Origin of the sequence: Paenibacillus sp. V4I5 (genome assembly GCF_030817255.1) — a bacterium.
In the GTDB taxonomy this organism is placed as follows: domain Bacteria; phylum Bacillota; class Bacilli; order Paenibacillales; family NBRC-103111; genus Paenibacillus_E.
Genome location: NZ_JAUSZB010000002.1, coordinates 4,327,672 through 4,558,357, shown reverse-complemented (window position 1 = coordinate 4,558,357; position 230,686 = coordinate 4,327,672). Strand labels below are relative to the sequence as shown.

The window sequence follows — 230,686 nt, the reverse complement described above, 5'->3', positions numbered from 1 at the left end:
AATAAGAAAGTAAATCCGCCTACGATCCCACTAATGACGGATGAGAAGAAGTTAAACAGGAAGGCAAAGTGGGTATTGAACCAACTGATGATGGACTCGACCCAGCGGTCCAAAGGAATTTTCGTGAACATTAGGGGTTCACCTTCTTGTCAGTAATATCATGGGTGCCTGCGATAGCAGCTAGGACTGCGCCACGAACTATAATGCCTAGTAAACGGCCTTTTTCATCGACCACTGTAACCGGAATTTTAGCACTGCTAATAAGCTCGAAGCATTCATTTAAATGGATATCAGGCGGGACTGTAAGCACATCACGGATGACGATATCCCCAATCGTTTTATGATCTTTGACTGCAAGAACTGCATCTTCTGCAGTAATGGCGCCAATGAGCCGTTTTGCTTTGTCCACAACGTACAGGTTCGAAATCCCACTATCCTGCATTAACTGCAAGGCAACCCTAGGTCCTCGTTCCAAAGTGATTGTTTCTGGCCTGCGCATCACGTGTGCAGCCGTTAATACTTTGGACAGATCGACATCCTCTACGAATCGTTCCACGTACTTGTTCGCTGGATTCATTAATATTTCTTCCGGTGTCCCAATTTGGACAACGGAACCCTCTCGCATAAGAGCGATTCTGTCACCAATTCGCAAGGCTTCGTCCAAATCATGTGTAATGAAAATAATTGTCTTTTTCATTTTATCCTGGAGCTCCAGCAGTTCATCCTGCATATCTTTACGAATTAAAGGATCCAGTGCGCTGAACGCCTCATCCATGAGTAAAACATCAGGATCGTTCGCCAAAGCGCGCGCTAGTCCAACCCGCTGCTGCATGCCTCCGCTCAGTTGGTCGGGATGGCTGTCCTCCAATCCTTTTAAACCGACAAGCTCCAAAGATTCCAGCGCCTTTTGCCGATTGGCCTGCTTGGAGCCGCCTTGAATCTCCAGTCCAAACTCCACATTCTCAATGATTGTTTTATGCGGAAACAAGGCGAATTTCTGGAAAACCATACTGATCTTGCGACGCCTAACTTGACGAAGCTGTTCATGGTTCATCGAAACAATGTTCTCGCCATCAATGAGAATTGTTCCAGAGGTGGGTTCAATCAGACGATTCAATAGACGAACCAGCGTAGATTTACCGCTTCCGGACAATCCCATAATTACGAAGATTTCGCCAGCCTGTATGGTGAAATTGACCTTATTTACACCAATGGTATGCTTCGTTTCTTCGTATATTTGCTTTTTGGACCATCCTTTATCAAGAAGCAAAAGGGCCTTCTTGGGATCTTGTCCGAATACCTTTGTCAAATTATTGACTTCAACAATGTGCATAGTTACCTCCTGTTGTTTAGTTGAAATCAGACTATCCTTAAATCAGATATTTCCTCTCCGATCAAAAAAGCCGTAGTAATTATATAAACATAATAGCGGGAATTGAAACAGGCGGGATGTATGCGGGTGTGGTGATTGGGAAATTCATTCTCATAGATGTAGATTGACGAAACGGAGTTCAGATTTTTTAAAAGGGGCTTTCCTGAGAGTTTGAGACTTAAAGGTGGCCCCATAAAGGTTTATGTTGATGATTGCTGGGAGCCAGGTGGAATGAAAAACGGCGGCATTTTAATCCACCCGCGTTGTATCATTAATTGTTTTAATTTTGACCCCAACATGACTTTTTCTGCTTGGAATTGAAGAAACATTATACCGAAATCGGTTCGAATCGATTCTGCATTGGCACCTGCGGCACGGAGAATCAAACTAACGATTTTAAAAGATAATTCGTTGACAAGCACTTCATCCGTCAATTTAAACACCAAGCGGAATACTGTTAGAATCCGAGTGAGGCATATTTTCATGAGCAGGCGGTAAAGTAATACCTTCCTTAAGCATGAAATCATAGAGGCGATCCCGTTGACTATGATTGAGTTCCAAATCTTCCTTAAGCATGGCTTTCAGATCCTCATCATTCGTGGTATTTATACCTGCTTGAACAGTTACTTTGGCTATTTCAAGGCCCGCCAAGTAAATCCAACAAGCCATCACCTCTCCTACATGAAGTGGTTGGGGTTTTTCTTCATCTGTCAAAGATTTAATTGTAGTAATTGCTGCTTCCAATATGCCGACCATTATGATTCCTCCCTACATTGTCATTTATTTGCATATTGTTTACTTGGCCATCTTTTTTATTCATACTAAAAGTGTGCCAAGGAGAGACTGATATGCAAACATTTAGCCGTTTCATATTTGCGTGTAAGGTGAACCTTATCATAAATGACGGCTAAGCTTTTATTCAAATGATGGATCATGTATGTTAGTATAAAGCGTTAGAAATTTATTTAGTTCATGGGTAGCGGATAAAGTCTGACCCCCCAAGTAGGTGTGATCGAGAGATGCAGAATTTAGTCAAAAACGAAAGATTGCAAATGATCGTAATCGCTATTGCAACGGCCACTGGCGCACAATTCAAGATAAATCCCTTTAGCAACGATTATTTCCGCATTGGTCTGGGAGTTAGTATCTTTTTGTTCTTTTTATTACTTATGCCGCATCTACCCTATGTGAAAACGGGTCTCCTAACGGGGATCGTTAGCATGATCGTTCAGTCTGGAGATTGGATCACTCACGTGCAATCATTTACGATCTTGGAGAGCTTACAGAATAATGCAGCAGCCGGTTGTTATTATGTTGTATTTGCATTTGGAATGAGCAAGCTTCGAAAAAGATTGACTGAATTTCACCCCCTCATGTTAGGTGGATATATAACATTAATTGACTTCGTTTCTAATGAAACGGAGCTCTTATTACGTGGGGTTTTCCTCGGAACGTATACCTTTTATTTTAAAGAATGGTTCCTTATAATGGTCATAGCCGTAGTACGCAGTTATTTTGTAATCGGTTTGTACAACAGCATTGTTATTAGTCAGATGCGTTTGCTCCACGCTGAGCAGGAAAAACGGATGGAGCAGATGCTGAACATCAACTCTGGTTTGTATGGAGAAGCCTTTTATTTGAAAAAAGCTATGGATACCATAGAGGGGATTACCGCGGATAGCTATGACCTCTATCGGAAATTGAATGAAGATAACCTCAAAGGCTATAGTCAGCGTACGTTAGGAATTGCCCAACAAATCCATGAAGTAAAGAAGGATTCCCAACGTATTTTGGCAGGATTATTGAAATTATTCGATAGTGAAGTTGTTGTTCATATGAGTCTTTCGGAGATCATGCACTTTGTCGTAAAAGGAAATCAAGAATATAGCGAAATGTTAAGGAAAAAGGTTATCATTGAAAAAGAACTGGCATTTAATCTGAACACGTCGCACTATGTGCCTTTGCTGACGATCATAAATAACTTAGTTGCCAATGCGGTAGAAGCTATAGAGAAAAATGGAACCATACATATTCGGGTCTTTGAAAAAGAAGAAGACGTATATTTTAACGTTATAGATTCCGGAAAAGGAATTCTTGATCATAAAAAGGAACTCATTTTCGAACCTGGTTACACGACAAAATACAATGAAGAAGGGATAGCAGCAACCGGGATCGGTCTTTCTCATGTGCGCGATATTGTTCATTCCTTTGGGGGAAGTATTGGGTTAGCATCATCGGAGAAAGCAAGTGGTACTCAGTTTGTTGTTCGTCTCCCAATTACAAGTCTAATTAAAGAGGGTAGAGTCGATGGCACTTTCAATTATGATCGTTGATGATGATGTCGTTTGCAGAAGTATGCTGCAAGATATTATTGATGAATGCGGCATTGGCGAGGTTATGGGGACGGCGGAAGGTGGAATTGAGGGGGCTCGAATGATCCTTAAATCGAAGCCCGATGTCGTGTTGATTGATTTATTGATGCCTGATCAGGATGGTATTGAGACCATCACGCAATTGAAAAACAGTGGGTATGACGGGAAATTTATTATGATTTCACAAATTGAAAATAAGGACATGGTAGGGGAAGCTTATCAAAAAGGAATCGAGTTCTTCATCCATAAGCCGATTAATCGCGTGGAAGTAGAGCACGTATTGTGCAAAGTCAATGAGCAGTGGAAATATGAGCGGTATGTTTCTGAGATCAAGCAATCTTTAGCAAAATTGGATATCGCTGGACCGTCCTCTCCCCGTATAGAACGAAAAGTTCGTGATGTGGTGAAGGCTATTCTAATGGATTTGGGAATCATCGGTGAGATTGGCAGTAAAGACATTATAGCTTTAATGGAGAATGCCATCGAACATAGAGAGGCAACTAGTTTCCCTCCTTTAAAAGAATTGTATGAGTCTGTCGCCAACACCTATAAACAAGGCCAGAAAGATATTGAGAAAGAAAGTAAGGCGATTGAACAACGCATTCGACGGACGATCATGGCTGCATTAAATAATATGGCTTCCATTGGTTTAACCGATTATAGTAATCCTAAGTTCGAGTATTACGCGCCGCTGTACTTTGATTTCCAGGATATTCGGATGAGGATGAAAGTCATGGACGAAGAACTGCAGCCCGATAAAGGAAAAGTAAACATTAAAAAATTTTTACAAGTTTTTTATATGGAGATACTAGAAAAATTAAATAATTGAGTAAGGAATTCAACCTCTCAAGTCTGGAGATAGTATGGACTGAAGGTTTGGATTCCTTTTTTTATTTCACTGTGATATATCATCACATGAAATAGATACCAATACGAAATGTAATCGGATACAATTTTTTCAAGTAAAATTAATCGTCTCGCATGTAAACTTTATTTTCATGTCGTGTAATTGTTTTTGTAGGATTCTGTATGTTGCTGTAGAGCAGGAGGTAGTATGAATTTACAAACAGATCGAATCATTCGATCTCAAATTTAATAGAGGAAAAGGGGTTCTTACATGAAAAAAGGTTTATCAGTAGTACTTGGAACGGTTATAGCTTTAACACTTAGTGCTTGTGGAAATGGTGCAACTACGGATAATAAGTCTACGCAGACTACCCAACCTGCACAAACAACAACAGCTAAAAAATATACGTTTGGTACAGATGCGACGTATCCCCCTTTCGAGTTTCAAAAAGATGGCAAGTACATTGGAATAGATATTGATTTAATTAACGCAATAGCTAAAGAAGAGGGATTTGAAGTTGAATTAAAACCTATGGACTTCAAAGGAATTATACCAGCTATTACATCGAAACAACTGGATGGTGCTATCGCTGGTATCAGTATTACGGACGAACGTAAACAGGTTGTTAGCCTTTCGGATCCGTATTACCAAGCTGGACTTTCGCTAATCGTTCGAGAAGATAATACAACCATCAAAACTCCCGAAGACTTGAAGGGGAAAGTTATTGCTATTAAGAAAGGTACTTCCGGAGCAAAACAAGCAGATGAATATGGTAAAAAATATGGCGCGACAGTTAAGTATTTCGATGATAGTCCGGCCATGTATCAAGAAGTCGCCAATAAAAATGCCGATGTAACGATTGAAGATTTTCCGGTGATCTCGTATAAAATTGCCGTTGATCCTAATTCTAAGCTGAAAATTGTTGGGGATCGTTTGAACGGCGATCACTATGGTATCGCGGTCAGAAAAGATAACGAGGAATTGTTGAAAAAAATTAATGATGGACTCAAGAAGATAAAAGCTAACGGTAAATATGATGAAATTATCAACACTTATCTGGGTAAATCCACAAAATAGATAACACAAGCGCTAACCTTTTGTCACCCAATGTTCAATGGGCTTCAGAAGGTTAGCGTCATTATGAATTCAATCAAAAGGAAGGGTTGGGGTCCGGTGACTTCCTCGTTGCAGGTTATTTTAGATGCACTACCCATGTTGTTGAAAGGCGCTCTAATTACCTTTAAAATTGTTATCATCTCTTTACCGATCGCTTTTCTTACAGGTTTAATTACGGGTTTGATGAATGTTTCTTCTAGTAAAATTCTTCGGGCTATCGCTACTTCTTATGTTGATATCATTCGGGGAACACCACTATTAGTGCAGGTCTTCTTTGAGTACTTTGGTATCCCCGCTTTCTTTGATATTCGGATACCGGCAGAGACCGCAGGTATTATTGCCATCAGTTTAAATGCGGGCGCTTATATCTCAGAGATTTTCCGAGCGGGTATTGTCTCTATTAGTAAGGGACAGACGGAAGCGGCGCGATCGTTAGGGTTAAGTAAATGGTTGACGATGCGGTTGGTTGTTTTGCCACAAGCCATTCGCCGGATGGTGCCTGCTTTTGTCAATCAATTCATTGTAAGTATTAAGGATACTTCCCTATTGTCCGTCATTGGAATCAGCGAGTTGACACAGAGCGGGGAGATTATTATCTCTGCTAACTATCGTGCTTTTGAGATATGGGGAGTCGTGGGTGTCATCTACTTTATTATCATCTATGCTTTATCCCGCTTATCTCACGTATTTGAGAGGAGGTATGCTTCCAAATGATCGTCGTACAAAACTTGAAAAAGAAATTCGGTACGAACGAAGTACTGAAAGATATTTCTACTACGATTCGAGAGAAAGAAGTGGTTTGTGTTATTGGACCCTCTGGATCAGGAAAGAGTACATTCCTACGTTGTCTGAATCTTCTTGAGGATGTAACGTCTGGAAAAGTAGTGATCGGCGATGTCGAAGTCACTTCACCTACCACGAATATCGATCAATTGCGCCAAAATGTAGGGATGGTTTTTCAGCTCTTTAACTTATTCCCTCATCTAACTGTATTGGAAAATATCATGTTGGCCCCGAAACACATTAAAAAGATAGATAAGCAGCAAAATGAACAAAAATCCATGGAACTGCTGACCAAAGTGGGCTTGGCTGGGAAGAGGGATGCATACCCTGACCAGTTGTCTGGCGGACAACAGCAGCGTGTAGCCATTGCTCGTGCGCTGGCTATGAATCCACGTGTTATGTTATTCGATGAACCAACTTCGGCCTTAGACCCCGAGATGGTAGGCGAAGTGCTGCAAGTAATGAAGGATTTAGCCCATGAGGGGATCACCATGATTGTCGTCACGCATGAAATGGGCTTCGCTCGCGAGGTGGCAGATCGTGTAATCTTCATGGATGGAGGGTATATCGTAGAAGAAGGAACGCCTTCCGAACTATTCGATTCCCCCAAACACGAACGTACCCAAGCATTTCTTAGCAAAATCCTATAGATGGATTTATAATAGGTATACAAACACACCTCTAGAAGGTCGCTCATCGTTGAACGGCCTTGATAGAGGTTTTCTACTTATTGCTCTTTTATGTAAGCGGAAACCATGCGAAAGGAACGTTTCTATGAAAAAGATACTTTTGTTAGCTACGGGTGGAACCATCGCGTCCGTCGTTGGGGAGGATGGATTGACCCCGGGGATGACGGCCGATGAACTGATAAGCTATTTGCCCGCACAAAATCACCTGTATAAGGTAGACAGTAATGTACTGATGGAAATTGACAGCACAAATATGCAGCCTGAATTTTGGGTCCGCATCGCGGAAGCCGTCCATAAGCATTATGATGATTATGATGGATTTGTCATCACGCATGGCACGGATACGATGAGTTATACGTCAGCTGCGCTTTCTTATATGCTGCAAAACTTGAGTAAGCCGGTTGTTATTACAGGTTCTCAAGTTCCAATCCACAACAATCACACAGATGCCATCCATAACATGCGTAACGCTGCCCAGTTTGCGTGTGAAGACATTGGTGGTGTATTTATTGTTTTTGATGGCAAGGTGATTAACGGGACAAGAGCTGTGAAAGTGAGAACACGCAGTTACGATGCTTTTGAAAGCATAAATCATCCTTATGTAGCTTGCTTTGATGGCGATGAAATCAAGTACACTGCGTCTGTTGTACCTATACAAAATAAAGAGATAAAGCTAGATATATCGCTCTGTCCCGATGTTTTTTTGTTAAAGCTGCATCCAGGTACGAAGCCTGAGCTTTTCGACTATCTGAAACAACACTATAGAGGTGTGATTATCGAAGGCTTTGGTTTAGGAGGGGTTCCTACCCAAGGGCGCAACCTTCTTCCGAAAATCATTGAGCTTACAGAAGCTGGAGTCGCTGTTGTCATTACGACACAATGTCTGGAAGAAGGCGGCGATTTGACGCTTTATGAAGTTGGGCGTAGAGTAGGCAGAGAACAGATTATTTCGTCGAAGGATATGAATAAAGAAGCAATTGTTCCGAAATTGATGTGGGCTTTAGGCAAGACCAATGACCTCAAAGAGGTAAAGGAAATGATGGAAATGTCGATCGCCGGTGATACCACATTGTAAAAAGCGAGTTATTTCGATAGCGGATCTTATTCACTTATTTACATCAAATAAGTAAAACACATAATCACTAGATACACCTGCATGTCCGAGTTGACGGAGCATAGAAGTGATGTTGCCGCGGTGGTAAGTGCCGTGATTAACAACGTGCTGGATAAGCTCTTCGTTGCTGGCATGCAGGACGCCATATTTCGGATTCGGAAAGTCTTTCATAGCTTGCCAATCGACATCACTATTAAAAAGGCTCTGTAAGCCTCGGTTAGCTCCGAGAAGGCGGCCTCTAGTTGTTTCAAGCTTTTCCCCTTGGTCTTTTCTTCAACAGTGACGATCAGCTCTCTGGTTTGCTCATAGCTGCTTCCTTTCATGCCGGACAACCAGACAGTATCCACTCTGTAGATGTGCACAAGGCCGGCATGTATGGTTGGAAATACATCGCTCATCTCCTGCAGCAAAATCTCCTCCGGCAGTTCCTCTAAATGAGTGAAAACGCGCTTATTAGCCCATACATGATACTCGTAATTTTTGATAATTTGAGTAGACATCTGATCAATCCTCCTTTTTAATTGCTTGATAGAGTTCTATTAATGTGCCATCGGCATCCCGAAAATGGGCAAGTCGTCCATTCCATGTCGGATGATTAAATGGTTCTTTGATGAATTCGACACCTTTTTCTGATAAACGATGGTAGGTATCATCTATATTTTCAACTTCAATATTGAGTACAAAATTCGTTGCATAGCTGCCGCTTTGCCCTAAATCTTCTCCCAGTGCTTCGCCCATTGCTTTGCGGGGCAGCAGCTCGATACGAGCAGCGCCCGTGTTAAACAACGCGTACTCCATTGACTCCTCATACCAGTCAGCTTTCAATTCTAATTGATCCCTATAAAAAGCTGCGCTTTTGTGAAAATCATCAACCAAAATACGAACTTGTAATAAATTCATGATCTTTCCTCCCTAGGTTTCACCTAAGACCCATTGTAGTCTATCTTCACTGACAGAAACGGTCAGTCAAGCTGCGCCGACGCATAATAATTGTGTAAATTTTTAGTTACCTCAATCATTTGGTTTTGGAGCAGCTGCGGCTCTTTAATGCGAAGGGTCCCCCCATAAGTCAGAAGAAAGTAGGGAAGATCAAACCGGATGTACCGCTCTTCCAGTTTGAAATGTGCTTCAAGCTGCGAACGTTCTACCAACGCATGGGCCAGCAACCAATGACCACATAGATCATCTAATGCTTGCTCTCTTCCTGTAATTTTGACAGATATGAGCTCATCTGGCTTATCCGAATAAGGCAGCACACCTGAAAGGATAAATTGGCGCGCCGAGAAATCAGCAGGCCGTTCAAAAGTCTTCTCCGTCGTAGTTAACTTTCGAATACGATCGATACGAAAGCTTCGAATTTCTTTACGAAGATGACAATGACCTACCACATACCATTTGCTTTTCCAGCAAACAAGTCCGTAAGGATCCAAATGACGAGCTTCTGTTACAGATCCGTAGCCTTTTTGATAATCCATAAATATCGTTACGCTCTGAGCCACCGCCAATTCCACTTCTTGAAGCAGGGATACTTGCGAAGCATCAGCTTGGGGAAGAATGACGTCCAGACCTTGCTCATGTAAATGGATTTGATGGCGTTGTTCTTCATTGGTATACATTTTCAGCTTTGCGACTGCCTGACTTAATTTCTCTCCAAACGGATACCCCGCCTCCTGGGCAAAAGCGGCTGCATGAATTAACGCTTTTTGTTCATCCAGATCAAATACAAGCGGAGCTTCATTGAACTGACCGAGCAAGCTATAACCGCCATGATGCCCGGAATCGGAAATAATCGGGACTCCGCTGGCACATAAAGCATCGATGTATCGATAGACGGTTCGGATGTTTATTTCCAGCTTCTCAGCAAGCTGCTTAGCTGTTATTCGCTTCTGAGATTTGAGCAACCACAGGATAGAAAGCATATGATCTGCTTTTGACATAACCCATATTCCTTTCCTAGGAAATGCTTTCCATACGCCTCCATCATACCATTGACAGACCGATGAAAAAAACACCCAATCTCGAAGAGATAGGGCGCTAGCTTTATAAAAATATACCGTTAAAATAACGTTATGCCGTACTCCTCAATTTTACGATATAGCGTCGTTCTTCCGATTTTCAATTGTCCGGCGGCTTTGCTAAGGTTCCATTCCGAGTTTTTCAACGCCTTCTTGATCGCCGTGATTTCCGCGTCCTTCAACGTGAGTGGGTGATCTTTGCCTGGCCCTGCTTGCACAGCCTCATCGGATTCTTCGAACGATAGATGCTCAGCGTCAATCGCCTGTCCTCCAGCTAGGAAGACCGCCTGCATAAGAATGCCACTAAGCTCTCTTATATTGCCCGGCCAGCTGTAGGTTAACAGCTTTTGCTGCGCTGCTTCCGTTATAAATGGACAGGGCGAAGCGTGCTTTTGGAGTAAATGATCGGCTAATGTCAAAATATCGCTTCTCTTTCGTAATGACGGCAGCGTAATATGTATCACCTTCAATCGGTAATATAGATCAGCCCGAAATCGGCCTGCTTTAATCTCCGTGGCCAAGTCCTTATTCGTTGCAGCAATGACTCTAATGTCAATTGCTTTGCTCTTCGCGCTGCCTACCGGAGTAATCACGCCTTCCTGGAGTACTCTTAGTAAAGCAGCTTGCGCACGAAGAGGCATGTCGCCTATCTCATCTAGAAAAATAGTACCTTTGTGCGCGGCCTCGAATTTCCCGGCATTACCGTCTTTGTTCGCTCCCGTGAAAGCCCCGCGAGCGTATCCGAACAATTCACTCTCGACCAGGCTGTCCGGGATGGCGCTGCAATTCAGTGCAATGAACGGCTCTGCCGACCGTGTGCTGGCGGTATGAATGGATTGCGCGAACAATTCTTTCCCCACACCGCTTTCACCTAATAATAAGACAGGAAAATCAGTCGCTGCCGCCTTCTTGGCTAGTTCTTTCTTCTGTAAGAGGGTCGGACACGTACCGACAATATCCCTAAACGCATACAAATGCTGCTCGTTTGCCGCTTGCTTCTGAATGGAGACGGACTGCCACAGCTTCTGATGCTCATTATGAATGGTTTCGACCGAAAAGCCTTCCAACTTCGTAAACACTTTGCCAATTGCGTCACTTCCAACAATGCGGATGGCGGCATGATTAGCACGAAGGATGCGGTTATCCCGGCTTAGAGAAAGCAGCGGTAAAGGATGATTTAGTGAGGAATGCTCGAGTTCTCTGAGGGTAATGAGATGCTCCTTCTTCGACTCTTCCAGCAGAATTTTATTCTGTAGGGAATGGGCTGCCATACAGGCAAGTGTAAACGTATAGGCGTGGTAATTCTCTTGTTTGCCGCTAATATTGATGATACCGATCAGTTCGCCGATTGAATTGAAGACGGGTGCCGAGGCGCAGGTCAAGAAGTGATTGGAGTTGAAATAATGCTCTTCGGCATGCACACGCACGGCTTTTTTCTCTGCGAGGGCGACACCTATGGCATTTGTTCCTTTTCTTCTCTCTGCCCAATTTGCTCCTACTTGCAGCTGAACCGCTAACGCCCGGCGGGAGAAATCGATATCTCCAACCGTGTGAATAATGGTTCCCTCCGAATCGATAAGCAGCGCCATCTGACCGGATTGCTTGATGCCTGTGTGCATTTGCTCGAATATTTGCTCCGTATAATGTATGGTTTGCTCGTTTTGCCTTAACAGAGATTGCATGTGGCTTCCGGTTAAGATGTCGTCGTCAATGGGGTCGGTGGGCATTAAACCAAGTTCGTGACAGCGCTTCCAAGATGACGCCGCCGCTTCTGATAAAAAGTTATTTTCCACGGATAGCAAAAATAAACACCTCCATTGCAATCGGTTTCCTAATCCGATCATATCATAGTTGCTTTTATTAATGGAGAGCTGAAAGAAAGAATGTCCCAAAATGGAACACTTCCGTTGTTTCAGATCGGAACAAAAACTAGTAAGCGCTCACCATATTGCCTTATTGGACGGCATTCCATATGTTGGCACGATCCTTGCTTATATATTTAACGTATTCCATTTTAAGGAGGCTGAGCTAAATGATTTATGCACAACCTGGACAAAACGGATCAAAGGTTACGTTTAAAAAACGGTACGAAAATTTTATCGGAGGGCAGTGGACTGCGCCTATTAAGGGTCAATACTTTGATAATCCATCACCTGTAAATAACCGTGTTTTCTGCGAGGTTCCACGCTCTACTTCAGAGGATATCGAGATGGCTTTAGATGCTGCGCATGCTGCAAAGGACGCATGGGGGCGCACGTCCGTTGCGGAGCGTGCCGTCATTTTAAATAAAATTGCTGATCGGATGGAAGCGAATTTGGAAATGCTCGCGGTTGCCGAGACCTGGGATAACGGGAAGCCGGTTCGAGAAACGCTCGCGGCTGATCTGCCACTGGCGATCGATCATTTTCGCTATTTTGCAGGATGCATTCGCGCCCAGGAGGGTTCGCTCAGCCAATTGGATGACAATATGGTAGCTTACCATTTCAATGAGCCTCTTGGCGTCGTCGGTCAGATTATACCGTGGAACTTTCCATTGCTTATGGCGACATGGAAGCTTGCACCAGCACTTGCGGCCGGAAATGCGGTCGTTCTGAAGCCCGCTGAGCAAACGCCGGCATCCATACTGGTGCTGATAGAGCTCATTCAAGATTTGCTGCCGCCAGGCGTACTTAATATCGTCAATGGCTTCGGACTTGAAGCCGGTAAACCGCTTGCCTCGAGCAGCCGGATCGCGAAAATCGCCTTTACCGGCGAGACAACGACAGGCCGTTTAATTATGCAGTATGCTTCGCAAAACCTGATTCCGGTCACCTTGGAGCTGGGTGGTAAGTCACCAAACATTTTCTTTGAGGATGTGGTCGCACGTGATGACGCTTTCTTCAATAAAGCGCTCGAAGGCTTTGCAATGTTCGCCCTGAATCAAGGAGAAGTCTGCACCAGCCCGTCACGCGCATTAATTCAGGAATCGATTTATGATCAATTTATGGAAAGAGCCTTGAAGCGAGTCGCTGCCATCAAACAGGGTAATCCTCTGGATACGGAAACGATGATTGGCGCACAAGCCTCTACCGAGCAAGTTGAGAAAATTATGAGCTATATCCATATCGGTGCACAGGAAGGTGCCGAATGTCTGATCGGCGGAGATCGGGCAAAGGTAGATGGAGATATCTCCGAGGGCTACTACATTCAGCCGACAGTTCTGAAGGGGCATAACAAAATGAGAATCTTCCAAGAGGAGATTTTCGGACCGGTTCTTTCCGTTACGACGTTCAAGGATCAGGAAGAGGCGCTGGCGATCGCGAATGACACGCTCTATGGTCTTGGCTCCGGTGTTTGGACGCGCGACATGACCACGGCCTACCGGATGGGGCGCAGCATTCAAGCCGGCCGCGTATGGACGAATTGCTACCATGCGTATCCTGCCCATGCGGCTTTCGGCGGCTATAAGAGCTCGGGCATTGGTCGCGAGAATCACAAAATGATGCTCTCCCACTACCAGCAAACCAAAAATTTACTTGTCAGCTACAGCCCCGACGCACTGGGCTTCTTCTAAGAGAGCCGAACGATGACGATAGAAGTGAGCAAGGTTGTTGCTACTGATGCCGCTCTAGAGCTAATCGAAATCGTAAAGGCCAAACATGGCCCTGTCATGTTTCATCAATCCGGCGGATGCTGCGATGGCAGCTCCCCGATGTGCTACGCGCAAGGGGAGTTCCTTATCGGCGACAGCGACGCATGGCTGGGGGATATAGGCGGCGCCCCCTTCTATATGAGCAAGTCGCAATACGATTATTGGAAGAATACGATGCTTATCATCGACGTGGTACCCGGCAGAGGTGGGATGTTCTCGCTTGAGGGGCCGGAAGGGCGACGTTTTCTGACTCGCTCGAGGATGTTCTCGGATGAGGAGCGGCGTGTGTTGGGTCTCTAAGCTTTTTTATAAGATAGGATTAATAACCCTGTTCTCTTTCCTTGACGAAGGGAACAGGGTTTTTTGTGCTGCAGGCAGCCTTTTACAAGAAAGGCTCCTCCTATATTGGCCTATGACCATGACGCAAATCGCAGAAAGGCTGCATTAGAGCTACTTTTGGCTGGAATTGTTGTATCTTTTGTAACAAGTTTAAACTTTACATTTAAATCCTAAACTTTACATTTAAATCTTAACGTTTAAATCGTACAGTTTAAAGCTTAAATCTTAAAGTTCAAATCTTAAACTTTAAACTTTAAAGTTCATTCCAACTAGCAACTAAAAATACCAATTATTCCAAACACCCTCTCAATTGGGCCTTGTTACGCGAATCTTTATATAAACAATAAGGTTGAGGAGAGGGGAATAGACTTGACAAAGAACGAAGTCTTAACCACTACCATCACGCTGTCTATTGATAATGGCAGCAGTCACGTTAAAGTGATTTACGACCATTTGGACAAAAACTTTATTTTTCCTAATGTACTAGCACAACCGTTTGGTGAACGATTTCTTTTGATGGAACAAGGTGATCCCTTGGATTTTCTTGACGTACAGATTACATCGCCTTCGATAGAGAGCGATCAGTACCGACATGTTTACGTGGGTAACTTAGCGATCGGTGACGAAGGGATTATTCATGAAATTGTAGGGGATAAAGCGGTGCAAAAGAAGGCCCAGAGACCCGAAACAATGGTGACACTCCTTACGGCTGCGGCGTATGCCATTGCCAAGAAACATGAGGATGCCATCAGGCGGGGGAAAAAGCGGATTAAAGCCGCTGTCAACTTGGGTACAGGTTTGCCGATTCGTGAAATAACGAAATTCCGTGAGGAATTTGCTCATAAGATTACAGGAGGCGTACATTCCGTTACATTCGGGACGACCCCCGTATTTAAAGGGATAACAGTGGAAATGGAATTTTCGCTTCCTACCGATATCAGCATAGACGATGTATCCGGTGTTTACGACCTTGAGGCCACTTCCAAATCGCATCTATCCCATAAAGGCTTCGGCATTGCCGATGTTGGTGGTGTTGACATGGATATCGCGTTCTTCAAACCCGGTCTCGATCTGGATCAGCGGCACTCTACCGGCGCTAAGATCTACCTTAATGATGCTTTAGAGAGCATTCGCAACGAGGTTAATTCGCAAGGCGAGGAATTGATCGCTAGCACGGCAGAATTGACCCTCATGCTGGTTAACAAAGAGTATGAGATTTATGCGGAGGGTAAGGTTGTTTTTGACATGACAAGCCTTATTAATCGGCACATGCGCATATTAGCGGAGAAAGTGCTGAAATACGCCCGCAACTCTTGGAAGCATGTTCGCTACGCCAACGAATTTTGGTTTATCGGCGGTGGAGCGGTCGTTTTGCAGCCTTGGATTGAGAAACTAAACGCTGAGCTGGGCTTGCCCATTAAGTTTGATAGCGTGGAACACAGCCAATTCCGAAATGTGCGAGGCACCTTTCTTATGCTTGACCACGCGCTGAAACATGCGGACGAATCCGCGGCAGCTAGTGCTGATTCTGAAGGAGTATCTGAGAGCGGGAGCGGTTCGGATTGAAAAAGCGGAGATCCACCGTTTACGTTCGTTCCGGTAAGGATGTTACCCTTTATATTCCGTCAGATACTCCGCCTGAGGTTATCGACTATTTGAATCAGTTGAAGATGGAAGGCATTTTCAGTCAAGGAATCATGGATATTTTGATAAAATATGTTCGTGAAGAGCAATCGAGTAAGCGACCGGTTGTAGAATTATTTCCCGGGAAAGAAATGGTCTCGGACATGGATGATGCCGTTTCTCTAGCAGACAGCTATAGTGACATGGATTCGGCAGAGCCTATTGAACCTTCTCATGAATCGAATGATGATTTCAACCAGCCAAAGAAGGAGATCCTGAGTGCCAATGATCAGAAAAAATTCAGCTTGGCACAAATATTCCGGCAATCTCGGCATAATTCGGGAAAGCTAGTACAACCCTCGGATCATGGCAACAATAATGAGTAGGTGAACTCCATGATAATGAAAAGGAGGACATCAGATGGACAACGGACAAGCTAAGGACGCAGCGCGTCATTTTAATCTTTCAGATGAAGTTTTTCACCATCCCGGCATGGATATTTATACACAAATGACTTTTATCGTCTTGAAATGTTATTCTTCGGAATCGAATATGCCAGGATTATCTGATATCGCTAAGCTCGGTCGCATGAGTCTCAAGCAGGCGACCAAGGCTTTGCAGCAACTCGTGGAGATGAGAATTGTCTCGCATAAAATATTCCGTCGTATGGTTGGAGATTTCCAAGACGATCGACTTTCGTGGGCTGCTAAGGGCTTGCTTACGTTTTGCAAAGAGAACCCGAACATCAACCTAGACGATCTAGTGGAACTATCCAGTGAATCGGGCGAGGATGAACATAGCATACGTAAGGCTCTTAAGGAATTGTACGAATATGGGTACTTGGAAGAGTATCCTGTATGGAGCAAAATCGCTAACTAAGGTATAGATGACATAAGAATCAACTAAAAGGCATCCTGTCTAAAGGGTGCCTTTTTATCAATCATGGATTTGCAATGACTATTCCCAATTACAGTAACGCCCTAAGCTCACGCTGATACTTGTTCAAATGGGCGGTTGTCGGAATAACCTCTTTGGCCAAACGAATACCGCCAATCCTAATGTTCCGGACCACATGATAAGGTGCAGATAAAAGGGCATGAAGAAGGCTGAGATCAGATGAGCTCAAGGGACGATATTTCTGATAATAATCGATCCAACGAAGCATCTCCGAACCGTCCCAGAGGGCGTTTCGATGAAGAATATGGGACAAATCCTTCATTCTGGTGTGGAGCGAAGTGTTGTCAAAATCGATCAAATGCAGCTTCCGCCGTTTGTCTTTCATGAGATTGGGATAATTGTAATCGCCATGAACAAATGCAGAAACCTTTTGTTCCGTATCGATAGCCTCTATCACTTTGGGCTGTTGTAAATGATCTAGTACGTCCTCACTAAGTGCTGCTAAATGTGCGGTAATTTTGTATGAACTGAGAAAGGTTTTATATTCGTTAATCTCGTGATCCAGCCCCATATATCGAATTCTAGCTTCGGGAGCTTCGGCAGTAGGAAATCCTTCCGCTATAGAATGGAACTTGGCTAAAGTTCGAATGCTTTTCTTTAAGTCTTTCTTCCTCGTAAAGTCCGGCCTCTGGCCGTCAACCCAATTCGTTAATGTGTAGGAAAGGCCATCATAAGTCATGTAGGGCGATTGCTCCACTGTAGGAGAAACCTTTTGACTGCGAGTAAAACCACGCTCATCCATATAGGATAAAATCCGGGTAATAAACCGGACCTCCTCTTCCGGGAAAGCGTAACTTTTTAAACAATAAGTCTCGTTCGTAGTCCGAACCTTATAAATATCTTTTATTTGCATAGTTTCTTTAATTTTTATGCCATACATTTGTTCAATCTGTGACTTCATGGACATCTTCATGCTCATTCTCCTTAGGGATTGATTTTGTCCATTCATCTAATAAATCCATGGCTTTTAATCGGGGATGCCAGGTTTTTTCCAAAATTTCGAGCATTTCACGGCTTCTTGATTGATGAGGGAACCGAGTAGCGTGCCAAGCTTCCCGAGGTAATCCATATAAGGACGAAATTAATTTACGCTCGGTCTCATCTAAAGGACGCCGTTCCTCGTACCCTTTTAATAACGCTAGTATGAAATCGGGATTGAATTGTGTAGTATTCATGAGCGCTTTCGCAAGATCCACATAGATGGATCCCACTTTAACACGGTCCCAATCGATAATGAACAGCTGGCCATTTTCAGAAATAATAACATTAGGGGAAGTAATATCGTTGTGTATCAATGCGGGATGCTCCGATTCCTTCTTCATAAGATCTTCAATCTCAGGGCTGCTTAAGTTAGCCCATGCTTGATCGGTGAGACGCTTACAGTATTTTCCGTATTTTTTGTACCATTTACGGTTCCGTTCATGCGTTTGGATAGCTGTTGCCATTCGTCTACGAAAGAAGCGATCTTGGATTTTCCATAATTCGATTTGTTTATGCGTGAAGGGCCCTTTAGTGTCAAGGAGACCACTGGATGTAGTATGTAGGGTGGCAAGGCCCCGGCCAAGCTCTTCAAAATCTTCATTCGTTTCCAAATTCCTTCCTTTTATCCACTCGGTCATATAGAAGGGGCGTCCAAGGTGTAAAGTCCATAGCTTTCCGGAAGGGGTAGTGAGCCATTTGGGCATGTAACTGAATCCACTATTCATCATGAGTTCTATATACGCTGCTGTTGTTTTCATTTGATGAACGGTACTCGTGCGGAGGAGTGTATTTCGAAAAAAGGGTTTCATGGCAAAGGTGCCCGTTTCCGTTTGTACTTGAATGATGGCGTTTTCTCGGTAAAAGGACGCAACCGTGCCTGACCGGAGCGGTAGCAGGCCGAAACGGCGAGTAATTTTATGAATTCGGTTTTTCGTATAGGGATTTGCCATGTAGCAACCTCGCTTTATTTAAGATGGGGAAGGAGTAGCTAATACCTAGACTATTCATTAAGGGGTACGTCTGTATGGTCTATTGCCACGAGTTACAGTAAAAACTTTCCATTTGGGCAGCCAGGGAACGAAAAAATGACCGGAAGGCTGTGAGCCTTACTCGGTCATTTCCTGAAACAAATGTTTCGTCCTTATTTTTTAATTTTTAGTATCCATCTGTTCGCTTTCCTGAGTTCTCGGCAATTTCAGCGCCATCTCTTTCAGAAGTGGATCCGAGGTGTGTCGAATCGACGTTAGCTTGAGTAAGACCTTCTGAAACACGTCGACCGTAATCAGGATCGGCCTTTGTGAAATGTTCGATCATTTTACTCTGGATCATTGGCTTACATATCTTCAGCGCATTTACCAAATTCGCAATCAATTCATCGCGTTCCCAATCTTCAAATTTGCGATAGGTATCTCCGGCTTGTTTGAAATCATTGGTTCGGCTAATTTTTTCACGGACCAATTTGTCATTATACATAGGTTGATGTTCTTTACCGGAAGGAACTGCTTCTTTTAACCCGCCAAGTGAGGAGGGCTCGTAATTCACATGCGGATTCTGCCCGGGGGCGCGATCAACCATGATGGTCATTTGCCCATCCCGTTGGTTCGTCGCTATACGTGTTTTGGGGGCATTAATCGGCAGCTGAAGGTAGTTCGTTCCCACGCGGTATCGCTGGGTATCGGAGTAAGAGAAGGTTCGGCCCTGCAGAAGCTTGTCATCGGAAAAATCGAGACCATCTACCAGAACCCCCGTACCGAAAGCAGCTTGTTCGACTTCAGCAAAGTAATTTTCGGGGTTCTTATTCAGCACCATTTTGCCCACAGGTAAAAAAGGAAATTGTTCATGATCCCAAAGCTTAGTCGGATCAAGCGGGTCGAAGTCGAGCTCAGGATGCTCGTCATCACTCAAGATTTGAACACAGAGCTCCCATTCTGGGTACTCACCGCGTTCGATAGCTTCATACAAATCCTGCGTGGCATGACTTACGTTTTTGGCCTGTATGCCCTCTGCTTCCTTTTGAGTCAGGTTCTTCATTCCTTGCTTCAACGGTTCCCAATGATACTTGACTAATACGGCTTGTCCGTCTTGGTTGACCCACTTGTAGGTATTCACACCAGACCCCTGCATTTGTCTATAGTTGGCTGGAATCCCCCACGGAGAGAACAGGAATGTGATCATGTGAGTGGCCTCAGGAGAGTTCGATACGAAATCGAACATTTTCTCAGGGTTTTGCAGGTTGGTAACGGGGTCTGGTTTGAAGGCATGAACCATGTCCGGGAATTTCAACGGATCGCGAATAAAAAATATCTTCAAGTTGTTGCCGACTAAGTCCCAGTTACCGTCCTCGGTATAAAACTTTGTGGCGAACCCTCGCGGATCACGAAATGTTTCTGGAGAGTAATTGCCGTGAACGACCGTAGAAAATCGGACAAATACAGGGGTCTGTTTACCAGCCTCTTGAAAAAGCTTGGCACGTGTATAGGTAGAGATAGGACCATTACCCAGTTTACCATACGCCTCAAAATATCCATGGGCACCGGCACCGCGTGCATGTACAACACGTTCTGGAATTCGCTCCCGATCAAAATGGGATATTTTCTCGATATAGTGGTAGTTTTCGAGCGTTGACGGTCCTCGATTTCCAATTGTTCGTATGTTTTGATTATCTGAAATCGGATGACCTTGCCGATTCGTTAAAGTCATCTCTTGATTATGGTTGTCCATTGTCTCCATTCATCCTTCCTTAAATTGTCAATAGTACCTTTTGCCATGTATAGGAAAATTATTCATCATCGAATACTAAACGTGATTTCCGTTTTATCTGCAGGCTCTGTATAATAAATCTATATTTTTTACTAAACTTCGGGGGTGCTCCATGTCAAAGAAAAAGTGGACGGTGGGGCTGATAGGCATATTTCTTGTTTTCTGTTATTTTTTATTTCAGTTTTTATCTTCCTCGCTTAAGATCGATTACTTGGTCGGGCAAATGGAACAAAGCGGGGTAGAGGATAAACGTATCAAGCACGTCGTGCTTATTGCTCAAGAGATCGACAATCCATTCTGGAGAACGGTGGAGTTGGGAGCAAAAGAAGCCGCGGCGCAGCTGGGTATGAAGATTGATTACATGGGGCCGATTCGCATAAATCCTTCTGAACAAATGAATCTCCTAGAGAAATCGATTGCTGCCAAGCCTGATGCCATTATCGTGCAAGGGATAAAGGAGCAGCACTACGATCAACTGATCAGCAATGCGATAGATCAAGGTATTCCATTGCTCACAGTAGATGCGGATGAGCCGGAGAGCCGGCGACTCGCCTACGTGGGAACAGATAATTGGGAAGCAGGCAAACGCATGGGAGAGCTTGTGGTGAAAGAGGCTGGCGGGAAAGGCCGTATCGGTGTCATGATCGGAAGCGAACTGGCGGATAATCAACAGCTGCGTCTAGAGGGTTTCCGTTCAATTATTCGAAATACGCCAGGTTTTGAAATCGTAGCTGTCCGCTCATCGAATATTTCACGAATTCAAGCCGCTAAGCAGACAGAAGCTATGTTAAACCAATACGCAAGTATTCAGACGATGGTCGGATTTAGCTCTTTAGATGCTGTCGGTATCGTGGAAGGACTGAAGGCAGCGAATCGAGCAGATGTAAGCGTGTACGGATTTGATGACCTGGAGGAAACCAAACAGGGTATCGCCCAAGGAGCAATCCTAGCTTCCATCGTTCAGCAGCCTAAAGAGATTGGGTTCAAATCGGTTTATTTGCTAGCGGAAATTCTCAAAGGGGGCTCCATTCCGGTCCAGCACTTCACCACTACAGATATTCTGGATAGAAATCACTTGAAGGCAAGTGTGGGCAGCCCATGAATATACGTAGAATGCTTTTTATTGTCATACCGGCGCTTTTTATTTTGAATAACGCAGTTGCCTATTTCATCTTTGAAAGCGGAAGAACGGTGCAGCAAAGCTATAATGTGATGCTGGATCGGGTATTATTGTACAAGCAAATTGCCGGACAAACGGAGGGGAACCTTCGTGCTCTGAATGTTTACTTAATGGATCGAACAGAGAACAGCCGCAAGGCATATATAAGTCAGAGGGATGAGCTCAATCTTCTGCGGGAAAGCTTGTCTGCACAGGAGACGATTATTCCAACTACTGATCTTACAGTCCGCAGCTATCGAAACATGATCGATACGTTTATAGGGCAAGAAGCGGGTGTCATAGAGGCTATAAATAACCAAGGTTCTTTGGCTTATGCGGCTTTCTACGAAGAGGCAGAGCAGACAGCAGCGTTCATCCAAGCAGAAGGACATCATCTTATTGACTTGGAACTCAGTTATTATCAGCCCTTCTACAGACAAATTCTTATCCAAACGGAAGTTATGAATCATTGGGGAGTCGCTATCTTTATCTTGAATACGCTGATAAGTGTCTTGTTTGCTTATTGGATTTCCCTAGGTATTACCCGACCGATCAAGCAGTTGGCCTTAACGGCTCAACAAATTTCAGACGGGAATTTGCAAGCTCCCCCACCGCAGATCAGTGAGCATAATGAGTTTGGTATGTTATCTAAAGCATTTGGGCGCATGCAAGACAATTTGAAGGAACTTATTATGAAAGAGAAAGAAAGCTTGGAAAAGGACAAGCTGGTCAAAGAATTGGAGCTGGAAGTTTTACAAAATCAGATCAACCCGCACTTTCTCTTTAATTCCTTGAATGTCATATCCAAGCTTGCTCTGCTTGAGGGTGCTGAAAAAACTAGCGATCTTACGGTATCCATGTCGAATCTTCTTCGGTATAATCTTCGGAAATTGGATCGTCCGGTGACGCTCAGGGATGAGGTCGAGCATGCCAAAGAGTACTTTACCATCCAACAGGCTCGCTTTCGTGACCGGATTCAGTTCATAACAGAAATTGACGAGAGCGGACTGGACGTTTACGTTCCCATGCTAACCCTTCAACCGATCCTTGAGAATGTCTTTGTCCACGGTATTGAGGGAATGGAAGAAGGGGCTGAGATTAAGCTGATCATTGCTTGCGGGACTGGTGAAGTAAGGGTTGCCATTTCAGATAATGGGATCGGCATGAGCGAGGAAGTCCGTGAGTCTCTGCTTCACTTCGAATCGGAACCGCTGCTTGGCCAAGAAAAGGGACAATCCACGGGATTAGGGACGCGTAATGTCTTTAAAAGACTCGAATTATTCTATGATAGGAAGAATCTTGTAGATATTCACAGTGAACCGGGCCGGGGGACGACTGTCCTCATCCGGCTTCCTGCTGCAGGAAAGGGGGATGGAGATGTATCGCCTACTGATCGCAGATGATGAAGCTTTAGAAAGAGAAGGCATTGAATGGATTGTGACCCGAATGATGCCGAATACCTTTGAAATTATTCATGCAGAGAATGGTCGCGTAGCTATTCAAAAGGCAGATGAATTTCGGCCGCATATCGTGCTGATGGATATTCGAATGCCGGGCATTCAAGGCCTTGAAGCGTTAAAGGAAATCAAGGCTCATAGTCCGCAGATCAAGATGGTTCTGGTTACAGCCTATGAACATTTTGAATACGCCAAAGAAGCCCTTTCCTTGGGGGTAAAAGAGTATCTGATCAAACCGGCTAAACGCGAACAAATCGTCGCACTCCTCCAGCGTATGGTAGCTGAGATTGAACAGGACCAAAGAAAGCGCGACGAGGAGTTCGCAATACGCGATAAGTACTTCCAGCTGCTCCCGTTGGCGGAAACGGAAATGGCTCTGGTCTTTATGTCAGATCAAGTAAATGACACCGAGGTGGGGTATCTAGCTGATATCCTCGACATTTCCATAGATAAAGGTTGTGTGCTTGTGCTCGCCTTGCCGGAATTCGGGCATACCTCCGAGCAGGAATTAGGCATCGAAAAGAAAAAGCTTTACGAAACGGCAAAAAACTTCGCCAAAGGATTTATCAAGAATAGGGCCGGTTGTGTGGTCAGTTCTATGGTCCATTTGCACATGGTCATCTTTCTTCTGGAGAAGGCAGAAATCAAGGATGAGGTATTACGGGAAGAGGCTGACATCCTAGGCGCTAAGCTAGTGGAGATACTTCACCAACAGCGTAGTATAGACGCTAATGTAGGCACCGGGTCCGTTCAAATGGATATTGAGGGGATAAGGAGATCGTATTTTGAAGCCGTCTTCGCATCCACGTATCCTAAAACATGGGGTAACCTTTGCTCTTTTGAGGATTTGAAAATGCTTTCCCTGGAAGGAGAGTGGGAAATAGCTGATAAGTTTATTTCAGACAATACTTCTGAACGTACTTACGTAGAATTGGCCATCAAACGAATCCGCGAGGAACGTGAACAGCGAACATGGAGTGTCCTAGACAACGCGATCACGTTTATTCAAGATAAATTCCGCGAGGAGCTTTCCCTTGAAGACGTGGCGGAGCATGTCCACTTGAACCCTTATTACTTTAGCAAAGTATTCAAGCAGCAAACGGGAGAAACCTTCATTGATTATGTGACAAGGCTGCGGATTGAAAGGGCCAAGGAATTCATAAAGGACAGGCAATTCAGCTTAAAGGAAGTCTGTTATATGGTGGGTTATAAAGATCCTAATTACTTTAGCCGGGTATTTAAAAAGGTAACAGGGGTAACTCCTACTGAGTACCGCAACCAACTGTAATAAAGACTAAGGTTCATGCAGAGATGCATGGACTTTTTTGTTGTTACCGAACAAGAATGTGCTAGTCTGCCGCTCTATATCTGACGGTTAATTGCAGGCATCAAGATTATGCTTGTAAACAACAAATAAGTGAAGGGAATTGGCCCCTAGCTTGAACAAAACGCATGGTATAATGAGTCTCGCATTAGACGGATTTACGAGTTGTTCATGATAAAAGACTCGCATATAAGTGCGAATAAGTCAGAAGGGATAATCGCTTATGAGCTCACATAAAAACAATCAAGACCAACAAGTAAGCATGAAGTTTGTCACGCTAGTTTCGATGGTTGCCGCTTTGGGCGGTTTACTATTTGGATTTGATACAGCTGTTGTGTCGGGTGCAATCGGTTTTATGAAAGAACGTTTCGACCTAAGTGAGGTGGAAGTGGGTTGGGCGGTCTCCAGCTTAATCATCGGGTGTATCGTTGGAGCAGCAGGATCCGGTATGCTGGGGGATAGGTTCGGTCGGAAAAAAGTGCTGATTATGGCTGCGATCCTATTCATTATCGGGTCCATCGGTTCCGCCATTCCAGATACGTTCACCGGCTATATTATTGCCCGAATTATTGGCGGACTTGGGATTGGTATTACCTCTACGCTATGTCCTCTTTATAACGCGGAAATAGCGCCTGCCAAGTATCGCGGCCGTCTTGTAGCTCTGAATCAGTTCGCGACGGTGACCGGTATCTTCCTCGTATATTTCATCAACATGGGCATTGCGGGGTATGGGGACGACGCATGGGATATTTCAACTGCTTGGCGATGGATGTTTGGCTTCGGGGTTCTTTCCGGGCTTGCTGTTCTTAGTACTGCTTTTCTTTGTGCCTGAAAGTCCGAGATGGTTGATCAAGCAGGGGAGAGCAGCAGAGTCTCTTCCGATTTTACTTAAGATTCACGGCGACGAACTGGCCAGACAGGAAGTACTGGATATCAAGGAATCGTTCAGTCAGGAAAGCGGATCGATCCGCCAACTGTTCAGCCCAGCTTTGCGGCTTGCTTTAATCGTAGGAGTGGGACTGGCAGTTCTCCAGCAAGTTACGGGAATTAACGCGATTATGTACTATGCCCCAGAAATTTTTAAAGAAACGGGTGCTGGCACGAATGCTTCGCTGATTCAGACCATTTTGGTCGGTTTGATTAATTTCCTTTTCACTATTCTTGCTATATGGCTCATCGATAAGGTGGGACGTAAGGTCCTTCTACTTGTTGGATCTGCCTCAATGACAGTGTGCCTAGTTGTAATAGGTGCCGCCTTTCAAACGGGACAACCTTCCGGGCCATTGGTGCTAATCTTTATTTTATTGTATGTGGCTTCCTTTGCTGTATCGCTTGGGCCAGTCGTGTGGGTGATTATGTCCGAAATTTTCCCGAACCGTATTCGTGGAAAAGCTACGGCGATAGCTTCTATGGCGCTATGGACAGCGGATTATATCGTATCACAGACCTTTCCTCCGATGCTTGGTTCTGCAGGGCCAGCGGTGACATTCTGGATATTCGGTTTCATGTCCGTACTTACTTTCTTTTTCACTTGGCGTCTAGTACCAGAGACAAAGGGGAAATCGCTGGAAGAGATCGAAGCCTTGTGGTCTTCGAAAAAAGCATCTACTGCGAATAAAAGCAAAGAAGAAGAAGGCCTCCCATATAGAACTTTTTCTAACACACGTGAATCTTGAGTTGCTCATTATAGCGCGATAATGGCGGTTATCGAACCCCTGTTATCATGAAAAGGAACGACGATTCGTTATTTTGAGCAAATGAGAGCTAAACAGGCATATCACGGAACGAGGATACCTTATTTGTTTAAAAAACACGTTGCAGACGCAAAAATGGTCAAATAACGCATCGTCGTTCCGCTTGAACCCAAATTTATGCAGATCTCAGTGAAATAGCGCATCCTTGTTCCTTTTAGATGGGTGGTAATAGGAACGGTCGCACATATGCGTAAAAAGAAAGAACCTCAACTCCACAAAAAGGAGCTCGAGGTTCTTTTTTACGATCCCTTCTGCCAAAACTAGTCATCTGTCACGAATTAACATCCAACGCATATCATGCAGATATGTAATTACGTGCGAAATGGAGTTGTTCCGAATTGGCGACACCTGATATAGATTATACGCAACCAGATGTTCAATACTTTTTTGATGTCAATAAAAACCGATTAAAAACTAATCCTGAACTATTGAGGAAAACTCTTAAACCTCTAGATAATCAAACCATTGTGATTGGACCTACGGACGAATGTGTGTCAGAAATGCATAAGCGGCAGGCCTATCCCTCGTATGCCAACACGACAAGTCATCCCCATGCAGCGCCTCAATACCAACATCCCACAAAACAATTATAATTATGGGAATCGCTAGCGTTGATTATGCGGGTTTGCGTTCTACTATATAGCAAGCAAATCCTAAGATCAGCGCCAGTCCTACGAGTACGGCACCGACCCAAGGGAGGGCTGTGATTGCTAGATGTGTAATGACCCATCCCCCAATGAAAGCACCGGCGGCATTTCCTAGATTACCAGCTGAATGACTGGAGGTAGAGGCAAGTGCTGGTGCCGCCTGTGCAAGGCTCATAATACGTACTTGCAGCCCAGGAAACACAGCGAAGGAAGCAGCTCCCCACAGAAATATAGTCAAGACGGCAGCGACCGGACTATAAATGGTAAAGGTGAAGAGGGTAAGAATGACACATATCGAAAGGTAAAGTCCCAGTATGGAGGGCATCAGCTTCCAGTCTGCAAGCTTTCCGCCGACGATATTGCCGATGGTTACTCCACAGCCGAAGAGAACGAGGATCCAAGTTACGCTATGTTCAGCAAAACCGCTGACTTGCACTAGCAGTGGCGTAATATAAGTAAATACGGCGAATAGGCCGGCGTTACCTAGTGCTCCGATCAGCAGATATAGAAGAAGCTTGGGCTTGGCGAGAGCGCTAATCTGCTTAACGATACTCGCTGGTTTGTCATGCCGAATTTGCGGTATAAAGATAAGAATGCCGATTAATGCAATGATTCCCATGATCGCTATCGCGCCAAATGAGGATCGCCACCCCATGTGTTGACCGATGAATGTCCCCAGAGGAACACCGATAATATTGGCAATGGTTAGGCCAGCCATCATGATGGATACGGCCCCGGCACGCTTGTCCGGACGTACAAGATTGGAGGCGATAACAGCCCCAACTCCAAAGAATGTCCCGTGTGTCAATGCGGTTATCATACGGGCTCCCATCAAAATGGCATAGCTTGGCGCGAAAACAGAGATTCCGTTACCGAGAATGAATAAAAGCATAAGCAGACATAACAGTTTCTTTTGCGGGATTCGGTGGGTGAGAACCGTCAGGATTGGCGCACCGATAGCTACCCCGAGGGCATACATCGTAATGAGTTGTCCTGCGGATGAGATGCTGACATGCAAATCATTAGCGACATTAGGCAGCAGACCCATGATAACAAATTCAGTCATTCCAATGGCAAAAGCGCCTACTGTAAGGGAAAGTATAGAGATAGGGAACGGTTCTTTGGTTGCTTGCTCCTTGGTAATACGGTGTGATAACTCCATGATGTCAGTGTCAACCTTTCTCTTGTGTGTACTAAAGCTCCAATCGTAATCAAGTCGTGCCGATCAATAAGATCTTTTTCATATTATTTAGTTTTCAAAGCTTATAATCAAGACATTTCTTTTAAAAAATATGTAAAGAGGTGCGTTTTTTTGTCGAGCGATTGGACATTTTATTAAAAGAAGCCGCCCTTAATTATCTAAGGGTGGCTCCTTTTTTTCATATTAGTAAGCTCGAATATATTGTTTTGGAATATTATTTGGTTCATTGCGAAGCGTAATGGCAGCATGTGTTGCCCAGTACGGATCACGCAGCATGCCACGGGCAATCGCTACGAAGTCAGCATCTTCGCTGCCGATAACGGATTCAGCAAGCGCTGGATCTTCGAGCATACCTACAGCAATAACGGGTACATTCAGCGACTCGCGGATTTTACGTGCGAACGGAACCTGATAGCCCGGGTAATTGCCTGGTTTTCTCTCTCCAGCAGGTCCTTCTCCGCCAGAACTCACATGAAAAGCATCTACTCCTGCAGCTTGGTAGGCTTTGGACAGCTCGATAGCATGATCAATATCATATCCGCCATCGACATACTCCACTGCGGAGATGCGGAAGATGAGCGGCATGTCAGCAGGCATTTCTTTCTTTACGGCTTGAATGACTTCTACACCAAAGCGGGCAAGGTCTTGACCGTAAACATCGTCTCTTTTATTCGTTAGAGGCGATTGGAACTGATGGATCAAATAGCCGTGTGCTCCATGAAGCTCGATCGTATCCACACCAGCTTGTACAGCGCGGCGGGCTGCATCACCGAATTTTTTAACCACGTCTTGAACCTCTTCGGTTGCAAGGGCGCGAGGCATTTTGTAAGCTGATCCCGGAAACTGTATCGCAGATGGGGCAACTGGGACTGCCGCGTCTTCTGCTTTGCGTCCCGCATGAGCGATCTGAATCCCGATTTTTGTGTTATGCGCGTGTACACCGTCAATAATTTTGGCGAAGGCCGGAATCTGCTCGTCTGACCATATGCCTAAGTCGAAATCGGTAATGCGCCCATCGGGATCAACATCCGTCATTTCCATAATAATGAGGCCTGTACCGCCAATAGCGCGGCTAAGATAGTGAACATAGTGCCATTCATTTGGCTTTCCGTCTTTAGCTGTAACCGAATATTGACACATTGGCGCCATAACAATGCGATTATTTATGTGTAAACCTTTCAGATCATAGGAAGCAAATAATTTCTGAGTCATAGTCATCTCTCCTTTTAGCTATTTATGAAGACAACCCTAACAAGGGTTCCTATTGCAACTGATAGTCACGCCATTTATTATTAATGGTATTGCAACTAAAAGCAAGTACCTACTTTTAAGTACTATAGTATCAAAAAGTATACTAAAGGAGTCGTTACCATGGGCGATCAACGATTTAAGAACTCGGTAGAAATGACCTTGAAAGTCATTGGCGGCAAATGGAAGCTGGTCATTCTTTGTCATCTGATGGACGGCGTCAAACGCTTTGGCGAGTTAAAAAGAGGGATGCCTGACATTACGCAAAAAATGTTAACCCAACAACTACGCGAATTAGAGGATGACGGCATTATCCATCGGGAAGTATTCGTTCAAGTACCTCCGAAAGTCGAATATTCTTTAACGCAATATGGCCTAACCATGGAGGAAGTGCTCAATGTAATGGCTGATTGGGGGCATAACCACCAAGAACGAATTAACTGAAGCTCAAATGTTACAAAAAAATTCAAGTTGTAGGGACCTTTAACTTCGTGTTGACGGTCTTTTTTGTCATTCATAGTTTCCAAATGGGTACTACGTCACTGAATAGTGCGTACTTCCTTTTCGAAAAGTATCATCGTACAATTGGACCCATGAACAATACAAAACAAAATTATATGAGGAGCGAGTCATCCATGGAACTTCAATTAGCGTTAGATCTTGTCGACATTCCGCAAGCCAAGAAATTGGTGAAAGAAGTGGAAGCATATATAGATATCGTTGAAATTGGCACACCGGTTGTCATTAATGAAGGACTTCGCGCGGTCAAAGAAATCAAAGCAGCTTTTCCTAACCTCAGAGTATTGGCTGACTTGAAAATTATGGACGCCGCTGGCTACGAAGTTATGAAAGCATCCGAAGCAGGAGCAGACATCGTTACCGTATTAGGTGCCTCCGAAGACATGACGATCAAAGGTGCTGTAGAAGAAGCTAGAAAACAAGGCAAACAAATTCTGGTTGATATGATCTCTGTGAAAAATCTTGAGCAGCGTGCTCAAGAGATCGACGCACTCGGCGTTGATTATATCTGTGTGCACACAGGTTATGATCTACAAGCAGTCGGAAAGAATTCATTTGAAGATCTTCTGACGATCAAGCGTGTTGTGAAGCAGGCCAAAACAGCGATTGCGGGAGGCATTAAATTAAGTACACTTCCGGAAGTTATCAAAGCGAATCCTGATCTTGTTATTGTCGGCGGAGGTATTACTGGACAAGAAGACCAGCAAGCTGCAGCCGCAGAAATGCAGAAATTGATCAAACAAGGATCTTAATTCGCATGGAAACGAATCTGTATTTAGCTGAAATCCTTCATGAGCTGCAGCAGGGTGCCAACCAGCTGAATGACGATCAAGCGGATCGTTTTGTAGAGCGGATCATGGAGTCAAGCAAGGTTTTTGTAGCTGGGGCCGGTAGATCCGGCTTGATGGCCAAAGCTTTCGCAATGAGGCTGATGCATATGGGCATTGATGCTTACGTTGTGGGTGAGTCGATCACGCCAAATGTCACGGAAAAAGACATGCTGATCATCGGATCAGGTTCTGGGGAAACCAAGAGTCTCTTATCGATGGCAGAGAAGGCCAAAACCTTGCAGGCTTCTGTCGCGCTAGTAACGATATTCCCAGAATCAAAGATCGGACAGCTTGCGGATATCGTCGTTAAGCTTCCTGGCTCGCCTAAAGATAAGTCGTCTAGCAATTACTCCACCATACAACCAATGGGCTCGCTATTTGAGCAAACTCTCTTGCTATTCTTTGACGCTGTCATCCTTCGGTTAATGGAGAAAAAAGGTTACGACTCCACGACCATGTTTGGTCGACACGCTAATTTGGAATAAACGGGTCTGTCTCAAAAATAAATAAATTCACTTAGGGACTCAGAAAACAAAAAATGAGATGGCAAGGTTAATCTTGCCTTCTCATTTTTTGTTTTTATGTCGATTGCAAGGGAAAGTCTCGCCAGACTTCTAGATAGAGGAAAGTCGATTCGTTAGTATGGGAAATCTGCGATAAGTGGTTTTTACTCCCATTGCTCTTTTGTCCCAACAAAAAAACGAAGTTTTTCTGGTATTTTAGTTGTTGTGCCATCAGCGTTCCCTATTTCCCCAGAACTAGTTCCTAAACCATGTATCATTATCACAGTCTCAGGAAGTTTTGTTTTTTGTCCATTATAATCAACATAATAAAAAACCATAGAGCCACTAATGTTTCTACTTGAGGTCTTTATTTTTCCAGAGGGCGGGACTTCATAAACCATGTAATTCCCTTCATGTTTCAACGCAGGAAATTCAGGTTGATCAAATACAACTTCTATCCACCCCGAATATTCTTTGGGTAATAGAAACTTATGAGTTGGATTATCCGGATTGCCGAAAATAATTATTGTCCCTAATATTAGACAGACAATTACCGAGACTGTGATAGCAATACCTAGTATCTTCTTCACAAATATCCCTGCTTTCTAAGGTTAGTTTCCATTACATAAATGTCGCCTAACAACAGAGAATAAGGAACAAGAATAGAGATTTTCACTACGTATTTCTGCTGTTGAGATTTGTGAAATTTTACAAGGTGACGAGAGACGGATTCTCCAGTAATATTATGGCATCAAAATAACGTTAGGAGTTCATCATTCATCATGAGCAACGATCAGACATCAGGACAAGCAGCAGGCAAAAAAACAGGAACGGTTGAGCGTTTTACGTCTACAGGTTTTATTTTGGCTGCGATCGGCAGCTCGGTAGGGCTGGGCAACATGTGGAAGTTTCCCTACATTACGGGTAAACATGGCGGTGCCGCCTTTTTCCTATTATTCATCATATGTTTAATTATTGTAGGCTTACCTATTTTACTTGCAGAAATGACGATTGGCCGCGGCGGTAGAGGTAACGCATCGGTATCTTTCTTTAATCTGACGGGCAAAAAATACTGGGGAGCATTCGGGTTATTATCGATTCTTACCGCTTTCATGATCATGTCCTATTACGCGGTAGTCGCGGGATGGACACTCCATTATACAGTAGAGTCATTTACTGGCATCTTGTTCCAAGAGGGCTCCGACTATAAAGACAAGTTCCTATCATTCGCTTCGGGCTACTGGCCTATCTTCTGGCAGGCTGTTGTTATGGTGGTTACGGGCGGGGTTCTTGCTAAAGGGGTTTCTGGTGGTATCGAGAAATTCAACAAAGTTTTGATTCCCGGATTTCTCATCATCCTACTGGTTCTTATGGTCCGTTCGCTTACGCTCCCAGGAGCGGGAGAAGGGGTATCCTTCTTCTTAAAACCTGACTTCTCCAAGCTGGACGCGGAGTCTGCGCTAGTTGCTTTGGGACATGCGTTCTTTTCCTTATCGCTAGGGATGGGCTGTATGTTAACCTATGGGTCCTATGTGGAAAAAAGACAATCACTTGGCACAGCAACTCTCGCCATTGGTTTCGGTGATTTGGTATATGCTTTCATCGCGGGACTAGTCATTTTCCCAACAGTGTTTTCTTACGGGCTTCAGCCTGGCGAAGGCGTAGGCTTGGCGTTCATGGCGCTGCCTGCAGCGTTCTCGCAAATGCCATTTGGCTTCTTCTTTGGTGGTCTATTCTTCTTGCTCCTAGCCATTGCGGCGTTGACTTCAGCGATTTCCATTTTAGAAGTACCAGTCGCTTATGCCATGCATAAATGGCAGTGGAGCCGCAAAAAATCAGCGGTTATCTTATCCATCCTTTGCTTCTTAGTAGGTGTTCCTTCAGGGCTTTCTGTTGGAGGTGTGCTAGGGGATTTCAATCCTGGAGGTAAAAGCATTTTTGATTGGATGGACTTCATTACTTCCTATGTTCTGATGCCATTCGGTGGGTTAGTCGTTACCTTGTTTACGGGATACGCGTGGAAAAAGGCTGGAGAAGAAGCAGGTTTGAAAGGGTTTTGGTATAAAGCCTGGATGTTTTTACTGCGCGTAGTAGCTCCTGTTCTTATCGTTTGTGTATTCTTGCATTCGATAGGTATAATTAAATTTTCATAGATCTGTACCCAATATCATTAGTCAAGAGGATACCGCGAAGGTATCCTCTTTCTTTTTTTCTTATTTCTTTTCAATCGTTCGGCAATGGGCATATCATTTTAATATCTTCCATCTCCAACATTTGAGAGCTCTCGACTAGACTGCTCAAAGGGACACTTTGCTCATTTTCCGGTTGATCCAAGGGATAAATTCTGGCGGTTTCATTCTTGTCGTCAACATGTTGGATGTAGATCGGCGTCCCATTATAAGTAACATCAACCATGACAGGTGAAACAGCAATCTCTTGAGCGCGTTGATTGTTCATTTTTTGGCCTCCTTCACGTACTAGTTACATTATTTGTGTATGTGAAAGGATGTATTCATGGAAAGACACCCCCAGCTTTAGCTTTTTGGAGGTGCCTTATATTTTAGTTAATTCTTATATTAAGATGATAGCTCTTGCTACCCAGCTAAATTTATTCAGCTGAGCAGATGTACCGTCACCAACTGTAATAAATGAACCGGTTAAAGTGATCCCGCGGTTGATTGTTGACCTTTGAATATAGCCCTCATAGAGCTGATTGTTGATTCCTGCGATGCTGCCACCCGTCACAAATCTTAGAAAAGTAATTTTACCAGAAGGTACATCGTACCACCCTCGGATAGGATTCCAAAATACCGTTCCTGTCACAAAACCATTACTGCCGACAGTAGTGTTTAGCAGGCCTCTAAATCCATTAGCTTCGATAGACCAGGTTGCTCTAATAATAGGAATTTGAGTAGGACGCACACGACGTTTTTTAAGTAGGACCGCTTGGGTTTTAAAATAAATAGGGAGCTTCTCTGTTTTGGATGCCATTCTTCTCACTTCCTTTTATCCTATTCTATGTAAAAGTGGTGGAAACTGAATGGATTAATAGATTAGTAGAATAGCGTATTATTCGAAAAAAGGATGGTAAAATAAGAGGTAGATAAAGGAACGGGTATGACTTCTCACTCCCCTTGTGTTCATGAAGGATTTTTGGCACAATAATAAACAGATGGTACGCTTCGGCTGCTTAGTAGAATAGGACTGTATGTGAAAGTCTTGAAAAGAGGATAACGATGAATAAACAATCCATCTATGGATTAACGTTGGATCAATTGATTGCATGGCTTGAGCAAAATGGACACAAAAAATCGCGGGCATTACAAGTCTGGGATTGGCTATATCGGAAGCGGGTAACCGACTTTTCAGAGATGACGGATGTGAAGCAGGATTGTATTCAGAGTCTGGAAGAGCATTTCGTCATTCAGACGTTGACTGAACATACGAGGCAAGAATCAGCGGACGGTACGATGAAGTTCCTTTTCAAGCTGCAGGATGGTAATTTGATCGAGACCGTGTTGATGAGACATAAATTCGGGTTGTCCGTGTGTGTAACGACGCAGGTCGGCTGTAACATTGGGTGCAGCTTCTGTGCGAGCGGGCTTTTGGCCAAAAGTCGTGATCTATCCAGCGCAGAAGTCGTGGAACAAATTATGAAGGTTCAGTTTCATTTGGACAAAGCGGCCAAAGACGAACGAGTCAGCCACATTGTTGTGATGGGCATTGGCGAGCCATTTGATAATTTCGAAAATATGGTTGATTTTATCCGCGTTGTGAAAGACCAAAAAGGCCTAGACATTGCCGCTAGACATATTACAGTATCAACTAGTGGTCTTGCTAATAAAATTATCGAATTCGCGGACTCAGATTTGAAGGTAAATCTTGCGATTTCTCTGCATGCCCCGACGAACGAACTTCGTACCCGGATCATGAAAATAAACAAAGCGATTCCGATAGAGAAATTAATGCAGGCGATCGAGTACTATTTGGCCAAAACGAACCGGAGAATTACATTGGAGTACATTTTGCTGAAGGATGTTAACGACGGGAGAGAGCATGCGCTGCAATTAGCAGAGCTCATCCAGCATATTCGCCACCTTGCCAACGTGAACTTGATTCCTTACAATCCAGTAGATGAGCATAGTCAATATCAACGGAGCGAGCGGGAATCCGTGCGGGCTTTCTATGATACGTTGAAAAAGCAGGGCATTAGCTGCAGTGTTCGCCTTGAGCATGGAACGGATATTGATGCCGCTTGTGGACAATTAAGAAGTAAACAGATCAAACAATCCACAGGGGATAACCTGGGTCAGGATAGTTTGGTTGTAGGCTAATAGACAAGGCGAGAACCCATCAGATGCTGATCGGGTTCTTTTTTCGTTAAGAATAGCGGCTCCGGCATATAGGGAAAAATGTTTTTAGAACCAACTGGGATAGGAGATGTAAGCATGTTAGATTTCAAAGCCGTTATTCTACAGGAGGAAATTGCACCTTCTCATGCCATCGGATGCCAGCAATGTGAGCTCTCCAAGCAGCGCCACCGCGTGATTTGGGGGGAAGGTAATCCCGAAGCTCCGATTTTCATTATTATGGATAACCCGGGTGCCCGTGAAGACAAGGAGGGACAAGCTTTCATATGCAGTACAAGGGAAACTTTACAGATGGGGATAAGGGAAGCGGGGCTGGATTTGGGCTTGGTTTATGTAAGTTATTTATTGAAGTGCCGTCCGATTCGAGCCTATAACAAGCCCGTAGCCAGAGAGGCATGCTCTTCCCATTTAAAGCTTCAGCTTGAAGAGAAGAAACCCAGTTTGTTGTTTGGACTAGGGAATGTTGTTGTGGAGTCTATGTTTCCGGATGTTGAAGCCGATGTAAAAAGTTACAGGGGTAGGTGGCACACGTTCCAAGGGTTACCTGCTGCTTTCTCTTATCATCCACTCGCTGTACGCCGAAGACCCGTCCTCATGAAATATTTCACCGAGGATATTAAGCTTGTTGCTCAGAGGATCAAGGAAATGACTTAAATGGAGGTAGATGTTCTGTCTTCCCAACCTGTTACTGCTGCATTTTTTGAGCAGCCCACACTGTTCTTGGCTCGGTCGCTGCTCGGTAAATTGCTTGTGAAAGAAACCGAATTAGGCATATCTTCAGGCTGGATTGTTGAAACAGAAGCCTACATAGGTCCCGGGGACCGCGCCGCTCATAGCTTTGGCAATCGCAGGACACCGAGAACGGAAGTGATGTTCGGCCCTCCGGGCTATGTCTATACCTATGTGATGCATACCCATTGTCTAGTGAACATAGTAAGCGGGGAGCTAGGCCATCCAGAGGCTGTCTTAATTCGAGCTGTGGAGCCCTGTACTGGAATTGATCACATGTATGATCGCCGCGGCCATGATAAAAAACTAAAGGAGCTCACCAACGGTCCCGGCAAACTAACAAAAGCAATGGGCATTGTAAAAGAGGATTATGGAAGACCTTTTTTTGAGCGTCCTCTCTACATTGCGGAAGGAAAACCAGTAGAATCCGTTGCTGCTGGACCAAGAATCGGCATCGACAATAGTGGAGAAGCCAGAGAATACCCGTGGCGATTCTGGGTTGAAGGGAACCCTTTTGTTTCAAAATAGCTAAGGAGCTGCATTTTTTCGTCTATCCTGTACCTGTTTTCAGTAAACTTTAAGCCAATCTTAGGCTGAATTTCAGGGAATTCCCCCAGTTCCATGCTATTATATTCGTACAAGAGTTTTGAAATGGGGGGGACGACAATGGAAGAAAAGCAAAATGAGCTGAAATCTATAAATAAGAAAATAACGCGTCGTCGGTTCTTGGTATCCAGTGTTTTAATGGTCACCAGTGCGGCGTTAGCAGCCTGTGGAATCAATTTAGGCGGAGGAGCAACGACGCAGCCTGAAGGTAATCAAGCAAAGGAAACAGCGAGCGAATCACCGAAAGCTGCAAATCTGGAGCCAACACCTGCGTGTGGTTCACCAGAGGAGATGACGCCAGCAGTCACGGAAGGTCCGTATTTTACACCTAACTCGCCGGAGAAAAGCTCCCTGCTAGAGCAAGGGATGAAAGGGACGAAGCTTACGCTTGTAGGCTACGTTGTATCCACGTCGTGTAAACCGGTTGCGCATGCGTTATTAGACTTCTGGCAAGCAGATGCCGACGGTCAATATGATAACAAAGGCTTCACCCTTCGGGGGCATCAATATACGGATGATAAAGGCAAGTTTACATTAGAAACGGTTGTACCGGGCTTGTACCCAGGGCGAACACGCCATATCCATGTGAAGGTGCAGGCGCCGAATGGTCAGGTGCTGACGAGTCAGCTTTTTTTCCCGAATGAAGCGGGTAATGCGAAGGATGGCATCTACAACAAAGCACTGCTGATGGATATTAAAAGCAATGCGGATGGCAGTCAGTCGGGCTCCTATCAATTCGTTGTAAAGGTATAAATAAAGGAGCCCATGAGAAATCATGAGGCTCCTTTTCGTCTTAAATAGGTAAGAATTTTGTTTCTTGGGTAAGCAGAGCTTGTCCCCTGATTTAGCTTCTTTAATTGTGGGTTTTGCAGATTGAGATGGTTGGTAAGTGATTTTTCATTTGGTGAGTTGGTTTTTTGGGTCTGGGTTCTGGTTGGAGGAGGAGAGGGAGGGGGGCCTGCCCTTAGTCTCTATCTGTCTTTGACCTTGACTTTGTGTTTGACTTTTTTCTTTGTTCTTGTTCTTGTCTTCGGTCTATTCCCCGCAAAAGTTGTACAAAGTACAACAATTCCGTTGGTTTCTTCTCAATAAGCTGTAAATGTTGTAGGTCGTACAACAATTTAGCCTAATTTCATTGAATTGAGCTAATTCTCTAAAGTATTGTTGTATTTTCTACAACATTCGCGGGGATGAAGCTGTTTTAGCCTACGTAAAGTTGTACATTATACAACTTTAAGAATACCTTTGACCAAACATTTCTGGAATAAGCGACTTTTGTGATGATAAAAGTTTGCGTCTAAACTTACCGCATTAACTAACAAACCCTCTCGTCAAAAGGAGGGTGTAATCCGTATTCTTGAAAGGATTACATTGATTTCCGATTACGCGTAAACATCATGAAGCCGCCTGCTATGATGAGAACGATGGCGATTATCGGTTGGTTGTGGAAAAATTGGCTGAAAATCGAGCCTATAGAGAAAATGGCGAAGAACAAAAGGGACATGACGGTTAGAATGTTAATCGGGATGAGTAACCATTTATTTCGTCCTCCGAACCAATACAGTTCGAATAAACCGACAGCAACAGCCAGCATAAATCCAGGCCACATAAGGTGCCAGATATCGAACAGCATGGAGATTTGGCAGATGACGCCAGTCGTTAAAACGATCCCTCCTGGGACAAGCACGCCAACACCCCGCCGCTGCAGGATGAAGAAGTATAACCAGTGGAAAAATACGCCCACGGGTATGACGAACAAAGTTGGCCAGAAATACTCAAAGATGGTACCGGTATTGAACGTACTATCACCTTTTAGAAACATAAAAATCCCTAAGATAATTAATATAGGGCCAAGAAAGGCGCTGCGATTCATATTCAACATGCTCACTCCTAAATGTTATTATCCATTCTTAATTACTTTAAGAATAACATGACAAGGGATAAGTGTCTTCCTACTCAGGGGGAGGATGGGTATCGGTCGGAGGACTGATTTTTACTGCGTTGTGGTCTTCCTTTCTTGTTTGAGAACGTGAATGAGTTTCATGAATGAAAATAGTCCACAAGCACACAATAAACGGAATGTACACCGATTTATGCCAAAAGGATTGATGTTGATGAAAGGCAAGTTTGTAAAGGTAACGCTGCTATCAATGTCCATTGCCTTAAGTGTTGTTCCGCTCAGAGCAGAGGCTAAGGTAGTGGACGAACACGCCGTCGTAAAAATGCAATGCTACAGCCAATCGATGGTAAAGCTGAAAGGTGACTTAAGAAAGCTATGGCTCGAGCATATGCTATGGACGAGAAGCTACCTCGTAAGCGCCCTAGCTGGTCTAGAAGATCAAGAGAAAGTGCTGGCTAGACTACTTAAGAATCAGAAGGATATCGGAAATGCGATAAAACCTTATTATGGGGAAGCAGCCGGTAATAAGTTAGGAGACCTGTTGACAGAGCATATCGTCATAGCGGGCAAAGTTGTAGCTGCAGCCAAAAGCGGCAATGCGCCTGATTTCGAGAAGTATAATAAGGAATGGTATCGGAATGCTGATGATACCGCCGCATTTCTCAGTAAAGCGAATCCGAATTGGCCCATGAAAACTCTACAAGATATGTTATATGGGCACTTGCAATTGCTCACAAACAACGTGTCAGCTAGGCTCAAAAAGGACTGGGATGCGGATATTGCTGCGTTCGATCAAGGCGAGGAGCATATTATTATGCTAGCTGATCTTCTTTCGGATGGGATCATAAAACAATTTCCTAAACAGTTTAAGTAACGGGGATAAACAAGTATAAATAAAAAAGCCTCGAAGACAATCGTCTTCGGGGCTTCTTCGCATCATTAGAAAAACTTAACGAGTTGAGCCTTGATCTCGTCGTTCGTACCACCAACGACCGTCTGGAACTGCGGCTTATCGAATAGCGCTTGAATTTGCTGTGGATAAGTCTGCTCAATGCTGCGCAAACGGATCGACTCATCGAATTTAGCTGGATGAGCGGTCGAAAGGGCAACCGTCACTTCACCATCTACAGCGAGTTTGTCAGCAGCAGCTACCCCGCAAGCTGTGTGCGGATCGAGCAGATACGCGTATTTCTCATAGTACTCGCTGATTGTGTCGAGGCACTCTTCATTCTGAACGCCATAGGCAGCGAAGTCAGCTTGCACGGCTTGCAGCTTATCAGCAGGGATAACAACACGGCCTTCAGCCTTGAACTGATCCATGATGGCCGAGACAGCTTGTGCGTCTTCGCCATAGAGGTAGAACAAGTAGCGCTCGAAGTTGCTAGCCACTTGAATGTCCATGGAAGGACTGTGTGTTCCACGGAACGCTCCTGGTTGGTAAACACCGTCCTGTACGAAACGTTCAAGAATATTGTTTTCGTTCGTTGCGAGAATGAGTTTATGGACGGGAAGACCCATTTTCTGTGCCAAGTAACCAGCAAAGATATCGCCGAAGTTACCAGTCGGCACACTGAAATTGACCTTCTCAGCCTGATTATTTTTCGCTAATTGGAAGTAAGCATAGAAGTAATATACCGTTTGTGCCAAAATGCGGGCAATGTTGATTGAGTTAATCGCGCGCAAATGGTAGCGGTGCTTGAACTCGACGTCGGCGAACAATTCCTTAATAATACGCTGGCAGTCGTCGAAAGTGCCTTCAACGGAAAGATTCAGCACATTCGCGTCATCAACGGTGGTCATCTGCAATTCTTGAACCTTGCTGACCTTCCCGTGTGGGTGAAGGATACAGATTCGGATGCCTTCTTTACCTCGTACACCTTCAATCGCTGAAGCTCCTGTATCCCCTGAAGTGGCTCCAAGAATATGGATAATCGAATTCGTTTTGCGAGATACGTACGAGTAGAGATTGCCCAAGAATTGAAGAGCGATGTCTTTGAAAGCAAAAGTAGGTCCGTGGAACAATTCCAGCACGTACGTGCCGTCGTTCAGACGTTTGACCGGTGTCACAGCGTCATCCCGAAAGGTTGCATAGCTATCGTCAACGAGCTGCTTCAGCTCATTGCGAGGGATTTCGTTATTCACATATAGCGAGAAGATTTCAAGAGCCAACTCCGAGTAGGAGAGCTGTTGCCACTTCTGTAACGTGTCTGCCGATAATTGTGGGATATGCTTAGGAACAAGTAAACCGCCGTCGTCTGCCAATCCCATCAAGATGGCATCAATGAAGCCGATGGGTTCTACTTTTCCGCGAGTGCTAATGTATTCCATATGAGTCCCCTTACGATTGAATTTTCAGTTATTGTATCAAAAATCAGACCATTTGGACAGTGTAGATACTTTACAAATGAGCAAGAAAACCCTCCAAAGATGGAAGGGTTCGTAGATTTGCCTTTATTATTACCACGTGCAACGATGCTAATTTTATTATCTGAGAATCACATGTCCATTCACACCTATTCTTGCAAGTGGAATTAATCGTTAATGCTCAGCAGTTGACTGACACCTGATGCATAATCGGTTTTGAATGCGGCAGCGTCATCTTCGCTGACACTTCCAGCAGTCACGAAGGCATTCATATTCTCGTTCGCTTGAGCTAACAATTTATAGAGCAAGGAATCGGAATCTGTTTGTGCTGCTTGTGCCAAACTCTGACCTTGTGCTACACGCTTCGTCAAATCAGCAACCTCGATATTCGAAACGGTAGCGACATCATTCATAATACGGTCCAAGCGTTCTGCCAAGTAGCTTTTCGCATCAACCGGGACCTTGTAGCCTCGTGTACCGATGGCATCATTCAGCAATGCATAAGCATCTTGTTTCGTTGCATCTTTATCACTGGCATTCAACCAGCCATTTTGAACTGCTCGGCTCAAATAATTATCAACTCTAGATTGCAGAACCCCAAGAAGCTCGTCGTCTGCGAGGTTTGTTGCCTCTACCAGCGTTTTTCCTGAACCTAACGCGGCTTCCAGGTCACCTACAGGAGAACCGATGTACCCGGCGCTATCGCTGATGATGGAGCGTATACTTTCAGCAGCGATTCCTTTGTTGCTGCTGCCGACAATGCTTTGTCCGTATCCATTTTGTGTGATAGCATCGCCTAGTTGTTTGGCAGCACTTTGCTCGAGCTGGCTCGCCAATTTAGCAGAGATATTACCGGCTTGCCATTCGGTTTCGAACCCTTGGTTTATGTTGCTCGTTAATTGGGAGAGTAAGTCGTCATAGGCCAGACCCGACGCCGAAACCAAACTTTGTCCAGCGCTCAGAGCGTCAACCACGTCGCTATAATCTTTACTTGCGAAGATAGCTGTTGCTTGAATGGTCCAATCCATCTTATCGGAGAGAACAGATTGCCCGTATTTCTCCATCCAGCTCGTTGTTGCTATATCGTATCCTTTCTCCCTGACAATCTGTGCCACAGCCGCAGCTCCGGTTTGCTCGGCTTTATCGAGAAGGTCGGCTTGGAGCCCGCCGGTTGTTACAGCCGCCTGCAAGTCACTATTTAGCATGGCTGTCAAGGAATCTGTCAATGTACCAGCGTCAATCCCAGTAGCTTCGGCTAAGCTCTGACCATTGCGAAGGGCAGCTCTTAGCCCAGAGGAGTTAATGTCTGTTGCAATACTTGCTGTATCCGAGATGATGTTTTGCAGGCGATTATGAATAATTTCAGAGCCATTGTTATGTATGGACGTCGTAAGAGCCGTTTTTTTCCAACTACCGGAAACGAGATCATTAATTCGAGAAGTGGCAAGCTGTTGAAGTTGTGTTGATTCTTTCTGTGTAAGTTCGCCTGTTTTAACCTGATAAGCAAGATCTTGTAAGAAGAAATCGGTGAGCTTTGCAACTAAATCTGATTGTCCCAGCCCGGAAGCGGCTGCTAGGCTTTGATTATTTGCAATTGCGTTAAGTACATCACTACTATCTATATCTGCTGCTACGGCGGTATACTGGTCTAGTTTGCTCAGCCACCTGTTTAATACCAAGGTAGGATAATCTACAGTTATTGATGCAGCCTCGTCTGAAGTTGCTGCCTCTTGAGTCTGACTGTCAGGCGTAAGAGCATCACTCGCGTACGCTGAATGTACCGGTAATACAAGGCCGCTAGTCGAGGTGGCTAATACAGCTACCCCCATTAATACCACGAAATGTTTTTTCATAAAATACGCCATCCTTCCGATTTGAATTTTCCAGTTTTTCCTTCTGGTCTCTACAAATTGAAGTATAGATTTCCTACCTGAAAATGGAATGAAGGAACCCTGAAAACCAGCTGATATTCCGCTGAATGATTTCTGAGTAAATGCTGAGGATTGGCTGAATTTGAAATCGACCCTAAACGACGGGAAGTTTTATTTAAATTTATTTTGGCGTAGACTTGATCACGGGTAATCTATAGAATCAATATGTGCACACTAAAATGGAAAGGGGTGGAAATCTTGTCTTTTGTAATGAAATTGCGGTGGTTTTTCAAAGAAAGATGGAAATACTACGTGCTTGCTATCAGCTTGATGATCTGTGTGAATTTATTGGCGACAATTCCGCCTAAAATGATAGGGAATACAATCGATCAGATTGGCAGCGGCAGTTTAACGGCATCTAGCCTAAGTCAGACGGTCCTTCTGCTTGTAAGCTTGTCTCTCCTACTATATGTAATTACTTATGTTTGGATCACGACCCTATTCGGCAATTCGGCACTCGTTGAGAAAGTGCTCAGAGGGCGTTTGCTGGCTCATCTGACGAAAATGACACCGGCTTTCTTCCAACGAAACAGCACGGGTCAGTTAATGGCATTAGCCACTAATGACGTGCTCGCTATTGGCCAGACTGCTGGTTACGGCGTTATGACACTCGTTCACACGTTGGTTGGGGCATCCGTCGTTATTATTACGATGATCTCCCTCATTAGCTTCAAATTAATGATTGCGGCGCTGATTCCTCTGCCTTTTCTAGCCTTCGTGATTAGTAAGCTGGGTCAAAAAGTGAGAGTTCGGTTCCTTGCTGCACAGGCCTCTTTTGGCCAAATGAATGATCATGCACTTGAGTCCATCTCCGGTATTCGTGTGATTCGTTCTTATGTTCAGGAAGATCATGACCTAGTCGCCTTCGATAAAGTTACGTCGGAAGTGATGAATAAGAATAGACGCGTATCCATGTTGAATGCGCTTTTTCAGCCACTTACATCGTTAATTGTGGGTCTAAGTTATTCGATAGGCATTGGATATGGCTCCTATATGGTCTTTCATAATGAGATCACGCTGGGTCAGCTGATTTCATTTAATATTTACCTAGGTATGCTGATCTGGCCGATGATTTCTTTCGGCGAGTTTATTAATGTTCTGCAGCGCGGAAGTGCCTCGGCTGACCGTCTGGATACAGCGCTGATGCAAAAAGCGGATATTGTGGATGCCGATGCACCGATTTCGGTGAGTGTGCCGGAGCGTATCGAGATGAAGGAGTTAACCTTTACCTATCCGACAGCAAACCATCCAAGTCTCGTTAACGTTTCTTTCCAACTAGAAAGAGGGCAGACGCTAGGGATTGTAGGTCGGACGGGTAGCGGCAAAAGCACGCTGCTGAAGCAGCTGCTGCGGCAATTCCCGATTGAACCAGGTAAGCTGCTGTTCGCGGGCGTGCCGATTGAGAGAATCGCCTTGGATCAAGTGAAGCGTTGGGTGGCCTACGTTCCGCAGGAGCACCTGCTGCTGTCAAAATCTATTCGCGACAATGTCGCGCTGGGTAAGCACAACGCTTCGCCGGAAGAGATTGCACGGGCTGTTGAGATGGCCTCTTTTACCCAGGATATCGAGCAAATGCCAGAAGGCTTAGCGACAATTGTCGGCGAAAATGGCGTCATGCTGTCCGGTGGACAGAAGCAGCGTTTGGCAATTGCTAGAGCGCTTCTGATCGACTCGGAAATCCTGCTGCTGGATGACTCGTTATCCGCTGTCGACGCGCGTACGGAAAGCCGCATCCTCCAGCATATCCGTAAGGAACGTGCGGGCAGAACGACATTGATCAGCACGCACCGACTCTCGGCTGTGAGCCATGCGAATTGGATCCTCGTCCTAGATGAGGGGCGAATCGTCGAAGAAGGTACCCACGAAGAGCTGATGTTGTTCGGCGGCTGGTACCGAGAGCAGTGGGAGCGTCAACAAATGGAAGCGAGTTTGGAAGAATGACAAAAATAAGAAGGGAGGACGACAAGATGCAGAAACCGTCCACGGCGAGAAGGCTGATTTCGTATGCGCTCGTCTATAAGTTCAGGATTATCGGCGCGCTGCTCATTCTTTGCTGCGCAGTAGGCGCCGAGCTGGGCGGACCTTATATAACCAAAACCATTATCGATCAGCATTTGTCTACAGACACTCGTTCGATGGCGCCTGTACTTAAGTTGTTAGGCTTATATATGGGACTGCTCCTTATAGCAAGCGTTTGTAATTTCTTGCAAGCCTATTTGCTCCAATCTACGGCTTTGCAAATTATCAAAAACATGCGCATGGACTTAATGCAGCACATTCAGCGCATTTCGCTGCGCTATTTCGATAACACGCCGATCGGGCAGGTTGTATCTCGAATTGCGAACGATACCGAGGCGGTCCGCGACTTATTCATGAGCTTCATGGCGACGTTTGTCGTAAGCATGATGCAGCTAACGGGCATCTTCATAGCTTTATTCATTCTAGATTGGCATCTCGCTCTGTTTTGCTTGGTGCTGCCGCCTATCTTTGCTTTAATTATGGTCGTTCACTTAAAATATTCGAAAATCTTCATCACCATTATGCGTGCACGGCTGAGTGATATGAACGCGATGATTAATGAATCGATCGTAGTAATGCCAATTATTCAAGCTTTTCGCCGGGAGAAAGTGACGCTTGAGGAATTCGAAGTACTGAACAAGGATCGCTATGTGAATCAGCTTAAGCAGTTCCGCATTTTTTCCTTATCCTCTCGTAATATTGTGGGGACCATCGGTAGTTTAGTGACGGCTATGGTCATTTGGTATTTTGGCCGGGAATCGTTGACAGCTGTGATTTCTTTCGGGGTGTTTTATGCTTTCATCGATTATTTGGGGCGGATCTTTCAACCGATTATCGGGATTTTCGATCAATTGACGAATGCGCAAAGAGCCTTTGTTTCCGCGGATAAGGTGTTCACCATCCTAGACATGGAAGGTCAAGAGGTAGAGAAGACCGATAAGGTCAGCCGCCCGGAAGGCGTCGTGAAGTTCAAGAACGTAACCTTTGCCTATAAAGCAGGGGAAAACGTGCTGAAGCATATTTCGTTCGAAGCTCGCAAAGGGGAAACCGTAGCCTTGGTCGGACATACAGGCTCAGGCAAAAGCTCCATCATGAACCTGCTGCTAGGTTTCTATGAACCAGATGAAGGCAGCATTACGATTGATGGACGCGACATCCGGGGGATGTCCAAGCAAGCGCTGCGCAAGCATATGGGCATTGTTTTGCAGGATCCGTTCTTGTTTGCCGGAGATATCAAATTCAATGTGAGCCTCTATAATAAGGAGATTTCGCTTGAGCGCGTGAAAAATGCGCTAAGTGATGTAGGCGCGGCCTCCTTCATCGAGCAGCTGCCTAACGGCTATGATGAGCAGGTTGTGGAGAGGGGAAGCACCCTCTCTTCCGGCCAAAGACAGCTCATTTCATTCGCGCGTGCGTTGGCCTTCGACCCGTCGATTCTCATCTTGGATGAAGCGACAGCCAGCATCGACAGTGAGACGGAAGGGCTGATCCAGCGAGCGCTAAAGGTGGTCAGCGAAGGGCGCACGACTTTGATCATCGCGCATAGGCTGTCGACGATTCGCGACGCTGACCAAATTCTCGTGCTGCACCGCGGCGAGATTGCTGAGCGTGGCAACCATGAGACGCTGATGGCGCTGGGTGGCCGATACGCGAAGATGTATCAGCTGCAGAAGGGCGAGTCAGCTGTTGTAGGCTGACCTAAGCGTATAAAGCCCTGCCTATAACTGAAGCTTAAGACGTGTTGCAAGAGGATGAGCCTTTCCCGATAGGGGATGGTTTATCCTTTTGTCATTTTGCCGAGATCAGGCCATTTTGTTTTAAGAAGATGCAAAAAGTGCATGTATTTCCGTGATTAGACCACATATTTAGAAAGAACCTGCAAAAAGTGCAGCAAAAAGAACGCTTTTTAACCATATCGACTTGTTTCTATTTCGGGCTAGCTAAGTGGATATAATCGCTTTATAAGCAGAATGATAAAAGGAAGAACATTATTTTAAAAATACCCATTGACATCTATCTCAAAATAAAGTATCTTTAAATCAAGATATTACAAACTAAGATTTCGCAGCACAGCACGCACACCACAGCGAAGCAAAATGATAAAAGAAATGAGGTGAACCAAATGAGTGAACAGAGAAATGATTCATTAGATCTCTATATTGCACTCTCCAGAGCAAGTGAATGGGTCAACGCCCATGGGGACCGCGATATTCGGAATTATGGATTGAATCGAACCGAATTCGGTGTTCTAGAGCTGCTTTATCATAGAGGTGCGCAGCCGATTCAACAGATTGGCGGCAAGGTGCTTATGAGCAGCGGGAATATCACCTATGTTGTAGATAAGCTGGAGAAGAAAGAGTTCGTAAAGCGAAAAACATCATCCGAAGACCGTAGACTCGTTTTTGCAGAAATTACGGAAAAAGGGAAGCAATTTATTGAAGAGGTATTTCCCAAGCATACCGAGGTTATAGAGAAAGCGGTAGCTGGACTTACGTCAGAAGAGAAGAAGATAGCTAGTCAATTGTTGAAGAAGCTCGGTAAGTTTGCTCAGGATGGTTTCAAGTAGTTTGCCCCCCCATAAGAGGTGTTAACTACTTAACCTTTTAACTAATATCTTAAAATAGAGATTCTTAAATTGGAGGAGAATGAATATGAGTATCGCATTGGGATTATTAATCATTCGTTTGGTTGTTGGATTAAGCTTTATGGCGCATGGGGCACAGAAGTTGTTTGGTTGGTTCGGAGGCTATGGTCCGAAAGGAACGGGCGGCTGGATGGAATCCATCGGCATTAAACCCGGTGTTGCTATGGCGGTTATGGCAGGACTCATGGAGTTCGTAGGCGGTGCGTTGTTCGCCGCTGGCTTAGGTACAGTCTTTGCTTCATTGCTCATTGTTATGACCATGGTCGTTGCGATTGTCAAAGTACACGCTAAGAACGGCTACTGGGCTACCTCGGGCGGTTATGAATACAATTTGCTGCTCATTGCAATTGCGGTAGGTGTGGCATTAATGGGTGCAGGAGCTTACTCCGTCGACGCTTTATTCAATTAATAATCTTGGATACTTTTAAATCAGGTCTGGAATAATTAAACTAAACTAAAGGAGTTGGATTCAATGACACAACAACAAACAGCAGGTATTCACCATATAACGGCTTTCGTACAAAATGCACAGGAAACGGTTGATTTTTATGCAGGGGTTCTAGGGCTTCGGATGATCAAAAAAACGATTAACTTCGACGCACCTGAAGTGTACCATCTGTACTTTGGTAATGAAACGGGAAGTCCGGGGACTATCATCACCTTCTTCCCATGGGCGCACTCTCGCAAAGGACGTATCGGCGGCGGTCAAGTCGGTATCACGACGTATGCTGTACCTACAGGTAGTCTATCTTTCTGGGAAGAGCGTCTAACGCAATTTGATATTCCTTTTGAAAAAACACAAAGATTCGCAGAGACATACCTTCAATTCGAGGATCGGGATGGTCTGAAACTTGAAATCGTAGAGCGCGAGCAAGGAGCGCTTAGTCAATGGTCATTCGGCGGCATTCCAACGGATAAAGCGATCAAAGGCTTCGGCGGCGCTGTTCTCTACAGCACGGCACCTGACAAAACTTCTCAGCTGCTAGAACAGGTGATGGGGCTTCAGAAAGTAGGGCAAGAGGGAGCTTATGCTCGTTTTAAATCCTTCGGAGATTTAGGGAACATCGTCGATATTAATGTAACCCCGATGGCCTATGGAGCTGGAGGAGCAGGTACCGTCCATCATATTGCATGGCGCGCCAAAGATGATGCTGAGCATGCCCTCTGGAGAAGCCATGTACAGACAAATGGGTTCCAACCTACGCCGATCGTTGATCGTCAATATTTTAACGCGATCTACTTCCGTGAAGAAGGCGGCATACTCTTTGAGATTGCAACGGATCCTCCGGGCTTTGCACGTGATGAACAGCCTGAGGCGCTAGGTGAGAAACTGATGCTGCCGGAATGGTTCGAGGAGAGCCGTGAACAAATCGAGCGTAATCTTCCGCCGATTCAAGTACGTGTATTGGAGGGGAATAAACAATGAAGCATATCTTTCAAAAGGGAACGGATGTAACGGCACCTGTACTCGTGCTCTTTCATGGTACGGGAGGCACTGAACGTGATCTTCTGCCTCTAGTTCAAGCGATTTCACCGACATCGTCAGTGCTAAGCGTTAGAGGTAATGTGCTTGAGAATGGCATGCCGCGGTTTTTTCGCCGGCTGGCTGAGGGAATCTTTGATGAGGAGGACCTCATCTTCCGTACCAAGGAATTGTACGATTTCCTCGATCAAGCTGCCGTGGAACACGGCTTTGATCGTCAGAATCTCGTAGCCATCGGCTACTCGAACGGTGCAAACATCGCCGGAAGTCTTTTATTTCACTATCCAAATGCACTGCGAGGAGCCATTCTCCATCATCCGATGGTGCCGCGGCGAGGCATTCAACTGCCGGATCTCTCGGGTATTCCCGTCTTTATTGGAGCGGGTCAGAACGATCCGATCTGTTCCCCGCAGGAGACAGAGGAATTACAGAAGCTGTTAAGTGAAGCGGGATCAACTGTTGCCGTTCACTGGGAACAAGCAGGGCATCAGTTGACGCGTTCAGAGGTAGAAGCGGCAGGGACGTGGTTTAAGACGAATTTATCATGAGGCCGAGTCTAGTAAAGGTGGGAGATGCTTTGTGATATCTATTGATCCATCGAGTCAAAGTGAGCGGGAAAACTATAAGCTATTGATAGGCAGCATAATTCCAAGGCCGATCGCATTTGTTACATCCCTATCCTCGGAGGGTGTGCTCAATGCTGCACCGTATAGTTATTTTACAATTGTGACGGCAAATCCTCCAATGGTTGCTATCTCGGTGCAAAGGAAGCAGGGTGTTCGCAAGGACACTTCGCGAAACGCCGTCGATACTGGGGCTTTCGTCGTTCATATCTCTGACGAATCGTACATCGACCAGATTAACCAAACCGCTGCTCCGTTAGCGCCGGACGAAAGTGAAGTTTCTTTAGCCGGACTTACACCCGTGGCTAGTGTCAAGATTGCCGTACCGGGCATCGCCGAAGCGAGCATACGTATGGAATGTGTCTTGGAGCAAGTCATCACACTTGGCGGAACCGAGGATGCTCCTGCAGCCGATTTACTAATCGGAAGAGTCGTACAGTTTCATATCGCTGATTCTTTATATGAGAACGGTCATATTGACCCGAATGGACTTAAGCCAGTTAGTCGCCTGGCCGGCAGCTCATATGCGAAATTGGGCGAACAATTTGCGATGGATCGGCCCGTTTGAATAAATAAAAAGGAAAGCTACTTAGCATAGAAAGAGGACACTCCCACGTAAGGGGTGCCCTCTTTTTGCTACATCAACTCATTAAAGCCGAAGCCCGTTTCTCTCTGAGGTCCTGTCTATAGCTGATGAAACCAAGGATCAATCCAAGAACCGGCAGCAGGGACCTCTCTAGATCTCTTTGACAACCTCGGCCACAATTTCATAAGACCTCAAGCGAGCCGTGTGATCATAAATCTGGCCTGCGATGATCCACTCATCGGCTGCCGTCTGCTGCTGAAGCTTAACAAGCTTCTCGCGGACGGTGTCTTTACTGCCTACGATGGAGAAGCTTAAAGCCTTGTGAACGTAAGCTTTCTCTTGAGGACTCCATAAGGGCTCCATGCTGGCGACGGGTGGACTCAGCATGCCAGGACGGCCGCGCACGATGTTTAGAAATTGCTGGTGCTGCGACGTCGCCAAATGCTGGGCTTCCTCATCGGTTTCGGCTGCAATAATGTTAACGCCGACCATCGCGTACGGCTTCTCAAGCGCGCCAGAAGGGCGGAACTGGCGGCGGTATAGATCAAGAGCCGCCAGCAAATAATCGGGAGCGAAATGGCTGGCGAAAGCGAAAGGAAGCCCCAACTGACCGGCCAGCTGGGCGCTGAAGTCACTCGATCCGAGCAGCCAGATCGGGATGTCTAGCCCTTCGCCCGGCACGGCGCGCACTCCTGGTACACCTGTACCCAGCGCCGGGTTGAGATAGCCTCGGAGCTCACTCAGCTGCTCCGGGAAGTCTTGACCGTCGCTGCCTAAGCCGCGGCGTAGTGCTCTTGCCGCAGCCTGATCGGAGCCAGGCGCACGTCCTAAACCAAGATCGATGCGCCCCGGAAACAACGATTCCAACGTTCCAAACTGCTCGGCGATGACGAGCGGTGCGTGGTTAGGTAGCATGATGCCGCCGGAGCCTACGCGGATCTTCTCCGTAGCCATAGCGATATATCCGATGACGAGTGATGTGGCGGAGCTGGCAATGCCCGGCATGTTATGATGTTCGGCGAGCCAATATCTATGGTAGCCCCACTTTTCAACGTGTCGGGCTAGATCTGCGGAACGGTGAAATGAATCTCTTGGCGTTCCGCCAGCAATAACGGGAGCCAAGTCTAAAACGGATATAGGTATCATTGAATAGTCCTCCATTTTTTATATATACTACTATACCAGTATTAAGTAAGGCCCGCATAAATTGGCCAAGCTAGGAGTAGATACCTCCTGTGACCAGAAAGCAATGTTCATCATTTGTTCACTTAGACTTACCTATTTGTTCACAGAAATTCCCTTATAAAATGAACATAATTATTACATATATGGAAACAATTATTTAAGGGATGTTTGAGATAGGGAGAAATTATTGTATTTTTGCAATATTTGAAGGGTATAACGACGACTTGTTCGCCTAATGTTGTAATAAGTACAACTTCCTATTTACTAAATCGAGTGGAAGTATCTTCCATATGAGAAACCTCTTTTTATGGGAAAATAAGGGTTAGGTTGCCATTCGCAGGATGATTTTTGGGTCATGTAGAATAGTGAAAATATGACTTCATGCACATATGACTTATATTGCATTTTACAAAAAGCATTTTGGAACTTATGATGAGAGGGCAATGTAACATTTCTTCTCTTATAAGGGGAACTTAATTGAATTCCTAACGTACTACATCAGGTGGCACAAATCAGTCCGGTATGAAACGGAGAGAAGGAGCTTTAATTAGAATGAGTCAACAAGACAAAGGTGGGTGGCGGTCTGACATCGCGCCTTACGAAAGACCACATATCAAGTACAGTGTGTGGCAAATCATTAATACATTAGGTCCCTTTTTTATGCTTTGGTATTTCGCTTTTCTAAGTCTTTCGGTTTCTATCTGGCTTACGTTCGTGCTAGACATTATTGCAGCAGGATTCCTGATTCGAATCTTCATTATTTTCCATGATTGCTGTCACAAATCTTTTTTCAAAAATAAATTAGCGAATGAAATTGTTGGTACACTTACAGGCATTTTGACGTTTGTCCCTTATCATCAGTGGCGTCATACCCACTCCGTCCATCACGCATCCAGCGGTAATTTGGATCGCAGAGGTGTCGGCGATATCTGGACACTAACGGTTGACGAATATATGGCATCTTCTCCGCTTAGAAGACTTTATTATCGGGTTTACAGAAATCCGTTTGTGATGTTTATTGTCGGACCCATTTTCATCTTTTTGATTGATTACCGTTTTAATCGCAAAAAAGCAGGAATGAAAGAACGTATGAATACGTACATCACGAACTTGGGCATTGTTGGAAGTATCGTGCTGCTTTGTTGGGGTATGGGTTGGGAATCATTCCTCCTAGTCCAAGGTCCAATGTTTCTAATTTCAGGTATGGCTGGGATTTGGCTTTTCTACGTTCAGCACAACTATGAAGACTCATACTATGAGAATGACGCGGAATGGGATTATATGAAGGCAGCTATGCATGGAAGCTCTTTCTACAAATTGCCTAGAGTTCTGCACTGGATTACAGGTAATATCGGCTTTCACCATATTCACCATCTGAGCCCGCGAGTTCCTAATTACTATTTGGAAAAGGTTCATAACAAGAACGCTGAGCTGCGCAAAGTTCAGACGGTTACTCTGAGGACAAGCTTAGAATCCCTTAAGTTCCGTATTTGGAACGAGGAATCAAAGAAGTTCATACAGTTCAAAGATCTCAAGCCTTTCAAGTCGAAAAGAATCATCGAGACGCTCAAAACGAAGGCAGAGTAAATCTTAAAGAAGAGTCGACGGCCTCAAGTAGCATGCTGCTTAGGTTGTCGGCTTTTTTTTGATTTCATGCTTGCAAAAAAGGAAGTACACACGTTATAATCATTCCATTACGCCAAAAAGTGAACGGGTGTTTATTATATGCAGGTATTAAAAGATGACGTAAAAAAGAGTATCCGCCAAGCGGCATTGTCCGAATTCAAGAAACATGGTTATATGAAAGCTTCTATACGGCATATTGCAGACGCTGCGGGTATTACACCGGGCAATATTTATCGGTATTTTAAAAACAAAGAAGACCTATTCTATGAGTTGATTCAACCGGTCTATGAGCAGCTTGCTTCTTACACCCTAGAGATCAAGAATGAGGTTGATTTCAAATTGTGCAAGGAAACTGCTGATCATCTCGTTATTTTGCGTAAAATTGATGCGACGATTTTGCAGCTTTTCAAGCAATCGAGTGTTGAATTAACTATCCTCCTAAATCTGAGTGAAGGCTCACGGTACGAAACCGTGAAACAGGAACTCATTACTTTGGTGTATCAAATTTTGGAGAACGTGTTCGCCACCACGAAGGAAACTCCGGCCCCGCTCGAAGTGAATGAGCAGCAATCTGCCCGGATGCTAGCTGTCACGCTTATAGAGGGCATGAGCCTTATTCTGCGCGATTATGAGGATGGCGATACCATTAAGGTGCTAGTTGATGAGCTGTTGTACCTGTATTCTGCGGGTATTTCAGAAAAAATAAAGCTTCAAGGACAGTGCTAAAATTTTTTTGACTCAAAAATGAACGCTTGTTTACTAACGATTTGTAATCGGAGGAGGAATTAGAGAGATGAAACAAATTATTAAATGGCGCTGGACGATTATCGCCTTATGGTTGGTAGCCACCGTAGTTCTCACGGTTTTTCAACCCGATGTGAATGCTATTTTAGGGCTTAGGGGCCAAGATCCGCTGCCAAAGGACAGTCCGTCCAAGGTTGCTGCATCGATTTTGAACAAAATGAATGGAGTAGAAGGGACTAGCGATATCATCGTGTTCCACAACCCGAATAAACTGTCAGATGCGGATATGAAGCAAATCGAGTCAGGTATAACTTCTATGAAGAATCATCAAGCGGAGCTTGGTTTCGATCAATTGCTTGATCCTTTCTCACTGCCTGATGCGAAGTCCTCGCTTATTTCGGAGGATCAGACGACGTTAATGGCTAGCTTTAGTTTGGATAAAAGAGGACGTCATGTCGATGAGATTCAGCAGGAATTTGATGCTGTTTTGAAAGATGTGAACGTGGATTACTACCTCTCAGGTGAGGACTTCATTCAGAACGATTACATCAAAGCATCCGAGTCGGGTGTGGAAAAAAGTGCGGCGTTAACGGTGATTTTCATTTTAGCGGTGTTAGTCATTATGTTCCGTTCCATTGTTATTCCAATCGTCTCGCTGCTTGCTGTGGGTATTTCCTACCTATGCTCCATGGGGATTGCCGCGCAGCTTATTGATAAGTTCGAGTTTCCAGTGACAAGTGTCACGCAAATGCTGTTAATTTTAATTCTTTTCGGCATTGGAACTGACTATAACATCCTGTTGTTCAATCGGTTTAAAGAAGAATTATCCCATGGTTTGTCCGTGGATGAAGCGATTATTGTGACGTATAAAACGGCTGGGAAAACGATTTTTTATAGTATTTTGACTGTATTTATTGCTTTCGCGAGCTTGACGTTCTCGGATTTTGGTATTTATAAATCAGGCAATGTGGTGGCTATTGGTACGGCGGTGCTCTTACTTGAAATTATGACAGTGACTCCTTTTCTCATGAAAGTACTGGGCAGTAAGTTGTATTGGCCTTCCAAGGGTGCAACCGGACATAAGGAAAGTAAATTTTGGGCGGGCTTGACGGCAATTGCTGTGAAAAGACCAGTGATCACAACGCTGCTTATTCTGATTGTGATGATTCCGATTGCCCTTTCCAACCATCAGAAGTTGTCTTTTGACCAGTTGAAAGAGTTAGGGAATGACCATGAATCCACCAAAGGATTCAGCCTTGTAGCGGATCATTTTAGCCGAGGCCAAGCGCTGCCGACCATGGTCGTGATTGAGAATGATAAAGCACTTGATAATAATGACGGATTAGCCGCAATTGATAAGCTAACGGACAAATTGAAGAGTGTACCCGGCGTGGATAAGGTGTCCAGTGTGACGCAGCCACAGTCGAAGCCGATTGATAACTTCTATATTTCGACGCAAACGTCGACTGTCGCAGAAGGAATTACGGCTTCGCAGAAGGGTGTCAATCAAATAAAAGATGGTTTGAATTTGATGCAGAGCAAACTGGTCAGTCCGGATTTGTCCGGCACCGATCAGTTAGTTGAGGGAACGGGTAAGGTTCAGGATGGTTACAGTCAGATTACTGTTGCGCTTGAGCAAGTATCGAAGGGTATTGCGCAGGGTGCCGACGGAGCTGCGGAGCTAACTGCGGGCATTGCGAGCTTAAAGGACGGCATGACGCAAGTCGATGCCAATACGTCGAAGATTAGCAGCGGACTTACACAGCTGCAGCAGGGTTATAGTGCCTTAACTGACGGTTATCGTCAGATTGAAGGAAAGCTTCCTGGTATTCAGCAGGGGCTGACTGGGATGAACGGGCTTATTGGCGGGCTAGGTGCAAAGTACAGCCAACTGTCTTCGGATAGCGACTACATCAAGCTGAAGCAGACGGGAGAGGGCTTGGAATCCGGACTCGCCCAGCTGAACGGCGGGCTGAAGGAGCTTGGCGCGAATGCCGCCAAGTTGAATGGCTCTTTCGCTGAGGCTGCTGCGGGACTTACGCAGATTAACGGCGCGCAGGCGCAACTGGCTGCGGGATTGGCTTCACTGCAGAGCGGCTCAGAGGCGCTCGCGAAGGGGCTGAAGCAAGGCAGCGCGGGCAGCCAAGAGATCGCCGCGAACATGGCGAAGCTGAATGACGCGCTGGGCAGCGTCAAGGACGGTCAGCAGAAGCTGAACGAGGGCTTGTCGGGCTTGGCTGGCGGGATGAGCCAGTTGAAGGACGGCCTCGGCCAAAGCGGCAACGGACTTGGCGATGTGTCCGAAGGGCTTGGAAAAACGAGCCAGTTCCTGACGCAGCTGAACAGCTCGAAAACGTTCTTCATTCCGAAAGAAGCGCTAACTAGCGCGGATTTCGGCAAATCGCTGGATAGCTTCATGTCCAAAGATCGCAAGAGTACAAAACTCATTGTCATTCTGAAGGATGATCCGTACTCATCAGCGGCTATGGACACCATTGAGGGGATTAACGCCGAGCTAGCGTCTAGTTTGAAAGGCACGATGCTGGAGAAAGCGAAAGTCGGTGCCGCGGGACCAAGCTCCACGACCTATGACACGAACAAAGCACAGCTAGAATCGTTCAATAGCACGGCGATCATCGTGATCATTGGCGTATTTATTGTCCTGTTGTTCGTGATACGGTCCTTCTGGCCAGCGGTCTATATCATCGTGTCCTTAGTGATTTCCTACTATGTTGCGATGACCGCTACCAATATCGTTACAGATAAAATCATCGGTGCAGACGGCGTTTCGTCTTTCGTACCGTTCTTCTCCTTCATCATCATCATCGCCGTCGGTGTCGACTACAGCATCTTCCTGATGATGCGATATAAAGAGCTGGGCGATTTATCGCCGTCTAAGGCGATTGTTCAGGCCGCTAAGCATATCGGCGGCGTGGTGATCTCGGCTATGGTCATCCTCGGCGGTACCTTCGCGACGTTGGTTCCATCAGGCCTAGTTTTGCTGATTGAGCTAGCCGTTGCCGTGATCGTGGGGCTCGTTGTACTCTGCTTTATTTTGCTGCCGATGCTGCTGCCGGCTTTGCTCGCTATGCCTGAGGCACTGCGGACGAAGCGGAAGTCAGCGGCTAGGCAAGTGTCCACGGAGAGTAGAACCGCGTGAGCATGAAGTGAATGGATTGATAGGCGCCTCCCACATTTGTGGGTGTCGTTTTTTTTTTGTTGTGAATGTGGTGGCTTTAACGATGAAATTCAGTCTTACGTCTAGTGCAAGCCGTACAGATCCACTTCCCATTACCTAAAAAAAACACAAGTGAGTGAGAAGACAATCCATTGTTGCAAGCGCTTTAGCAGGGTACGATGTAGATATAACATCAGCGAAGAATAGTGAGGGGGGCCAAGAATGGCGGTCAACGCACAAGCGGTAAAAAAGATGAATCAGCGCTCGCAGGCACGTAAAGGTAGTTCCTTTCTGCGAACGTTCTGGAAGTATAAGGCGCTGTATTTGATATCGCTGCCAGGGATTTTGTATTTTATTGTTTTCAAGTATGTGCCCTTGTTAGGTTCAGTCATTGCTTTTCAAGATTACAACATTTTTGATGGCTTCAAGGGAAGTGAATGGGTTGGGTTCGAGCATTTCACACGGATGTTTGCCCACTATGACTTCCTCAAGATTTTGAAGAATACGATTCTGATCGGCATTTATGATCTGGTACTGGCTTTTCCGGCGCCAATCATACTCGCCTTGCTGCTTAACGAGCTGCGCGTTGTAGTGTACAAGCGTTTACTTCAAACCGTTGTTTACATGCCTCACTTCTTATCGTGGGTTATTGTGAGCGGGATTGCGATTGGTATTCTTTCTCCTTCAACGGGAGCTTTAAACCATTTCATCACTTGGTTAGGTTTCGAGCCGATTTATTTCATGGGTGAAGAGTCATGGATTCGTACAGTGCTCATTTCCTCGGGTATTTGGCGTGATTCCGGCTACGGTACGATCATTTATTTGGCCGCACTAGCAGGAATTAATCCGGATCTGTATGAAGCTTCTGAGGTGGATGGCGCGAACCGCTGGAGACAAACCATTTCAATTACGCTACCGTCGCTTCTACCAACCATTATGATTTTGTTCCTCCTTCATATCGGTAAATTTTTGGACTTTGGATTCGAGCGCGTTTATGTGTTCTTGAACCCGTTAAATAAAGAAAATGGTGAAATTCTAGATACGTATATTTACACCGCAGGGTTGCTAGGTCAACAATTCAGCTATACGACCGCTATTGGACTTTTCAAAGCGTTAGTCGGCGTGATCTTTATTGTCACTGGAAATATGCTAAGTAAAAAAACAACGGGTGAAAGCTTGTATTAAGACGGAGGTGAACGCTTTATGAATCGCAAGCCGACAGCCGGCTGGCAAGTTTTTAACATCTTTAATGTGCTTTTTCTGACTCTCTTATCGCTGGCGATGCTCCTGCCGTTCTTAAACGTGATAGCCCAATCGTTCAGCTCTTCGGAAGCCATTGTGAATGGTAAGGTGCTCTTCCTGCCTGTTCAATTTACAACGATCAACTATCAATATGTGTTCAGTGACGCAGCAATCTGGCGTTCCTTCGGAGTAACCGTGTATATTACAGTAGTGGGTACCCTGATCAATCTCATCGCCACGGCATCATTGGCCTATCCGGTGTCTAGACCAGAATATGCTGGCCGTAACGTTGTAGTAATCATGGTTCTCATTACGATGGTATTCACAGCTCCACTGATTCCAAACTTTATTTTGATGAAAAACTTACATTTGACGAATTCCCTTTGGGCTTTAATGCTTCCAGGCGCTATCAGTGCTTTCAACTTTTTCGTCATGCGGTCGTTCTTCTTGCAAATTCCGAGTGAGCTGATTGATTCCGGACGTATTGACGGCTGTTCCGAGCTCAGAATGATCTGGAATATCGTGCTTCCATTGTCCAAACCGGTTATGGCCTCTCTAGGGATCTTTTATGCGGTGGGTCACTGGAATACGTACCAGAGTGCACTGTACTACATCAACAAGCCTGCCTTATGGCCGCTTCAGGTAAAGCTCCGTCAATTGATAGTGTCCGAGGATATCAGTATTGATCCGAACGCTTCCCAATTCAGCGGACTTGCGAATATGGATCCGGAAGGCATCAAGATGGCGACCATTATTATTGCGACGCTCCCAATTATTCTGATCTATCCGTTCTTGCAGCGTCATTTTGTTAAAGGAATGATGGTGGGTTCTGTAAAATCTTAAGGAAATAGTGCTGTATGGAATCAACAATTTCTACAGCATTCTAAAAAAAAGACAAATCGAACTAAAGACATTCCATATCGGCAATTTGTAAACGCTTTTACAATGAAGATGTGAAAGCGTTCATATCTTAGTGAAATGAAAAGAGGGGTAGAAATGAAAAAATGGATTCCCACCACGATGGCAGCAGTAATGATGGCCAGTTTGCTGGTTGCATGCTCTTCTAAAACCGCTGAACAACCGGCTTCAAGCGCGGCGGCTGGCACGTCAAGCACAAAGCCTGCTGAAAAAACGAAATTCTCCATCTCCTTGCGTACACTCGCATTCGGACATGTAGAGAAGTCACCTGATATTAATCAAGACAAATGGGTGAAAAAGTTAGAAGAAATGACGAACTCCGATATGAATATCGTACTTGTTCCTCACAAAGAATATGAGCAAAAAATGATTCAGATGTTTGCAACCAATGACATTCCTGACATTGTACAGGGCAGTGGTGGTGTGAACGGTAAAGAAATGGCAGGTTCCGTGAAGGCTGGCGTGTTCACGTCACTTGATGAATTGTTGAAGAAGTATGGACCGAATCTGCTCAAAAAAGTGCCGAAAGACGCCTGGGATAACGTAACTTACCAAGGTAAAATTTTCGCTATTCCTGAATACTTGTCCAACCCATCCCGCCGCGCCATTTTCATTCGTAAAGATTTACTCGACAAAACAGGCCTAGGGGTTCCAAAAACAGTGGACGAGTACATGGCCGTACTTCGCAAGTTCAAAGAAATGGGCGTTGAGAACCCGTACATGGGTCGTGAAAACTTCAAGTATTCAGACTCCTTCTTCGGTGCATTCGATGTGTTCCCTTACCTATCCATGTTCGAGAAATCAGGCGATCAAGTTCTGCCTAAATTCTTCGACACAGAGAATATGACGAAAGCGCTGCAAACGTACAAAACAATGTTTGATGAAGGCTTGATCAATAAAGAATTCGCAACGATCAACGCCACAGTATTCAAAAACACTATTCTTGCGGGTAAAGCAGGGATGTGGTCCATGAATGCAAATGAATTGCTGCAATGGGAAACACAGCTAAAAACAACAGTTCCAACGGGTGATATCGAGATTATCGCATCCCCGACAGGACCGGATGGCAAAGGCGGCCACTACTTGTACGGACCTGCGCCGCGTGCTTACTTCATCAATAAAAATGCTAAAAATGCTGCGCAAATCATCCAGTTCTTCGATTGGATGATGTCCGATGAGGCAGAGAAATACTTTACTTTCGGTATTGAAGGTGACACTTACAAAACGGTGGATGGCAAAATCGACTACAAAGCCCCAACGGATACAGCAGGTGTAGATGAAGAGCGTTACCGTCAATCCTTCTTGTGGCTTGTCCAAGATACGACTTATAATAAAGGGACACTCAGCTTGACTGAAGAAGGTAAGAAATTAATGAATGTCTATGATACAACGTTAAAAAATGAAGGACGCGATGGTATGAGCTTCGAGCCACGTCTTGAATCTTTAATGAAAAACCCTGATATTTCACCGCTTTCCGACCAAGCGCCTCCAGTCATTCTCCAGCACATGGTGAAAATGGTGTACGGCAAAGAGCCGATCTCCGACTGGCCGAAAGTATTGGAGGAGTGGAAATCCAAAGGCGGAAATGAAGTAATCAAGGAAGCAACAGAGAAATTCAATAGTAAAGAATCCGGTACGACGGTGTCGATGCCGCGTAAATAAGCTCATCTGCTGAGCATGACCGCCTCCTCACGTGCCCACAAGCCCGTGGGGAGCGTGCATTTCATAAGGGTTTGAAAGGAGCATTCCTCATGTACCGCATACTCATTGTCGATGACGAACCGATGATACGCAAAGGCTTACAGAAACTCGTTGAACAATCGGAGCTCCCCATCGAAAGCCTGCGAACGGCTGAGAATGGCGTTGTCGCGCTGCAGCGGATTCAAGAGGAACGACCTGACTTCCTGTTCACCGATATTCGGATGCCTAAGATGGATGGGCTGGAGTTATGTGCCCGTGTTGCAGAAATGGATGCCGACATACAAGTTGTGGTCATTTCCGGCTATGGTGATTTCGAATATGCGCAGAAATGCGTGTCTTACGGGGTGAAAGAGTACTTACTGAAGCCCGTCAACATTAAGGGATTTCAGCACGTGTTAGAGAAGCTAATTCGTAACCAAAGTAAAGTAAGCTCCGAATCCTTCGTTGCTGTAACGAAGTTGGAACAGTGGGCAGGGCGCATGGAGCAAGCCGTGTGGATGCTGCAGCAGGAGGAATTAAACGGCGTCGTAGAGGAAATTCAGGCGGAGCTGAAGGCGAATAAGCTCAAGCTCAACCGGGTTAGCGATATTTTGCAAGAGATCCACACCCTCCTGCACCAAAGGTTAAATGTGAGGGATGTATATTTCATGCAGGGTGAGCTAGATTTAACCGGCGTTATGAGCGAGGAGGAAGCGTGGCTTCGCTTCACGACTACGGTAAGTGGGTATCTGGATGAGCTTCGAATCAAACGCAAAGGCAAGCTTAAGGACCCTGTTGAGGAAGCCAAGCACTATATAGAGACGCATCTCGCTGAGGAAGTATCCTTAGAAGAGGTGGCTGACTTTATCGGGCTTAATCCTTCTTATTTCAGCCAACTGTTTAAGCAAAGTACGACAGAAACATTCGTGCAGTACCGAACACGCAGACGCATGGAAAAGGCGAAGAAGCTGCTTCAACAGCCACAGTGGCGAATTACAGATATTTCGGGTGAGGTCGGTTACGCCGATCATCCCCATTTTACAAAAACGTTTAAGAAATACGAAGGCTGCCTCCCGTCCGAATATCGACAACAAATGGGTATCCGTTCATGAAAAGAAAGACGTTGTCAGGTCAAATTTATACGTACTTTCTCATTGTGATCGTGCTGTCACTTTTGTCCGTAGGCGCAGTATCTTATTGGCAATCATCACGGGCGTTAGACGACCAAGTGAAGCAGTATATGGAGCAAATGGTCGACAGTGCGAACTATCAGACGGATAGCTATTTGCAGGCTTACGAGCTGCTTAGCAATGCCTTTTCGTCCAACTCTGATGTGCGGGTTTTCATGGAAATCAAACCAGATGATGCGTATGAGTATTATGTGTATTCGGATAAAATCAAGAAATTTGCACTCGCATCTGTGGAGTCTATCGTCACGCTGTATAAGCAGTTAAACATGATTTATGTAGTGGGGCAGCATGGACGTTCAGTCATCTATGAAAACCAAAATCTGTTTAACTTTGATCCCGTGTTGGTGCAAGAGAAGTATGATAATTTGATGAAAATGACGCCTGGTAATGGCAAAATAGCACTGCTTAACATGAGCATACGTCCGGTTGATCAAGGCTCTGTCGTGACAATGGCACGTAAAGTAAGAGGGCCTTCTTACGGAGATGAGAATCGTGGGGTTGTTGCCATTGAGATTAAGCTAGATGAGTTAGCAAAGACTTGGGATCGTGTGAGTCTAGGGAAAAAGGGCTTTTTCTTCATCGTGGACGATGCCGGTAACTACATCTATCCTCGTTCGATGAGCGAGCGGAAGCCTCAAGACGAACTGTCATCGCTCGTTTTGGCGAGTGGCAATCAGACATTCCTTCATAAATACAACGGGGAAGAACGTATGTTTGTATCACGGAAATCCGGCTACTCAGATTGGAACCTTGTCGCATCAATGCCAGTTGAGGAGCTGCGTCGTCCAGCCGATACGATTCGAACAACGACCATCATCGTTGGTCTGGTTACACTGGCTATCGCGCTATGGTTGGCCTACCGTTTCGGCCGGTCTATTATTGCCCCCATACGAGGGCTGAAAGACAGCATGCGGGAAACGGAAAAAGGAAACTGGCAGTACATCGACGAGATTGGCCGAACGGATGAGATCGGGGGGCTTATTCACAGCTACAATCTAATGGTGACGCGTCTTTCCGATATGATCGAGCGGGTGTATGAAGCCGAGCTGGAGCAGCAAAAGAACCAGCTTGAGCTAGGTGAGACGAAGCTTGAACGGCAGCGGGCAGAGTTTCAGTCCTTGCAGCTGCAGATCAATCCGCATTTTTTATATAACACATTGGAAACGATCAATTGTTATGCAATTGTTCAGGATTCCAGTGAAATTACAGAGATGGTAGAAGCGATGGCTTTCATGCTCCGCTACTCGGTGCAGACGAATTTAGAAGAAATTACAGTAGCGAATGAACTGAATCATGTACGCAATTATATGATTGTTTTGCAGCACCGAACGGGAAAAGAGTTTGAAATTGATGTTGCGATCCCGCCAGGGTTGCTGTTGGAGAAGATGGTTCGGTTGACATTACAGCCGCTCATCGAAAATATTTTTCAGCATGCATTCCCGGATGGTGTGGAACCGCATCATTTCATTCGCATCGATGCCCGCAAAGAAGGCGGATTGTTCCAAGTGTTTATCGAAGACAATGGCACAGGCATGAAGCCGGAGAGGCTCGCCGAGCTGCGCACGAAGCTGGAGGAAAACCGTTTGGCGGAGCCGGAAGAGACAGGCGAATCCCAAGGTGGCGGTATTGGACTCATGAATGTCCACCGTCGGATCCAGATGGTGTTCGGCGAGGCCTACGGACTGTCTATAGACAGTGAGTGGGGACGAGGGACCTGTTTGACGATGACAATGCCGGAGACGGTGAGGCCTCGGTTGCGCGGGTGAGGGTGTTTTGTAGCGCTAAGTGGGACAAAGAAAAATTGTATATACACATACATGGGAGGAATTCATATGAATATCGATTTGACGGGGAAAATTGCACTGGTGACAGGATCTAACGCGGGGATTGGACGCGCAATTGCATTAGCTCTGGCTAGCAATGGGGCGAAGGTTGGTGTGAACTGCTTGAATAACGTTACACAAGGGCAAGAAGTTGTAGCAGCCATTCAAGCGGCAGGCGGCGAGGCTGTATTGGTACAGGCGGATGTTACGAATTTGGAGCAAATCGACAGACTCGTTAGCGAAGTTGAGCAAGCCTTGGGTGGGACGATTGATATTCTCGTGAACAATGCAGGCCATCTCGTTCAACGTGTTGCGAATTCCGAAATGTTTGAAGAGATGTACAACCGTATTATGGATGTAAATGTAAAGAGTGCCGTGTTCATGTCCAAAAGAGTGCTTGCCGGAATGAAAGCGAAGGGCTACGGCCGTATCGTGAATATGACATCGGTTGCTGCGCATAACGGCGGCGGACCTGGTTCCAGCATATATGCAGCAAGTAAAGCAGCTGTACAAACATTCTCCAAGGGATTAGCCAAGGAAGTAGCGGCAAGTGGTATTACTGTGAATAACGTCTCCCCTGGCTTTATCGGCAATACGATGTTCCACGCGACATTCACGACGGACACAGCACGCCAAGCAACTGTGAATGGCATTCCGCTGCAGCGTGAAGGAACACCAGATGATGTAGCAGGCGCAGTGCTTTACCTTGCTTCCGATCTAGCTGCCTACGTAACGGGTGAAACGATCGAAATTAACGGCGGGATGATGATGCGATGAGTACCGCACTAAGGTTAGGCGAAAAGCTGGAAAAACTGACTTGGGCAGGCCATACAGCACACATATTGAAAGAGGAAATGGATAGGCTGCTGCAAGCAGGCAGCCTTTCCATTCCTAAGGATCCTGGGGGTTGGTGGCACCAGTATGTCTGTCCACACCATCATACCGAACTGATGTTCGATTCAATGCAGCTGGATGCGTCCGAATTTCTATGTCCGCACGGTTGCAAAATCGAGGGAGAAGTATACCGAGGAGCTTGGCTTGTATTTAAGCACCAGTCCCTTGCACGGGTGGCTTTGCAGTCAGCGGCTGTTTATGCAGCTCTGGGCGAAAAGTCGTACGCGCAGATTAGTAAAAGGCTGCTCGTAGAGTACGCAGAGCAGTTTCCGCTCTACCCCGTGCATCCCGAAGCTCAGAGCTGGATGTTGAAGGGGCGTGCTTTTCACCAGGCACTGACCGAGGCGATCTGGTCCACGACCTTGATTCGCGCTTATTTGTTACTGCGCGATGAGGGGGTTGTTTTCGAGGCGAAGGAGCAGGCGGCGATTGACGCCTTCTTAGGTTTACTCGCGGGGAGTATGGAAGAATACCGGCATATCCTGATTCATGAGCGGAACAATGCGGAGAACAACTACACCGCTTGGCTGAACGCGTCATTATCTTGTGTCTATGCCGCTCGTGGAGAGCAAGCGGAACTGGAAGAGTTAATTGAAGGCCAAGGCGGCTTCAAGCATCACTTATCGATCGGCGTGAAGGCCGATCAGCTGGAGTTCGAGGGAAGCACGTACTACCACGTATTCGTGCTTCGCGCGTACTTAATCTCTGCAGAGATGGCGCAGCGATTCGGTATTGATCTCTACGCCACGACAGGCGCAGACGGCCAATTCATGCGCGGCATGCTCGAGGCCCTGGCCGATCTGGCCGACGACCAGGGCGCGCTGCCGGCCCTGCATGACGGGCCGCTCGCGCGGGATCCCTATGCCCGCGAGATCGCCGAGATCGCGGAGCAGGGGCTCGCGATCTACGGCATCGCCGGACTCGCGCCGGTCCTGCGCGAAGCGTACCGGCAGCTAGGCGCTGCCGGCGGCGAGCAGCTCGAGGCGCTGCTCTACGGCGCTGGCGAGGCCGCTGACCGCGCGCCTGCCCTTGAGCCGCGCGAGTCGCGGCTCTGGCCGGACGCCGGCTTCGTCATCGGCCGCGCAGCCGGGAACCCGCTTTCGTTCCTCGCCGATTTCGGCGAGCACGGCGGGTCCCACGGCCATTACGACAAGCTGCATCTGACCTTGATGCATACGGAGCAAACCCTGACGCCCGATTTCGGGATGGTGCCTTACGGCTCGCCCATGCGGAAATCGTGGTTTGCCGAAACCGCCAGCCACAACACCGTGTCGCTGGATGGCCGATCCCAAGCGCCGCATGAAGGGCGCTGCGTCCGCTATGAAGCTACGGATTCAACCGTCTATACTTGGCTGCAGTCAACAGAAGCCTACGAAGGGTGTACGTTGAATCGCCATCTGCTTCTTACTGGCGATTGGCTGCTGGATTGGTTCCAAGTCGAACTCTCAGGAGAAGAGCCGAAGAGCATCGAGTGGTGGATGCATCCTGCTGTTCAAACGCATTCGGAGCAGTCGCTCAGCCGAGATGAAGTTTACAAACTTCTCATTGAACAGAAGGATGCTGCTTCCAATGCCATCACTGTCACTGAGCAAAATCTGCCGATCATCGGCCAGTTCGTGCCTAGCGATTCGATCGAGGCAAGTGGTTCAGCTCAATTGAGCGTATCCTATGCCCTAGGCTCTGATCCTAACGGCTCCGCCGCGACCGTGTTCCATACGGCGCTTGTGCAGCCGGGCGATGAGCTTCTCGCTGTACAGACACCGGGTGACTCCGTTGATCCGAGTCAGTCGCTTACAGCGATGCTTCACCGTCGCAATGACTGCAAGGCTGACTTTATTCATGTGTATCGTGCAGGCAGCCGCGCTGAACTTACTCGCGTTTCCACACAGGAAATCGCCATTTCTATACCGGGACAAACGAACAGCTCAAAACACATTCAATTAACAGCTGATAAAGGCTTGCTTTTAATATAAGAACACCCGGAGGAGAATGGATATGACTTCATTGTCGCCATTATACGAACCGCAGAGCGGCGTTTTAACTGTACAATATGAACCGAATGAGCAGACCGTACTGCTGGAAAACCCACCTCGTTTCACGTGGATTCCTGCACAATTGGAGCATGATCGCTATGTACTGCAAATCTCGCATTCTGAGGCCTTCTCTCAGGCTGACACACAAACGATAAAGCCGATTCCATATAACTTATATACACCGGATGATGCGCTAACCCCAGGTACCTATTTCTGGCGGTACGCCCTTCTCCAGGAAGATGGCTCCCAAACCGTCTGGAGCCTCGTTCGACGCTTCGAGGTGCCAGCCGATTTACCGGAAACACCGCTGCCTAACAGAGAACGCCGATACGCGGAAGTATCTTCCCAGCATCCTAGATTATGGCTGCAGTCGGCTGAGCTTGATGCCTTTCGCAGCGGGCTAGCTGCAGATCCGGTATATTGCGGATTTGACATCTTTTACGAGAAATCCGTTAAGCCTTGGATTGAGCGTGAGCTGATTACAGAGCCGCTGCCATATCCGGGTAATAAGCGTGTAGCTAAGCTATGGCGACAAATGTACATGGATACCCAGGAAGCTCTCTATGCGGTTCGCCATCTCGTGGTAGCCGGTACAATTTTGAATGACGAAACGCTGCTAGATCGCGCGAAAACGTGGCTGCTCCATCTGTGCAGCTGGGACGTGAACGGTACAACAAGCCGTGACTACAACGACGAAGCCTCCTTCCGTATGGCTGGAGCAATCGCATGGGGTTATGATTGGCTTTATGCTCGGTTAACAGAGGATGAGCGTAAGCAGGTGCGGCAAGTTCTGCTTGCCCGTACGCGTCAAATCGCCCAGCATGTTATTGAGCATTCCAAGATCCATCATGTGCCGTTCGACAGTCATGCGGTGCGTTCGCTATCCAGTGTATTGGTCCCGTGCTGCATCGCACTCTTGAATGAGGAGCCGGAAGCTCGCGAATGGCTCGATTATACCCTCGAATACTATGCATGCTTATATTCGCCTTGGGGCGGACCGGATGGAGGCTGGGCGGAAGGTCCGATGTATTGGACGACCGGGATGGCTTTTGTTACGGAAGCGATGAATTTGCTGAAGAAATATACAGGCATTAATTTTTATCAAAGACCGTTTTTCACGAAAACAGGCGATTTCCCGCTTTACGCATTCAGCCCGGATACCCTTCGCGCAAGCTTCGGTGACCAATCGACCCTTGGCGATCCGGTTAGCTTGAAAACTGGCTTTAACATCCGTCAGTTCGCCGGTGTGACTGGTAACGGCCTGTACCAGTGGTATTTTGAGCGGGTACGTGAAACGGATACCGATTCGGAAATGAAATTTTACAACTATGGTTGGTGGGATTTCCGTTTCGACGAAATGGTCTACCGTCATGATTATCCGCAAGTGGAAGCTATCGCCCCAACAGATGCGAATATCGAGCCGGTCAAATGGTTCCGCGACATCGGCTGGGTGGCGTTTCACTCGCAAATGGCCGATCCGGAGCGCCATATCATGCTGCTGACGAAGAGCAGCAAATACGGCTCCGTCAGCCATAGTCATGGCGACCAGAACGGCTTCCTGCTGCATGCTTACGGGGAACCGCTTGCCATTGAAAGCGGTTATTACGTGGCATTCAGCAGCACAATGCATATGAACTGGCGCAGACAGACGCGTTCGACGAACAATATTTTGATTGACGGTTTGGGTCAATATGCCGAGAAGAATAAAGTGCTGAACATGGCGGCTAATGGGTTTGTTGAAGTTGCCGAGCAGCGCAAAGGCTACGGTTATTCCCGTAGTAACGCAACGGCAGCATACAAGGAGTACGTTCCGTATTTGGAGCGTTACGTACGCGAGCTATACTTCTTCGGCACGTACGTTGTTGTCGTCGACCATATCGACCTGTCGCAGGCAGGCTCTATTGACTGGCTGTTCCAGACCCTGTATGAAATGAAGATGAACGGACAGACTTTCAAAGTCCAAGGCCGCAAGGCGGATATGGACGGCCGTTTTGTCTATTGTTCATCTGGTGAGTTGGAGCTGACACAGCATCAAGGCTTTTCGGATGTGGATCCAGCCGAAATCGAGGGACTGCCGCTGCACTGGCATCTGAAGGCAACGACGAAGTCGGCACGCAGCCACCGCATCGCGACACTCCTCGTGCCTATCAAGCACGGCGAGCCGAAATACGTGTCCTATTTCATGGATGATCAAGGCTTCGACACACATATTTATTTCACTGAAGACGGTGTAACGAACAGAGTCGAGGTACCGAAGGCTTACTAGTTTTTATAAGCTGCACTCATCATTTATCTTTAAAGATCGACCTCTTATTCGCTGAACTAGCGTGAGAGGTTGATCTTTTTGCTTGTAATGGAAGCTATTAGTTTTTTTATATAGAAAATAGCTCTGAGAGTATGAATAAGTGTCTATCGGCCAGAAGGGAGGATTATTTGTTTTTGCAAGTAAGCGGATAAGGGAGAGGTTAGTCGGGTTTAGGTATGGGTCCGTCATTCCATCGCCACTCGCACGTGTCACTCCTATCCCACCAGTCACTTTTGCCTCGCCCATTAATCACTCCTATCCAACATTCACTGTTTCACCCACCCCCACCACTCCTCATACCAAACATCCACACCCACTTCCAACATAAACCTATAAAAATCAAACATCATACCTATAGTTCCCACATTGTAAGGGTTACCATATTCGAGCGATAATAAGGACATCAAGAACAACCAACAAACGAGGGGGATTCACATTGGTAACTAAATACAAAGCATTAAGCGTCGTTGCAGCTAGCTTCCTAGCTATCAGCTTAACAGCTTGCGGTGCGGGTGGAAGCACGAGCGGCAGCACAACAGATACGAAAACAAGCGCGGCTCCGACAGCGACAGCACCAGCTAAAAAGCAGGAGAACATTACGATCACGTTCCAAAATATATATCCGGATCCAACCGATCCAAAGAACGGCATGTTGAAGAAAATCGTTAACGATTACCAAACGAAAAATCCGAACATCAAGATCGAGCTTGACTCCCTGAACACAGATCAACAAAAGCTGAAGCTCAAAACACAAGCGGCTTCCAAAGAAGTGCCTGATATCACAATCGTGAACCCGTCCGCTCAAATGAAACCTTTCGTTGATGCAGGCCTGTTCGCACCGTTGAACGACATGGTTGAGCAAAACGGACTTAAAGCGACGTTCCAAGAAGGCATCCTGAACTGGTACACATTCAACAACAACATCTACGCTTTGCCTGATGGCAACAACATCGGTCTCGTTTATTACAACAAAGACTTGTTCAAACAAGCTGGCGTTGAAGTGCCGAAGACTTTCGAAGAAATGGTTGCAGCTGTAAAAACACTGAAGGGCAAAGGCATTCAGCCAATGGCTATCGGTGAAAAAGATTCCTGGACGGGTTCCTTCTTGTTCATGAACGTATTGCTTCGCACAAATGGCGGCCCAGGCTTCCTGCAAGCCGTTGTTGATGGCAAAAAGACGTTTGCTGATCCGGCATTTACAGATGCTGTAAGCAGCTTCCAAGACTTGGTTCAAGCTGCCGCGTTCCAAGAAGGCGCAACTTCTTTTGACTACAATGCGGGTGAAAATTTGTTCAAAACAGGCAAAGCTGCTATGTACTACATGGGCAGTTGGGCAACTGGCGGAATCGAAACATCTTCCGTTAATGGTAAAGTTGGCGTGTTCAAATTCCCAACTGTTAAAGGTAAAGGGAACCCAGACGAGTTCATGCTTGCTCCAGGAAGCGCGTTCGCCGTATCTGCAAACAGCAAACATTTGAAAGAAACCAAAGATTTCTTGAACTACTTCATGCTGAACTTCCCTAAAGAAGCTTTCGCTGTAAAAGGCGCTGTAGGTATCGCACAAAAAGTAGACGGCGACTTTAAAGCCGCTGGTTACTCCGATATGGCGATGGAAGTGCTTGGTTTGTTCAAACAAGTGAAAGGCGGCGACCTTGCGTTCGACAATACGATGAACCCAGGAACAGCTCAAGGACACTTAACAAGCATCCAAAACCTTTTCGTACAGAAGAAAGATCCTGCTGAAGTGGGCAAAGAGCACCAAACCGCTTACGAAACGAATAAAAAATAAGATGAATTAGCAGCCGAATCGGAATTTATCTTGAGCGCCGCAAAGGGCTGAAGGTAAATTCCGATTGGTATATGCCAGGAAGGAGGCGAGCCAAGTGAATGTGTTAAGAGTCTCCAAGTGGACGATTGCCATGTTTGTACTACCGTGTTTGCTGATCTATGTTAGTCTCGTTTTCGTCCCGATTCTTGTGTCTCTTTACAGTGGATTGCTGGATTGGAACGGAATTGGCGAGTCGACATTTGTCGGTCTCAAAAATTTTCAAACCCTGCTTTTCGCAGATCCTGTATTCTGGCCGTCGGTTCGCCGTACATTGATGTTTGCTGTGTTTTCCATGGCTGAAATTCCGGTCGCTTTAGGTATAGCTATTCTCTTGAACCGATTTATTAAAAAACCGAATTTTCTCGTTTCGAGTTACTTTTTACCTGTTATTTTATCCGTCGTCATCATCGGTCAATTGTGGAAAACGATCTATAACCCCGCTGCGATGGGGGGCATGCTCAATCAAGTGCTCGACATGTTGAATTTACATGGTTGGACGAGATCGTGGCTGACAGATCCTAAGATTGCGATGTATTCTCTCTATTTTGTAGCCCTATGGCAGTACTTAGGTTACCATACGCTGATCCAGTTTACCGGTATTCAGAACATCCCTGCTGATATTTATGAAGCAGCCCGGATTGACGGAGCCGAGGGGCTTAAAGCCGACTGGCATATTACTTTCCCTATGAATATTCCGATTTTTAAAATATCGATCGTCCTCGCCTTCATCGGCTCGCTGCAAGCTTTCGACATGGTCATGGTCATGACCGCAGGGGGACCAGCACACGCGACAGACGTGATTTCCACGCATATGTACAACATGTCCTTCCTCTCCATGAAATATGGGTATGGAAGTGCGATTGCGGCTTGCTTGGTTGGCATGTGTTTGATCGCAACGGTTATTATTAATGCGGTATTCAACCGACTAGAGAGAAGATTTTCATGAAGGAGGGGAGTGTTACCATGCAGACCGCACGGGAAATAGCTTCGGCTAAGCCTGCAACCATTCGGAGACGCAAACGCCTCTCTATCGTCAAAATCATCGTGATCGCCTTTCTTTCCCTACTCGTGGTTACGCAAGTATATCCGCTGCTTTGGCTGGCCATTTATTCATTAAAAAGCAATGAAGAAATCCTGTCGGGCCAATTTTTTGCTCTCCCTCATACGCTTCAATGGAAGAATTTCACGGATGCGATCAAGGCGGGGCACTATTTTCAATATTTGAAAAACAGCCTATTCGTCACTTCGGTTACGATGGTGAGCGTCCTGCTGCTCAGTTCGCTGGCTTCGTTCGCGATCTCCCGTTTCCGCTGGAAATATGGTCAGCTCGTGATGGTCATTTTCCTCATCGGGATGATGGTGCCGCTGCAGGCAACGTTATTGCCGCTCATGATTATTTTCAAAAATCTGCACGCACTGAACACGCATATATCGATCATTCTTCCATATATAGCGTTCCAGACGCCGATTGCGGTCTTTATCCTCAGTGGATTTATGAAATCCATTCCGAGTGAGATTGAGGAATCCGCGGTTATGGATGGCGCGGGGGTTTTCCGGATTTTCCGCAGTATCATCTTACCGATTTCGGTTCCTCCAATGATGACAGTCTGTATTTTAACTTTCATTAGTATTTGGAACGAGTACATTCTCGCGGCGACTTTCATCTCGTCCGAGCGGCTGAAGACGCTGCCTTTCGGGGTGAACAGCTTCGTCAGTCAATATTCGGTCAATTACGGAGCGATCGGTGCCTTCTTAGTTCTGGGCGCGCTGCCGGTTATTCTCATCTATTTCTTGTTAGCTGATAAAATTACAAAAGGTATGGTAGCGGGAGCGGTGAAGGGTTAATTTCACCCCTCTCTTTTTGCTGTTTCTTAGGATGCCTATGATAAAATAGGAAATAGCGTATAGCGAAAGGGGACCGACAACCAAGTGACACGAGGCCTGCACTCCATTCATAACCGGCTATTTCTTCTCTTTATCTCCTGTATGTTAGTCCTCGTTCTCTTGGGAAGCGTGCTCTATTATAAGAAAACGACGGATATCATCCATAGTAAAATTAGTGATTTGGCGGAGAAAAATATTTCTCAAACGGTAGGTTTATTTGATTTGCTGCTGCAAGGCTATGACAGTATTACGAAATCACTGAACAGCAATTTTGAGCTGCTCAGATTAATCCAAGATCGCGATACTAATAAGGATGAAGCTATTAGCATTATTAATGAGCGCACGATTACCAATATCTTAGGGGCTATCTATTACTCACGCGATGATATTGTCGGAATTCATGTGATTACGAATGCCGGCAAAAACTATAACTACGAACGAGGATTCCATAGTGTTATGGACACGAACTATCCATCCTCGGTGTGGTACCGGAAGCTGCAGGATTCATCCGGAGAGATGGTTTGGCTTGGGCTATTCCAAGGCTCTGTCATCAATCAGTTTCAGAAGGATCCGTTATTCATATTTGGGCGCAAGCTGTATGATTTAACAGACCACCGAGTGATAGGCGTTATGCTCATTGAAACGAATCCGCGTCCGATTCTAGATGCACTTTCGAATGTGACCATCAGTCCGAACAGCCTCGTGTATATTGTTGATCGCGAGAATCGGATGATCGCTTCTACCGCAGAAGAGCAGGTTATTCCGCCTTCTTTCAGCGGGCTTCCGCGTCCTCAATCCAATGAGATCATCGTTGATGATCGGACGGATCAGCTGATCGTCGCCGCGAAGGCGAAGATGTCGGATTGGACGGTCATCGGCTTCACCCCCAAAGGGGATATTAACGCTGAGGTCGTGAAAACAAGAGAGTATTTGTATGTGGTTATTGTTGTACTCGTTATTTTGTCGACCGCTTTGGCAAGTCTTATTTCCCGCAACATCGCATCACCGCTCAAGCTTCTCATCCGCGAGATGAAGCAAGTAGAGATGGGAAATTTCAAAGGTTCGGTGACGGTGAAGTCGTTTGAGGAAATTAATTCGTTGGTCTCATCGTTTAACCGAATGGTGAATCGGATGGAGGAGCTTATCGAGCGCATTACACTCTCTTCCATGAGTGAGAAGAATGCGGAGCTGCAGGCACTTCAATCGCAGGTTAATCCTCATTTCCTCTACAACACCTTGGATATGATTTATTGGATGCTGGATGAGAGGGAGAACGATCGGTTGGGCAAGGTGATCTTGGCCCTGTCCCATATGTTTCGATACAGCAGCGACTGGCAGGAAGCGTCTAAGACGACGCTGCGGCAGGAGCTGGATCAAATGCAGCATTACATCACGATTATTGAGAGCCGTTTAGAGGGTAGGGTTAGCACAGACATACAAATTGATCCCGATTATCTGGAAGTCATCCTCCCGAAAATGACCTTGCAGCCGATCATCGAGAACGCCGTTAAATATGGGCTGGAGCCTTCCCGTGAGCCGGGTAATCTCCATGTATTTACGGAAGTCCATGAGCAAGAGCTTCATATCATTATTAAGGATAACGGGGTCGGTATGCCTGAGAGCACCTTAGAGGAAATGCAGGAGCTGCTGCGCGCGGATACAACGGAGGTAAGCGGCGTGGTTGCTTCGATAAAAATGGAGCAGTCTACAGCGCCAAGCTACTTCCAAGCGTCAAGTCCTTCTGTGAAAACAAGGCGGGGCATTGGACTTACCAATGTTCACCGCCGCATAGCATTAATGTTCGGAGATGCCTACGGGCTCCGTATTCATAGTAAACAAGGGGAAGGAACAACGGTCATCATCGCGATGCCGCTTCCTCGGAAAGGAATGTAAAACATGGACATTCTCATCGTAGATGATGAAACAGTCATACGAGAGGGCATTCAGCGTACGCTGCAGAACCGTTTCCCCGAGCATAAGGTTCATCTGGCTGCGAATGCGGAGCAAGCCGTCACGCTGCTGCGCAGCCATCAGATTCATATCGTTCTCACGGACATTCTGATGCCGGGCATGACCGGTCTAGAACTCATGAATATGTCTCGGAGCCGGCATCCCCATGTGAAATGGGTTGTCATTTCGGCCTATTCTGAGTTTGCTTACGCTCAGGAGGCAGTGCGGCTAGGGGCGAAGGACTATTTGCTTAAGCCGATCGGCAAAGAGGTTTTGATTGAAATGATCAGCAAGCTTAGTGAAGAAGTTACGCGTGATACGGAGCTGATCGAAGAGGCTGAACTGCTGAAGACCAACCGCAAATACTTGCAGGAAGCCGTCTTCCAGCGCTGGGCACAAGGCTTGGACACGGGGCGCATCGATATGGGACCCTTCATGGAGCAGCACCCTTATTTTCATCTTATTATGGTTAAAATGGAGACGGATAAGCCTGTCTTCCTCGAAAATTTCATTATCGAGAACGTCCTGCTTGAGCTTATCGAGCGCTACGGCAAGGGCTTCGTGACGGTGCACGACAGCAAGAGCCTGCTAGGACTTGTTACGCTGCCGGAAGGTGGCAGCATGACCCTGTTGGTGGATGAGCTGCGCAGCCATCTCGTGAAGTACCTGAAGGTGCCCTTCCAGATGATGAGCTCCGAGCTGATCGACTGCTTCCAGGCGGTGCCGGCAGAAGTACAGCGCATGAGGCAAGCGTCTACGACGCAGGTCTACGAGCACCATGCCAGCGGCAGCGATCGCTCTATAGAAGTTGCCCTGCAATATATCCGCACGCACTACCATGCCGATCTATCGCTAGAGAAGGTCGCTTCGATCGTTTACTTAAACTCTGTCTACTTTAGTCAGCTTTTTAAGCAGAAGACGGGTCAAGGCTTCAAGGAGTACGTTATTCACCTGCGTTTGGAGCAAGCGGAGCAGCTGCTGATGAATCCCAAACTCAAGCTTGCTGACGTGGCCGAACGTATCGGGTACCATGATATGCGCCACTTCTCGCAAGTTTTCCGCAAAAAGTACGGCGTAACCCCTTCGGAGTATCGTCAGGAGAATTCGGGAGATAAACCAGACAAATATGTGTCAAGGGAATGATTTTCATCAAATTCTCATCAAATTCTCAGAAATGGTAATAAAGCTAGGCGGTTAGCGACTTTCTCTTTTTTGTGGTAAATATTAGGCGGGTAATCTTGTGCTATGGTTGTAGCACAGGTCATACCTAATATTCACGATCAAGAAGGAGGAAATCAATCATGATTTTCATAGATAAGAACCGCCTTAGTAAATCGTTAGTAGGGATAAGCCTTAGTCTTTCCTTGTTGACCGCGGGAGGCGTACTGTGGAGCCCGCAAGCTGCCCATGCTGCTGTTGAAGCAGGCAGCACTATAGATGCGCTTGACGTTACAAGCACAGCGATAAGTGCGTCGCGAGCAGATAGCATTGTCCGTACAGCCAAGTCCTATGTAGGCAGAGTGAAATATCGTTTCGGTGTCCGAGACATTCAACGTTTAAGGTTAGATTGTTCCTCGTTCACACAACTCGTTTTCAAAAAGAATGGCATCACGATTCCTTGGGGATCCGATGATCAAGCAAAGCTAGGAACGCCTATTAAAAAGAAAGCAAACTTGCGTAAGGGTGATTTAGTCATGTTCAGCACGACGAAACCCGGCCGCATTAATCATGTCGGTATTTATGTTGGCAATGGTAAATTCATTAGTAACACGCCAAGCTCTGGTGTAGTTATTCTTGATTTAAACCAAAGCTACTGGAAAGATAGATTCATTACAGGCCGTCGTTTATAAAAATGGACAAGCCTGCTAAAGCGCGAAAACCGCGCTTAAGCCTCAATCTACCTCCTCAAGCCCTCACTCGATCTCCTTTCATGGTGAAGTACTTACCACCATCGAAGGAGAATCGAGTTAGGGCTTTTTGTTGACCGAGGGTACTTTTAAATGGTATATAAAAGAAAACCGTTTGCAAGGGAGCAGAAGAAACGAAATGACCTTAAAAAAAGCATTTGATGATGTTAAAAAGTTTCATGAGACGTTTGAGCATCCCGTAGGCACATCTCCAAAGCGCCTTTCCGAAAGCCGCAAAGCGGCTCGTCTAGCTTGGATGGAAGAGGAACTCCAGGAGTTTAAAGAAGCAGCCACACTGGAAGACGAAGTGGATGCGATGATCGATGAGTTATATTTTGTCCTTGGTACATTGGTTGAAATGGGTGTAGAGCCTGGACCGATTTTTGATATTGTTCAGCATGCAAATATGTCCAAGGTATGGCCCGATGGACAAGTTCATAAAAATGAGACCGGCAAGACCATCAAGCCCCCCCATTGGCAGGACCCATTCGACAAAATTAAAGCCGAAATTCGCAGGCAGCAAGGCAACCAAAATGGCTGAGGAGGGCGCAACAGTGGCGTTTCATACGAAATTAAAAGAGCTCAGACAGCAGCAAAATCTAACTCTCCGTAAGCTTGGTGAGAAGGCTGGAATCAGCTATTCCATCCTTAATTCTATCGAAAATGGTCGAATCGAGCCGTCGAAAGATGTCGCATTAGCACTTGCTATTGCCTTGAAAATAGAGGACAGGGAAGAGTTCTTATCTTTAGCAAGAAATCCCTTCTAGGGACAATTGCATTACATGATATTGTGTGGTAAAGTAATGTTAAGTCTTAAAGATTCACCCTGAATTGCGTATTGCAAAGGGTTATCATTAAGTTAATGAAACCTTTTCCAATGTGTAATTTTTTTGTTCGAAACAAGAAAAAAGACATGTTAATAAAACTTTGGAGGTATTACCCATGGCAGTAGGAACAGTAAAATGGTTTAACGCAGAAAAAGGATTTGGCTTTATCGAAGTTGAAGGCGGCAACGATGTATTCGTACATTTCTCCGCAATCACTGGCGAAGGTTTCAAATCTTTGGACGAAGGCCAACGCGTTGAGTTCAACGTAGTTCAAGGCAACCGCGGACCACAAGCTGAGAACGTTGTAAAACTGTAAGCTTAGCTTGCACAAATAGCATTCTCGAAGAACGGCCTCTTAACATCACGTTGAGGGTCGTTCTTTTTTGCGTACTGCTCCAAAGGCAGCCATATAAAAATAAAGAGCCTCTAAGAGGCTCCTTACTCATGTAAATTATTGATAATCTTTTGCTTTTTTCACAAGCTCCTCATAAGCAGCTTCTGGTGTTATTTTGCCGAACATCACTTTTTCACCGATACTCTTATAATCTTTAGCTGTATAATTACTCCAGCCTTTAGCCCCAGCATTGAAAGGCTGAGCGTCAGGAGCAACAGTTTTAATGAGTTCAATTTGTAATTTATCTGCGGCAGTTAACTTAGGTGTTAAGTAATCGAGCATTTTTTTGGAAACCGGCACGCCACGTGTTGTCGTTAGAATGTCTGCGGCTTCGCTATCATTCACGAACCAATCGATGAATTTCTTGGATTCTTCGGCATACTTGGAATCAGCACTTATGGACCAGAACATGGAAGGCTTCAGAAATCCGCTGGATTGTGGCCCTTTAGGCTGAGCAATGAGTGAGTAAGCACCAGGCTTAACACCCTCATAACCAGGGAATAGAGCGGCGAAAGTGCGTTTCATCAATACACTGTCATTGTTCATTAAATCCAGCTTCGCGTCCGATTCTTTATCTGTGCTGGCGATTTCAGCGGGTGGAATGACCCCGGCTGTTCGCAACTCCGTGTATTTTTTAACATAGGTTAGCCACGTTTCTTTATCGAAATTGAATTTACCGTCTACCGTTATCGGGTAGCCTTTGCCTTGGCTAATTTGATAAGAAGAATACATGGTATAATCGGATGTCCCATCCATCAACACATATTTGTCTTTATCAAGCTTGGCTTTAGCATCTTTACCGAATTGGAAGTATTCATCCCATGTCCAACCGTTTTTGGGAGGCGTGACCCCTAGTTTCTCAACGGCATTCTTATTGTAGATCATGCCCGTTGCATTATTGCCTAGAGCGATGGCATAAAGCTTATCCTTAAACTTCCCTGAATCCACGAGCGATTTATCGATATCTTCGGTACGAATGCCTTTGGATAAGTCAGCCAGCTGGTTTCTTCCTGCATACTCGGCGAGCCATGCCGGATCCATTTGGATAATGTCCGGAGCATTTTTGGCTGCAGCTTGAGTAGCCAGTTTATCCGCGTATCCATCAAACCCAGAAAATTCTGGCTCAAAGGTCACATTCGGATGTTTCTTTGTATACGCATCTAGTGCTTTTAATGTAGCGTCGTGCCTTGCCTGTGAACCCCACCATACAATGCGGAGCTTAACGGGCTGGGAGGTTGTAGCCGCGGGTGCTGCTGTTGCAGCTGCAGGGCTGCTTCCCGCAGTACTTGGTGTGTTTCCGGAACCACATGCACTTAGGGACAGCGCTATCATGGCAGTCATCGAGAGCATGCTCCATTTTCTCATCTGCACGTTCATTGAAAATCCCCTTTCACTACCTCATTATCTTTACAAGTTAATTATAGGACAACTAAAAAGAAGAAAAAGGAGAGTAATGAACACACTTCTTTCACTATTGATCACAATATTATACAAATAGGTACATTCCCGGTTATAACCCACTCTTACTTACTTCACTTGGGCTGATGCCATTATATTTTTTGAAAATAGAGCTAAAATAAGGGACGTTTTTATAGCCAACTTTTTCGGATATCTCATAAATCAAATATTTGCCTTCGGCCAGGAGGGCTTGTGCCTTCTTCATCCGCACTTGTATAACGTAGTTCGTGAAGGTTTCACCGGTCGCTTTCTTGAATATTTGATTCAAATAATTGCGAGACAAGTAAAGCTGCTTCGACATATCTTCCAAGCTGATCTCTTCGGCATAGTGATCGTGTGCATACTGAATCATGAAATCAACCGCTTCTTTATGTTTGGAATTCTCGTTCCAATGGCGGCTAGTTGCTATGATATGAATTTTGCCCCCCAGCCATTGCTGTAATTGCTCCGGCGTTTGGATTTGAATAATTTCCGACTGCAGCTTTATTTCTGGAAACAGTTCATCAAGCACAATCCCTACGCTGTATAAGGAGTAAGCAAATATAGTCCACAGCTCTGTACATAAATACTGCAAGTATGCCGGGGTTATGGTTGACATGGATTGCAGACGGTTGATATAAGCTTCCACAATCTGTGCAGCGGTTTCTTCTTTGGAATAGACAATCGCTTCCGCAAGCTCTTGATAAAACTTAATAGGACGAATAGCAAGTTCCTTCTCTGATGGAACCGTAGAGGGATGTTCTTGTGCAAGCGGCGGGATGATGGTCCATTTGTAATAAATCTAGAAAGGCTTCCTCGGTGGAATCCGATATTTCCTGCCAGGATTGCTTCATCTGGCCTAACCCTAGACGGATCGTTAGCCGCAGGTAAGTAAGGACACAGTCCGTGATACGCTCGCCAATCAATTGAATCCTACGCATAACGTCATCTATTACACTCGAACGCTCAATATGAAACATAATCGCGGCATGATGGCTGTGAAGCTCAATAAAGTCGGACTCAGGCCAATCTTCAGCCAAGACTTCACGAATAATATTGGCTAATGCAAAACGAAACAAATTCCAATCAATTAGCGATAGGTTAACCGTGCGAACAGTGCTCATCAGCTCTATACCCATCACGAGGTGGTTTCTTTGCAGCCAGTAGGATTGTTCATATAGCTGAATGCTTTCCGCGGCAATCGTTTCATTAAAGGTGCCGGTAATGACCGACTTCAACCATTCTTGCTGCACAAAGGGCTCATACATCATCAGCCTTCTTTTGACTTCTTCTTGCTCTATTTTTTTCAGCTCTTTCGTTTCCAGTTCTTTAATGACTTTGGCTAGCACAGCCCCCAGCTCTTCAATGGTTACGGGCTTGGACAAATAATCACTAACCTGCAGCCGCAAAGCCTGCCGGGCATACTGGAAGTCTGCGTAACCGCTAAGGATAATCAGTTCACCGGGAAAGTTCGTCTCTCGGAGCTTCTCGATCATTTCCAGGCCGTTCATCACGGGCATGTAAATATCCGTAATCACGATGTCCGGTTGGGTTTGTCTGACCATATCTAAACCTTCGGCGCCATCACTGGCTTCACCCACTAATTCTGCATCAATGGACTCCCAAGGAATAGCCTTCTTCATACCCTCCAACACTTGAAAGTCGTCATCAATAATGAGTATTTTCCACATGATACCTCTCCTCGACTTCTTCTTTATTTTGGATTTGCGGCAAAAGAAGGGTGACTTCGGTGCCCCTGCCTTCCGTACTTGTAATATGGACCCCATAAGGAGACCCGAAATAAGCCTCAATTCGTTCTTTCACATTTCGTAATCCGTAACCGCCTGTTTTCCTTGCCTTAGGTTGATCCCAATTGGGTCGCAGCCCTACACCATCATCCCAAACTTGAAATTGGATGTCTTGCCCTAGCAGCTGCACACTTACTCGGATTTCTCCTTTTTTTCGCCCGTGAAAACCGTGGATGATCGCATTTTCGATAAATGGCTGCAGGGTTAATCTCGGTATATAGAGATCTTTGGCTGTATCATCAACGGAAATGGTAAACGCCAAGCGATCGCCCCAACGAATTTGCTGAATTTGCAAATAACATTCGACATGAGTCATCTCATCTGCGATGGGAATCAATGTCTCACCATTGGATAGGCCAATGCGAAACATTTTACCCATTAAGGAGAGGATCTTGCTGATTTTAGTTTGACCGGAATCAATAGCTAGCCAGTTTAGTTGATCCAATGTGTTGTATAGAAAATGGGGATTGATCATGGCCTGCAGCGCCTTAATTTCGGCTTCGCGTTGGCGTTTGTGCTGAGCTTTCAAGGATGTTAAAAGTTCCTCAATTCGTTCCATTTGTTTACGATAGCCGTTAAATAAATTTCCAAACTCATTGGTGTAATCCGTAGGCAAGTCCGAAACAAGACCCCGATCGGGAAGCTTACTCATAAAAGCAACCAAAAGTCGAATGGGATTAGTGAATTGTCTGGATATAAAGAAAGTGAAAAAGGAAGCGATAAAAATGGCGGATAAACCAACGGTTAAGAGAATTAGCGCTAATCGGATACTGCCATGAATAATACTCTTCCACGGTGTCACCTCAACTAATGTCCAGTTCGAGGGGGATTTACTCCAAACAAGTAAGGATTCATTTTGTTGTTTCGCTTTTAAATGAACACTTCCGGACTTCTCTTGAATCAACCTAATCTTCTCCAGCTCACTCTCTTGTAAGTTAGGATCGCCTATGGCAGCAATTGTTCTGCCGCCAGCGTCAACTAGCAGTCTGCTTCTTCCCTCCGTTTCACCTCGAATTAAATTCTGGATCTCGGATGATTTCACGTTGAGTAATAGCAAACCGTAATAGATGCCCGAGTTATTGTACAGCTTTCTTGCAAAGCTAGTAACCGTTAACGAGCCCGTATTGGTTTGAATCGTACGTTCTTTAATCCATGCAAAATCATTATTCTGGATGTCTGAAAACCAGTCTTCATCCTTTACCTTACGCCAATCATAAACGCGAATTGGACCTTGGGCATCTATCACAAACGGACGATCGATATATAAATAAATGGATTGTACCATCGTCGTGCTATAGGTAATACTGGCCAGTAGATTTACTAAATCTTCCTTACGTTTTTTTAGCTCAAACAAGTCACTTTCCAGAGGATCATACCCGATAATATCGATATTTCTGGAGGCGGCGAGAGACATTTGCTCAATAGAGTTCAGCTGAGTCACTAGGCGCTTATTCAATTCATTTAACAAATCCTGCTGATAGTTGGCGGTATTGCTAGCTAACTCACGTGAAGTTAAGCTGTAGCTGATCCAGGAGGAAATGAGCAGCAGCACGGCAATGAATGCGGCGAAGCTTCCAAAGAACAGGCGACCGATGCGAACGCGCTTGAATAAGTTAAACACAGCAGCTCCCCCTCAATTACTTCCATAAAAGTGGAAAAAAGGCTGCAGGTAGCGCAACCTTTTTTTTATCCTATTATTTTATCCTTTCACTGCACCTGAAGCAATGCCATCGACAAAATGGCGCTGCGCCATAAAAAAGAGAATCAGTGACGGAATAATAGAAACGAGTGACATGGCAAGTAATTGTCCCCACGGAAGTGCAGATTGGCTGTCGACGAACAGCTTCAAGGCAAGACCGACGGTGTATTTGCTCACAGAATTGATATACAGCAAATGTCCGAAGAAATCGTCCCAATTCCAAAGGAAACAATAAATGGCGACCGTTACGAGTGCGGGTTTCGTTAAGGGCAGCACAATTCGTAGGTAAATGCCGAACCAGCTGCAGCCGTCCATTTTGGCCGATTCATCCAGCTCCCGCGGAATCCCGCGAATAAATTGCACCAACAGGAAGATAAAGAAAGGTCCTCCGATACCGCCTGCTAAGGCATGTGGAACATAGAAAGGCAGATACGTATTGACCCAACCCCAAGAATTAAACATGATGTACTGGGGAACCAGTGTCACTTGACTTGGCAGCATCAGGGTGACCATCAGAATGGAAAACCAGAAATTTTTCAGAGGAAAGTCCAATCGTGCGAAACCAAAAGCCACCAAGCTGCAGGAAACGATAGAAGTGATTAGAACTCCGCCAATCAGTTCAAATGTATTCAGATAAAAATGAGTAAAGGTAAACTTAGGGATGGCCACCCACCCTTGACTGAAGTTGCTCCATAACCACTCCGCAGGGAAAAAACTAGGTGAGCTCATCTCCGCGTTTGATTTAAAGGCAGCTCCCACCCACCATAACATGGGATATATCATGACTAGACTAAATAATGCTAATAAGAAATGCGTTCGGAAAGTCCGGAAGCCAATCAGATGGTTTCTCATTTTCTTCTCCCTCCTTCGGTTTCATAGAATACCCAGTAACGGGATGAGGCGAAAATTAAAGCCGTTACGATCGCAATCACCACAAGGAGTATCCATGCCAGAGCGGAAGCATAACCCATCTCATATCTAGAAAAGGCGCGATCATATAGGTATAAAGCGTACATATACGTGGAGTTAATGGGTCCGCCTTTCGTAATGATGAAGGCTTGGGTAAACATTTGAAAGGAACCGATTGTCTGCAGCACCAGATTAAACAACAGAACAGGCGACAGCATAGGCAAGGTAATACTGACAAACTGTCTGATTATAGATGCCCCATCCACGGAAGAAGCCTCATATAACTCGGCAGGTATTTGTTTTAATCCGGCTAGGAAGATAACCATCGAAGAACCAAACTGCCAAGCAACCAGAATAATTAAGGTGCCTAATGCCGTATTGGGATTGCTAATCCAACTGATTCCTTCAATACCGAAATAACTTAAAAATCGATTGATAAAACCGCTAATACCGAAAATATTTTGCCAAAGAATAGCCACAGCAATGCTGCTCCCTATTAGTGAAGGCAAATAGATGAACGTTCGGTAAACAGAAATCCCTTTTATTTTCTTATTGAGCACCATAGCAACCATTAAGGCGCTAAAGAGTTTGAGGGGCACGGATAAAACGACGAAAAGAATCGTTATTTTCAATGATTGACGAAACATTTCATCGTCTGCAAAAATACGCTCATAGTTTCGCAGACCAATCCACTCTGGCGCATCTAACAACGTATATTTCGTGAAAGAGTAATACATCGATTGAATCATCGGCCATAAGGTTAACAGCAGAAATCCAAGTAACCACGGGGAAATAAATAGATACCCAGCTATGGGCGATTCCCAGCGTCCTTTCAGGGTAAAAGCTTTTGTCAGCTTGCGTGAAGAAAGCTTTTGGGGAGACATGCTAGTTTCAGGCTTCATCGGGATAAACCGCCTTTCATTTCAATAACACCTTTATGTTAAGTATAAAAGGTATTGCCCACCCGAAAAATGAGAGTAATGAACACAATTCATTCACAATCGAACAAATCTTTGCAGTTACAAAAGAGTAAGATTAGGTTGACGTAGCCCCCTAAACCACCTATACTGACCATGATTCTCATTCTCACATTTATATAGTTTGAGGTACCCTTAACTAAAAGAAGAAGGTCACAACAAATATGCCAACTAAGAAACAAATTGTTCGTTTCATGGCGCTCCTTTTAATCGTTTGTTCTATTTTTTTAACATGGCAATGGTTTGATTCAAAGGAATGGCTACGCGACGTAGGGCTGCTTTTTCATCAACCGCAATGGTTGGTCTTCATGTTTGTTATCTACCTGCTCTCCTTCCTCCTAAAGGCAGCAGCTTGGCGAATTTACGCAGGACCCGAGGTGCGATTCAGCATCTATTTTCATGCCATTAGCTATAGCTTGCTCGTCAATCATGTACTTCCGGTCAAAGCGGGAGATGGCGTTCGTGCAGGTTTATATATGAAGCATGGAGGAAAATCGTGGGAAGATGCGTTCCATTCCGTTGCGGTCATGCGATTGCTTGATATGCTCGTGCTTGCTGGCATTGGGGGAATCGGCATCGTACGGTTAGGACTCCCCTCTTCTTGGATATGGGTGACGGTGCTGGCTGGGGGAACGGTGATTCTAGCAACAGCGCATTACCTGCCTGTGATTCGCAAAATTCCGTTTATAGCGAAGCATTCGGCCTATTTTCATCTTAAAATGCTCTCTGGCAAAGGGGTCGTCATCATAGGCTTAATTGCTCTAAGCTGGATCCTAGAAGCTGGTGTTATCTTTGCTGTTGTTCACATGATCGGCTTGCAGCTTGGGACAATCTCGCTCGTTTGGGCGAATAGCATGACGATTGCCGGACAAATTTTTCATATTACCCCAGGTGGGATAGGTACTTATGAGAGTACTATGAGCGGGTCTCTTATCTTGTTGGGTGTGGATGGTAAGGATGCTTATAGAGCGGCGCTTGTGTCGCATACATTTAAATTTCTATTTGCCTATACATTAGGGGCGTATTCACTTGTGCGAATGCCCTTACGTTGGAGCGAGATGAAAACCTGGATTGGACGGCTTACGAGTCACAAAAAACCATCATTGAATGGCAACGTACGGAAGGATGATTAACATGAAAAAAGCTTCATCGTTTGAAATTGTAGCAGCTCGCTGCTGGAACTTGCTAAATGAGGGAAAACCGTTTACCCCGATTTTCGTTGTGGGCGTCTTTTTGCTCTATCATATCGGTGTATGGTCCGATCCTAGCTTTTGGTCTGCTGCTGGACTAGGGTTGCTGGTGACCCTCCCTCTTTTTGTACTATATTATTGCTTCGATTTTCCGCTTTTTTTACGAAATTATTTATGGATGCCGTTAATTGCTGCGCTGCTGATTTGGGAGCGGTCTGATTTCTCGCTTTACTTGCTAGCGCTTGGGTTGTTCTACTTCTTTACGGTGTATTTCTGGGGCACTTTTTACTATCATCTACGAATTGGGACGACTTGGTGGAATTTCACACGGTTCTGGAAGCTTGTTCTGAAAAATAGTGACTCAACTAGCGGCAATGCGCAGGAGCAGATGCCTAAGTTTTTGCTGCTGCTTTTCGTATGGAATCATTATTACCGTCAGTTCGAGGGGGGTATTTCCGCTGATGTGGGTACGGGACTTCTATTTGCGGGCGGATTGCTGATATACAGCTTCATTCTCCACCGGTATTTGTTTGACTGGAAACCAGCCGAAATCCCTACGTACACACGCGATTCAAGCGATGTACAAGCAGGCGGAGAAGCACTGAACAAGAAGGTTATTGTGATTGTCGTGGACGGGATGCGCAAAGAGCGCTTTGAAGAAGCTGACGCGCCATTTATGAAGAAACTGCGAGCAGAAGGCACAGAGTATGCTCAAATGGAAACCGTGTATCCTGCGCGTACTGTGGTATGTTTCTCTTCGATGTTCACGGGGACTTACCCGCGCGAGCACGGTATTCGCTCCAATATGGTTTGGAGGCTGGGTATTCGGGTTGAAAGTATTTTTGATTCGCTGCGTAAGGTTGGGAAAAAAGGGCGTCTGCTCGGTATAGCGCACTTAATCGACTCCATGGGAGACGATGTTGAGAGTGTGACCGCTGTGATGCACAACGATGTCGCAGATCGTAATATTATCGAACGGGCGAAGAAGATCATGGCCGAACAAAACCCGGATTTACTCGTTGCCCAATTGATTGGTGTTGACCAAACGGGTCACAGCCGAGGCGTTTTATATGACGATTACACGCAAAAAATTGCAGAAGCCGATAAATTAATTGAAGAATTTGTAGGCTGGCTTGAAGAGCGCGGCATGATGGAGAATACGACACTTATCATATGTGCCGATCATGGACAGGCTGATGGTATTGGCGGGCATGGCCATTTGGATGAAGGTGAGCGCTATGTGCCTTTCTTCCTGCATGGTCCAGCGATTGAGTCCGGCCATCGCATTGATGAAAAGCATTCCCTTGTATCTATGGCTCCAACTCTAGCTTATCTACTGGGCGCGCCATTCCCGAGCCATAGTCGCGGACCCGTCCTATCGGAGGCTATCAAGCATCATGACTAAGAAGAAAATCATCGTTTTTATGCCTGCGCATAACGAAGAAGAGAATATCAGCGGGGTTATTGCCCGCGTGCCGAGAGCTTTCCACCCCCAGTATGAGGTGGAGGTGCTCGTGATCGACGACGGGTCCAAGGACCGCACGGTCGCCGTCGCTCGGGAAGCGGGAGCCGACCACATCGTGTCGTTCCCGCATAATAAAGGGCTCGGCGCTGCCGTTCGTGAAGGGCTGAAGCAATGCTGCCTGCTCGGCGCTGACATTGGCATCATGATTGATGCGGATAATGAGTATCCGCCGGAGCAAATTCCCGGTGTCCTTGAACCCATCATCGCCGGGCGCGCGGACTACACCTTCGGCTCACGCTTCAAAGGGCAAATTCAAGGCATGAAGCTGCATCGCCGCTTAGGCAACTATACGTTCACACTGCTGCAGGCGATTCTGCTGCGCAGATGGATTTATGACGGCCAATCCGGGATGCGCGGGTTTTCCCGCGATGCGATGGAGAATGCCGTTATTGTCCACGACTACAATTACGCCCAGGTGCTCACGTTAAACTTGGTTCGTCAGGGCTACCGATTGGAGGAGATTCCTATCTCATACCAAGTCCGGACCAAAGGCCAATCTTTCATCAAATTCAGACAATATGTAACCTCCGTTCTTCCGGCGATCTATAAAGAAATGAGACGCCCTGTCGCCAAACGCAATGTGAATCCACAGACGAATCGAGATGATGCGGGCGTATGAGACGCAATGCAAGATGGTTGGCGCTGTTCGCAGCTGCGGTTATTGCTGGAGTGACGTGCCTGAGTATTATCTACGCCAGCCCCTTTGCGCGAACGTGGGACGAGGTCGATTTTACATTGGCTCTACATAGGTATGATCTTCTCGCCATGCAGCCTCATTTTCCAGGTTATCCGTATTTCATTCTAGGCGGATGGATTATTAACCAGTGGATGAATAATCCCGTTAAAGCTTTATCTGTCTTCAATACCCTAGCAGCCTTAAGCTCCGCGCTTCCGATGTTTTTACTGGCAAATCGTCTGACGAGCAGCGGCATAAAGAGTCTTTTACTGCCTGCGCTCGTATTAAGCAGCCCCTACATTTGGCTCATGTCCTCACGTCCCATGTCGGAGTGTGCGGGTATGGCCTTATTGTGGTGGTTTCTTTGGAGTATCCGCTTTGCGATGGATCGTCCCGGTTCAATGCTTCGCCATGTTCTAGCGCTGCTGATGTTCGGCTTCCTTATGGGTACACGCCTATCCTTCTTTCCTTACGGTCTAGCGCTAGTGCCGCTCTGTTACGGAATTTGGAAGTATGGTGCGAGAGGTTGGCGGAGATGGTTGAGACTGGGGTGCTCGGCCTTGGCTGCGCTGTTGTTTCAACTGCTTTGGATAGCTGGATTGGTGCTTTCCGAAGGAACCATAGCTGGCTTCTGGAAGCTTTCTATAGCTTTCGTTGAAGGACACTTTTCCGAATGGGGCGGCGGCGTCATTTCTACCCCGATGCCGCTGGGAGAACGAATCTATCAACTCATCGGACACAATTTACTGGGATCAGCACTGCTGGGCGGTTCCATTCTCATTGGCTTTTGGCTTGTTATTATGGTTGCTGCAGCAGTTATGGGTCGGAGATTCGCTCCTCCAGCTGTGCAGGGCAATGAGAATCGCCTTTATATCTTCTGGCTCGTTGGCTGTGCCGTTCTGTACACCCTATGGGCTCTTTTTGGTCAAAACATTGAGAAACCGCGTCATATCGTTCCTGTCGTTGCCCCGATATTGCTTCTTATGTTTGCTTTTATCATTCGTACCGCAGAGGGATTAAGGACACTCACGCGTGGGAAGCGTCTATTGAGAATAGCACCAACGATCCTATACGCCCTCCTCATTAGCCTCATATCCATTCAAGTCGTCTACGGGGCTCAGCTTCAGAAACGGCAGGTTGTGGAAGAGCCAGCCGTTTATCAGCTTCATGACTATGTAAGCAGCCTGCAAGAGCCTCTCCTGCTGTTTACATGGGAAGAAACGAGAGTTCTGCAGTACTTGCAGGCGGACTACGATCATGAGCGCATCTATACGTATGGGTACTTTCAAGCGTTGGCTGGGGCGAATCCCGAGCGGCGAGTGCTGCTAACCGATCATGTTGTTCGAGGCTTTGAGCAGCAAGGCAAATCGGTGAAGGAGCATTTGAAGCAGATCGGCGACTTTAAGTCAGACGCTTTGTTTGATCCGGCTTATGCTCACGTCATTTTATATGAGTGGGTGCGTTAAGTCGGTTTTTTTCTTTTTAGTAGAGCAAAATAATGGTTGACACATGAATACATAATGATTATCATTATCAATGAAAATGATTATCAACGACAACGAGATTCCAAACAATCATAGCAGGGGTGAAGATATGAAACGATGGCTACTAGCCGGCATGACTTTTGTTCTAGCGGCATTGATCATCTTGCCGTCCTCCGCGCTGGCCTATTCGTATGGTGACGCTAATACAGAAGATGTTGCTGAAACTTTTAAACTGGTGCAATCCAGTATTGGAGATGGGGCGAACGATTGGAACGCTGCGGAAGGCGCCTACAAGGAGAGAAGAGCAGAACTCGTATCGCACTTCGGCGAAGGAATAGGTGCCACACTAGATGCTAATTTCCAGGCCAAAGATAGTAAATTAGTCATTGCTAATTTCAAAGCCGTCCTCGTTATGAACTTGGATCGACGGTTCACCTACGCTGCTAAAGGCATTGATGATTATGCAGAGTCTAAACTCTTGCTAGCCAAAGCTAAGGCGACCTTTGACACACTGGCGCCTTATGTCGGGGCGGGTACGAGTGAAATGAATAAAGCTTTCGATGCTGCGCTTGAAGCGCTGGGGAATCCTGGGTTGTTCGGCGTAGGGAAGAAGGATGTACAACCAGATGTCTTCAAGGAAAAGGTCAATTTTATCTATGGTAAGGTGAAGCCTTTATTTCCTTACACGGCTTATGTCAAGCCTGCCACTCCAAGTGAGTCTACTCCCGTTCCCAAGCCGCAGGCAACAACTGCGCCGGTTAAGAACGAGGCAGGGGTCAAGCCAGATCAACCAGAGTCAACGGTTAAACCGACAGAGACGAAGGCACCCGATGCAGCTGCAGCAGTGGAGACGAAGTCCCCTGAGCCTAGTGCAACGGCTAGTGCTAGTCCAGCACCAACTACGGAAGCAGCCCAGCCTTCAGCGACCGTAGAAGCGCCAGCTAAAGCATCTGAAGCAACTAGTTCAGATGCAAAACAAGCGGATTCGGCGAAAGAAGCGTCCGCACATGCACCTATGGAGCGTTCCGATAAAACGAATCCCTTTATCAGTATCGCTGTTATCGGAGGGGTTATCGTTCTTCTGGGCGGGGGCGTATGGTTTGCTCGTAAAAGAAAGTGGATTTAATAGTAAATTACAAAATATGAGATGAATAGAGGAGAAACTTATTATGCGTAAATTTTTAGCTGTTGCTTTAAGTGTTTCATTAGCTTTATCCAGCGTGGTTACAGTTACTTCCGTTGCTTTTGCAGAAAGTAAATTCCAAATTACAGAAGATCAAACGATCGCAGCAAAACTTCAATCTTTTACGGATATTAAAGCACTTTTTACAGACAAAACGGTACTTGCTGATGTTCAGAAATTATATGTAGATAAATTCCAAACAGATGTTAAACGTCTTGATGTGAACATCAAAGCAGATGATCCTAAAATTGATGCGAACATCACACTTGTATTGGACAGCGCGATTAAAGGCGATTTGCAAGTTGGCCAAGCGAAACAAGCTATCGACAAAGGCTTGCAATGGTATTTCTTCTTCGCACTTCGTGATCTGATGAGCAACCAAGTACGTCCTGCTTTGACCAAAGGTGATGTTGCCGGAGCAAAAGCCGCCTTCGATAAAGTGGTTCAAATCTATGAAGGCGCGCTGCAACCAAACGTAGTGAAACGCGATGCCAAATATAGCTTGAATATGGAATCATTGTTGAAAACAACCATTGAACTTATCCAAAAAGATATTAATGAAAACAACTTGAATGATTTCAATGTTCACCGCCAGTTCCTTGACAAAACATTGATCAAAAATTATACACTTGCTGCTTTTACATACGCAGAAAGCATTGCCACTAAGGCTCCTGCTGACCAACCTGCAGCTATCACAGAAGCTTACTTCTTCTACATGCCGGTATACACGTACCTCAGAGGCGGCAGTATCGCTGACGCTAACTTCGTGAAAGATGCCTTCGCATCCGGCGATGCAAGCAAAATCAAAAAAGATGAAATCCAAAATGCGTTACACCGTACAATGATCGGTAAAGTATCCGAATATGTGAAGCAAGCATTCACGAAGCTTGAAGCTGGCGACCTGCAAGGTGCACGCGGATATGCGGCAGAAGGCAACATGTTCCTTGCTAGCCAAGAAGTTTTCTTAGGTAAAGAGAAGTATGCGGCTGCTCTTGAAGTAGCAACGAAATTCTCAAACGCTGTAGACGCATCTGATCTGGCTGCTGCACAAGAGTATGGCTTCCAAGTTCTAGAGTTCCTGGTGGGTAAAGATGGTTCCAGTTTGAAAATTGGCAGCAAGGATTATCAAGTGGATGGAGCTGCTTTCACAGCTGAAAATGCTCCTTTCATCAACGCAGAAAGCAGTCGCACATTGGTACCGGTTCGAGTAGTTGCACAAGCTGTTTATGCGCAAGTTGAATGGGTAGATGCATCTAAATCCGTTGTCATCACAAAAGATGGCAAGAAAACTGAAATCGCATTAGGATCCGATCAAGTTGTACAAAATGGTGTGGTTAACGACAAAGTGAAACTTGATCAACCGGTTGTTGTCGTAAACGGCAGTGCATTCATCCCGTTACGTGCGGTGGCTGAGTTGTTCGGCAAACGCGTATTTTACCAAAACGGTGAAATCATTATTCTTCGTTAATCATTTCGTTCATAGCGAAGACACTTGTGCCTGGCGGGCGCAAGTGTCTTTCAGCATGCATATGCAGGAGCAAGGAAGAGAACAGGGGGCAGATTATGGATTTACAGGCATTTCTCATTACGTTTCGTGAGGCGCTTGAGGCCATTCTCATTGTTGGTGTAATCATTACGTATTTAACTCGTATTGATGCCGTGCACTGGCATAAATGGGTGTGGGTTGGTGTGTTTTTGGCTTTGATCGTGAGTTATGGCTTGGCCCTGGCTTTCCAAGTTTTATTGACCGGATTTGCCAGTATGGGCAGCCAAAATTACTTGAAAATCGGTATCATGCTCGTCTCTACCGGGCTGCTGACGCATATGATCATGTTCATGGGCAAACAAAATAGTGAACTGCAAGGGAAGGTTCAGAGCAAGGTTGCACATATTCTAACCATTGGCGGCGCCATTAATATGGTCATCCACTCGTTTTTAGTCGTTGTGCGAGAAGGCGTGGAGACGGTTTTCTTCTTTGCCGCCATTACGGGAGGAAATATACAGAAAGCACTCGAAAGCTGGGGAGCACTGTTTGGACTCATTCTGGCTTTCGTCATTGGCCTGCTCTTTTTCAAAGGGACGAAGAAAATTCGGCTGGGTACGTTCTTTCGCATCACCAGTGTGTTTCTGATGATGATTTCTGCGGGTTTGTTCGTGCAAGCCATCGGAATCATGCAGGATCTAGGTATTATTGGAAGCTTATATCGAACGGCGGGACACCAAATCGGTGAAATTTATAATATAACGGGATTTATGCCGGAGCATCCAATTGATGGTGTACAGTATCTTCGTGACATGGGTAAAGAGCCGCTTATTAGCGGTCAAGTTGGCATTTTCTTCAAAGCTTTCCTAGGCTATACGCAGAACCCTTCACTGGAAGAATTCGTCGGATACTGGGGATACTACTTCTTGGTATTCATCTTGCTTGCGGTTCAGAAGAAGCGTCATGAACAGGAGCAGGTAGAAGAAGAGAAAGTGGCTGCGTGATAGCAGCATTAAGAATTTCGAATGGCTAAGCATAAGGAGCGAGGACTGAATGACGATAAACATAGGAATTGTTGGATACGGTCATGTTGGGAAGGCCATACATGCGTTGTTTCCAAACGCTGCGGTATACGATGCACCTATGCAGGTGGGCAGCCAAGCGGAGGTAAACAAAAGTGATGTCGTCTTCGTCTGTGTTCCAACCCCCTCACTCCCGAGCGGCAAATGCGACACGTCCATCGTGGAAGAAGTGATTGTGTGGCTGACAGCCAAAGTCATTGTGATTCGCTCGACTGTTCCCGTAGGGTTCACCGACGCTATGAAGGAACGAACGGGGAAAAGAATCGTGTTCCAGCCGGAATACTATGGAGAAACCGTCGATCACCCCTTTTCGGATTTGAGTCATCGGACGTGGCTTACATTTGGAGGCGAATCTGAGGATGTTAGCCATGTGATCCGCGCCTATCAGCAAGTGTACAACGCAGAAGTGAGAATCCGACGGACGGATGCCCGCACAGCCGAAATGGCGAAGTATATGGAGAATTGCTTCCTTGCGCTTAAAGTGTCGTTTTGCAATGAGTTTTATGATATTGCCGGAGCACACGGGATTGATTACAACGAGCTGCGGGAAGTTTGGCTCGAGGACCCTAGAATCGGTCGCAGCCATACCTTCGTGTATGAGGATAGTCGCGGGTACGGCGGGAAATGCTTGCCGAAGGATGTTCATGCGCTGATTAGCATGGCGGACGAGAAAGAAGTTAATGCCGATTTAATGAAGTCTGTTCAACGGAAAAATAGCGACCTTCGTGCTTCATTCGAGTGATCATATAGTAAAGCCTCCATGTCCACGGATCGCTCGTGGGCTTGGAGGCTTTTTGGTTATATGCCGTCTTGAACAACGGTAATGGTGCCCGTATTTCCGACATAGATGCGGTTCGTTCGTATGTTCAAGGCCATATTCCCCGCGGAATTCCCCGTGCGAAGCGTTGTCAAACGCGTGTTGGTTCGCCCATTGTAAACAAATAAATTTCTTCCTTCGGAATCCCCGACGAAAAAGTGGTTCGTGAGCGGATTGACGAGAATCGATGAAAATGTCGGGATCATTAAAGTCTTTATGATCCTATTCGTTTGTCCGTTAAGGACGAAGAGCTTGCCTCCGCCTTCCTGCTGCGCGCTTGTGATATAGATGCGATTCGTCAGCGGGTTCAAAGTGATTTCGCTTTGCCGGCTCCCTAGTTGAATGGGAATGCTTCTCCCTAGGGTGCGGCCCTGTATCAAAGAAGCAAAACGGCTCAGGTTGTTAGCCACGTAAATACGATTGGTAACGCTATTAATAGCTGGTGTAATAATGGGATTACGACCTACTTTGATCGTCGTAAGGACTTGAAGTGTCCTCCCATCAATCACATGAACCGAATCAATGCTTACATTCGTGACATAAATGCGGTTCGTCCGTTCATTAACGGACACAAGCGCTGGTGATCCGCCAACCCTCAACGTCTTGAGGATTCGGTTGGTGCTGCCGTCTATGACGCTAATCGTCCCGCTTAGATTGGCTACATAGATTCGATTACTGCCTTGGTGGATACCAAGGCCAAAAGGGCGCTGTCCGACGGGCACAGCCGTCAGTACGCTGTTTGATTTTCCGCTGATCACGGAAACGGTAGCATCCCGGAAGTTCGTGGCGTAGATCCGATTGGTACGAGAATTAACCGCGAGGAAATTGGTGCCATCACCAACCTTCACATTTCGGAGGACCCGATTGGTCTTCCCATCAAGGACGCCTACTTGGTTTTCACTATGAACAAAATAGACACGATTCGTGACTGAATTCGTTTGAATATCACCGACTGCCCCGGCTGCTTTAACAATTGTGACAACATGGGGCAACGTTTGCGACAATCGGGCAAGGGTGAGGGAATCTCGTCTTCGATCCAATGGATGGTCCCCTTTCAATGAACATATTAGTACTACTATATGAGCAATCGTGAAAAGGGGGAACCTTTGGCTGCTCCAATTTATCTAGATATAGAAACAGTGCTGGCTACTCCAAGTGATCTAAACACCGTCTCGGAGCTAATTACTCCAATCAATCTCTCCCCACATTATTCGGTGTGATCCGATCAACAGCTAAAGAGCAGTACAAAAAAGCCTACAATCCAACTAGCATGCTGCGCTAGTTAGATTGCAGGCCTGTATGCGTTAGCCGCCGCTTAGCGCAGGTTGGCTCGCTTGAGCAGCCGCTGGATGGAGCGGTTCGCTTCGGGCAGGACGATGTCCTTATCAATCGTCCGCATGATGCGGTTTTCCATGACGATACGACCGTTAATGATCGTCGTTTCTACGTCAGCTCGCGTCGCTGAGTAAACGATGCGAGAGATCGGATCCACGTCGAAGGACGGATACGTGTGGAAGTTGTTGAGATCGAGAATGGCGAGGTCGGCCTTCTTGCCGACCTCGAGGCTGCCGATCTCCTTCTCCATGCCGACCGCGCGGGCGCCTCCGATGGTCGCCATGCGGAAGACCGTCTGCGCATTCATGGCCGTCGGCCCGTGTATTGGCTTCTGGATAAGCGCAGCCAAACGCATCTCGTTAAACATATCGAGATTATTATTGCACGGCGCGCCATCTGCTCCTAGGCTGACGGAGATATCGAGCTTCAGCATGTCGGGCGTCTCGGCAATGCCTGAAGCAAGCTTCAGGTTAGAGCCGGGACAATGGCTCACATGCACGCCTCGATCATGGATGATGCGCTTCTCTTCCTCATCAAGCCAAATGCAGTGCGCCAGAATAAGGCGCTCATTCGCCAAACCGAGATGATCGAGGTAAACGACGTTACGCATGCCAGTCTCTGCCTGCACAATCTCGATCTCGCCGAGATTCTCAGATGCGTGCGTGTGCACTTTCACTTGGTACTGCTCCGATAGGCTGCGGACCTCACGCAGCAGCTCTTCCGTACACGATATGACGAATCGTGGAGAGAATGCGTACTGGATGCGGCCATCGTCGTGGCCGTTCCATTTCTCGAGCAAGTCGACACTTTGCTGGAGTGATTCGGAGGTCTTCTCCTGCAAAGCAAAAGGAACCTCGTCCCCTTTATCCATCATCACCTTGCCGGATAAAGCGCGCATGCCGCTCTCCGCGATGGCTTGAAAAGCAAAGTCGGTGTGATGCACCGTCTCCATATCGACGATCGTTGTTGTACCGCTTTGAATCAGCTCGCCGATGCCAAGCATGGCGGAATAATAGATCGATTCCTCATCATGGGAGGCTTCAAGCGGCCATATCCGCTTTTTCAACCAATCCATTAGTTCCAGATCGTCCCCCTTGCCGCGGAATATGGTTTGGCATAAATGAATATGGGTTTGAATGAAGCCTGGAATGATCGTACGGTGGTTGGCGTCAATCACCTTATCTACCTGTGCGGGGTTCAAATCCGGTCCAATTGCTGTAATTCGGTCATTTTCGATGAAAATATCCCCTGTAATAATATCTCCATTGCTGTTCATAGTCACAATTTGCGCATCTTTAATTAGAATGGTTGGCATCGTGATAAACCTCCTACTCCTATTATTGTATGAAGCAATGGACACAAAAAAACTAGCCGCGAAAAATATGCCTGTCATGCGCACATTTTTCGTAGCTAGAAATTTACGGTTTCTAAGTAGAGACCCTTAATCCAATTATTAAGGTTATACGAAATGGGTAGTATTCAGTTCCTGCTTTCCTCTAGCGTAAACGGATACAGGTCATTTTGTCAACAGTCTGTGTTACCTATCCTTACATCCCCTCCCTCTTTTATGAAAACGGAGTCCATCATTCTGGATGATTAATCGTACCGCTTCCTACTGAGAATGGCGTCGTTACGCCTTCATACATCAGGTGCATCGTCATTCCTGCTGCGGCATGTACGAGGTTATGGCAATGATCCATCCATAGTCCAGGGTTATTAGCAACGAAAGCCACTTCGTAAGTTTCTCCCGGCAGTACAGCCAGCGTATCGGACCACCAAGGGCTGCCCGTGGAAGGCTTGCCGTTACGGGATAGCACCAGCACATGATGACCGTGTAAGTGCATCGGGTGGTCGACGTTTCCGCGGTTAACGATAGTTGTTTTGACCAGATCGCCTTCTTTCACCATGAGCATTGGTGTATTTGGGAATACTTCGCCATTCAATGTATAAAGGAAATCTAGATTACGATTATAGAACCCGAGTTTATTATCTAAGATCAAGGTGAAATCTCTGTCAAACCGGCTGCTTGCATCAAATAGTGTCGAGGTCGGGCTACCATATTGAAGGGGATCGAAAGCAACGGTTTGTGGCAGCTCAGGAATTTCACCCTTCCCATCCGGTGACATCAAGATGCCGCTGCTGCGGTTACCGCCGACATTCAGGTACACAGGACGCTCTGGCATGATGAACGTGATGTCATTCCGACCACCTGTAGTCACAACCAAATGCGTATTAGTTAACACACCTGGCTTATTTAGTTCCGTTCCATCAATGGCTGCCACCTCAAAATGAGTGCCGACAAGGGTGTATGTTTGCTGCACCCAATCGTCTGTATTAATAAGTCTCATGCGGACAGGCGTCCCTGGCGCGATCGTCATGCGTTCTAATTGATCTGACGCGCCAATGGCGAAAGTGCCTTTCCAGCGATGTGTCATGACCGTGATGTCCTTCACTTGCTGTATGGTTTCCATCTTCGGTTCAACGATTAACGCTCCGAAAAGCCCCATACTAACGGCTTCTTGTGAATCTTGATGGGAGTGATACCAGAAAGTGCCCACTTGCTCTGCGCGGAAGCGATACGTGTAGGTCTCGCTCGGCATAACCGCATTTTGCGTAGCTCCAGCAACGCCATCCTCGGCATTCGGCACATCTAAACCATGCCAATGCACGGTAACACCATGCTCGATATCCTCGTTGACCAAAGTGACCTCGATTAGCTCTCCCTCTTTCATACGCAGTTCCGGCCCTGGAATTTGCCCATTGTACGTCCAAGCATCCACGGTTTTGCCGGAGCTAAGTGTGACCGTCTTTTTCTGTGCTGTAAGTGTAAAATGACGATCAGGCGTCCCTTCGCGCGGACCTGTTAGGTCAGTAACAGACACCATTTTGGCAGAGGAGCCGCTCATTCCCTCTTTCCCGTGATTATGCGGAGTCATATTCGCCGTTACTGCCTGAGCGCCATAATCGTGAGTACCACTAGCCATATCAATTTCCGCTGGTAATTGACTGTTATTCATCGCCAACATAAACAAGTAATATCCAGATCCCGCCACAATAGCCAAAACACCTACCATCGTTAATGCGCGTTTCCATAAGATTGGAATGACGTATACTTCCATTTTACTTACCTGTTTGAAGCGAATCTGGTGTCTCCACCATAGCCCAACCGTTGCGAGTACAAGGGCAGCCAGAGGTATGGAAATTTCCAACCAACGAAATGGAACTGGAGGTACGAGTGAAAAATATAATGCGGTTAACGCGCCTAGAGCCGTCATTTGAAAAGGAATAATGAGACTGGGGCTAGCAGCTCTATGGTAAATAGTTGGCTCTATTGCGGCACCAGTTTCGGCTAAGCTTTGCTTCGTTAAGGAACGCAGTTTGATCAGTTTAGGAACCGATACGAACCATATGGTTAGAATAGGAAGAATTACCAGAGGCGCTTGAATAAACACGCGGTCCTGCCAGAAGACCGGATCCATGGATTGCTGCATCCAGACAATTGCTCCAATGATAATGGCAGCTGGAATAGCCGGAAACCATGACCAGAAAAGGAGCTTACTTGCTTTGCGATGCATCCGTTCCAGACTCTGGTTATATAGCAATCGAGACGCTTTGACACTGCCTATCCAGGTGAAAATAACGAATAATAAACAAACGGACAATATGATTTGAACACTTATGCTGTACACAATGAAAACCCTCCTAAGAATCGATATCTTCAGTATAGTTCCCCTGCTTCATACGGCACACGGTCCAGAGGCTAAGTGAATACCTAGACTTAAGTAGGGGTTAAAAAACATCCTCTGCGATTCGCCCATTTCTTGAGGAAAGCGGTTACTTTGTAATAAATTAACTGGAAATGGTTTGCGTTTTCATGGTAGGTATGGTATGATAAATCCAATCGACAAAAAGAACCTGAATTCACATATTGTAAAGGGTTTTCATTTTTGTTAGTGAACCTTTTACAATGTGTGAATTTTTTCTCTTTGAAGAATAAAAAACATGTTAATAATTTTTGGAGGTATTTCTCATGGCTACTGGTACAGTAAAATGGTTTAACGCAGAAAAAGGTTTCGGTTTCATCGAAGTTGAAGGCGGCAACGATGTATTCGTTCACTTCTCCGCAATCCAAGGCGACGGTTTCAAAACTTTGGACGAAGGCCAAAACGTTGAGTTCAGCGTTGTTCAAGGCAACCGCGGACCACAAGCAGAAAACGTTGTAAAACTGTAATATAATTAAAAAGACTGCCTTTACTTGTGTAATGGCAGTCTTTTTCAATTTAGCTTATGAGGGCGAAGAACGTTTTGCAAATAGCAAAACACTACGTCAATGCTTACCAAGCTAGTTTTACTAACGTAAAACTCTAAGGAGGTTTATCCATGTATTCCAGAAAAAAGTCGCTTGAAGAGATGCCTCTAGAAAATGTGACGGTATGGTCTTGTGAAAAAGAAGGCTGTAAAGGCTGGATGCGAGATAATTTTGCATTCGATCACGTGCCGACTTGTCATTTATGTCAGTCCACTATGGTTCGAAGTGTCAAGTTACTTCCTTTAGTTAATAACACGAATACGGATCAGAAAGCGCTCAAAAAGGGCGTGCAAATTTAATATAACGAAACCCGGAGGCACGGATGTCTTCGGGTTTTTTGTGTTCCTATTAACGTAAAACAAGCATAGAAGAAACAACTTACTTGTAAGCGGGGGAGGAAAAATGTCAGTGAAATCAAGAAAACGTCGTCAATGGCCGCTATTGGCCGGCGCCTGCTTACTTGCCGCATGTGTGGTGATTTTGGTTGGTAAATCGCCATTCGGTGCCCCATTCTCTTGGAAAGACAATACGCCTGCTGTTGTAGTAGCAACACCGCTGCCAACGCCACCACCGCGAGAGGCTGTGGAATTCCGTATGCTCGACTTTGATCGCGGCTGGGTGAAATATGCAGATGGGATCGCGAGAACTGAGGATGGTGGGGCGCAGTGGCAAGAAGCGCTGGGAACAGACATCACCACCGAGGAAGCAGGAGGCACCATGCCATTAGGCGGACCGATCATGGAGCTGCTTAACCTAGAGGCAAGTTCAGGTTCGGTCGGTCAGGACAGCCCAAAACCGCTTACGGTTACAATGGGCAATGCCTCGTTACAAGTGAAGCAATCGCAATTCCTGACGCCTCGCATCGGATGGGTGCTTCTCGCTAGTACGAAGGATAGTAAAAACCCGCTGCTCGTAACGGCAGATGGTGGACAGACCTGGGTGGACGGTATGACGGCAGATGTCAAAGAGGCCATTCAGAAAGAGAAAAATCATTTGCAGCAATTGAAGATGGAATCGGCGCTCTACGGAACCAAGGATGATGCCAAAGCGGTTATCAGTTCGAAATGGAAGCTTGTTCCGGATAGCGCAGCTCCAGGGGATGTTGTGTTGGTACGTCATAACGAACCAGGGAGTATCACTTGGTTGAATAAAACATATACCCTTCAGCCCTATGGAACGGGATACTTTACGTATTTGCCGATTACGATGAGTGCAAAGCCGGGGAACTATCCGATCGGTGATCAGACGCTAACCATTCAACCGAAGAAGTTCGATACGCAGTATCTGAAGGTAACGGCTCAGATGGAAAGCATGAAGCAGGACACGGGTCGCATTGCAGCCGACCAGAAGAAGATCGATCTGGCGCGAAGTAAGTCCGCGCCGGAATTTCTGTTCAGCGGGCCGTTCGTGCAGCCCGTCGAGGGGATTTTGACGACACCGTATGGGCACACCCGTTATGTGAACGGAAAATACGACAGCTCTCATATGGCCATTGATCTGGCCGCGAAGGAAGGCACCCCGATCAAAGCTACGAACGACGGGGTAGTCGCGCTGGCGGAAACCCTGTATTTGACCGGCAATGCCATCTATATTGACCATGGGATGGGGCTTTTCTCGCAGTACGCCCATCTCTCAGAGCTGCGCGTGAAAACGGGGGATCGGGTCAAGCAGGGCGATATCATTGGGCTCGTCGGCACGACTGGGTTCTCGACCGGACCGCATTTGCACTTTGCCTTCTGGGCGCACAATGTGCAGGTCAATCCGAACTTGTTTTTTAATACGACACCGTTTCGTTGGGTTCAGCCGAAGGGGTAAATTTGAAAGGACACCGACTCTCATCATTTATAGAGAGTGGTGTCCTTTTTTGTGCTATGTGCGAGTAGAGATGTGTTCGAATGTATCAATATCACAGATGATGAACAGCCGAGCGTCTTCCGGAATGAGCTGATCCAGCTTGCGGTTGATATTCAGCTGATCGCCGTCGGAGATCAGTGTCGCGCCTTCTTGGAGCAGCTGCTCGAAAGCGTCACGGTAGGTATTCCACGATTTTCTTTTGCCAAGAACATGAAGGTTGTCGCCCGATTGTCTGGTTAGAAGCTGTGACACAATACGGGAGGAACCTGGAGAAAAGGCTGAGCGAACGGCAAGCTGCGAGATCGTCTCGGAGGGAAAAATGAACTCGTTCACGTTGACATGCAGGAAGTTTTGCATGTTTTCGCGATTTTTGATTTCTACAATGGAGTGCACGTTGCGGTAATTCCGTTCAATGGTCGTGGCGACAAGCAGCGTTTTGCCATCAACGAAGGAGGGATCGCGCAGCATCGCCTGGTCTTCGGTCGTTTCATTGGCAAAGATGAATACAGAACGTGCTTTGCTCATATTGGCCATTTCCAGTGTATCAACGAGGGCAGGATTGCCTTGGATATAATGAACCCGGTCATGAACGAAAGGAGTCTTCTCCAGTGTATCAATGAGGACGACCTCAATCTCCGAGTCCGAGTTCAGAATTTCTTGAATCGCCAACTCGGCGTTTTTACTCCAGTCTACGATCACAAAATGCTGCTCGCCTTGATATCTCATTTTGCCTTCTTCCTTTCGTTGTCTGTATACGAATAATGAGTCGATGACTTTGCTGATGGTGACGGAGATCAGGCCTATTCCGAAGATATAGAGAACCATGCCCAGGCACTTACCTGCCACGGTTTTCGGAAAGTAGTCCCCATAGCCTGTTGTCGTTACGGTCGTCATGACAAACCACAAGCTATTGAAAAGGCTGCCGAACGTTTCTTTTTCCAATAGGTAAAAGCTCACGGAAGATAGTACGATAAACACGATGGCTACGCTGAAAATAAACTTGTTATTCATGCGCAGCAGTTTGAGGAAAAACTTACTGAAATAGAACATGCTAGGTGCCCTTTCATGAGTCTAAATGGTAAAAAATAATCGATTGTAATGATTTTAACATACTTCCAATTATAGAGGGAAAAGTAGCTATTTAGTACTGGTGCATGCTACAATAAGGAACAAATGTTCTAGGACGGAGAAAAAAATAGAGATGATCCCTAACGTCAACATTTCCGTGCGCTCCCTGGTGGAATATGTGTATAGTAGCGGCAGTATTGAGTCAGGTTTTCGGACAAGTCGGTCACTGACAGAAGGGACCAAAGCGCACCAAAAAGTACAGAAGCAATACGGCGAGTTGGACCAGCATGAGGTTTATGTTTCAGCAGAGATCCCCTATGAGGATCTTTTATTTGTCATTGACGGCCGCTGTGACGGGCTTCTGATGGATGCGGATGGCGTAACGGTTACAGTGGACGAAATCAAATCAACCTCATCCGATATTGGGCAGATCGAGGAGAATTCCTATCCGGTTCATTGGGCACAAGCGAAATGCTATGCCTATATGGTGTCCAAAGATCGAGGGCTAAGCCGTATACGAATTCAACTCACGTATATGCAGATTGATACGGAAGAGACTCGGCGATTTGTTGAGGAAGTGTCAACCGAAGAGCTTGAGCAGTTCATGTTTGACGTAGTGGAACGGTATTATCCTTATGCACAGGCGAGAAATGAGCATGAACAGCGCAGGAATCAGAGCATCAAGGAGTTGTCTTTCCCATTCCCCAATTATCGTGAAGGGCAGCGTAAGCTGGCCGGTGCGGTGTACAAAACAATAAACGAAAGGCGGAAGCTGTTCGCCAAGGCACCAACAGGCATCGGGAAAACGATGTCGACCCTATTTCCTTCGGTCAAAGCGATCGGTGAGGGACTGCTGCAGCGGATTTTTTATTTAACGGCGAGAACGACTACCCGTACTGCTGCGGAAGAAGCTTATTCTCTTCTGCAAGCTGGGGGACTTCAGCTGCATGTCGTCACGATAACGGCGAAGGAGAAAGTATGTTTTAAGGAGGAAGTGCGGTGCTCGAAGGAGCATTGTGAGTTCGCCGACGGCTATTATGACCGGATTAATGAAGCCGTGCTCGATCTGCTGAGACATGAGACTATTATGACCCGTACAGTCATTGAGTCGTATGCGCGAAAGCATCGGGTGTGTCCTTTTGAGTTTTCACTTGATGTCGCTTATGCGGCAGATGCTGTCATTTGCGATTATAATTATATTTTCGACCCTCGTGTGAATCTGAAAAGGCTGTTCGAGGAACAGAAGCGGCAAACCTCGCTGCTTGTGGATGAAGCTCATAATCTAGTGGATCGTGCGCGGGAGATGTATTCCAGCGTTTTAAATAAATCGGATTTCCTTGAGCTGCAGCGGGAGTTCAAGGGCGTTCGAGCTGAACTGCATGATGCGGCCAAGGCCATTAATCAGTACTTTATTGCGATGCGTAAACAGATCGGGGATCGCCAGATGCAGGTGGAACCGGAGCTGCCGGAGTCATTGATTGGGCTGCTGGACGTGTTTATTTCAGCAGCGGAAAAAGAGCTGGTTGGAGCAGGAGCCATACCCCCTACAACACCACTGCTGCTGGAGGCTTACTTCGGCGCACAAAATTTTGTGCGCATTGCGAAACTGTACGATGAACGGTATGTGACGTTCATGGCAAGTGAACGGAACGAGGTCAGCGTGAAGTTGTTCTGCCTTGATCCCTCCCATTTGCTTCGGCAGATGGGCAAGGGGTATCGGTCGCATGTGTTCTTCTCGGCGACCCTCTCGCCGCTGTCCTACTTCATGGACACGCTAGGGGCTGGGGAGGACGACTATTCCGTGACGGTGGCGTCCCCTTTTTCCAAAGAGCAGCTGGATGTCTTCGTTCAGCCACTATCAACTCGCTACCAGGATCGCGAGCGCAGTCGCGAGCCGATTGCCCGCTCGCTGTATGAGCAGATGGCGAAGCGATCGGGTAATTATTTGGTATTTTTTCCTTCGTATGCTTATATGAGCAGCGTATATGAGGCTTTCACTGACCTCGTAGGTGAACAGGATAAGGGCATGCTTCCAAAAGAGGAGCCGAGAAGTCAGCTCCGAGTTCTCGTACAGCAGACGAAGATGTCGGAGGAGGAGCGGGAGCACTTTCTGGCGGAGTTTCAAGCGGGAACGGAGAAGACGCTTGTGGGCTTTGCTGTGATGGGCGGTATCTTCTCGGAGGGCATTGATCTTGTGGGAGACCGGCTAAAAGGCGTGGCCGTCGTCGGAGTCGGTTTGCCGCAGCTGGGGCCTGAACGTAACCTTATCAAAGCGTACATGGAAAGTACCGGCAAAAACGGCTACGAGTATGCCTATGTGTTCCCAGGCATGAACAAAGTGCAGCAAGCCGGCGGACGCTTGATCCGCTCGGAAACGGATTGTGGCGTTCTACTGTTGATCGACGACCGCTACCTGCAGCCGCTTTATCAACGTCTGCTGCCAGAAGAGTGGCGCGATTACACTGTGCTCCAGGCACAGCGCTATTAGAGCGAAGCACAAGAAAAGGCGAAGAACCCTAGAGGGATCTTCGCTTTTTTTCAATAGGAATTTGTTGAGAATCAATGGATTCCATTGGAGTTTTTACAGTGTTTTTCTGATTCAGGTTGATAAGATAAGTATGCTATTGGAATTTTTCCAATAGAAGTGTCTTAAAAGAGCAATTTAGGGTGAAATCAATGCCCTTCCATTGGATATCTCCAATGAAAGTGCGATTTCCATAGCATGAATAGAAATCTATTGGATATTTCCAATGAAATGAGATATCTAGCTACCTATGCTCCCCTAACTCATTAATTACGAATAAGCAGTGGAATTTATAGGAAGTTATTGATAAAATTAAATTGAAACCATGTTTCACTGCATGAAATTTCTCTTGGAGGGGTTATGTATGAACTTTTCATTTTATGGGATTGACCATATTCAATTAGCGGCTCCTGAAGGCTGTGAGGATGAGGCGAGACATTTTTTCGCAAAATTACTAGGCTGGACAGAAATCCCGAAGCCTGAAAACTTAAGAAAACGCGGCGGTGTTTGGTTTCAATGCGGTATTCATCAGGTTCACATCGGGGTTCAAAAGGATTTTGTTCCTGCTACAAAAGCTCATCCCGCATTTCAGGTAAGCCAATTAGACGAGTTGCAGAGATATTTGGCGAATCATAACATACAAACCATTCCAGATGATGCAAGAGACGATGAGGGAGTAAAACGATTCTATTTGAATGATCCATTCGGCAATCGCCTTGAATTTCTTGAATGGCTTTAACCAGGTATGTGCCTTTTATTGCAGTTCATATTCTTGTTTCCATTTTTGGATAGCTAAAATGAATTCATTTCGATGGTTGCCTGGAAAATGGTCCAATGCCTTATAATTAGGGGCCTCAGCTGTCATTATTTTAGAAACAGGGACCACACGCAGAATTTCTACGATATCGTTTGTTATCCTGAAAACAATTCGGATGCCAGCCTCTTGTAGGTAAATCTCTTTGCAACCTGTGAATTTAGGGTTTGAATTTGAATAATGGCTAAGCTCTTCGCCAACCTCATTCGCTCGGTAACTCAATTCATCGATTGCTTGATTGACTTCATCTAATACGGAAATATCTAACTGCCAATACTCCTGAGCTGCTCCTACATCAAAACGAATAGCCAATCGCTCCTTCGTGTGGTTCTTTGCGGATTTCTTTCCAAATCAAAATAGAGGCAGGGTCTTGCGTGATTCGATCTATTCGTTCATTCAGGATTCGCTCTTCCTCTTGTTGTTCTAGCTGAGTCAGTCGTTCAAACATTTGCTCGAAGTAAGGGTACCCAACCATTACCGTATCGACAACACCATTCTCTGTTATGAATTGGGGTAGATCCTTCGCCTTCCTACGCAGCTCGCCAAATTTTTTTGGAAGCCGTGGTGGAACTGACCAATTGATCGGCTGTAAAAGTAAGTTTTTTCATGGATATAGTATGATCCTCGTCGCTTTAAGTATTCAGTAGTTATTACGTGTTATTTACAAACCATAAGCAGGTTACCGTCCGGATCTCGAAAAGCGAACCATTGCTCATTTTGGATCTCCGTAACAAGCTCCACCTCGTTATTTTTCATGAATTCATAAGAAGCTTGAATATTCTCCGTTTGAAACATAAAAGCAGGTGTTTGATAAGTTGGGGGACCACCGGGCTCGTTGCCACCCCACATGGGCATTTGATCAAGCACAAGGGATGTTCCATCCATGGGAAGAGCGTAGAGGTGTCCGAACAAGATATCCCCGTCTGGAGCTACACCAAGTAACTTACAATACCAATCCCGCGCATTCTCAATATTCCGAACAGGAATAAAGGCGTTGCTAATTCGATTCTTAATCGGACTTGACGCACGAACCTCGCTCATATCAACTCAACCTCCATAAAAGGGATAATTTCCCTTTAAGTATTTCATATGAAATCCTGTCTGTAAATGATTTGCAGCTTTTTTCCCGGAAAGAAAAAAGAGTGAACTGACAATACTGTCAGCTCACTCCTAATTTCACAATGACATCCGATAAATGTTCACAACATCTTCGCGTGTCAGCTTCTTAAAGTTGCCAAAGTCCCCGTAAACCATGGCTTTATCGGCCATGAGCTCAATTGTCGAGTCGTCGATGTCGTAATCGGACAGTCGGCTTGGAGCGCCAATGGAGGCGAAGAATTCACGAAGAGCGGCGATGCCTTCCTCCGCAACTTGGCGATCCGATTTGTCTATCGCATCAATGTCAAAGACGTTCTGTGCGAACTGTTTGAACCGCGCCACGTTGGCATTGAGTGTGTAGGTCATCCAGTTCGGGAAGAGGATTGCTAGGCCGCCGCCGTGCGGAATATCGTGAACGGCAGACACGGCGTGCTCGAGATTATGGGTCGCCCAATCGCCGTGAACGCCCATGCTCAGGACACCGTTAAGCGCCATTGTACCGCTATATAGAATCGTTGCACGTTCTTCCAAATCATCAAGATCTCGCAGCAAGCGCGGAGCCGTATCGATCACCGTACGAAGGATTGTTTCACAGAAGCCATCCTGCAATGGTGTATTAGTCGTATGATGGAAATACTGTTCAAACACGTGAGACATGATATCAACCATGCCATATACGGTCTGATTTTCTGGCAAGGAAATCGTGTGAGCTGGGTCGAGAATCGAAAATTTAGGGAATGCGAACGGACTGCCCCAACCGAGTTTCTCTTTCGTCTCCCAGTTCGTAATGACAGAACCGGAGTTCATTTCTGAGCCCGTTGCTGCGATTGTGAGAACAGTTCCCAAGGGCAGCGCACCCGTTGCAGAAGCTTTCCGTGTAACGATATCCCAGAAGTCACCCGCGTACTTCGCTCCTACAGCAATTGCTTTTGCGCAGTCGATAACGCTGCCACCGCCGACAGCGAGAATGAGGTCAATGTTCTGCTTGCGGCACATTTCTACACCTCGATGAACAGTTGTTAGTCTCGGGTTAGGCTCTACACCGCTTAGTTCGAAGATATTTACATCCAAACCTTTCAGCAGATGCACGACGTTCGTATAGATGCCATTCTGCTTAATGCTCCCGCCGCCATAGACGAGCAGCACGTTCTTGCCATATTTAGGTACCTCAGCTGTTAATTTCTCCAGTTGTCCCTGACCGAAATGCAGTGTGGTTGGATTATGAAATGTAAAATTATTCATCGAATTACCTCCTCAGTGAATCTGTAGGTAGAATGTTCTTACCCATTCATTGTATAGAAGAAACAGTGAAAAACAAAGTTTGGACTCTGCTAAGGAATGACGACAGCTCCTGCCTTGGTCTCTTGGCGGACGAAAGGCCGATCTCCCAGCCAGTAGATAGTCCCATTCTGCGTTACAAAATGATGAAAAAAGTAAGCTCTTCCTTCAATTGGGAAATGATAATAAGATGAAGTTATATCAAGAAAAGTTGTATATAAATTGAAAGAGGACTAGAAGATCTGACATACTCGGACTGGAACCAGCTAGGTACATAACCAATTAGGAGGGAAGCAGCATGGCAACGTTAACTCCATACATTTACAGCAGTGATGCAAGAAAACAAGCTGACTTTTACGTGAAGGCGCTAGGCGGGGAAATAGTTAGCCTACGTACGTTCGCAGATATGCCGGATGTGGATGAGTCGATCAAGAATCGCGTCATGCATCTAGAGCTGCAGGCTATTGGCCTTCGTTTCTTCATGGCTGATTCAGGTAAGGATACGGTGGATAGAGGCCAAGGACTTGATTTGACGCTGGAATTTAAGAGCGAAGAAGAAGCGCGCCGTATATTTGATGGACTATCTGTGGGTGGCGTTGTGAAAATGCCTTTCGAACGCATGTTCTGGGGGACGGTGTTCGGTCGTCTGGAAGATCCTTTCGGTGTGATCTGGCAGATAGCAACTGAATCGTAATCATCCCATGAAAACGATGCCAAATAGGCAGGGTACACCGTTGGGCAGACGGCGAAAATATGTCAGACCTCGATCCGACGCCGCTGTGTACAGCACTTACCGAAACAGTAGCTTACTATCGCGAGAGCGCAAAGAAATAGGAGGCTGCTTCTCCGCCTGAGGGCCGATGGGATCTTGTTTATATTCCGTTTAAAATAGAAGTGTGATACCTAGGTAAGGAATCATACCAGAGAGACGGATGAACATCCAATCGGTAAAGGAGTAGAGATAGATGGCAACTACAAGGAAAGAAGAGCCTAAGGTTAAGAGCAACTGGCGCGGATTCGCTCGGTTGCTCGCACAAGCTAACCCGCCTAAGCTCGTATTAAGCATAGCATTAGGGTTAAGCATTATTTCAACATTGGTGGGATTGGTGATCCCGCTGTTTACGAAGAATGTCGTCGATAGCTTCTCGATTAGTTCACTGAATTGGGCGCAAATTAGCGGTATGGCCATCGCTTTTGTTGCATCGGCTGTAGCTGCCGGGATTTCGGTGTACTTACTGAACTTTGCGGGACAGCGCGTTGTGGCAGGCATTCGGGATCGTTTGTGGAAGAAGCTGCTCGTGCTGCCGATTAGCTACTATGATAGCCATCAGACGGGAGATACCATCTCTCGGATGACGAATGATACGGCGGTCATTAAGGGACTCATTGCCGAGCATATGGCGGGTTTCGTCACGGGGATCATCTCGATCATTGGATCTATTGTCGTTCTTCTATTTATGGATTGGAAAATGACGCTCATCATGTTCAGCGTATTCCCGATAGCCTTCGTCATTCTTTTTCCGCTGGGGCGGCAAATGTACAAAATATCCAAAGGCATGCAAGCCGAGACAGCTGGTTTCACCTCCGTGCTGAATCGAGTGCTATCGGAAATGCGCTTAGTAAAGGCAGCCAATGCCGAGCCAGTTGAGTATAAAGAAGGTGCTGCAGGGATTCAAAGGCTTTTCAAATTCGGGCTTAAAGAGGGCCGAATTCAAGCATTAATGGCACCGCTGGTCACCTTTGTCATGCTAATGCTGTTTGTCGTGCTTTTCGGGTATGGCGGCATGCAGGTTGCCTCCGGGGCTATTTCAGCTGGTCAGCTCGTTGCCTTCATGCTCTATTTGTTCCAAATTGTAGCGCCGATTACGCAAATTACACAGTTTTTCAATCAGGTACAGAAGGCGATGGGGGCGACCGATACGATCCTCAAGGTACTGGACTACGAAGAAGAGAATCCGCATGCTGGAGTACACGTCACGAATGCTTCGCAGTCGATTCACTTCGATCAGGTATCTTTCAGCTACAAAGAAGGGGAGTCTGTTCTGAAAAGTGTCAGCTTCACCATGGAAGCAGGCAAAGTAACGGCAATTGTAGGACCGAGCGGGAGCGGTAAGACGACGATGTTCTCTCTTTTGGAAAGATTTTATACGCCGCAAAAAGGTTCAGTCGCGTTGGGGGCTGACCGAATTGATCAATTCTCGCTCATCTCTTGGAGGAGTCAGATTGGCTATGTTTCGCAGGAGAGCCCGCTGATTGCAGGCACGATTCGAGACAATATCTGTTACGGTTTGCAGCATGAAGTGACGCTGGAGGAGCTGAAGCGGGCTTCACAGATGGCATATGCCGATGACTTTATCGAGGACCTTCCGCAGAAGTATGAGACCGAGGTCGGTGAACGCGGCATCAAGCTGTCAGGTGGACAACGGCAGCGGATCGCCATTGCGCGAGCCCTGCTGCGGGATCCGAAGATATTGATGCTGGACGAAGCGACATCGAGTCTGGACAGTAAATCGGAGGTCGTTGTACAGCAAGCGCTGCAAAATTTGATGCAAGGACGCACTACGCTGGTAATTGCGCATCGCTTATCGACGGTAGTAGATGCCGACCAAATTATCTTTCTGGACAAAGGCGTCGTGACGGGCAATGGGACACACAAGCAGTTGCTGGAGTCCCATGAGATGTACCGCGAGTTTGCTACGCAGCAGCTGCTGCAAGAGCAGACGTCTTTAGATCACTCGCAGTTGGCATCCGTGTCATCTACCGAGGTTCATTCCTAAAATAGGATAGCTGGTAGTAGGCGAAAAGCGTTTCAAGCCCTTAACTTCGGGGTTTGAAACGCTTTTTTTAATGCTATTCCCACCATCAATGGCTATTTTGCAAGCTGTTGTTGCAGTTTGTACAACAATTCCGACTCATTTGTGGCAAAAACGCCTATATGGGGTCCCGATTGTTGTAGATTTTACAATATTGAAGCGAGAGAAGCGGGATATAGGTAGCAATTGTTGCACTTCCTACAACATTAATACACGGTGAGTAAAGAGTCCTTATTAAATTCACCGGTTCACTTCAAGGAGAGAGGTTCAAGTTCTAAAATTATCTCTCATAAGAGAGGCAATTTTACGTTCATCTTCACCAGCCATTGTTTCTAACCGTTTTATAACAAGCTCTTGTCGTTCCGCTGGATGGTTTTGACTCAATTTCGCCTTACCTTCGATGTGTGTAATTTTGATTTTAAATCCTTGAATACCTTTGCTCAGACCTGCAATGTAACTAGCATCTACTTGGTCTAATTGATAGGAGCTGCCGGGTTCTTCATATTTGAAAACTAAATCAGTTAACGAGTTCATCACTTCTTGTACATCATCAACAAGCTCAACCTGGCCATATACATGAACAGCTGCATAATTCCAAGTGGGAACTGCAGTAGGTGTCTCATACCAAGAGGGAGAGATATAGCAATGCGGACCATGAAAAATTGCTAAGACCTCCTGCTTTTCGATATCTTTCCATTGCGGATTAGGGCGTGCAAAATGTCCCAATAAGTATTCTCTATTCTTATCCAATGACAAGGGTAGGTGAGTTGCAAATGGACCGCCTTGATGCTGAGAAATCAGTGTGGCGAATCCATTTTGCTCGATAATCTCGTAGGTAATCAAGTCATCATTGATTTCAAAGTGTGATGGAATGTACATATATATTCACCTGCCTAATTGGTTTTAATAAATTATAGCCATTCAAATGGCTTAGAAGAAGTGCCAATTTATAATAAATCGATTGGACCAATGATGTTGTCAGCTGCATTTTATAAGAAAAGGTCACAAGGAGGAGGCGATCTCGTGTCGAATATGTATGATAAAATCTTGTATCACTGTGACCTGTTGGGAGGTCTGGAAGAAAGATGGATAAGGTGCGATGGGGCATTATTGGTTGTGGGGATGTGACTGAGGTCAAGAGCGGTCCTGCTTTACAAAAGGTGGAGGGCTCGGAGCTTGTCGCTGTAATGCGAAGAAATGGAGCGCTAGCTGAGGATTACGCCAAAAGGCACGGAGTTGCTGCTTGGTACGATGATGCGGAAGCGCTGGTCAACGATCCGGATGTCAATGCGATCTATGTGGCGACACCACCAGGTTTTCATCGAGAATATGCGCTGCTGGCAGCACGGGCGGGGAAGCCTGTTTATGTAGAAAAGCCGATGGCAAGGAATCATGCGGAATGTTTGGAAATGATAGCTGCTTGCGAAGAAGCAAAGGTACCTTTATTCGTGGCCTATTATCGCAGAGGCTTGCCGAAATTTGTTGAGATCAAGAGATTGATTGACAGCGGTATCCTTGGTGAGGTTCGATTTGTGCAGACGACTTTTCTCCAAACCATGAGGGAAGATGATGGACAGGAGCAGCCGTGGCGGATACGGCCGGAGCTTTCCGGAGGCGGTTTGTTTGTTGATTTGGCGAGTCATACGCTGGATGTTCTTGATTATTTACTTGGCCCAATTGGCGAAGTGAAAGGTTTTGCCAGAAATCAGTCTGGGCAGTATCAAGTTGAAGATATCGTGACAACGACCTATGCATTTGAGTCTGGTGTTATGGGTGCTGGGATTTGGAGTTTCAATGCTTTCAAGCGCAGCGACGTAACAGAAATTACTGGGAATCTTGGTAAAATTGCGTTTTCGACGTTTAGCGATGATATTCGCTTGGAGATGGCAGATGGTCAGATCGAGGAGTATGCCATTCCGTATCCGGCTCATGTGCAACAGCCTCTTATTCAATCGGTGGTTGACGAGCTGCGGGGTATTGGTAAAAGTCCTAGTACCGGTCGGACTGCAGCGCGAACGAATCGGGTGATGGATGAAATGCTTCGTGACTTTTATGTTCAATAGCAGTCCTGAGGAATCTTCTCTCCAAATGTTTACAGAAACATATAAATGCGGATAAAACAATTGACGGAAACCCAAGAGCCCTTTAAACTATGGTTAATTAATATGGAGTCTTGGGTATTTCATATCCTCAAACTTTGTCCCGCAAAAGCGTTAAAGTGGTGAGTGAGCAATGAGTCCAAGCGATAAATGGGAACTTAGAGAGGGGTAATTATGTTGAAGAAGAAAGCACTCGTATCATTCGCATTAACAGTAGCTCTTATGGTCGTAGCAGGTTGTGGGCAGAAGGCGGCTCCAGCTCCAGCGGCAAGCGCTGCGGCTACAGCTACTCCGGCAGCAACAGCAGCCGCGCAAAAGTCTTATAAAGTAGCAATTTCCCAAATTGTGGAACATCCATCTCTGGATGCAACACGTCAAGGTTTCCTAGCAGCACTTAAAGAGGGCGGTATCGTAGAAGGTACCAACTTGAAAGTCGATTTCAACAATGCGCAAGGCGATCAACCGAATAACTTATCCATTGCTCAAAAAATTGCTTCCGCTGACTACGATTTGGTGCTTGGTATCGCAACACCATCCGCACAAGCTCTTGTACAGCAAGTGAAGAAATCTCCAATTCTTTTCGCAGCTGTTACTGACCCGCTTGCAGCCAAAATTGTTAACAATGTGGACAAGCCGGGCGGTAATGTTTCCGGAGCTTCGGACACGAACCCAATGGCTGTTGCGCAATTGATGGATTTCGTTGCTGCGAACATGCCTAAAGTGAAAACAGTTGGTCTTGTTATTAACGAAGGGGAGCCTAACGCTGTTATCATGGCCAAAAATGCAGAGCAAACCTTAACGAAACATGGTATTAAGCTCATTAAAGCGCCGGTTACTAATACATCTGAAGTAAAACAAGCTGCACAATCCCTTGTTGGCCGCGCAGATGCTTTCTTGATTACCCTTGATAACACGGTCGTTAGCGGTGTGGATGGTATCATTCAAATTGCAAACGAAAAACACATTCCGTTCTTCTCCAGTGACCGTGATACGGTGGAAAAAGGTGCTTTTGCAACAGTTGGCTTCAAATACTATGATCATGGCTACCAAGTTGGCCAAATGGCTGTCGACATTCTCAAGAATGGCAAAAAACCAGCAGATATGAAAGTAACTGTTCCTGAAAAAATGGATCTGATCTTAAACCTGAAGGCAGCAAAAGCTCAAGGCATTGATGTAACAGACGCTATGAAAAATGCAGTAAAAGATAAAGAGAAAAACATCATTCAGTAAGGATTAAGACACAAAAGGGGTGAACGTCGCTTTCGTTCACCCCTTTTTTTCAAAGTAGGAGGTTATTCACATGATGGATTCAATGAATGGTGCCGTCGAGCTAGGTCTTCTCTATGCCCTGATGGCGCTTGGTGTTTATATCACGTTTCGCATTCTCGATTTCCCTGATCTTACGGTGGACGGGAGTTTTACAACAGGCGGTGCTATTGCAGCTATCATGATTGCTCATGGCTATTCGCCGCTGCTAGCTTGTTTGGCTGCTTTTGCAGGCGGGCTTGTGGCTGGAGCTTGCACAGGACTGCTCCATACGAAGGGTAAAATTAATGGGCTTTTATCAGGCATTCTCATGATGATTGCCTTGTATTCTATCAATATGCGCATTATGGGCAAGCCTAACATCTCGCTTCTTGGGGTGGATACGTTGTTCACCTCGATGTCGCCGATTGCCGTTGTGCTCATTATTGTCATCGTATTCAAATTGCTGCTGGATGCGTTCCTGCATACGGATCTGGGACTTGCTCTGCGAGCAACGGGCGACAATGCGCGAATGATCCGCAGCTTCGGCGCAAATACGGACAATACCACGATTCTAGGCCTTAGCTTATCGAACGGATTAGTGGCGCTATCCGGAGCTCTCATCGCGCAGCAGTCGGGCTTTGCCGACATCTCGATGGGGATCGGGATGATCGTCATTGGACTGGCTTCCGTTATTATTGGGGAAGCGATTTTTGGCGCTCGTACGGTTTTTCAAGCGACACTGGCTGCTGTACTAGGTTCCATCGTGTACCGTATCGTTGTCGCATTGGCACTGCGAGTCGAATGGCTAAAAGCATCAGACTTGAAGTTAATCACCGCTATTATCGTTATTATCGCGCTCGTTCTACCTTCCGTGCAGCGAGCCATTAAGCAAAAAGCAACAGCTAAACGGCGCTCAGCTGAACTTATCGCCCTTGCTGTGAAAATGAACAAGGGAGGCGATCGTTAATGCTTCAGCTCTCGAACGTTTCTAAGTTATTTAACCCCGGTTCAGCGGATGAGAAAATCGCGCTAATCGGTATTAACCTGACCCTCAAGCCCGGTGACTTCGTCACGGTCATTGGCAGTAACGGCGCCGGTAAATCGACGCTGATGAACATCATCTCCGGCGTCATGACGCCGGATGCCGGCGAAGTGCGCATTGACGGCGAGGTGATCCACCACCTGCCGGAATACGAACGCAGCCGCTGGATCGGCCGCGTCTTTCAAGACCCCATGGCGGGGACCGCTCCTCGAATGACCATCGAGGAGAATCTCGCCATGGCGTATGCCCGCGGCAAGAAGCGCGGGCTAAGCTTCGGCGTCACCACGCGCAAGCGCGCGCTGTTCCTGGAACAGCTGCAGCGCCTCGGCATCGGCCTGGAGGGCCGTCTGCGCGCGAAGGTGGGCCTGCTCTCCGGCGGAGAGCGCCAAGCCCTCAGCTTGCTGATGGCGACGTTCACCAAGCCGCAGATTCTGCTGCTTGATGAGCACACCGCCGCGCTGGATCCTTCGCGCGCGGAGCTCATCACACGATTGACCGAGGACATCGTGCGCGAAATGAAGCTGACCACCTTGATGGTCACGCACAACATGGAGCAGGCGATTCGTCTCGGCAACCGCCTGATCATGATGGATAAAGGCCGCATCATCCTTGATGTGAGCGAGGAACGGAAGAAGGTCCTCACCGTGGAGCAGCTGCTCGGTGAGTTCGAGCACATCAGCGGTAACAAGTTGTCGGATGACCGCGTGGTGCTGGGTTAAAGAAAGAAAAGCCTTCGGCAAAAGGGATGGATTCCCTGAGCCGAAGGCTTTTTTTTATGAAAATCGAATCATACTGGTGGAAGGAACTTGCAGCACAGCAAATTTCTTTAACGTCATTTTTTTGCGAGACTTACGCAAAATTCACTATTTTTCGACATTTCTATAGGTTATACTAGTTCTAAAGGACTACGTTCGGGTTGACTGTGAACGAGTAGTAGCGTCGGAGAAATTTACCGCTTTCCAAATTTAATTTAAAGGCATAAATTTATCGTACAGTACTTCGTATTTAGGAGAAAATTATGAGCCAGTCAAGGAGTCAATGAAACATGAATGATGTCAACCTAAATTATGAAGCAAAAGACCGTAGTCATTCAACATTTGAAAACCAGCCTCTTTTACTAGTTCTTAATGATGACCCAGAATTTCTTTCCTTTTACAAAGAACATCTGGAGAAAGAAAACGGGATGGTTATTTTCGAATCGGATAACCAGCCGAAAGCCGCGGAACTCTTCTATCAGTTATACCCTGATTATGTCATTATTAACGCAAGCCTAATAGCAGATGATGGCGTTCATGTATTAAATGGATTCGTTCAACTGTGTCAAGATAACCATGTTCCGATCCTGATATCTTTGGATAAGGAAGATTTGAAGCTACGTTACGCATGTATGGCCTTGGCAGATGATGTTATAGGTTCCTGCGTTGATCCCGTTGAATTAGTCACAAGGGTGATCAGAAACTTGAGGAAACGAAACCGAATCTTAGATCAGATTCTTATTGATCCGATGACCGGAATAAAAAATTACAATAATCTTCAACAAGAAGTCGAGCATCAACTTAATGATTTGAAACGCTCCCATGAGCCGTTCGCAATGGTCTATGTACAGGTGGATGATCTCCCTATCGTTCAGGAAACATATGGCTATGCTATAGGACATCAGTTGGTGAAGGAACTAGGGAAATTTATCCAAAAAAGCATCCGACCTGCGGATTCCTTATATCGATTTCATAGAGAAGGATTTGTTCTCGTTCTTCCGAAAACCGTCAAAGAAGACGCTATGAAATTAATGCACCGGTTGATCGAAAGATTTGCTCAGCTCCGTTTCCAGACAACAGCAGGAGAGATCAGCGGTACCTTCTCGGCTAGGGTGTTGGACTTTATGGATCCCTTACAGACCATTGAACAATGTTTAACACTTATGACTTTTCCGAAGGATCAGGCTGTTGCCGACAGGAAAGCGTGGGTTATGGACGGAACGGCGACTTTCACCTCCATCACATTGAGGAAGCTGAAAGTCGGAATTATTGATGACGACAGGTTAATTCGTGAAATGTTGAAGCATCAATTAGAGGATATCGCGGATCAAGATTTTGAGGTAGAGATTAGAGCGTATCCGGACGGAGAGGAATTTTTCAACGACCCTTGGCATCGCCAGAATGAACGATTTCTTCTCATTATTGACAGAATCATGCCTAAGATGGATGGTTTGGAGGTTCTGCAGAAGATCCGGACGCAATACGACCGACGCAGGTATTTGTGCATGATGTTAACCAGCAGGGATTCCGAAGAGGAAATCTCAATGGCGATTCAAAGAGGCGCCAATGATTATATGGTCAAGCCATTCAGCATTAAAGAGCTGCGCGCCCGAATAAGACGATTAATCCGGGGGACGCGATGATTAATCTCTTCACTGTCATAGTACTCACGGTCGTTTTCTTTCTGCTGCTATGCTTTGTTTATATATATTTGGTTTTGAGAAAAATAAGGACCAACCTGTTTCAGAAACGGAAAAAGGCATGGCTGGAACAGATCATGAACGAGCTTCAAGGATACTTTGTCGCTGGGAAGAGGAATTATTCCTTAATAAGCCGTCGGTGTCGCCCAATTGAACTTTATCAGTTTGAAGCCCTTGAAGACTTTTTCGGCGATTTTCTGAGTAATTTCAAAATCGAGCCTAGTTTTAATCCGGTAAAACCGTTTGTCGAGGAATATTTTGTTCCGTGGTACAGAAAAAGGCTTTTTCATTCCAAATGGAGTACCCGAATGAATACGCTGTATTTTATCGATCTTTTAAAGATTGATAGGATGCAGGACGATTTATTGAAGCTGTTAGAGAGCAAGAAGTGTTCATCGGAAGAGAGATATCAGATTTATCTCCTTTTGGCCGATTTCGGATACATCCATCTTCAGGACCTGTTTAAGGAATCGAAGGGGCTTCCTCCTTTTCTGTTAAACGAGATGATTAGCCTGGTTATTACTACAGATAATTTTGAGAGCTATGTAGATATTTTCTATGATCTCCCTTATGAATGGCAGTTAAGTATGTTAGACGTATTTAGAGATAAAAATTTCCGCTCGTTGAAACTTCAAGAATTGCTGGAAAGCTTGTTAAATGCAACCGATCAGGAGAAGAGGGTGCGGGCATCCAAAACAATTGCGAGCCTTGGTTATATTAGCTCTCCTGACGTAATTACGCAGATTATTGATGAGCAGTCCCAAATGGAAGAATGGCAGAGCCCGCAGTACACGGGGGAAAAACTGATGTATGTCAGGCTCATGGGAAATATAAAAACAGAACGTTTTTTGCAGTACCTAGAGCTGTTCATCAGCGATGGAAGTTATGTCATAAGATCAGAGGCTGCCAAATCCATTCGAAAATACAAGAATGGAAGGGATATCCTTCACTCTATTAACACGAGACACCCTGACAGTTATGCCAGAAACATTGCTAAGGAATGGTTAGAGAGGAGCATGGATTATGAATAATTATTGGGATCTTGCTGTTTTTCTCTTCCGGATCGTGAATCAAGTAATCTTTTTTTATCTTGTATTCGTTTGTTTTTTTTATTTTATCCTTTTCTTTCTAGCTTTCAATCGGTTAAAGCGAGAACGTGGCCTTCATAATGTAGAGCCTTATAAGAAAGTCAAAAAATCTGCGTTCACTCCTCCCTTATCAGTTCTGGTTCCGGCTTACAATGAGGAGATTGGAATTATCGGTACTGTACTATCACTAGTCACAGGAAGCGGACGATTGGACTATCCCGAATATGAGGTCATCGTGGTCAATGATGGATCTAAGGACCAAACTATGCAAAAAATGATTGAACGGTTTAAAATGGTACCCTTGAAAGATAAAGTATTTCAAAAACGCAACGGAATCGAAACCAAACCGATCAAAGCGGTCTATAAGTCGGAAATTTATCCTCAATTATTGCTTGTTGACAAAGCAAATGGTGGAAAATCGGATGCATTGAACGCGGGCATTAATCTTTCTAAATATCCGTATTTTGCTTCTATTGACGGAGATACCATATTGGAACCGGATTCTTTCCTCAAGATTATGAAGCCGATCATAGAAAATACCGAACAGGAAATTCTCGCTGCGGGAGGCAATGTGCTGATTGCGAACGGAAGCACGATCGTTCATGGGCAGATGAAGGAAATGAGGCTTTCCAGGAATCCTTGGGTCATTATGCAAACAATCGAATATATGCGCGCTTTCCTTATGGGGAGAATCGGATTGAGCAAAAATAATCTCCTTCTCATCATTTCCGGCGCATTCGGGGTATTCAAAACAGCAAGAGTCATTCAAGCGGGTGGCTATAAGCTGGGAACAATTGGCGAGGATATGGAGCTTGTTATTCGTCTTCACAGAATGAACATCGAGAATAAATGGGGAGCCAAAATTGAATACGTCGCGGATCCAGTGTGTTATACCGAAGTGCCTGAGGAAATAAAAATATTGAGGAACCAGCGGGTAAGGTGGCACCGGGGGTTATTCGAAAGCTTGTGGACTCATCGAAAAATGGCTCTGAATCCAAAGTATGGGAGGATCGGATTAATCGCTATTCCGTATTTCCTTTTTGTTGAATTATTTGGTCCTCTCATTGAAATGATAGGTTATCTTGTCGTATTGATCGGTTGGATCTTGGGGGAAGTCAATATTCAATATTCGTTGGCTTTACTTCTGTTCATGGTTATGTACGGGTCTTTCCTGTCCATGGGCTCCGTGCTTCTTGAGGAATGGAGGCTAGGAAAACATAAGCGGGTATCCGAACTCAATTGCTTATTTTTCTTTGCTTTGTCGGAGGCGTTTTGGTATCGGCCGATTATGACATATTGGCGGGTAAAAGCACTCATGTCAGCGATAATGGGAAAAAAACAGGGTTGGGGCGAGATGAAGCGAAAGGGCGTTTCATCATAGGTATCTGGACTTGTTGAATGATCGAAAGAGAAAAGAAAGTAGGGGAAAGTTTAGGTATGGGGTTGTTTAAAGGAAAAAATGCACTGGTAGTCATTATGTTGGTTCTTGTTCTGGGGGTTCTTGCTTATATTGTGCTGCGAGGAGATAAATATGCAGGACCAATAGCACCTGAAACATCAGTTCAGCCAGTATCGACGATAACACCAGTAACCATAGATGGAGTTAAAGTTCCCGCTAAAGTTGGGGGTTCCTACATACAGATTAACCATAATGGCGAGTGGCAGGATATGATGATTAAAGGTGTGAATTTAGGGGCTACCAAACCGGGATTATTCCCTGGGGAAATGGGGATTGCCAAGGCTGATTACTTGCGATGGTTCAAACAAATGGGGGATATGAATGTAAATTCCATAAGGATTTACACCTTGCATCCACCAGCATTTTACGAGGCTTTGCTAGAGTACAATTCGAAAGCGAACCAGCCCATTTATTTGTTTCATGGCATATGGGTCGATGAAGAGGATATGGTTGCGTCGAAGGATGTATTTATCGGAAATACAGCGGATGACTTTAAGAAAGACATGCAGAATATAGTGGATGTCATTCATGGACAAATCAATCTGCCTGAACGGGCGGGGCATGCCGCCGGTGCATACAAAGCCGATGTCTCCCCTTATGTCGTAGGCTGGATCTTGGGTGTTGAGTGGGACCCGACAGTAGTGGACTCTACCAACAACAAGCATAAGGGAATGGAGAATTATAACGGACGATTTTTTCGGACAGAAAACGCACAACCTTTTGAGATCTGGCTCGCGGATAAAATGGAATCAATCGCCGTGTATGAATCGGATCGTTATCAGTGGCAAAGACCAATCAGCTTCACCAATTGGGTAACAACCGATCTGATGCAACACCCCACGGAACCTAGTGAAACGGAAGATACGGCTGTCATAAACCCGAATCTCATTAAAGAAAATCCAAGCTATAAAGGGGGATATTTCGCTTCCTATCACGTTTATCCTTATTATCCTGATTTTCTCAATTATGAGCCTAAATATACCAATTACATCGATTTTCGCGGTGAGAAGAATAATTATTCCGGTTATTTAAACGATCTGAAACAAAATCACCAAATACCTGTTTTAATCGCAGAATTTGGAGTACCCTCTTCCCGGGGGATGGCCCACCGAAATGTAGCCGGTTGGAATCAGGGGAATCTTGATGAAACGGAACAAGGAAATATCGATGCGAGACTTTTTGAGGATATAAATCACGAAGGTTTGGCCGGTGGATTGCTCTTCAGTTGGCAGAATGAATGGTTTAAGCGAACATGGAATACGCAAGAACTGGATAATAGCGACCGTCGTCCATTCTGGTCTAATATGCAAACCGGAGAGCAGCATTTTGGACTGCTAAGTTTTGAACCGGGTCCAGTTGATAAGTCGATTTATGTGGATGGTGAGACTAGCGACTGGGACTCCAAGAAAATAAATCCGATCCAATTAAATGGCTCTTCCGCTAGTTCAACTAATAATCAAGTCGATGGGCAAGCGTCCCTAAAGAAATTTTATGTCACAAGCGACGAAGGATATGTTTATTTCCGTTTGGATTTCAATAGAACTGAACAGCCGTTAGATTGGTCACAAATAAATACGATGCTGCTGCTCAGTACAATTCCAAACCAAGGGCAGCACCGTGTTCCGGGAGATTCAGATCTCACGATGGAAGAGGGTATAGATTTCGTGATTGATCTGAAGGGGGATAAAACTTCAAGAATTTGGGTAGACAGCTACTATGATACGAATTATTTTACCTATGGGCATACGCTAGGTATGATGCCTAAGCTGGACTATCCCAAGAATAAGGGTAATGGCATTTTCCATACCATGCAGCTGGTCTTAAACAAACCGCTGACGATCCCCAATGTAAACGGGAAGTCCATTGTATTGCCGTTGGAAAGCTATGAAACTGGGTTATTACGTTCAGGGGATGGAAATCCGAATCATCCGAACTTTAATTCGTTAACGGATGTGTCTCTGAATGCCAAGGATCATGTGTTAGAATTACGAATTCCATGGCAATTGCTTAATTTTAGAGACCCAAGCAAACACGAGACTATCGGGGACATCTGGGGTAAAGGACTAGGTGCTTCGGAAATTATAAAAGAAATCAAGATGGCGGTAGTTACCTATAAACAAGATAGGACGCAACAAAAAGAAAGTCTTGGAAGTGGAGCATCTGTCTATACATATCCACAAGTAAGCGATAGTAAGATCAGTTCCTCCGATATGTATCGTTATCAATGGGCAGACTGGGATATCCCGCAATATCATGAGAGATTAAAGAAATCGTACTATATTATGAAAGACCTTTTTGGGAGAATCTCTATAAACCATTAGTTTTGAATCAAGTATCTGAATGAGCAGGGAGGGAGAATGGTTGAAGCAATTGGCATTCAAGATCATGCTTCTTATTGGATGTTTCATGATCATGCTTCCGTCTCTCCCAACTCAAATAGTGAAAGGCAAGGCGGCGATTATTGGAGACAGGGAATCTGCAGCCAAGCAACAGGCGCTAAATTGGTTAAAGAAACAGTTTGACACTGAAGCTCAGCCAACTGAGGTAGCATTTAACCAAACCTATCTTGACGATTATGTCGGGAATGTTTTTGGGACGGTAGCTATAAATACTCTTCCTTATACAGAAGAAATGGATCCCTACGTTTCGACATCCGAAACATACAAACGGGGATATAAAGGAACGGTCAAGGGTCAATGGGGAGGACTATCGTCTGGTCAGATCAACAGCTACTCCATTGCTATTTTCGACAAAACAGACAGGGGGTATAAGATAGCCGCTGCCACTTTAAAAGAGAATGGAACCTGGGAAACGAGCGGCACCGTCACGTTTCGCGGAGAGCCTATTATTGCATTGATGCAAGGTGACCAGCAAATCATTTCCTACACAAAATCAGCCTCCAAAAAGAAAATAAAAGAGTATGAGGTTTGGATTTATTCGGTTACTGATATTCCATATCTTCAAACGAAAGTACCGATTTATGCGGATGGGACTTTTTCCACTCGGGATTCTGTCGAATTTCTCGGTATCGATCTATCCGGATTTTTTCCTCCAGTCAGGAAAGGACAGAAAGTAGCCAAAGTGGTTCGAGTTCATGATGGATAAGTGGTAGGAACTACCGATAATCCGGCATTTCCGCTGGTCAGATCCTATGATGTACCCATGAAAGATCCCATGTATACTTTCGGAATACACAGGCGTAGTTGGATTTATGACGATGCCTTGGCTGTCATTGCATTTACTTTGGGAGATGATCGGAAGCGGGCCTCAACCATATTGAATACACTTCAGCAATTGCAAAAGCCGGATGGTTCGCTAAACATGTCTTACGATACATATGTGGGTGAGACTGGCCCAATGATCAGAAGCGGTTCCTTGGCATGGGTCGGTTATTCAACGTTGGTGTATGAACAAAGGCTTGAGGATCCAAAGTATCGACAATTTGCAGTACACATAGCTGAATACTTACTCTCACTACAAGATAAGAAGACCGGCAGTATTCGCGGCGGTCCGGAAGTGAAGTGGTATTCCACGGAACATAACATCGATAGTTACTTTTTTATGAGGAAACTTGGTACTTTGACAGGAGATTCACGTTATATAACCGCAGCTAAAGAAATAGAAGAGGCTTTGTTAAAATATCATTGGAACGCGGACGAACAACGGTTTAATCAGGGGATCAACGATCCCGCAGGGGCTTTGGATACGAACTCTTGGGGAGGTATCTTTCTTGGTTCCATCGGGAGAAAAGATCTCCAGTTATCGGCAATAAAATATCTTGCAAAATTTAAAGTGGATGATGGAGAAATGGTGCTCAGTGATGATCGGAATCGGTTCAACATGACATATCAGACATCTTCTTCAATTTCAGGGTATAAACCTTATTTAGATGATGAATCTTATCCTGGTGCACCTTCTATCGTTTGGACGGAAGGAACATGGGGAGTCATCAATCTCTTCATGAGAGAAAGTGTAAATACGGATAATCTTCTACAATCGATGTTTACCTTGCAGGACGCTGATCCAAACGGCGGTTTGGTATATACGAATGAGGGGTATGCACCAGAACCGTATGAGTTTCATGCTTGGCCATCAGTTGCTGCTACGGCGTGGCAATTCATTACATTATTTGATCCTCATATCATCTGGGAATATGAGGATGAATAGAGCAGCCTTGCCTAGGTTATTACCTTGGGTGAGGCTGTTTCCTTTTTTTTAAAAATTCTACAAAAATGTAGTGCTAAATCAACTGCGAATGTTCAAACAAACACGTCTTGGGCGGCGAACCTTGCTTTGCATCCAACGCGCGCGAATCCTGAGCGCGCAAGATAGCACCGCATGGGGACGTTCAAACCCGACATTACCTTGCAACCACTCTCGTTCAGGGGCAGCGTAGCCATTTTATGCGCATTTATGAAATCCTTTGCAAACAGAATCCGATACAGTTTGCTGATTATTTTCTATGAATGCAATTAATCAAGTACCCTGACTGTTCCAAGCGAATAACGGCCGTCACTTCTCCTGCCGTCGTTAGCGAAGTCCACTTCCGGTTTGCCAGTTTGCGGGTTGAGGATCGCAGCGTTGACCTTATAGTTTCCAGGCGCAAGGTTCGTAGGAATTGGCAATGTGCCTGATACCTCTTTTTCTCCTGGAAGCCATTCGCGAATATCTATTGCTGATCGCATTTGGGAGACGATGGCTCCCTGTTCATCAGTTAGTGATAGCTCCAAGGGCCAAGCAAAGTAAAAGGGGGCTACCCCTCTGTTGATCATGGTAAGTTTGATATGCAGCGAGTTTCCCGCATGAATTTCCTTTTCGTGAGACTCCTTTGCAATAACAAACCGATAACCAATGGTTTTCAAAAATCGGTCAATATTCGACTGAAGGCTGCCGCCGGGTGGCTCTTGAGAAGGAGCGCTGGGACCGAGCCAGCTTACATGAGTCAGCTTCGACTGTAACAGGGTTTCCTCAATATGAGCGTCATTGAAGTAGTTTCCACCAGACGCAAACTCTCCGCCGCTGGGCGCCGATTTCCAGAAGTCCGGCATGGCCGGCTGATTATTTTGAGTAAGCCAAGACTTATAGCCGTAGGTATACCATTTCAGGAATTCGTCTATCGTTGAGCTATGTGAGCCGAAAGTGTCATTAAATAAACCAAGCCCGTTGTTCAATGCAATTTCATGAGGTCTTCTCATCATCAAACGTTTTTGTTTGAAATTTTGCAAATAATGCTCAACATATTGATCAGTAACTTCTTCTTTAGGAAATTCGATTGGTGAGTTTCCTTCATTGTTGGTATGCCACTCGCCCCAGTGTCCTACGCTGCCTAGCTCGATAAAGGCAATTTGGGGATCATTATTGTATCGATTACCTAATGCTTGGATCAGGCGCTCGTGATTTTTGATCAGAACAAGATCATTATAGTCGGGACTAAATCCCTTCCCGTAGTCAGAATCGTACTGAACCCCCTTTTCGCCGATTTCTTTATATAGCCAGTCCGGAATATCTTTATGCGGTGTATGACTCGGATAATCGAGAACCACTCTGAGAATAAGGGATACTCCCTTGTCCTTCCATAATGCAAATTTAAACTTTTTTTCAATTGCATCAAATGCATACTTCCCTTTTTCTGGTTCCAGGTCAGCCCATGTCAAATTTGCATAAGCAAGCCGAAAGGGCTGCTTGGCTTCATTATATCTTGCATCTATGACAAACCCCATAAAAGGGTTATTCAGAACTTGATTCGTTTCCGCGGGAAAGTAAGATACTCGGTTTATAACTTCAGTTGCCATAAGTTTCCGGTAGCCGAATACGCAAAATATCCCCAGAATAAGGCTTATAGTAATGAGCACACGATGAAGACGGAAATGCATGAGATATACCTCCTCCATGATCTATCTTTGAAATATTATCAGACAGGGAATGACGTTACAATACAGATATTGGCAGCGCATCTGTACGATTCCGAACGGCGGTGAAAGATCCGCTGGATATTGTCTACATGTTCTGGGCGATTTCGGTTGGTATTGCGACTGGGGCGAAGCTCTACCCGGTTTCACTGCTAGGGTCTGTCGCTGTGGGGGCAGCTCTTCTATTCCTGTCCAGGTGCAAAATAAGAGAACAGCCCTACCTATTGATTATTCGTCATACAGACGAATCCATAGGAGAGCTGCGTACAAGGTTAAGACAAATGAACTATCAGGTGAAATCGAAAACGGTCCGTAAAAACTTCACGGAATTGACGCTAGAGATGCGTCTGCGGGATGATAATACGGCTTTTGTGAATGAGTTGTCTAGAATTGAAGGGGTGTAGGATGTGTCTCTTATTAACTATACTGGAGACTATGCACAATAACTATATATGGCCTCAGACTCGCATGTGTGTCTAGCTGATAATCTGGATGGTTCGAGTCGCATTCTCCCATATCACGGTCGCGCCAAGCGCTTCTCCAACGAAGCGAAGCGGTACGTACATGCTTCCCTGATAGAGGACCGGAGGAGCATCAAGTTGAATCTTCTTGCCGTTTAACAGTGCCTTCTCGCTATCCAGAGTCAGGCTGATGGTCCGACTTCCTTTTACGGCTGTTACCGTTTGAGTCTCCTGATTCCAGACTACCTTTGTATTCATTGCCTCGAAGATAGAACGAAGTGGAACGAATGTGTGATCGTTAATAATTTCTGGACGTTGTGGGAAAAAGCGCTCCTTGCCATCTATGATGAGGCGAGGGGCGTTTATTTTTTCGCGTACGGCAAGAACGCCGAGGCTTGGTGATGTGCAGAAAGCGTCTCCTGAGGGTGCAGCCTTACATACAAGCTGATTGTCCTGAGCTTGCAGAAGCAGCTTGTAGCGCTCTTTCCCGTTCCGGTCAAGCGAATACCAACTGCCGCTGTTATCTTGAAAATAGATATGCTCAGCCGCATCGTATTGAAGGGTACTTGGACGAATTTGGCTTGTCTCAGGAAGTGAGTAGGTCCAGAGTGCTTTTTGATCTTCGAGCAGGGTCAGGCTGCGCTCGGTTGCTTTCAAATTTAGCGAAATCTGTGGTACCCATGCCTCCGGGAGCTTAGCGCTTTGCTTAAACGGCAGCCGTTCTCCGCTTGGAAGGACAGATTTCCACTGACCATCGGACTGGTAATAGGCCGAGCTGTCATTAGCAATAAACAGCTTTTGAGGAGAAGAGTCCTGCAATCGCCAAGCGACCTCAAATTGGTCTGCACCCTGAAGAGAGGCGTTAATAGGTTCAATGTTTGAACTAATTTGCATTTGCGATCGGAATTGCAGCAATTCTATATCTGGACTACGGGTTTCTGAAGAGGAGTCAGCCCCTAGCAGGAAAATGATAGGTAGGGAAGCAATAAAGGGAATCCACCGCATGTTCTCATCCTCTTCGAAGTAAATTGAAACGGCGGCAAAAGGTTACGCCGGATTTCTACTTCTAATATAGCAAGAATCCTAGTTGATTTAAATCAATATTACAAACTAGGTCTACTCTTATTAATACTAGAGTTAACTTAGTTAACATGAGTTGATTTTTTAATTGTCTCATATTCTGTAAAACTTCACTACGAAAGCGCTACCTGTTAGTTAACATAACAAAAAAATAAAAAATGTTTGACAATAGATTGGGTGAGTTGTTAATATTTAATTATTAACATCACTGGAATAAATAAAAGATAAATATCATACTATTAATCAATTATTTCTGTAAATTTGTTTATTTCATTGTTTTTATTCAATATTTAATAACATCATTGGAATAATTAGCCTCGCAACAACAGTAAACTATGAAATTAAACGCAAAAGAGGGGAAGACAAAATGGATAAAACATTAGTTGAAGAGTATCGTGGAGGTGCGTTGGAATGCGTGCATAGCGGGCATATTTGCGGAGTCTCCATCTCGGGTGCAGTTAAGTATGCAGTCGGGGATGTAGAATCATTAACATATTTAAGGTCATCCGGAAAACCGTTTCAAGCTATTCCTGTCATTAAGCATGGCGCGGATAGAAGGTTTGGCCTATCTGATAAAGAAACGGCTATTATGATCGGGTCCCATCGTGCGGAGACCTTCCATGTTGAAGCATTGGAATCCATGCTGACCAAAATTGGAGTGGGAGAGGAAGCACTTGTCTGTCATCCCACTTATCCCTTAAGTGTACCTGCTTCAGAAGCCATGCTTAGAGCACAGAAGCCTAAACGTTCGATTTATCATAATTGTTCTGGAAAACATCTTGGTATTCTTGCTTTGTGTAAAACAATGGGATATCCGACCGAAGGCTACTTTGAACCTGAACATCCTGCTCAGATCGAGATCGTGGACACGCTCGCTTACTTATCTGAATGTCCAAGAGAACACATCCACATAGGTACAGATGGTTGCGGTTTTCCGGTGTTCGCTATTCCTCTTAAGCATTTAGCAACTGCCTTCATGAAGCTGGCCTGTCCAGAGGTGATTGAAGATCTAGAAATTCGAGCCGCCGTCATCCGAATTACCGCTCTTATGAACGAGCATTACGAGATGATCGCCGGTTCAGATCGAATCTGCTCCAGCTTACTTATGGATCCCAATATTGTCGCTAAGGGCGGAGCTAAAGGTGTGTACTGCTTTGGATTGAAAAAAGAACAGCTAGGTTTCGCGCTTAAAGTGATGGATGGTTCTGAGGATGAGTGGCCCCTCATTACGGCATCCATCCTTGAACAGATTGGTTATAGTAACCAAGAGACGATTGACCGTATGTATCAACTCACGCCAACGGACATGATTAACGACAATCGTAAGATTATCGGAACGAACAAAGCAGTGTTTACCTTAGAAACCATATAGAAACCCAGGCTTAGTTACTAAATTATGTTGAGGAAACGATCTTCAGCAAGATTTTATAACATAGATCAAATTACAGGAGGGGTTATAAAATGAAGAAAAAAGCTACGATTCTAGCCTTATGCACCAGTCTTGTACTTACTTTTGCCTTAGCAGGATGTTCTACAAATGGCGGGCAGAATGATGCGGCAAAAGCCACTGGAGCCGCAGGAGCCAAAGAAGCCACAGGCAAGAAAGCGAAAATCTCGTATCTCGATCCGCTTCCAAGCCCGGAAAGAACAGCGCTTATGCAGGGGCTTCTGAAGCAATTTCAAGAGAAAAACCCGAATATTGAAGTTGAATATACGTCTGTCCCTTGGGATGATGCGAATAAGAAATGGATGACCATGGGTGCAGCTGGGATTCTTCCCGACGTATTGAGTATTGATGATACTTCCTTAGTCGCCATGGCTTCAGCTGGGTATATCGAGAACCTGCAGCCCTTTTATGACAAATGGGATCAATTAAATAATTTGACGGAAGCAACCAAACAAGCGAGAAACAAATTCAAAGGGAATGTCTATGCGATTCCAGATGGATTCTTGCTGCAGGGCTTATTTATCAGAAGCGATTGGTTTAAAGAACTGAATATGCCCGAGACCATTGCGACATGGGATGATTACTTTAATTTAGCGCAAAAATTCACAGACTCTGCGAAAAACAGATACGGTATTTCCTTTAGGGGAGGAGCCAACGGCGTTATTCGAGCAATGGAATATGTCATGGCGGCGGTCCACTCTGACAGTTGGTTTGATAAGGATGGCAAATCGATTTTGTATAAACCTGAAGGCGCTGCGGCCTTTAAGAAATTTTATGATGTTTACTTAAACGGAAATGCTCCTAAAGAGTCTGTCAATTGGGGCTTCAACGAAATGGTTCAAGGATTCTTAAACGGTCAAACTGCTATTTTAAATCAAACGCCTGAAGTCATTATTACAGCTCAGAAAAATATGAAAGAAGGCACATGGAATGTAGTTCCAATGCCAAAAGCCGATGACGGAAAACGTTATATTTTCTGGGGTTACACAGCCGCTTACGCGATGTCTTCCAAATCACAAAATAAAGAGGCTTCCTGGAAGCTTATCGAATTCTTAAGCTCTCCTGAGAATAACCTAGCGTACAGCATTAAAAACTCTACGATTCCTATTTACAAAGAAAACCTGAAAGATCCGTTCTTCAGCAAAGGTCCTATTGCTGGGTATGCTGGTTCCATGGCGGATTCCAACATTGTGTTTGCAGGCCCTCCGAGCCATTTAACGAAGCTTGGTCAATTCACGGGAACGTTCGCAGTAGAAGAGACGCAAAAATATTTGACAAAAGCGCAATCGCTCGAAGATACTGTTAAGCATCTTGCAGATTTTCTAACAAAAGAACAACAAGCTTATATGAAAGAAAATCCATAAAAAAGAAAGCAGATAACCGGGGACACGAATGAATCCCCGGTTATCTATTCTAAGTATTGAAAAGGCGGGGAGAGAAAGCATGCTAAAAGCAATTCGATGGAAATCATTCGAGCCCTATTTATTAATCACTCCTGCTGTTCTAATTATTCTAGCTTTTTTTGCTTATCCGTTACTATCAGGACTTAAGCTTGCTTTTATGCATTATGTCTTATTTGAACCGGGTAATATCCACTTTTCAGGTTTTGAAAATTTTAGATCTTTGCTGATAGATAAGAATCTCCCTCAAATATTAGGCAATTCGTTACTTTGGGTCATCTTAACGGTAGGTTTGCAATTCATTCTTGGATTTATTTTGGCACTAGCGCTAAATAAACAGTTTAAAGGGAAAAATATCTACCAATCTATTGTTTTCCTGCCTTGGGCTGTGTCTGCTTTTCTAATCGGGATGATTTTTAAATGGTTGTTTAATGAACAGAATGGGCTTATTAATTACTTATTGGTGAACCTCGGAATTCTGGAAAAAGGCATCCCCTTTTTGGCTATTCCACATGTCTCTATTTTCCCAGTCATCGCTGCGATGGTTTGGTATGGAGTGCCTTTTTTCGGGATTATGATTCTTGCTGCTCTACAAAATGTACCTAAAGACATCTATGAATCTGCTGATATGGATGGGGCAGGCCGAATGACCAAACTGTTTCGGGTTACGATTCCTTATATCAAACCGACGATTATTATTACATTGCTGCTTCGAGTGATTTGGGTATTCAATTCAGCCGATTTGATCTACATCATGACCAATGGGGGTCCAGCGAATACTTCCCATAACTTGCCTTCCTATATATTTAATAAAATCTTTTATACGACGGACTACGGGCAAGCCTCCGCTTTAGGAATTATGATGCTAGTGATACTTATTCTTTATACGTTAATTTTCTTGAAAACGACTAAATATGATGATGCAGGTGATTTCTAATGATCTCCTATGTTCGGAATGTAACCCCGACGGTTTCTCGAGTCATTACGTTAACATTGTTCCTAATCGGTGCTTTGTTTCCTTTTTATTGGATGCTAGTTACTTCTTTAAAAGATAGACAGGAAATTTATAGCGGGAAGCTAACGCTTTGGCCCCAAAATTTAACTTTTTCGAACTATATAGACACTTTCCAGAATTCTAACTTTCCGCTGTATTTTATGAATAGCTTTATTGTGAGTATGAGTAGCTCTATTCTTGTGTTGTTTGTATCCATTCTAGGTGGCTATAGTATGGCCAGATATTCATTTCGAGGCAAGAAGTTATTTCTAATTTCCTTTTTGGCTACTCAGATGATTCCTGTGATGGTCATTTTAGTTCCACTCTTCATTACTTTCAGTCAGTTACACTTGTTAAATAAGCTGCCTTCGTTGATCATTACCTATACGGCTATGAACATTCCTTTTTGTTTACTGACGATGTCCAGTTTCTTTCAGAGAATTCCCGTATCTCTCGAGGAAGCGGCTCTTATTGACGGGTGTAATAAATTTCAAACGATGACCAAAATTATTCTGCCTATTATGCGGCCGGGAATTGTTGCTACCCTTGTATTCGCATTTACTGGAGCATGGAACGATTTGTTTTTCGGAGTTATGTTTACGAATAGTGAAAGCACCAAAACAGTCCCTGTAGGACTAAGCAGCTTTGTGCAAAAATTTGATATTAACTGGGGACAAATGAGCGCAGCGGGTATTTTATCCTTGATTCCGGTTGTGATTATGTTCGCTTTTGCTCAAAAATACATTGTATCAGGTCTTACAGAGGGTGCAGTCAAAGGATAACGACTTCAATTGGTGAAGCGGAGAGACTTTGAGCTACGCTCAAAGATCCCTAAGCGGAGAGACTTTGAGCTACGCTCAAAGATCCCTAAGCGGAGAGACTTTGAGCTACGCTCAAAGATCCCTAAGCGGAGAGACTTTGAGCTACGCTCAAAGATCCCTAAGTGGAGAGACTTTGAGCTACGCTCAAAGATCCCTATATTAGGAGGAGAATCATGCTGCTGGAAGTTATTGCAACTACGGTAAGGGATGCTTTATTGGCCGAACAGAGCGGTGCGGATCGTATCGAACTCATAACTGGGATTCTAGAGGGTGGGTTAACGCCTAGCTATGGCTTAATTGACGAGGTTATGCATAGCACGATCATCCCTGTTCAAGTGATGATTCGCCCGCATAGCCAATCTTTTTGCTATGACCAGAGAGATCTGGGCGTGATGATGAAAGATATACAGACAGTGAAACGGATTGGGGCTCATGGCGTTGTGCTTGGGGCGCTTACCCCAGACCGTAGGATTGATCACGAGACGCTGCGCCGATTGTTAGATGAGGCGGAAGGATTATCCGTGACTTTTCATCGTGCATTTGACGAAGTAAGCAACCTGGAGAAAGCTTTAGAGGAACTTCTATCTTATAGCCAAATTGATCGGGTGCTTACATCTGGAGGAAAGCCAAACGTGCTTGATGCGCAAGAAGAGATAAGCCGGCTTGTTAAACAAACGGAACATTCGCACCTGCAAATTTTAGCCGGAAGTGGATTGACGGTAAGTGCAATTCCCTCCTTCCTTCAATCGACTGGTGTTAAAGAGATTCATTTCGGCAGAGGGGTACGGGTGGATCATAATCCGTTAAATGAGATCGATATAGAAAAAATTAAAGATATAAAAAATATAGGTAGGGATCATGTTGCTAATGGTTGACTGCGGTGTATAGGATGGTTAACATTAGATTTATTAACATGGGTGGAATAAAGAAGAGGAATCCAAATGAAAAAAATTGAGAAGCATGACCAAGATGTTATCAGACTGCACAATAAGCAGATGATTTTGGAAATTATTAAAAAGAGTCGGCCCATCTCCCGTGCGGAAATCACCAAAATCACCAAGTTGAGTCCAACTTCCGTCGGGCGTATCGTAGGTGAGTTATGTGAACAAGGATTGGTGAGGGAAACTGCGTTAACCTCGGTAGGCGTTGGACGTAAGGCGATTATGTTAGATATCGATCCCCAGGCGGTTTATACAATTGGGGTGGACATCGGTAAAAAGGCGATTAAGTTCGGAGTCATGGAGTTCAGCGGCGAACTTCTCCATGAGGAGCGAGTTGAGCATATCGCTTTGCAAACAACCCCTGAAGCTACGGCCGCCATCATCTCCGAGACAATCAAATTGATTATTGCGCATAAAAATTTGGACAAGTCGAAAATCATTGGCATCGGCATCGGCGTGCCTGGTGTGATCGACCATGAACGGGGAATCGTCCAATACTCGTCGACATTGGGTTGGAGAAATATCCCTTTGGCCCAGTTCATCCAGGACAAGCTGCACATTCTTACGGTCATTGACAATGACTTGAAAGTGAAAATCCTTGCTGAGTATTTATTAGGATCCGCCCGCGGATCGAGAAAGACGGCATTGATTGAATTGGGCACCGGCGTCGGTTCATCTTTGATTATAGATGGCGACATTTTTCGTGGGGGTTCGAACAGTGCCGGGGAGTTAGGACATACCACGCTGGATCCGAATGGCAACATGTGCGAATGTGGCAAAAGAGGATGTCTGCAAACGTATATCGACGAATCGGCCATTCTGCATGAAGCAAACCGAATCAAGGAGACCGCCGATATCCAGCAGTTGTTTGCTGCTGCACAAAACGAAGAGAACTGGGCCCAAGATATTATTTCCAGAACTTCGCTTTACATTGGTATAACCATTAACAATATCGTCTGCATGTACAATCCCGATGCCGTCATTCTGTGTGGTGATTTGGTGGAAAATTACAGTGAGATTGTGCCTTTAATCGAAGAGCAGTGCGGGCAGGTGGTGTGGGAACCTTTTCGTGACACGTTTAAAATCCTGACTTCCGAATTGAAGAGCAAATCGATCGTGGTAGGCGCAGCCATGTTAGTAATGAATAACTACGTCGATAAATCTTGAGTTAAAAAAAAGCGTTACGGACGTTTGAGGCGGCAAACCCCATGTCCGTAACGCTTTTTTTATTGAAATGTACATACAGTAGGTTTTTTCAGTGTGTTGCTAGGCAGACTGTGTCAGCCACAGACCTTCTTATTCAGCTGGTTTGGGTTGAATAACGACGGGAGTCGGAGCAGCAGTAGGCTTCTCTGTAGGCTCAGTCTGTTTGCCAATGAACAAGCTGAGCGGCAGCGCGGCTAGCACGATGAATGTGGCAAGCAAGTAAACATCATTCACACTCATGGTGAATGACTGCATCCCGATCTGTACCTTATCCGACAAGCCGCTGCTGGCCAAATTCTTGGCATGCGTGGCGGTTTGCGTTGTAAGGACAGAAGTGAACAGGGCAATGGCAAAGGAGCCGAACACATTGCGCACCCAGTTGCTGATCGAGGTCGCATGACCGGACAGCGTTCTCGGAATTTGCTCCATCCCAGCATTACTTGAGGGCATGGTTGCAAAGGCGATCCCGAGGTTCCGAACGATCATCCAGAACACGATATAACCGCGAGATACATCGACACTTAGCCAGCTAAGCGTTAATGTTCCTATAGCGATTAATGAAATACCAATAAATATGAGAATACGCGGACCTACAATACTATATAGTTTGCCCACAATTGGCATGCTTAATGCCATCACAAGTGAGGCAGGAAGCAGGATTAAGCCCGTATCAAGCGGCGTCACGTGCTGAATATTTTGCAGAAATATAGGAGTCAAAAAAGTGCCTGAGTACAAACTAATCGTAACAATACTAGAAATAATTAGTGTTAGTGTATAACGTGAATTCGTTAATACGCGAATATTCAGTAGCGGTGTCTCTACGCGCAGCTCTCTCCAAATGAAGAGCAGAAGTACAAGGATACCAAGCGCGAACAAGCCAACAACTTTACCTGACGTCCATCCCCAAGCATGACCTTGAGAGAAAGCGACGAGTAAAGAAAGACTGCTTACGATGACTGTTAATAAGCCAATTAGATCAAACTTTTTCGGTACAGAAAGACGATAGTAAGGAATCAACTTAAATACGAGAACAATGGCAATGACACCGACAGGCACGTTCATAAGGAACAACCAGTGCCAGCTCCAATTTTGCAAAAGCCATCCGGCCAACGTAGGCCCAATAGCAGGAGCCATCATGGCAGACAAGGACCAAAGGGAAATCGCAATCGGCTGTTTTTCCCGCGGTATCACTTGGTACACAATGGTCATAGTCGCCGGCATGATGAGTCCGCTGAAGGCGCCTTGCGCAATGCGGAAGGCAATGAGGGAAGGAGCGTCCCAAGCGACCGCGCATAAAAAGGAAAACACTGTGAAGCCTGCGAGTGCCGTTGCATATAGAAGCTTATAGCTGAACCGCTCTCCCAAATAGCCTGTAATTGGGGCAATCGTTCCGCTAGCGAGCATGAAGCCGGTAATTGTCCATTGAATTTTGCTTAAGTCAGTTTGAAAATGATCACTTAAAATCGGTATCGCAATATTAATTGTACTCATACTCAGGATCGCAACGAACGACCCGAAGAAAATAGCAATCATGATCGGCCAGAAACGCACTTGCTGTAATTCATCCTTGCTCAAAGTAATGCCTCCACTCTATCCATTGATCTTATCTGTAGTATTCTCTATAATTTGAATGAAAATCATCATACTACCAATGCATCTATATGTCAATAATGACATAACAAAGGAGTGGCTATGAATACCCTTTCATATGGCTTACTAAGCCTTTTAACCAGAAATTCCCGAACTGGCTATGAACTAACGCAAAACATTCAGCCATTTTGGCAAGCGAAGCATAGTCAAATCTACCCTCTCCTCGCCCAATTAGAACAGAAGGGGTATGTTGAATTTGTGCATGTTCCTCAGTCGGATAAACCGGATAAAAAGGTCTATTCCTTAACAGATAATGGCAGGGAGGCACTCAAGCAATGGATTGCAGAGCCTACAGATGAGCCCGTTGTAAGGGATGAGTTGGCACTGAAAGTATTCTGTATTGGACTTGTAGACAAAGAACAAGCGCGGAAAGTACTTCATGAGCGTGAGGTATACTACCAGAAGAAGAAAGAGCGGTTCACACAATCTTATGAACGAATTAAACAGGAAGCTGTTAAACCGCTCGAGGAACTAGAGATCCATGATCCGCTATTTGGGCTTTATGTGCTGATTCAGAAAGCAACGCTCAAAGTAGACGCAGACTTGGTATGGTGCGAGTGGATGAAGTCTAAGCTCAAATAAATGTAACGAGTTTAGTTTTATTTAAGGATTAATTTAGAAGGGTTTTAGACCAGGAAGGTAAGATAGCAGAAGGAGTGATGAATATAAACGGGGGCTGTATATGAGTAAAAAGCTAGGGATTTTCTTTGTGATCATTACCATAGGTGTGGCGATTGCCGCGATATTTCCCTACGTCACCTTGAATCCGGCCGATAGCCGAGTAAAGTTAAATACGGCATTTTCCCTACACTATACCGTACTTGTTCTACATATTGGATTCGCGTTCGTTGCGCTCGTTAGTGGTTTATTTCAATTTCATAAGCGCTTCCGCACCAACTATCCGGCATGGCATCGGGCTTTGGGACGCGTGTATGTCATCAGCGTTATGCTGGGCGGTCTCTTGGGACTCGTTATGACCTTTTATATCGAAAGCTTTACAAAGGCCATGGCATTTATTGCGTTGAGTCTACTTTGGCTATTTACAACCTGGAAAGGCTTCCGATACGCGGTCAAAAGGCAATTCGATGAGCATCGTGTATGGATGATTCGCAGCTACGCGGTTACACTCGTCGCCACTTCGGCAAGGTTGATTGTCCCAATCTGTATTTTGCTGTATATCGCTAAGATGGGGTTCCATCTTCCCGCAGGCGGTCGTGAGCAAATGGTCGCTGATATTTTAGAAATAAACATCTGGATCGGTTTACTTATCAATCTCATTGTTGTGGAATGGTTCCTGCTAAAACCTCGGAAAGGTAAGTAGATTCACTTTTTTCTTTCATACGTGTAGTAGGTATACGGAATGGTGCCATCCATTTTCTGATGATAGGTCAGGTCGAAGGCTTCCTTTTCGAATTCAGGGAAATAAATATTACCTTCGATTTCTTGCTCAACAACCGTAAGATACAATTTGTCGGCAGAGGGCAGCGCTTCTTTATAAATTTCTCCACCGCCAGCGATGAAAATTTCTTCCTCGTCTTTCAACAGCTCATAAGCTTCATTCAGCGATTTTACCGTTATACAATTCGTTTCCGTGATTTGTTGAGTTCTAGAAATGATAACGGTTTTCCTTTGGGGCAAAGGCTTGCCAATAGACTCATACGTTTTTCTCCCCATAATGATGGATTTTCCGAGAGTTAGCTCCTTGAAACGCTTTTGCTCACCTGGTATGCGCCATGGAATAATCTCATCCATACCTATCACGCCGTTAATTGATGCTGCTGCTATTAATGAAACGACCACTGAGATAACCCCCATTTTGAAGTTCGCGTAAGTAAGATGTTAGTAGGATATTTTCTTTAAAATCATGCGAATAATATCTTCCGTTTCCAATTCATCCGTCATAATATGATCCTCAAAGACAGGGTCCTTTAACGCGGCTACACACTTGTCCACTTGTTGAAATTGCCATCCCCCCGGCTCATCACCACGGTTGGTTAAACGTCTATGCAGTGTTTCCGCGGAAGCGCTAAGGCAGAAATGAAAGACATCCTTGTCCACACCTCTTGAATCCATCATAGATATAGTCGAAATTTTGGCGTTTATAAATGGTCATCGGCACAATGAGATGCTTGTTGTACATCGATTTCAACTCAGCAGCAGTCTTGACCGTGAGAACTTTCCACAGCTCCATGTCTTGAAAATCATCCGTTCGCTCATGGGCTAATCGCTCCTCTACAGGAACTAGCTTTCTGAGCATATAACCGATTTCTTCTGGATCAAAAATCATGCTGCCTGGAACTAGGGGAAACAGTCCATTGGCGGCTGTCGTCTTTCCTGCTCCGAAAGCTCCGTTGATCATGATAATCATGGCATTTCTCCTTTTGGATAGATCAACCGCCAATTTCCTGAATGACCGTTTGGATCTTCTGCAGCCGGATATACTCGGACTTTTCCAGCTGAGGCCGGAAGTAGGCGTACAGATAGGCAGCGTCATGGAATTCCAGACCGGGGTAGCAAACAACCTCTTGTACGACTTGAGGGTTATCCATAATAACCTGCCACTCGCCTTTGCGGTCTGTTGGGGATATGGTAGATAAGACATGCTTTTTCGCTGCTAAGGTAGCATTCAGTTCTGGCCAAATGCATTCCCACGAGGGGCTGAAAATAACGGGCTCAGGGAACAGACGGCTTGCTTTGGCGATGGTCATCTCAATGCCTTCGATGTCAGTATCCCCGGCTGTTTTGATCGCCTCCGTTATGCCATCTAGCAGTCGGCGAAACCCGGAGTATCCCTCGGAGAAGACTTCATTTTGAAACGCTTTTTCTGCTTCGCCGGTGGGAAGCGTTTTGAGATCTGCATATGTATGATTGGCCATATAGGTATATACCCCCAAACAGTTCCTTTTCCCAAAATGTATCACAAAAATTTTTCCAATAAAAGCCTTTACATAATAAATTGCCCACACTGGTTTAAATTCAGTTTATAAATGTCCCTTATGCTAATTTCATCCGATTGAAATGGCAAAGGAGCGATTAGCAATGAGTAGTGAACCAAAGAAAGTAGCGTGGATTATAGTAGGATTGATGCTCGGAATGCTATTGGGAGCCCTGGATCAGACGATCATCTCGACGGCGATGCCAACCGTTATTCGAGATTTGGGCGGGATTGCGATGTACAGCTGGGTGTTCTCCATCTACATGTTAACCTCGACGACTAGTATGCCCATCTTTGGGAAATTGGCGGATCTGTATGGTAGGAAGCGTATTTACCTCGTAGGGATTGGTATTTTCGTAATTGGCTCTGCGCTATGCGGGCTGGCGACGAACATGACGGAGCTTATCATCTACCGCGGTCTGCAGGGTATTGGCGCCGGTGCATTGATGCCGATCGCAATGACGATTATTGGCGATATTATGCCCGTAGAGAAACGTGGAAAAATGCAAGGTTTGTTCGGCGGTGTAATGGCTTTGTCTAGTATAATTGGGCCAGCGATCGGCGGCTTTATCGTGGAACATTTGAACTGGAGCTGGATTTTCTATGTGAATCTTCCGTTTGGTATCGCAGCAATGGTGATTATCGGTTCAACACTTAAAGAAAGCCGGAACAACGAGAAACGCTCCATAGATTGGTTGGGTGCACTCACATTAAGCGGAGCTATTGTTTCAGGTTTGCTCGGTCTGGTGCTAGGGGGAGATCCGGAGGCAGCAGGAAGCGTGCATTATGCGTGGAGTTCTCCACAAATAATCGGTCTTTTCTCGGCGTGTGCCATTCTTCTAGGTCTGTTCCTCTGGGTTGAAACCAAAGCCAAGGAGCCAATGATCCCCCTGCATTTGTTCAAAAATAAAGTCATTTCCGTCACCAGCATGATTGCCGTCTTGATGAGCGTAGGCATGTTCGGTGCAATTACTTACATTCCTTTATTCGTGCAAGGCGTCATCGGCGTCAGCCCTTCGATTGCTGGATATATCTTGACGCCGCTTATGTTATCCGTTGTGGCATCAGCCATTATGGGCGGAAGGATGTCGAGCAAAGTTTCTTATCGCACCTTAATAGGTACGGGGATGATTCTCATAGGTATCGGATTCACCTTCATGTCGACCATGGATGCAGGTACTTCCAAGCTTCTCATCATCCTCTATATGATCGTGGCTGGGCTAGGAATGGGTCTCATTATGCCCACACTAAACATTGCGGTGCAAGGTGAAGTTGGGGCGACTAGTCGCGGTATCGTAACATCGCTCATTCAGTTTTTTCGTTCTATTGGGGCAACGGTAGGGGTGAGCATCATGGGGGTCATGATGACGAATCGAATGGCAGAAGGCCTTTCTGGTATGGGCGAAAAGTTCCGCCAAATCCCTGCGGAGCAGCTGGGGCAATTCGCCAATCCACAGCTGCTGCTTGATGCGAATGCGCGAGCGAAGCTGCCTGCAGACATTTTGGCAGAGCTGCAGCAGGTATTTGTTCATGGCTTGAGCGGCATATTCTTGGTAGGGAGTCTCATTGTTTTTGCCGGAGTCATCATCACTTTCTTCTTAGGTAAGGCAAGGATGCTGCCGCAAGTGACAAATCCCATCGATAACGATGTACGACCGAATAAAGACTCGGTGCTGCAGCAATCTGAATTCGTCTAAACCCGTTTGCTGTTGTATGCTAGAAAGAATAAATAAAGAAGATTTCCAAAAGCGAGGCTAGATGCAAATGGCACCTATTATGATCGTAGATGATGATCCTTATATACGCGAGCTGGTCCGCGTCTTCATGCTGAAAGAAGGCTTCGATGTCATCGAAGCCTCTGACGGCGCTGATGCGCTTAAACAACTCGAAACCGTCCAAGTCGACATGGTGATCATGGATATCATGATGCCGAATATGGACGGGTGGGAGCTGTGCAAAGAGCTCAGGGAGCATTACGATATCCCTCTGCTCATGCTCACCGCCAAAGGTGAAACCTCGCAGAAGGTCAAAGGCTTCGAGCTTGGCACCGACGATTACCTCGTCAAGCCATTCGAGCCTGTGGAACTGGCAATGCGAGTGAAAGCGCTGCTGAAGCGTTACAAAATTGCTTCTTCCCAAACGGTTCAGGTCGGAGACCTGAGCATGAACCGCAAAACCTACGAAGTAACCGTTGGCTCCGAGAGCGTCACCTTACCGCTTAAAGAATTCGAGCTGCTCTATAAGTTGGCGAGCTACCCGGGCAAAACCTTCTCGCGTGATCAGTTGATCGAGCAGATTTGGGGCTTCGATTACGAAGGTAACGAACGTACCGTAGATGTTCACATTAATCGATTGCGCGAGCGGTTTCCCGAGGAGCGGCATGCTTTTCGGATCGCAACAATTCGTGGGTTAGGTTACCGGATGGAGGTGCTGCGAACATGAGAATGAAGAAGCGAAAGAGGTTAGTGAAGAGCAAAATGACAAAAACTCAGCGAGTACGTGGCTTTTTGTCTGCTGTAAGCATTTTTGTGCTTATTATTCTTTATTGGTTGGCAGTCTTTTACGGAACAGAATGGCTATATACATCTATAAACAAGCGCCCTTCCGAGGTTGTTGTCCAATTGATCAACTCGCTCGGTGGCATGTTTCTTTGGGGAATAACCATGGTCTTCCTAGGCAGGCTTCTCCGCAGTAAGCAAATGCTCTTCTTTCAAACGATGGTTCAGGCGATTCAAAGTATGTCGAGAGGGGATTTTAACGTGTCCGTTGATAATAATCCACATGGTGGTCCTTTCGTGGAGCTGGTGGATTCGATCAACAACATGGCCGTTGAATTAGGGCAGTTAGAGAAAATGAGGCAGGAATTCATCTCCAACGTATCCCACGAAATACAGTCGCCCTTGACCTCAATTAGCGGCTTCTCCCGCGCTCTACAGAATGACCAGATTACAGCTGCGGAGCGTAAGCATTATCTAGAAATCATTGAAGCTGAGAGTACACGGCTATCCAAACTTAGCGATAACTTACTGAAGCTATCTTCGTTAGAATCGCAACACCACCCATTTGAGCCGAAAAGTTATCGATTGGATAAGCAAATTCGCAATCATATTCTGGCCTGCGAACCGCAGTGGGTGGATAAAGACATAGAGATGGATGTTGAACTAGAGGAGATTACACTGATTGCTGACGAAGACCTGCTGAGCCAGGTATGGACCAATCTGATTCATAACGCAATCAAATTCACGCCTAATGGCGGAACGATCGGCGTTCATCTCACAAGCAGCGGGGAAAAAGCGATTATCCGAATTTCGAATAATGGGGCGGGCATTTCGGAGGAGGATCGAGCGCATATTTTTGAACGGTTTTATAAAGCAGATAAATCCAGAAATCGAACGTCTGGCGGTAATGGACTTGGCCTATCTATCGTGAAGAAAATTACCGAAATGCATCAGGGAACTATTTCCGTAGTCAGTGCGCCGGAAAAGAAGACCATATTTACGGTTCAGCTCCCTTTGCCAAAGTAAGGAGTGAACGCAAATAGAGACCCCCGCTTATCTAAGATAACCGGAGGTCCCTAAGGATCAATAAAGGTATTCAATTGTACCTACACAACTCCATTCAATCAACTAACGTTGCAAATTACGACTTTACTTACGAACGGATCCTTTCCTCGAATAAACGCTATTCACATTTACCGTGTTGGATTCCCACATGCCCGATGAACGAAGTTCGTTCCCGCACCTTTTCTTCCGTCGTTTGAAGTAAAAGTGGGCATGTTTCGCTAACGTGGTCCATTGGACTATCCCCTTCCTAAGTTGAGAATATCCTGGCTCCTATCAGGGTGCCGTACCGTCTGTGCGGCTTGTCCTTCAAGTGGGCCTGCTCTTATAATAGCCCATTATTAAAATATTGTAAATATTCAGATTATTCGATAAAATCCAATTTTTGCCGACAAATTCAGGTTATTCGTTGAATTCCTTCCGTATACTTTATTTTTAGGCGAAATCCTGATTTCTTGTTTATGGCCTTTAAGTGAAACGGTAAATCCAGGTCGGAGCTCAATTTGTGAGTGTGGATGTCGCGAGCTCTACCAAGCTGTCTTCCATAACCTTTTCTTCCAACCGCAACATGATCCAACTAACGCCATTCCTATCTACTCGGCTCACTAGCTAGAGATCTGGGCTACTTGGGGAGTCACTTTGTGCACTAGACGCTGAAAAACCGGGTTAATGGCAAGAAGCAACCCGAAACATGCAGCTATTTCCGAGTTGCTTGCAGCTGGCTGAGAAGTTTTTTCGGAGCTGTCCGGGCATATCCTTCCATTATCAGATCTTCAATTTCCTTCCAAGGAACCTTGTCTGTATCTAGAATTGAAACCCATCCATGCTGTCCAATGTAGGGCGTTTTGTGGTAGGGAGTACCCTCTTGATGAAGGAGGAACTCTTGTGTTGTCATGTTCGTTTTAATAGCTGTAGATGGTTGACCATCCGTCTCGCCCATCATCACGAAGGGTTTATCCTTCACACGGAAGGTGATATGACCGAAGCCATCTACCTTTTCTTCTGCTTCCGGCAGTTCCATGCAGAAAGCCCTAACTTTGGCGACCAATTCTAAGCCTTTGATGCTTACAAACTGATGTGTCATATGAAGCGCTCCTTATGATTGTTATAGTAGAGGACGAGAGAATTCCTTGAACCTTGTGCCTTGATACATTAATGTTCCCTGGTCACCCTCTACGATATAACCAAACTGTTCCCGTCCCACCCTTAACTCGAGTCTACTTCGATCTTCGAATTCAAAGGTGGCATAATAACTCGTACTTGCACTTGAATCTCCGGAGCCACCGCTGACATGCATTCTTTTGGCTACGACCTTACAGTTCTGGCTTTGGATGGGGGAGGCATTATTGGATGACCATGTCATAAGTGATTTAATAATCAAAATGATAAAAGTGCCAATGACGAGAACGAATACACTTATAAAGATTATTAGAAAAAGATTTCCGCCGCTCCCACCAGGAAAAGGCCCCATGTTAAACCCAGATGACATGTCTTTCACTCCTTAGTGTAAGCATATTCCTGATTTTCTAGAGAAATCGTTTAACGAATCGGTAACCCGTTTCATGAAAGCCTAATGGCTCATTGGCTGCCCGTGACTCATCGTTCTTCTCTGATCCAGTGATCCACCACATACCGGAGCAGGCATGCGTACTGGTTAGCTGCTCGGCATAGCTTTTTAATTTATCTGCTGCTGCTTGGCGGCTCTTCGTTTCATCCATAGAAATGACGGATATTTCACTGAATTTCAAAATCTTATCGGCACCATGGCGAATCCGAAAGCCTAATGTACCGAGAATTTGATTCTTCTCCTCATACACATAGAGGGCTTCATCCGGGTTCTCACGCATAAAATGCAGCCTATTTTCAATATGTAAAGGTGAAATGGCCTTGCCGGTACGCTCTGAAACAAACCGGCTAATTTGTTTAGTATCTTGGGATGTAGCCTCACGAATGGTATACGTCATAGTCGTCCTTCTTTCTATAATCCAATGATTCTGCTAATTATACCATATATTGGAACATAAGTTCTATATTTACTTGAAATGAAAGTAGCGATGAAACAAAACAAAAAAAGTGGTTGAGCAGGAAATACATTCTGCTCAACCACTTTTCGTGCTAACACTTAATTGGAAAGGTAATAAAGAATGCGATTACGCTTGTGCGTGGATCGTATTCAATGTTGTGCGATCGCTCGCTTGCACGAGCTTGATCAGAAGTTCCTTCGCGGCGGCATAGTCATCCACGTGAAGAATGGACGCGGATGTATGAATATAGCGCGCGCAAACACCGATGACGGCAGAGGGAATGCCGCTGCCTTGCACGTGCACCAGTCCGGCGTCTGTTCCGCCCGCCGAGATGAAGTACTGATACGGAATCTTATGCGTCTCCGCCGTATCGAGAATGAATTCGACCATCCCACGGTGGGTGATCATCGTGGGATCAAAGATACGCAGCAGCGCACCGCGCCCTAGCTGCCCAAAGGCATTGCGGTCGCCGGTCATATCCCCGGCGGCGCTGGCATCCAGCGCGTAGAACAAGTCCGGCTGGATGAGATGCGCAGCCGTGCGTCCGCCGCGCACGCCAACTTCTTCCTGTACGGTTGCACCGGCGTACAGGACATTCGGGAGCTTCGGCCCGCCGTGAAGCTCCTTCATCAGCTCAATCGCCAGGCCGACGCCGTAGCGATTGTCCCAAGCCTTGGCCATAATCCGTTTCGGATTGGCCAGGGGTGTGAACGGGCAGATGGGAACAATCTGCTGCCCGAGACGAACGCCGATGCGCTGCGCATCGGCTTTATCTTCAGCGCCGATGTCAACATACATCGTCTTGATGTCTGCAGGCTTGCTGCGTGCCGCTTCGTCCAGCAAGTGCACGGGCACCGAGCCGATCACGCCGATGATCGGCCCTTGATCCGTCATAATCTGCACGCGCTGCGCGGGCAGTACTTGACTGAACCAGCCACCGAGAGGCTGGAACTTGATCGTGCCATGCTCCGTGATGCCGCTAACAAGGAAGCCGACCTCGTCGAAATGGCCGGCCACCATGATCTTAGGGCCTGTTTCATCGCCGCGCAGGATACCGAACAAGCTGCCGAGTCCATCCTGTACGAACTCGTCTGTATATTTCTCCAATTCACCGCGAACAAACTTGCGGATTTCTCGTTCGAAACCGGGCGCTGCTTGCATTTCCGTCAGCGTCCGAAAAAGCTCTAACGTTTCTGTATTCATGTGGGGTTCCTCACTTTATCGAAATAGGCTTTGGTGCAAATATGAGATCTATTTTACCATAATGCAGAAAAAAATGGATTTAAGGCAATTCTCTATTTACAAAACTAATGTCATTAGTTATTATACTAATATAAATAGTAAACGGGAGGCGTTATTATGAAAATGACACGAATCGGTTCTTTGTATCAACTGGCTTTTATGCCGAGATTTTTTCCGGTGAATTGTTATTTAGTGGAGGAAGAGAATGAATTAACGCTTATTGATGCGGCGCTGCCGTTCAGTGTCAAAGGCATTCTTCAAGCAGCAGAACAGATTGGAAAGCCGATCACTCGCATCGTCCTTACACATGCACATGGAGACCATATTGGGGCACTTGACGGTTTGAAAAAGGTGCTGCCGAATGTTAAGGTCTATATCTCAAGAAGAGATGCCAAACTGCTGGCGGGCAGCAAAGAATTAGAAGCTGGCGAACCGAATTCGCCGATTAAGGGAGATGTTCCTAAGTCTGTACAGACGAAGCCGGATGTACTGCTGGAGGATGGCGACCGCGTAGGATCGCTGCAAGCTGTATCAGCTCCTGGGCATACGCCAGGGATGATGGCTTTCCTAGATGTGCGCAGTCGGGCGTTGATTGCTGGGGACGCTTTTCAAGTTCGTGGCGGTGCAGCGGTCTCGGGCGTTATGAAATTCTGGTTTCCGTTCCCAGCGATGGCGACTTGGAATAAAGAAGTGTCGTTGGAGAGTGCACGCAAGCTGAGACAGCTAGAGCCAAGCGTTCTGGCCGTCGGACACGGACGGATGATTGAGCAGCCGATCCCTACTATGGATCGTATTTTGGAAGAAGCAGCTAAAAAGTTTCATACAGATGCAGCAACAATTTAGAGACAGAGAAGAGGAACTTTCGTGGCATACCGACAGGGGTTAGACGCAGAGACTGTGCTCCAAGCAGCAATTGAAATGGCCGATTTACAAGGTGTTGAGCAGCTGACACTCGCTACATTAGCAGCTAAATTGAACGTAAAAACACCGTCACTATACAATCATATCAAAGGCTTGCCTGACCTTAGAAAGCAGCTTTCAAGGCGAGGTCTCGTACTCATTAAAGAAGCGATGGTAGAAGCTGCTATCGGCAAATCTGAAGATGACGCGCTTCTGGCAGCAGGCTTCGCTTACGTCATATTCGCTAGGAAGCAGCCGGGGTTATACGAGGCCATCTCCTCATTGCCTGACTACGAGGATCCTGAGTTGAAGGAAGCTGGCAGCCAAGTTGTGCTCTTCCTACTGCGCATTTTAGCGCCTTATGGACTAAGTGAAGAAGATGCACTGCACGTAGTACGAGGATTTCGGAGCATGGTGCATGGCTTTGCCTCACTCGAGCATAGAAATGGCTTCCGAATGGAGCTGGAAAGAGACGAGAGTCTGCGGCGTATGCTTCAAACATACTTAAGAGGATTACGAATGGCAGTGAAATGAGAATAAGCGTGAGGAGCCTTGATGGCTTCTTACGCTTTTTTAGATTAGGTTTTGGAATAAGGGATTAGTGAGGATTTTCCCCTTTTTAACTTGGTTAGCTATGTATTTTTCTTTGCTGAATGATTTTAGCGTCGTTCAGCAGATTCGTGAAGGTAGATGGGCTAACGTAGTTGCCAAAGTCTTTATACAACATCATTCGATTGAGAATGTGAATTCATTCATAAGTTGGGTTTCGTGCAAGCCTCCACCTGTAGGCCTGAGTCCACAAAGCCCATATCAATCGCACGCCATAAATATAACGAGGCAAAGCTGCGATGAGGTGCCCAGTTTGGTGCGATTTCGCCTAAATAGTTACCGTCCTTGCGATCGGCAAGGGTATGCAGCCATTTGGTCGCACGTTGGAGGCCGGCGTCACCAATTGACATAACATCGGGTCTGCCTAATGTGAAAATGAGGAACATTTCCGCCGTCCAGGCGCCGATGCCTTTGACACTTGTGAGCTGTTTGAGCAGCTCTGTGTTATCTAAATCTTGCAGATTGTCGAGTGCCACCTCGCCGGTTATCACCTTTGTGCTGAGGTCCCGGATGTAACGGATTTTGGGATAGGAGACCCCGCATTGTCTAATAGCCTCCTCTTCCACAGCGAGCACAAGCTCAGGTGTGACGTTCGGTATGATAAGCTTCACTCTGGCTTTAATCGTTGCTGCCGCTTTTGCAGAGAGTTGTTGGGAAATAATCGACATTACGAGCGACTCAAATGGCTTGTAGCTGGGCGTGAGTGTAAGGTCACCGATCAGTTCAATGAGACTAGCTAGCTTGCTGTCTGCTTGGGACAAGGCTTTTATCGCAGGATGCATTTTATTCAATAGTATGGTAGTTACCTCAGGTTGGATAGACTTGCTTGACTCCTCGAATTCCGTAGTTTCCATGGCGTGAAAACCTCCTTAGGTTCAGTATTTCCATCATAATAGCCAACAGTCTTCAGGTATAGTAAAATTTGTAAAAAGTTTATTGGTAACAGGCAAGCTTACTCAATTGTACGCACTTTTAGTATAATAAAAGTAAGATAGTGATAGAAAGGGATTCGAGCTCTGATGAGGGATGATAATCAAGCAAAATCCAGAAGAAATGTGGGCATTTTTGCGCACGTGGATGCGGGTAAGACGACAACGACAGAGCATATTCTTTATCATAGCGGGCGAATTCGTGCGCTTGGTAGTGTAGATAACGGGACTGCGCAGACCGATTCTATGGATGTGGAAAGAGAGCGGGGGATTTCGGTTCGCAGCGCAACGACCTCTTTTTCATGGAAGGATACATTGATTAATCTTGTAGATACGCCGGGGCACGTCGATTTCTTGTCAGAGGTGGAGCGTTCACTTCGGGTGATGGACGGGGCTATTCTTATTGTTTCAGCGGTAGAAGGCGTACAGTCACAGACCGAAATGATCTGGCATACGCTGCAATCCCTCAAGATACCAACTTTGCTGTATATGAATAAAATGGACCGTGTTGGCGCGGATCCCGAGCGCGTACTGCGCGACATTCACAAGCAGCTCACGGAGATGGCGGTGCCGATCCATGCACCGCTTGGTCGAGAGGACACGTTCCGCGGTGCGGTGAACGTGTTGGTGGATGGTGCGACGGATGCGGACGCCGCGGATGGGGTACGCGGATTCGACTTGGCATCCGCGGTGGAGAAGCTATCGGAGCTAGACGAGCGGATGCTCACGAGCTACATTGAAGGCACGCCGATCGAGGCGCGCGAGGTGAAAGCAACCCTGCAGCGGTATGCGCGGCAGGGGGAGGTTTTTCCTTTGCTGGTGGGCGCCTCCAGCAAGGGGCTCGGTATCAAGGAGCTGATGGAAGCGATCCTTGATTATTTGCCTGGGCCGAGCGGCTCTGCGGAGCAGCCGCTTTCGGCCGTGGTGTTCAAGGTCGAGCGGGACAAGACCATGGGGAGAATGGCGTACGTCCGCCTCTACGAGGGGACGATCCGCAACCGGGACACCGTCGTCAATGTCACGCAGGGCGTGGAGGAGAAGGTGACCCAGATTCGCAAAATCGACGGCCGTAAAGCCGAAGATATCGGGTTTGTCACGGCCGGCGATATTGCAGCCGTCTGCGGCTTAACGCAGGTGCGGATCGGCGATGTGCTGGGTCGGGCAGATAGCGTGCCGCCTGCTCCGCAGATGGCGGTTCCGCTCTTGACCGTACAGGTTCACGCCGAAAGCGAGGCGCAGTACCCGGCGCTCGTCGCAGCGCTGCAGGAACTGACGGACGAGGATCCGCTGCTCGATCTGCAGTGGCTGCAGGAGGAACGTGAGCTGCATATGAAAGTCATGGGCGCGATTCAGCTCGAGATTCTCACGAGTCTCTTGAATTCGCGCTTTGGGCTCCAAGTAAAGTTCGACCAACCTTCCGTGATCTACAAAGAAACGCCTTCGCAAGTGGGCGAAGGCTTCATTGCCTATACGATGCCCAAGCCGTGCTGGGCGATCTTACGCTTTCGCATCGAGCCTGGGGCGCCAGGCAGCGGGCTCGTGTATGAGTCGCTGGTACGCGGCGAGCATCTGCTCGTGCAGTACCAGAACGAGGTGGAGCGCCGCGTGCCGGAGGCACTCCAGCAAGGGCTGCTCGCTTGGGAAGTCACCGACTTGAAGGTGACGCTTGTCGAGGGTGAGCATCACGTGTGGCACACTCACCCGCTCGACTTTGCTGTCGCTACGCCGATGGGCATCATGCAAGGCCTTGCGCAGACTGGCACGACGCTGCTCGAACCGCTGCTGCAGGTTCGCATTACCGTGCCTGAAGAGTTCGGCGGCAAGGTGCTCAGCGACCTTGTGCAGATGAGAGCGGCTTTTGATCCGCCGCAAATTACAGGAGGCAGATTTGTAGTCGAGGGTCGTCTGCCTGTCGCTACGTCACTGGAATATCCAGTGAAGCTGAGTGCAATGTCAGGCGGACGAGGTGTGATAACTTCCTCTTTCTCAGGCTATCAGCCAAGTCCGCCGGACGTTCATGCGGAGCGTAAGCGGCGTGGGGTCAATCCGCTGGATCAGTCGAAGTATATTTTAGCCGTACGTAAGGCCCTGTCGACCTAAGGTAGCTGGATGATCATTGTCATTGACATGATGTACTCACCTCAGTACAATGAAGGTAAGTTAATAACATGTGACGGAGACAGGAGACTCACTTGGATTGCCCATTGAATATCATTGGCAATACTTGGTGAGTTTTTTTGCTGTCATTTCCACTTATTCTGGAGTAATGATCATTTTCAAGAAACGGGGGCGATGGTTTTGTCTTTGGAAGAGCAGCGTATTTTACCGGCCATTCGCAAAATGAGAGACTTAGAGAAGCTATTTAAATCTAACTATACGTATATTGTTCTGTTAGATTGTCATATTGGGCAGTTAAAAAGTATCGTGGATCTGGGCAAAGCAAACGGAAAGAAGCTGCTGCTGCACGCTGACTTAATAGAAGGGCTCAAAAACGACGATTATGCGGCGGAATTTCTGTGTCAGAGTATTCGTCCTGCGGGTATCATTTCGACGCGGGGAAATGTAATTATGAAGACAAAACAGAATGGCTTGATCGCCATTCAGCGGCTTTTTCTCCTAGATAGCACTGCCTTGGATAAAAGCTACACGCTTTTGGAAAGGACAAAACCTGATTTCATTGAGGTGCTTCCCGGTATAATTCCGCACATTATCACGGAAGTGAAGGAGCGTTCGGGCATTCCTATTTTTGCAGGAGGACTCATTCGTACGGTGGAGGATGTGGAGCTTGCGCTAGGAGCCGGAGCAACGGCAGTCACTACATCGAATACGGAGCTGTGGCAGCACTATCATCAATAATCCTGAACATTTGGAGGTAAGGCAATGGCAACTACGGGGACAAAACCTTCTTATATCCTTTCCCTCGATCAGGGAACAACAAGCTCTAGAGCTATTTTATTTAATGAAAAAGGGAGTATTGTGCATACAGCCCAGAAGGAGTTTAAGCAGTATTTTCCGAAGCCGGGCTGGGTAGAGCATGATGCGAACGAAATTTGGATGTCGATTCAGGGCGTCATTGCGGCGGTTTTATCGGAGTCTGGGGTGCAGCCTGCAGAGATCGCGGGAATTGGCATCACTAACCAACGGGAAACAGCGGTTGTCTGGGATCGGCACACAGGGATGCCTGTGTATCATGCGATTGTATGGCAGTCGAGGCAGACAGCAGATATTTGTGAAGCGCTGAAAGCGCAGGGACTTAGTGACCTGTTTCGGAAGCGCACCGGGCTGCTGATTGATGCGTATTTTTCGGGGACCAAAATTAAATGGATTCTCGATCACGTTGACGGTGCCAGAGAGAAGGCGGAACGTGGGGATTTGCTTTTTGGCACGATGGATACGTGGCTGATCTGGAAACTGACAGGCGGGAAAGCGCATGTGACGGACTATTCGAACGCTTCGCGCACACTCATCTATAACATTCACGAGCTGAAGTGGGATGAAGAGCTGCTGGGGCATTTGGACATCCCAGCTTCCATGCTGCCGGAAGTTCGCTCCTCTTCTGAGGTGTATGGTCATACGCAGGGAAGCTTCTTTTTCGGTTCGGCGATTCCAATTGCGGGTGCAGCAGGGGATCAGCAGGCGGCTCTGTTCGGGCAAGCTTGTTTTGAAAAAGGGATGGCCAAAAATACGTATGGCACAGGATGTTTTATGTTGATGAATACCGGCAATCATGCGATTCCATCGCGCAGCGGACTTTTGACCACCATTGCTTGGGGATTGAATGGGAAAGTGGAGTACGCGCTGGAAGGCAGTATTTTCGTGGCAGGATCGGCGATTCAGTGGCTGCGGGACGGACTGCGGATGATTAAATCGGCGAAGGATAGTGAAGAGTACGCGAAGCGTGTTGCATCAACAGATGGTGTGTATGTGGTGCCAGCGTTTGTCGGACTAGGTACGCCATATTGGGACAGCGACGTTCGGGGCGCGGTTTTCGGGCTTACTAGGGGGACGTCGAAGGAGCATTTCATTCGGGCAACGCTCGAATCACTTGCCTATCAGACCAAGGATGTGCTGCAGGCGATGGAGGATGATTCCGGCATTCAGCTTAGGAAACTGCGGGTGGATGGTGGTGCTGTGAAGAACGACTTCCTTATGCAGTTCCAAAGTGACATGCTGGGTGTCACGGTGGAACGTCCGATGATTAGTGAGACGACTGCGCTTGGCGCGGCTTTTCTGGCGGGTCTGGCTGTAGGCTTTTGGAAGGATCAAGCGGAGATTGCGGCGCAGTGGCAGGTGGATAAGGCTTTTGAACGGGAAATGGAAGCTGAGCTTCAAGAGAGTTTGTATGACGGTTGGAAAAAAGCAGTAAATGCCGCAATGGCTTTTAAATAAGCGTGTGCAATGATATACTAATAACAAGTTAATATTCGGTTGGAGACTAGGAGAAGCCACAGCGGCCTATACGTGTAAACGTGTTAGGTATGTTGTGGTTTTTTTATTTTATATCCGCGAGGGAGAGATTGAGATGACGAAGGAACTTAAGCAAACCAATGATATAGGGCAACAACAGGGGTTTAATGCGCTGAAAAGAACAGAAATGCTGCAGGCCATGTCGAAGCAAACACTTGATTTGATCGTAATTGGAGGTGGGATTACGGGAGCGGGTATTGCGCTGGATGCACAAAGCAGAGGGCTTCGCACCGCGTTGATTGATATGCAGGATTTCGCCGCGGGGACGTCGAGCCGTTCGACAAAGCTGGTTCACGGCGGGCTGCGCTATCTCAAACAGCTAGATGTGAAGGTTGTTGCTGAGGTTGGTAAAGAGCGTGCGATTGTGTATGAAAATGGGCCGCATGTGACGACGCCGGAGTGGATGCTGCTGCCTTTCTATAAAGGGGGCACGTTCGGGAAGCTGTCAACCTCGCTGGGTCTGCGGGTTTATGATTTCTTGGCGGGTGTCAAAAGATCGGAGCGCCGCAAGATGTTTCGCCCAGAGGAAACCCTAGCTCATGAGCCTCTTTTGAAGAAGAAGGATCTCAAAGGCGGCGGATACTATGTGGAATACCGCACAGATGATGCGCGTTTAACGATTGAAGTCATGAAAAAGGCTGTTGAGCTGGGGGCTCTGGCGGTGAATTACGCTAAGGTTGAAGAGCTGCTGGTGGAGAATGGCAAGCTGGTTGGTGTGCGTGTGGTAGATCAGATTGGCGGCAGTGGGGTATCTTACTCGCTTTACGCAAGTAAGGTTGTTAATGCGGCCGGGCCGTGGGTCGATACGCTGCGCGAGATGGACCGCTCTAAGCATGGTAAGACGCTGCACCTGACCAAAGGGGTGCATCTGGTATTCGATCAGAGCAAGTTCCCGCTGCGGCAGGCGATTTACTTTGATACGCCGGACGGGCGGATGGTGTTTGCCATTCCGCGGGACGGCAAAACCTACATCGGGACGACGGACACGAATTACAAAGGGGATATCGCGAATCCCCGTATTACCGAAGCGGATCGCGCCTATGTGCTGCGTGCCGCGAACGAGATGTTTCCGTCCCTTGGGTTGACGGAAGCGGACGTCGAATCGAGCTGGACCGGGCTGCGCCCTCTGATTCATCAAGAGGGCAAGGATCCTTCTGAGATTTCGCGACGCGATGAAATCTTCGTGTCGGACTCCGGCCTTATCTCGATGGCCGGGGGCAAGCTGACCGGCTACCGCAAAATGGCGGAGTCGGTCGTGGACAAGATCGCCGCCATGCTGCTGGCGGAGGGCAAGGTCTCGGCGGCGCTGCCGGCGAGCCGTACCCGGACGCTGCCGATCTCCGGCGGCGATGTGGGCGGCTCCGCGAAGCTGGCGCCGTTCTTGCGGGGCAAGGTCAGCCAAGGCCTGCGGCTGGGGCTGACCGAGGCAGAGGCTGCGCTGCTCGCGCACAGGTACGGCTCCAACGTGGATGCCGTATTCGAGCTGCTGGAGCAGCACCGGGCTGAGGCGGCGCAGCGGGGCATGCCCGCCGCTGTACTCGCTGCGCTCGTGTACGCGATCGAACGCGAGATGGTCGTGAAGCCGGCGGATTTCTTCATCCGCCGCACGGGCGCCCTCTTCTTCGACATTGCGTGGGCAAAGCAGTGGAAGGCGCCTGCGATCGCCTTCATGACGGAGCGTTTCGGCTGGGACGAAGCGCAGTTGGAGGCTTACACCGCTGAGCTGGAGCAGCTGCTCCATGAAGCGGTGAACCCGCTGGAGGCGTAAGCTCCAGCGGCGCCAGCTGTTCTAGCTGTTTCAGTTGTTTAGCATTTCCACCATTTGCTCCACTGCTACTTTTTTCCGCCAGTAACTCATTGTTAGCTCCACGAGTCGGTCAAAGCCCACTAATGGGCAAGTAATGCTGCATTTTGTACAACAATTTGGAGCAATACTGGCTCTGAGGAATTAGGTGCATCGTTGCAAAAAATACAACAATTTGGCCACTTCCCGGCAGACGTCTGAGAAGAACCTTTCAGTTGCTGAGAGCAGACAAGTTAGTGGTTTTGCAGCCTGAGAAGGCAGAAAAGGCTGTCTCGGAGGCTCGAATGGAGCGAAAGTGGCGCGAGACGTCTGAAAAAGACTTCTCATCTGCTGAGAGCAGACAAGTTAGTGGTTTTGCACAATTTTGTGGCTAATGTAGAGCATCCGCAGGCGAAATCCTTCATGTGTCAATTTCGTATTTTTAACTTAAAAATAAGCAACCAGAACCTCCATGTGCTATTATGCCTAAGAGGTTCTTTTTTTCAGTTGAATCGAATTTATAAGTTAGCAACTTCGCTGCTTCGCATCAGCTTTGACAAGCGAACTCATCCTTATGGACAGCGTAAGCCTTTATCCTTCTTTAATTCGAACGTTTATCCTTGTCTTCAACTAATTGTTAAGCGAGTAGGTGTACATACATATGGGTATAACAGAACTCTTGTCCTACCTCACGGAAGAAAATTTGGCGATGATCCTGGACAAGTATCGATCACTCGGCCCCTTGCCCGGCCTTCTTTTACCTTTCATGAAATCATTCGTTCCGCCGCTTCCTACACTTGTCATTATTAGTGTAAATGCAGCTGTATATGGGCTATGGCTTGGTTTTCTTTACTCTTGGATAGGTATTGTGTGCGGGTGCTTGGTGACTTTTGCTATCGTCAAAAAAGTAGCCGGCCATCCTTATCTAGAGCGTTGGGCACAAAAGCCCAAAGTCCAAAAAAGTCTCCTCTGGGCGCGCCGTCAGGCCTTCAACTATGTGTTTATACTCAGTCTTTTTCCGGTAGGACCTTTCGTTGTGATAAATATGGCAGCTGGGCTGGTAGGCATGAAGTTTCGTTCTTTTTTGGTTGCGGTTGCGGCGGGAAAAGCGGTCATGGTGCTGTCGGTTAGCTTCATCGGACACGATCCTAAGCGATTCATTGAGAATCCATATGAGTTGATCTATGTGGCTTTATTTATTGTGATCTCACTCGTGATTAGCAAAAAAATCGAGAAGCGTTTTATGTAATTTTTTTATGTAATTAAGACGAAAGCATCTCAAGAAATTTAGCTGCCGCAACAGACGACGTCATATCTCGACGGGTCGTGATTCCGATGCTGCGGGCAGGGATGGCTTTTGTAGTTTTTAGCTCATGCAGATTACCTTCAGCCAATTCTTTTACGACGTAAGACCGAGGGACGAAAGCAACACCAAAGCCTAGCTTGGCGAATTCGATAAGCAGATCAATGCTGCCGAGCTCGATGTCGGCTTCGATCGTGACATCTTGGGATGCAAACCATTGCTCAATGAAGCGCCTAGTGCTGCTTCCGGGAGATAGGAGCAGTAAGGGGAATTGGCTGATATCCTGCGCGGAAAGTGAGTGGTCATCTTGATCACGATAGGCTTCACCGCCCACAAAGCAGTCTTGGAGGGTCATGATCGCTTGGACATCGAGATGAGGATCATCGGCAATTGGCAAATGAATAAGTCCGAAATCGATGCTGCCCTCTTTGACTCGAGCTGTAATCTCGGATGTTTTGCCGTGAGAAAGGCGGATGCGGACATCGGGATATTGTTTATGAAAGGTATCCAAATAAGGGAACAAGAAGTGCTTGAATAACGAATCACTCGCTCCGACACGAAGTTCGCCTCCTGTGAGGTGCTTGAGTGCGGACATTTTTTTCTCTCCAGCCTCCAAAAGCGCAAAAGATTGCTCCACATAAAGCAGTAATTGCTTCCCCTCAGTTGTTAGCTCCACACCCTTGGATTGCCGATGAAAAAGCTTCATGGATAAAGCCTGTTCCATTTGTTTAATCGCATAGCTGACGGATGGTTGGGTAATGTAAAGCTCCCCAGCTGCTTTGGTTAAATTGCCTGCTTTGGCGGCATGTAGGAAAATTCGGTACCATTCTAAATGGATCATGATATAGAGCTCCTTTATGGGAAGGTGCTTATTTGGTGATTTCATCTATGCCTCTGCCTCCCATTATAATTGGCTTAAAGGATACGCACAATTGGAGAGGGTGGATGAGATGCAAAATTCAACGAAACACGAGCCAGATCGGAGGGCTAGATCTCCATGGTCGCAGCATCTGGAAGGACAGGAGGTACGGTTGTCTCCGCTTCATGGAGCGGTAGATGCGACTATCAAGATACCGGGCAGCAAAAGTTTCACGAACCGCGCACTTCTTATTGCGGCTCTAGCGAAGGGGACTACTAAACTGCAGGGTATTTTACAAAGCGATGATTCCTATTGGTGTATGAACGCGCTCAGAGAGCTGGGAACTGAAATTGAGATGGATGGGGATACAGTTACGATCAAGGGAAATGAAGGACATTGGTCTGTCTCGAAAGCGGATTTGTATGTGGGAGCTGCGGGTACGGTTGCACGCTTTTTACCTGGGGCGCTTGCAGTTGGTCGTGGGGAGTGGACACTTGATGGCAGTAAGCGTATGACCGAAAGGCCTCTTGCGCCTTTATTGGATGCGTTATCCAGTTTGGGAGCGGATATCCGATATAAGGGCAATCCTGGATGTGTACCGCTGACACTTCATGCGGACGGCCTTAACGGAGGAGAAGTAACGGTTTCCGGAGCGGTTTCCAGTCAGTTTATTAGTGGCTTGCTGCTCGCAGCTCCTTATGCCAAAGAAACTCTAACCATTCAGATCGCTGATCAAATTGTGCAGCGGGACTACGTCGAGATGACATTGGATATGATGTGGGCGTTCGGTGTGAGGCCAGAGGTTCATGAGGATGGGCAAGCGATTACGATTCAGCCGAGTGTTTATGAAGCACGTACATTCATGCTGGAGCCCGATGTATCAACTTGCGGTTACTTCTGGGCTCTCGCTGCCCTGACGAATGGACGTGTACGTATTGAGGGAATTTCCGCGCAGACACGACAACCGGATATAGAGCTATTGTCTGTATTGGAGAAAATGGGCTGTTCGGTGACACATGGTGAACATTACATTGAAGTTCGGGGTACAAACCGTCTTAAAGGCGGTTTCACGGTAAGTATGCAGCGTTGGTCGGATCAGACGCTTACACTAGCTGCACTGGCCCCATTCGCGGATGGTCCTATTACACTGACGGATGCTGCGCATATCAGACATCACGAGTGCGACCGCATTGCGGCGATGTGTGAGGAACTTGGCAAACTTGGCATTCAGGTGGAGGAACATGCAGATGGGTTAACGGTGTACCCAGGGGAGCCGCAACCCGCGCTGCTCGACCCCCACGACGACCATCGGATGGCGATGGCGCTTTCGCTGATCGGCGCAAGGGTAGATGGCGTCAGGATTGCGGATCCGGGCTGTGTTTCGAAGACATGCCCAGACTTTTTTGATCGTTGGCGAGAGCTGGGTGTCGGGGTGGAGGTTATTTAAGCAAGATCACTATACACATGAATATTTAGCTTTGGATACAAAACGGCAAGATCTTCGGCTTGTTTCTCAAGCATGCTTAGCTCAAATGATTTACTAAAAATATCGCGATCTGGCAGGAAGGTAACACTCGTTCCGGTTTCCTTGGTCAAGCCTACGGTTTGGAGCTCGCTTTGCGGAATCCCATGCTTATAGTGCTGTTGGAACACTCGGCTGTCGCGTCTGATCTCAACGGAAAGCTTGAGTGATAGCGCGTTGACGACGGGCATGCTGATGCCCTTTTCACTGCCGGGTGCAAAAAATGTAGCACTTGTGCTTAGTCGGCTCATGTCTGTAAGAACAGTCTGAACACGTGGGTGTTCACTACCAGGAAGCGCTTGAACGGGGATACCACGTCCATTGTCTGCAACTGTGATGCTGCTATCCGCATGTAAAAAGAGGCTAACCTCGCTGCAGGTGCCATGCAGATGCTCCAGAATGCAGTTCTCAACAACAGCCCATAGCAGTAAGTGAGGATCATATACTTCTTGTGCTCCGCCCAAATAAGCATGCGCATTCGTCCTTGCCTCAGTCATCGCTAAATAGTCACTAGTATCCATGAGGTCAGAAGCCGCCGCCAGCAGTAATAAAAGTGGAAGCGCACGGGGGCCTGGAATGGTATACTTGCCGCCTCTCTCTTCTTGAACGAGAAGGTCCGCACCTACTAATGCCTTGATGTGATGGTAGAGTTGTCCCGTTGTCCCCATGTTCAGTCGTTCTACCAGATCCGGTCCGGTAAGAGGTTCTTGCAAGACGGATCTTAAAATATCAAGTCGCTGCTTATGAGCAAGAGCGCCCAAAATTTTGGCTGCTTTATCGCCGTCCAGTTGGATTAACTGACGGACATGCTTTTCTTGGGGCTCCCACCGGAAGCTAGCCTGATCTCCCCGATATTGTCCGGAGTAAAATACACTCCCAAGCTCAGCTGCTGAACTTTTGTTCTCAGTAAACACTTTGTTATTCTCATCTTGGTTAGGAATCAATTGCCTGACAAGCTGCTGAAGATCATTCATCTGTGCCTGCAACGCATCTAGCTCGGTACCATAATCCCGTATTGTGGTCAAAAGGATCACCTCATCTAAATTATTTATTTACGTAATTACGTAATTAAATAATAACATAAATTGCGAATGTCGTATAGTTTTAAATTCCAAATTAAGGGATAAATAATGGATAGATCCAACGCTTTCTCATCTAAAAGCCAAAAAGACGAACAGAGGCTGTCAGGACAGCGTTTGCTCGTCTTTTTTACCACATAAGAAAGTATAATTTTCGGTACCCGAAAACCGCTTTCTTATTGGCGATAAAACCTACATCTAAACGCGGTCGCTCATCTTTGATTGGCCTCGATAGAGGTTTTCTCATTGGTATCTAAATTGGTATATACACGTATTTGATCTTGATCATCTATGGTAGCTAGGTCAACATCCTTCATATCGAGATGTATTGCCTGAATCTGAGCTTCCAGCCATGCGTGGTCTTTTCCCAGCTGAGCAAGCAATTTATCATCGCTGGAACCTTCAACAATAATCGGCTTCACGAGAGAGAACGACGATGTTGGTATGTTCATATCTTTTGCGGTGACAGGTTGATACTGAGGCTCGAGGAACACGGAAATGATTCCTCCTGGCTCCCACAGCGAAAGTGCGACTTTGGTTATATCCTCAATCTGCTGCTTGCGTAGTTCAGAGAATAGGTGATCAACGGAAATTTTGGCTTTGCGCAGATTTTTCATTTGAATCTGTCCATTTTTAATTAACCTAAGAGGTGGCGGGTCTAAATAATGCTTAAGGAATTTCCACTTTAGACTAAGCCAGGAGGTTGTCAGATATAGGACTATGAGTACAATCGTGGTGATCATGGAGCCAGTTAATGCTAATTTCTCGTCCGAGAGCGGGTGGGCAATAATATTTCCTAGAATGAGAGCAATTATGAAATCCAGAAAACGCAATTGGGAGATGGAGCGCTGCCCCAAAGCTTTGGCCGCAATTAATAAGAAGAGATAGCCTACCACAGCGCGCAATATCCACTGGATCGTGGTTAGAGATTCTTGGCTATGAAAGAAGTCCAATTCACGTCACACTCCGAAAATGAGGGTAAATGCTCGTATAATGTTTCCTTGTTTTCCAATTTTTATCCATGCTGGATGGTAAGACTGAAGGGATTCTTGAGGGGATTCCAATGCCTACTCTTTTGTTGGTGTTAATCCTACTTGGCGTTCGCTCCAAGTCCAAAACTGACGAGCTAGCTCCTCGTCTTGGGCTCTGGCTGAGACAGGCGCGATCTTCCGCCTGTAGTAGTACTCGCCGCTGACCGTTCGTACATCCGGGCTCGTGGCCAAATACACCGCCGTCTCGGCGCCTTGCGCCGGCGTCAAGAAGAATGGCCGCAGCATCGCATGCACGGCCTTGCCAAACCCGGTGCCGCGATCGACACCGAAGTTCGTGCTGACGGCCCCGGGGTGCAGGGAGTTGGCCGTGACGGAAGTGCCTGCGAGCCGCTTCGCCAGCTCGCGGGTAAACAGGATATTCACCAGCTTCGACTGGGCGTATCCGCTCCAGACACGATACCCTCGGGTGAGGTGAGGGTTGGTTAAATCAATGCGCCCGATTTTATGGGCGCCGGAGGAGACGTTCACGACCCGCCCCTGCGGGGAGCTGACGATAGCGTCCAGCAGCAGGTTGGTCAGCAGGAAGTGGCCGAGATGGTTGATACCCATCATCGCCTCGAAGCCGTCTGCTGTAGTCTGCCGCTTCACGGTGATGACCCCCGCGTTGTTCACAAGCACATCCAGCACACTGTGCTTGGCATGGAATTCCGCGGCGAAGGAACGGATGCTCGCAAGGGAGCCGAGGTCGCACAGCATAAGCTCGATGCGCTCCGAGCCGCTCTGCTTCCGCGCCTCGATCAGTGCCTGCTCGCCTCTTTGGCGGTTGCGGCATAGCATGATGACATTGGCGCCTTGGCTGGCTAGCGCCACGGTGGTAGCCAGGCCCATTCCTGAGTTAGCGCCCGTTACGATAACCCTTTGATTTTGCATCGGTTCGCCTCCTTTTTTTGGAATAGCTCATAGCGTATGCCTTGTATTGTTTGAGGGGTTATCATTAAATTCTGTTGTAACAAATACAGTGGTATCCGAGAGAGAGGAAGCTGCAGGAGCTTCTGTTGTAAAGTATACAATGGAATTCACTGTTTATTGAGTAAAATTGGCGTTTAAGGAAATTCCCATCGAATGACGTTCAAAATATATACAATCCCTAAAAAGCCAAAAAGAGCACACGGATGTGCTCTTTCATCTTTTTCGAGCTGTTTCGAGTTCTTCCAAGCTCTTTCATTCTCTTTCAAGTTCTTTCAAGTTCTTTCGAGTTCTTCCAAGCTCTTTCATGTTCTTTCATGCTATTCCACTGACTAGCTCGTTCTCAACGACTTCATAACTATTGATCTACTAAAAATCACACCAACGGCTGCATGCCGCGCTCCAACCAGTCCTCGCGAGTCGGACCGTAAATGTCCGGGACTCGAAGTCCGGCTTGACGCATCAAGACGATCATTTCACCACGATGGTGAATTTCATGCGAAATAAGCATACGCAGCGTTAGGCCATTGGGCCACAGTTCGCCATACATATCGGTGCTTTCAGCGAGTTTAGCATCCGTCCACTGGGCCTGGATAGCTTCGGCTAGCCCGGCTGAGGAGGAGCGGTAGGTGTCGGCAATTGTCTTGGCGGATGCTGGCGCGTGTTCTTCGCCTTCGGGAGCATCGAATGTAAGACCAGTACGTGAGATCATTTCGTGAATGGTAGTGGCGATATGCCAACCCAATTGTCCTAGAGAGCGGAAGTCGGGCGCAATTTGCTGTTTAAGTGAAGCATCTGTCAAAGTGTCCATTACGCGCTGGGTAGCTTTTGCTTCATTGTTCCATTCATTTACAAAATCTTCGATTGTTCTAAACATGGGTGAGCCTCCTTAGAGTTTTTCGCCAGAAAAACTGACGTCGTAAGCATAAGCTTGCGTTTTTCGCCAGAAAAACCGGCATAGTAAGCATTCATAAATTGGTTTCGCCTACTTCATAACCTCATTATAGACAACCACCACTGACAACGTCCTGTCAGTGTTCATTTGCATAGAGTTGAACAATTTTTTCAGCTTTATCTTTGATGATGGCTGCAATATGGACCGGCTCGAGAATACGCAGGCTGGGACCATAGCTAAGAAGCATGCCATGCAGCCATGGTTCATCCGGTTGAGTGGCGGTAATCATCAAAGAGCCGTCAGCTTGAACGATAATTTGCTCAGGACGGAAATAATCCTCTACTTGAGCGCGAACGTTCGGCTGCGCATGCAGCACGAGTTTAATGAGCGAGGAGGGGTCTCTTTTGCCCCAGGTATGATCTAGCTGTTCTAAGGTTCCTTCTTTACGTTCAAAGGTTCTCTGAAGCACTTCAATCTCTTTCATACGAGATAATCGGAAGACGCGAAAATCTTGACGCAGCAGGCAGTAGCCGTACAGATACCAGCCAAAGCCTTTGACCACAATGCCCATAGGTTCTACAGTTCGCACAGACTGCTCACTTTGGGAAGTAATATATTGAAAGGAAATCAGCTTGGATTCCTTAATTGAAGTGCGCAGGGTACTCAGCTTCTCTTTGTCCTGATTGCTGCCACGCCAAGGATTCATATCTATAATAAGTTGATTGTTTAGGTTAGCGACGGTGTTTTGTTCCGATTTCGCCACGAGAGCACCGACTTTATCAAGAAGGTTGCTGATCTCTTGGTCGCCGACGGTAGAGCGGATTCCTTTAAGGCCTACAATAATAGATTGGAGTTCATCAAGGGACAGAAATTGGCGATCCAGCCGATATTGGTCCATAATTTCGTAGCCACCGCTCATCCCTGCATAAGAAACGACAGGAACGCCAGCTTGGTTAATGGCCTCAACGTCTCGGTAAACCGTACGTAAAGACACTTCAAAACGCTCCGAAAGCTCTTTAGCGCTAATTCTTCTTCGATTGAGAAGCAGCATGGTAATGGCAAGCAGACGATCAATTTTCAAGAAAAGCACCTCATCGATTCATATATGTTAACTTTAACATTCGATTTCAGAGAAAGAATTCCCTTTGTGGAGTTCCGCATACCCGATGGAAAATTTTGAAATAATAAGCCGAATTCAAATCTCAAAGCGGAGAGACTTTGAGCTACGCTCAAAGATCCCTATATTAGGAGTCGGATTACATGTTTAGAAAATACGTTAAAATCGTCCTACACACAGCAGTAATTAGTTTGCTATTGAGCAGCACATCCGTATGGAGAGGTGGACCCGTGTCCGCTGAAGAGTTACCGCCAACACCGCCGCCACAAACTGCACAGCAAGGCGAACTTATACAAACGCGTGAAATTGATGTCACTGGTGAAGGCAAACCAGATACGGTATCCCTGATAGGGATGAAGTCGGATAATAGCAGCCCGTACTATGATAAGCTATTTATTACCGTTGTAGGACCGGTTCAGACCCAAGTGGTCATCCCGCTTGAAGGTGGATATAACCCCCAGATGGATTTTTGTGACTTTATTCAGGACAAGCTGCCTCAAATATATGTATCCGCCGAAACAGGGGGCAGTGGGGGGCTATCCTACTACTATATTTACTCTCTGAAAAATAATGTTCCGACTGCGATCCCGCTGCCTAGTCCCCTTCGTGTAAAGGCTACCTTTAAGAAAAACTATGTGGTACAGCTGAAACTAGAAGAGACAGGGAAGTCATTCAAAATTGATCTCAAAGACCGCAAGGACGATTATGATAAATTCGGTGTGTACAAAAATGGCATGGTAGTTAAGCCCATTATTGTGAATGTCAATGATTATGGCGCTCTGAAGCCGATGGATGTAGATCGGGATGGGTACTGTGAGCTGAGGGGTATTCAGCGAATCACAGGTATTGCGAATGCAGATACACTTGGATACGCCCTCTCCGTTTGGAAATGGAAAAAGGGAAAATGGATTTTAAAGGACTCCTCGATTGTCAAAACGCTGCCTGGCAAGTTACGTTAAAAAAAGACCGCCATCTCACGGAGAATATTGTTCCATGTTGTGGCGGTCTTTTTATTAAGTCCTGCGGTGCCGTTCTTATGCCCAGTTTCCTTTGCGGAACAAAGGTTCGCGGCTTCCATCTGCCAGAATGCCATCGATCTCCATGTCAGCTGCGCCGATCATGAAGTCAACGTGGATTAAGCTTTTATTGTAACCATTCTGGGTTAACTCCTCAGGGCTCATCGTCGTTCCGCCTTCAATCGTGAACGGATATGAATTACCGAGGGCTACGTGACAGGAAGCATTTTCGTCGAATAAGGTGTTGAAGTAAATGAGTCCTGACTGTGAAATGGGGGAGTCATAAGGCACAAGTGCCACTTCACCCAAGTAACGAGCGCCCTCATCCATGTCCAGCATCTTATTCAGCACTTCTTGACCCACCTCAGCGGTCGCTTCAACAACTCGGCCATTCTCGAATTTCAGGCTGAAGCCATTGATTAGGGAACCTTGATAGCTGAGAGGCAAGGTGCTGCGAACGGTTCCGTTCGTGCCATTTCGTGCAGGCATCGTAAATACCTCTTCGGTTGGGATGTTCGGCACGAAGAAAATACCTCGTTCTGACTCGCTCCCTGCAGCGACCCATTGATGCTTAGGGGCTAGCTCTATGTATAAATCTGTACCAGGAGCTTTGAAATGCAGCTGCTTGTACTTTTTGTTGTTCAGCAGGTTCTGCTTGTCTGTCAGCGTTTCGATATGCTGTTTCCAAGCGGCAACAGGATCTTCTTTATCCACGCGAGTTAGTTTGAAAATTTGCTCCCACAGCTTGTTGATGCGCTCGGTTTCGCTCAAATCCGGGAATACCTTAGCCGACCATTCCGCTGTTGGGAAGGAGACCATCAGCCAGTTCACCTGATTGCTGCGCAAATATTTCAGGAACCCTTCACGCGCAGTAGCCGTAGTTTTGCTAGAGATGGCGACCCGCTCAGGGTCTACATCTTTAAGCAAATCGGAGTTAGGCGCGTAGATTTGGAGGAAGGCTGCACCGTCCTTCGCCATCTCCTCTAGGCCGCTTGCTCGCCACATGGGGTACTCGCGAAGCGTGGATTCCGGAGCGTGCTTGAGGCGCAGCGCCTTCACTTCATCGTCGTCCCAGTCGATGACGACATCTTTGGCGCCAGCGTCGTAAGCCTTTTTCGTTAGCTTGCGCACGAAGTCAGCACAGGCGATCGGAGTCATGATGACGACAGTTTGGTCTTTTTGTACGTTTAATCCTACACGAATCGCAAGCTCTGCATATTTATCTAAATAATGTTCGAATGTCTCCATGTCGCTGGCTCCTTTATATTTTAGTAAGATTTAGTGTATGATAGAAAATAAAACTTTAACCCGTGGGAGAAAGGCTGGGCGAATATGGAAACGAAGAGTACAACGATAAGCACTCCATCCAATTTCATTAAGAACATTGTAAACGAAGATCTGAAATCAGGCAAAGTCAGTCAGGTCATTACCCGATTTCCCCCGGAGCCGAACGGTTACCTTCATATAGGACATGCGAAGTCGATCTGTCTTAATTTTGAGCTTGCGGATGAATTCAAAGGGTTAACGAACCTTCGCTTCGATGATACGAATCCGGTTAAGGAAGATACAGAATATGTAGAATCTATTAAAGCCGATGTGGCATGGCTTGGTTTTCAGTGGGATGGCTTGTTCTTTGCATCGGATTATTTCGAGGAAATGTACAACCGCGCACTGGTACTGATACGCAAAGGTTTGGCGTATGTGGATAACCAAACAGCAGACGAAATCCGCGAAACCCGCGGGACGCTTACACAGCCGGGTACGAACAGTCCTTACCGCGAACGCAGTATCGAAGAGAATCTCGACTTGTTTGAACGTATGCGTGCCGGAGAATTTAAAGATGGAGAGCGTGTTCTTCGTGCTAAGATCGATATGTCTTCGCCGAACATCAACCTGCGCGATCCAATCATTTACCGTGTCGTGCATGCCCATCACCATAATACGGGAGATGCTTGGTGCATTTATCCGATGTACGCTTTCGCACATCCACTGGAAGATGCCATCGAAGGTGTTACGCATTCCATCTGTACGCTCGAGTTCGAAGACCAACGCCCGTTCTACGATTGGGTTATTCGCGAGTGTGAGATGCCGAATGTGCCTAGACAGTATGAATTTGCACGCCTCAACCTAACGAATACGGTGATGAGTAAAAGAAAGCTGAAACAGCTTGTCGACGAGAAAGCCGTTGACGGTTGGGACGATCCGCGGATGCCTACCATCTCCGGTCTGCGCCGCAGAGGCTTTACGGCTGAATCCATTCGCAATTTCTCTCGCGAAATCGGCGTAGCTCGCAGCTATAGCGTTGTCGATGCGAAGATGCTGGATCATTTTATCCGTGAGGATTTGAAGTTGAAGGCGATGCGTACGATGGGTGTTCTGAATCCGCTCAAAGTCGTGATCACGAACTACCCTGAGGATCAAGTCGAAATGCTGGATATGGAGAACAACGCAGAGAATCCGGATATGGGCAATCGCCAAATTCCGTTCTCCCGCGAGATCTACATCGAGCAAGACGATTTCATGGAAAATCCGCCAAACAAATATTTCCGGTTATTTCCCGGCAACGAAGTGCGGTTGAAGAACGCCTACTTCATCAAGTGCAATGATTTCATCAAAGATGAGAACGGCAAAGTGGTTGAACTGCACTGCACCTATGACGTGGAAACGAAAAGCGGCAGCGGCTTTACCGGTCGTAAAGTCAAAGGAACGATTCACTGGGTGGATGCAAAGAGTGCTGTACCTGCGGAGTTCCGCCTGTATGAGCCGTTGATTCTCGATAACCAAGAGAACGAGGATGCTTCGTTCTTGGAGAACTTGAATCCGAACTCGCTGCAAATTGTGCAAGGTTTCGTGGAAGATAATATGAAGCAAGCGCAGCCGCATGATAAGTTCCAATTTTTCCGCCACGGCTATTTCAACGTAGATCCGAAACATACCACAAGCGACAAACTGGTGTTTAACCTGATTGTCTCGTTGAAAAGCTCGTTTGAAGTGTAAGCAATATTAATTAGGGGGTCACAGGGGTGACTCCCTTTTTTGCATACAGATTCCAGAAGGTGGACAAACTTTTTCCATAATAGATAGGATGAGAGATGGGGCATTTCTATGCAATTAACGTTTACACAGGACATCAAAGCTCCAATTGAAAAAGTGTTTGTATGTGTGGATGAGGAAGAGAAGCAAAAGCTTTGGATGGAGGGGCTAGTTGGTACGGAATATATAGGGAAATATGATCCAAACCAGCCTGTAGGAACCAAGTTTAAGCAGAAAATCAAAGAAGGCGGCCGGGTGCAGGAGTATGATGGTGAAGTGACAGCTTATGAAAAACCGAAACTGCTTGGGGTGAAGCTTTTCAATAAGATGTTTAGTGTTGACGTACGTTACCGTTTTACGGAGATCAGCGGGGGAACGCGGATGCAGTATGATTGTGAGCTTACCTTTCATCACTGGATCGCGCGGCTGATGGGGTCGCTGTTCGGATGGTTCACGAAAAGGATTTTTAGGAAGCAGATGCAGGCATTTAAATCGTTGGCTGAAAGCTTGTAAGTTATTTCGATTGAGTTGAAAAAAACGGTAGACCCGATTATTCCTTGCTGCAATTGGCTAGGGAAGGATCGGGTTCTTTTTGTGCTAGGAGATTCTCGTTTAATGCTTTTTGGTAAATATTCCTGTACTATTTGATTGAAGAGACGAAAACAGGTCTCATAAACGAAATCATATAGAAAGCAGCTTCTTAAGGAGAGTGCCGCGTGACAACCGTATTGGTGGTAGATGATGATCTAAATATTTGCCGGATTACGAAGTTGTATTTGGAGAAAAATGGCTATATGGTAATAACCGCAAATGACGGTGAACAGGCGCTAACCCCAGTTCGATGAGCTGAACCCAGACTTCATTGTACTTGATATTATGATGCCAAAACGCGATGGCTGGGAGGTCTGCCAGAAAATTCGTGCGAAGAGTGATGTTCCCATTCTCATGCTGACGGCAAGAGGTCACGTGGATGAGCGAATTGAAGGTTTGCAGATGGGCGCCGATGATTATTTAGTGAAGCCCTTTGACCCGAATGAACTGGTTGCTCGTGTGACCACGATTCTCCGCAGGACGCTGCTCCGCACAGAAGCTGCTGCGCCTGCTCATCTATATGAAGTGGGCAGCTTGCGAGTGGATAGTCTGTCCCATGACGTGACTGTAGAAGGGCAGTTCGTTGCCTTGCCCAAGAAAGAGTATGAGCTGCTGCTGTTTTTCGTACGAAACCCGAATCAAGTATTTACCCGGGAGGACCTGATCGCCAAGATATGGGGTTGGGATTTCGAGGGCGAAGACCGCGTCGTGGATTTATATATTAAACGTTTGAGACAAAAGCTTTCTGTTTTGACGAATAGGAAAGAGGACTGGAGCATCCGTACCGTATGGGGTGTCGGGTATAAGTTTGAGGGTCCTGGTGCATGCTGAACTCCTTTTACCGTAAGCTGTTATTTATCTATATTTCTATAACGGTTGTGTCCATTCTTGCCATTTCAGGAACCATTGGCTATACGATGAAACAGAAAACCTATGAACGCAGCGAGAAGCTCCTGCTAGAAAAGGTGGAGCAAGTGGATGAACTGGCCAAGGACTTGTTCGATAACTCAACACAGCTGAAGGATTTCCGTAAGCAGATTAGCGCCATTGAGAAAACGTCGAACGTTCGCGTTGCCGTTATCAAGCATCCAAGAGCAAATCTGGATAAGATTCAGTCGGTAGGCGAGGCCCCAGCACGTAAGGAATGGGTGGATAAAGTGCTGTCGGGTAATCAAGTGACGGTGCGTAGCAATTTTGCTCAAAATAGTACGGTGAAAATGCTCATTGTCGGGCGACCTGTCATGCAGGAGAACCGCATCATTGGCGGGATTTTCTTATACACGCCAATTATCAATATTCAAGGGACTATCAATGGCATTAATCGAGCGATATTCATATCTGCCTTAACGGTTGCGTTACTAGCGATTGCTATCCTGTACTTCGTTTCCAGACATTTCATGAAGCCGATTCAGCTCATGAGTAAAACCGCAGAGGCTTTGGCCCTGGGAGATTTCAGCGGAAGGGTGCCAGTCAGAGGTAAGGACGAAATCGCCTCGCTGTCAGGATCTCTGAATCGTATGGCCGGTAAATTGCAGAAGGTAGAAGAGGGGCGTAAGCGATTTCTATCCGAAATTTCGCATGAACTGCGGACGCCGTTGACCACAATTCGAGCTTCCCTGCAAGGGATAACGGATGGCGTTGTTGAGCCTGAGGATGCGAAGGAATTCATCCAAGTATCTCTTCAGGAGACCCTTCGACTAAGCCATTTGGTTGATGATTTGATGGAGCTGTCATCTTTTGAGGAGAAGCAGGTCAAATTAAACCTCCAGGATGTCGATGTACCTGACTTAATAGGGCTGGTGGTTACCCAACTCAAGATGAAAGCCAAAGCAAAGCAGATCGAGTTGAGTTCGGAGGCGGAGGGGCCTTACTTGGTTTATGCGGATGCAGACCGATTGAGGCAAGTTTTTATCAATTTGCTGGATAATGCCATTAACCATATTCCCGAAGGATCTAGTGCAGGTATAAGGGTGAAAGTGGTCAAAAATGAACGCTGGATCGAAGTGTGGGATAACGGTCCAGGAATCGCACCTGAGAAACTGCCGCATCTATTTGATCGTTTCTATAAAGCGGACGAAAGTCGCAACCGTTCCGGCGCAGGCCTCGGTTTGACAATCAGTAAACATATCATTGAAGCTCATGGTGGTTCGATTCGAGTGGAATCTCAACTTCAAAGGGGTACGGTATTTAAAATATTTTTGCAGTCGCCTAAGCTTCGCCGCATGACAAACTTATGACATAACTATTCGGTAAGATAGGTTTGTAAGGTAAACATAACCATAAACGAATCGAGGAGCGATACTTATGTTGAAAAAATTAACAGGCCTTGCGTTGGTAGGCGCGATTGTATTGTCTGTTCCGGTGGCGGTTTTTGCCGAGAACATACAGGAGGCTGCTGCAGCACCAACAAGCAAGTCCACTAAACCAGTTAAGCAGCTGCTTCAGGATAAAGCGCAAATTTTCGGTATATCAACAGATGGCAAAACGAGTGAGCAGATCAAAGCTGAGCTTAAAGCTTTAAGTGCAGCCAAACACACGGAGCAACTGAACAAAGCGGCAGCGAAGCTGGGCATAAGCACAGACGGCAAAACAGCGGAACAGCTTAAAGCTGATATTCAAGCTGCTGTTCAGGTGAAGCTGAAAGAGAAGGCAGTTAAGCTAGGTGTTAGTGCGGATGGGAAAACGAATAAAGAGCTGAGAACAGCGCTTAAGGCAGCCGTTTTACCGAAACTGCAGGAAAAAGCGGCTAATCTTGGTGTTATTACTGATGGAAAAACAAATAAAGAGATTAGAACCGAGCTGCAAGCGGCAGCTTTATCAAAACTGCAAGAGAAAGCAACAGAAGCGGGTGTCACAACGGAAGGCAAGACAGCCAAAGAAATACGCGCTGCTTTAAAGGTGAGTAAAGAGGGCAAAAAGGCAGAAGCAGTGAATAAAAAAGCCGCTAAATTAGGCATCTCCACGGAAGGTAAGACATCCGAGCAGGTATTGGCTGAAATAGAAAGCACATTGAAAGCGAAATGGGAGAAGCAGGCGTAGAAGTAGGGTGGGAGAGTGTAGGAGAAGTACGGGAGAAGTGCAGGAGAAGTGCAGGAATACAGGGGAAGTAATAAAGAAGTGCAGAAGAAGTACTGAAGTAGTACCGAAGAAGTACAAAAGAAGTACAAAAGAAGTACAAAAGAAGTACAGAAGAAATACAGAAGAAATACAGAAGAAGTAGAGAAGAAGTACTGAAATAGTACTGGAATTGTAGAGTAACAGGGTAAGGATAGGAACAAACCTCGAGGGCGGTCTCGGGGTTTGTTTTTTGTATTCATTTTTTCTTGGCTAATGGGTCAAAGTTGTACAGCGTACAACAATTTCGTTGATTTCTTCTTCTTGAGCTGTCGAAGTTGTATTTTGTGCAACAATATAACCTAATTTCCTTCTATAGAGCTACTTTTGGGAGAAAATGTTGCAATTTCTACAACAATGGCCGGGAAAATGCGAAATAGCCATCCCATTGTTGTACAAAATACAAGATTCCCTTTGATCAAACATTCGGACTGGCTAATAATTTTATAATGATAAATTTTACCGAATCCAACTTATATTTCTGCAAGGAACATTGATAAACACGATCATCAAAAATGACAGCATAAGCCGATAGCTCGAATACAAACTTGATTTTGTATGGATTTCGTAAGACTTTCTTAAGATAGTTACGTTATGGTGATAGTAGAGCTTAAATTCATGTAGGTGATGGAGGTGTTTGGCATGAGAAAGCTGCAGAAGACTTTGAAAATTACGGCAGTTGGTTTCGGTGTCGCTCTGCTGGTTGTAGGATGGTGGCTTCTGAAGCCTTTGTTTATTGATAAGGAAGTTAATGAAGCCTTGCCCATCGCATCCCAAATCGAGCAAGGCATCGAAAAGACAGCTGATAAGGACAAAGAAACCGGCGATTTGGAGAACAAAACTCCGACCATGGCAGTTGCGGATATGGAGACAGCTAATCAGACTGCTGCCATGTTTGAAGGAGCCTTTGTCGATGGGGAGCCAGGGCACCATGCGAAGGGGAAAGTCGTTACGTTCGTTAATGGGGATACGACGATTCTTCGTCTAGAAGATCTGGATGCGACCAATGGACCGGATTTGTACGTATTCTTGGCGAAGCCTGGAAGTAAAACAGGTGAAGGCATTAACCTGGGTAAACTGAAAGGCAACATTGGAAATCAGAACTATGAGCTTCCACAGGATACAGACCTTAGCGTCTATAGTAAGGTTGTTATCTATTGCAAGCAATTTAGTGTGGATTTTGGCTATTCTGACCTTAAGAAAAGCTAGTAGTCCATTACACCATAGTTCCCTATAAATTAGAAAATCTCGAGGGCAGCCTCGGGGTTTATTTTTTTTGATTAGTAAAGAGAATATCTCGCGTATTGGCATCAGGTGCGATGAAATCAAACAACTGTTCCGCTTCCTCGGCAACCGCTGCGTGTTCAACCTGGGATAATGGCTCGAATAAGTTGATGGTCAAAATAGCCGATTTGCGTTTCTGCGTGATGGACCATATACCGCGAACAAAACCATCGACAATCAGCGTGGCTCGGATGATGCCATTGTCCGTAAACACCAGATGCTTATCTTCATCACGCATGATGCGGGTGCGATCGTCGTAGGACAGGAGCATATTGTCGAACTCCGATAGGAATCGTGGCGGAGCTGGGGTAGCAGGGTCTGGCCGAGGTGCGTCCGGCAGATCGAACAGCTCGTTTCCTTGCTCGTCGCGAAAAGAAAGTAAGCTGGGGCGCAGCCGCTCGATCACCTCGCGCAGCCGAGTAAGCCCGGACCAGACCTGCATATCCTTGACGGATGCAGGTCCGAAGGCCGCTAGGTAGCGCAGCAGCATGGCTTCGGGGTCTTGCCCTTGTGCCAGCGGGCGGCCGAGCCAAGCCTCCGCCGTGGTGTGGGCGGCCTGCCCGCTGGCGCCCCAGATGCCGCGGGGCGGCACCTGGACAAGCGGTAGGCTGCAGCGCACCGCTTGAGCCAGAGCCGTGGCATCGCGCTGCGGCCACTGGGCTTGGAGGCACTTGCCGAGCTCACTGAAGGTGAGCGGCCGCGCCTCAAGAAGCGCTCGCCCGGCGGCGGCGAGTGCGTCTAGATCCAGTTCGGCAAGCTTCTTGCCGAACGTGCCCTTTAAGGCGCGGTCCTGCACGGACTGCAGGGCGGGGCGCAGCGTCAGGCAGTCTTCGGCCGTGACGAGGTGGATCGTCGAGCGCATGAGGGCGATGCGCACGATGCTTCTGTCCATGATGAGCTGAGATAGCTCCTCATGGCCAAAGTTCTGCAGTCTAGTCCACAACGCCACGTAGGGTGGGTTAGGAGCTTGCGCCTGCAGGCCGATGAGGTGCTGGACAGCCTGGAAGATGGGCATGTCCGAGCGCTCGAGGAGCAATTGCCGAGCTAATAGTGCTCGGTTTAAGGCACGCTGACTGAGGATTTGGCTAGCACAGCCGGTCATGGCTGGTTTAGGAATGTCCGTTTTAGCGCAGCCCTCGTCTGAAGAATTAATTAACGACATGTGCACATGCCTCCTATGATTTGAACGATCATTTGCTTTGTAAATTCCATTATATAACAAGTTACTGACAACGTAATGTCAGGGAGGAATGCATGTTTTATGATCAGATAAGTTGTTTCTGTTGGTATCAGCACGATACAATGGAATTAACGAATATCCGAGAGGTGAAAGGCATGATCAACATCGGTTTAGCCGGATGGGGCGACCATGAGTTAGGCGGCAGCAAAGGGAAGCTGCGGGAGTATGGCGCACACTTTCCGGTTGTGGAAGTTGATACTTCTTTTTACGCAATCCAACCTGAGCGTAATTATATAAAATGGAACCAAGAGACACCAGAACGCTTTGGTTTCATTATTAAAGCTTACCAAGGGATGACGGGTCACCTGAGGGGAGAGAGTCCTTTTGCTGGTGGGATAGAGCAGATGTTTGAGGTGTTCCTACAGTCGATCCAACCTGTTCAAGAAGCGGGGAAGCTTAAAGCTGTTCTGTTTCAGTACCCGCCATGGTTTGATTGTAACAAGACGAATGTAGATGTGCTGCGTGATGCTAAAGAGAAGATGGGCGATGTACCCGTAGCGCTGGAATTCCGCCATCAGAGCTGGTTTACGGAGGAAATGCGCGAAAAGACGCTCACCTTTATGCGGCGAGAGGGTTGGATGCACAGCATCTGTGACGAGCCGCAGGCAGGGATTGGTTCGGTGCCGACAGTGCTGGAGGTTACACACCCCAAGATGACGATGGTTCGATTCCACGGCCGCAATGTTGGAGGTTGGGTGCAAAACAACGAAGCGAATTGGCGCGACGTACGGTACTTATACCATTACAATCAGCAGGAGCTGTTGGAGTGGAAGGCGTGGCTGCTAGAGCTCCAGGAGCACACGCGAGAGATATGCGTGATCTTCAATAACAATTCAGGCGGACATGCCGCAGGGAATGCGAAGGAATTGATGGGGTTGCTCGGTTTAGAATATGAAGGGCTGGGACCACGGCAGTTGGATTTGTTTTAGCAATTGAAAAGGGCTTGTTTGTTTGCGTGTTTACAGATTTTCGGGCTATAGTAAGGGTTATACTTCATTGGGGCTTAGTATAAGCAAAAGAGGAGAGTCAGACAATGGTTGGTGCCATCATCTTAGGTGTTATTGCCCTTTTGATCATAGTGGGTTTGACATTCTGGGTAACGAAGAAAGCGTACTCCCGTAAATGGGATGAAGAGGATAACGATTGAGGATAGAAAAAGATATTGAATAAAAGATGGAATGCTATTGCGCCAGCCCTGAAATGAAGGGTTGGCTTTTTCTTTGAAAAAGAGCATGAATCGTTAGGAATTTGACATGTGCAAGTAAAGGCTTTAAGATAATGATAATCATTCTCACATATTTAACCATTTAAAGGAGCGATACGTCATTATGCTTAACCGTTTTTCTGCTGCAAACCGTACATTTGGAGGTAAGCTGCTTCTTTTCGTTTCGATAATTATGCTAATTCTAGCTGGTTGCGGACAACAAACAGACAATTCGAAGTCGGATGCTGCAGCTACCACGAATACGAAGAAAGAAAGTCAACCCGCTCAATCCAAAGAATATACCGTTAAGCATGCCATGGGCGAAACAAAGGTAAAGGGCACTCCCCAAAAGGTTATCGTGTTAACGAATGAAGGTACGGAAGCCGTTCTCTCGATGGGGATTAAGCCTATTGGTGCGGTGAAGTCTTTTACATTAGGGGATTGGTATGATCATATCAAAGTAGATATGGAAGGCGTGAAAATAGTTGGGGACGAAAACCAACCGAATTTAGAAATGATAGCTTCCCTAAAGCCTGATTTAATCATCGGAAATAAGGTGCGTCAGGAAAAAGTATATGAGCAGCTGTCAGCTATTGCTCCTACCGTATTTTCGGAGAGATTATCGGGCGATTGGCAGATCAACTTCAAACTGTATGCAGAAGCTTTGAACAAAAAGTCTGAGGGCGATAAAATCATTGGTGATTTCGAGAAACGCATAGCAGATTTCAAAGCAAAAGCAGGCGATCAGTTAAAGACGAAGATTTCGATCGTTCGTTTTATGCCGGGTAAAGTTCGTATCTATATGAAGGATACATTCTCAGGTGTTATTCTCAATAAACTAGGCTTCGAGCGTCCTGCTTCGCAGAATCAAGATAAATTCGCAGATGATCTGACGAAAGAACGTATTCCAGATATGAATGGGGACATTCTATTCTACTTCACATGGGATAACGAAAAGGGAGAAGCGAATAAAATCGAGCAAGAATGGACGAATGACCCGCTTTGGAAAAACCTTGATGTCGTGAAACAAGGCAAAGTGCATAAAGTAAGTGATGCGGTTTGGAATACGGCAGGCGGAATTAAAGCGGCTAATTTATTGCTGGATGACTTGGAGAAGTATTTTCCGAAAAAATAATTCGTTTAAAGCAGAATTACTTATAATAACAAGTGAGAGAGTGGACAATGTTGTCCGCTCTTTTTTTATAAATGATTCTAGCAGTTCAGTTGTCAGGTATACGCTTTCTTGCTATGATTGAAGTAGTACATATAAAGGTGGCTGGCCGATGAACCGAATGGAGGCCGAATTTAGTAACCTAGTGAAGGCTTATCGCAAAAAGCATATGGGCAAGGGACCGGAGCGCGTGACGACGACCTTCTGTAAGTGCTGGGCGATATGCGAAATGGCAGGAAATCTCTCTCCCGTAGAGAAGTTTATGGCGAAAACCGGCGATGGCAGACAAATGCTCCGCACGGCTCGTACGGAAATGGTGAAAGAGATTTATAAGGACCACCCCCCTGTCGAGATGGAGGAGCTGCTTGGCGCGAAGTTCGTTAAGCTGTTCGTCGATATCGATATTGAGCTGGATGAGGGGATGTCGGTGTTCGTTTTTGATAAGGATCTGGAAAAGAAGTTTTGTAAATAGAGATGTTGGCGTTATTGACGTGGACATGCCTGTTTGCTGCACTTTATGCAGTAGCGATGCAAATGGAAGCCACTTAGTAAGAGAATTTCTATAAATATCAGTCCAATTAGTAGCATATACATAGGTAAAGGTGCTTGGCACTTGGTAGCGAACCTGCCGGAGACTAACCACTGTAAGACAAGACTTGAGATTTCCTCTGATGAGAGGAGGTCTGGGGATTGTTTTGCGGTGGTTTTTTGCTTGCTGGGGTGTTGCTATGGGCAGCAATTGGGTGTGCGGAGTAGGGGGAAGCGATAGCGATAGGATGCTCTGCGAGAAGGAAGTGGGGAAGTAACTCGGGAATCTGAGCCAAAGGGATAGTGGCTAGAGTAGAGTGTTTGAGTAAGTGTTATCGGGGAATTGTTCGTTGGTACGAAGGTGCAAAAATAACATAGATTAAGAGTAAGAGTAGAGTAAGAGCAGTAGCAAGAGCACGGGCAAAAGAGTAGAAGAGTAGAAGAGAAAAAAATAGAACCGAAGGAGCGTTTTTAAGATGGGGAAAACGAAGCATACGGGGCCAATTAAGCTGCCCGCTAAACCAGATCCGAAGCTGTGGGTCAGCAAAGTGCCGTTCGGACTCGGGAAAATAAAGCCGCAGCATATTCGCGAAACGGCAAAAATCGCCTGGCAGAATCGCGATAATCTGCCGTATGCGTATCGTATTCTAACGCAGGGGGTGTGCGACGGCTGCGCGCTAGGCGTGTCAGGGCTCTACGACCAAACGCTGGCGGGGCCGCATCTCTGTACAACGCGGCTGAATGTGCTGCGTTTGAACACGATGCCGGCGATTCGCGAGGAGCTGCTGCATGCGGACATTGACGAGCTGAGCCGCATGAGCAGCACCGAGCTCAGACAGCTCGGGCGTATCCCTTATCCGCTCATCCGCCGCCATGGGGAGCGGAAATTCAGTCGAGCCACATGGGATGAGGCGCTGGATTTGGTTGCAGAAAAGATGCGTGAGATTGATCCGAAGCAGATGGCTTTTTACTTGACGGCTCGAGGCATTACGAACGAGTCGTACTATGTGGCAGCGAAGGTGGCAAGGTTGCTCGGTACGAACAACATCGACAACGCCTCGCGTATTTGCCACTCCCCGTCGAAGACGGCACTGAAGCGTTCCGTTGGCGTGGGCGCTTCGACGTGCAATTACAAGGACTGGATCGGTACGGACGTCCTTGTGTTCTGGGGCAGCGTGGCCGCAAATAACCAGCCGGTATCGACGAAGTATATGTACGCGGCCAAGCGCAAAGGGACGAAGATCATTGTCATTAACCCGTACTACGAGCCGTCCATGGAGCAGTACTGGATTCCTTCGATTCCCGAATCCGCGTTATTCGGGACGAAGCTGGCCGACGATGTGTATCAAGTGAACATCGGCGGGGATATCGGCTTCATGAACGGCGTCATGAAGGTATGGTTCGAGATGGAGGAGCGCGTGCCTGGCTCCGCGATTGACCATGCGTTCGTGCAGGCGCACACGAACGGGTTAGAGCAGCTGCGCGCCCACGTGGCGCAGCAGAATTGGACGACGCTGGAACAGTCGTCCGGCCTTACCCGCGAACGCATGCGTGAGTTCGCGGAGCTGCTGGCGCGTGCCAAGAGCGCGGTTTTCGTGTGGAGCATGGGGCTCACACAGCACCGCTTCGGCACGGACAACATCTCGCAGGTGGCGAATCTCGCCCTCCTGCGGGGCTTCCTCGGCCGCGAGCACTGCGGGCTGATGCCCATCCGCGGCCACAGCGGCGTGCAGGGATCCGGCGAAATGGGCGCCGATCCCTTCAGCCTGCCAGGCGGCGACATCTCCAGCGCCGCCGACCGTGCAAGAATCGAGCAGCTCTGGGGGTTCGAGCTGCCGAGCTGGCAGGGTGACATCGTGGGTGTCACCCTCGAGAACGCGCTCCTGCCCGAGGAGCAGGAGCGGAAGCTCCGGATGTTCTACACATCCGGCGGCAACTTCCTCGAGACGATGCCGGACCCGGCATTCGTCCGCGAAGCCCTTACAAGCATCGATGTCCGTGTCCACCAGGACATCATCTTGAACACCTCCACGCTGCTTGACGCGCGGGAGGCTGTGGTGGTGCTGCCCGCGATGACGCGCTACGAGCAGCCCGGAGGGGGCACGTCCACCTCGACGGAGCGGATGGTGTACTTCTCACCCGAGATCGCCGGCCCTCGCATCGGCGAAGCCCGCGCGGAGTGGGCGATCTACGTCGATCTCGCCCGCCGCGTGAAGCCGGATGCCGCCGGGCTGCTGGGCTGCGGCAGCGCAGAAGCCATCCGCGCGGAAATTGCTCTAGCCGCGCCGAGCTACAACGGCATTGGGCACCTGCGTGAGCGCGGTGATGTGTTTCAATACGGCGGCGCGTGGCTGTGCGAGGACGGCGTCTGTCCGACGCCGGATGGCCGCGGCGCGCTGCTGCCGATCGAGCTTCCGGAGCTGCGGAAGCCGGAAGGGCATTTCGCGGTGACGACGCGCCGCGGCAAGCAGTTCAATTCGATGATCTATAGCGACATCGATCCATTCAATGAAGCAGATCGCTACGATGTGCTTATTCATAACGACGACGCTAGCGCTCTCTCTTTGAAAGAAGGAGAGGCGATCGTCATCTACAACAGCTACGGCAGCATGCACGGAAGGGTTAAGCGTGCCGAGGTAAAACAAGGCAACATAGAGGTACATTGGCCTGAAGGTAATTCCTTGATTCCTAAGGGTGTTTATGAGCAGTATGCGGGAATCCCGGAGTATAACACAGCTGTCATAGTAGAGAAGGCAGAAACCTATCACGCTCATAAGGATATACGCTACGTTGAGCAGCGCATACAAGAGCTGGAGACAGAAGTGGAGTGAAGACGATGGACGAAGAACAGGACTACTTACATGCTCCTAATGGAGATACAGCATCTCAAGCTCACCCCCCACTTCAATCAACGACATCGTGGGGGATATACCGCTATAACGGAACGGAGGTACTCTCTCAAGAGGATACCATCGCAACAGAAGCGCCGCTCACCATCAAAATTGATGGCGAGGAATTCGCAACACTCGTCTATACACCGACGGATACCATCGATCTGGTTACGGGTTTTCTAGCCTCCGAAGGCCTGATTCGATTCGTGGATCAGATTGAGTCGTTAACGCTGGAAGAGGAGCGGGGCTTCGTTCATGTGAAACTTCGTCATCTCCATCAATTAAGCCAAAAGATGGTATCCAAACGCTTCATCGGTTCCTGCTGCGGGAAAAGCCGCCAGTTCTATTTTCACAACGACGCTCGCACGGCCAAAACCGTTAGCACGAAGCTCCAACTATCGATTCAGCAGTGCTTTCATCTTATGAATCAGCTGCAGAAGCAATCGGCTGATTTTCAGGCCACGGGAGGTCTTCATAATGCAGCCCTTTGCACGGCTAACGAACTGCTCCTCAGCAGAGCAGATATCGGCAGGCATAACGCACTAGATAAAATTTATGGACATTTGTTAAGGCAGCGAATTCCTGTTCGTGATAAGGTCATAGCCTTCAGTGGAAGAGTCTCTTCCGAGGTCGCTCTCAAAGCCGCAAAGATCGGCGTCGGTATCCTTTTGTCGAAATCTGCCCCGACAGATCTGGCGCTTCGCTTGGCTCAGGATCTAGGGATTACGGTTGTTGGCTTCATCCGGCGGGATCAATTATCGGTGTATACGCACCCCGAACGCATAACGGAATGTCGATAAAGGCCCCTTTTTGTGGAAATATTTGTATTGTTTCTCTATCTTAATTATGCTAGATTCTAGCTATTGCCATCTTTTGTTAAGAGAGGAACTCAACAATGGGGAATTGGAATGTTTTTACGAAAAAAGGGATCACCGTGCTGCTTGCAGCCTTCTTACTTGTGTCTCTGCAGGGTCCTGCACCATCTTATGCAGCCGAAGTGAATGCTGAGGTTCCGAAGGTCATTGAGAAGACATCACCTTCTGTTGTAGCCATTATTGGAAAGCCTTCATCTGATTCGGATAAATCCTTAGACATGAACCGCTTTAATCTCGCGCACGGCACGGGTGTTATTGTGGAATCGAACGGTGTCATCGTGACGAATGCGCATGTGGTCAAAGATATGAAGAATATCGTCGTCGTTACATCGAACGGGACAACGTATAATGGACGTGCAACGAATATCGACGAGGAGAGCGATTTAGCCTTGGTCAAAATCGATGCCACTGGCTTATCGCCTGCGAAATTCGCCTCTTCTTCCGATATTAAAGTGGGTGAAACCGTAGCCGCAATCGGGACTCCGATTTCTTTTGCCCTAAGGAACTCCGTCACCGTTGGGATTGTCAGCGGGCTTGACCGCTCTGTGAACTCGCAATATCAGCTTATTCAAACGGATGCGGCGATTAACCCTGGTAACAGCGGGGGCGCGTTGATCAACATGAATGGCGAAGTTATTGGTATTAATACGATGAAGTATGCGGATTTCGGCGTCGAAAATCTCGGGTTTGCGATTCCGGTGGATACTGTTAAATATGTATTAAAGCACTTTCAACTTTACGGCAAAGTAAAACGTACTTATCTCGGTCTGGAGTTGGAAGAAAGCTGGGAAGCGGTTGTTGGTTTACCAAGTTCTACGGGTTTAAGAGTTGCTTACGTAGATCCAGATTCACCAGCGGCTGGGGCTGGCATTCAGCAAGATGATCTATTCGTATCGATCGGTGCAAGTAAAGTGAAGACGCTGGTGGATTACAATGAGGCGATTAAGAAGTATTTGCCGGGTGAAGCGATTGAATTAACGATTCAGTCTGGTAGTTCCACCAAATCGAAGTCGGTTACACTCGGAGAAGCGCAGCATCAGGAAACGATACGTACGCAGGACGCTGAGGGATCTTATTTGGATGCGGACCGCGGCAAAACGAAAATCGGCGACAGCCACTATGGATGGTCCATGAAATACCCCGCGGGCTTAGTGAAAGGTCATCAGTCTGATGATGGCGACTCCGTCAGTTTCGTGGATGCGAAGGGGGATTTCTCCCTAACGATTCAAGTAGAAGGCAATCAAAGCGACGAACTGTCACCTTCGGCACTTCTGAACCGATTGGTTAGTGAGGATGAGGACGATTATTCCGGCGCGGCTTCAACCATTTTGGAGCGTCAGTATGTGAAGCGTGAAGGTAATCCCTATGCCAAAATTGTCGGTCGTTCAGGGGATGAAGGATATATCCAGACCCGTGGATACCTTCACCAAGGCAGCTTATATACGGTGCAATTATTTGTATCAAAAGAGCATTACAATAACAATTTTAAGCAAAATAGCTACAACGATCTGTTGGATAGTTTCAAGCTTTCCTTTAATGATAAGGATGAGTCGCTTAAAGACATTTCTGTCTACTCTGGCGGCAATACAACTTATACGAATGAGTATGGCTTATCCTTTGATTTGCCCTCCAATTGGCAGCAAGGCGGTTATACGGCCGGCTCCTCCTTCTTTAGTGATGACTATTCCCAAATGCTTCAAGTCAGCGTAACCTCTGCCTCCTCCGGTGATACGCTGGGAGCGTGGGTGGATCGTCAGCGCAAACAGTTTGAAGAGGCATATGCACCTAGTTACCGCAGTATGGAAGAACCCGAGGAGCTGACTTTAGCCGGTGTGCCTGCTCTGAAAGTAAGCTATGCAAGTACGTTAGGCAATAAGTGGAGTGCGGGCTATTCCCTCTTTTTTATCAAGGATAAGTATAAATATGAGGTGGACGTGAGCTATCCGCAAGAGGAAGAGGGGGCAGCGCTTGAGGATCTCTTGAAAACCTTAACGGCTACCATCAAAGTGGACAAAGACAGCATGGATCAAGAGCTTGGCTTCATTCAGGATCTGGATGAACTCATGGATCCGAATCGTACAGTTACTTACAAAAATGAGAAGTTCAAATACACGCTGCAAATTCCAGAGATCTGGACCAGCAGCAACTCGTACGATAACAAAGATCAAGTGAATAAGACGTTCCTCTTCACAGGCGGGTACTTGAGCGTTGGTGCAGAGACGAAAACGACTTACGAAGAGATGGTTAAAGAGGAAGATGCCGCTCAGAAGAAAAGTCACGATAACGATAATGACTATACGTTTACCGATACGGAAATCTCGCTTTTTGGTGATGTGAAAGCCAAAAAGTATGAGATCAGCTATGCAAGTGCCGAGATTCCTTACAAGGAAACGATCTACATTTTCAATCAAAATAATATTTCTTACACGGCAACGCTCCGTATTGATGATGCGGTACGCACCGAAGCCAATCAGGCTCGGCTCAATAAGGCTTTTGAGTCGTTCAAATTTTTGGACGGTGTGAAAAAATAGAGCTGCGCTAATCGGGAAACCTCTCATCGGTCCAGGCTGAAGGGAGGTTTCTTGTTTTAACCTTAGATGACTTCACTAAAGGGGATACAAACACATGACTATCAAGCTCGCTCGGCCGCTCATCTGGCTGCTTTTCATAGGCTACACGAGCTGTTTGGTGTATTGGATGTTTCTAGGCTTCGGGCGGAATATGCACACGACAGGTCAACTTGCTTACAATGTTGTCCCTTTTCGAACAATCGGTATGTATGTGCTGCATGTCGATTCGTTTTCTACCAGGACTTGGGTCATTAATTTGTTTGGCAATATTGGTCTCTTCATGCCTTATGGTATTTTACTGCCTTATTTATTTCGCTCCGCAAAACGTTATGGTACGTTTCTCCTGTACTTCGGATGTCCTCTTGTAGGGTTGGAGTTGCTGCAAATGCTGCTGCGAGTAGGCAGCTTCGATGTCGATGATGTGATATTGAATCTACTAGGCGCCAGTATATCTTTTGTTCTTTTCGCAGCCGCTAAACGAAGTTTAGCCGGAAGAGAATCAAATAGAAGGTATAAAATGTGACCAAATGCCTCAACATAGCGGGTGTAACGAATTAACCCCAGAGGAGGAATTTAATAGCCATGACACAGCCAGATTCAAGTCTACAATCACAAAATCCGATATCCTCAGCGCAAAACTCGGTAGAAAATGTCCATGCAGCCGTTTCTCGTGCGATGTCTCATCCAACGTCTCAGACGACGGAAGAGGCTCAGAATTCAATCACTCATGCGGAAAGAGCGCTAGAGCAGGCAACGGATCAATCCGATTCGCCAGCCGTGCAGCAAGCCGTCCAATCACTGAACGATGAAAAGGCAAGGCTCCAGAGTAACCAATAATATAAACAGCCCCGATTCCTACAAAGGAGCGGGGCTGTTACGTTTCTGCTGCTTATTTGCTGCTTATTTATGATATAACGTATAGCCGGAATCTTCAGGCACTTCAATAGCAATGATACGTAGTCCTTGATCGCTATCAGCTCTCAGGTGAAGAGCTTCACCTTCCGTGGTGGCTTGGACTATCCCGAAGTCTTTGTGGGACCATGCTTGAAGCTTCTCCGCGGCGATTTCACTTGTGCCTTGCCCCCGAATAACAAGGAAAGCTAGCGGACGGCTTGGCGTAAGTGTGTAACTGAACTCGGAACCAGGCTCAAGGCTCCAATCGTACATGTTAACATCCGTATCCAGCTTAATGGGAGAATCTCCACCTATTACAGTTTTCATTGTTGTTCCACCATTATGGAGGGTTGAGAATTTCTCATGTTCATATTGATGGTAAGCGGCTGGCTTTTTCACGGTTTCACTAAGGTGAGGCTCAAACCAGATTTGCATCGCTTCGCTGCTAGCTCTGCGAAATGCTTCCGAATGATAGACGCCGGAGCCGGCTTGAATGACTTGCGCGCCGCCATTTGTTACTGTTTCCAAGGAACCAAGGGAATCTTGGTGCTCTACGAGACCATCAATGACATAAGTGACAATTTCGAACGCTTTATGAGGATGCATACCGATCTCAGATACTTCGGAGGCTTTGCCCCAAGCCCAATAGAATAAGGAACCGACGCGGTCTACAGCCGTTTTCTCACCCGGAAAGCTGATAGCTCTTTGTTCTAGGAACTTTCCTCCGTCAAAAGCGCCAACGCCCTGTTGTTCAGCTGAAAATACTTGAATTTTCATAAGGCACCACTCCATTGCTATAAAATATTTAATTACTTACTATATGTAAGTATTATAAGTCTTTTTTATCCGCCTGTCAAAGCCTTATCGCTTGTCAAATTTGGATAGATCTTGACTTCGCATCTACCCCGAACTACAATTTCTAATGTAAGGAGTGTGATCATAATGAAAATGCAAAACTTTAAATATGAAGGAAGCGGACTTAATCGCTTTTTTGGTCCCCTTGAAGCAAAGATTATGGAAATTCTCTGGACCAACTCGATTGAAATGACGATTAAAGATGTCCAACAGAAATTGGATCAAGCCAAAATCATCAATTTCAATACCGTTATGACCGTTATGAATCGCTTGGTAGCCAAAGGAATTCTGCAAAAGAAATCCGTTTTAAGATCATTTAAGTACAAACCCGTCGTTACGAGAGATGAGTTCATGGAAACCCAATCCAAAGAGCTTACCTTTGACCTTATCGAAGAATTTGGTTCTTTGGCAGTCACCCATATGGTGGATGCGCTTGATAAAGTAGACCCCGATCTGCTTGACAAGCTGGAGCAAAAAATTAAAGAAATCAAAAAGGATCGATAACGATGATGGAAAAACGGTTTAAATGGTTGTATATTACGACACTCGCCTTATCGGGGGCTATTTTAGGACAAATGTTACTCTATGCACTCCAGCATATTTTCAAATGGAGATCGTTGTATAATATATTTGATTTGTGTGTTATTTTATTTGAAGATCTTCATGTACCTGCACCCATTGCTTTTAATGTAGTAAATGCTCTTATCCTCTACTCGTTTAGTGCAATCCTTTGGATATCGGCAAGGCATGCCAAGGACGCCATTAAAGCGATGAAGCTCGTTGAGATGTATCATGACCCTTTGTTATCCGATCAGTTCCGCGATAAATTTCAGCTTGGTGAAGGTCAGTTCCAGATCATTTCTTACAAAGCTCCCATCGCAATGACCATAGGGCTGTGGAAGCCGCGGATGATCCTATCATCAGGACTTATGGATATGCTGGAGCCAAACGAGCTGCATGCCGTTATCGAACATGAGAAATGCCATATAAGGTATAGAGATCCACTCGCGATCTTCCTGCTTTCGATGATATCCAAGTCGATGTGGTACATTCCGATATTCGCTTGGATGGCAGAGAAATACCCCATTATGATTGAGCTTCGGGCAGACAAGTATGCCATTACACAAATGAAACAGTCCACACACTTAGGCAGTGCTCTCCTCAAACTACTCAAACAAGCACCAACACCACATGTATCCTTATCTCACGCCTCATTCGCCGAAACATCAACGAATGTTCGCATTATGCACATTCTCGATCCACAGATGAAAATCTCATTCAAATGGCCCCTTGTACGGCTACTCATTTCGCTCTTAACAATTATTTTACTTGTGGGACTTATCTAAGATAGGATACCCTGATTATAATGATTCACATTGAGCAGTCGGAGCCCATGTCAGATAATTTGACGGGCTTCGACAAAAACTGCAGAAAAAGCTTGACTTTTTCGGTCCCCAAAACTACACTTTGTAGTGTGGAAAAATATAGCTTTTTTATTATGGGGGAGAGAGAAAATTGGCTTATATCATTAAAAATTTACACTACATCGTAACACATGTACCAATTGCACTTCTTATTTTTAGTTTTATTTTTGATCTCATCGCAATCATTGTGAAAAAACGTGAATGGCACTCCGCTGGTATGCTTTGTCTAGTTGTGGGCGCACTCGGAGCTATCGCAAGTGTCCTTACAGGCCCGTCCCCATGGCGTAATCCACTAGTGGTTCCGCATGAGTTTTATGCGAGATTAACGATGTTTTTGGCTATCGTATTAGCGATTGTACGTGTTGGCTTACTGATCTGGAAAAAGAATGAATTGGGTCGTAACCCCATCTACTTGGTTGGTTCGCTCGCGGCAGTTATCCTTGTTGGCTATACAGGGCACATTGGTGGTCAAATGGTACATAAACCGATTCCGGCTAAGACGACTGCTCCAGCTGCATCACCAGGTGCATCCACTGCACCGACGCCTTCAGTAGCACCAGCGAAATAGTGAAAAGGGTTATCCAAAGGCTTGTGCCTTGTGGATAGCCCTTTTTTTGTGTTGATTGGTCAGAGCTGCTTGTCCCGATCCAACTCCAACTCCTCAAGTGTATAACGATGCTCCCACAAAAATGTCATATCGTACTGTGTCGAGTCCCTTTCGACAAAACGGGCGATGCCTGCGATGACTCCCCCAATAATAACTCCGAAAACGACAATCCAACCCATTAGAGCAAACACTTGATCGACCATGCACATCCACTCCCCTTAAAGCTTTCCGTAGGAAAGCTATCTTCGTAAGCGTTGGCCCTATGCGCTATGAACCTATATACTATGGATATGCCGCCATATTTTGAAACATGTGTGACAATTCAAAGGGCTTAAAAAGGCGAGTAAATTCATCCGAAAGGTCGAGGTAAGATAGTTCGTTTATAGTCTTTTTCTCCGGTTGACACAGACTCGCCAAGGATGTTAAGATCACCTCTGTAAGCACGAATATACAACTTTTGGAAAAGAAGATACTTACGACATTACAACAACACTAAAGGAGGGTTTCAAAATGATTGATATGGTTATGGATCCTATTGCTCATCGTAGATTTACAGATAAAAACCATACAATTTCATATTTTGTAACCCGATTGTTAGCCGGAAGCGCATGATTTGTGCTTGTTCGGCTGCTGCCGCCCCTTCACATACGCTAATTAAAAGCGCGGGTTACGAAGAAGTTCGTAACGAGCGCTTTTCTGTTTCATAGAAGGCATATCGCTGCGTGCGGTGTGCCTTTTTTGTGTGGATTTAGGTCATTTTGGACAGCACCATTTGAGAGGAGTGACATGATACATGTTTACGGTATTAAAAAAGTTGGCTTGGTTTTTTCGAATGAATTGGATACGTTACACGATCGCCATTGGACTGCTTATTATTGTTGGAATCATTGATGTAATTCCACCGAAATTGATTGGCTACGCGATTGATGGTATACACATGGGAACTTTAACGGGCAGTAAATTGATCCAATTGCTCGCTTTTTGGGGGGCCTTAATTATAGCTGGGTACGGGTTATCCTACATCTGGCTGTATCAGCTATTTGGCGGCGCTTTCGTGCTGGAACGTATTCTTCGATCCCGGTTAATGAGGCAGCTGCTGCGGATGACGCCTACCTTCTATGAGCGCAACCGGACGGGTGACCTAATGGCGAGAGCAACGAATGACCTGCAAGCGGTGTCGACGACAGCGGGCTTTGGGATTTTGACATTCGTAGACTCGACGCTATTCATGCTTACCATCCTAGGCATGATGGGCTTCTTCATTAGCTGGAAGCTAACGATTGCTTCGATTCTCCCGCTGCCCATTATGGCAGTTGCGATTACGATCTATGGGGGACGCATCCATGAAAGGTTTTTACTCGCTCAGAATGCCTTCGGACAGATGAATGATCGAGTGCTTGAGACGATTGCAGGGGTTCGCGTTATCCGTGCTTTTGTACAAGAGAAAGCCAGTGAACAAAGCTTTAAAACGATGACAGACGATGTATATCGCAAAAATATCGCGGTTGCCGTGATCGACGCCCTTTTTGAACCAACGGTCAAAATTCTAGTGGGCATTTCCTACTTAATCGGATTATGTTACGGCGGATATTTGGTATTTCACAGTGAACTGACGCTCGGAGAGCTCGTGTCCTTTAATACATTCCTTGGGATGCTGATCTGGCCGATGTTCGCCATTGGCGAGTTAATGAACATTATGCAGCGCGGGAATGCCTCCCTCGATCGGGTAAATGAAACACTTGGTTACAAGCCGGATGTAAAAGAAGACCCTAAAGCGACGACACTGCTGCTGCCAAACACGATTAGTTTTAAGGAAGTAACCTTCCGCTATCCTTCCTCTTCTATTGATAACTTGGTGAATATTTCTTTCCACCTGTTGCGTGGGCAGACGCTCGGAATTGTAGGACGTACTGGAAGTGGAAAAACAACACTGCTTAAACAGCTGCTGAGGGAGTATCCATTAGGTCAAGGTACGATTGCTATATCGGAAACGCCGATCGAGAAGTTAACCATCGACACGCTTCATGGCTGGATTGGTTACGTGCCGCAAGAGCCGATTCTTTTCTCCAAAACAGTAAAAGAGAACATTATGTTCGGGCGCAGCCAAGGAACGGAAGAAGAGCTGCTGCAGGCGCTTGAACTGGCCGCGTTCCGCAAGGACGTGGAGTTCTTACCAGAAGGCCTTCAAACGTTGGTGGGTGAAAAAGGCGTCGCCTTATCAGGTGGTCAGAAGCAGCGCGTTTCTATTGCGCGTGCGCTTTATGTAGACCCCGAAATTCTCATGCTGGATGATGCTCTTTCTGCGGTAGATGCCAAAACAGAGGCTGAAATCATTCGCGGCATTCGTTCGGAACGAGCCGGTAAAACAACACTCATCACAACGCACCGACTCTCCGCTGTTCAGCATGCGGATTGGATTCTTGTGCTGGATGAGGGGTATATCGTTGAAGAAGGTACGCATGAGCAGCTTGTCGCGCTCGGCGGCTGGTATAAAGAGCAGTATGACCGTCAGCAGCTAGAAGAACAGACGAAGGTTTAGTAAATAGATATCCGAAGAAAAGAAGGTGAGAACCCTGAAACAGACAGGTAAGCGATTATTTCAATACGCAGCGTTATTCAAAAAGCCCCTGCTCATTGCGCTGGTATTCTTATCGATCGCGGTGGCAACGGAGCTGGCAGGACCTTTTATCGCGAGACAGATGATTGATACCCACATTCTCGGTATCGAGAAGCCGTGGTACGAGACTACATCAGCGACGCAAACTAAGAAGGCTGTCCCTTGGGAGGGGACTTTTTATAAGCGAATCGATAACTTTGCAGAAGGTGAGCCGAAGGGGAAGGAGGTTCGCATTTTACAGGTGGGCAGCCAGTTCCTTTGGGTGGATCAGCCGATCGCCTTTGATGGCGTACGCAATCTAGCAGACGAGGGTAAGCTTACAATTACACAGGGGACGGAAAAAGCGGAGTATGCGGTTAAGAAGCTGAGTATTCAAGAGCTTTACACGTTCTATAAACCGGAATTTAACAGTCTAATGAAGCTTGCAGGTTTATATTTGCTGCTAATTATTATTGGAGCAGGCTTTACCTATGGACAGAAGTATTTACTTCAATCGGCGGCGAATCGGATTATTCAGCGCATGAGAAGTGATGTTTTTGCACAAATTCAGCGGCTGCCGATCAACTATTTTGATAATCAGCCTGCTGGTAAAATTGTATCGAGGATTACAAATGATACAGAGTCTGTGAGGGATCTGTATGTTCAGGTGCTTGCGAACTTTTTTACAGGTACGATCTATATCGTAGGCATCATCGCGGCTTTATTCGTTCTAGATTACAGATTGGCTTTATTCACACTCCCGGTTATTCCGCTGCTTTATGTATGGATCATTGTTTACCGTAAATACGCTTCCTTCTATAATCATGAAATTCGGGAACGGATCGGCTCGATCAATGGGATGATCAATGAGGCAATTCAAGGCATGGCGATCATTCAAGCTTTTCGCCGGCAAAAGGAAACGACCCAAGAATTCGAACAATTGAACGATGAATATACGAGATATCAGAATAAATTGCTTAGCTTGAACTCGCTGACCTCTCATAACCTGATGAATGTGGTTCGGAATTTGTTCTTCTTCGGCCTGATCTGGTATGTCGGGGGTAGTTCAATCAACACATTGATCACCGTCGGTGTACTGTACGCTTTCGTCGATTATCTGAATCGGATGTTTCATCCGATGGTCGGGATAGTCAACCAGCTTCCGAATTTAGAGCGTGCTCTAGTATCTGCTGACCGTGTATTCGAGCTGCTTGATGAGCAGGGCATCGACGTGGCTGTGGAGAAAGCGGACCGCTATCTGGGCAATGTGAAGTTCGAACATGTTCGCTTCGCCTACAAAGAAGGGGAGGATGTGCTCAAGGACATCTCCTTCGAGGCCAAACAAGGGCAGACGGTGGCGCTTGTCGGCCATACCGGATCAGGCAAAAGCTCGATCTTGAATCTGCTCTTCCGCTTCTACGATGTGAAGGAAGGCCGGATCACGGTGGACGGCCGCGATGTACGGGAGATGCCCAAACAGCTGCTGCGTCAGCATATGGGCATCGTGCTGCAAGATCCGTTCCTGTTTACAGGGACGATCGCGTCCAATGTCAGTCTGGACGATCCGTCCATCACCCGGGAACGGGTAGAGGCTGCGCTGCGCGAGGTTGGCGCAGATGAGATGTTCAAGAGCTTGCCGCACGGCATCGATGAGCCCGTGATCGAGAAGGGCAGCACGCTGTCAGCTGGGCAGCGGCAGCTGATCTCTTTTGCCCGGGCGCTAGCGTTCGACCCGGCGATTTTGATCCTCGATGAGGCGACGGCATCCATCGATACGGAGACCGAGGCCATCATTCAGGCCGCGCTCGAAGTGCTTTCGAAGGGGCGGACCACCTTCATCATTGCCCACCGCCTGTCGACGATTAAGAGCGCCGACCAGATTCTTGTGCTCGACCATGGCGAGATCGTCGAGCGCGGCAGCCACGAGGAGCTGATGGAGCTCCTCGGTCGGTACTATCAGATGTACCAGCTGCAGCAGGGACATCCGGAAACGGCATCGGCCGCTGAGAGCGAAGTGCGTAGCGGCCGGTAGATTGGCCAGGAGACAAGGGACGCGGGTTTCCGTCGTCCCTTGTTTTTCGTCCGTAAGCTCAACTACACCACCATTTCGTGGACGAAGCTCATTAACAAGGCTAAAGACTATCTGTCGGCGCTATGCTACAATAAGTAATATTTCCCTATTTGAAATGGAGGAGCATCATGCGTCCAGAAACGATTCGATTGTTAAACTTACTACAGCTGCTGTCCGAAATTGCTATTGCTGTCGGATACTTGATTGGTCTTATTCCGTTTGTATATTTGTGGTCGTGCGCGTGGGTGATTCCCCTCGTGTTCGTCAACTTGGTCTTTGCCATACTTACAAGCAATGGGACCACAACAAAGACGGTCATCAATATTGTTATGGCTTTCTTGAGTTTTATCCCTGTTGCGGGGTACCTTTTCCGCGTGATTGGGATTGTTATTTCGTGGATCAACATCCAGGCATTGGCGAAGGGAAGAAGCAGAGGTTACTAGTTGTTCGTATAACAAAGACGGATGGACGCCGGTTTAACTGGCTTCCATCCGTTTTTATTTGGGTTAGGGGGTAAAGTGACGAAACTTACCTTATTTAGGATAGTTAGCTGCAGATATTAGCTAGGCTAAGTGAAATTGTAGATATGCATAATCGTTCGGTCAGTAAGTATGTTTTTCTAGCGTTTTGTTAGCAGCTTTTTGAAGAAATGGAGAATTGGAAAGGCAAGTTGTACTGCGTACAACAATTTCTTTGATTTCTTCTTGGCATGCTAAGAATGTTGTATATTCTACAATAATTTCGCCCGTTTATAGCCTATAGAGCTACTTTAGGCAAAATTGTTTATTTCTTGCAACAATCGCGTGGACAACAGCGGATTAGCTTGCCTAAAGTTGTACTTTGTACAACTTTACACGGATAAGTAAGCATAAGCATTACCTCTCAGGGCCTAATTTGCGTTGCATCAACCTTTATATACACACTCAACCAAGGACGGCGCAAGTCGTTTTTTTGTTTGATTTTTGTTTGTTGTTTATTTTGATAACCCCTAGTAAGCAATCCCCACACGACAGCACACATACTCGCCCTCGAGAGCGACTCGATACGTGAAAGCCGCGGTGTCGCCCACGGAGATGGACATCCCGCCTTCGGGCAAGTAGTCCCGCTCAGCGCGGTACTGCCCCTGTGGCTCGCCGTCGGGTAAGTAAGTTGGACAGACGACTGTCCAACTTAAGCCCGAGGCGGCGAGCTGCTCCCACGCCTTGCGATGCTCTTCGGCGGCTCGTGTAGAGGAGCGCCGGGAGTCCGGCGCCTCATAGCGCAGCAAGCCGGGATGCTCTCTGCTTTGCAGGATGCCGGCTGTACCGACAGTGACTATTCGGCTTAAGCCTTGTGTTTTCATAGCCTCTATAAGTAGAGGCGTAGACTCGGTCAGCACCGTGCCGCCATCGGTGCCAAGGCAGCTTATGACCAGCTCCGCCCCTCGTAAGGCAGCATGTAGATCTTCTCCATTACGAGCGTCCCCTTGAAGTAGGGTTAAGCTTTCGGAGTGAATCCCCGTCAGCTTCTCCACGCTTCGAACGAGTGCTGTGACTTCGTGTCCGTCCGCTAGCGCTTTTTCCAAAATTCTTCTTCCTACTCTACCTGTGGCTCCTAGTATGAGAATTTGCATGATAGGACCTCCTTGTTACGTTAATGGTTGTCATTATTATACGCTTATCACACTCGGGGAGGAAATTTCCTCACATACCAAAAAGGATCTCGTGCTCGTATCCTCTTAACTTAATTGATTCATCCGTCCTGACCTCTTTATTCAGACGGGGCAGAATTCCCTTTGTTTGCGGCGGCCTGGGATTAGCGATTCCGGTTCCGTATGGATGAGAGGCGGTTTTGCGGCTGCTCTGAATTTTATGGGTGGCGAATACGTTTGGTTTGCGGGTAGCCATTCCTGCAGGTACAGGCGGTTTCAAAGCAGGAGGGGTTACAGGAGCTGCTCCTAAGGGAAACTATGCTTATGTTCGGCCTTTAACGGAAGGTCAACGAAAGCAACTACGTATCGTTCGCGCCGCATCGCCGAAATAGATCTTTTTCTGCAAATATGTCCCATACATCGATCCTTTTGAACGCTACTTGAACCGAGTGAGCGAATCCAGCATAATAGTAGGTACTTGATTACGGCATAGAAGGGAATTTCCCAAGCATGAGAATTAATAAATTTATTAGCGAAACCGGTGTTTGCTCCAGACGGGAAGCGGACAAGTGGGTAGAGGCGCAGCGAGTTACGATTAATGGCGAGGTTGCCGGACTGGGGAGTGTCGTTGGCCCTGGGGATGAGGTTCGGATCGACGGTCGACCGATTGGCGAGAAGAAGGAACATGTTTATATTGCACTCAATAAGCCTGTAGGGATCACAAGTACTACTGAAGCGCATATCAGAGGTAACATTGTTGATTTCGTTGGGCATTCGGAGCGTATTTTCCCAATAGGTAGACTGGATAAAGATTCCGAAGGGCTCATCCTTTTGACCAATAACGGAGATATTGTGAACCAGATTCTGCGAGCGGAGAACAACCATGATAAAGAATACATCGTGACGGTGAACCGGCCGATTACACCGATGTTTTTGCAAGGAATGGCTAGTGGGGTCCGAATTTTGGGCACGATGACGAAGCCGTGTGAGATAACCCAAGTTGGCGACCGCGTTTTCCGAATTATTCTCACGCAAGGGCTTAACCGGCAAATTCGCCGGATGTGCGAAGCGTTTGGGTATCGTGTGGTACGTCTGCAGAGGGTTCGGATCATGCATATCCATCTGGGCAATTTGAAGGTTGGCAAATGGCGGAATTTGACGCAAGGTGAAATGCAGGATTTAATGCACACACTTAGCAAAGAGAACACCCAATCAAGATCATAATGGCAGTAAATTTTACACATGTTTGTGCATTCGATAAAAGGGTGCTCAGATATGTGTTTTTTGTTGAGTAATCCGAGTTTTTTAGCTATAAACCGTTTCGATCTAGTGACATTTCGTGTAAATAAAAATATATAGTCGTTATCGAGTTTCTAAAGCAACTTTTTTCCAGTTTTACACGTCAAGGATTATTATGGAATCTCTATGTTTTAAAGCTTTAAAGCTGTCTTTTAGAACGTAAAACGTTGAGGAGGAAGATGACTTTGAAATTAATCAAACAAGCAGGAACATGGGTACTCGCTTCGACACTGCTGCTCACTGCTGCGCCTGGGGTTTGGGCGGCTGAAGATGCTGTAGGAAGCACGTCCATTTCACTCCCTGTATCTCCCGGTAAAGAGGATAAGCAGCTGGATGCCAAAATTACCAAAGAACAAGCCATTGAACGAGCTAAGACCTATATAACGCTGCCGGAAGGCTATACGTTTCAATCCATCAGTCTGAACACTTATTACAGCATGAATGGCCGAAATTTCCCGACGTGGAACATTAATTACACCAAAATAGTCAAAGATCGGCATTACGGCTCTTTAAATGTATCGATTAACGGCTTGGACGGAACGCTGACCTCTTATTCCATGAATGATAATGACCCTGACCACAAACCTAGCTATCCACCGAAGGTGGATTTCAAAGCTGCCAAGGAAGTAGCTTCTGCCTTTATAGGCAAAGTGAATCCAGATAAGCAGAAGGTGCTTGTTTACAATGATTCTGAGGAGAACGCATATCGTACACCGCTGAATGGTAATTATCAGTACAATATTCGGTTCGATCGATCTGTTGGCGGTGTGCCTTTTGCTCTGAATGGTATCAATGTGGTCGTCAATGGGGAAGGACAGGTTACGAATTATAACTACAATTGGGATGACAATGTCACGTTTCAGCAGAATGTAACGCCGATTACTAAGGATAAAGCTGCCCAAATGTTCCGCGACAAGGCGAATTTGTCTTTGCAGTATCAGATTCCTTACGGTGCCAAAGGAAAGAAGTTGCCCATTATTTCTTACATGCTGGGCGCCTTCTCTTTGAATGCTGAAACCGGTGAGATCTGGAGCCCAGTCAAAGGGATGGAAGGAGCTGAGGGGAATAAGCCGTTAACCGACAAGCCATTGGCTGCTAAGCCGGCAGCTACCTTGGACCTGACGAAGGAAGAGGCTGTGAAGAAGGTAACAACCGTTTTCAATCTATCCTCCGACTATAAACTCCAAGAAGCATCCTATAATGAATCGACCAACCCTGAAACAGGGGAAACCAGTTCGAACTGGAATTTAAGTTGGAATGAAGCCTCTGAGAAGGATTCCAAAGTTAAAATCGTCGGCAAAGGCGCATGGGCTAGCGTGAATAGCAAGACGGGAGAGATTACGAATTTTAGCAGCTACATCCCTTACGGTCCTGAAGACAATAAAGATATAGAGGGTAAAATTGCTCTGGAAGATGCGATAACAACAGGTGTTGATTTTGTGAAAAAGCAGCTTCCTTCTTACACCGATCAGTTGGTACTTCAAGTACAGGCGGCTAAAAATTATTCGGAAGATCAACTGAAACATATGCGCAATTGGGATATTAGTTTTAAGCGAGTAATTGATGGCGTAATTGCCGGAAATGAAGAAGTAACGGTAAGCATCGATCGTGTGACCGGCCAACTTGTTGGGTATCACTTCTCCATCAGCAATCTGCCATATCCACAGCAAAAGCCGCAGGTGCTGGCCATTGATAAAGCCAAGGATCTTTGGCTTGCACAGTTTGACATCAAGTTAAATTATGTGGTGGAAGGCAGCGGGTTCACCGGTGGAATTCCACTGGAGAAATACAGAGTGATGATGGCAGCTGGGGATGTCCCACAATCCATGGATCTGAAGGCAGACGGGAAACTAGATGCCAAGCTTGTCTATTCACTCGTTCCCAAATTCAACCGTGAACCTTTCCTCTTGGATGCGCAAAACGGTCAATGGCGGAATAGTGAAACGGGTGAAGTGATTTCTTTGGATAAAGTGACAGTAAGCGACATTGACAATCACTGGGCTAAAAATGAGCTTCAGCTTATGCTCGATTATCAAGCGCTGGATGTGAAGGATGGCAAAGTGAATCCGGATCAAACCATTCAACGTGGCGAGTTAGTCAAAATGCTCGTTATTGCCATGAATGGCGGTAACGGTGGTATTTATTACGGGGCAGAACGGAAGGCATCTTTTGCCGATGTGAGCAAATCTTCTCCTTATTTTGCGTATGTCGAAAATGCGGTTGATCGCGGTTTGCTAGATGTAGGTGCTGAATTTAATCCAGAAGCTGCGATGAATCGGGAAGAAATGGCACAGTTAATCGTGAAGGCGCTTGGCTACAAGAGCTTGACGAAGTTCGATGGGATCTTCAATGGCAATTTCGCAGATGCTGCTAAGCTTAAGAATGTTGGTGATGCAGCTATTGTGGTGGGGCTGAATATTATGTCTCTGAACGATGGACAATTTATACCTCAACAAGAAGTGACGAAAGCACAGGCGGCCAGTGCCTTCTACCGTTTCTTGCAAAGACGGTCTGAGCTGCAGGAGCAGCCTCGTTACTATTACTAAATAAGTGGTTGAGGGGAGTTGGCAAACACCTCTCCTAACAAATACAAGAAGCCTCTAATCCACTTGTTAGTGGGTTTGAGGCTTCTTGTGGTTGTGCTAGCTCCAGATGTGATCGTACCCTCATTGATGAGGACACAACACAACTTACGTCCTAGCTTAGAACATTGGAAATACATAACGAACTAGGAAATACAGAACACCGAAGATGATGACGATGTAAGCCGCATATTTGATGAAAGTAGAAGCAACTAAACTGGAATCCGATTTTTTCTCCACATGGCGTTCTTCGATATCGATATTGCGAGGCTGCGTCGACATTTGAATCACTCCTTTGAAGTTGTATTGCTATGTAATACCCTGCTGGGCATGAAGTGAAACATAGGATAAAGCTATACCAATATTATTTTCGTACAGGCGGGCAGAGTTGTGCTACAATAATCTTTAAAACTTTAATAGCACAATGTGGAGAAAGGAAGTAAGAGAAAATGGTTGTTTCCAGTAAAGTAGGTTTGGAAGATATTATTAGGGCCAATCATGTGCTCAGCAGGGTGATCGAACCATCGCCTTTGCAACGCAATGAGCTGCTCTCTAACTTGTATGAATGCAACGTTTATCTTAAACGTGAAGATATGCAAATTGTTCGTTCTTTCAAAATTCGCGGAGCGTATAACGTGATCCAAAGTTTAACACCGGAGGAACGCGAAGCGGGTGTCGTGTGTGCGAGCGCCGGCAATCATGCGCAGGGTGTGGCTTATTCCTGTAAACAGCTTGGTATTGAAGGAAAAATCTTCATGCCAACGACAACGCCTAGACAAAAGATTTCCCAAGTTAAGCTATTTGGCGGATCTTTTGTTGAAGTTATTCTCACAGGTGATTCATTCGATGATTCGTCTAACCATGCCAAAGCCTACTGTGCTCAAGAGAATAAGGTGTTCATACACCCCTTCGATGATGTCCGTACGATTGCCGGGCAAGGCACAGTTGGCCTCGAGATTTTGAATCAAATGCCCGAATCTCCTGATTTCATCTTCGCAACAATTGGTGGTGGTGGCCTTGCAGCGGGAGTTGCGACGTATGTGGATAGTGTTTCTCCACGTACACGTATTATCGGTGTTGAGCCAGAAGGCGCGGCAAGTATGACGGAAGCGCTCAAGCAGGGGAAGGTCGTGACCTTATCTACGATTGAGAAGTTTGTAGACGGCGCAGCTGTAAAGCAGGTCGGCGAGCTTACCTTTGACATTTGCAAAGAAAAGCTGGAGGATATCGTAATTGTTCCTTCCGGCAAGGAATGTACAACCATTCTGGAGCTTTACAACAATAACGCGATTGTCATTGAGCCCGCTGGCGCACTCCCGGTTTCAGCACTTGATACCTATCGGGAGCAGATTCGCGGTAAGAATGTAGTCTGCATCATCAGCGGCGGCAACAATGACATTGACCGTATGCAGCAGATTAAAGAAAGATCACTCGTGTATGAAGGCTTGAAGCACTACTTTATTCTTAATTTTCCGCAGCGTGCTGGGGCATTGCGCGAATTTCTAGAAGAAGTCTTAGGACCCACAGACGACATTACCCGATTTGAGTATACGAAAAAAAATAACAGGGACGATGCTCCGGCGCTGGTCGGCATTGAGCTCAAAAATAAAGATGATTATGAGGGGCTTATTGAGCGCCTATCCCAGAAGGATTATGGCTATATAGAAATAAATAAGGATCCCAAGCTCTTTAATTTGCTTATTTAAGGAAAATTAGCCAAATGCGGAATGGATATGATATAGTTAATTAGTCCCATGAATTCCCTTAATATCGTAAAGGCAAACTTATCGAAAGGTAAGGACGCAAAGCTGCAGGTCTAAGGTTGCCTTTGCAACAATGATGGCTGGGCTGCCGACAGGTTGCAGTTTACCTAGACAGGTACACCTACGGCTATTCCGATTCGGAATAGCCTTTTTTCTCATATCAGATAAGGAGGTTCAAGAATGAAAGGCATACTTTCTAAGTGGATACAGCATATGAAAGCGCAAACGTTGGTCTATCTGGGCGTGCTGGGCTTCTTTTTGTTGACCATTAATCTACTTGCTGCTTCTTCTTTCTCCTTTTCGCCTTACGTTTTCATTAGTATGCTTGTTCAAGCACTAATCTGTCTATTTTTTGCGAAGAGTGTAGGGCAACTGCTTCTTACTAGTAGAGAGCAGGAAGAAAAGAGCAAACAACTAGCCTTTCTGGCGTATCACGATACATTGACAGGATTACCCAATCGCCGATTGTTTAATGACCGACTGGAGCGGGCACTCCTGCATGCGCAACGCAATGAACAGCTGGCGGCTGTTATGTTCTTGGACATGGACCGATTCAAGGATGTCAACGATTCATTAGGTCATGCTTATGGTGATCGTTTAATTCGCCTTGCAGCAGAACGTTTGCTGAGCTGCCTGCGGGGGTCGGATACGGTGTACCGACAAGGTGGCGACGAGTTTACTATTTTACTAGAATCTTTTGCAAAGCCTGAAGATGCAAGAGTTGTAGCTTCCCGAATTCAAATGGCTCTGGAAGAGCCTTTTATCCTAGATGGAATGCCTGTAACCATAACAGCTAGTATTGGGATAGCATTGTATCCGTTAGACGGTATGCTGCCTGAGCAGCTCATGGCGTATGCAGATGAAGCGATGTATACGGCCAAAAACAGAGGACATAACCAGTTCCAATTCTATGCTTCTGACATCGATGCCATGGTGAAGAGCAAAGCTCACATGGAGAAAGAGCTTCGATCGGCCTTAGACAACAATCGGTTTGAAATCCTATATCAGCCTCAATATGAAATAACAAACCGGAAATTAATCGGAATGGAAGCGATCATTCATTGGAGCAAGGGAGACGCCCTCCTCGCATCCAGTATGGATTGGAAGAAAGCGGCCGAGGAAATGGGGTTCATGTTACCCATCGGGAAATGGGCTGTACGAACGGCATGCAGACAGATGAGAATCTGGCAGGATGAGGGCTACGCACCGCTGAGAATGACCCTAGCCGTAACGGCTTCACAGTTTAAAGATGAGCATTTTATTGAGGAAATTGCCGTTGTTTTGAAAGAGACAGGTATAGATCCGATGTTGGTGGAACTGGACCTTACGGAAAGTATCACATCTTCCAATGTACAAGAGGCTAGCGAGAAATTGATTATGCTGAAGAAGTTCGGTGTACGTATCGTTATGGATGACTTGTGTACAGGTTTATTTACACGAAGCGGGCTCGAAGGTATGCCGCTCGATAGCGTTAAATTGGATAGCACATTGATCCGGGATTTGGTAGACGACGATGAGAATCAGCTGCTGGCTGCTGCCATTATTCGTATGGCTCACCGTCTAGGTCTAAATTTAATTGCAAAAGGTGTCGAAACAGAGGAACAGCTGGAGCACTTAAGACTTTTGCAGTGTACGGAAGTGCAAGGAGTGCTGTTTAGCAGCCCTTTAGGACCCGAACAATTCCTGCGACTTATGAACGATAAAATTAACAAAGGGTAATCTAGATTTTATTAACCAGTGGTAGTATAATAAATAATTGGGGCTTGGAACCTATATTGTAGGGGCTTACAAAAAGACCATGTCAACTTGTATGACATAACGAATTATGTTATTTTGCTGGTGTATCGCTTTTCTCATAGGTTTCAAAATGATACACTCATCTATAGGCAGTCTTACATAATTTAACTAATTGTGGTCAACCTACAATGTGAGATTTCATGGTTTTAAATTAAATGATCTTATGGGGGTAATAATCATGAAGAAAATGCTTTCAACAGCTCTTATGGCTGTAACGGTTTCTGCATTAGCTCTTTCCGGCTGTGCCAAAAAAGAAGAAACGAAACCGGCGGCTTCAGCAACTCCGGCTACTACTGCAGCGGCAACAGCTTCAGCGGCGCCAAGCAACACCAGCGGTAAAGACTTCAAAATCGGAATGGTTACCGATATTGGTGGCGTCAACGATAAATCTTTTAACCAAAGCGCATGGGAAGGCTTGAAGGCTCTTGAGAAACAAACAGGAGCGAAAGTGAAAAACCTTGAATCTAAAGGCGATGCGGATTATACACCTAACTTAAACCAATTCGTTAAAGACGGTTACAACCTGACTTGGGGTATCGGCTTCTTGATGGGTGATGCACTTAAAACAGTAGCAACACAAAACCCAAATGCTAAATTAGCGATCATTGATAATGTTGTTGAAGCTCCAAACGTTGAGTCCGTAACGTTCTCAGAGCAAGAAGGTTCTTACCTTGTTGGTGTGGTTGCAGGTCTAACAACTAAATCGAACAAAATCGGTTTTGTTGGGGGTATCGACATCCCGGTTATCAAACGTTTTGAAGCTGGTTTCGTAGCTGGTGTTAAAGCGGTTAATCCAAATGCCAAAGTACAAATTAACTATACAGGCGCTTTCGATAAGCCTGACCTTGGTAAAGCAGCAGCAGCAACCATCTACAACGATGGCGCTGATGTCATTTTCCACGCAGCTGGTTCCACAGGTAATGGTGTGTTCAACGAAGCAAAAGACCGTGCGAAAAACGGTAAAAAAGTTTGGGTTATCGGCGTAGATAAAGATCAATCCCTTGAGTTCGGTGATGAAGTAACACTGACTTCCATGTTGAAACGTGTTGACACAGCGGTTGCTCGTGTATCCAAAGATGTTATTGACAACAAATTCCAAGGTGGTAAAGTCGTTACACTTGGTCTTAAAGACGATGGCGTAGGCCTTCCTGAAACTTCCAAGAAAAACGTAACACCTGAAATCTTGAAAAAAGTTGACGAGTTCAAAGCAAAAATTATTAGCGGCGAAATCAAAGTTCCTGAAAAACCTTAATGCAGGTATAAAAGTCGTAGCGGTTACGAACGATATGTGTACTTCTGTTCAAACAAGGCTAGTTATAATAACTAGCCTTGTTCTTTAGTTTTAGAGGTAATTAAAAAAATTGATCCTTAGGGTGATCTGATGAATGAAGTAGTCCCTGTTGTTGAACTTAGCAACATTACGAAGCGGTTTCCAGGAATAGTGGCGAATGATGCCATTAGCTTAAAGCTGATGAAGGGTGAAATTCATGCCTTGCTTGGCGAAAATGGTGCGGGTAAATCAACACTAATGAACATTGTGTTCGGACTTTATCAGCCGGATGAAGGCAATATTAAAGTGCAAGGCAAGGAAGTATTTATCGATAGCCCGAATCGTGCTATCGAGCTTGGCATTGGTATGGTGCATCAGCATTTCAAGCTGGTTCAACCATTTACCGTGACAGAAAACATCATTTTGGGTATGGAGCCCAAAAAAGGGTCCAAAATTGATTACAAAACAGCGCAAGACAAAGTACGCAAGTTATCGGAGCAATATGGTTTGCGTGTGGATCCAAAAGCGAGAATTGAAGATATCTCCGTCGGTATGCAGCAGCGTGTGGAAATATTGAAAACGCTGTATCGCGGCGCCGATATTCTTATTTTTGATGAGCCTACAGCAGTACTAACGCCGCAAGAGATTAGTGAATTGATGGTGATTATGCGCAATCTTGTGAAAGAGGGCAAATCCATCATTCTCATTACACATAAGCTGAAAGAAATTATGGAGATTGCCGATACCGTGACGATCATTCGTCGGGGCAAAGTGATTGATTCGTTGGAAATTTCGGAGACGAATCCACAGATTCTGGCGGAGAAGATGGTCGGGCGCGACGTTTCCTTCAAAGTGAACAAGCAGGAAGTGAAGCTTGGAGAACCCGTACTTCAGGTGAAAGAACTAGTTGCGCGTAACCAGCAGGGTTTGCCTGCTCTGAAGGGGCTTAACTTTGAGGTGAAAGCCGGAGAAATCCTGGGGATCGCCGGCGTTGATGGCAACGGGCAGAGTGAATTAATCGAGGCATTAACCGGGTTGCGTTCCATTGATAGCGGTCGTGTGCTGCTGATGGGAAGCGATATTACTAACCATACGCCGAGAGAAATCTCTGAGGCTGGATTGTCGCATATTCCTGAGGATCGGCACAAGCACGGACTCGTACTCGATTTTACAATGAGCGAAAACATGGTGCTGGAAACGTATTTTCATCCTGCCTATAACAAAGCTGGTTTCTTAAATTATGAAGCGATCGATCGCCATGCGGAAGCGTTAATTAAGCAGTTCGACGTTAGAACGCCAAGTATCTACAATAAAGCGCGATCCTTGTCGGGTGGTAATCAGCAAAAGGCGATTATTGCCAGGGAAATATACAAAAACCCCAATCTTCTCATTGCCGCGCAACCAACGCGGGGATTGGATGTCGGTGCAATCGAGTTCGTGCACCGTCAATTGATCGAGCAGCGGAACAAAGGCAAAGCGGTTTTGTTGATTTCTTTTGAGCTGGATGAAATTATGAATGTGTCGGATCGCATTGCCGTCATCTATGAAGGACAGATTGTGGGAGAAGTACTGCCGCAGGAGACGAACGATCAAGAGATTGGTTTGCTTATGGCTGGCAGTAAGCGCACAGAGAAAGGAGCTGCTCATGAATAAGGTTGCTCGTATTTTTACAAGTGAATCAGCGGTGAATCCGATCGTGGCGATTCTACTTGGGCTGTTATTCGGAGCGCTCGTTATGCTGGCAGGTGGATATAATCCGTTAGCTGCCTATGGAGCGTTATTTTCTCGGATTTTCGGTAATTCGTATGATATAGGGGAATCCATTCGTGCGATTACCCCTCTTATTTTGACGGGATTATCCGTTGCATTCGCATTTCGTACAGGCTTGTTTAATATCGGTGCCGAAGGGCAATTCGTCATGGGTATGACGGGGGCTACATTTATCGGTGTCAAATTGACAGGTCTTCCGTGGATTATTCATGCTCCGTTAGCTGTTATCGTCGGTGCACTTATTGGTGGATTGTGGGGAGCTATTGCGGGCTATTTGAAAGCAAAGCGTGGAGTTAATGAAGTTATTTCAACGATTATGTTGAACTGGATCGCTTTGTTCCTGTCGAATTATATTATTAATCAATTTCTTCTGGAGCCGAAGCAGCAGCGCTCCTACATGATCCAAGACTCGGCATCTCTAAGCATCACATGGCTATCAGCTCTGCTGGATAATGCGAGGATGCACTGGGGGACACTCATTGCGATACTAGCAGCGGTTGTATTCTACATCATCTTGTGGAAAACGAAGCAAGGCTACGAGCTGCGTGCCGTTGGTCATAACATCGATGCCGCGAAATATGCCGGAATGAATGTGAAGAAGAACATTATTAAAGCCATGTTTATCTCTGGCGTGTTTGCCGGGCTTGCGGGCGTGTTTGAAGTCCTTGGTGTATTCCACTATCAAGTTGTTTCAGCAGGCTTCCCAGGTTACGGGTTTGATGGGATTGCGGTATCCCTGCTAGGTGCTAACAATCCAATCGGGATTGTGCTCGGGGCCGCACTGTTTGGTGGATTGTCTTACGGTTCAGCAGGAATGAGTTTCGGAGCTGATGTGCCGCCGGAGATTATCCGTATTGTCATCGGTTCGGTTATCTTCTTCGTCGCAACCCAAGGTATCGTTAAATGGGTGCTCATCCCATTCTATAGTAAACGCAAGAAAGAGAGGGCTACGTAACATGGACCTGCTCACCATGCTTAACGCGTTTTTCACGAAATTTAGTGAACTTATCAACACGACGCTCGTCTATTCGACGGCGCTCATCTTTGGAGCCTTGGGCGGGATTTACTCGGAGCGCTCTGGAGTCGTCAATATCGGGATTGAGGGCCTCATGGTTTCCGGGGCATTCGCTTCGGCCGTTGGTGCTTATTATGCAGAAGAGGCGAATATGGGGATCTGGTCCCCGTGGATCGGTTTGCTGACAGCCATGGTATTTGCGCTCATATTCGCTCTGATTCATGCGGTAGCAACGATTTCGTTCAAAGCCAATCAAGTCATCAGCGGTGTTGTAATTAACTTCTTGGCAGCAGGCGTAACGTTGTATTTGGTTAAAGTACTGTTCAATGGTGCTGGTCAAACAGAAACGTTAAATGATGTGTTTTCCAAATGGGAAATTCCGATTTTGTCCAAAATACCGTATATCGGATATGCTCTCTTCAATGCTTATCCGACAACATACATTGCTTTAATTCTCGTAGCGGTTACTTACTATGTGCTGTTCAAGACACCATTCGGTTTACGTCTTCGGTCCGTTGGGGAGCACCCGAGTGCCGCGGATACCGTAGGGATTAAAGTGAAGCGTATTCGTTACATCGCCGTGTTGATTAGTGGTCTGTTAGGCGGACTTGGCGGGGCGACCATTACGCTCACAACAACAAGTGCCTTCTCGCATAACACGATCTCAGGTCAAGGGTTTATTGCTATGGCTGCGATGATTTTCGGTAAATGGCATCCAGTTGGCGCATTGGGCGCAGCAGTCTTCTTCGGAATGGCGCAGGCGCTCAACAACTTCATGCGTTTGTTCGAATTCTCAAAAAATATTCCGCAGGAATTCCTCTACATGCTGCCTTATGTACTGACCATCTTAGTACTGGCAGGCGCAGTAGGTAGGGCTAAAGCACCATCAGCTCTTGGTGAACCTTACGATCCAGGTAAACGATAAAAAAAACATGCACAGCTAGGGGAATATCCCTGTAGCGGTGCATGTTTTTTATTGTGAACAATTTCCAACCGATACGTGTCGGAAAATACAGGGAATATGTCGAATGATGGCGAAATCCCAATCCACTCGATATTTTTCATAATCTATTACATATGACAGCGGAAGGATGAATGTCACAAATGTCTGTTTTACGAACCTTGTTAGGAGCCAAGTCGCTCAAGGTGAAATTGACGCTGCTGCTGCTGGCCGTCTCACTGATCCCTCTTTTGGTCTCTCTACTTATTCTTACCTCTCAATCCTCTTCTCTTGTTGAGTCGGACACCAAAGATCAGCAAATGCATATTGCGGAGCTTAGTACGAGCGAGATCAATGCCTGGCTGAATGGCAAAATTGCTTCTATGCAATCTGTTGTTAAAGCCCATCCAGATTTTATTGACGGTAAGTCAAACGCGATCTTACCCGTTCTGAAAATTATGGCCGAGAGCGATCCGGAAGTGTATCGTTTTGCATATATTGACCCGCAGGGGGTGTCCATTGACACAGCTGGCGATAAGTTGGACGCAAGCAAATTTGATAATTTTAAGAAAGCTGCCGTTGATAAGAAAGTATCGGTGTCCGAAATCATAAAGGAGGAAAGCAGCGGCAAAAACATTATCATCATCGATGTTCCCCTCGTGGACGGCAAAGGCGATTTCCGCGGCATCGTGCAATCTTTCCTCTTTCCTGAACAAATGCTGTCCATCATCAATCGCATCAAATTCGGCGAAACAGGCTACGGCTACCTGCTCTCACCAAGCGGTACATATCTCGTTCACTCGAAGAAAATGGGACAAAAATTGGCGGAATCATCCACGGCAGAGAAGATGGATCTTTACAAAAATACGGTATTCAAGGATAAGAGCGGGTATATCCTATACAAAGAGCCAGATGGCACACTGAAATCAGCTGCTCATCAAACCATTGATGCCACGGGTTGGAAGCTTATTTTGACCGCCGAACATTCGGAAGTATTCCAAAAAGTAAATCAATTAAAGAAAAATTCAGCCATCATGCTGGCTGTTGCTGCGCTGCTTGTTATTGTAATAGCTATGCTCGTCTCGCGGATGATGATTCGCCCAATCACGACGATTTCATCCCTCATGCAGCGAGTAGGGCAAGGTGATCTATCTGGTCGATTGAAAACCCATGGAGATGATGAAATCGCCTCGATGAGCAAGAACATCAATGCGATGCTCGATTCTTTTTCCGAGATGATTTGCAAAATATCAGAAGCTGTTTCGCACACCGCCGCATCTTCCGAGCAGCTCACTGCCATAGCGAGTGAATCGACGAAAGCTTCCGAACATATCACCGTAGCTGTCCAACAGGTCGTGCAGGGTTCCGAAGCGAACTATCAGGCATCCGAACAAATTTCGACCGCAATGGGTGAAATGTCATCGGGCGTGCAGAAAATTGCCGAATCATCCACGAATGTCTCGGAAACAGCACAAAGTGTCGTTCAAGAAGTCGGTCGTGGAAACGGGGAAATTCAACAAGCAATTACCCAAATGCGACAGGTCAGTCATACCGTAGAACATACTGCCGAACTCGTGCACGGCTTAGAGGAGAAATCCGAGCAAATTCGCCAGATTGTTAGCTTTATTTCCGAAATTGCTACACAAACCAACCTGCTTGCCTTGAACGCTTCCATTGAAGCGGCAAGGGCGGGCGAACATGGCAGAGGCTTCGCCGTCGTCGCTAGCGAGGTTAAGAAGTTGGCGGAGCAAACAAGTAGCGCGACCGTGAACATTTCCTCCATTATCGGTGAAACGATTAGTGCTACGAAAGAAGCATCAAGCTCGATGCGGGGCGGACTATCAGAGGTTGAAAAAGGTTCGGCTCTCGTTCAAGCGGCTGGGCAAGTATTCCAATCGATTCTGGCCTCTATTGGGCATGTAAATGACCAAATCCAAGAAGTATCGGCCGCATCAGAAGAAATATCAGCGGGAACCGAAGAGGTGGCCGCTTCTTCTCAGGAGACAGTCAGTATCGTAAAGCAGGCTATGGATGAACTGCAGGCCATTGCCAAGTCGGCAAGTGGGCAGCTGCAATCGATGGAAGAGATCAACTCCTCCTCCGAATCGCTTAGCATGTTGACGGTCGATCTACAGGATCAAATCAACCGCTTCAAGTTGAAATAAAATAGGGAGTAAAGCACCTCATCCGACTATCGGTGAGGTGCTTTGTTTATTTATAGATGAGATCCGCCGCTTGCATCAATCAATTGCCCTGTTATCCAGCGGCTGTCTGAAGAGGCGAGAAAGGCCGCAACATCGGCCACATCTTCCGGTTGTCCCCATCTGTTAAAAGGGGAGAGACCGGTAGCGAATTTCTGCCCGTTTGGATCCTGCAATGTTGCAGCATTCATATCGGTATCGATGATACCAGGCAGGATGGCGTTCACCGTAATGCTGCGATTCCCGAGATGCTGAGCTAAGACGAAGGTTAGTGTGTTGAGCGCACCTTTCGAAATGCTGTAGCCCAGAAGATTAGGGAAAGCCAAACGGGTAACAGCCGAAGAAATATTGATAATGCGGCCTTCGTTTCTCAGACGCGGCAATGCTTGTTGGATAAGAAAAAGCGGTGCTTTGACATGGATGCCCATGACTTCATCAAAAGATTGTTCCGTCGTCTCCTCGATGGTTCCACCCTGCCCGATTCCGGCGTTATTAACAAGAATATCAAACTGATTACCACCAGTGTGCTTCTCGAGGGCTTCGTCCAAGCCCACATACAAATCTCGAACGCCGTTTACGGCATTCAAGTCCGCACCGAGCGTAAAGGCGGAGCCGCCTTTACGCTGAATCTCACGAACCACTTCTTCTGCGGCGTTATGATTCATTCTGTAATGGATGGCGACAATGGCTCCATCCTGCGCTAGACGCCGTGCAATCCCTCGTCCAATCCCCCGGCCTGCACCCGTTACTAAAGCAATTTTACCTGTCAGCTTGCTCATATCCTCATCTCCTTCAATGTTTTCATAAATAGTTTTATCACAGGGTGACATTCGAAATGTTGCTCTCTCATTCCGAATAAACTTTTATGATCGACATGAGTAGATTTAAGTTTGAGGTTATGGAGTCATCAGCAGGGACAGCTGCGACCTTAAAATTAAAGCGATTTGATTTGATTCCGATACTCGCTTGGCGAGACGCCGTACCAACGTCGGAATTGTTTAGAGAAGTAAAGCGGATCATAGAAACCTACGGATGATGCAATCTGTTCGATGGTAAGCTCCAGCCGTTCTCGAAGCAGCAGGCGAGCTTTATCCACACGCAGTTTCAGAAGAAATGTTACGGGTGTTACCTTGGTATGGCGCTTGAACATGCGCGATAAATACGCGCGGTTGTAGCCCAAACTCTCGGCCATCAGCTCAATAGTGATTGGCTCGGCGTATTGGGTGGAAAGGTAGTGAATCGCTTGCTGCACGATGCGATCACTCTCGGCTTCCGTGACCACGCCGGCTAATGTGGAAGCTGATAATGTTTCACAGTATTCACCGAGTAACAAGTGCAGGTATCCGATGGATTTCAGTTGTGCGTTTGCCTTTTTGGATCTTAGAGCTTGCTGAATATGGCGAAAAAGGACAGGGATGTGGCGGTTGCGTTTGGTATGAATAATGGGCTGCAAGGGAATAACTCCTGTTGAAGCAACTAACGCCGCGGCCTGCGTACCTGTAAAAGCGATCCAGCAATAGTGCCACGGATCGGTCTCATCGGAGACATAGCTTATGAGCTGTTCAGGCTCAATGACGAAGCTGTCCCCGGCGCCAAGCTCGTACTCTTCGCCTTGAGAGGAGAACACCCCTTTACCCGATATCACATAGTGGATCAGATAGTAGTCGTATACTTTGGGGCCTAACCGATGCTCAGGCTTCGTCTGGCTCTCACCCGCAAACAGCACGGTTAATTCACTCTCTTGGGAAGGTAGTGGATTCGAAACAACGTAATAGCTCTCTGACTTTGGCATGCCTACTCCTCATCTCCGATCGAAGCATCTTCATATACCATCACTTTATCATAAATCTTATAAAAAAGTAGTGAGCCTGAGATCACATTTTTCCATGTGGAAATAACATGCCTCCATAGCTAATTACACGTTCTTCTCGTATACTGAAGTTACAAAGATACCAAGCATAACGACTCCATCATCCTCAGATGACGAGCGAAATCACTTCTAAAACCACTAAAGGCGGTGCCAGAATGGCAGATTTGCAAGCTCTAAAAAACACGTTTATTGAAATTTACGGGAATTCTACAACGGCAATTTCAGCTTTTCATGCTCCAGGTCGGGTGAATTTGATCGGTGAGCACACGGATTACAATGGCGGTTATGTTTTCCCGGCAGCGCTAACGTTCGGAACAACGTTGATCATTCGTCCAAGACAAGATCGTGTAATTGGATTTGCATCGACAAACCTGGCACTTCGCAAACAAATTTCCATAGATGACTTGTCCTATCAAGAAGAGGATGACTGGATCAATTATCCGAAAGGGATTTTCGTACACTTGGCAAAAGAAGGTTTCCCTGTTACGCAGGGCTACGATCTTTTGTTCCACGGTGAAATCCCGAATGGTGCCGGACTTTCGTCCTCGGCTTCCATTGAAGTCGTTACAGCTTTTGGCTTATTAACACTTGAAAAGTATCCGATTGATACCGTGAAAATCGCATTGCTCGCTCAAAAAACAGAGAACCAATTCGTTGGCGTCAACAGTGGCATCATGGATCAATTCGCGGTAGCCAATGGCAAAAAAGATCATGCCATTCTGCTCATGTGCGACACGCTTGAGTATCGCCATGTGCCTTTTCAAAGCGGCAGCTACAAGCTGGTTATAGGGAATACGAACAAACGCAGAGGTCTGATAGACTCCGCATACAATGAGAGAAGAAGCCAATGTGAGCAGGCTGTGACCTATTTGCAAAAGCAGTTTCCTTCGATCACTTTGCTTGGTCAACTGAACCTTGCGCAATTTAACGAATTCAAACATCTAATTCCAGACGAAACCATCCGCCAACGAGCGCAGCATGTTATTGAAGAAATTGACCGAGTACTGAAATCCATAGAGGTGCTGGAAGCGAACGACCTTGAATCTTTCGGTAAGCTGATGATCGGGTCCCATGACTCGCTTCGCGATCTTTATGAAGTAACAGGGGTAGAGCTGGATACGATGGTTGCGGCAGCACTGAAGGTTCCGGGTGTACTTGGGGCACGTATGACAGGCGCAGGTTTCGGCGGATGCACGGTTTCTTTAGTTCATGAGGACAGTGTACGGACGTTTATCGATCAAGTGGGTAAAGAATATACGGAAAAAACAGGCCTGACACCAAGCTTCTACGTTTGTGATATCGGTAATGGTGTCGAGCAAGTCGGGGAGGCGTTATAAATGGCCATTCTAGTAACGGGCGGAGCAGGCTATATCGGATCTCATGCGGTAGCAGAGCTGGTTGCCAAAGGTGAAGAAGTCGTTGTCGTTGATAATTTGCAGCAAGGGCACAGAAACGCTGTGCTTGGGGGCAAGCTGTACGTAGGTGATTTGCGCGATGGCGAGTTTCTGGATACGGTTTTCACTGAGAACAGTATTGATGCTATCATCCATTTTGCAGCGAATTCGTTAGTTGGCGAGAGCATGACCAATCCTGCGAAATACTATCACAATAACGTGTACGGAACGCTTTGCTTGCTTGAGAAAATGACGCAATACGGCGTGAAGAAAATCGTCTTCTCCTCTACGGCTGCCACGTATGGTGAGCCTGAAAATATTCCCATCCTAGAAAGCGATCGCACTTTGCCGACGAATACGTATGGCGAGACGAAGCTGGCTATGGAAAAAATGATGAAATGGTTCGACATCGCGCATGGCATCAAATATGTATCGCTTCGTTATTTTAATGCAGCTGGGGCTCATGCTGGAGGCAAAATTGGGGAGGATCATAGCCCAGAGACGCATCTGATTCCTATCATTCTTCAAGTGGCTCTTGGTCAAAGGCCGCATATTTCCATCTTCGGAGAAGACTATGCAACAGAAGATGGTTCGTGTGTTCGCGACTACATTCATGTTAGCGATTTGGCAAGCGCCCATGTTCTTGCGGTTGAGAAGCTGCGTGGCGGAGCAGAAAGCAATATTTACAACCTAGGCAATGGCACAGGATTCTCGGTCAAAGAAGTCATCGAAATCGCCCGTAAAGTGACCGGACATGCGATTCCTGCCGTCATCGAACCGCGTAGAGCCGGTGATCCAGCAACGTTAATTGCTTCCTCTGAGCGTGCAAGAGCTGAGCTTGGTTGGAAACCAACACGTGATTCCTTGGAATCCATTATCGAGAGCGCGTGGAACTGGCACCAAAATCATCCGAACGGGTACGAAGAGTAGAGTAGGGAAGACCGTGCAGAACGGAGCTGAACAGAAGCTTGTTTTGTAGAAAGGAACGTGGCACATGGAACGGACAGTTAAAGCATCGCAGCTTGCCGCATTGACCATAGAAAGGCTCCTTCAGTTCGCTATGCAAAATGGGCTGATTGAGCACCTTGATGTATATATTTCACGCAATGCTTTGCTAGATTTATTCGGTCTGGCTGAACCTTATCAAGGCGAAGTGCCGACAGAGAAATTGAGCAGTCCGGTTGCCTTGCTAGAAGAACTGCTCGATGCAGCTTTTGAGGCAGGCCTCTTGGAAGAGAATACGACAACGTACCGTGATTTGCTGGACGCACGGATTATGGGGCTCCTAATGCCTCGTCCATCCGAGGTCGTGCATCAATTCTGGAACACTGCCAAAACAACGAGCGTTGAGGCGGCGACGGATTACTTCTACAAGCAATCCATCGATTCCAACTATATTCGGATGGATCGCATTCAGAAAAATGCCTACTGGTTGGCCGAAACAACGTATGGCGATCTCGAAATCACGATCAACCTATCCAAACCGGAAAAAGATCCGAAGGAAATTGCCCTGCTCAAAACACTGCCGCAAAGCAGTTATCCCTTATGTCTGCTATGCGCTGACAACTTAGGGTACGCAGGCCGTGTGAATCACCCGGCGAGGCAAAATCTGCGTGTTATTCCGTTGGAATTGGATGGCGAGAAGTGGTACTTCCAGTACTCACCGTACGTGTACTATAACGAGCACAGCATCATCTTCCATGAGAAACACATCCCGATGAAAACGACGGCGCACACGTTCTACCGTTTGCTGGATTTCATCGATCAGTTTCCTCATTATTTCATCGGGTCGAATGCGGACCTGCCGATCGTAGGTGGTTCTATTCTGAACCACGACCATTTCCAAGGCGGACGCCATAAATTTCCGATGGAAAAAGCACCAAGTGAGAAGGCATTCTCACATGCTGAGTTTGCCGGTGTGAAAGCCGCCATCGTCAAGTGGCCGATGTCGGTGCTTCGCCTGAGCGGGCACAACAAGCAGCAGATTTATATGCTTGCGAGCAAGCTGCTCGAAGACTGGCGCGCATACAGTGATGCGGAAGCGGATGTTCTCGCTTTCAGCGAGAAGGACGGACAGCGGGTCCCGCATAACACGATCACCCCGATCGCCCGCAACAATGCACGGGGCGAGTATGAGCTTGATCTGGTGCTGCGCAACAACCGCACCAGTGAAGAGCATCCGGATGGGATTTTCCATCCGCACCAGCACTTGCACCACATCAAGAAGGAGAACATCGGCTTGATCGAGGTTATGGGGCTGGCGGTGCTGCCAGGCCGCCTGCAAGAGGAGCTGGCGGATATCGCCAAGCTCCTCACCGGCGAAGCCGCATTCGGCCGCGAGATCCGTGAAGAGGCCAGCCATCCGCTGCATAAGCATGCGGAATGGATTGAAGCGATGCTTGCGAAGCATGGCGCTGCGCTGCAGCAGGACGGAGCGAATGCGGTGCTGCAGGCGGAAGTTGGCAGCAAGTTCATGGACGTGCTGCTGGACGCAGGCGTGTTCAAGCGTGATGAAGCCGGGCAAGCGGCTTTTGGACGGTTTTTGGCGGCTGCGGGCTTTGCACAGTTGTAATTGTAGTTGGAACTCTCCGGTCACTATGATCGGGGAGTTTTTTTGTCAGCATATAAGAATTTCTGGTTTTGGGTTAGGGGTAAGGCGACGAAGCTTACCTTATTTAGGATAGTAAGCTACAGATTTTTGCTAGGCTAATGAGATTGTGGATATGAATAATCATTCGGAAGTAACTATGCTTTTCTAGCGTTTTGTTCCTGGTTTTTTGAAAAATTGGAGAATTAAGAAGGCAAGTTGTACTGCGTACAACAATTTCCTTGATTTCTGCTTGGCAAGCTCAGAATGTTGTAGGTTCTACAACAATTTAGCCATTTTTATAGGCTATAAAGCTACTTTAGGCAAAAAATCGTTGTATTTTGTGCAACAATCGGTTGGAAAAAGTGGATTAGCTTGCCTAAAGTTGTACTTAGTACAACTTTACACGGATAAGTATGCGAATGTTTCAGCATTACGTCACTTGGGCGTAGATTGCTTTGCAACAACCTTTATAAGCACGCTCAACCAAGGACGGCGCAAGCCGGTTTTTATATTTAGGTGGAATGGGAAGCGCTATTTGCTTTTGAATCCTAAGCTTGATAGTAGTAAACTAAATAGTAAGTAGTTGGTAATTAGTTGATGTTATCTGGTTTTGGATCGAGGAGGAGAAAACAGGATGGAAAGCTTTGGGGCTTTGATAGTGGAACGATCAGAGGAGCAGTTTACCGCCAATGTGAAAGATCTGCGGCTGGAGGACTTACCACCAGGTGAAGTGACGATTCGTGTTTTATATTCTGGAATTAATTATAAAGATGCTCTGGCTCTTAGCCCGACTGGACGCGTTGTGCATGCCTACCCGATGGTACCAGGAGTTGATTTGGCGGGAACCGTCGTTTCTTCATCAGATCGGCGGTTTCGCGAAGGAGATGAGGTACTTGTCACCAGCTACGAGCTAGGTACAGGGCATTACGGCGGATTTAGCACCTATGCACGTGTACCGGCTGACTGGGTCGTGCCTCTCCCGCAGGGATTAACCCATCGAGAGGCGATGATACTGGGTACGGCGGGATTTACCGCTGCACTCTCCATACAGCGCATGGAGGAGAATGGGCTAAACAAAGAGCAGGGGCCAGTGCTTGTTCGCGGTGCAACCGGAGGAGTAGGCAGCAGCAGCGTGTCCATGCTTGCAGCTCTTGGTTATGAGGTGGAAGCAAGCACTGGGAAGTCCGAAGATCATCAGTACCTGCTCGATTTAGGGGCTAAGCGGGTATTAACGCGGGAGGAGCTTACTCCCTCTGTAAGCAAGCCACTGAATAAGGAATATTGGGCGGGCTCTGTTGATCCTGTTGGGGGCAACTCCCTTGCCCATGTGCTGAGTAGGATGAAGTACGGCGGTTCCGTTGCCTTGAGTGGTTTGACAGGTGGCGGTGAGTTCGCCGCGTCGGTGTTTCCTTTTATCCTGCGAGGTGTGAATGTATTAGGGATTGATTCGGTTGCTTGCAGGGTGGAGGTTAGAAAGCCCCTGTGGGAGCGCATTGCGAAGGAACTGAAGCCAAAAGGCCTGGAACAGACTGTCTATCAAGAGGTTACGCTGGTTGGAGTTTCGGAGGCTGCTAAGCAGGTTCTGGAAGGGAAGGTCAGAGGAAGAGTGCTTGTCCGATTATAAAGGTGGAGACAGGCACTTCTTTCATTTCACGAAATAAGGAGAGATGGACGTTGAAAATGCGCGTTTCTGCTGTGCAATATCATTTGCATACGATACATAGTTTCGAAGAGTTCGCCGCGCAGGTGGGGCATTATGTGAAAGTGGCTCAGGAGTTTGAGGCGGAATTTGTGCTGTTTCCTGAATTATTTACGACTCAGTTAATGTCTATAGGGGATGAAAATGGTAAGGCGCTGCCCATCGAGGCATTGCCGTCGTATACGGATGCTTATCGAACGCTTTTTCAAGGGTTGGCGAAGCAAACGGGGATGCATTTGATCGGTGGCACTCACATTACCTCTGAGGAAGGAAAGCTATATAATACAGCATTCTTGTTTTACCCCGATGGCCGAATTGGGGAGCAGAAGAAGCTGCATATCACTCCGACTGAAGTGAAGGAATGGAATATGGGTGCTGGGGATTCCTTGCAGGTTTTTGATACGGATAAAGGCCGCATTGCGATTCTGGTCTGTTATGATGTGGAGTTTCCGGAAATCGTCCGGATGGCGAGAGCACGCGGAGCGGATGTGCTGTTCGCCCCATCTTGTACGGATGACCGGCACGGATTCCATCGTGTACGTTATACGTGCCATGCTAGAACGATCGAAAATCAAATCTACGTGGTCACGACGGGGACAGTCGGGGCACTGCCAACGGTTGATTTCATGAGGGGCAACTTCGGACAGGCTGCGGTGATCACACCGAACGATGTGCCTTTTCCGCCAAAGGGAATTCTAGTAGAAGGCGAGATCAACGGTGACATGGTTGTTACGGCTGATTTGGATCTGGAGCTGCTGAACCTCGTTCGGGAAAAAGGCTCCGTCACCACGTGGCGTGACCGTAGAACAGATTTGTACACGGATTGGTCCTAACGAAGTGAAATCAAGGGGGCTTACAGTGCACGATGGATTTAGAAGCTGCCAAGAAAGTTACAGAACCGGAGAAATTGTACGCTAAAAAATTATACGTCTTCGATGGGGATAAACCGATCGAGGCTGTGATTCGCAATTATGGAAAAGGCGATTTTGACGCGCTCATTCGCGTTCAGCAGGAAAGCTTCCCTCCGCCTTTTCCATCGGAGCTGTGGTGGAATGAGAAGCAGCTCACGGAGCATATCACCCGATTTCCCGAAGGGGCGCTTTGTGTAGAGGTGGCCGGTCAGGTTGTTGGGTCCATAACAGGGTTTCGCGTAGACTATGAGGAGCAGCAGGCAGCTGACCATAGTTGGTCATCTTTGACGGACGACGGGTACATCCGAACACATCGTCCAGATGGCGACACCCTCTATATAGTGGACATATGTATTATGCCGGCTTACCGCAAATTTGGTCTCGGCAAGTTGATGATGCAGTCTATGTACGAAGTGGTCGTGCATCTAGGTTTAAGAAGGCTGCTTGGAGGCGGGCGGATGCCAGGTTATCACAAGCATGCCGCTGTGATGAGCGTGGATGACTACGTGAGGGCCGTCATGGCAGGGATATTGAAGGATCCGGTTATTACTTTTTTGCTGCGCTGCGGCCGGACGCCTGTGCAGGTTGTGCCAAACTATTTGCAGGATGAGGAGTCACTTAACCATGCGCTTTTGATGGAGTGGCGGAATCCATTTCGAATCTGACGAAGGAGTGAAGTTCTTATTATGGAGTACATACGGATTACAAGCATAGATAATCCCTTGTTTCGGAGCATGCATGATCTGATGAAAGAGGTATTTCCACCAGAAGAGGTGCTCGAATACGCATTGTGGAAAGAACCGCTCGAGGACCCTGGTATCCGGGTATTCGTAGCCGTTCATGAAGGTAAAGTCGTAGGCACAACGGAGTATCGCTACTATGATGACTTCCAGGTGGCGATGACGGACTTCACCATTATTGGTCAAGCGGGGCTTGGTATCGGTCGCTTTCTGGCGCGGAAACGCTGGAATGATCTAGAAGTATTGGCAGCCGAATCTGGCAAGCCGATGCTGGGAATGTTCGCTGAGATTTATGATCCCTATCGGATCGAAGATCATGCTTTCGGCGGCGTGAAGCCGATGGATCCTTATGTACGGCGTGAGGTATTGTCACATCTGGGCTATAAGCGGATCGACTTCCCATACGTTCATCCCTCTTGGGAGAACAATGGAGAAGCGGTTGAGGAACTCGACCTCTGTTTCTTGCCGACAGATGAGAATCAAGATGAGTTAGACGCAGGGCTCGTTGTGAAGTTCTTGAAACGCTATTATTCCGTTTTGGCGAATAAGCCGAAGGCTTGGCATGATATGGTTGAGGGGCTTGAGGGGAAAACGATGTTGGCACTTAAGCCTCTGTAGGGGTATCAAAAGTGGATAGAAGTCTCTAAAGGCTTCTATTTCATCAACTTAATGTAAAAGATTAAGATTAGAGTCCTTAAAGGCTATTATTTGGGAAGTTTTTTTGAAATGCATTCTTTTTAGCATAGATAGCAGTCCTTAGAGGCTTCTATTTTATTAAATCTACTGAAAATGTAAAAATAGGAGTCTCTACAGACTCCTATTTTTGTTGAGAAGCTCAATATCGTGTAATAGTGCTCTGTATAACACCACGAATTTGCTCCTGTTTACTCCCTACCAACCAAAATCCAATGTCTTTCCAGTCTCCGCCAGTGTCTTGATATTGCTCAGAATCATCCACCAACTTGCCTTGGTAGTCTCAAAGCTTGGGTGGTCGGGTGTCCAATTATCATTGACCAGCGTTAGTTTCGTACAGCTCCCAACAGTCTCAAGTGAGAATGTCATTCTAGATTCAAAGTCCGCATGATTCGGGTTGTAAGATGGACCGGCATGTTCGGTACAACTTATGAGCTTTTCCGGTTCGTATGCTAAAATCTTACCATATACATGAACGGTTTCCTCACCGTCATTACCAGGTCCCACGTAAGCATAATCGGATCCAATTTCAAAAGTAGACTGAAGCACACTGCCAAAGAGAATCTTACGCGTCCCCTCTGGAGTCACGAGAATATCCCACACTTCTTTAAGTCCTGCCCCAATGTAAAATTCGTATTTGAGTTCCATATACTTCCACTCCTTCGGTATGTGATATGATTAATTATAGATGGTTGAACAACCTATGTATTGTAAAAACGCGACAAGGAGAGAGCGAAGTGATTCCCAAAGCCACCAAGCCCAGCCTAGGTATTATGAATCTGCAGCAAGGCGAGCAGAAATTCCAGCTTTCGCGACATACCCCGTCTGAAGATCTAGCCTATTTCATACGACATTACTGGATAGTTAGGTGGGATTTAACCAACCAAGATCCTTATTTGCAGCATGTTATCCCGAATCCCTGCGTTAATCTCCTCGTTGAGCCAGGTCGAACGGCCATCTATGGCCCAGGGAAAGAGAAGTATGGGCATTATCTGCAAGACCAAGGATGCGTGTTCGGCGTCAAATTCAAGCCTGGCGGATTTTACCCTTTTTTAAAGCAGCCGATTTCTGATTTGTTGAACAATCCTATGAGTGTCATGAGCGTTTTTGATATAGATCCTCGTCAACTTGAGACGAATATTTTTGCACAGGTAGAAGATTGCCATATGGTCAATCATATCGAGCAACTGATCCGGCCCAAGCTTCCCGAACAGGATGAACAGGTCGTTTTTGTTAATAAGATCATCGATTATATCAATCAGAAGCCCGATCTGACCAAAGTCGATGCCCTCTGCGATTACTTCAATGTGAATAAAAGAACGCTGCAGCGCTTGTTCGACCACTACGTCGGAGTTAGCCCCAAGTGGGTGATCAAGCTGGCCCGAATCCAGAACGCAGCTGAGACGACGGATCTAAGCCGGAGACATAACTGGTCCAAGCTTTCCATGGATCTCGGATATCATGACCAGTCGCATTTTATCAAGGATTTCAAGTCCATTATCGGCCAGACTCCTGATGAATATGCTCGTGTGACGGTATGAAAAAGGTGCCGGCATGAAATTGTCGGCACCCCATTAAGCGGTCGCTCGCCGAGCGACGCAGAGATCTAGCGGCAGCCACGCTGCGTGCACGAGCATGTGCGCCACGATGGCAGCGGCGAGGCCATACTGCCAGAACAGCCAGCCTGCGGCAGCATACGAAGGCACGTGCCCTGCTGCGAATGCGATGCCGCTCACGATGATCGACAAAGTAAGAGATCGTATTAGTCGTCTATTTTTATGAAGTGGAATTGGCATTTGTTCACTTCCTTGTACGATTACTTTTTGCGTGACCAGATACGGTGTATTTTACGAACTGCGAATAGATAGACGATGAAGGGGGTCGGCACTTGAATGATCCCCCAGATCCCCCAAAACCATGGGTATTTCGCGCTGCGTTTGTGTGCATCCATGAACAGCCATGTGCTTTGCGCGAGTAGAAGAAGAGGGATGCCGATCCATGCCCAGAGGGGTAGTTGATCCCATTTTGAATCATTCATAGCGGTGTTCCTCCTGTTTGCGAACGAATAGCCAGACTAAAGGCGCTACAACAGCGAGAATTTGAAAAGTGATGAAAACAACAGGCTGTGCATTCATCATTACATATAAGAGTGAGAGCAGCAGCAGGGCAGCTATCCACAATTTGAGCAAGTCTCTCCAGAGCTTTGAACGCTGTTTGTTTTGCGTTTCAACGATTTGCTGATCGAACCAAGTGGGGCTTGGTGTGAAAGCCGGAAAGAGCTCATCAAGCCGTTGAAGCCCTTCTTGCAGCTGTTGTGCCGTCATCTCATCCTTGCTTTTGCCATTTTCTGAACCTTCTCTTTTCTTTGGATCTTCCGGTTCCATCTACGCCAGCTCCTTTCGCAATTGTTTGAGTGCATGATGCACTCTGGATTTGACGGTACCCTCAGCAATCCCCAGCATGTCACCGATTTCTTCATAGGTATAACCGTAGTAATGCTTGAGAATTACCGGAATGCGAGCCTCCTGCTGCAGCTCGGCTAATGCGTTCAGCACCTCAGGCCATTTCTCGTTCTGTTGCCCGGCTTGCCACTGCATCCGGCGCAGCGATTGATCTTGCTCTTGCTGGTGCCAGAGCTTTTCCCGCTTTTTGCGCCGTACCTGGTCCAAGAAAAGGTTCGTGGCAATCGTGATCAGCCAAGATGAAAACTTCGATTGTCCATTATACAGCCTGATCTTCTCTATGCACTTGATCATCGTTTCTTGGGTAATATCTTCAGCTATATGCGAGTCCAGCGTAATTTTCAACATATACTTGTATACAAAAGCAAAGTGCTGCTGCAGCAGCAAGGACAGAGCGGCATTGTCTCCGCGTATGGCCTGACGAATTAATTCGTGCTCTTCCAAGTGAGTGAACATCCTCTCTGCCTGAATTCATTGATAATACGAACAGCTCCAATACATCGTTCAATGTGCACGAAAATTTATGTAAAATTATTTATTAGCTTACCACGCCATAGTTCAGACATGTATAATGACATCAGGTAAGAACACTAGAATGATGGAGGACAACATTTTGAAACAAGGCATATTACCAAGAGCAGGACTGTCACCGCAGGAGTTGGAGGAAGTTCGGAAGCTTTGGGAGGTTTGTAATAGCCATGACCATATCGAGATTAAACTGAACTGGAGCACACTATCGGACCGTCCAGCAGGCGTGACGAATGACTTTTTATTTTACCAAAATGACCGTATTGTCGGCTTTTTGGCTATATATTGCTTTATGTCGACGGAAGTAGAGATTAGCGGGATGGTGCATCCAGAGGCGCGGCGTCAAGGTATTTTTGACCAATTGGTTCAAACAGCGATAGCCGAGTGTCGGTGCAGAGAAGTACCAAAGCTGATTTTTATTAATGAGCGTGGGTCGGAAAGCGGCAAAGGTTTCCTTACGAATCTAGGTGCAACATACAGTTTTTCGGAATATGTCATGGAGTTTCAAGAGCAAGCAGAAGCGACTCCGCAAGCTTTGGATTTAGATGATGGTATTGCCATTCGTTTGGCGGATGAGCAGGATACGGAACTGCTGGTTAAGCTCAATATGTCAGGGTTCGACATGTCGGAGAGCGACACGAGAGAGTATGTCACCCAAACCATTACCGGTGCTAAAGAGCGGACGTGGATCGCGGAGCTTGGCGAGAAGAGAGAGCCCATTGGGAAGATCGGAGCCATGGTCGAAGCAGAAGAGAGTGGATTCATCTATGGCTTTTGTGTAGAGCCGACGTATCGTGGTAAAGGCTATGGGCGGCGAATTTTGAGCCAAACGATAACAGAATTAAAACAGCGGGATCATGCTAGCGCCATAAAGTTGGAAGTATCTGTTGAGAACGAAAAGGCGCTAGGCTTATACGAATCATGTGGCTTTAAAACGAAAAATGCGAATAACTATTACGTGCTTTTACTTAGCTAAAAAAGAAGTAAAAAGGATAGAGAGGCAGCCTTGGCTGCCTCTCTATCCTTTTTATAGTTGATAAGAAAGTATAAGTTTATACGGTAGCTTCGTATCAACCTTAACAAACGCGGTCGTCCCTGAAGGACGACGAATTCGTTTATCCTTGAAAGAATAAGAAAGTATAAGATACAGCACATTTTCCATTGGGAGTGGATCTAGCCCATTCATATTCATATTGTTGCAAAGTTTGCAATAACCTACAGCCGGTACACAAGCTGTAACGATGTTTTTCATCATTTCAGTCGCGAGGGGGATGTGGAATCGTGTCAGTAACCATATATTTCATCTTTACAGACGAGAAGTTGGCGGATTGGTATCTTAACGAGCGAGTGATAGCAAGAGAAGTTCGTTCCCCATCCTCAAAATAGGCTTTAGACAAGAACCTGCCCATCGGCCAGGTTTTATTTACGTAACCCTCGTCTTGAATGGGGAGCTTGTTATTCATTCTCGGCGAAATCATGAGACGCAGCCGACTGATCATAACGATCTCTTGCTTGTTCTACATCGGAATAATGATCGACCGTCCAATTTTTTAACTCCTGCATCGGTTTCAACAAACTTTCACCGAGCGGAGTTAGTGAATAGTCAACACGAGGCGGAATGGTTGGCGTCAGATGGCGCATGACAAGTCCGTCCCGTTCCAGTTGACGCAAGGTTTGGGTTAGCATTTTTTTGGAAATGCCTTCAATACGCCTTCCCATCTCTCCGTATCGTGCGCTGCCATTCTCCAAGGCATAGAAGACAAGCACTGTCCATTTGCTCGAAATGATCTCAAGCATCCTGCTGTAGCCGCAAACTTTCAAGGATATGTCAGGATGGTTTCCTTTGTCGGTGAAGAACATCATTTACCTCCTAATGCACCTTTTGGTGCCCTGTGAACAAATAAGTGCCTACTTACTCAATTTTATTTGATGGGCTAATATATGTCTATATTGAGTTGTGAAGGAGAGATACCCTATGAAAGTTATACAAATCCAAGGTGGTTATGGTCTTACACATGTTAAGCAGGCAGAACGTCAAATACCGGTTCCGGGGCCAAATGAGGTGCTTATCAAGGTTCGGGCGGTTTCCCTGAACTCCCGTGATCTGGGTGTCATTGCCGGTTTCTATCAACCAGATCTGTCGAACCCGTTGGTACTGACTTCTGATGCTGTTGGCGAGGTTGTTGCTCTTGGTGCGCAGGCATCCAAGTTCAGTATTGGCCAACGGGTCAGCGGCATTTTTACGCAAAGTTGGATTTCTGGTGAAGCGACCCAGGCCAACTGGAGTAGCACGCTTGGCAGTCCCCTAGACGGGATGCTGGCTGAATACGTGGTCTTGCCTGAGCAAGGACTCGTGTATGTACCGGATTACCTGACAGATGCGGAGGCAGCGACATTTCCATGTGCCGGAGTGACGGCGTGGCATGCAATTATTGAAGAAGGGAATGTCAAAGCAGGTGATACGGTCGTGGTGCAGGGGACAGGAGGCGTTTCTTTGTTTGCACTGCAATTCGCCAAGCTTCAAGGAGCGTCCGTTATCGTGACGTCAAGCAGCGATGAGAAGCTAGAGAAAGCCCGTCAGCTGGGTGCGGATTTTGGGATTAATTACAAGGTTCATCCTGAATGGGAGAAAGAGGTACTAAAGCTTACCGAAGGTCGAGGTGCAGACCATATTATTGATGTGGGCGGAGCGGAGACACTTAATCAATCTATCACAGCACTTCGTGTTGGAGGCCGAATCAGCATCGTTGGACTTCTCTCCGGCGGCTCGGTAGAAGGTTTCCAAGTGGTGCCTGCGATTTTGCGCAGGGCGCGGCTTCAGGCTATTAATGTGGGGAGCAGAGAGATGTTTGAATCCATGAACCGTGCCATTACGAATCATAAACTTCGTCCTGCGATTGATCGCGTTTTCCCATTTGAACAGGCTATTGACGCTTTCAAATATTTCGAAAATGGTTCTTACTTCGGAAAGATCTGCATTACGCTTTAACTCAACATAAGAAATGGCATCCTATCATTTTTAAAATATGCTTTGGTTTGGGGTAAGCGGTGCTTACCCCTGATAAACTAGGTATTAATGAAAAATAAGTTCGGATGAACCGCTGATGATCGTGCCTGTATTCTGACCTTCACAAATCTCTTTCATGGAGCCAGGCTTATCGAAGTTGAAAACATGCATGGGGATATGATAATCTCGTGCCAGAATGAAGGCGGACTGATCCATGACCTTGAGATCATTTTGGATAACGTCGTTATAGTGGAGTGATTTGTACTGAAGAGCTTCCTTATGGTGCTTCGGATCTTTATCGAAAACACCGTCAACCCCCTGCTTCGCGACGAGAATCGCTTCACAGTTGACTTCAATGGCTCTTTGGACCGATGGATAATCGGTGGTGACGAAAGGCTGTCCATTGCCTCCTGCGAAAATAACGATGTACCCTTTTTCCAAGTGATGAATGGCCCTCAGTCGGATGAAAGGCTCCGCCACCGAAGCGACCGGAATCGCAGTCATGACGCGCACTTCAGCTTCGCTCTTCGCTTTAAGAACACCGCGCAGCATCAAGCTGTTGATGACGGTAGCCAGCGTACCGATATTATCAGCCTCTGCCTTCTCGATTCCCCAGCTCTCGCCCATATTTCCGCGAAAAATATTGCCTCCACCTATCACGATGCACACTTCGACACCAAGATTGACAACAGTCATAATCTCATTGGCAATGTGATCAAGCTGCGTAGGATCGAAGCCAAACTCACTATCTCCAGCTACTGCCCCGCCACTAAGTTTAATTAGGACCCTCTTGTACCGCATATCCATCTCTCCTCCCAGATGAGAAAATCAGTATCATTGACCTTCACCATAAGTACGACCTGCGCCAGTGAGCGGATTGTACCTATAAAAAAACACTAAAGCAATGAATGCTTTAGTGTTCCATGAATGAGAAATAGGAAAAGACCACGTTGCTAATATCAACAGGACCCTTCATACGCCTCACACCTTCCGTCTATGTCCACATAAGAAAGTATAAGTTTTCGGTTCCCGAAAACCGTTTTCTTATTGGCGATAAAAATTTCCGCTTAACGCGGTCGCTCATCTTTGAATGTACGTCGATAAACGTTTTTCTCATTAAAAGTTATTGTACACGAATTAAGAGGAGGAATGCAATTTCTGCGGCACACGCATATGAACGAACAGACCAATCACGACTAGGATCAAGAGAGAGCCTAAGGCTACACGGCTAGCCAAATTGCCAGATGACGCGAGCGCCCAGGTAATCGTACCATAGAGAGCAGGCCCAACGATCGAGGACACTTTACCTGAGAAGGCGAACAATCCGAAGAATTGACCGCGTTTCTCTTCCGGCGTTAGCTGAACAATGAGTGTCCGGGATGTGACCCACATAGCGCCCATAGACACCCCATACAAGCTGCCGGCAATCCAGAATATGCTCTGACTAGTTGCAAATGCGGCTAAGGAGATCGCAATAATAAGGATGAAGGCGACGATGGTCACCGCTCTTTTGGGACCGATATTTCTGGCCACATAGCCGAAAAGGAACGAACCGATGATGCTAGATACCGTTGAAACGAGGTAGAGAAGAATGAATTGCCCCGTGGTGAAGCCCATAACGGTATTCGCATAAATGGCCATCACGGCAATCGCCGTGGCAATCGCATCGTTAAAGAAGAAGTAGGCGATCATGAACAAGAAGGCAGCTCGGTACTTTCTTGCTTCTTTGAACGTAGCCCAGATCTCACGGTAACCGCTGAGGAGCGATTTTTTCCCGCTGACGGGCTTCTGAGGCTTCTCTTTGTAAAAAAGCATGATAGGCAAAGAGAAGATCAGAAACATAAGCGCACTAGGGATGAACGTATTTTCAAAATGATTGCCGTTGATCAATGGAAACACGACAAGTCCAACTAATGTGCCGACATAACCAACCGCTACGCCAACTCCCGAAATGATAGGAATCTCACGTGCATTACCCAGATCCGAAATCATTGAATCGTAGAAAATTAAGCTGGAATTGTAAAAGAATTTGGCGACCATGAAAAAGAAAATCACGCCTAGTATGGAGGTGTTGAGTCCCATCCACTGCTGGTCTGTGTGCCAAAGGGCGGAAGCGCCCATGAGGAGAGTTGCCGCGATAGCAATAAGCGTAAAAGGGACGAGGTAAGCCTTCTTTTTACCTGTCCGGTCAATCCATACCCCGAATAAGGGAGACAATAACACGAGAAAGAGGCTGGATATCGCATTGGAGTAAGTAATGAAAGTACTGGCGATCTGATTCAGCTCTTCGCTCTTGCCTAACGTTTCTTTTAAATAAAAGGGATAAAACACAGTCACGATATTGGAGGAAAAAATCGTATTCGCGAAATCGTACATCGCCCAAGCGAATATCGGTAAGGAGAAGAACAGGGTCCATACTTTACGTGCTTGCATCGGATTGGAAGTGGATTCAAGCTTTGCCACGAGGGTCACACCCTTCCTTCTCATCAATTGGTATTTTCTCTAGTATATTGGCTACCGGGCATGGAAATCCCTCTGTCTTTACAATAAAAAACTCTCCCTCTAATCAAATTGGAAGGAGAGAAAGGGGATACCACAATAGTTGCATGGAATGCCTAACCGAAGGCTCTCTTTGATGCGTTAAACATCCGATTGCGGCTTTTTGATTTCGACCTCGATTACATCTATGCTCTCTTTCATTTCAAGCACATCGATGCCGTTACGCTGTAGAGTGGTCGAGAGGTTCTCTTTATTTTGAGCTGGGAAAACGTACGCATTACTTTGCTTATTATCGAGGAGGCGTTTCGCCACCTGGACGAGACGTTCCATTGTGAACGGCTTTTTGAGATATTTCTCAATCTCTTTCTCGTGATAATCATGAGGCGGATCGAGCGCTGTTGAAACGATAACAGGGGTCTGATAGTGCAATGGATGACGGTATAAATCAGCGATGAAATCCCAACCTGTCTTGGCGCTCTCCAGATGAATATCGACGATGAATAGAATCGGTCCCTCGCCTTTACAGCGATTAAGCGCGATAATGCCCTCCTCAGCAGAACGAAGCTGCATGGAGGGGAGCCCCAACTTGTTCAGTGCAACTTGAATGAGCTTCGCCAGATTATCGTCATCTTCGAAAATAACAATTTGACCATCCATGTTCGAAATCTCATATAGATCAAGTTCAATTCGGAATGTCGTACCTTGTCCCATTTCGGATGTATAGGAGATATGTCCGTGGTGTCCTTCTACAATCTCTTTCACAATAGCGAGACCTAAGCCGGTACCGCCAATTTGGCGACGGTCCGAGTTGTCGACACGGAAGAACTTGGAGAACATTTGATTACGGGCTTCCTCTGGGATGCCGAGTCCGTAATCTTGAATCGCTACGGTGATTTTACCTTGGTCGACAGTTAGGTGAATATCGATGTGATCTGCTCCTGGTGAGTACTTAATCGCATTGCTGATCAAGTTGTCGAATACTTGACGAATACGATCAGCATCCGCTCGCACCCATAGTTCCGTTTCTTGCTGATGAATGAGAATACGATGGCTATGCTTATCCTGCCACTGCTCAGCGATCTCTTGTACAGTAGGTAGCAGATTGACAGGGGAGAAATGATACAGTTGTCGACCTGATTCCATCCGCTGCAAATCAAGGAAATCGTTAATTAAATTCGATAAGCGATGTGCTTCTTTATAAATGGTTTCCATGTATTTCTTTTGTTTCTCTTGTGAAAGTTCCCGATGCAGCAGGATCTCGATAAAACCAAGTACACTGGCCAGTGGAGTCCGCAGCTCATGAGATACAATACTAATGAATTCATTCTTCATTTCATCGATACGTTCTTCTTCGGTGCGATCACGAAATACGAATAAGTAGCCTTGCTGTTCGGTATCTTCACTGACTACGGTCGCATATAGCTCCGCGTGTTGAACCTGATCCTCATGCTCGAAACTAAAGCGTTGTGTGAGATGAGACAGTGAGCCATCAATTAACGCTTCAATGGATGAAGCGACGCCTATAAAGCTCGGAGAATCGGCAGCTATTTCGTGACTGCTATCAACCAGGTTCTCACCTTTGTGTTCATTTAAATTGAAATACCGATTCATTCGATGATTAGAGAAAAGGATAGTACCTTGCGAATCACACATCATCATGCCCTCATGTGCGGATTCCAAAATATTTTGAATCAGATCGCGCTGCCCTTCGATGAGCTGCTTCTCCGTTATTAATTGATCATTCAGCTCTGCTAAGCTGGCCGCTTGCTTGAGCCTCTCGTCATTCATAACCTGCGCATAGAAGGCGAGTCCGAACTGACGAACTAAACCTTTGGTCAAACGTTGGTTATTTTCTTGAAAGTCGGAGCTTTGATAGCTCGTTAGCAGCAAGAAGCCAATGACCTGCTGTTTATCGTCCAAGAGAGGGACATATTGATCGACAGCTCGTGTCATTCCCCCATGGACACCTTGTTCATGACCGGATACATCTCGTGTATGTACAAAAGGTGTCCCTTCATCGAAAACACGCCTAGCCGGTCCGAAAAGCTCTCTCTGATTCAAATTAATATGTTCTTTCGGATAACCAATGGAATGAATGACTTCATAAGAAGAAGAGTCCTCTGCGTGACGTTCCATGACGACCAGAGCCGCATCCTGCGATAACGAATTAAGCAGTGCTGGGAGCGTATGTTTCAAGAAATCTTTCAGCTTCACGTAGCCTGTAAGCTTCTCCTGATAGGATGAGATGAGTTCCAAATCCCTTTCTCGTTCGGATAGCTTCGCGAGTGTTATCTGCTGCTCTTCCTGCTGGGCCATAATCTCCTCATTCTGAGTCTCCAAGCTTTCGGCCATATAGCGATACGTTTCCTCGCTTCTGCGAATCTCTTCTTCAGCATGATAGGCTCGATAGGAAATGAAAATGGACAGACCGCCTGCAATTAAGGCAATCAGACTGCCTACCATTGTAATCATACGAGAGATTTTACCGGCTTTAAGGGAAGCTGCGTAGGCATCTGACGTGATTTGCTCGATGGCCTTTTCGATGCTTACGTGAATTACCCGATAGCGATCCATCATCGTTTTACCAGACGCTATACGAGCTTTCGCCTCTTCTGTTTTACCGGCACGAACCAACTCCAATTGTGTGTCGAAGTATCTCTGTAAGTTATTAATGGCAGGTATGGCTTGCGTGTCCATAATAAGCTGCAAGGTGGGGTACTTTTTATCGTATTTGCTGATCGTGTTCAGATCCAGCTCCAGCTGCTTTTTACCAGATGTATAGGGCTCCAGGTATTGTTCATTCCCTGATAATTCAAAACCGCGGATACCTGTTTCTTGGTTAATTAAATGTTTAAGCAGGCTGTTCGTTGTGTTTGAAATCGGAATGGAATCGTGCACGATCGCATCGCTTTCCCTTTCCACATTGCGAGAAGCGATAAAGTTGGAGACACTCACAAAGGCTAATAAAAGGACGATTAAAATAACGTATAGCATGGAGATCCGAGATCTCGTGAATGTCTTCATAGCAATCGGTCACCTAGATTCTAATAGGATGAATGGATGCTCTAAAAGTTCGACATGAGTCAACAAAATCCTTTTAAAAACGATCATGTTATGTTTTCTTCCATCAGTGCATTGCAAGATATGGAAATGTCGTTTAAAATATGATTCATTACACGATTGATGTTAAGTTTTAAGATCATCGAAGTTTGCTTGAGGAGGCGCACCGTGCAGGTAAAAGACAGCAGGATTCCGCCACTACTCGAAGTACGTCCATTCTTCCAACCGATACTTTCACTTCAGAGCCAAGAAATCATCGGCTATGAAACACTGGGAAGACGAATTCGGGAGGGTAGTGTCGAAAGTTTGGGGCCTTTTTTCAAAAATCCTGACATTCCCGAAGACATGCAGCTTCATATTGATCGGCATTTGAGGGAGCGGGCGATCGAACAGCTAGCTTCGGCTCAAGATGAGAGTTTCTTATTCATCAACTTAAAACCTTCATGGATCTATCAAACCTATAAGCGCACAGGCGTGCTGCCAACCATCGAGCTACTAAGGAAATATCAAATAAATCCGGCACGTGTCGTGATCGAAATAACCGAAGAGGAATTCACAGGGAAGCTTCATGAGCTGACGCAAATTGTAGAATTATATCGAGAATTCGGCTGTACGATTGCCATTGACGATGTGGGCAGCGGGTTTAGCAATTTCGACCGAATCGCCAGTCTACAACCGAAGATATTGAAGATCGATCTTAATATTTTGAAAAAAAGCGCCATCCACGCCGGCTACAAGGCGCTGATGCAATCCTTTTCCATTCTAGCGGCTCAAATGGGGGCCTCCCTGCTCGTCGAAGGGGTGGAAACGAAGCAAGAACTGCGCAGTGCTCTTCAAATCGGAGCAAGGTATGTACAGGGTTATCTCTTCTCCCAAGCTGAACCTCAGCTGCAGCACAGGGATGCCTTTAAGTCTATGCTGAAAGAGGAAATGAAACTCTTTGGTCAAGATGAACTTGGGCGCTATAGCCGCCTTTTGACCATTCATCAAAGTCTAGATTTGCTTATCCATTCTTCTGTCTGTATATCAACAGCTGAAGATGCAGATCGTGTC

General features: G+C 46.4%; 208 protein-coding genes, 2 pseudogenes and 2 riboswitches (2 of these 212 running past the window's edge). Of the genes and pseudogenes, 141 read left to right on the top strand and 69 right to left on the bottom strand.

The features are described 5' to 3' along the window. The 4 genes from QFZ78_RS22755 to QFZ78_RS22740 all read right to left on the bottom strand — a co-directional run. Positions 1 to 131, bottom strand: the start of a protein-coding gene (locus QFZ78_RS22755; RefSeq protein WP_307550932.1) for a glycine betaine ABC transporter substrate-binding protein. 1,609 nt of this gene lie to the left of the window's left edge; 131 of the gene's 1,740 nt are visible here — the first part of the coding sequence; its start codon is at positions 129 to 131; the stop codon falls past the left edge of the window. Further along, on the bottom strand, positions 131 to 1,333 hold the full coding sequence (locus QFZ78_RS22750; protein ID WP_307550930.1) for a quaternary amine ABC transporter ATP-binding protein: 1,203 nt from the start codon (positions 1,331 to 1,333) through the stop codon (positions 131 to 133). Before QFZ78_RS22750 ends, QFZ78_RS22755 begins: the two co-directional genes overlap by 1 nt. 239 nt (positions 1,334 to 1,572) lie before the next feature. Next, complete coding sequence (locus QFZ78_RS22745; protein ID WP_307550929.1) at positions 1,573 to 1,806, bottom strand: DUF3231 family protein; 234 nt, start codon at positions 1,804 to 1,806, stop codon at positions 1,573 to 1,575. 1 nt (position 1,807) lies between these two features. Further along, entirely contained in the window at positions 1,808 to 2,128 is a 321-nt protein-coding gene (locus QFZ78_RS22740; protein WP_307550927.1) for a DUF3231 family protein, read from the bottom strand. 263 nt (positions 2,129 to 2,391) lie between these two features. On the opposite strand from QFZ78_RS22740, the gene QFZ78_RS22735 reads away from it, so the two are divergent. From QFZ78_RS22735 to QFZ78_RS22710, 6 genes are all read left to right on the top strand, one after another. After that, a complete protein-coding gene (locus QFZ78_RS22735; protein ID WP_307550925.1) occupies positions 2,392 to 3,705 on the top strand; it encodes an ATP-binding protein in 1,314 nt (437 codons plus the stop codon). Continuing rightward, entirely contained in the window at positions 3,680 to 4,573 is an 894-nt protein-coding gene (locus QFZ78_RS22730; RefSeq protein WP_307550923.1) for a response regulator, read from the top strand. The genes QFZ78_RS22735 and QFZ78_RS22730 overlap by 26 nt, the downstream gene beginning before the upstream one ends. Positions 4,574 to 4,861: 288 nt before the next feature. Beyond that, positions 4,862 to 5,668, top strand: coding sequence for a transporter substrate-binding domain-containing protein (locus QFZ78_RS22725; RefSeq protein WP_307550922.1), 807 nt, complete (start codon positions 4,862 to 4,864; stop codon positions 5,666 to 5,668). 96 nt (positions 5,669 to 5,764) lie between these two features. Beyond that, complete coding sequence (locus tag QFZ78_RS22720; RefSeq protein WP_307555845.1) at positions 5,765 to 6,421, top strand: amino acid ABC transporter permease; 657 nt, start codon at positions 5,765 to 5,767, stop codon at positions 6,419 to 6,421. Further along, positions 6,418 to 7,140 (top strand): amino acid ABC transporter ATP-binding protein, encoded by a 723-nt coding sequence (locus QFZ78_RS22715; protein WP_307550919.1) that lies wholly within the window; start codon positions 6,418 to 6,420, stop codon positions 7,138 to 7,140. The genes QFZ78_RS22720 and QFZ78_RS22715 overlap by 4 nt, the downstream gene beginning before the upstream one ends. 124 nt (positions 7,141 to 7,264) lie before the next feature. Then, complete coding sequence (locus QFZ78_RS22710) at positions 7,265 to 8,254, top strand: asparaginase (RefSeq protein WP_307550918.1); 990 nt, start codon at positions 7,265 to 7,267, stop codon at positions 8,252 to 8,254. A gap of 30 nt (positions 8,255 to 8,284) precedes the next feature. Here the strand turns inward: QFZ78_RS22710 and QFZ78_RS22705 are convergent, their stop codons facing one another. The 5 genes from QFZ78_RS22705 to QFZ78_RS22685 form a co-directional block, all read right to left on the bottom strand. Continuing rightward, complete coding sequence (locus QFZ78_RS22705) at positions 8,285 to 8,464, bottom strand: DinB family protein (RefSeq protein WP_307550916.1); 180 nt, start codon at positions 8,462 to 8,464, stop codon at positions 8,285 to 8,287. Next, entirely contained in the window at positions 8,461 to 8,793 is a 333-nt protein-coding gene (locus tag QFZ78_RS22700; protein WP_307550914.1) for a DinB family protein, read from the bottom strand. Before QFZ78_RS22700 ends, QFZ78_RS22705 begins: the two co-directional genes overlap by 4 nt. 4 nt (positions 8,794 to 8,797) lie before the next feature. Then, entirely contained in the window at positions 8,798 to 9,193 is a 396-nt protein-coding gene (locus QFZ78_RS22695) for a VOC family protein (protein ID WP_307550912.1), read from the bottom strand. Positions 9,194 to 9,255: 62 nt separating this feature from the next. After that, positions 9,256 to 10,230, bottom strand: coding sequence for a helix-turn-helix transcriptional regulator (locus tag QFZ78_RS22690; protein WP_307550910.1), 975 nt, complete (start codon positions 10,228 to 10,230; stop codon positions 9,256 to 9,258). Positions 10,231 to 10,349: 119 nt separating this feature from the next. Then, on the bottom strand, positions 10,350 to 12,101 hold the full coding sequence (locus QFZ78_RS22685; protein WP_307555843.1) for a sigma-54-dependent Fis family transcriptional regulator: 1,752 nt from the start codon (positions 12,099 to 12,101) through the stop codon (positions 10,350 to 10,352). Between the two features lie 239 nt (positions 12,102 to 12,340). Between QFZ78_RS22685 and adh the strand changes: the two genes are divergently transcribed. The 5 genes from adh (at position 12,341) to QFZ78_RS22660 (ending at position 16,780) form a co-directional block, all read left to right on the top strand. Next, positions 12,341 to 13,861: an aldehyde dehydrogenase gene (adh, locus tag QFZ78_RS22680; protein WP_307550909.1), complete on the top strand. Its 1,521-nt coding sequence runs from the start codon at positions 12,341 to 12,343 to the stop codon at positions 13,859 to 13,861. A gap of 12 nt (positions 13,862 to 13,873) precedes the next feature. After that, positions 13,874 to 14,239, top strand: a complete 366-nt coding sequence (locus QFZ78_RS22675; protein ID WP_307550907.1) for a DUF779 domain-containing protein — start codon at positions 13,874 to 13,876, stop codon at positions 14,237 to 14,239. A gap of 408 nt (positions 14,240 to 14,647) precedes the next feature. Beyond that, positions 14,648 to 15,844 (top strand): ParM/StbA family protein, encoded by a 1,197-nt coding sequence (locus tag QFZ78_RS22670; protein WP_307550905.1) that lies wholly within the window; start codon positions 14,648 to 14,650, stop codon positions 15,842 to 15,844. After that, entirely contained in the window at positions 15,841 to 16,287 is a 447-nt protein-coding gene (locus tag QFZ78_RS22665; RefSeq protein ID WP_307550902.1) for a hypothetical protein, read from the top strand. The genes QFZ78_RS22670 and QFZ78_RS22665 overlap by 4 nt, the downstream gene beginning before the upstream one ends. A gap of 34 nt (positions 16,288 to 16,321) precedes the next feature. Next, positions 16,322 to 16,780 carry a hypothetical protein gene (locus QFZ78_RS22660; protein WP_307550901.1) on the top strand — a complete coding sequence of 153 codons (459 nt, stop codon included), beginning with the start codon at positions 16,322 to 16,324 and terminating at the stop codon, positions 16,778 to 16,780. Positions 16,781 to 16,868: 88 nt separating this feature from the next. Here QFZ78_RS22660 and QFZ78_RS22655 read toward each other — a convergent pair whose 3' ends face one another. From QFZ78_RS22655 to QFZ78_RS22645, 3 genes are all read right to left on the bottom strand, one after another. Next, positions 16,869 to 17,771: a phosphotransferase gene (locus tag QFZ78_RS22655; protein ID WP_307550900.1), complete on the bottom strand. Its 903-nt coding sequence runs from the start codon at positions 17,769 to 17,771 to the stop codon at positions 16,869 to 16,871. Further along, positions 17,743 to 18,789: a phosphotransferase gene (locus tag QFZ78_RS22650; protein ID WP_307550898.1), complete on the bottom strand. Its 1,047-nt coding sequence runs from the start codon at positions 18,787 to 18,789 to the stop codon at positions 17,743 to 17,745. The genes QFZ78_RS22655 and QFZ78_RS22650 overlap by 29 nt, the downstream gene beginning before the upstream one ends. Before the next feature lie 205 nt (positions 18,790 to 18,994). Continuing rightward, the gene (locus QFZ78_RS22645) at positions 18,995 to 20,569 is read right to left on the bottom strand and encodes a catalase (protein ID WP_373461059.1); all 1,575 of its coding nucleotides are present in this window, start codon (positions 20,567 to 20,569) and stop codon (positions 18,995 to 18,997) included. 142 nt (positions 20,570 to 20,711) lie between these two features. On the opposite strand from QFZ78_RS22645, the gene QFZ78_RS22640 reads away from it, so the two are divergent. From QFZ78_RS22640 to QFZ78_RS22620, 5 genes and pseudogenes are all read left to right on the top strand, one after another. Next, positions 20,712 to 21,701, top strand: coding sequence for a substrate-binding domain-containing protein (locus tag QFZ78_RS22640; RefSeq protein ID WP_307550896.1), 990 nt, complete (start codon positions 20,712 to 20,714; stop codon positions 21,699 to 21,701). Further along, positions 21,698 to 23,161, top strand: coding sequence for a sensor histidine kinase (locus tag QFZ78_RS22635; protein ID WP_307550895.1), 1,464 nt, complete (start codon positions 21,698 to 21,700; stop codon positions 23,159 to 23,161). The genes QFZ78_RS22640 and QFZ78_RS22635 overlap by 4 nt, the downstream gene beginning before the upstream one ends. Next, positions 23,136 to 24,503, top strand: coding sequence for a response regulator transcription factor (locus QFZ78_RS22630; RefSeq protein ID WP_307550894.1), 1,368 nt, complete (start codon positions 23,136 to 23,138; stop codon positions 24,501 to 24,503). Before QFZ78_RS22635 ends, QFZ78_RS22630 begins: the two co-directional genes overlap by 26 nt. A 377-nt stretch (positions 24,504 to 24,880) precedes the next feature. Next, positions 24,881 to 26,215 (top strand): annotated as a pseudogene (locus tag QFZ78_RS22625) (sugar porter family MFS transporter); the annotation flags it as partial. A gap of 416 nt (positions 26,216 to 26,631) precedes the next feature. Further along, positions 26,632 to 26,886, top strand: a complete 255-nt coding sequence (locus QFZ78_RS22620; RefSeq protein WP_307550893.1) for a hypothetical protein — start codon at positions 26,632 to 26,634, stop codon at positions 26,884 to 26,886. Between the two features lie 22 nt (positions 26,887 to 26,908). On the opposite strand, the gene QFZ78_RS22615 is transcribed toward QFZ78_RS22620, so the two are convergent. After that, positions 26,909 to 28,102, bottom strand: a complete 1,194-nt coding sequence (locus tag QFZ78_RS22615) for an MFS transporter (protein ID WP_307550892.1) — start codon at positions 28,100 to 28,102, stop codon at positions 26,909 to 26,911. A 222-nt stretch (positions 28,103 to 28,324) separates the two neighbouring features. Further along, entirely contained in the window at positions 28,325 to 29,353 is a 1,029-nt protein-coding gene (locus QFZ78_RS22610) for an NADH:flavin oxidoreductase/NADH oxidase (RefSeq protein WP_307550891.1), read from the bottom strand. 159 nt (positions 29,354 to 29,512) lie between these two features. Here QFZ78_RS22610 and QFZ78_RS22605 point away from each other — a divergent pair, with 159 nt between their 5' ends. From QFZ78_RS22605 to hxlB, 3 genes are all read left to right on the top strand, one after another. After that, complete coding sequence (locus QFZ78_RS22605) at positions 29,513 to 29,833, top strand: winged helix-turn-helix transcriptional regulator (RefSeq protein WP_307550889.1); 321 nt, start codon at positions 29,513 to 29,515, stop codon at positions 29,831 to 29,833. 191 nt (positions 29,834 to 30,024) lie between these two features. Beyond that, the gene (gene hxlA / locus QFZ78_RS22600) at positions 30,025 to 30,660 is read left to right on the top strand and encodes a 3-hexulose-6-phosphate synthase (RefSeq protein ID WP_307550888.1); all 636 of its coding nucleotides are present in this window, start codon (positions 30,025 to 30,027) and stop codon (positions 30,658 to 30,660) included. Between the two features lie 5 nt (positions 30,661 to 30,665). Next, the gene (hxlB, locus tag QFZ78_RS22595) at positions 30,666 to 31,223 is read left to right on the top strand and encodes a 6-phospho-3-hexuloisomerase (RefSeq protein ID WP_307550887.1); all 558 of its coding nucleotides are present in this window, start codon (positions 30,666 to 30,668) and stop codon (positions 31,221 to 31,223) included. 182 nt (positions 31,224 to 31,405) lie between these two features. On the opposite strand, the gene QFZ78_RS22590 is transcribed toward hxlB, so the two are convergent. Continuing rightward, positions 31,406 to 31,831, bottom strand: coding sequence for a DUF6843 domain-containing protein (locus tag QFZ78_RS22590; protein ID WP_307550885.1), 426 nt, complete (start codon positions 31,829 to 31,831; stop codon positions 31,406 to 31,408). A 192-nt stretch (positions 31,832 to 32,023) separates the two neighbouring features. Between QFZ78_RS22590 and QFZ78_RS22585 the strand changes: the two genes are divergently transcribed. After that, a complete protein-coding gene (locus QFZ78_RS22585) occupies positions 32,024 to 33,394 on the top strand; it encodes a sodium-dependent transporter (protein ID WP_307550883.1) in 1,371 nt (456 codons plus the stop codon). Between the two features lie 130 nt (positions 33,395 to 33,524). On the opposite strand, the pseudogene QFZ78_RS22580 reads toward QFZ78_RS22585, so the two are convergent. Beyond that, a pseudogene (locus QFZ78_RS22580) lies at positions 33,525 to 33,698 on the bottom strand (small acid-soluble spore protein H); the annotation flags it as partial. A 114-nt stretch (positions 33,699 to 33,812) separates the two neighbouring features. Then, entirely contained in the window at positions 33,813 to 34,232 is a 420-nt protein-coding gene (locus QFZ78_RS22575) for a hypothetical protein (RefSeq protein WP_307550882.1), read from the bottom strand. Positions 34,233 to 34,477: 245 nt separating this feature from the next. On the opposite strand from QFZ78_RS22575, the gene rlmN reads away from it, so the two are divergent. From rlmN to QFZ78_RS22555, 4 genes are all read left to right on the top strand, one after another. Then, complete coding sequence (rlmN, locus tag QFZ78_RS22570) at positions 34,478 to 35,575, top strand: dual-specificity RNA methyltransferase RlmN (protein WP_307550880.1); 1,098 nt, start codon at positions 34,478 to 34,480, stop codon at positions 35,573 to 35,575. Positions 35,576 to 35,689: 114 nt separating this feature from the next. Then, on the top strand, positions 35,690 to 36,265 hold the full coding sequence (locus QFZ78_RS22565; RefSeq protein ID WP_307550878.1) for a uracil-DNA glycosylase: 576 nt from the start codon (positions 35,690 to 35,692) through the stop codon (positions 36,263 to 36,265). Then, positions 36,266 to 36,868 (top strand): DNA-3-methyladenine glycosylase, encoded by a 603-nt coding sequence (locus QFZ78_RS22560; RefSeq protein WP_307550876.1) that lies wholly within the window; start codon positions 36,266 to 36,268, stop codon positions 36,866 to 36,868. It begins immediately after the preceding gene. Positions 36,869 to 37,006: 138 nt separating this feature from the next. Beyond that, on the top strand, positions 37,007 to 37,699 hold the full coding sequence (locus QFZ78_RS22555) for a dioxygenase family protein (RefSeq protein WP_307550875.1): 693 nt from the start codon (positions 37,007 to 37,009) through the stop codon (positions 37,697 to 37,699). Between the two features lie 613 nt (positions 37,700 to 38,312). Here QFZ78_RS22555 and QFZ78_RS22550 read toward each other — a convergent pair. Continuing rightward, complete coding sequence (locus tag QFZ78_RS22550) at positions 38,313 to 38,819, bottom strand: hypothetical protein (protein WP_307555841.1); 507 nt, start codon at positions 38,817 to 38,819, stop codon at positions 38,313 to 38,315. Between the two features lie 241 nt (positions 38,820 to 39,060). Here QFZ78_RS22550 and QFZ78_RS22545 point away from each other — a divergent pair, with 241 nt between their 5' ends. Next, positions 39,061 to 39,720: a glycosyltransferase gene (locus QFZ78_RS22545; protein ID WP_307550873.1), complete on the top strand. Its 660-nt coding sequence runs from the start codon at positions 39,061 to 39,063 to the stop codon at positions 39,718 to 39,720. A gap of 65 nt (positions 39,721 to 39,785) precedes the next feature. On the opposite strand, the gene thrC is transcribed toward QFZ78_RS22545, so the two are convergent. Beyond that, a complete protein-coding gene (gene thrC / locus QFZ78_RS22540) occupies positions 39,786 to 41,174 on the bottom strand; it encodes a threonine synthase (protein ID WP_307550871.1) in 1,389 nt (462 codons plus the stop codon). Between the two features lie 203 nt (positions 41,175 to 41,377). Further along, complete coding sequence (locus QFZ78_RS22535; RefSeq protein ID WP_307550869.1) at positions 41,378 to 43,063, bottom strand: hypothetical protein; 1,686 nt, start codon at positions 43,061 to 43,063, stop codon at positions 41,378 to 41,380. Between the two features lie 273 nt (positions 43,064 to 43,336). On the opposite strand from QFZ78_RS22535, the gene QFZ78_RS22530 reads away from it, so the two are divergent. The 7 genes from QFZ78_RS22530 to QFZ78_RS22500 all read left to right on the top strand — a co-directional run bounded on the left by QFZ78_RS22530 (position 43,337) and on the right by QFZ78_RS22500 (position 50,478). Further along, on the top strand, positions 43,337 to 45,082 hold the full coding sequence (locus QFZ78_RS22530; protein ID WP_307555839.1) for an ABC transporter ATP-binding protein: 1,746 nt from the start codon (positions 43,337 to 43,339) through the stop codon (positions 45,080 to 45,082). A gap of 26 nt (positions 45,083 to 45,108) precedes the next feature. Continuing rightward, complete coding sequence (locus QFZ78_RS22525; RefSeq protein WP_307550867.1) at positions 45,109 to 46,857, top strand: ABC transporter ATP-binding protein; 1,749 nt, start codon at positions 45,109 to 45,111, stop codon at positions 46,855 to 46,857. A gap of 425 nt (positions 46,858 to 47,282) precedes the next feature. Next, the gene (locus QFZ78_RS22520) at positions 47,283 to 47,726 is read left to right on the top strand and encodes a MarR family winged helix-turn-helix transcriptional regulator (protein WP_307550865.1); all 444 of its coding nucleotides are present in this window, start codon (positions 47,283 to 47,285) and stop codon (positions 47,724 to 47,726) included. 85 nt (positions 47,727 to 47,811) lie between these two features. Beyond that, a complete protein-coding gene (locus QFZ78_RS22515; protein WP_307550863.1) occupies positions 47,812 to 48,213 on the top strand; it encodes a DoxX family protein in 402 nt (133 codons plus the stop codon). A 63-nt stretch (positions 48,214 to 48,276) separates the two neighbouring features. After that, on the top strand, positions 48,277 to 49,230 hold the full coding sequence (locus QFZ78_RS22510) for a ring-cleaving dioxygenase (protein WP_307550862.1): 954 nt from the start codon (positions 48,277 to 48,279) through the stop codon (positions 49,228 to 49,230). Next, entirely contained in the window at positions 49,227 to 49,835 is a 609-nt protein-coding gene (locus QFZ78_RS22505; protein WP_307550861.1) for an alpha/beta hydrolase, read from the top strand. Before QFZ78_RS22510 ends, QFZ78_RS22505 begins: the two co-directional genes overlap by 4 nt. 31 nt (positions 49,836 to 49,866) lie before the next feature. After that, positions 49,867 to 50,478 carry a flavin reductase family protein gene (locus tag QFZ78_RS22500; protein ID WP_307550859.1) on the top strand — a complete coding sequence of 204 codons (612 nt, stop codon included), beginning with the start codon at positions 49,867 to 49,869 and terminating at the stop codon, positions 50,476 to 50,478. 168 nt (positions 50,479 to 50,646) lie between these two features. On the opposite strand, the gene QFZ78_RS22495 is transcribed toward QFZ78_RS22500, so the two are convergent. After that, complete coding sequence (locus tag QFZ78_RS22495; protein ID WP_307550857.1) at positions 50,647 to 51,642, bottom strand: LLM class flavin-dependent oxidoreductase; 996 nt, start codon at positions 51,640 to 51,642, stop codon at positions 50,647 to 50,649. A 591-nt stretch (positions 51,643 to 52,233) separates the two neighbouring features. On the opposite strand from QFZ78_RS22495, the gene desA reads away from it, so the two are divergent. From desA to QFZ78_RS22395, 20 genes are all read left to right on the top strand, one after another. Next, positions 52,234 to 53,268 carry a Delta(5) desaturase DesA gene (desA, locus tag QFZ78_RS22490; RefSeq protein ID WP_307550855.1) on the top strand — a complete coding sequence of 345 codons (1,035 nt, stop codon included), beginning with the start codon at positions 52,234 to 52,236 and terminating at the stop codon, positions 53,266 to 53,268. A gap of 138 nt (positions 53,269 to 53,406) precedes the next feature. Continuing rightward, complete coding sequence (locus tag QFZ78_RS22485) at positions 53,407 to 54,033, top strand: TetR/AcrR family transcriptional regulator (protein WP_307550853.1); 627 nt, start codon at positions 53,407 to 53,409, stop codon at positions 54,031 to 54,033. Between the two features lie 67 nt (positions 54,034 to 54,100). Next, a complete protein-coding gene (locus QFZ78_RS22480) occupies positions 54,101 to 57,211 on the top strand; it encodes an MMPL family transporter (protein WP_307550852.1) in 3,111 nt (1,036 codons plus the stop codon). Positions 57,212 to 57,451: 240 nt separating this feature from the next. Further along, a complete protein-coding gene (locus QFZ78_RS22475) occupies positions 57,452 to 58,414 on the top strand; it encodes an ABC transporter permease (protein ID WP_307550851.1) in 963 nt (320 codons plus the stop codon). An 18-nt stretch (positions 58,415 to 58,432) separates the two neighbouring features. Next, entirely contained in the window at positions 58,433 to 59,314 is an 882-nt protein-coding gene (locus tag QFZ78_RS22470; RefSeq protein ID WP_307550849.1) for a carbohydrate ABC transporter permease, read from the top strand. A 153-nt stretch (positions 59,315 to 59,467) separates the two neighbouring features. Continuing rightward, positions 59,468 to 61,051, top strand: coding sequence for an extracellular solute-binding protein (locus tag QFZ78_RS22465; protein WP_307550848.1), 1,584 nt, complete (start codon positions 59,468 to 59,470; stop codon positions 61,049 to 61,051). An 89-nt stretch (positions 61,052 to 61,140) separates the two neighbouring features. Continuing rightward, positions 61,141 to 62,181: a response regulator transcription factor gene (locus tag QFZ78_RS22460; protein WP_307550845.1), complete on the top strand. Its 1,041-nt coding sequence runs from the start codon at positions 61,141 to 61,143 to the stop codon at positions 62,179 to 62,181. Then, positions 62,178 to 64,025 (top strand): cache domain-containing sensor histidine kinase, encoded by a 1,848-nt coding sequence (locus QFZ78_RS22455; RefSeq protein ID WP_307550843.1) that lies wholly within the window; start codon positions 62,178 to 62,180, stop codon positions 64,023 to 64,025. The genes QFZ78_RS22460 and QFZ78_RS22455 overlap by 4 nt, the downstream gene beginning before the upstream one ends. Positions 64,026 to 64,091: 66 nt before the next feature. Next, positions 64,092 to 64,859, top strand: coding sequence for an SDR family NAD(P)-dependent oxidoreductase (locus QFZ78_RS22450; RefSeq protein WP_307550841.1), 768 nt, complete (start codon positions 64,092 to 64,094; stop codon positions 64,857 to 64,859). Then, a complete protein-coding gene (locus tag QFZ78_RS22445) occupies positions 64,856 to 66,949 on the top strand; it encodes a heparinase II/III domain-containing protein (RefSeq protein WP_307550839.1) in 2,094 nt (697 codons plus the stop codon). The genes QFZ78_RS22450 and QFZ78_RS22445 overlap by 4 nt, the downstream gene beginning before the upstream one ends. 22 nt (positions 66,950 to 66,971) lie before the next feature. Continuing rightward, positions 66,972 to 69,275, top strand: coding sequence for a DUF4962 domain-containing protein (locus QFZ78_RS22440; RefSeq protein WP_307550837.1), 2,304 nt, complete (start codon positions 66,972 to 66,974; stop codon positions 69,273 to 69,275). A gap of 475 nt (positions 69,276 to 69,750) precedes the next feature. Further along, complete coding sequence (locus QFZ78_RS22435) at positions 69,751 to 71,103, top strand: extracellular solute-binding protein (protein WP_307550836.1); 1,353 nt, start codon at positions 69,751 to 69,753, stop codon at positions 71,101 to 71,103. 94 nt (positions 71,104 to 71,197) lie between these two features. Continuing rightward, complete coding sequence (locus QFZ78_RS22430) at positions 71,198 to 72,088, top strand: carbohydrate ABC transporter permease (RefSeq protein ID WP_307550834.1); 891 nt, start codon at positions 71,198 to 71,200, stop codon at positions 72,086 to 72,088. A gap of 17 nt (positions 72,089 to 72,105) precedes the next feature. Continuing rightward, positions 72,106 to 72,987, top strand: coding sequence for a carbohydrate ABC transporter permease (locus tag QFZ78_RS22425; protein ID WP_307550832.1), 882 nt, complete (start codon positions 72,106 to 72,108; stop codon positions 72,985 to 72,987). 84 nt (positions 72,988 to 73,071) lie between these two features. Next, positions 73,072 to 74,919 carry a sensor histidine kinase gene (locus tag QFZ78_RS22420; RefSeq protein ID WP_373461058.1) on the top strand — a complete coding sequence of 616 codons (1,848 nt, stop codon included), beginning with the start codon at positions 73,072 to 73,074 and terminating at the stop codon, positions 74,917 to 74,919. Positions 74,920 to 74,922: 3 nt separating this feature from the next. Beyond that, entirely contained in the window at positions 74,923 to 76,119 is a 1,197-nt protein-coding gene (locus QFZ78_RS22415; RefSeq protein ID WP_307550830.1) for a response regulator, read from the top strand. 158 nt (positions 76,120 to 76,277) lie between these two features. After that, complete coding sequence (locus tag QFZ78_RS22410) at positions 76,278 to 76,826, top strand: C40 family peptidase (RefSeq protein WP_307550828.1); 549 nt, start codon at positions 76,278 to 76,280, stop codon at positions 76,824 to 76,826. Positions 76,827 to 77,022: 196 nt separating this feature from the next. Then, positions 77,023 to 77,424 carry a pyrophosphohydrolase domain-containing protein gene (locus tag QFZ78_RS22405; RefSeq protein ID WP_307550827.1) on the top strand — a complete coding sequence of 134 codons (402 nt, stop codon included), beginning with the start codon at positions 77,023 to 77,025 and terminating at the stop codon, positions 77,422 to 77,424. A 13-nt stretch (positions 77,425 to 77,437) separates the two neighbouring features. Then, a complete protein-coding gene (locus QFZ78_RS22400; protein WP_029196808.1) occupies positions 77,438 to 77,650 on the top strand; it encodes a helix-turn-helix domain-containing protein in 213 nt (70 codons plus the stop codon). A 175-nt stretch (positions 77,651 to 77,825) separates the two neighbouring features. After that, entirely contained in the window at positions 77,826 to 78,026 is a 201-nt protein-coding gene (locus QFZ78_RS22395; protein WP_028555213.1) for a cold-shock protein, read from the top strand. A 135-nt stretch (positions 78,027 to 78,161) separates the two neighbouring features. On the opposite strand, the gene QFZ78_RS22390 is transcribed toward QFZ78_RS22395, so the two are convergent. From QFZ78_RS22390 to QFZ78_RS22365, 6 genes are all read right to left on the bottom strand, one after another. Next, the gene (locus tag QFZ78_RS22390) at positions 78,162 to 79,481 is read right to left on the bottom strand and encodes an ABC transporter substrate-binding protein (RefSeq protein WP_307550825.1); all 1,320 of its coding nucleotides are present in this window, start codon (positions 79,479 to 79,481) and stop codon (positions 78,162 to 78,164) included. 133 nt (positions 79,482 to 79,614) lie between these two features. Further along, entirely contained in the window at positions 79,615 to 80,190 is a 576-nt protein-coding gene (locus tag QFZ78_RS22385) for a helix-turn-helix transcriptional regulator (RefSeq protein ID WP_307550823.1), read from the bottom strand. 61 nt (positions 80,191 to 80,251) lie between these two features. Then, entirely contained in the window at positions 80,252 to 81,232 is a 981-nt protein-coding gene (locus tag QFZ78_RS22380; protein ID WP_307550821.1) for a response regulator, read from the bottom strand. Then, positions 81,210 to 82,970, bottom strand: coding sequence for a sensor histidine kinase (locus QFZ78_RS22375; RefSeq protein WP_307550819.1), 1,761 nt, complete (start codon positions 82,968 to 82,970; stop codon positions 81,210 to 81,212). The genes QFZ78_RS22380 and QFZ78_RS22375 overlap by 23 nt, the downstream gene beginning before the upstream one ends. A gap of 78 nt (positions 82,971 to 83,048) precedes the next feature. Beyond that, positions 83,049 to 83,900, bottom strand: coding sequence for a carbohydrate ABC transporter permease (locus QFZ78_RS22370; protein WP_307550817.1), 852 nt, complete (start codon positions 83,898 to 83,900; stop codon positions 83,049 to 83,051). Then, positions 83,897 to 84,859, bottom strand: a complete 963-nt coding sequence (locus QFZ78_RS22365) for a carbohydrate ABC transporter permease (RefSeq protein WP_307550816.1) — start codon at positions 84,857 to 84,859, stop codon at positions 83,897 to 83,899. Before QFZ78_RS22365 ends, QFZ78_RS22370 begins: the two co-directional genes overlap by 4 nt. Before the next feature lie 239 nt (positions 84,860 to 85,098). On the opposite strand from QFZ78_RS22365, the gene QFZ78_RS22360 reads away from it, so the two are divergent. From QFZ78_RS22360 to QFZ78_RS22325, 8 genes are all read left to right on the top strand, one after another. Continuing rightward, positions 85,099 to 86,067, top strand: coding sequence for a lysylphosphatidylglycerol synthase transmembrane domain-containing protein (locus tag QFZ78_RS22360; protein WP_307550815.1), 969 nt, complete (start codon positions 85,099 to 85,101; stop codon positions 86,065 to 86,067). A gap of 1 nt (position 86,068) precedes the next feature. Then, on the top strand, positions 86,069 to 87,529 hold the full coding sequence (locus QFZ78_RS22355) for an alkaline phosphatase family protein (RefSeq protein ID WP_307550814.1): 1,461 nt from the start codon (positions 86,069 to 86,071) through the stop codon (positions 87,527 to 87,529). Next, positions 87,522 to 88,268: a glycosyltransferase family 2 protein gene (locus tag QFZ78_RS22350; RefSeq protein ID WP_307550812.1), complete on the top strand. Its 747-nt coding sequence runs from the start codon at positions 87,522 to 87,524 to the stop codon at positions 88,266 to 88,268. Before QFZ78_RS22355 ends, QFZ78_RS22350 begins: the two co-directional genes overlap by 8 nt. Beyond that, positions 88,265 to 89,791 (top strand): hypothetical protein, encoded by a 1,527-nt coding sequence (locus tag QFZ78_RS22345; protein ID WP_307550811.1) that lies wholly within the window; start codon positions 88,265 to 88,267, stop codon positions 89,789 to 89,791. Before QFZ78_RS22350 ends, QFZ78_RS22345 begins: the two co-directional genes overlap by 4 nt. 127 nt (positions 89,792 to 89,918) lie before the next feature. Continuing rightward, positions 89,919 to 90,935 carry a hypothetical protein gene (locus QFZ78_RS22340; protein ID WP_307550810.1) on the top strand — a complete coding sequence of 339 codons (1,017 nt, stop codon included), beginning with the start codon at positions 89,919 to 89,921 and terminating at the stop codon, positions 90,933 to 90,935. Between the two features lie 43 nt (positions 90,936 to 90,978). Next, positions 90,979 to 92,460, top strand: a complete 1,482-nt coding sequence (locus tag QFZ78_RS22335; RefSeq protein WP_307550809.1) for a copper amine oxidase N-terminal domain-containing protein — start codon at positions 90,979 to 90,981, stop codon at positions 92,458 to 92,460. Positions 92,461 to 92,555: 95 nt separating this feature from the next. Further along, positions 92,556 to 93,479, top strand: coding sequence for an FTR1 family iron permease (locus QFZ78_RS22330; protein ID WP_307550807.1), 924 nt, complete (start codon positions 92,556 to 92,558; stop codon positions 93,477 to 93,479). A 49-nt stretch (positions 93,480 to 93,528) separates the two neighbouring features. After that, a complete protein-coding gene (locus QFZ78_RS22325; protein WP_307550806.1) occupies positions 93,529 to 94,299 on the top strand; it encodes a Rossmann-fold NAD(P)-binding domain-containing protein in 771 nt (256 codons plus the stop codon). A gap of 56 nt (positions 94,300 to 94,355) precedes the next feature. Here the strand turns inward: QFZ78_RS22325 and QFZ78_RS22320 are convergent, their stop codons facing one another. From QFZ78_RS22320 to QFZ78_RS22310, 3 genes are all read right to left on the bottom strand, one after another. Further along, positions 94,356 to 95,414 carry a YncE family protein gene (locus tag QFZ78_RS22320; RefSeq protein ID WP_307550805.1) on the bottom strand — a complete coding sequence of 353 codons (1,059 nt, stop codon included), beginning with the start codon at positions 95,412 to 95,414 and terminating at the stop codon, positions 94,356 to 94,358. Positions 95,415 to 95,689: 275 nt separating this feature from the next. Continuing rightward, on the bottom strand, positions 95,690 to 97,024 hold the full coding sequence (locus QFZ78_RS22315; protein WP_307550803.1) for a 5'-deoxyadenosine deaminase: 1,335 nt from the start codon (positions 97,022 to 97,024) through the stop codon (positions 95,690 to 95,692). A 72-nt stretch (positions 97,025 to 97,096) separates the two neighbouring features. Next, a riboswitch (purine riboswitch) is annotated at positions 97,097 to 97,196 on the bottom strand. Between the two features lie 96 nt (positions 97,197 to 97,292). After that, positions 97,293 to 99,398, bottom strand: a complete 2,106-nt coding sequence (locus QFZ78_RS22310) for a multicopper oxidase family protein (RefSeq protein WP_307550801.1) — start codon at positions 99,396 to 99,398, stop codon at positions 97,293 to 97,295. Between the two features lie 341 nt (positions 99,399 to 99,739). On the opposite strand from QFZ78_RS22310, the gene QFZ78_RS22305 reads away from it, so the two are divergent. From QFZ78_RS22305 to QFZ78_RS22295, 3 genes are all read left to right on the top strand, one after another. Further along, entirely contained in the window at positions 99,740 to 99,940 is a 201-nt protein-coding gene (locus QFZ78_RS22305) for a cold-shock protein (protein WP_307550799.1), read from the top strand. A 149-nt stretch (positions 99,941 to 100,089) separates the two neighbouring features. Next, the gene (locus tag QFZ78_RS22300) at positions 100,090 to 100,317 is read left to right on the top strand and encodes a cold-shock protein (RefSeq protein WP_029199449.1); all 228 of its coding nucleotides are present in this window, start codon (positions 100,090 to 100,092) and stop codon (positions 100,315 to 100,317) included. A 103-nt stretch (positions 100,318 to 100,420) separates the two neighbouring features. After that, positions 100,421 to 101,833 carry a M23 family metallopeptidase gene (locus QFZ78_RS22295; RefSeq protein WP_307550797.1) on the top strand — a complete coding sequence of 471 codons (1,413 nt, stop codon included), beginning with the start codon at positions 100,421 to 100,423 and terminating at the stop codon, positions 101,831 to 101,833. A gap of 54 nt (positions 101,834 to 101,887) precedes the next feature. Here the strand turns inward: QFZ78_RS22295 and QFZ78_RS22290 are convergent, their stop codons facing one another. Continuing rightward, on the bottom strand, positions 101,888 to 102,922 hold the full coding sequence (locus tag QFZ78_RS22290) for a potassium channel family protein (protein WP_307550795.1): 1,035 nt from the start codon (positions 102,920 to 102,922) through the stop codon (positions 101,888 to 101,890). Between the two features lie 151 nt (positions 102,923 to 103,073). On the opposite strand from QFZ78_RS22290, the gene QFZ78_RS22285 reads away from it, so the two are divergent. Together QFZ78_RS22285 and QFZ78_RS22280 are read left to right on the top strand one after the other, a co-directional pair. Further along, a complete protein-coding gene (locus QFZ78_RS22285; protein ID WP_307550792.1) occupies positions 103,074 to 105,428 on the top strand; it encodes an ATP-dependent DNA helicase in 2,355 nt (784 codons plus the stop codon). Between the two features lie 400 nt (positions 105,429 to 105,828). Continuing rightward, positions 105,829 to 106,203: a VOC family protein gene (locus QFZ78_RS22280; RefSeq protein ID WP_307550791.1), complete on the top strand. Its 375-nt coding sequence runs from the start codon at positions 105,829 to 105,831 to the stop codon at positions 106,201 to 106,203. Between the two features lie 15 nt (positions 106,204 to 106,218). Here the strand turns inward: QFZ78_RS22280 and QFZ78_RS22275 are convergent, their stop codons facing one another. From QFZ78_RS22275 to QFZ78_RS22260, 4 genes are all read right to left on the bottom strand, one after another. Further along, on the bottom strand, positions 106,219 to 106,590 hold the full coding sequence (locus tag QFZ78_RS22275) for a hypothetical protein (RefSeq protein WP_307550790.1): 372 nt from the start codon (positions 106,588 to 106,590) through the stop codon (positions 106,219 to 106,221). Further along, positions 106,574 to 106,753 (bottom strand): hypothetical protein, encoded by a 180-nt coding sequence (locus tag QFZ78_RS22270; protein WP_307550789.1) that lies wholly within the window; start codon positions 106,751 to 106,753, stop codon positions 106,574 to 106,576. The genes QFZ78_RS22275 and QFZ78_RS22270 overlap by 17 nt, the downstream gene beginning before the upstream one ends. Positions 106,754 to 106,935: 182 nt before the next feature. After that, positions 106,936 to 107,319, bottom strand: coding sequence for a VOC family protein (locus QFZ78_RS22265; RefSeq protein WP_307550788.1), 384 nt, complete (start codon positions 107,317 to 107,319; stop codon positions 106,936 to 106,938). 135 nt (positions 107,320 to 107,454) lie between these two features. After that, positions 107,455 to 108,618, bottom strand: coding sequence for an iron-containing alcohol dehydrogenase (locus QFZ78_RS22260; RefSeq protein ID WP_307550787.1), 1,164 nt, complete (start codon positions 108,616 to 108,618; stop codon positions 107,455 to 107,457). A 334-nt stretch (positions 108,619 to 108,952) separates the two neighbouring features. Here QFZ78_RS22260 and QFZ78_RS22255 point away from each other — a divergent pair, with 334 nt between their 5' ends. Beyond that, on the top strand, positions 108,953 to 109,348 hold the full coding sequence (locus QFZ78_RS22255; protein WP_307550785.1) for a VOC family protein: 396 nt from the start codon (positions 108,953 to 108,955) through the stop codon (positions 109,346 to 109,348). A gap of 271 nt (positions 109,349 to 109,619) precedes the next feature. Next, a complete protein-coding gene (locus QFZ78_RS22250) occupies positions 109,620 to 111,431 on the top strand; it encodes an ABC transporter ATP-binding protein (protein ID WP_307550784.1) in 1,812 nt (603 codons plus the stop codon). Positions 111,432 to 111,734: 303 nt separating this feature from the next. On the opposite strand, the gene QFZ78_RS22245 is transcribed toward QFZ78_RS22250, so the two are convergent. Next, positions 111,735 to 112,346: an FMN-binding negative transcriptional regulator gene (locus tag QFZ78_RS22245; protein WP_307550783.1), complete on the bottom strand. Its 612-nt coding sequence runs from the start codon at positions 112,344 to 112,346 to the stop codon at positions 111,735 to 111,737. 206 nt (positions 112,347 to 112,552) lie between these two features. On the opposite strand from QFZ78_RS22245, the gene QFZ78_RS22240 reads away from it, so the two are divergent. The 10 genes from QFZ78_RS22240 to QFZ78_RS22195 all read left to right on the top strand — a co-directional run bounded on the left by QFZ78_RS22240 (position 112,553) and on the right by QFZ78_RS22195 (position 125,025). Beyond that, positions 112,553 to 113,530, top strand: coding sequence for a Gfo/Idh/MocA family protein (locus QFZ78_RS22240; RefSeq protein WP_307550782.1), 978 nt, complete (start codon positions 112,553 to 112,555; stop codon positions 113,528 to 113,530). A 210-nt stretch (positions 113,531 to 113,740) separates the two neighbouring features. Then, positions 113,741 to 114,796, top strand: coding sequence for an ABC transporter substrate-binding protein (locus QFZ78_RS22235; protein ID WP_373461057.1), 1,056 nt, complete (start codon positions 113,741 to 113,743; stop codon positions 114,794 to 114,796). Positions 114,797 to 114,866: 70 nt separating this feature from the next. Continuing rightward, positions 114,867 to 115,781: an ABC transporter permease gene (locus QFZ78_RS22230; protein ID WP_307550781.1), complete on the top strand. Its 915-nt coding sequence runs from the start codon at positions 114,867 to 114,869 to the stop codon at positions 115,779 to 115,781. Then, a complete protein-coding gene (locus tag QFZ78_RS22225) occupies positions 115,781 to 116,575 on the top strand; it encodes an ABC transporter ATP-binding protein (protein WP_307550779.1) in 795 nt (264 codons plus the stop codon). The genes QFZ78_RS22230 and QFZ78_RS22225 overlap by 1 nt, the downstream gene beginning before the upstream one ends. 326 nt (positions 116,576 to 116,901) lie before the next feature. After that, positions 116,902 to 118,254, top strand: coding sequence for a response regulator (locus tag QFZ78_RS22220; RefSeq protein ID WP_307550777.1), 1,353 nt, complete (start codon positions 116,902 to 116,904; stop codon positions 118,252 to 118,254). A 365-nt stretch (positions 118,255 to 118,619) separates the two neighbouring features. Continuing rightward, positions 118,620 to 119,342, top strand: coding sequence for a HEAT repeat domain-containing protein (locus tag QFZ78_RS22215; protein ID WP_307550776.1), 723 nt, complete (start codon positions 118,620 to 118,622; stop codon positions 119,340 to 119,342). Beyond that, entirely contained in the window at positions 119,335 to 120,780 is a 1,446-nt protein-coding gene (locus QFZ78_RS22210) for a glycosyltransferase family 2 protein (RefSeq protein WP_307550774.1), read from the top strand. Before QFZ78_RS22215 ends, QFZ78_RS22210 begins: the two co-directional genes overlap by 8 nt. A 56-nt stretch (positions 120,781 to 120,836) precedes the next feature. Next, positions 120,837 to 123,179: a hypothetical protein gene (locus tag QFZ78_RS22205; RefSeq protein WP_307550772.1), complete on the top strand. Its 2,343-nt coding sequence runs from the start codon at positions 120,837 to 120,839 to the stop codon at positions 123,177 to 123,179. A gap of 40 nt (positions 123,180 to 123,219) precedes the next feature. Next, positions 123,220 to 123,963: a hypothetical protein gene (locus tag QFZ78_RS22200; RefSeq protein WP_307550770.1), complete on the top strand. Its 744-nt coding sequence runs from the start codon at positions 123,220 to 123,222 to the stop codon at positions 123,961 to 123,963. 57 nt (positions 123,964 to 124,020) lie between these two features. After that, positions 124,021 to 125,025 carry a hypothetical protein gene (locus tag QFZ78_RS22195; protein ID WP_307550768.1) on the top strand — a complete coding sequence of 335 codons (1,005 nt, stop codon included), beginning with the start codon at positions 124,021 to 124,023 and terminating at the stop codon, positions 125,023 to 125,025. A 305-nt stretch (positions 125,026 to 125,330) separates the two neighbouring features. On the opposite strand, the gene QFZ78_RS22190 is transcribed toward QFZ78_RS22195, so the two are convergent. Beyond that, the gene (locus QFZ78_RS22190; protein ID WP_307550765.1) at positions 125,331 to 126,731 is read right to left on the bottom strand and encodes a DUF4832 domain-containing protein; all 1,401 of its coding nucleotides are present in this window, start codon (positions 126,729 to 126,731) and stop codon (positions 125,331 to 125,333) included. 101 nt (positions 126,732 to 126,832) lie between these two features. On the opposite strand from QFZ78_RS22190, the gene QFZ78_RS22185 reads away from it, so the two are divergent. Continuing rightward, on the top strand, positions 126,833 to 127,171 hold the full coding sequence (locus QFZ78_RS22185) for a hypothetical protein (protein ID WP_307550763.1): 339 nt from the start codon (positions 126,833 to 126,835) through the stop codon (positions 127,169 to 127,171). Positions 127,172 to 127,243: 72 nt separating this feature from the next. Here the strand turns inward: QFZ78_RS22185 and QFZ78_RS22180 are convergent, their stop codons facing one another. Then, complete coding sequence (locus QFZ78_RS22180) at positions 127,244 to 128,233, bottom strand: copper amine oxidase N-terminal domain-containing protein (protein WP_307550761.1); 990 nt, start codon at positions 128,231 to 128,233, stop codon at positions 127,244 to 127,246. Positions 128,234 to 128,675: 442 nt separating this feature from the next. Here QFZ78_RS22180 and QFZ78_RS22175 point away from each other — a divergent pair, with 442 nt between their 5' ends. The 6 genes from QFZ78_RS22175 (at position 128,676) to QFZ78_RS22150 (ending at position 135,078) form a co-directional block, all read left to right on the top strand. Then, complete coding sequence (locus QFZ78_RS22175) at positions 128,676 to 129,680, top strand: asparaginase (protein ID WP_307550759.1); 1,005 nt, start codon at positions 128,676 to 128,678, stop codon at positions 129,678 to 129,680. 89 nt (positions 129,681 to 129,769) lie between these two features. Next, positions 129,770 to 131,119 carry an ABC transporter substrate-binding protein gene (locus QFZ78_RS22170; RefSeq protein WP_307550757.1) on the top strand — a complete coding sequence of 450 codons (1,350 nt, stop codon included), beginning with the start codon at positions 129,770 to 129,772 and terminating at the stop codon, positions 131,117 to 131,119. 79 nt (positions 131,120 to 131,198) lie between these two features. Next, entirely contained in the window at positions 131,199 to 132,092 is an 894-nt protein-coding gene (locus QFZ78_RS22165; RefSeq protein ID WP_307550756.1) for a carbohydrate ABC transporter permease, read from the top strand. Continuing rightward, a complete protein-coding gene (locus QFZ78_RS22160) occupies positions 132,092 to 132,931 on the top strand; it encodes a carbohydrate ABC transporter permease (protein ID WP_307550755.1) in 840 nt (279 codons plus the stop codon). The genes QFZ78_RS22165 and QFZ78_RS22160 overlap by 1 nt, the downstream gene beginning before the upstream one ends. A gap of 212 nt (positions 132,932 to 133,143) precedes the next feature. Further along, a complete protein-coding gene (locus tag QFZ78_RS22155; protein WP_307550752.1) occupies positions 133,144 to 133,845 on the top strand; it encodes a copper homeostasis protein CutC in 702 nt (233 codons plus the stop codon). Between the two features lie 66 nt (positions 133,846 to 133,911). After that, positions 133,912 to 135,078 carry an ROK family transcriptional regulator gene (locus QFZ78_RS22150; RefSeq protein WP_307550750.1) on the top strand — a complete coding sequence of 389 codons (1,167 nt, stop codon included), beginning with the start codon at positions 133,912 to 133,914 and terminating at the stop codon, positions 135,076 to 135,078. Between the two features lie 129 nt (positions 135,079 to 135,207). On the opposite strand, the gene QFZ78_RS22145 is transcribed toward QFZ78_RS22150, so the two are convergent. Further along, positions 135,208 to 136,692: a DHA2 family efflux MFS transporter permease subunit gene (locus QFZ78_RS22145; protein ID WP_307550749.1), complete on the bottom strand. Its 1,485-nt coding sequence runs from the start codon at positions 136,690 to 136,692 to the stop codon at positions 135,208 to 135,210. 117 nt (positions 136,693 to 136,809) lie between these two features. Between QFZ78_RS22145 and QFZ78_RS22140 the strand changes: the two genes are divergently transcribed. After that, positions 136,810 to 137,349 carry a PadR family transcriptional regulator gene (locus tag QFZ78_RS22140; protein ID WP_307550747.1) on the top strand — a complete coding sequence of 180 codons (540 nt, stop codon included), beginning with the start codon at positions 136,810 to 136,812 and terminating at the stop codon, positions 137,347 to 137,349. A 100-nt stretch (positions 137,350 to 137,449) separates the two neighbouring features. Continuing rightward, positions 137,450 to 138,088: a DUF2306 domain-containing protein gene (locus tag QFZ78_RS22135; RefSeq protein WP_307550745.1), complete on the top strand. Its 639-nt coding sequence runs from the start codon at positions 137,450 to 137,452 to the stop codon at positions 138,086 to 138,088. 2 nt (positions 138,089 to 138,090) lie between these two features. On the opposite strand, the gene QFZ78_RS22130 is transcribed toward QFZ78_RS22135, so the two are convergent. The 3 genes from QFZ78_RS22130 to QFZ78_RS22120 form a co-directional block, all read right to left on the bottom strand. Next, positions 138,091 to 138,567 (bottom strand): dihydrofolate reductase, encoded by a 477-nt coding sequence (locus QFZ78_RS22130; RefSeq protein ID WP_307550742.1) that lies wholly within the window; start codon positions 138,565 to 138,567, stop codon positions 138,091 to 138,093. 226 nt (positions 138,568 to 138,793) lie between these two features. Next, entirely contained in the window at positions 138,794 to 139,135 is a 342-nt protein-coding gene (locus QFZ78_RS22125; protein ID WP_307550740.1) for a P-loop NTPase family protein, read from the bottom strand. A gap of 22 nt (positions 139,136 to 139,157) precedes the next feature. Beyond that, positions 139,158 to 139,643: a hypothetical protein gene (locus QFZ78_RS22120; protein WP_307550738.1), complete on the bottom strand. Its 486-nt coding sequence runs from the start codon at positions 139,641 to 139,643 to the stop codon at positions 139,158 to 139,160. Positions 139,644 to 139,806: 163 nt separating this feature from the next. Between QFZ78_RS22120 and QFZ78_RS22115 the strand changes: the two genes are divergently transcribed. From QFZ78_RS22115 to QFZ78_RS22105, 3 genes are all read left to right on the top strand, one after another. Next, entirely contained in the window at positions 139,807 to 141,399 is a 1,593-nt protein-coding gene (locus QFZ78_RS22115) for an MDR family MFS transporter (protein WP_307550736.1), read from the top strand. 67 nt (positions 141,400 to 141,466) lie between these two features. Continuing rightward, positions 141,467 to 142,144 carry a response regulator transcription factor gene (locus QFZ78_RS22110; RefSeq protein ID WP_171643870.1) on the top strand — a complete coding sequence of 226 codons (678 nt, stop codon included), beginning with the start codon at positions 141,467 to 141,469 and terminating at the stop codon, positions 142,142 to 142,144. Then, positions 142,141 to 143,226: a sensor histidine kinase gene (locus QFZ78_RS22105; RefSeq protein WP_307550734.1), complete on the top strand. Its 1,086-nt coding sequence runs from the start codon at positions 142,141 to 142,143 to the stop codon at positions 143,224 to 143,226. The genes QFZ78_RS22110 and QFZ78_RS22105 overlap by 4 nt, the downstream gene beginning before the upstream one ends. A gap of 733 nt (positions 143,227 to 143,959) precedes the next feature. Here QFZ78_RS22105 and QFZ78_RS22100 read toward each other — a convergent pair. From QFZ78_RS22100 to QFZ78_RS22085, 4 genes are all read right to left on the bottom strand, one after another. Further along, positions 143,960 to 144,346 (bottom strand): MmcQ/YjbR family DNA-binding protein, encoded by a 387-nt coding sequence (locus QFZ78_RS22100; protein WP_307550732.1) that lies wholly within the window; start codon positions 144,344 to 144,346, stop codon positions 143,960 to 143,962. Positions 144,347 to 144,367: 21 nt separating this feature from the next. Next, positions 144,368 to 144,751, bottom strand: a complete 384-nt coding sequence (locus tag QFZ78_RS22095) for a DUF2500 domain-containing protein (RefSeq protein ID WP_307550730.1) — start codon at positions 144,749 to 144,751, stop codon at positions 144,368 to 144,370. 37 nt (positions 144,752 to 144,788) lie between these two features. Further along, on the bottom strand, positions 144,789 to 145,226 hold the full coding sequence (locus QFZ78_RS22090; RefSeq protein ID WP_307550728.1) for a GNAT family N-acetyltransferase: 438 nt from the start codon (positions 145,224 to 145,226) through the stop codon (positions 144,789 to 144,791). 186 nt (positions 145,227 to 145,412) lie between these two features. Further along, positions 145,413 to 146,489 (bottom strand): M42 family metallopeptidase, encoded by a 1,077-nt coding sequence (locus QFZ78_RS22085; RefSeq protein ID WP_307550726.1) that lies wholly within the window; start codon positions 146,487 to 146,489, stop codon positions 145,413 to 145,415. Positions 146,490 to 146,645: 156 nt separating this feature from the next. Here QFZ78_RS22085 and QFZ78_RS22080 point away from each other — a divergent pair, with 156 nt between their 5' ends. Beyond that, complete coding sequence (locus QFZ78_RS22080; protein ID WP_307550724.1) at positions 146,646 to 147,371, top strand: MBL fold metallo-hydrolase; 726 nt, start codon at positions 146,646 to 146,648, stop codon at positions 147,369 to 147,371. A 21-nt stretch (positions 147,372 to 147,392) separates the two neighbouring features. Beyond that, positions 147,393 to 147,962: a TetR/AcrR family transcriptional regulator gene (locus tag QFZ78_RS22075; protein ID WP_307550722.1), complete on the top strand. Its 570-nt coding sequence runs from the start codon at positions 147,393 to 147,395 to the stop codon at positions 147,960 to 147,962. A 218-nt stretch (positions 147,963 to 148,180) separates the two neighbouring features. On the opposite strand, the gene QFZ78_RS22070 is transcribed toward QFZ78_RS22075, so the two are convergent. Continuing rightward, positions 148,181 to 148,891 (bottom strand): DNA-3-methyladenine glycosylase family protein, encoded by a 711-nt coding sequence (locus tag QFZ78_RS22070; protein WP_307550720.1) that lies wholly within the window; start codon positions 148,889 to 148,891, stop codon positions 148,181 to 148,183. 165 nt (positions 148,892 to 149,056) lie between these two features. Between QFZ78_RS22070 and QFZ78_RS22065 the strand changes: the two genes are divergently transcribed. The 5 genes from QFZ78_RS22065 to QFZ78_RS22045 all read left to right on the top strand — a co-directional run bounded on the left by QFZ78_RS22065 (position 149,057) and on the right by QFZ78_RS22045 (position 156,465). Beyond that, positions 149,057 to 151,066: a GTP-binding protein gene (locus QFZ78_RS22065; RefSeq protein WP_307550718.1), complete on the top strand. Its 2,010-nt coding sequence runs from the start codon at positions 149,057 to 149,059 to the stop codon at positions 151,064 to 151,066. Positions 151,067 to 151,264: 198 nt separating this feature from the next. Continuing rightward, positions 151,265 to 151,822: a glycerol-3-phosphate responsive antiterminator gene (locus QFZ78_RS22060; RefSeq protein WP_307550717.1), complete on the top strand. Its 558-nt coding sequence runs from the start codon at positions 151,265 to 151,267 to the stop codon at positions 151,820 to 151,822. A 24-nt stretch (positions 151,823 to 151,846) separates the two neighbouring features. Then, a complete protein-coding gene (gene glpK, locus QFZ78_RS22055) occupies positions 151,847 to 153,355 on the top strand; it encodes a glycerol kinase GlpK (protein ID WP_307550716.1) in 1,509 nt (502 codons plus the stop codon). Positions 153,356 to 153,488: 133 nt separating this feature from the next. Continuing rightward, positions 153,489 to 155,201 carry a glycerol-3-phosphate dehydrogenase/oxidase gene (locus QFZ78_RS22050; RefSeq protein ID WP_373461055.1) on the top strand — a complete coding sequence of 571 codons (1,713 nt, stop codon included), beginning with the start codon at positions 153,489 to 153,491 and terminating at the stop codon, positions 155,199 to 155,201. A 676-nt stretch (positions 155,202 to 155,877) separates the two neighbouring features. Continuing rightward, on the top strand, positions 155,878 to 156,465 hold the full coding sequence (locus QFZ78_RS22045; RefSeq protein WP_307550714.1) for a TVP38/TMEM64 family protein: 588 nt from the start codon (positions 155,878 to 155,880) through the stop codon (positions 156,463 to 156,465). Between the two features lie 13 nt (positions 156,466 to 156,478). On the opposite strand, the gene QFZ78_RS22040 is transcribed toward QFZ78_RS22045, so the two are convergent. Beyond that, the gene (locus QFZ78_RS22040; RefSeq protein ID WP_307550712.1) at positions 156,479 to 157,360 is read right to left on the bottom strand and encodes a LysR family transcriptional regulator; all 882 of its coding nucleotides are present in this window, start codon (positions 157,358 to 157,360) and stop codon (positions 156,479 to 156,481) included. A gap of 109 nt (positions 157,361 to 157,469) precedes the next feature. On the opposite strand from QFZ78_RS22040, the gene aroA reads away from it, so the two are divergent. Beyond that, entirely contained in the window at positions 157,470 to 158,825 is a 1,356-nt protein-coding gene (gene aroA / locus QFZ78_RS22035; RefSeq protein ID WP_307550710.1) for a 3-phosphoshikimate 1-carboxyvinyltransferase, read from the top strand. On the opposite strand, the gene QFZ78_RS22030 is transcribed toward aroA, so the two are convergent. From QFZ78_RS22030 to QFZ78_RS22010, 5 genes are all read right to left on the bottom strand, one after another. Then, positions 158,822 to 159,874, bottom strand: a complete 1,053-nt coding sequence (locus QFZ78_RS22030; protein WP_373460451.1) for an ATP-binding protein — start codon at positions 159,872 to 159,874, stop codon at positions 158,822 to 158,824. The two genes, aroA and QFZ78_RS22030, sit on opposite strands and share 4 nt — an antisense overlap. Before the next feature lie 317 nt (positions 159,875 to 160,191). Continuing rightward, positions 160,192 to 160,932, bottom strand: a complete 741-nt coding sequence (locus QFZ78_RS22025; RefSeq protein ID WP_307550706.1) for a DUF421 domain-containing protein — start codon at positions 160,930 to 160,932, stop codon at positions 160,192 to 160,194. 114 nt (positions 160,933 to 161,046) lie between these two features. Then, complete coding sequence (locus tag QFZ78_RS22020; protein ID WP_307550704.1) at positions 161,047 to 161,901, bottom strand: SDR family oxidoreductase; 855 nt, start codon at positions 161,899 to 161,901, stop codon at positions 161,047 to 161,049. Between the two features lie 412 nt (positions 161,902 to 162,313). Then, on the bottom strand, positions 162,314 to 162,814 hold the full coding sequence (locus tag QFZ78_RS22015; RefSeq protein ID WP_307550703.1) for a DinB family protein: 501 nt from the start codon (positions 162,812 to 162,814) through the stop codon (positions 162,314 to 162,316). 154 nt (positions 162,815 to 162,968) lie between these two features. Then, entirely contained in the window at positions 162,969 to 163,913 is a 945-nt protein-coding gene (locus QFZ78_RS22010; protein ID WP_307550701.1) for a helix-turn-helix transcriptional regulator, read from the bottom strand. A 179-nt stretch (positions 163,914 to 164,092) separates the two neighbouring features. Here QFZ78_RS22010 and QFZ78_RS22005 point away from each other — a divergent pair, with 179 nt between their 5' ends. Beyond that, entirely contained in the window at positions 164,093 to 164,908 is an 816-nt protein-coding gene (locus QFZ78_RS22005) for a hypothetical protein (RefSeq protein ID WP_307550699.1), read from the top strand. A gap of 75 nt (positions 164,909 to 164,983) precedes the next feature. Here the strand turns inward: QFZ78_RS22005 and QFZ78_RS22000 are convergent, their stop codons facing one another. Then, complete coding sequence (locus tag QFZ78_RS22000; protein WP_307550697.1) at positions 164,984 to 166,213, bottom strand: aminopeptidase; 1,230 nt, start codon at positions 166,211 to 166,213, stop codon at positions 164,984 to 164,986. An 84-nt stretch (positions 166,214 to 166,297) separates the two neighbouring features. Between QFZ78_RS22000 and QFZ78_RS21995 the strand changes: the two genes are divergently transcribed. From QFZ78_RS21995 to QFZ78_RS21965, 7 genes are all read left to right on the top strand, one after another. Further along, entirely contained in the window at positions 166,298 to 167,962 is a 1,665-nt protein-coding gene (locus QFZ78_RS21995; RefSeq protein WP_307550695.1) for a glutamine--tRNA ligase/YqeY domain fusion protein, read from the top strand. A 108-nt stretch (positions 167,963 to 168,070) separates the two neighbouring features. Next, complete coding sequence (locus QFZ78_RS21990) at positions 168,071 to 168,511, top strand: SRPBCC family protein (protein WP_307550692.1); 441 nt, start codon at positions 168,071 to 168,073, stop codon at positions 168,509 to 168,511. A gap of 203 nt (positions 168,512 to 168,714) precedes the next feature. Beyond that, on the top strand, positions 168,715 to 168,843 hold the full coding sequence (locus QFZ78_RS21985; RefSeq protein WP_307550690.1) for a hypothetical protein: 129 nt from the start codon (positions 168,715 to 168,717) through the stop codon (positions 168,841 to 168,843). A gap of 31 nt (positions 168,844 to 168,874) precedes the next feature. Further along, positions 168,875 to 169,420, top strand: a complete 546-nt coding sequence (locus QFZ78_RS21980) for a response regulator transcription factor (RefSeq protein WP_307550688.1) — start codon at positions 168,875 to 168,877, stop codon at positions 169,418 to 169,420. Beyond that, positions 169,414 to 170,826 (top strand): sensor histidine kinase, encoded by a 1,413-nt coding sequence (locus QFZ78_RS21975; RefSeq protein WP_307550686.1) that lies wholly within the window; start codon positions 169,414 to 169,416, stop codon positions 170,824 to 170,826. The genes QFZ78_RS21980 and QFZ78_RS21975 overlap by 7 nt, the downstream gene beginning before the upstream one ends. Before the next feature lie 67 nt (positions 170,827 to 170,893). Continuing rightward, entirely contained in the window at positions 170,894 to 171,628 is a 735-nt protein-coding gene (locus QFZ78_RS21970; RefSeq protein WP_307550685.1) for a hypothetical protein, read from the top strand. Between the two features lie 717 nt (positions 171,629 to 172,345). Beyond that, positions 172,346 to 172,912 carry a DM13 domain-containing protein gene (locus QFZ78_RS21965; protein WP_307550683.1) on the top strand — a complete coding sequence of 189 codons (567 nt, stop codon included), beginning with the start codon at positions 172,346 to 172,348 and terminating at the stop codon, positions 172,910 to 172,912. A gap of 58 nt (positions 172,913 to 172,970) precedes the next feature. Here the strand turns inward: QFZ78_RS21965 and QFZ78_RS21960 are convergent, their stop codons facing one another. Then, a complete protein-coding gene (locus QFZ78_RS21960) occupies positions 172,971 to 174,149 on the bottom strand; it encodes a winged helix DNA-binding domain-containing protein (protein ID WP_307550681.1) in 1,179 nt (392 codons plus the stop codon). Positions 174,150 to 174,322: 173 nt separating this feature from the next. Between QFZ78_RS21960 and QFZ78_RS21955 the strand changes: the two genes are divergently transcribed. From QFZ78_RS21955 to QFZ78_RS21920, 8 genes are all read left to right on the top strand, one after another. Beyond that, the gene (locus tag QFZ78_RS21955; protein ID WP_307555831.1) at positions 174,323 to 175,156 is read left to right on the top strand and encodes a DUF72 domain-containing protein; all 834 of its coding nucleotides are present in this window, start codon (positions 174,323 to 174,325) and stop codon (positions 175,154 to 175,156) included. A 399-nt stretch (positions 175,157 to 175,555) separates the two neighbouring features. Further along, the gene (locus QFZ78_RS21950) at positions 175,556 to 176,566 is read left to right on the top strand and encodes an ABC transporter substrate-binding protein (RefSeq protein ID WP_307550679.1); all 1,011 of its coding nucleotides are present in this window, start codon (positions 175,556 to 175,558) and stop codon (positions 176,564 to 176,566) included. Positions 176,567 to 176,714: 148 nt separating this feature from the next. Beyond that, a complete protein-coding gene (locus QFZ78_RS21945) occupies positions 176,715 to 177,074 on the top strand; it encodes a Na-translocating system protein MpsC family protein (protein ID WP_307550677.1) in 360 nt (119 codons plus the stop codon). Between the two features lie 532 nt (positions 177,075 to 177,606). Next, a complete protein-coding gene (locus QFZ78_RS21940) occupies positions 177,607 to 179,961 on the top strand; it encodes an FdhF/YdeP family oxidoreductase (protein ID WP_307550674.1) in 2,355 nt (784 codons plus the stop codon). Positions 179,962 to 179,966: 5 nt separating this feature from the next. Next, positions 179,967 to 180,821, top strand: a complete 855-nt coding sequence (gene fdhD, locus QFZ78_RS21935) for a formate dehydrogenase accessory sulfurtransferase FdhD (protein ID WP_307550671.1) — start codon at positions 179,967 to 179,969, stop codon at positions 180,819 to 180,821. 95 nt (positions 180,822 to 180,916) lie between these two features. Next, positions 180,917 to 183,427 (top strand): S1C family serine protease, encoded by a 2,511-nt coding sequence (locus QFZ78_RS21930; protein WP_307550669.1) that lies wholly within the window; start codon positions 180,917 to 180,919, stop codon positions 183,425 to 183,427. A gap of 94 nt (positions 183,428 to 183,521) precedes the next feature. After that, a complete protein-coding gene (locus tag QFZ78_RS21925; RefSeq protein ID WP_307550667.1) occupies positions 183,522 to 183,989 on the top strand; it encodes a VanZ family protein in 468 nt (155 codons plus the stop codon). Positions 183,990 to 184,048: 59 nt separating this feature from the next. Then, entirely contained in the window at positions 184,049 to 184,303 is a 255-nt protein-coding gene (locus tag QFZ78_RS21920; protein ID WP_057302804.1) for a hypothetical protein, read from the top strand. A gap of 63 nt (positions 184,304 to 184,366) precedes the next feature. Here the strand turns inward: QFZ78_RS21920 and QFZ78_RS21915 are convergent, their stop codons facing one another. After that, positions 184,367 to 185,137, bottom strand: coding sequence for a pirin family protein (locus tag QFZ78_RS21915; protein ID WP_307550664.1), 771 nt, complete (start codon positions 185,135 to 185,137; stop codon positions 184,367 to 184,369). A gap of 165 nt (positions 185,138 to 185,302) precedes the next feature. Between QFZ78_RS21915 and QFZ78_RS21910 the strand changes: the two genes are divergently transcribed. The 3 genes from QFZ78_RS21910 (at position 185,303) to QFZ78_RS21900 (ending at position 187,207) form a co-directional block, all read left to right on the top strand. After that, the gene (locus tag QFZ78_RS21910) at positions 185,303 to 185,719 is read left to right on the top strand and encodes a BlaI/MecI/CopY family transcriptional regulator (RefSeq protein ID WP_307550663.1); all 417 of its coding nucleotides are present in this window, start codon (positions 185,303 to 185,305) and stop codon (positions 185,717 to 185,719) included. Positions 185,720 to 185,721: 2 nt separating this feature from the next. Then, a complete protein-coding gene (locus tag QFZ78_RS21905) occupies positions 185,722 to 186,561 on the top strand; it encodes a M56 family metallopeptidase (protein WP_307550662.1) in 840 nt (279 codons plus the stop codon). A 169-nt stretch (positions 186,562 to 186,730) separates the two neighbouring features. Further along, the gene (locus QFZ78_RS21900) at positions 186,731 to 187,207 is read left to right on the top strand and encodes a DUF2231 domain-containing protein (RefSeq protein ID WP_307550660.1); all 477 of its coding nucleotides are present in this window, start codon (positions 186,731 to 186,733) and stop codon (positions 187,205 to 187,207) included. A 59-nt stretch (positions 187,208 to 187,266) separates the two neighbouring features. Here the strand turns inward: QFZ78_RS21900 and QFZ78_RS21895 are convergent, their stop codons facing one another. Next, positions 187,267 to 187,449, bottom strand: a complete 183-nt coding sequence (locus tag QFZ78_RS21895; protein ID WP_307550658.1) for a hypothetical protein — start codon at positions 187,447 to 187,449, stop codon at positions 187,267 to 187,269. A 590-nt stretch (positions 187,450 to 188,039) separates the two neighbouring features. Between QFZ78_RS21895 and QFZ78_RS21890 the strand changes: the two genes are divergently transcribed. The 3 genes from QFZ78_RS21890 to QFZ78_RS21880 all read left to right on the top strand — a co-directional run bounded on the left by QFZ78_RS21890 (position 188,040) and on the right by QFZ78_RS21880 (position 192,356). After that, positions 188,040 to 189,785 (top strand): ABC transporter ATP-binding protein, encoded by a 1,746-nt coding sequence (locus QFZ78_RS21890; RefSeq protein ID WP_307550656.1) that lies wholly within the window; start codon positions 188,040 to 188,042, stop codon positions 189,783 to 189,785. A gap of 34 nt (positions 189,786 to 189,819) precedes the next feature. After that, positions 189,820 to 191,874: an ABC transporter ATP-binding protein gene (locus QFZ78_RS21885; protein ID WP_307555830.1), complete on the top strand. Its 2,055-nt coding sequence runs from the start codon at positions 189,820 to 189,822 to the stop codon at positions 191,872 to 191,874. Positions 191,875 to 192,041: 167 nt separating this feature from the next. Further along, complete coding sequence (locus tag QFZ78_RS21880) at positions 192,042 to 192,356, top strand: hypothetical protein (RefSeq protein ID WP_307550655.1); 315 nt, start codon at positions 192,042 to 192,044, stop codon at positions 192,354 to 192,356. A gap of 545 nt (positions 192,357 to 192,901) precedes the next feature. On the opposite strand, the gene QFZ78_RS21875 is transcribed toward QFZ78_RS21880, so the two are convergent. Next, on the bottom strand, positions 192,902 to 193,525 hold the full coding sequence (locus QFZ78_RS21875) for an NAD(P)-dependent oxidoreductase (protein ID WP_307550654.1): 624 nt from the start codon (positions 193,523 to 193,525) through the stop codon (positions 192,902 to 192,904). A gap of 260 nt (positions 193,526 to 193,785) precedes the next feature. On the opposite strand from QFZ78_RS21875, the gene QFZ78_RS21870 reads away from it, so the two are divergent. The 3 genes from QFZ78_RS21870 to QFZ78_RS21860 all read left to right on the top strand — a co-directional run bounded on the left by QFZ78_RS21870 (position 193,786) and on the right by QFZ78_RS21860 (position 197,388). Continuing rightward, positions 193,786 to 193,935 carry a hypothetical protein gene (locus tag QFZ78_RS21870; protein WP_307550653.1) on the top strand — a complete coding sequence of 50 codons (150 nt, stop codon included), beginning with the start codon at positions 193,786 to 193,788 and terminating at the stop codon, positions 193,933 to 193,935. A 118-nt stretch (positions 193,936 to 194,053) separates the two neighbouring features. Continuing rightward, positions 194,054 to 194,767: a 23S rRNA pseudouridine(2604) synthase RluF gene (rluF, locus tag QFZ78_RS21865; RefSeq protein WP_307550651.1), complete on the top strand. Its 714-nt coding sequence runs from the start codon at positions 194,054 to 194,056 to the stop codon at positions 194,765 to 194,767. 260 nt (positions 194,768 to 195,027) lie between these two features. Next, entirely contained in the window at positions 195,028 to 197,388 is a 2,361-nt protein-coding gene (locus QFZ78_RS21860; RefSeq protein WP_307550649.1) for an S-layer homology domain-containing protein, read from the top strand. A gap of 156 nt (positions 197,389 to 197,544) precedes the next feature. Here QFZ78_RS21860 and QFZ78_RS21855 read toward each other — a convergent pair whose 3' ends face one another. Continuing rightward, positions 197,545 to 197,706, bottom strand: coding sequence for a hypothetical protein (locus tag QFZ78_RS21855; RefSeq protein WP_173184903.1), 162 nt, complete (start codon positions 197,704 to 197,706; stop codon positions 197,545 to 197,547). A 167-nt stretch (positions 197,707 to 197,873) separates the two neighbouring features. On the opposite strand from QFZ78_RS21855, the gene ilvA reads away from it, so the two are divergent. From ilvA to QFZ78_RS21820, 7 genes are all read left to right on the top strand, one after another. After that, entirely contained in the window at positions 197,874 to 199,130 is a 1,257-nt protein-coding gene (gene ilvA / locus QFZ78_RS21850; protein ID WP_307550647.1) for a threonine ammonia-lyase IlvA, read from the top strand. A 61-nt stretch (positions 199,131 to 199,191) separates the two neighbouring features. Beyond that, positions 199,192 to 199,280: riboswitch (cyclic di-GMP riboswitch) on the top strand. An 87-nt stretch (positions 199,281 to 199,367) separates the two neighbouring features. After that, complete coding sequence (locus tag QFZ78_RS21845) at positions 199,368 to 200,906, top strand: putative bifunctional diguanylate cyclase/phosphodiesterase (RefSeq protein WP_307550645.1); 1,539 nt, start codon at positions 199,368 to 199,370, stop codon at positions 200,904 to 200,906. Positions 200,907 to 201,162: 256 nt separating this feature from the next. Further along, positions 201,163 to 202,236 carry a BMP family lipoprotein gene (locus tag QFZ78_RS21840; RefSeq protein ID WP_307550644.1) on the top strand — a complete coding sequence of 358 codons (1,074 nt, stop codon included), beginning with the start codon at positions 201,163 to 201,165 and terminating at the stop codon, positions 202,234 to 202,236. A 129-nt stretch (positions 202,237 to 202,365) separates the two neighbouring features. Then, the gene (locus QFZ78_RS21835; RefSeq protein WP_307550643.1) at positions 202,366 to 203,907 is read left to right on the top strand and encodes an ABC transporter ATP-binding protein; all 1,542 of its coding nucleotides are present in this window, start codon (positions 202,366 to 202,368) and stop codon (positions 203,905 to 203,907) included. Then, positions 203,900 to 204,979 carry an ABC transporter permease gene (locus QFZ78_RS21830; RefSeq protein ID WP_307550642.1) on the top strand — a complete coding sequence of 360 codons (1,080 nt, stop codon included), beginning with the start codon at positions 203,900 to 203,902 and terminating at the stop codon, positions 204,977 to 204,979. Before QFZ78_RS21835 ends, QFZ78_RS21830 begins: the two co-directional genes overlap by 8 nt. Before the next feature lies 1 nt (position 204,980). Next, the gene (locus QFZ78_RS21825; RefSeq protein WP_171649599.1) at positions 204,981 to 205,964 is read left to right on the top strand and encodes an ABC transporter permease; all 984 of its coding nucleotides are present in this window, start codon (positions 204,981 to 204,983) and stop codon (positions 205,962 to 205,964) included. 179 nt (positions 205,965 to 206,143) lie between these two features. Then, complete coding sequence (locus tag QFZ78_RS21820) at positions 206,144 to 208,144, top strand: methyl-accepting chemotaxis protein (protein WP_307550641.1); 2,001 nt, start codon at positions 206,144 to 206,146, stop codon at positions 208,142 to 208,144. 50 nt (positions 208,145 to 208,194) lie between these two features. Here the strand turns inward: QFZ78_RS21820 and QFZ78_RS21815 are convergent, their stop codons facing one another. Then, positions 208,195 to 208,959 (bottom strand): SDR family oxidoreductase, encoded by a 765-nt coding sequence (locus QFZ78_RS21815; RefSeq protein ID WP_307550640.1) that lies wholly within the window; start codon positions 208,957 to 208,959, stop codon positions 208,195 to 208,197. 155 nt (positions 208,960 to 209,114) lie between these two features. Further along, positions 209,115 to 209,972: an AraC family transcriptional regulator gene (locus QFZ78_RS21810; RefSeq protein WP_307550639.1), complete on the bottom strand. Its 858-nt coding sequence runs from the start codon at positions 209,970 to 209,972 to the stop codon at positions 209,115 to 209,117. A gap of 233 nt (positions 209,973 to 210,205) precedes the next feature. Here QFZ78_RS21810 and QFZ78_RS21805 point away from each other — a divergent pair, with 233 nt between their 5' ends. The 7 genes from QFZ78_RS21805 to QFZ78_RS21775 all read left to right on the top strand — a co-directional run bounded on the left by QFZ78_RS21805 (position 210,206) and on the right by QFZ78_RS21775 (position 218,002). Next, entirely contained in the window at positions 210,206 to 211,387 is a 1,182-nt protein-coding gene (locus QFZ78_RS21805) for a galactokinase (RefSeq protein ID WP_307550636.1), read from the top strand. Next, positions 211,388 to 212,374, top strand: a complete 987-nt coding sequence (galE, locus tag QFZ78_RS21800; RefSeq protein WP_307550634.1) for a UDP-glucose 4-epimerase GalE — start codon at positions 211,388 to 211,390, stop codon at positions 212,372 to 212,374. A 64-nt stretch (positions 212,375 to 212,438) separates the two neighbouring features. Next, positions 212,439 to 214,016 (top strand): UDP-glucose--hexose-1-phosphate uridylyltransferase, encoded by a 1,578-nt coding sequence (locus QFZ78_RS21795; RefSeq protein WP_307550632.1) that lies wholly within the window; start codon positions 212,439 to 212,441, stop codon positions 214,014 to 214,016. Between the two features lie 652 nt (positions 214,017 to 214,668). Then, positions 214,669 to 215,658, top strand: a complete 990-nt coding sequence (locus QFZ78_RS21790) for an acrylyl-CoA reductase family protein (RefSeq protein WP_307550631.1) — start codon at positions 214,669 to 214,671, stop codon at positions 215,656 to 215,658. Between the two features lie 50 nt (positions 215,659 to 215,708). Next, positions 215,709 to 216,566 carry a carbon-nitrogen hydrolase family protein gene (locus tag QFZ78_RS21785; protein ID WP_307550629.1) on the top strand — a complete coding sequence of 286 codons (858 nt, stop codon included), beginning with the start codon at positions 215,709 to 215,711 and terminating at the stop codon, positions 216,564 to 216,566. Between the two features lie 32 nt (positions 216,567 to 216,598). Then, the gene (locus QFZ78_RS21780; protein ID WP_307550627.1) at positions 216,599 to 217,309 is read left to right on the top strand and encodes a GNAT family N-acetyltransferase; all 711 of its coding nucleotides are present in this window, start codon (positions 216,599 to 216,601) and stop codon (positions 217,307 to 217,309) included. Between the two features lie 21 nt (positions 217,310 to 217,330). Further along, positions 217,331 to 218,002: a GNAT family N-acetyltransferase gene (locus QFZ78_RS21775; protein WP_307550625.1), complete on the top strand. Its 672-nt coding sequence runs from the start codon at positions 217,331 to 217,333 to the stop codon at positions 218,000 to 218,002. A 273-nt stretch (positions 218,003 to 218,275) separates the two neighbouring features. Here the strand turns inward: QFZ78_RS21775 and QFZ78_RS21770 are convergent, their stop codons facing one another. After that, positions 218,276 to 218,725, bottom strand: a complete 450-nt coding sequence (locus tag QFZ78_RS21770; RefSeq protein ID WP_307550623.1) for an SRPBCC domain-containing protein — start codon at positions 218,723 to 218,725, stop codon at positions 218,276 to 218,278. An 89-nt stretch (positions 218,726 to 218,814) separates the two neighbouring features. Here QFZ78_RS21770 and QFZ78_RS21765 point away from each other — a divergent pair, with 89 nt between their 5' ends. Both QFZ78_RS21765 and QFZ78_RS21760 read left to right on the top strand, forming a co-directional pair. Continuing rightward, positions 218,815 to 219,618, top strand: a complete 804-nt coding sequence (locus tag QFZ78_RS21765) for a helix-turn-helix transcriptional regulator (protein WP_307550621.1) — start codon at positions 218,815 to 218,817, stop codon at positions 219,616 to 219,618. A gap of 106 nt (positions 219,619 to 219,724) precedes the next feature. Further along, entirely contained in the window at positions 219,725 to 219,859 is a 135-nt protein-coding gene (locus tag QFZ78_RS21760) for a hypothetical protein (RefSeq protein ID WP_307550619.1), read from the top strand. 34 nt (positions 219,860 to 219,893) lie between these two features. Here the strand turns inward: QFZ78_RS21760 and QFZ78_RS21755 are convergent, their stop codons facing one another. From QFZ78_RS21755 to sigY, 3 genes are read right to left on the bottom strand one after another with little or no spacing between them, the layout of a single operon-like run. After that, positions 219,894 to 220,115 (bottom strand): sigmaY antisigma factor component, encoded by a 222-nt coding sequence (locus tag QFZ78_RS21755; RefSeq protein ID WP_307550617.1) that lies wholly within the window; start codon positions 220,113 to 220,115, stop codon positions 219,894 to 219,896. Further along, entirely contained in the window at positions 220,108 to 220,461 is a 354-nt protein-coding gene (locus tag QFZ78_RS21750; protein WP_307550615.1) for a DUF5345 family protein, read from the bottom strand. The genes QFZ78_RS21755 and QFZ78_RS21750 overlap by 8 nt, the downstream gene beginning before the upstream one ends. Continuing rightward, positions 220,462 to 220,983 (bottom strand): RNA polymerase sigma factor SigY, encoded by a 522-nt coding sequence (sigY, locus tag QFZ78_RS21745; protein ID WP_307550613.1) that lies wholly within the window; start codon positions 220,981 to 220,983, stop codon positions 220,462 to 220,464. It lies immediately after the preceding gene. Between the two features lie 169 nt (positions 220,984 to 221,152). Here sigY and QFZ78_RS21740 point away from each other — a divergent pair, with 169 nt between their 5' ends. Continuing rightward, positions 221,153 to 222,043 carry a GNAT family N-acetyltransferase gene (locus tag QFZ78_RS21740; protein WP_307550611.1) on the top strand — a complete coding sequence of 297 codons (891 nt, stop codon included), beginning with the start codon at positions 221,153 to 221,155 and terminating at the stop codon, positions 222,041 to 222,043. A 479-nt stretch (positions 222,044 to 222,522) separates the two neighbouring features. Here the strand turns inward: QFZ78_RS21740 and QFZ78_RS21735 are convergent, their stop codons facing one another. Next, positions 222,523 to 222,930 (bottom strand): winged helix-turn-helix transcriptional regulator, encoded by a 408-nt coding sequence (locus QFZ78_RS21735; RefSeq protein ID WP_307550610.1) that lies wholly within the window; start codon positions 222,928 to 222,930, stop codon positions 222,523 to 222,525. 112 nt (positions 222,931 to 223,042) lie between these two features. Between QFZ78_RS21735 and QFZ78_RS21730 the strand changes: the two genes are divergently transcribed. Continuing rightward, positions 223,043 to 224,056, top strand: a complete 1,014-nt coding sequence (locus QFZ78_RS21730; protein ID WP_307550609.1) for a zinc-dependent alcohol dehydrogenase family protein — start codon at positions 223,043 to 223,045, stop codon at positions 224,054 to 224,056. An 84-nt stretch (positions 224,057 to 224,140) separates the two neighbouring features. Here the strand turns inward: QFZ78_RS21730 and pyrH are convergent, their stop codons facing one another. The 3 genes from pyrH to QFZ78_RS21715 form a co-directional block, all read right to left on the bottom strand. Next, positions 224,141 to 224,875 (bottom strand): UMP kinase, encoded by a 735-nt coding sequence (gene pyrH / locus QFZ78_RS21725; RefSeq protein WP_307550607.1) that lies wholly within the window; start codon positions 224,873 to 224,875, stop codon positions 224,141 to 224,143. A gap of 336 nt (positions 224,876 to 225,211) precedes the next feature. Continuing rightward, positions 225,212 to 226,507 carry an MFS transporter gene (locus QFZ78_RS21720; RefSeq protein ID WP_307555828.1) on the bottom strand — a complete coding sequence of 432 codons (1,296 nt, stop codon included), beginning with the start codon at positions 226,505 to 226,507 and terminating at the stop codon, positions 225,212 to 225,214. 207 nt (positions 226,508 to 226,714) lie between these two features. Continuing rightward, positions 226,715 to 229,597, bottom strand: a complete 2,883-nt coding sequence (locus tag QFZ78_RS21715) for an ATP-binding protein (protein WP_307550605.1) — start codon at positions 229,595 to 229,597, stop codon at positions 226,715 to 226,717. A 204-nt stretch (positions 229,598 to 229,801) separates the two neighbouring features. On the opposite strand from QFZ78_RS21715, the gene QFZ78_RS21710 reads away from it, so the two are divergent. Next, on the top strand, positions 229,802 to 230,686 hold the 5' portion of the coding sequence (locus tag QFZ78_RS21710) for an EAL domain-containing protein (protein WP_307550604.1). The gene runs 303 nt beyond the window's last position; the window shows 885 of its 1,188 coding nt (coding positions 1-885); it begins with the start codon at positions 229,802 to 229,804; its stop codon lies beyond the right edge, outside the window.

What these genes read in the sequence shown, in the direction of transcription:
- QFZ78_RS21730 (WP_307550609.1), top strand. Translation starts at nt 223,043, where the DNA reads ATGAAAGTTATACAAATCCAAGGTGGTTATGGTCTTACACATGTTAAG.
- QFZ78_RS21905 (WP_307550662.1), top strand. Translation starts at nt 185,722, where the DNA reads ATGATGGAAAAACGGTTTAAATGGTTGTATATTACGACACTCGCCTTA.
- QFZ78_RS22560 (WP_307550876.1), top strand. Translation starts at nt 36,266, where the DNA reads ATGGAGGTAGATGTTCTGTCTTCCCAACCTGTTACTGCTGCATTTTTT.
- QFZ78_RS22735 (WP_307550925.1), top strand. Translation starts at nt 2,392, where the DNA reads ATGCAGAATTTAGTCAAAAACGAAAGATTGCAAATGATCGTAATCGCT.
- QFZ78_RS22445 (WP_307550839.1), top strand. Translation starts at nt 64,856, where the DNA reads ATGAGTACCGCACTAAGGTTAGGCGAAAAGCTGGAAAAACTGACTTGG.
- QFZ78_RS22690 (WP_307550910.1), bottom strand. Translation starts at nt 10,230, where the DNA reads ATGTCAAAAGCAGATCATATGCTTTCTATCCTGTGGTTGCTCAAATCT.
- QFZ78_RS22340 (WP_307550810.1), top strand. Translation starts at nt 89,919, where the DNA reads ATGAAACGATGGCTACTAGCCGGCATGACTTTTGTTCTAGCGGCATTG.
- QFZ78_RS21980 (WP_307550688.1), top strand. Translation starts at nt 168,875, where the DNA reads ATGATGCCAAAACGCGATGGCTGGGAGGTCTGCCAGAAAATTCGTGCG.
- QFZ78_RS22005 (WP_307550699.1), top strand. Translation starts at nt 164,093, where the DNA reads ATGTTTAGAAAATACGTTAAAATCGTCCTACACACAGCAGTAATTAGT.
- QFZ78_RS21810 (WP_307550639.1), bottom strand. Translation starts at nt 209,972, where the DNA reads ATGCCAAAGTCAGAGAGCTATTACGTTGTTTCGAATCCACTACCTTCC.
- QFZ78_RS22640 (WP_307550896.1), top strand. Translation starts at nt 20,712, where the DNA reads ATGTCAAAGAAAAAGTGGACGGTGGGGCTGATAGGCATATTTCTTGTT.
- QFZ78_RS21715 (WP_307550605.1), bottom strand. Translation starts at nt 229,597, where the DNA reads ATGAAGACATTCACGAGATCTCGGATCTCCATGCTATACGTTATTTTA.
- QFZ78_RS22470 (WP_307550849.1), top strand. Translation starts at nt 58,433, where the DNA reads ATGAATCGCAAGCCGACAGCCGGCTGGCAAGTTTTTAACATCTTTAAT.
- QFZ78_RS22245 (WP_307550783.1), bottom strand. Translation starts at nt 112,346, where the DNA reads ATGTACATTCCATCACACTTTGAAATCAATGATGACTTGATTACCTAC.
- QFZ78_RS21895 (WP_307550658.1), bottom strand. Translation starts at nt 187,449, where the DNA reads ATGGTCGATCAAGTGTTTGCTCTAATGGGTTGGATTGTCGTTTTCGGA.
- QFZ78_RS22175 (WP_307550759.1), top strand. Translation starts at nt 128,676, where the DNA reads ATGGATAAAACATTAGTTGAAGAGTATCGTGGAGGTGCGTTGGAATGC.
- QFZ78_RS22295 (WP_307550797.1), top strand. Translation starts at nt 100,421, where the DNA reads ATGTCAGTGAAATCAAGAAAACGTCGTCAATGGCCGCTATTGGCCGGC.
- QFZ78_RS22180 (WP_307550761.1), bottom strand. Translation starts at nt 128,233, where the DNA reads ATGCGGTGGATTCCCTTTATTGCTTCCCTACCTATCATTTTCCTGCTA.
- QFZ78_RS21820 (WP_307550641.1), top strand. Translation starts at nt 206,144, where the DNA reads ATGTCTGTTTTACGAACCTTGTTAGGAGCCAAGTCGCTCAAGGTGAAA.
- rlmN (WP_307550880.1), top strand. Translation starts at nt 34,478, where the DNA reads ATGAATAAACAATCCATCTATGGATTAACGTTGGATCAATTGATTGCA.
- QFZ78_RS21875 (WP_307550654.1), bottom strand. Translation starts at nt 193,525, where the DNA reads ATGCAAATTCTCATACTAGGAGCCACAGGTAGAGTAGGAAGAAGAATT.
- QFZ78_RS22140 (WP_307550747.1), top strand. Translation starts at nt 136,810, where the DNA reads ATGAATACCCTTTCATATGGCTTACTAAGCCTTTTAACCAGAAATTCC.
- QFZ78_RS22070 (WP_307550720.1), bottom strand. Translation starts at nt 148,891, where the DNA reads ATGGAAACTACGGAATTCGAGGAGTCAAGCAAGTCTATCCAACCTGAG.
- QFZ78_RS22255 (WP_307550785.1), top strand. Translation starts at nt 108,953, where the DNA reads ATGGCAACGTTAACTCCATACATTTACAGCAGTGATGCAAGAAAACAA.
- QFZ78_RS22450 (WP_307550841.1), top strand. Translation starts at nt 64,092, where the DNA reads ATGAATATCGATTTGACGGGGAAAATTGCACTGGTGACAGGATCTAAC.
- QFZ78_RS22170 (WP_307550757.1), top strand. Translation starts at nt 129,770, where the DNA reads ATGAAGAAAAAAGCTACGATTCTAGCCTTATGCACCAGTCTTGTACTT.
- QFZ78_RS21955 (WP_307555831.1), top strand. Translation starts at nt 174,323, where the DNA reads ATGATCAACATCGGTTTAGCCGGATGGGGCGACCATGAGTTAGGCGGC.
- QFZ78_RS22100 (WP_307550732.1), bottom strand. Translation starts at nt 144,346, where the DNA reads ATGACACATCAGTTTGTAAGCATCAAAGGCTTAGAATTGGTCGCCAAA.
- QFZ78_RS22365 (WP_307550816.1), bottom strand. Translation starts at nt 84,859, where the DNA reads ATGAAGCCTGAAACTAGCATGTCTCCCCAAAAGCTTTCTTCACGCAAG.
- QFZ78_RS21780 (WP_307550627.1), top strand. Translation starts at nt 216,599, where the DNA reads ATGGATTTAGAAGCTGCCAAGAAAGTTACAGAACCGGAGAAATTGTAC.
- QFZ78_RS22165 (WP_307550756.1), top strand. Translation starts at nt 131,199, where the DNA reads ATGCTAAAAGCAATTCGATGGAAATCATTCGAGCCCTATTTATTAATC.
- QFZ78_RS21815 (WP_307550640.1), bottom strand. Translation starts at nt 208,959, where the DNA reads ATGAGCAAGCTGACAGGTAAAATTGCTTTAGTAACGGGTGCAGGCCGG.
- QFZ78_RS22270 (WP_307550789.1), bottom strand. Translation starts at nt 106,753, where the DNA reads ATGGTTGGGTACCCTTACTTCGAGCAAATGTTTGAACGACTGACTCAG.
- QFZ78_RS22525 (WP_307550867.1), top strand. Translation starts at nt 45,109, where the DNA reads ATGCAGAAACCGTCCACGGCGAGAAGGCTGATTTCGTATGCGCTCGTC.
- QFZ78_RS21760 (WP_307550619.1), top strand. Translation starts at nt 219,725, where the DNA reads ATGGCAGCGGCGAGGCCATACTGCCAGAACAGCCAGCCTGCGGCAGCA.
- QFZ78_RS22715 (WP_307550919.1), top strand. Translation starts at nt 6,418, where the DNA reads ATGATCGTCGTACAAAACTTGAAAAAGAAATTCGGTACGAACGAAGTA.
- QFZ78_RS22325 (WP_307550806.1), top strand. Translation starts at nt 93,529, where the DNA reads ATGACGATAAACATAGGAATTGTTGGATACGGTCATGTTGGGAAGGCC.
- aroA (WP_307550710.1), top strand. Translation starts at nt 157,470, where the DNA reads ATGCAAAATTCAACGAAACACGAGCCAGATCGGAGGGCTAGATCTCCA.
- QFZ78_RS22575 (WP_307550882.1), bottom strand. Translation starts at nt 34,232, where the DNA reads ATGGCATCCAAAACAGAGAAGCTCCCTATTTATTTTAAAACCCAAGCG.
- thrC (WP_307550871.1), bottom strand. Translation starts at nt 41,174, where the DNA reads ATGGAATACATTAGCACTCGCGGAAAAGTAGAACCCATCGGCTTCATT.
- hxlA (WP_307550888.1), top strand. Translation starts at nt 30,025, where the DNA reads ATGGAACTTCAATTAGCGTTAGATCTTGTCGACATTCCGCAAGCCAAG.
- QFZ78_RS22460 (WP_307550845.1), top strand. Translation starts at nt 61,141, where the DNA reads ATGTACCGCATACTCATTGTCGATGACGAACCGATGATACGCAAAGGC.
- QFZ78_RS22645 (WP_373461059.1), bottom strand. Translation starts at nt 20,569, where the DNA reads ATGGAGACAATGGACAACCATAATCAAGAGATGACTTTAACGAATCGG.
- QFZ78_RS22740 (WP_307550927.1), bottom strand. Translation starts at nt 2,128, where the DNA reads ATGGTCGGCATATTGGAAGCAGCAATTACTACAATTAAATCTTTGACA.
- QFZ78_RS22040 (WP_307550712.1), bottom strand. Translation starts at nt 157,360, where the DNA reads ATGATCCATTTAGAATGGTACCGAATTTTCCTACATGCCGCCAAAGCA.
- QFZ78_RS22095 (WP_307550730.1), bottom strand. Translation starts at nt 144,751, where the DNA reads ATGTCATCTGGGTTTAACATGGGGCCTTTTCCTGGTGGGAGCGGCGGA.
- QFZ78_RS22105 (WP_307550734.1), top strand. Translation starts at nt 142,141, where the DNA reads ATGAGAATGAAGAAGCGAAAGAGGTTAGTGAAGAGCAAAATGACAAAA.
- QFZ78_RS21915 (WP_307550664.1), bottom strand. Translation starts at nt 185,137, where the DNA reads ATGAAAATTCAAGTATTTTCAGCTGAACAACAGGGCGTTGGCGCTTTT.
- QFZ78_RS22545 (WP_307550873.1), top strand. Translation starts at nt 39,061, where the DNA reads ATGAAAGGCAAGTTTGTAAAGGTAACGCTGCTATCAATGTCCATTGCC.
- QFZ78_RS22505 (WP_307550861.1), top strand. Translation starts at nt 49,227, where the DNA reads ATGAAGCATATCTTTCAAAAGGGAACGGATGTAACGGCACCTGTACTC.
- QFZ78_RS22410 (WP_307550828.1), top strand. Translation starts at nt 76,278, where the DNA reads ATGATTTTCATAGATAAGAACCGCCTTAGTAAATCGTTAGTAGGGATA.
- QFZ78_RS22675 (WP_307550907.1), top strand. Translation starts at nt 13,874, where the DNA reads ATGACGATAGAAGTGAGCAAGGTTGTTGCTACTGATGCCGCTCTAGAG.
- QFZ78_RS22535 (WP_307550869.1), bottom strand. Translation starts at nt 43,063, where the DNA reads ATGAAAAAACATTTCGTGGTATTAATGGGGGTAGCTGTATTAGCCACC.
- QFZ78_RS21950 (WP_307550679.1), top strand. Translation starts at nt 175,556, where the DNA reads ATGCTTAACCGTTTTTCTGCTGCAAACCGTACATTTGGAGGTAAGCTG.
- QFZ78_RS22510 (WP_307550862.1), top strand. Translation starts at nt 48,277, where the DNA reads ATGACACAACAACAAACAGCAGGTATTCACCATATAACGGCTTTCGTA.
- QFZ78_RS22415 (WP_307550830.1), top strand. Translation starts at nt 74,923, where the DNA reads ATGGACATTCTCATCGTAGATGATGAAACAGTCATACGAGAGGGCATT.
- QFZ78_RS22615 (WP_307550892.1), bottom strand. Translation starts at nt 28,102, where the DNA reads ATGGAGTTATCACACCGTATTACCAAGGAGCAAGCAACCAAAGAACCG.
- desA (WP_307550855.1), top strand. Translation starts at nt 52,234, where the DNA reads ATGAGTCAACAAGACAAAGGTGGGTGGCGGTCTGACATCGCGCCTTAC.
- QFZ78_RS22390 (WP_307550825.1), bottom strand. Translation starts at nt 79,481, where the DNA reads ATGAACGTGCAGATGAGAAAATGGAGCATGCTCTCGATGACTGCCATG.
- QFZ78_RS21920 (WP_057302804.1), top strand. Translation starts at nt 184,049, where the DNA reads ATGACACAGCCAGATTCAAGTCTACAATCACAAAATCCGATATCCTCA.
- hxlB (WP_307550887.1), top strand. Translation starts at nt 30,666, where the DNA reads ATGGAAACGAATCTGTATTTAGCTGAAATCCTTCATGAGCTGCAGCAG.
- QFZ78_RS22710 (WP_307550918.1), top strand. Translation starts at nt 7,265, where the DNA reads ATGAAAAAGATACTTTTGTTAGCTACGGGTGGAACCATCGCGTCCGTC.
- QFZ78_RS22110 (WP_171643870.1), top strand. Translation starts at nt 141,467, where the DNA reads ATGGCACCTATTATGATCGTAGATGATGATCCTTATATACGCGAGCTG.
- QFZ78_RS22485 (WP_307550853.1), top strand. Translation starts at nt 53,407, where the DNA reads ATGCAGGTATTAAAAGATGACGTAAAAAAGAGTATCCGCCAAGCGGCA.
- QFZ78_RS22065 (WP_307550718.1), top strand. Translation starts at nt 149,057, where the DNA reads ATGAGGGATGATAATCAAGCAAAATCCAGAAGAAATGTGGGCATTTTT.
- QFZ78_RS22705 (WP_307550916.1), bottom strand. Translation starts at nt 8,464, where the DNA reads ATGAAAGACTTTCCGAATCCGAAATATGGCGTCCTGCATGCCAGCAAC.
- QFZ78_RS21970 (WP_307550685.1), top strand. Translation starts at nt 170,894, where the DNA reads ATGTTGAAAAAATTAACAGGCCTTGCGTTGGTAGGCGCGATTGTATTG.
- QFZ78_RS22730 (WP_307550923.1), top strand. Translation starts at nt 3,680, where the DNA reads ATGGCACTTTCAATTATGATCGTTGATGATGATGTCGTTTGCAGAAGT.
- QFZ78_RS22235 (WP_373461057.1), top strand. Translation starts at nt 113,741, where the DNA reads ATGTTGAAGAAGAAAGCACTCGTATCATTCGCATTAACAGTAGCTCTT.
- QFZ78_RS21930 (WP_307550669.1), top strand. Translation starts at nt 180,917, where the DNA reads ATGGGGAATTGGAATGTTTTTACGAAAAAAGGGATCACCGTGCTGCTT.
- QFZ78_RS22750 (WP_307550930.1), bottom strand. Translation starts at nt 1,333, where the DNA reads ATGCACATTGTTGAAGTCAATAATTTGACAAAGGTATTCGGACAAGAT.
- QFZ78_RS21770 (WP_307550623.1), bottom strand. Translation starts at nt 218,725, where the DNA reads ATGGAACTCAAATACGAATTTTACATTGGGGCAGGACTTAAAGAAGTG.
- QFZ78_RS22495 (WP_307550857.1), bottom strand. Translation starts at nt 51,642, where the DNA reads ATGATACCTATATCCGTTTTAGACTTGGCTCCCGTTATTGCTGGCGGA.
- QFZ78_RS21960 (WP_307550681.1), bottom strand. Translation starts at nt 174,149, where the DNA reads ATGTCGTTAATTAATTCTTCAGACGAGGGCTGCGCTAAAACGGACATT.
- QFZ78_RS22260 (WP_307550787.1), bottom strand. Translation starts at nt 108,618, where the DNA reads ATGAATAATTTTACATTTCATAATCCAACCACACTGCATTTCGGTCAG.
- QFZ78_RS21755 (WP_307550617.1), bottom strand. Translation starts at nt 220,115, where the DNA reads ATGAATGATTCAAAATGGGATCAACTACCCCTCTGGGCATGGATCGGC.
- QFZ78_RS21855 (WP_173184903.1), bottom strand. Translation starts at nt 197,706, where the DNA reads ATGTCGACGCAGCCTCGCAATATCGATATCGAAGAACGCCATGTGGAG.
- QFZ78_RS21805 (WP_307550636.1), top strand. Translation starts at nt 210,206, where the DNA reads ATGGCAGATTTGCAAGCTCTAAAAAACACGTTTATTGAAATTTACGGG.
- QFZ78_RS22425 (WP_307550832.1), top strand. Translation starts at nt 72,106, where the DNA reads ATGCAGACCGCACGGGAAATAGCTTCGGCTAAGCCTGCAACCATTCGG.
- glpK (WP_307550716.1), top strand. Translation starts at nt 151,847, where the DNA reads ATGGCAACTACGGGGACAAAACCTTCTTATATCCTTTCCCTCGATCAG.
- QFZ78_RS22635 (WP_307550895.1), top strand. Translation starts at nt 21,698, where the DNA reads ATGAATATACGTAGAATGCTTTTTATTGTCATACCGGCGCTTTTTATT.
- QFZ78_RS22565 (WP_307550878.1), top strand. Translation starts at nt 35,690, where the DNA reads ATGTTAGATTTCAAAGCCGTTATTCTACAGGAGGAAATTGCACCTTCT.
- QFZ78_RS22405 (WP_307550827.1), top strand. Translation starts at nt 77,023, where the DNA reads ATGACCTTAAAAAAAGCATTTGATGATGTTAAAAAGTTTCATGAGACG.
- QFZ78_RS22230 (WP_307550781.1), top strand. Translation starts at nt 114,867, where the DNA reads ATGATGGATTCAATGAATGGTGCCGTCGAGCTAGGTCTTCTCTATGCC.
- QFZ78_RS22050 (WP_373461055.1), top strand. Translation starts at nt 153,489, where the DNA reads ATGACGAAGGAACTTAAGCAAACCAATGATATAGGGCAACAACAGGGG.
- QFZ78_RS22700 (WP_307550914.1), bottom strand. Translation starts at nt 8,793, where the DNA reads ATGTCTACTCAAATTATCAAAAATTACGAGTATCATGTATGGGCTAAT.
- QFZ78_RS22155 (WP_307550752.1), top strand. Translation starts at nt 133,144, where the DNA reads ATGCTGCTGGAAGTTATTGCAACTACGGTAAGGGATGCTTTATTGGCC.
- QFZ78_RS21940 (WP_307550674.1), top strand. Translation starts at nt 177,607, where the DNA reads ATGGGGAAAACGAAGCATACGGGGCCAATTAAGCTGCCCGCTAAACCA.
- QFZ78_RS21995 (WP_307550695.1), top strand. Translation starts at nt 166,298, where the DNA reads ATGGAAACGAAGAGTACAACGATAAGCACTCCATCCAATTTCATTAAG.
- QFZ78_RS22555 (WP_307550875.1), top strand. Translation starts at nt 37,007, where the DNA reads ATGGAAGAAAAGCAAAATGAGCTGAAATCTATAAATAAGAAAATAACG.
- QFZ78_RS22290 (WP_307550795.1), bottom strand. Translation starts at nt 102,922, where the DNA reads ATGTTCTATTTCAGTAAGTTTTTCCTCAAACTGCTGCGCATGAATAAC.
- QFZ78_RS21835 (WP_307550643.1), top strand. Translation starts at nt 202,366, where the DNA reads ATGAATGAAGTAGTCCCTGTTGTTGAACTTAGCAACATTACGAAGCGG.
- QFZ78_RS21720 (WP_307555828.1), bottom strand. Translation starts at nt 226,507, where the DNA reads ATGCAAGCACGTAAAGTATGGACCCTGTTCTTCTCCTTACCGATATTC.
- QFZ78_RS22380 (WP_307550821.1), bottom strand. Translation starts at nt 81,232, where the DNA reads ATGTGGAAAATACTCATTATTGATGACGACTTTCAAGTGTTGGAGGGT.
- QFZ78_RS21845 (WP_307550645.1), top strand. Translation starts at nt 199,368, where the DNA reads ATGAAAGGCATACTTTCTAAGTGGATACAGCATATGAAAGCGCAAACG.
- QFZ78_RS21890 (WP_307550656.1), top strand. Translation starts at nt 188,040, where the DNA reads ATGTTTACGGTATTAAAAAAGTTGGCTTGGTTTTTTCGAATGAATTGG.
- QFZ78_RS22370 (WP_307550817.1), bottom strand. Translation starts at nt 83,900, where the DNA reads ATGAGAAACCATCTGATTGGCTTCCGGACTTTCCGAACGCATTTCTTA.
- QFZ78_RS22020 (WP_307550704.1), bottom strand. Translation starts at nt 161,901, where the DNA reads ATGCAAAATCAAAGGGTTATCGTAACGGGCGCTAACTCAGGAATGGGC.
- QFZ78_RS22440 (WP_307550837.1), top strand. Translation starts at nt 66,972, where the DNA reads ATGACTTCATTGTCGCCATTATACGAACCGCAGAGCGGCGTTTTAACT.
- QFZ78_RS21840 (WP_307550644.1), top strand. Translation starts at nt 201,163, where the DNA reads ATGAAGAAAATGCTTTCAACAGCTCTTATGGCTGTAACGGTTTCTGCA.
- QFZ78_RS22280 (WP_307550791.1), top strand. Translation starts at nt 105,829, where the DNA reads ATGAACTTTTCATTTTATGGGATTGACCATATTCAATTAGCGGCTCCT.
- QFZ78_RS22695 (WP_307550912.1), bottom strand. Translation starts at nt 9,193, where the DNA reads ATGAATTTATTACAAGTTCGTATTTTGGTTGATGATTTTCACAAAAGC.
- QFZ78_RS22650 (WP_307550898.1), bottom strand. Translation starts at nt 18,789, where the DNA reads ATGGCAAATCCCTATACGAAAAACCGAATTCATAAAATTACTCGCCGT.
- QFZ78_RS22455 (WP_307550843.1), top strand. Translation starts at nt 62,178, where the DNA reads ATGAAAAGAAAGACGTTGTCAGGTCAAATTTATACGTACTTTCTCATT.
- QFZ78_RS22160 (WP_307550755.1), top strand. Translation starts at nt 132,092, where the DNA reads ATGATCTCCTATGTTCGGAATGTAACCCCGACGGTTTCTCGAGTCATT.
- QFZ78_RS22550 (WP_307555841.1), bottom strand. Translation starts at nt 38,819, where the DNA reads ATGAATCGCAGCGCCTTTCTTGGCCCTATATTAATTATCTTAGGGATT.
- QFZ78_RS22315 (WP_307550803.1), bottom strand. Translation starts at nt 97,024, where the DNA reads ATGCCAACCATTCTAATTAAAGATGCGCAAATTGTGACTATGAACAGC.
- QFZ78_RS22085 (WP_307550726.1), bottom strand. Translation starts at nt 146,489, where the DNA reads ATGAATACAGAAACGTTAGAGCTTTTTCGGACGCTGACGGAAATGCAA.
- QFZ78_RS22585 (WP_307550883.1), top strand. Translation starts at nt 32,024, where the DNA reads ATGAGCAACGATCAGACATCAGGACAAGCAGCAGGCAAAAAAACAGGA.
- QFZ78_RS22210 (WP_307550774.1), top strand. Translation starts at nt 119,335, where the DNA reads ATGAATAATTATTGGGATCTTGCTGTTTTTCTCTTCCGGATCGTGAAT.
- QFZ78_RS21750 (WP_307550615.1), bottom strand. Translation starts at nt 220,461, where the DNA reads ATGGAACCGGAAGATCCAAAGAAAAGAGAAGGTTCAGAAAATGGCAAA.
- QFZ78_RS22125 (WP_307550740.1), bottom strand. Translation starts at nt 139,135, where the DNA reads ATGATTATCATGATCAACGGAGCTTTCGGAGCAGGAAAGACGACAGCC.
- QFZ78_RS22330 (WP_307550807.1), top strand. Translation starts at nt 92,556, where the DNA reads ATGGATTTACAGGCATTTCTCATTACGTTTCGTGAGGCGCTTGAGGCC.
- QFZ78_RS22515 (WP_307550863.1), top strand. Translation starts at nt 47,812, where the DNA reads ATGAGTATCGCATTGGGATTATTAATCATTCGTTTGGTTGTTGGATTA.
- adh (WP_307550909.1), top strand. Translation starts at nt 12,341, where the DNA reads ATGATTTATGCACAACCTGGACAAAACGGATCAAAGGTTACGTTTAAA.
- QFZ78_RS22115 (WP_307550736.1), top strand. Translation starts at nt 139,807, where the DNA reads ATGAGTAGTGAACCAAAGAAAGTAGCGTGGATTATAGTAGGATTGATG.
- QFZ78_RS22520 (WP_307550865.1), top strand. Translation starts at nt 47,283, where the DNA reads ATGAGTGAACAGAGAAATGATTCATTAGATCTCTATATTGCACTCTCC.
- QFZ78_RS22610 (WP_307550891.1), bottom strand. Translation starts at nt 29,353, where the DNA reads ATGACTCAGAAATTATTTGCTTCCTATGATCTGAAAGGTTTACACATA.
- QFZ78_RS21880 (WP_307550655.1), top strand. Translation starts at nt 192,042, where the DNA reads ATGCGTCCAGAAACGATTCGATTGTTAAACTTACTACAGCTGCTGTCC.
- QFZ78_RS22135 (WP_307550745.1), top strand. Translation starts at nt 137,450, where the DNA reads ATGAGTAAAAAGCTAGGGATTTTCTTTGTGATCATTACCATAGGTGTG.
- QFZ78_RS22655 (WP_307550900.1), bottom strand. Translation starts at nt 17,771, where the DNA reads ATGAAGATGTCCATGAAGTCACAGATTGAACAAATGTATGGCATAAAA.
- QFZ78_RS21990 (WP_307550692.1), top strand. Translation starts at nt 168,071, where the DNA reads ATGCAATTAACGTTTACACAGGACATCAAAGCTCCAATTGAAAAAGTG.
- QFZ78_RS22195 (WP_307550768.1), top strand. Translation starts at nt 124,021, where the DNA reads ATGAAAGATCCCATGTATACTTTCGGAATACACAGGCGTAGTTGGATT.
- QFZ78_RS22350 (WP_307550812.1), top strand. Translation starts at nt 87,522, where the DNA reads ATGACTAAGAAGAAAATCATCGTTTTTATGCCTGCGCATAACGAAGAA.
- ilvA (WP_307550647.1), top strand. Translation starts at nt 197,874, where the DNA reads ATGGTTGTTTCCAGTAAAGTAGGTTTGGAAGATATTATTAGGGCCAAT.
- QFZ78_RS22395 (WP_028555213.1), top strand. Translation starts at nt 77,826, where the DNA reads ATGGCAGTAGGAACAGTAAAATGGTTTAACGCAGAAAAAGGATTTGGC.
- galE (WP_307550634.1), top strand. Translation starts at nt 211,388, where the DNA reads ATGGCCATTCTAGTAACGGGCGGAGCAGGCTATATCGGATCTCATGCG.
- QFZ78_RS21775 (WP_307550625.1), top strand. Translation starts at nt 217,331, where the DNA reads ATGGAGTACATACGGATTACAAGCATAGATAATCCCTTGTTTCGGAGC.
- QFZ78_RS22605 (WP_307550889.1), top strand. Translation starts at nt 29,513, where the DNA reads ATGGGCGATCAACGATTTAAGAACTCGGTAGAAATGACCTTGAAAGTC.
- QFZ78_RS22240 (WP_307550782.1), top strand. Translation starts at nt 112,553, where the DNA reads ATGGATAAGGTGCGATGGGGCATTATTGGTTGTGGGGATGTGACTGAG.
- QFZ78_RS21925 (WP_307550667.1), top strand. Translation starts at nt 183,522, where the DNA reads ATGACTATCAAGCTCGCTCGGCCGCTCATCTGGCTGCTTTTCATAGGC.
- QFZ78_RS21830 (WP_307550642.1), top strand. Translation starts at nt 203,900, where the DNA reads ATGAATAAGGTTGCTCGTATTTTTACAAGTGAATCAGCGGTGAATCCG.
- QFZ78_RS22480 (WP_307550852.1), top strand. Translation starts at nt 54,101, where the DNA reads ATGAAACAAATTATTAAATGGCGCTGGACGATTATCGCCTTATGGTTG.
- QFZ78_RS21735 (WP_307550610.1), bottom strand. Translation starts at nt 222,930, where the DNA reads ATGATGTTCTTCACCGACAAAGGAAACCATCCTGACATATCCTTGAAA.
- QFZ78_RS22015 (WP_307550703.1), bottom strand. Translation starts at nt 162,814, where the DNA reads ATGTTTAGAACAATCGAAGATTTTGTAAATGAATGGAACAATGAAGCA.
- QFZ78_RS22300 (WP_029199449.1), top strand. Translation starts at nt 100,090, where the DNA reads ATGTATTCCAGAAAAAAGTCGCTTGAAGAGATGCCTCTAGAAAATGTG.
- QFZ78_RS21975 (WP_307550686.1), top strand. Translation starts at nt 169,414, where the DNA reads ATGCTGAACTCCTTTTACCGTAAGCTGTTATTTATCTATATTTCTATA.
- QFZ78_RS21795 (WP_307550632.1), top strand. Translation starts at nt 212,439, where the DNA reads ATGGAACGGACAGTTAAAGCATCGCAGCTTGCCGCATTGACCATAGAA.
- QFZ78_RS22045 (WP_307550714.1), top strand. Translation starts at nt 155,878, where the DNA reads ATGGGTATAACAGAACTCTTGTCCTACCTCACGGAAGAAAATTTGGCG.
- pyrH (WP_307550607.1), bottom strand. Translation starts at nt 224,875, where the DNA reads ATGCGGTACAAGAGGGTCCTAATTAAACTTAGTGGCGGGGCAGTAGCT.
- QFZ78_RS21790 (WP_307550631.1), top strand. Translation starts at nt 214,669, where the DNA reads ATGGAAAGCTTTGGGGCTTTGATAGTGGAACGATCAGAGGAGCAGTTT.
- QFZ78_RS22345 (WP_307550811.1), top strand. Translation starts at nt 88,265, where the DNA reads ATGAGACGCAATGCAAGATGGTTGGCGCTGTTCGCAGCTGCGGTTATT.
- rluF (WP_307550651.1), top strand. Translation starts at nt 194,054, where the DNA reads ATGAGAATTAATAAATTTATTAGCGAAACCGGTGTTTGCTCCAGACGG.
- QFZ78_RS22360 (WP_307550815.1), top strand. Translation starts at nt 85,099, where the DNA reads ATGCCAACTAAGAAACAAATTGTTCGTTTCATGGCGCTCCTTTTAATC.
- fdhD (WP_307550671.1), top strand. Translation starts at nt 179,967, where the DNA reads ATGGACGAAGAACAGGACTACTTACATGCTCCTAATGGAGATACAGCA.
- QFZ78_RS22215 (WP_307550776.1), top strand. Translation starts at nt 118,620, where the DNA reads ATGAATACGCTGTATTTTATCGATCTTTTAAAGATTGATAGGATGCAG.
- QFZ78_RS22250 (WP_307550784.1), top strand. Translation starts at nt 109,620, where the DNA reads ATGGCAACTACAAGGAAAGAAGAGCCTAAGGTTAAGAGCAACTGGCGC.
- QFZ78_RS22120 (WP_307550738.1), bottom strand. Translation starts at nt 139,643, where the DNA reads ATGGCCAATCATACATATGCAGATCTCAAAACGCTTCCCACCGGCGAA.
- QFZ78_RS22660 (WP_307550901.1), top strand. Translation starts at nt 16,322, where the DNA reads ATGGACAACGGACAAGCTAAGGACGCAGCGCGTCATTTTAATCTTTCA.
- QFZ78_RS22150 (WP_307550750.1), top strand. Translation starts at nt 133,912, where the DNA reads ATGAAAAAAATTGAGAAGCATGACCAAGATGTTATCAGACTGCACAAT.
- QFZ78_RS21965 (WP_307550683.1), top strand. Translation starts at nt 172,346, where the DNA reads ATGAGAAAGCTGCAGAAGACTTTGAAAATTACGGCAGTTGGTTTCGGT.
- QFZ78_RS22205 (WP_307550772.1), top strand. Translation starts at nt 120,837, where the DNA reads ATGGGGTTGTTTAAAGGAAAAAATGCACTGGTAGTCATTATGTTGGTT.
- QFZ78_RS21945 (WP_307550677.1), top strand. Translation starts at nt 176,715, where the DNA reads ATGAACCGAATGGAGGCCGAATTTAGTAACCTAGTGAAGGCTTATCGC.
- QFZ78_RS22725 (WP_307550922.1), top strand. Translation starts at nt 4,862, where the DNA reads ATGAAAAAAGGTTTATCAGTAGTACTTGGAACGGTTATAGCTTTAACA.
- QFZ78_RS22465 (WP_307550848.1), top strand. Translation starts at nt 59,468, where the DNA reads ATGAAAAAATGGATTCCCACCACGATGGCAGCAGTAATGATGGCCAGT.
- QFZ78_RS22285 (WP_307550792.1), top strand. Translation starts at nt 103,074, where the DNA reads ATGATCCCTAACGTCAACATTTCCGTGCGCTCCCTGGTGGAATATGTG.
- QFZ78_RS21910 (WP_307550663.1), top strand. Translation starts at nt 185,303, where the DNA reads ATGAAAATGCAAAACTTTAAATATGAAGGAAGCGGACTTAATCGCTTT.
- QFZ78_RS22090 (WP_307550728.1), bottom strand. Translation starts at nt 145,226, where the DNA reads ATGACGTATACCATTCGTGAGGCTACATCCCAAGATACTAAACAAATT.
- QFZ78_RS22355 (WP_307550814.1), top strand. Translation starts at nt 86,069, where the DNA reads ATGAAAAAAGCTTCATCGTTTGAAATTGTAGCAGCTCGCTGCTGGAAC.
- QFZ78_RS22335 (WP_307550809.1), top strand. Translation starts at nt 90,979, where the DNA reads ATGCGTAAATTTTTAGCTGTTGCTTTAAGTGTTTCATTAGCTTTATCC.
- QFZ78_RS22000 (WP_307550697.1), bottom strand. Translation starts at nt 166,213, where the DNA reads ATGGAGACATTCGAACATTATTTAGATAAATATGCAGAGCTTGCGATT.
- QFZ78_RS22630 (WP_307550894.1), top strand. Translation starts at nt 23,136, where the DNA reads ATGTATCGCCTACTGATCGCAGATGATGAAGCTTTAGAAAGAGAAGGC.
- QFZ78_RS22265 (WP_307550788.1), bottom strand. Translation starts at nt 107,319, where the DNA reads ATGAGCGAGGTTCGTGCGTCAAGTCCGATTAAGAATCGAATTAGCAAC.
- QFZ78_RS22220 (WP_307550777.1), top strand. Translation starts at nt 116,902, where the DNA reads ATGAATGATGTCAACCTAAATTATGAAGCAAAAGACCGTAGTCATTCA.
- QFZ78_RS22305 (WP_307550799.1), top strand. Translation starts at nt 99,740, where the DNA reads ATGGCTACTGGTACAGTAAAATGGTTTAACGCAGAAAAAGGTTTCGGT.
- QFZ78_RS22190 (WP_307550765.1), bottom strand. Translation starts at nt 126,731, where the DNA reads ATGCATTTCCGTCTTCATCGTGTGCTCATTACTATAAGCCTTATTCTG.
- QFZ78_RS22225 (WP_307550779.1), top strand. Translation starts at nt 115,781, where the DNA reads ATGCTTCAGCTCTCGAACGTTTCTAAGTTATTTAACCCCGGTTCAGCG.
- QFZ78_RS21825 (WP_171649599.1), top strand. Translation starts at nt 204,981, where the DNA reads ATGGACCTGCTCACCATGCTTAACGCGTTTTTCACGAAATTTAGTGAA.
- QFZ78_RS22030 (WP_373460451.1), bottom strand. Translation starts at nt 159,874, where the DNA reads ATGAATGATCTTCAGCAGCTTGTCAGGCAATTGATTCCTAACCAAGAT.
- QFZ78_RS22080 (WP_307550724.1), top strand. Translation starts at nt 146,646, where the DNA reads ATGAAAATGACACGAATCGGTTCTTTGTATCAACTGGCTTTTATGCCG.
- QFZ78_RS22475 (WP_307550851.1), top strand. Translation starts at nt 57,452, where the DNA reads ATGGCGGTCAACGCACAAGCGGTAAAAAAGATGAATCAGCGCTCGCAG.